The 228,711-nt window shown below is 71.2% G+C and carries 206 protein-coding genes, 1 tRNA gene, 2 pseudogenes and 1 riboswitch (2 of these 210 running past the window's edge); of the genes and pseudogenes, 67 read left to right on the top strand and 142 right to left on the bottom strand.

The annotated features are described in order from the left end of the window. The 13 genes from OG792_RS09855 to OG792_RS09795 all read right to left on the bottom strand — a co-directional run. Positions 1 to 438 carry the beginning of an aldo/keto reductase gene (locus tag OG792_RS09855; RefSeq protein WP_329108945.1) on the bottom strand. It extends 606 nt beyond the left edge of the window, so 438 of the gene's 1,044 nt are visible here — the first part of the coding sequence; it begins with the start codon at positions 436 to 438; the stop codon falls past the left edge of the window. Positions 439 to 461: 23 nt separating this feature from the next. Next, positions 462 to 1,169: an HAD family hydrolase gene (locus OG792_RS09850; RefSeq protein WP_329108944.1), complete on the bottom strand. Its 708-nt coding sequence runs from the start codon at positions 1,167 to 1,169 to the stop codon at positions 462 to 464. Between the two features lie 77 nt (positions 1,170 to 1,246). Beyond that, a complete protein-coding gene (locus tag OG792_RS09845) occupies positions 1,247 to 2,482 on the bottom strand; it encodes a beta-ketoacyl-[acyl-carrier-protein] synthase family protein (protein ID WP_329108943.1) in 1,236 nt (411 codons plus the stop codon). After that, entirely contained in the window at positions 2,482 to 2,721 is a 240-nt protein-coding gene (locus OG792_RS09840; protein WP_329108941.1) for an acyl carrier protein, read from the bottom strand. Before OG792_RS09840 ends, OG792_RS09845 begins: the two co-directional genes overlap by 1 nt. Beyond that, complete coding sequence (locus OG792_RS09835) at positions 2,721 to 3,773, bottom strand: beta-ketoacyl-ACP synthase III (protein ID WP_329108940.1); 1,053 nt, start codon at positions 3,771 to 3,773, stop codon at positions 2,721 to 2,723. The genes OG792_RS09840 and OG792_RS09835 overlap by 1 nt, the downstream gene beginning before the upstream one ends. Before the next feature lie 3 nt (positions 3,774 to 3,776). Beyond that, positions 3,777 to 4,874: an AfsA-related hotdog domain-containing protein gene (locus OG792_RS09830; protein ID WP_329108939.1), complete on the bottom strand. Its 1,098-nt coding sequence runs from the start codon at positions 4,872 to 4,874 to the stop codon at positions 3,777 to 3,779. Positions 4,875 to 4,878: 4 nt separating this feature from the next. After that, the gene (locus OG792_RS09825; protein WP_329108938.1) at positions 4,879 to 6,120 is read right to left on the bottom strand and encodes a hypothetical protein; all 1,242 of its coding nucleotides are present in this window, start codon (positions 6,118 to 6,120) and stop codon (positions 4,879 to 4,881) included. Continuing rightward, positions 6,117 to 7,010, bottom strand: coding sequence for an HIT family protein (locus OG792_RS09820; protein ID WP_329108937.1), 894 nt, complete (start codon positions 7,008 to 7,010; stop codon positions 6,117 to 6,119). Before OG792_RS09820 ends, OG792_RS09825 begins: the two co-directional genes overlap by 4 nt. A gap of 14 nt (positions 7,011 to 7,024) precedes the next feature. Beyond that, entirely contained in the window at positions 7,025 to 7,738 is a 714-nt protein-coding gene (locus OG792_RS09815) for a DUF6182 family protein (protein WP_329108936.1), read from the bottom strand. Then, complete coding sequence (locus OG792_RS09810; RefSeq protein ID WP_329108935.1) at positions 7,735 to 8,388, bottom strand: hypothetical protein; 654 nt, start codon at positions 8,386 to 8,388, stop codon at positions 7,735 to 7,737. The genes OG792_RS09815 and OG792_RS09810 overlap by 4 nt, the downstream gene beginning before the upstream one ends. Next, positions 8,385 to 9,293, bottom strand: coding sequence for a hypothetical protein (locus OG792_RS09805; RefSeq protein WP_329108933.1), 909 nt, complete (start codon positions 9,291 to 9,293; stop codon positions 8,385 to 8,387). The genes OG792_RS09810 and OG792_RS09805 overlap by 4 nt, the downstream gene beginning before the upstream one ends. Further along, the gene (locus tag OG792_RS09800) at positions 9,290 to 12,082 is read right to left on the bottom strand and encodes a PEP/pyruvate-binding domain-containing protein (protein ID WP_329108932.1); all 2,793 of its coding nucleotides are present in this window, start codon (positions 12,080 to 12,082) and stop codon (positions 9,290 to 9,292) included. The genes OG792_RS09805 and OG792_RS09800 overlap by 4 nt, the downstream gene beginning before the upstream one ends. A gap of 534 nt (positions 12,083 to 12,616) precedes the next feature. Beyond that, on the bottom strand, positions 12,617 to 13,075 hold the full coding sequence (locus OG792_RS09795) for an XRE family transcriptional regulator (protein ID WP_329108931.1): 459 nt from the start codon (positions 13,073 to 13,075) through the stop codon (positions 12,617 to 12,619). 208 nt (positions 13,076 to 13,283) lie between these two features. On the opposite strand from OG792_RS09795, the gene OG792_RS09790 reads away from it, so the two are divergent. Both OG792_RS09790 and OG792_RS09785 read left to right on the top strand, forming a co-directional pair. Then, positions 13,284 to 13,694: a helix-turn-helix domain-containing protein gene (locus tag OG792_RS09790; protein ID WP_329108929.1), complete on the top strand. Its 411-nt coding sequence runs from the start codon at positions 13,284 to 13,286 to the stop codon at positions 13,692 to 13,694. 518 nt (positions 13,695 to 14,212) lie between these two features. After that, on the top strand, positions 14,213 to 14,545 hold the full coding sequence (locus OG792_RS09785; protein ID WP_329108928.1) for a hypothetical protein: 333 nt from the start codon (positions 14,213 to 14,215) through the stop codon (positions 14,543 to 14,545). 23 nt (positions 14,546 to 14,568) lie between these two features. Here the strand turns inward: OG792_RS09785 and OG792_RS09780 are convergent, their stop codons facing one another. Beyond that, entirely contained in the window at positions 14,569 to 15,192 is a 624-nt protein-coding gene (locus OG792_RS09780; RefSeq protein WP_329108927.1) for a TetR/AcrR family transcriptional regulator, read from the bottom strand. A gap of 141 nt (positions 15,193 to 15,333) precedes the next feature. Here OG792_RS09780 and OG792_RS09775 point away from each other — a divergent pair, with 141 nt between their 5' ends. Then, positions 15,334 to 16,545, top strand: coding sequence for a DUF418 domain-containing protein (locus OG792_RS09775; protein WP_329108926.1), 1,212 nt, complete (start codon positions 15,334 to 15,336; stop codon positions 16,543 to 16,545). Between the two features lie 6 nt (positions 16,546 to 16,551). Here the strand turns inward: OG792_RS09775 and OG792_RS09770 are convergent, their stop codons facing one another. After that, entirely contained in the window at positions 16,552 to 16,917 is a 366-nt protein-coding gene (locus OG792_RS09770; RefSeq protein WP_329108925.1) for a VOC family protein, read from the bottom strand. Between the two features lie 311 nt (positions 16,918 to 17,228). Between OG792_RS09770 and OG792_RS09765 the strand changes: the two genes are divergently transcribed. From OG792_RS09765 to OG792_RS09755, 3 genes are read left to right on the top strand one after another with little or no spacing between them, the layout of a single operon-like run. Further along, positions 17,229 to 18,653 carry a family 2B encapsulin nanocompartment shell protein gene (locus OG792_RS09765; protein WP_329108924.1) on the top strand — a complete coding sequence of 475 codons (1,425 nt, stop codon included), beginning with the start codon at positions 17,229 to 17,231 and terminating at the stop codon, positions 18,651 to 18,653. Continuing rightward, entirely contained in the window at positions 18,654 to 19,835 is a 1,182-nt protein-coding gene (locus OG792_RS09760) for a family 2 encapsulin nanocompartment cargo protein terpene cyclase (RefSeq protein WP_329108923.1), read from the top strand. A gap of 5 nt (positions 19,836 to 19,840) precedes the next feature. Beyond that, entirely contained in the window at positions 19,841 to 20,752 is a 912-nt protein-coding gene (locus tag OG792_RS09755; protein WP_329108922.1) for a geranyl diphosphate 2-C-methyltransferase, read from the top strand. A 149-nt stretch (positions 20,753 to 20,901) separates the two neighbouring features. On the opposite strand, the gene OG792_RS09750 is transcribed toward OG792_RS09755, so the two are convergent. Next, positions 20,902 to 21,954 carry an App1 family protein gene (locus OG792_RS09750; protein WP_329108920.1) on the bottom strand — a complete coding sequence of 351 codons (1,053 nt, stop codon included), beginning with the start codon at positions 21,952 to 21,954 and terminating at the stop codon, positions 20,902 to 20,904. 150 nt (positions 21,955 to 22,104) lie between these two features. Between OG792_RS09750 and OG792_RS09745 the strand changes: the two genes are divergently transcribed. Further along, on the top strand, positions 22,105 to 23,817 hold the full coding sequence (locus OG792_RS09745; protein ID WP_442932396.1) for a hypothetical protein: 1,713 nt from the start codon (positions 22,105 to 22,107) through the stop codon (positions 23,815 to 23,817). A gap of 41 nt (positions 23,818 to 23,858) precedes the next feature. On the opposite strand, the gene OG792_RS09740 is transcribed toward OG792_RS09745, so the two are convergent. The 5 genes from OG792_RS09740 to OG792_RS09720 form a co-directional block, all read right to left on the bottom strand. Continuing rightward, a complete protein-coding gene (locus OG792_RS09740; protein WP_329108918.1) occupies positions 23,859 to 24,491 on the bottom strand; it encodes a pyridoxamine 5'-phosphate oxidase family protein in 633 nt (210 codons plus the stop codon). Between the two features lie 155 nt (positions 24,492 to 24,646). Further along, positions 24,647 to 26,197, bottom strand: coding sequence for an aldehyde dehydrogenase (NADP(+)) (locus OG792_RS09735; protein WP_329108916.1), 1,551 nt, complete (start codon positions 26,195 to 26,197; stop codon positions 24,647 to 24,649). A 46-nt stretch (positions 26,198 to 26,243) separates the two neighbouring features. After that, positions 26,244 to 26,858, bottom strand: a complete 615-nt coding sequence (locus tag OG792_RS09730) for a TlpA family protein disulfide reductase (protein ID WP_329108914.1) — start codon at positions 26,856 to 26,858, stop codon at positions 26,244 to 26,246. Next, complete coding sequence (locus tag OG792_RS09725) at positions 26,855 to 27,316, bottom strand: hypothetical protein (protein ID WP_329108912.1); 462 nt, start codon at positions 27,314 to 27,316, stop codon at positions 26,855 to 26,857. The genes OG792_RS09730 and OG792_RS09725 overlap by 4 nt, the downstream gene beginning before the upstream one ends. Before the next feature lie 110 nt (positions 27,317 to 27,426). Continuing rightward, on the bottom strand, positions 27,427 to 29,394 hold the full coding sequence (locus tag OG792_RS09720) for a M6 family metalloprotease domain-containing protein (protein ID WP_329108911.1): 1,968 nt from the start codon (positions 29,392 to 29,394) through the stop codon (positions 27,427 to 27,429). A gap of 519 nt (positions 29,395 to 29,913) precedes the next feature. On the opposite strand from OG792_RS09720, the gene OG792_RS09715 reads away from it, so the two are divergent. Next, complete coding sequence (locus tag OG792_RS09715) at positions 29,914 to 30,312, top strand: hypothetical protein (RefSeq protein WP_329108910.1); 399 nt, start codon at positions 29,914 to 29,916, stop codon at positions 30,310 to 30,312. Positions 30,313 to 30,797: 485 nt separating this feature from the next. Here OG792_RS09715 and OG792_RS09710 read toward each other — a convergent pair whose 3' ends face one another. Genes OG792_RS09710 through OG792_RS09690 form a run of 5 tightly spaced genes read right to left on the bottom strand, consistent with a single transcriptional unit; the run spans position 30,798 to position 35,625 of the window. Then, positions 30,798 to 31,802: a proline racemase family protein gene (locus OG792_RS09710; RefSeq protein ID WP_329108909.1), complete on the bottom strand. Its 1,005-nt coding sequence runs from the start codon at positions 31,800 to 31,802 to the stop codon at positions 30,798 to 30,800. Further along, the gene (locus tag OG792_RS09705) at positions 31,795 to 32,697 is read right to left on the bottom strand and encodes a dihydrodipicolinate synthase family protein (protein ID WP_329108908.1); all 903 of its coding nucleotides are present in this window, start codon (positions 32,695 to 32,697) and stop codon (positions 31,795 to 31,797) included. The genes OG792_RS09710 and OG792_RS09705 overlap by 8 nt, the downstream gene beginning before the upstream one ends. Then, positions 32,684 to 34,117, bottom strand: coding sequence for an NAD(P)/FAD-dependent oxidoreductase (locus OG792_RS09700; protein WP_329108907.1), 1,434 nt, complete (start codon positions 34,115 to 34,117; stop codon positions 32,684 to 32,686). Before OG792_RS09700 ends, OG792_RS09705 begins: the two co-directional genes overlap by 14 nt. Then, positions 34,110 to 34,454 (bottom strand): (2Fe-2S)-binding protein, encoded by a 345-nt coding sequence (locus tag OG792_RS09695; protein ID WP_329108905.1) that lies wholly within the window; start codon positions 34,452 to 34,454, stop codon positions 34,110 to 34,112. The genes OG792_RS09700 and OG792_RS09695 overlap by 8 nt, the downstream gene beginning before the upstream one ends. After that, complete coding sequence (locus tag OG792_RS09690; RefSeq protein WP_329108904.1) at positions 34,441 to 35,625, bottom strand: NAD(P)/FAD-dependent oxidoreductase; 1,185 nt, start codon at positions 35,623 to 35,625, stop codon at positions 34,441 to 34,443. Before OG792_RS09690 ends, OG792_RS09695 begins: the two co-directional genes overlap by 14 nt. A gap of 278 nt (positions 35,626 to 35,903) precedes the next feature. Between OG792_RS09690 and OG792_RS09685 the strand changes: the two genes are divergently transcribed. Both OG792_RS09685 and OG792_RS09680 read left to right on the top strand, forming a co-directional pair. Then, complete coding sequence (locus tag OG792_RS09685) at positions 35,904 to 37,136, top strand: PucR family transcriptional regulator (protein WP_329108903.1); 1,233 nt, start codon at positions 35,904 to 35,906, stop codon at positions 37,134 to 37,136. A gap of 14 nt (positions 37,137 to 37,150) precedes the next feature. Continuing rightward, the gene (locus OG792_RS09680) at positions 37,151 to 38,563 is read left to right on the top strand and encodes an aminopeptidase P family protein (RefSeq protein ID WP_329108902.1); all 1,413 of its coding nucleotides are present in this window, start codon (positions 37,151 to 37,153) and stop codon (positions 38,561 to 38,563) included. Positions 38,564 to 38,586: 23 nt separating this feature from the next. Here OG792_RS09680 and OG792_RS09675 read toward each other — a convergent pair whose 3' ends face one another. Further along, positions 38,587 to 39,144: a carboxymuconolactone decarboxylase family protein gene (locus tag OG792_RS09675; protein ID WP_329108901.1), complete on the bottom strand. Its 558-nt coding sequence runs from the start codon at positions 39,142 to 39,144 to the stop codon at positions 38,587 to 38,589. A gap of 304 nt (positions 39,145 to 39,448) precedes the next feature. Between OG792_RS09675 and OG792_RS09670 the strand changes: the two genes are divergently transcribed. Next, positions 39,449 to 40,705, top strand: coding sequence for a right-handed parallel beta-helix repeat-containing protein (locus OG792_RS09670; protein WP_329108899.1), 1,257 nt, complete (start codon positions 39,449 to 39,451; stop codon positions 40,703 to 40,705). 117 nt (positions 40,706 to 40,822) lie between these two features. Further along, on the top strand, positions 40,823 to 42,049 hold the full coding sequence (locus tag OG792_RS09665) for a DUF2786 domain-containing protein (protein ID WP_329108898.1): 1,227 nt from the start codon (positions 40,823 to 40,825) through the stop codon (positions 42,047 to 42,049). A 122-nt stretch (positions 42,050 to 42,171) separates the two neighbouring features. Here the strand turns inward: OG792_RS09665 and OG792_RS09660 are convergent, their stop codons facing one another. Then, a complete protein-coding gene (locus OG792_RS09660; protein WP_329108897.1) occupies positions 42,172 to 42,654 on the bottom strand; it encodes a hypothetical protein in 483 nt (160 codons plus the stop codon). 404 nt (positions 42,655 to 43,058) lie between these two features. On the opposite strand from OG792_RS09660, the gene OG792_RS09655 reads away from it, so the two are divergent. Further along, entirely contained in the window at positions 43,059 to 43,601 is a 543-nt protein-coding gene (locus OG792_RS09655) for an RICIN domain-containing protein (RefSeq protein WP_329108896.1), read from the top strand. A gap of 78 nt (positions 43,602 to 43,679) precedes the next feature. Here OG792_RS09655 and OG792_RS09650 read toward each other — a convergent pair whose 3' ends face one another. After that, the gene (locus OG792_RS09650) at positions 43,680 to 44,645 is read right to left on the bottom strand and encodes a helix-turn-helix domain-containing protein (RefSeq protein ID WP_329108895.1); all 966 of its coding nucleotides are present in this window, start codon (positions 44,643 to 44,645) and stop codon (positions 43,680 to 43,682) included. Positions 44,646 to 44,727: 82 nt separating this feature from the next. On the opposite strand from OG792_RS09650, the gene OG792_RS09645 reads away from it, so the two are divergent. After that, positions 44,728 to 45,993: an APC family permease gene (locus tag OG792_RS09645; protein WP_442932458.1), complete on the top strand. Its 1,266-nt coding sequence runs from the start codon at positions 44,728 to 44,730 to the stop codon at positions 45,991 to 45,993. Here OG792_RS09645 and OG792_RS09640 read toward each other — a convergent pair. The 6 genes from OG792_RS09640 to OG792_RS09615 form a co-directional block, all read right to left on the bottom strand. Beyond that, positions 45,971 to 46,768, bottom strand: coding sequence for an amino acid ABC transporter ATP-binding protein (locus OG792_RS09640; protein WP_329108893.1), 798 nt, complete (start codon positions 46,766 to 46,768; stop codon positions 45,971 to 45,973). The genes OG792_RS09645 and OG792_RS09640 overlap by 23 nt on opposite strands. A 6-nt stretch (positions 46,769 to 46,774) precedes the next feature. Next, positions 46,775 to 47,641 carry an amino acid ABC transporter permease gene (locus OG792_RS09635; protein WP_329108891.1) on the bottom strand — a complete coding sequence of 289 codons (867 nt, stop codon included), beginning with the start codon at positions 47,639 to 47,641 and terminating at the stop codon, positions 46,775 to 46,777. 59 nt (positions 47,642 to 47,700) lie between these two features. Next, entirely contained in the window at positions 47,701 to 48,531 is an 831-nt protein-coding gene (locus OG792_RS09630) for an ABC transporter substrate-binding protein (RefSeq protein ID WP_329108890.1), read from the bottom strand. Positions 48,532 to 48,615: 84 nt separating this feature from the next. Beyond that, positions 48,616 to 49,527: a sulfotransferase family protein gene (locus OG792_RS09625; protein ID WP_329108888.1), complete on the bottom strand. Its 912-nt coding sequence runs from the start codon at positions 49,525 to 49,527 to the stop codon at positions 48,616 to 48,618. Between the two features lie 3 nt (positions 49,528 to 49,530). Beyond that, entirely contained in the window at positions 49,531 to 50,517 is a 987-nt protein-coding gene (locus OG792_RS09620) for a sulfotransferase (protein WP_329108886.1), read from the bottom strand. Further along, entirely contained in the window at positions 50,514 to 51,821 is a 1,308-nt protein-coding gene (locus OG792_RS09615) for a glycosyltransferase (RefSeq protein ID WP_329108885.1), read from the bottom strand. Before OG792_RS09615 ends, OG792_RS09620 begins: the two co-directional genes overlap by 4 nt. Positions 51,822 to 52,086: 265 nt before the next feature. Here OG792_RS09615 and OG792_RS09610 point away from each other — a divergent pair, with 265 nt between their 5' ends. From OG792_RS09610 to OG792_RS09600, 3 genes are read left to right on the top strand one after another with little or no spacing between them, the layout of a single operon-like run. Further along, positions 52,087 to 53,100 carry a hypothetical protein gene (locus OG792_RS09610; protein WP_329108884.1) on the top strand — a complete coding sequence of 338 codons (1,014 nt, stop codon included), beginning with the start codon at positions 52,087 to 52,089 and terminating at the stop codon, positions 53,098 to 53,100. Beyond that, entirely contained in the window at positions 53,093 to 53,872 is a 780-nt protein-coding gene (locus OG792_RS09605; protein WP_329108883.1) for a sulfotransferase family protein, read from the top strand. The genes OG792_RS09610 and OG792_RS09605 overlap by 8 nt, the downstream gene beginning before the upstream one ends. Then, a complete protein-coding gene (locus OG792_RS09600; protein ID WP_329108882.1) occupies positions 53,869 to 55,377 on the top strand; it encodes a hypothetical protein in 1,509 nt (502 codons plus the stop codon). The genes OG792_RS09605 and OG792_RS09600 overlap by 4 nt, the downstream gene beginning before the upstream one ends. An 84-nt stretch (positions 55,378 to 55,461) precedes the next feature. On the opposite strand, the gene OG792_RS09595 is transcribed toward OG792_RS09600, so the two are convergent. The 7 genes from OG792_RS09595 to OG792_RS09565 form a co-directional block, all read right to left on the bottom strand. Further along, on the bottom strand, positions 55,462 to 55,911 hold the full coding sequence (locus tag OG792_RS09595) for a hypothetical protein (RefSeq protein WP_329108881.1): 450 nt from the start codon (positions 55,909 to 55,911) through the stop codon (positions 55,462 to 55,464). Next, positions 55,908 to 57,332 carry an O-antigen ligase family protein gene (locus OG792_RS09590; RefSeq protein WP_329108880.1) on the bottom strand — a complete coding sequence of 475 codons (1,425 nt, stop codon included), beginning with the start codon at positions 57,330 to 57,332 and terminating at the stop codon, positions 55,908 to 55,910. The genes OG792_RS09595 and OG792_RS09590 overlap by 4 nt, the downstream gene beginning before the upstream one ends. A 264-nt stretch (positions 57,333 to 57,596) precedes the next feature. After that, positions 57,597 to 58,454, bottom strand: coding sequence for a sulfotransferase family protein (locus OG792_RS09585; RefSeq protein WP_329108878.1), 858 nt, complete (start codon positions 58,452 to 58,454; stop codon positions 57,597 to 57,599). Positions 58,455 to 58,598: 144 nt separating this feature from the next. After that, positions 58,599 to 60,257, bottom strand: coding sequence for a flippase (locus tag OG792_RS09580; RefSeq protein WP_329108877.1), 1,659 nt, complete (start codon positions 60,255 to 60,257; stop codon positions 58,599 to 58,601). A 22-nt stretch (positions 60,258 to 60,279) separates the two neighbouring features. After that, positions 60,280 to 61,329 (bottom strand): Wzz/FepE/Etk N-terminal domain-containing protein, encoded by a 1,050-nt coding sequence (locus OG792_RS09575; protein WP_329108876.1) that lies wholly within the window; start codon positions 61,327 to 61,329, stop codon positions 60,280 to 60,282. A 5-nt stretch (positions 61,330 to 61,334) separates the two neighbouring features. Continuing rightward, positions 61,335 to 62,846, bottom strand: a complete 1,512-nt coding sequence (locus OG792_RS09570; RefSeq protein WP_329108874.1) for an O-antigen ligase family protein — start codon at positions 62,844 to 62,846, stop codon at positions 61,335 to 61,337. Between the two features lie 355 nt (positions 62,847 to 63,201). Then, the gene (locus tag OG792_RS09565) at positions 63,202 to 64,356 is read right to left on the bottom strand and encodes a glycosyltransferase family 4 protein (RefSeq protein WP_329108873.1); all 1,155 of its coding nucleotides are present in this window, start codon (positions 64,354 to 64,356) and stop codon (positions 63,202 to 63,204) included. A 421-nt stretch (positions 64,357 to 64,777) separates the two neighbouring features. Here OG792_RS09565 and OG792_RS09560 point away from each other — a divergent pair, with 421 nt between their 5' ends. From OG792_RS09560 to OG792_RS09545, 4 genes are all read left to right on the top strand, one after another. Then, complete coding sequence (locus OG792_RS09560) at positions 64,778 to 66,670, top strand: CocE/NonD family hydrolase (RefSeq protein WP_329108872.1); 1,893 nt, start codon at positions 64,778 to 64,780, stop codon at positions 66,668 to 66,670. Positions 66,671 to 66,788: 118 nt separating this feature from the next. Next, positions 66,789 to 67,271: a MarR family winged helix-turn-helix transcriptional regulator gene (locus tag OG792_RS09555; RefSeq protein WP_329111180.1), complete on the top strand. Its 483-nt coding sequence runs from the start codon at positions 66,789 to 66,791 to the stop codon at positions 67,269 to 67,271. 83 nt (positions 67,272 to 67,354) lie between these two features. Beyond that, positions 67,355 to 68,458: an L-dopachrome tautomerase-related protein gene (locus tag OG792_RS09550; protein WP_329108871.1), complete on the top strand. Its 1,104-nt coding sequence runs from the start codon at positions 67,355 to 67,357 to the stop codon at positions 68,456 to 68,458. 21 nt (positions 68,459 to 68,479) lie between these two features. Next, entirely contained in the window at positions 68,480 to 69,259 is a 780-nt protein-coding gene (locus OG792_RS09545; RefSeq protein ID WP_329108869.1) for a GNAT family N-acetyltransferase, read from the top strand. A gap of 167 nt (positions 69,260 to 69,426) precedes the next feature. Here OG792_RS09545 and OG792_RS09540 read toward each other — a convergent pair whose 3' ends face one another. From OG792_RS09540 to OG792_RS09485, 12 genes are all read right to left on the bottom strand, one after another. Beyond that, positions 69,427 to 69,840, bottom strand: a complete 414-nt coding sequence (locus OG792_RS09540) for a VOC family protein (RefSeq protein ID WP_329108868.1) — start codon at positions 69,838 to 69,840, stop codon at positions 69,427 to 69,429. A 58-nt stretch (positions 69,841 to 69,898) separates the two neighbouring features. Then, positions 69,899 to 70,651, bottom strand: coding sequence for an SDR family NAD(P)-dependent oxidoreductase (locus OG792_RS09535; protein ID WP_329108867.1), 753 nt, complete (start codon positions 70,649 to 70,651; stop codon positions 69,899 to 69,901). Between the two features lie 36 nt (positions 70,652 to 70,687). Next, a complete protein-coding gene (locus tag OG792_RS09530) occupies positions 70,688 to 72,319 on the bottom strand; it encodes an aldehyde ferredoxin oxidoreductase N-terminal domain-containing protein (RefSeq protein ID WP_329108866.1) in 1,632 nt (543 codons plus the stop codon). After that, a complete protein-coding gene (locus tag OG792_RS09525; protein ID WP_329108864.1) occupies positions 72,310 to 73,605 on the bottom strand; it encodes an L-fuconate dehydratase in 1,296 nt (431 codons plus the stop codon). Before OG792_RS09525 ends, OG792_RS09530 begins: the two co-directional genes overlap by 10 nt. Continuing rightward, positions 73,602 to 74,435, bottom strand: coding sequence for a fumarylacetoacetate hydrolase family protein (locus tag OG792_RS09520; protein WP_329108863.1), 834 nt, complete (start codon positions 74,433 to 74,435; stop codon positions 73,602 to 73,604). Before OG792_RS09520 ends, OG792_RS09525 begins: the two co-directional genes overlap by 4 nt. Beyond that, positions 74,432 to 75,265 (bottom strand): amidohydrolase family protein, encoded by an 834-nt coding sequence (locus tag OG792_RS09515; protein ID WP_329108862.1) that lies wholly within the window; start codon positions 75,263 to 75,265, stop codon positions 74,432 to 74,434. The genes OG792_RS09520 and OG792_RS09515 overlap by 4 nt, the downstream gene beginning before the upstream one ends. Next, positions 75,262 to 76,290, bottom strand: a complete 1,029-nt coding sequence (locus OG792_RS09510) for an aldo/keto reductase (RefSeq protein ID WP_329108861.1) — start codon at positions 76,288 to 76,290, stop codon at positions 75,262 to 75,264. The genes OG792_RS09515 and OG792_RS09510 overlap by 4 nt, the downstream gene beginning before the upstream one ends. After that, on the bottom strand, positions 76,287 to 77,843 hold the full coding sequence (locus OG792_RS09505; RefSeq protein WP_329111178.1) for a sugar ABC transporter ATP-binding protein: 1,557 nt from the start codon (positions 77,841 to 77,843) through the stop codon (positions 76,287 to 76,289). The genes OG792_RS09510 and OG792_RS09505 overlap by 4 nt, the downstream gene beginning before the upstream one ends. Then, complete coding sequence (locus OG792_RS09500; protein ID WP_329108860.1) at positions 77,843 to 78,850, bottom strand: ABC transporter permease; 1,008 nt, start codon at positions 78,848 to 78,850, stop codon at positions 77,843 to 77,845. The genes OG792_RS09505 and OG792_RS09500 overlap by 1 nt, the downstream gene beginning before the upstream one ends. Beyond that, positions 78,847 to 79,923, bottom strand: a complete 1,077-nt coding sequence (locus tag OG792_RS09495; RefSeq protein ID WP_329108857.1) for an ABC transporter permease — start codon at positions 79,921 to 79,923, stop codon at positions 78,847 to 78,849. The genes OG792_RS09500 and OG792_RS09495 overlap by 4 nt, the downstream gene beginning before the upstream one ends. Then, complete coding sequence (locus OG792_RS09490; RefSeq protein WP_329108855.1) at positions 79,920 to 81,005, bottom strand: mandelate racemase/muconate lactonizing enzyme family protein; 1,086 nt, start codon at positions 81,003 to 81,005, stop codon at positions 79,920 to 79,922. The genes OG792_RS09495 and OG792_RS09490 overlap by 4 nt, the downstream gene beginning before the upstream one ends. 100 nt (positions 81,006 to 81,105) lie before the next feature. After that, positions 81,106 to 82,161 carry a sugar ABC transporter substrate-binding protein gene (locus OG792_RS09485; RefSeq protein WP_329108853.1) on the bottom strand — a complete coding sequence of 352 codons (1,056 nt, stop codon included), beginning with the start codon at positions 82,159 to 82,161 and terminating at the stop codon, positions 81,106 to 81,108. Positions 82,162 to 82,318: 157 nt separating this feature from the next. Between OG792_RS09485 and OG792_RS09480 the strand changes: the two genes are divergently transcribed. After that, positions 82,319 to 82,996 (top strand): GntR family transcriptional regulator, encoded by a 678-nt coding sequence (locus OG792_RS09480; RefSeq protein WP_329108851.1) that lies wholly within the window; start codon positions 82,319 to 82,321, stop codon positions 82,994 to 82,996. 127 nt (positions 82,997 to 83,123) lie between these two features. After that, a complete protein-coding gene (locus OG792_RS09475) occupies positions 83,124 to 83,819 on the top strand; it encodes a GntR family transcriptional regulator (RefSeq protein WP_329108850.1) in 696 nt (231 codons plus the stop codon). A gap of 85 nt (positions 83,820 to 83,904) precedes the next feature. Here OG792_RS09475 and OG792_RS09470 read toward each other — a convergent pair whose 3' ends face one another. Together OG792_RS09470 and OG792_RS09465 are read right to left on the bottom strand one after the other, a co-directional pair. Next, complete coding sequence (locus tag OG792_RS09470; RefSeq protein ID WP_329108849.1) at positions 83,905 to 85,506, bottom strand: flavin monoamine oxidase family protein; 1,602 nt, start codon at positions 85,504 to 85,506, stop codon at positions 83,905 to 83,907. Positions 85,507 to 85,708: 202 nt separating this feature from the next. Next, positions 85,709 to 86,293 carry a sigma-70 family RNA polymerase sigma factor gene (locus OG792_RS09465; RefSeq protein WP_329108848.1) on the bottom strand — a complete coding sequence of 195 codons (585 nt, stop codon included), beginning with the start codon at positions 86,291 to 86,293 and terminating at the stop codon, positions 85,709 to 85,711. A gap of 78 nt (positions 86,294 to 86,371) precedes the next feature. Between OG792_RS09465 and OG792_RS09460 the strand changes: the two genes are divergently transcribed. Further along, positions 86,372 to 87,136, top strand: coding sequence for a zf-HC2 domain-containing protein (locus OG792_RS09460; RefSeq protein WP_442932395.1), 765 nt, complete (start codon positions 86,372 to 86,374; stop codon positions 87,134 to 87,136). Positions 87,137 to 87,203: 67 nt separating this feature from the next. On the opposite strand, the gene OG792_RS09455 is transcribed toward OG792_RS09460, so the two are convergent. The 6 genes from OG792_RS09455 to OG792_RS09435 form a co-directional block, all read right to left on the bottom strand. Continuing rightward, positions 87,204 to 87,671, bottom strand: a complete 468-nt coding sequence (locus OG792_RS09455; RefSeq protein ID WP_329108845.1) for a DUF5709 domain-containing protein — start codon at positions 87,669 to 87,671, stop codon at positions 87,204 to 87,206. A 141-nt stretch (positions 87,672 to 87,812) separates the two neighbouring features. After that, positions 87,813 to 88,475 (bottom strand): GOLPH3/VPS74 family protein, encoded by a 663-nt coding sequence (locus OG792_RS09450; RefSeq protein ID WP_329108844.1) that lies wholly within the window; start codon positions 88,473 to 88,475, stop codon positions 87,813 to 87,815. A 112-nt stretch (positions 88,476 to 88,587) separates the two neighbouring features. Then, a complete protein-coding gene (locus tag OG792_RS34655; protein WP_442932457.1) occupies positions 88,588 to 88,683 on the bottom strand; it encodes a hypothetical protein in 96 nt (31 codons plus the stop codon). Between the two features lie 151 nt (positions 88,684 to 88,834). After that, entirely contained in the window at positions 88,835 to 89,251 is a 417-nt protein-coding gene (locus OG792_RS09445; RefSeq protein WP_329108843.1) for a hypothetical protein, read from the bottom strand. Between the two features lie 362 nt (positions 89,252 to 89,613). Beyond that, positions 89,614 to 89,685, bottom strand: a tRNA-Val gene (locus OG792_RS09440). A 50-nt stretch (positions 89,686 to 89,735) separates the two neighbouring features. Then, positions 89,736 to 90,296 (bottom strand): TIGR02611 family protein, encoded by a 561-nt coding sequence (locus OG792_RS09435; protein WP_329108842.1) that lies wholly within the window; start codon positions 90,294 to 90,296, stop codon positions 89,736 to 89,738. A gap of 304 nt (positions 90,297 to 90,600) precedes the next feature. Between OG792_RS09435 and OG792_RS09430 the strand changes: the two genes are divergently transcribed. Further along, positions 90,601 to 91,032: an SsgA family sporulation/cell division regulator gene (locus OG792_RS09430; protein WP_121159322.1), complete on the top strand. Its 432-nt coding sequence runs from the start codon at positions 90,601 to 90,603 to the stop codon at positions 91,030 to 91,032. Positions 91,033 to 91,154: 122 nt separating this feature from the next. Here OG792_RS09430 and OG792_RS09425 read toward each other — a convergent pair whose 3' ends face one another. Then, positions 91,155 to 91,931, bottom strand: coding sequence for a glucose 1-dehydrogenase (locus tag OG792_RS09425; RefSeq protein ID WP_329108841.1), 777 nt, complete (start codon positions 91,929 to 91,931; stop codon positions 91,155 to 91,157). 201 nt (positions 91,932 to 92,132) lie between these two features. Continuing rightward, positions 92,133 to 94,382 carry a glycoside hydrolase family 44 protein gene (locus OG792_RS09420; RefSeq protein ID WP_329108840.1) on the bottom strand — a complete coding sequence of 750 codons (2,250 nt, stop codon included), beginning with the start codon at positions 94,380 to 94,382 and terminating at the stop codon, positions 92,133 to 92,135. Positions 94,383 to 94,643: 261 nt separating this feature from the next. On the opposite strand from OG792_RS09420, the gene OG792_RS09415 reads away from it, so the two are divergent. The 3 genes from OG792_RS09415 (at position 94,644) to OG792_RS09405 (ending at position 96,961) form a co-directional block, all read left to right on the top strand. Then, positions 94,644 to 95,114, top strand: coding sequence for a hemerythrin domain-containing protein (locus OG792_RS09415; RefSeq protein ID WP_329108839.1), 471 nt, complete (start codon positions 94,644 to 94,646; stop codon positions 95,112 to 95,114). Between the two features lie 155 nt (positions 95,115 to 95,269). Then, positions 95,270 to 96,457, top strand: coding sequence for a helix-turn-helix domain-containing protein (locus tag OG792_RS09410; RefSeq protein WP_329108838.1), 1,188 nt, complete (start codon positions 95,270 to 95,272; stop codon positions 96,455 to 96,457). Between the two features lie 48 nt (positions 96,458 to 96,505). Beyond that, positions 96,506 to 96,961, top strand: a complete 456-nt coding sequence (locus OG792_RS09405) for an RrF2 family transcriptional regulator (RefSeq protein WP_329108837.1) — start codon at positions 96,506 to 96,508, stop codon at positions 96,959 to 96,961. A gap of 27 nt (positions 96,962 to 96,988) precedes the next feature. On the opposite strand, the gene OG792_RS09400 is transcribed toward OG792_RS09405, so the two are convergent. Next, positions 96,989 to 97,510: an NAD(P)H-dependent oxidoreductase gene (locus OG792_RS09400; RefSeq protein ID WP_329108836.1), complete on the bottom strand. Its 522-nt coding sequence runs from the start codon at positions 97,508 to 97,510 to the stop codon at positions 96,989 to 96,991. Between the two features lie 532 nt (positions 97,511 to 98,042). On the opposite strand from OG792_RS09400, the gene OG792_RS09395 reads away from it, so the two are divergent. Next, positions 98,043 to 98,216, top strand: coding sequence for a DUF4236 domain-containing protein (locus OG792_RS09395; protein ID WP_329108835.1), 174 nt, complete (start codon positions 98,043 to 98,045; stop codon positions 98,214 to 98,216). Between the two features lie 67 nt (positions 98,217 to 98,283). Here OG792_RS09395 and OG792_RS09390 read toward each other — a convergent pair whose 3' ends face one another. After that, positions 98,284 to 99,318 carry a hypothetical protein gene (locus OG792_RS09390; RefSeq protein WP_329108834.1) on the bottom strand — a complete coding sequence of 345 codons (1,035 nt, stop codon included), beginning with the start codon at positions 99,316 to 99,318 and terminating at the stop codon, positions 98,284 to 98,286. Between the two features lie 67 nt (positions 99,319 to 99,385). Beyond that, positions 99,386 to 99,907: a VOC family protein gene (locus tag OG792_RS09385; protein ID WP_329108833.1), complete on the bottom strand. Its 522-nt coding sequence runs from the start codon at positions 99,905 to 99,907 to the stop codon at positions 99,386 to 99,388. A gap of 57 nt (positions 99,908 to 99,964) precedes the next feature. Between OG792_RS09385 and OG792_RS09380 the strand changes: the two genes are divergently transcribed. Beyond that, complete coding sequence (locus OG792_RS09380) at positions 99,965 to 100,429, top strand: MarR family winged helix-turn-helix transcriptional regulator (RefSeq protein WP_329108832.1); 465 nt, start codon at positions 99,965 to 99,967, stop codon at positions 100,427 to 100,429. 58 nt (positions 100,430 to 100,487) lie between these two features. Beyond that, positions 100,488 to 102,572: a tetratricopeptide repeat protein gene (locus OG792_RS09375; protein WP_329108831.1), complete on the top strand. Its 2,085-nt coding sequence runs from the start codon at positions 100,488 to 100,490 to the stop codon at positions 102,570 to 102,572. A 27-nt stretch (positions 102,573 to 102,599) separates the two neighbouring features. On the opposite strand, the gene OG792_RS09370 is transcribed toward OG792_RS09375, so the two are convergent. Both OG792_RS09370 and OG792_RS09365 read right to left on the bottom strand, forming a co-directional pair. Continuing rightward, on the bottom strand, positions 102,600 to 103,979 hold the full coding sequence (locus OG792_RS09370; RefSeq protein ID WP_329111176.1) for a sensor histidine kinase: 1,380 nt from the start codon (positions 103,977 to 103,979) through the stop codon (positions 102,600 to 102,602). Between the two features lie 125 nt (positions 103,980 to 104,104). Continuing rightward, positions 104,105 to 104,761 carry a response regulator transcription factor gene (locus tag OG792_RS09365; protein WP_329108830.1) on the bottom strand — a complete coding sequence of 219 codons (657 nt, stop codon included), beginning with the start codon at positions 104,759 to 104,761 and terminating at the stop codon, positions 104,105 to 104,107. A gap of 93 nt (positions 104,762 to 104,854) precedes the next feature. Here OG792_RS09365 and OG792_RS09360 point away from each other — a divergent pair, with 93 nt between their 5' ends. Both OG792_RS09360 and OG792_RS09355 read left to right on the top strand, forming a co-directional pair. Continuing rightward, positions 104,855 to 106,006 carry a LolA family protein gene (locus OG792_RS09360; protein WP_329108829.1) on the top strand — a complete coding sequence of 384 codons (1,152 nt, stop codon included), beginning with the start codon at positions 104,855 to 104,857 and terminating at the stop codon, positions 106,004 to 106,006. Positions 106,007 to 106,368: 362 nt separating this feature from the next. Next, on the top strand, positions 106,369 to 108,618 hold the full coding sequence (locus OG792_RS09355) for a HelD family protein (RefSeq protein WP_329111175.1): 2,250 nt from the start codon (positions 106,369 to 106,371) through the stop codon (positions 108,616 to 108,618). A 20-nt stretch (positions 108,619 to 108,638) separates the two neighbouring features. Here the strand turns inward: OG792_RS09355 and OG792_RS09350 are convergent, their stop codons facing one another. After that, a complete protein-coding gene (locus OG792_RS09350) occupies positions 108,639 to 109,040 on the bottom strand; it encodes a hypothetical protein (RefSeq protein ID WP_329108828.1) in 402 nt (133 codons plus the stop codon). Between the two features lie 247 nt (positions 109,041 to 109,287). Between OG792_RS09350 and OG792_RS09345 the strand changes: the two genes are divergently transcribed. Next, positions 109,288 to 109,689, top strand: a complete 402-nt coding sequence (locus OG792_RS09345; protein WP_329108827.1) for a hypothetical protein — start codon at positions 109,288 to 109,290, stop codon at positions 109,687 to 109,689. Positions 109,690 to 109,805: 116 nt separating this feature from the next. Here the strand turns inward: OG792_RS09345 and OG792_RS09340 are convergent, their stop codons facing one another. The 13 genes and pseudogenes from OG792_RS09340 to OG792_RS09280 all read right to left on the bottom strand — a co-directional run. Next, positions 109,806 to 110,747, bottom strand: coding sequence for a sporulation protein (locus OG792_RS09340; RefSeq protein WP_329108825.1), 942 nt, complete (start codon positions 110,745 to 110,747; stop codon positions 109,806 to 109,808). 151 nt (positions 110,748 to 110,898) lie between these two features. Beyond that, positions 110,899 to 111,339 (bottom strand): carboxypeptidase-like regulatory domain-containing protein, encoded by a 441-nt coding sequence (locus OG792_RS09335; RefSeq protein ID WP_329108824.1) that lies wholly within the window; start codon positions 111,337 to 111,339, stop codon positions 110,899 to 110,901. Positions 111,340 to 111,471: 132 nt separating this feature from the next. Further along, entirely contained in the window at positions 111,472 to 112,446 is a 975-nt protein-coding gene (locus OG792_RS09330) for a trypsin-like serine peptidase (RefSeq protein ID WP_329108823.1), read from the bottom strand. Positions 112,447 to 113,196: 750 nt separating this feature from the next. Continuing rightward, positions 113,197 to 114,609, bottom strand: a complete 1,413-nt coding sequence (locus OG792_RS09325; RefSeq protein WP_329108822.1) for a cellulase family glycosylhydrolase — start codon at positions 114,607 to 114,609, stop codon at positions 113,197 to 113,199. Between the two features lie 208 nt (positions 114,610 to 114,817). Continuing rightward, entirely contained in the window at positions 114,818 to 116,206 is a 1,389-nt protein-coding gene (locus OG792_RS09320) for a M1 family metallopeptidase (protein ID WP_329108821.1), read from the bottom strand. A 286-nt stretch (positions 116,207 to 116,492) separates the two neighbouring features. Beyond that, positions 116,493 to 117,596, bottom strand: a complete 1,104-nt coding sequence (locus OG792_RS09315) for a hypothetical protein (RefSeq protein ID WP_329108820.1) — start codon at positions 117,594 to 117,596, stop codon at positions 116,493 to 116,495. A gap of 52 nt (positions 117,597 to 117,648) precedes the next feature. Next, positions 117,649 to 118,236: an ATP-dependent Clp protease proteolytic subunit gene (locus OG792_RS09310; RefSeq protein WP_442932394.1), complete on the bottom strand. Its 588-nt coding sequence runs from the start codon at positions 118,234 to 118,236 to the stop codon at positions 117,649 to 117,651. Next, positions 118,154 to 118,825 carry a helix-turn-helix domain-containing protein gene (locus OG792_RS09305; RefSeq protein WP_329108818.1) on the bottom strand — a complete coding sequence of 224 codons (672 nt, stop codon included), beginning with the start codon at positions 118,823 to 118,825 and terminating at the stop codon, positions 118,154 to 118,156. Before OG792_RS09305 ends, OG792_RS09310 begins: the two co-directional genes overlap by 83 nt. Beyond that, the gene (locus OG792_RS09300; protein WP_329108817.1) at positions 118,822 to 120,288 is read right to left on the bottom strand and encodes a phosphatase PAP2 family protein; all 1,467 of its coding nucleotides are present in this window, start codon (positions 120,286 to 120,288) and stop codon (positions 118,822 to 118,824) included. Before OG792_RS09300 ends, OG792_RS09305 begins: the two co-directional genes overlap by 4 nt. Positions 120,289 to 120,371: 83 nt before the next feature. Beyond that, positions 120,372 to 121,409 carry a YihY/virulence factor BrkB family protein gene (locus OG792_RS09295; protein ID WP_329108816.1) on the bottom strand — a complete coding sequence of 346 codons (1,038 nt, stop codon included), beginning with the start codon at positions 121,407 to 121,409 and terminating at the stop codon, positions 120,372 to 120,374. Continuing rightward, complete coding sequence (locus OG792_RS09290) at positions 121,402 to 122,394, bottom strand: diacylglycerol/lipid kinase family protein (RefSeq protein WP_329108815.1); 993 nt, start codon at positions 122,392 to 122,394, stop codon at positions 121,402 to 121,404. The genes OG792_RS09295 and OG792_RS09290 overlap by 8 nt, the downstream gene beginning before the upstream one ends. Positions 122,395 to 122,522: 128 nt before the next feature. Next, positions 122,523 to 123,659 carry a S1 family peptidase gene (locus tag OG792_RS09285; protein ID WP_329108814.1) on the bottom strand — a complete coding sequence of 379 codons (1,137 nt, stop codon included), beginning with the start codon at positions 123,657 to 123,659 and terminating at the stop codon, positions 122,523 to 122,525. A 231-nt stretch (positions 123,660 to 123,890) separates the two neighbouring features. Beyond that, positions 123,891 to 124,001: pseudogene (locus tag OG792_RS09280) on the bottom strand (Clp protease N-terminal domain-containing protein); the annotation flags it as partial. Between the two features lie 137 nt (positions 124,002 to 124,138). On the opposite strand from OG792_RS09280, the gene OG792_RS09275 reads away from it, so the two are divergent. The 3 genes from OG792_RS09275 to OG792_RS09265 all read left to right on the top strand — a co-directional run bounded on the left by OG792_RS09275 (position 124,139) and on the right by OG792_RS09265 (position 128,612). Beyond that, entirely contained in the window at positions 124,139 to 124,978 is an 840-nt protein-coding gene (locus tag OG792_RS09275; RefSeq protein ID WP_329108813.1) for a universal stress protein, read from the top strand. A gap of 112 nt (positions 124,979 to 125,090) precedes the next feature. Next, positions 125,091 to 127,472: a phosphoketolase family protein gene (locus tag OG792_RS09270; RefSeq protein WP_329108812.1), complete on the top strand. Its 2,382-nt coding sequence runs from the start codon at positions 125,091 to 125,093 to the stop codon at positions 127,470 to 127,472. Between the two features lie 225 nt (positions 127,473 to 127,697). Continuing rightward, a complete protein-coding gene (locus OG792_RS09265; RefSeq protein WP_442932456.1) occupies positions 127,698 to 128,612 on the top strand; it encodes a universal stress protein in 915 nt (304 codons plus the stop codon). Positions 128,613 to 128,765: 153 nt separating this feature from the next. Here the strand turns inward: OG792_RS09265 and OG792_RS09260 are convergent, their stop codons facing one another. The 3 genes from OG792_RS09260 to OG792_RS09250 all read right to left on the bottom strand — a co-directional run bounded on the left by OG792_RS09260 (position 128,766) and on the right by OG792_RS09250 (position 131,031). Further along, positions 128,766 to 129,317 carry a serine acetyltransferase gene (locus tag OG792_RS09260; protein WP_329108810.1) on the bottom strand — a complete coding sequence of 184 codons (552 nt, stop codon included), beginning with the start codon at positions 129,315 to 129,317 and terminating at the stop codon, positions 128,766 to 128,768. 96 nt (positions 129,318 to 129,413) lie between these two features. Beyond that, positions 129,414 to 130,220 carry a hypothetical protein gene (locus tag OG792_RS09255; protein WP_329108809.1) on the bottom strand — a complete coding sequence of 269 codons (807 nt, stop codon included), beginning with the start codon at positions 130,218 to 130,220 and terminating at the stop codon, positions 129,414 to 129,416. Between the two features lie 139 nt (positions 130,221 to 130,359). Beyond that, positions 130,360 to 131,031 carry a FadR/GntR family transcriptional regulator gene (locus tag OG792_RS09250; RefSeq protein ID WP_329108808.1) on the bottom strand — a complete coding sequence of 224 codons (672 nt, stop codon included), beginning with the start codon at positions 131,029 to 131,031 and terminating at the stop codon, positions 130,360 to 130,362. Positions 131,032 to 131,417: 386 nt separating this feature from the next. Between OG792_RS09250 and OG792_RS09245 the strand changes: the two genes are divergently transcribed. After that, positions 131,418 to 131,888, top strand: a complete 471-nt coding sequence (locus tag OG792_RS09245; protein WP_329108807.1) for an aminoacyl-tRNA deacylase — start codon at positions 131,418 to 131,420, stop codon at positions 131,886 to 131,888. Positions 131,889 to 132,080: 192 nt separating this feature from the next. Here the strand turns inward: OG792_RS09245 and OG792_RS09240 are convergent, their stop codons facing one another. Both OG792_RS09240 and OG792_RS09235 read right to left on the bottom strand, forming a co-directional pair. Next, on the bottom strand, positions 132,081 to 133,340 hold the full coding sequence (locus tag OG792_RS09240; RefSeq protein WP_329108806.1) for a right-handed parallel beta-helix repeat-containing protein: 1,260 nt from the start codon (positions 133,338 to 133,340) through the stop codon (positions 132,081 to 132,083). Positions 133,341 to 133,613: 273 nt separating this feature from the next. Next, positions 133,614 to 134,042, bottom strand: a complete 429-nt coding sequence (locus OG792_RS09235) for a cold-shock protein (protein WP_329108805.1) — start codon at positions 134,040 to 134,042, stop codon at positions 133,614 to 133,616. Positions 134,043 to 134,989: 947 nt separating this feature from the next. Here OG792_RS09235 and OG792_RS09230 point away from each other — a divergent pair. Then, positions 134,990 to 138,310, top strand: a complete 3,321-nt coding sequence (locus OG792_RS09230) for a ThuA domain-containing protein (RefSeq protein WP_329108804.1) — start codon at positions 134,990 to 134,992, stop codon at positions 138,308 to 138,310. Positions 138,311 to 138,429: 119 nt separating this feature from the next. On the opposite strand, the gene OG792_RS09225 is transcribed toward OG792_RS09230, so the two are convergent. The 10 genes from OG792_RS09225 to OG792_RS09180 form a co-directional block, all read right to left on the bottom strand. Then, positions 138,430 to 140,022, bottom strand: coding sequence for a right-handed parallel beta-helix repeat-containing protein (locus OG792_RS09225; RefSeq protein ID WP_442932393.1), 1,593 nt, complete (start codon positions 140,020 to 140,022; stop codon positions 138,430 to 138,432). A gap of 85 nt (positions 140,023 to 140,107) precedes the next feature. Beyond that, positions 140,108 to 141,274, bottom strand: a complete 1,167-nt coding sequence (gene wecB, locus OG792_RS09220) for a non-hydrolyzing UDP-N-acetylglucosamine 2-epimerase (RefSeq protein WP_329108803.1) — start codon at positions 141,272 to 141,274, stop codon at positions 140,108 to 140,110. Positions 141,275 to 141,282: 8 nt separating this feature from the next. After that, positions 141,283 to 142,053, bottom strand: coding sequence for a choice-of-anchor P family protein (locus OG792_RS09215; protein WP_329108802.1), 771 nt, complete (start codon positions 142,051 to 142,053; stop codon positions 141,283 to 141,285). Beyond that, a complete protein-coding gene (locus OG792_RS09210) occupies positions 141,959 to 143,569 on the bottom strand; it encodes a glycosyltransferase family 2 protein (RefSeq protein WP_329108801.1) in 1,611 nt (536 codons plus the stop codon). Before OG792_RS09210 ends, OG792_RS09215 begins: the two co-directional genes overlap by 95 nt. Beyond that, complete coding sequence (locus OG792_RS09205) at positions 143,559 to 144,155, bottom strand: hypothetical protein (RefSeq protein WP_329108800.1); 597 nt, start codon at positions 144,153 to 144,155, stop codon at positions 143,559 to 143,561. The genes OG792_RS09210 and OG792_RS09205 overlap by 11 nt, the downstream gene beginning before the upstream one ends. Next, a complete protein-coding gene (locus OG792_RS09200) occupies positions 144,152 to 144,298 on the bottom strand; it encodes a peptidase (RefSeq protein WP_329108799.1) in 147 nt (48 codons plus the stop codon). Before OG792_RS09200 ends, OG792_RS09205 begins: the two co-directional genes overlap by 4 nt. A gap of 217 nt (positions 144,299 to 144,515) precedes the next feature. Beyond that, entirely contained in the window at positions 144,516 to 145,163 is a 648-nt protein-coding gene (locus OG792_RS09195) for a response regulator transcription factor (RefSeq protein WP_329111173.1), read from the bottom strand. 13 nt (positions 145,164 to 145,176) lie between these two features. Beyond that, a complete protein-coding gene (locus OG792_RS09190) occupies positions 145,177 to 147,240 on the bottom strand; it encodes an ATP-binding protein (protein ID WP_329108798.1) in 2,064 nt (687 codons plus the stop codon). A gap of 28 nt (positions 147,241 to 147,268) precedes the next feature. Beyond that, positions 147,269 to 147,730 carry a hypothetical protein gene (locus tag OG792_RS09185; protein WP_329108797.1) on the bottom strand — a complete coding sequence of 154 codons (462 nt, stop codon included), beginning with the start codon at positions 147,728 to 147,730 and terminating at the stop codon, positions 147,269 to 147,271. 218 nt (positions 147,731 to 147,948) lie between these two features. Beyond that, positions 147,949 to 149,325, bottom strand: coding sequence for a serine hydrolase (locus tag OG792_RS09180; protein WP_329108796.1), 1,377 nt, complete (start codon positions 149,323 to 149,325; stop codon positions 147,949 to 147,951). A gap of 528 nt (positions 149,326 to 149,853) precedes the next feature. Between OG792_RS09180 and OG792_RS09175 the strand changes: the two genes are divergently transcribed. Continuing rightward, positions 149,854 to 150,396 (top strand): AAA family ATPase, encoded by a 543-nt coding sequence (locus tag OG792_RS09175; protein ID WP_329108795.1) that lies wholly within the window; start codon positions 149,854 to 149,856, stop codon positions 150,394 to 150,396. Between the two features lie 74 nt (positions 150,397 to 150,470). On the opposite strand, the gene OG792_RS09170 is transcribed toward OG792_RS09175, so the two are convergent. Genes OG792_RS09170 through OG792_RS09160 form a run of 3 tightly spaced genes read right to left on the bottom strand, consistent with a single transcriptional unit; the run spans position 150,471 to position 153,023 of the window. Then, positions 150,471 to 151,775, bottom strand: coding sequence for an RNA polymerase sigma factor (locus OG792_RS09170; RefSeq protein WP_329108794.1), 1,305 nt, complete (start codon positions 151,773 to 151,775; stop codon positions 150,471 to 150,473). A 26-nt stretch (positions 151,776 to 151,801) separates the two neighbouring features. After that, positions 151,802 to 152,173, bottom strand: coding sequence for a YciI family protein (locus tag OG792_RS09165; RefSeq protein ID WP_329108793.1), 372 nt, complete (start codon positions 152,171 to 152,173; stop codon positions 151,802 to 151,804). Between the two features lie 46 nt (positions 152,174 to 152,219). Next, the gene (locus tag OG792_RS09160) at positions 152,220 to 153,023 is read right to left on the bottom strand and encodes a DUF998 domain-containing protein (RefSeq protein ID WP_329108792.1); all 804 of its coding nucleotides are present in this window, start codon (positions 153,021 to 153,023) and stop codon (positions 152,220 to 152,222) included. 742 nt (positions 153,024 to 153,765) lie between these two features. Here OG792_RS09160 and OG792_RS09155 point away from each other — a divergent pair. After that, on the top strand, positions 153,766 to 154,953 hold the full coding sequence (locus OG792_RS09155) for a SagB/ThcOx family dehydrogenase (RefSeq protein WP_329108791.1): 1,188 nt from the start codon (positions 153,766 to 153,768) through the stop codon (positions 154,951 to 154,953). Positions 154,954 to 154,996: 43 nt separating this feature from the next. After that, a complete protein-coding gene (locus OG792_RS09150; RefSeq protein WP_329108790.1) occupies positions 154,997 to 156,328 on the top strand; it encodes an MFS transporter in 1,332 nt (443 codons plus the stop codon). Here the strand turns inward: OG792_RS09150 and OG792_RS09145 are convergent. After that, on the bottom strand, positions 156,305 to 156,970 hold the full coding sequence (locus OG792_RS09145; protein ID WP_329108789.1) for a helix-turn-helix domain-containing protein: 666 nt from the start codon (positions 156,968 to 156,970) through the stop codon (positions 156,305 to 156,307). The two genes, OG792_RS09150 and OG792_RS09145, sit on opposite strands and share 24 nt — an antisense overlap. On the opposite strand from OG792_RS09145, the pseudogene OG792_RS09140 reads away from it, so the two are divergent. The 3 genes and pseudogenes from OG792_RS09140 to OG792_RS09130 all read left to right on the top strand — a co-directional run. Then, positions 156,969 to 157,940, top strand: a pseudogene (locus OG792_RS09140) (NAD(P)/FAD-dependent oxidoreductase); the annotation flags it as partial. The gene OG792_RS09145 and the pseudogene OG792_RS09140 sit on opposite strands and share 2 nt — an antisense overlap. An 81-nt stretch (positions 157,941 to 158,021) precedes the next feature. After that, positions 158,022 to 158,645 (top strand): class I SAM-dependent methyltransferase, encoded by a 624-nt coding sequence (locus OG792_RS09135; protein WP_329111172.1) that lies wholly within the window; start codon positions 158,022 to 158,024, stop codon positions 158,643 to 158,645. Positions 158,646 to 158,820: 175 nt separating this feature from the next. After that, on the top strand, positions 158,821 to 159,954 hold the full coding sequence (locus tag OG792_RS09130; RefSeq protein ID WP_329108788.1) for a hypothetical protein: 1,134 nt from the start codon (positions 158,821 to 158,823) through the stop codon (positions 159,952 to 159,954). 21 nt (positions 159,955 to 159,975) lie between these two features. On the opposite strand, the gene OG792_RS09125 is transcribed toward OG792_RS09130, so the two are convergent. After that, on the bottom strand, positions 159,976 to 160,239 hold the full coding sequence (locus tag OG792_RS09125) for a hypothetical protein (RefSeq protein ID WP_329108787.1): 264 nt from the start codon (positions 160,237 to 160,239) through the stop codon (positions 159,976 to 159,978). A 220-nt stretch (positions 160,240 to 160,459) separates the two neighbouring features. Between OG792_RS09125 and OG792_RS09120 the strand changes: the two genes are divergently transcribed. Next, a complete protein-coding gene (locus OG792_RS09120; RefSeq protein ID WP_329108786.1) occupies positions 160,460 to 161,227 on the top strand; it encodes a hypothetical protein in 768 nt (255 codons plus the stop codon). A gap of 169 nt (positions 161,228 to 161,396) precedes the next feature. Here the strand turns inward: OG792_RS09120 and OG792_RS09115 are convergent, their stop codons facing one another. Both OG792_RS09115 and OG792_RS09110 read right to left on the bottom strand, forming a co-directional pair. After that, complete coding sequence (locus OG792_RS09115) at positions 161,397 to 165,029, bottom strand: ABC transporter ATP-binding protein (protein WP_329108785.1); 3,633 nt, start codon at positions 165,027 to 165,029, stop codon at positions 161,397 to 161,399. 81 nt (positions 165,030 to 165,110) lie between these two features. Further along, positions 165,111 to 165,818, bottom strand: a complete 708-nt coding sequence (locus tag OG792_RS09110) for a hypothetical protein (RefSeq protein ID WP_329108784.1) — start codon at positions 165,816 to 165,818, stop codon at positions 165,111 to 165,113. 120 nt (positions 165,819 to 165,938) lie between these two features. Here OG792_RS09110 and OG792_RS09105 point away from each other — a divergent pair, with 120 nt between their 5' ends. Next, positions 165,939 to 166,652 carry a hypothetical protein gene (locus OG792_RS09105; protein WP_329108783.1) on the top strand — a complete coding sequence of 238 codons (714 nt, stop codon included), beginning with the start codon at positions 165,939 to 165,941 and terminating at the stop codon, positions 166,650 to 166,652. A 48-nt stretch (positions 166,653 to 166,700) separates the two neighbouring features. Here OG792_RS09105 and OG792_RS09100 read toward each other — a convergent pair whose 3' ends face one another. Then, positions 166,701 to 166,997 carry a hypothetical protein gene (locus OG792_RS09100; RefSeq protein ID WP_329108782.1) on the bottom strand — a complete coding sequence of 99 codons (297 nt, stop codon included), beginning with the start codon at positions 166,995 to 166,997 and terminating at the stop codon, positions 166,701 to 166,703. A gap of 99 nt (positions 166,998 to 167,096) precedes the next feature. Between OG792_RS09100 and OG792_RS09095 the strand changes: the two genes are divergently transcribed. Next, on the top strand, positions 167,097 to 167,399 hold the full coding sequence (locus OG792_RS09095; RefSeq protein WP_329108781.1) for a metal-sensitive transcriptional regulator: 303 nt from the start codon (positions 167,097 to 167,099) through the stop codon (positions 167,397 to 167,399). Between the two features lie 207 nt (positions 167,400 to 167,606). Here the strand turns inward: OG792_RS09095 and OG792_RS09090 are convergent, their stop codons facing one another. Further along, on the bottom strand, positions 167,607 to 167,831 hold the full coding sequence (locus tag OG792_RS09090) for a hypothetical protein (RefSeq protein WP_329108780.1): 225 nt from the start codon (positions 167,829 to 167,831) through the stop codon (positions 167,607 to 167,609). Positions 167,832 to 168,143: 312 nt separating this feature from the next. Here OG792_RS09090 and OG792_RS09085 point away from each other — a divergent pair, with 312 nt between their 5' ends. Continuing rightward, on the top strand, positions 168,144 to 169,301 hold the full coding sequence (locus OG792_RS09085) for a ricin-type beta-trefoil lectin domain protein (protein ID WP_329108779.1): 1,158 nt from the start codon (positions 168,144 to 168,146) through the stop codon (positions 169,299 to 169,301). A gap of 45 nt (positions 169,302 to 169,346) precedes the next feature. Here the strand turns inward: OG792_RS09085 and smpB are convergent, their stop codons facing one another. Further along, positions 169,347 to 169,904, bottom strand: a complete 558-nt coding sequence (gene smpB, locus OG792_RS09080) for an SsrA-binding protein SmpB (RefSeq protein WP_329108778.1) — start codon at positions 169,902 to 169,904, stop codon at positions 169,347 to 169,349. Between the two features lie 45 nt (positions 169,905 to 169,949). After that, positions 169,950 to 170,831 (bottom strand): alpha/beta fold hydrolase, encoded by an 882-nt coding sequence (locus OG792_RS09075; protein ID WP_329108777.1) that lies wholly within the window; start codon positions 170,829 to 170,831, stop codon positions 169,950 to 169,952. Between the two features lie 222 nt (positions 170,832 to 171,053). Here OG792_RS09075 and OG792_RS09070 point away from each other — a divergent pair, with 222 nt between their 5' ends. Further along, positions 171,054 to 171,632 carry a TetR/AcrR family transcriptional regulator gene (locus OG792_RS09070; RefSeq protein ID WP_329108776.1) on the top strand — a complete coding sequence of 193 codons (579 nt, stop codon included), beginning with the start codon at positions 171,054 to 171,056 and terminating at the stop codon, positions 171,630 to 171,632. Between the two features lie 68 nt (positions 171,633 to 171,700). Here the strand turns inward: OG792_RS09070 and OG792_RS09065 are convergent, their stop codons facing one another. The 3 genes from OG792_RS09065 to OG792_RS09055 form a co-directional block, all read right to left on the bottom strand. Then, positions 171,701 to 171,907 (bottom strand): hypothetical protein, encoded by a 207-nt coding sequence (locus OG792_RS09065; protein WP_329108775.1) that lies wholly within the window; start codon positions 171,905 to 171,907, stop codon positions 171,701 to 171,703. 109 nt (positions 171,908 to 172,016) lie between these two features. Further along, positions 172,017 to 172,226, bottom strand: coding sequence for a hypothetical protein (locus OG792_RS09060; RefSeq protein WP_329108774.1), 210 nt, complete (start codon positions 172,224 to 172,226; stop codon positions 172,017 to 172,019). Between the two features lie 68 nt (positions 172,227 to 172,294). Further along, positions 172,295 to 173,734: an MFS transporter gene (locus OG792_RS09055; RefSeq protein ID WP_329111171.1), complete on the bottom strand. Its 1,440-nt coding sequence runs from the start codon at positions 173,732 to 173,734 to the stop codon at positions 172,295 to 172,297. Between the two features lie 106 nt (positions 173,735 to 173,840). Here OG792_RS09055 and OG792_RS09050 point away from each other — a divergent pair, with 106 nt between their 5' ends. Beyond that, complete coding sequence (locus OG792_RS09050) at positions 173,841 to 174,332, top strand: winged helix-turn-helix transcriptional regulator (protein WP_329111170.1); 492 nt, start codon at positions 173,841 to 173,843, stop codon at positions 174,330 to 174,332. 160 nt (positions 174,333 to 174,492) lie between these two features. On the opposite strand, the gene OG792_RS09045 is transcribed toward OG792_RS09050, so the two are convergent. Further along, positions 174,493 to 175,074 (bottom strand): GNAT family N-acetyltransferase, encoded by a 582-nt coding sequence (locus OG792_RS09045; RefSeq protein ID WP_442932392.1) that lies wholly within the window; start codon positions 175,072 to 175,074, stop codon positions 174,493 to 174,495. A gap of 305 nt (positions 175,075 to 175,379) precedes the next feature. On the opposite strand from OG792_RS09045, the gene OG792_RS09040 reads away from it, so the two are divergent. After that, entirely contained in the window at positions 175,380 to 176,300 is a 921-nt protein-coding gene (locus tag OG792_RS09040) for a superoxide dismutase (protein WP_329108773.1), read from the top strand. Positions 176,301 to 176,378: 78 nt separating this feature from the next. Here the strand turns inward: OG792_RS09040 and OG792_RS09035 are convergent, their stop codons facing one another. Then, positions 176,379 to 177,101 (bottom strand): VOC family protein, encoded by a 723-nt coding sequence (locus tag OG792_RS09035; protein WP_329108772.1) that lies wholly within the window; start codon positions 177,099 to 177,101, stop codon positions 176,379 to 176,381. A gap of 129 nt (positions 177,102 to 177,230) precedes the next feature. Between OG792_RS09035 and OG792_RS34650 the strand changes: the two genes are divergently transcribed. Next, the gene (locus OG792_RS34650) at positions 177,231 to 177,557 is read left to right on the top strand and encodes a VOC family protein (RefSeq protein WP_442932455.1); all 327 of its coding nucleotides are present in this window, start codon (positions 177,231 to 177,233) and stop codon (positions 177,555 to 177,557) included. Positions 177,558 to 178,093: 536 nt separating this feature from the next. Here the strand turns inward: OG792_RS34650 and OG792_RS09030 are convergent. After that, positions 178,094 to 178,285 carry a DUF397 domain-containing protein gene (locus tag OG792_RS09030; protein WP_329108771.1) on the bottom strand — a complete coding sequence of 64 codons (192 nt, stop codon included), beginning with the start codon at positions 178,283 to 178,285 and terminating at the stop codon, positions 178,094 to 178,096. Beyond that, positions 178,278 to 179,153 carry a helix-turn-helix domain-containing protein gene (locus tag OG792_RS09025; RefSeq protein WP_329108770.1) on the bottom strand — a complete coding sequence of 292 codons (876 nt, stop codon included), beginning with the start codon at positions 179,151 to 179,153 and terminating at the stop codon, positions 178,278 to 178,280. Before OG792_RS09025 ends, OG792_RS09030 begins: the two co-directional genes overlap by 8 nt. 1,100 nt (positions 179,154 to 180,253) lie before the next feature. Here OG792_RS09025 and OG792_RS09020 point away from each other — a divergent pair. Both OG792_RS09020 and OG792_RS09015 read left to right on the top strand, forming a co-directional pair. Then, positions 180,254 to 180,481: a hypothetical protein gene (locus OG792_RS09020; RefSeq protein ID WP_329108769.1), complete on the top strand. Its 228-nt coding sequence runs from the start codon at positions 180,254 to 180,256 to the stop codon at positions 180,479 to 180,481. 15 nt (positions 180,482 to 180,496) lie between these two features. Further along, positions 180,497 to 180,775 carry a hypothetical protein gene (locus OG792_RS09015; RefSeq protein ID WP_329108768.1) on the top strand — a complete coding sequence of 93 codons (279 nt, stop codon included), beginning with the start codon at positions 180,497 to 180,499 and terminating at the stop codon, positions 180,773 to 180,775. A 20-nt stretch (positions 180,776 to 180,795) separates the two neighbouring features. Here OG792_RS09015 and OG792_RS09010 read toward each other — a convergent pair whose 3' ends face one another. Then, positions 180,796 to 181,698 carry a lytic polysaccharide monooxygenase gene (locus OG792_RS09010; protein WP_329108767.1) on the bottom strand — a complete coding sequence of 301 codons (903 nt, stop codon included), beginning with the start codon at positions 181,696 to 181,698 and terminating at the stop codon, positions 180,796 to 180,798. Positions 181,699 to 181,811: 113 nt separating this feature from the next. Next, positions 181,812 to 182,798: a LacI family DNA-binding transcriptional regulator gene (locus OG792_RS09005; protein WP_329108766.1), complete on the bottom strand. Its 987-nt coding sequence runs from the start codon at positions 182,796 to 182,798 to the stop codon at positions 181,812 to 181,814. A 155-nt stretch (positions 182,799 to 182,953) separates the two neighbouring features. On the opposite strand from OG792_RS09005, the gene OG792_RS09000 reads away from it, so the two are divergent. After that, on the top strand, positions 182,954 to 184,201 hold the full coding sequence (locus tag OG792_RS09000) for an MFS transporter (RefSeq protein ID WP_329108765.1): 1,248 nt from the start codon (positions 182,954 to 182,956) through the stop codon (positions 184,199 to 184,201). Between the two features lies 1 nt (position 184,202). On the opposite strand, the gene OG792_RS08995 is transcribed toward OG792_RS09000, so the two are convergent. The 4 genes from OG792_RS08995 to OG792_RS08980 all read right to left on the bottom strand — a co-directional run bounded on the left by OG792_RS08995 (position 184,203) and on the right by OG792_RS08980 (position 186,840). Next, the gene (locus OG792_RS08995; protein ID WP_329108764.1) at positions 184,203 to 184,616 is read right to left on the bottom strand and encodes a type II toxin-antitoxin system Phd/YefM family antitoxin; all 414 of its coding nucleotides are present in this window, start codon (positions 184,614 to 184,616) and stop codon (positions 184,203 to 184,205) included. Between the two features lie 76 nt (positions 184,617 to 184,692). Next, positions 184,693 to 185,352, bottom strand: a complete 660-nt coding sequence (locus OG792_RS08990) for an acVLRF1 family peptidyl-tRNA hydrolase (protein ID WP_329111168.1) — start codon at positions 185,350 to 185,352, stop codon at positions 184,693 to 184,695. A 145-nt stretch (positions 185,353 to 185,497) separates the two neighbouring features. Further along, complete coding sequence (locus tag OG792_RS08985) at positions 185,498 to 185,866, bottom strand: amphi-Trp domain-containing protein (RefSeq protein ID WP_329108763.1); 369 nt, start codon at positions 185,864 to 185,866, stop codon at positions 185,498 to 185,500. Positions 185,867 to 185,961: 95 nt separating this feature from the next. After that, a complete protein-coding gene (locus OG792_RS08980) occupies positions 185,962 to 186,840 on the bottom strand; it encodes an alpha/beta fold hydrolase (protein WP_329108762.1) in 879 nt (292 codons plus the stop codon). A gap of 141 nt (positions 186,841 to 186,981) precedes the next feature. Here OG792_RS08980 and OG792_RS08975 point away from each other — a divergent pair, with 141 nt between their 5' ends. The 3 genes from OG792_RS08975 (at position 186,982) to OG792_RS08965 (ending at position 193,233) form a co-directional block, all read left to right on the top strand. Further along, positions 186,982 to 190,416 carry a BTAD domain-containing putative transcriptional regulator gene (locus tag OG792_RS08975; RefSeq protein WP_329108761.1) on the top strand — a complete coding sequence of 1,145 codons (3,435 nt, stop codon included), beginning with the start codon at positions 186,982 to 186,984 and terminating at the stop codon, positions 190,414 to 190,416. Between the two features lie 295 nt (positions 190,417 to 190,711). Next, positions 190,712 to 191,947: a S8 family peptidase gene (locus OG792_RS08970; RefSeq protein ID WP_329108760.1), complete on the top strand. Its 1,236-nt coding sequence runs from the start codon at positions 190,712 to 190,714 to the stop codon at positions 191,945 to 191,947. Positions 191,948 to 192,012: 65 nt separating this feature from the next. Further along, the gene (locus OG792_RS08965; RefSeq protein ID WP_329108759.1) at positions 192,013 to 193,233 is read left to right on the top strand and encodes a S8 family peptidase; all 1,221 of its coding nucleotides are present in this window, start codon (positions 192,013 to 192,015) and stop codon (positions 193,231 to 193,233) included. Positions 193,234 to 193,292: 59 nt separating this feature from the next. Here OG792_RS08965 and OG792_RS08960 read toward each other — a convergent pair whose 3' ends face one another. From OG792_RS08960 to OG792_RS08950, 3 genes are all read right to left on the bottom strand, one after another. Continuing rightward, positions 193,293 to 193,784: a GbsR/MarR family transcriptional regulator gene (locus tag OG792_RS08960; RefSeq protein WP_329108758.1), complete on the bottom strand. Its 492-nt coding sequence runs from the start codon at positions 193,782 to 193,784 to the stop codon at positions 193,293 to 193,295. Positions 193,785 to 193,851: 67 nt separating this feature from the next. After that, on the bottom strand, positions 193,852 to 195,483 hold the full coding sequence (locus OG792_RS08955) for an ABC transporter permease (RefSeq protein ID WP_329108757.1): 1,632 nt from the start codon (positions 195,481 to 195,483) through the stop codon (positions 193,852 to 193,854). Then, entirely contained in the window at positions 195,480 to 196,442 is a 963-nt protein-coding gene (locus OG792_RS08950) for an ABC transporter ATP-binding protein (RefSeq protein WP_329108756.1), read from the bottom strand. The genes OG792_RS08955 and OG792_RS08950 overlap by 4 nt, the downstream gene beginning before the upstream one ends. A 191-nt stretch (positions 196,443 to 196,633) precedes the next feature. Between OG792_RS08950 and OG792_RS08945 the strand changes: the two genes are divergently transcribed. Next, a complete protein-coding gene (locus OG792_RS08945) occupies positions 196,634 to 196,987 on the top strand; it encodes an STAS domain-containing protein (RefSeq protein WP_329108755.1) in 354 nt (117 codons plus the stop codon). 55 nt (positions 196,988 to 197,042) lie between these two features. Here OG792_RS08945 and OG792_RS08940 read toward each other — a convergent pair whose 3' ends face one another. Next, the gene (locus OG792_RS08940; RefSeq protein WP_329108754.1) at positions 197,043 to 198,374 is read right to left on the bottom strand and encodes a M1 family metallopeptidase; all 1,332 of its coding nucleotides are present in this window, start codon (positions 198,372 to 198,374) and stop codon (positions 197,043 to 197,045) included. Continuing rightward, the gene (locus OG792_RS08935; RefSeq protein WP_329108753.1) at positions 198,371 to 202,393 is read right to left on the bottom strand and encodes a Pls/PosA family non-ribosomal peptide synthetase; all 4,023 of its coding nucleotides are present in this window, start codon (positions 202,391 to 202,393) and stop codon (positions 198,371 to 198,373) included. The genes OG792_RS08940 and OG792_RS08935 overlap by 4 nt, the downstream gene beginning before the upstream one ends. Positions 202,394 to 202,875: 482 nt before the next feature. On the opposite strand from OG792_RS08935, the gene OG792_RS08930 reads away from it, so the two are divergent. Beyond that, positions 202,876 to 203,616, top strand: a complete 741-nt coding sequence (locus OG792_RS08930) for an NPP1 family protein (RefSeq protein WP_329108752.1) — start codon at positions 202,876 to 202,878, stop codon at positions 203,614 to 203,616. A gap of 49 nt (positions 203,617 to 203,665) precedes the next feature. Here OG792_RS08930 and OG792_RS08925 read toward each other — a convergent pair whose 3' ends face one another. The 5 genes from OG792_RS08925 to OG792_RS08905 all read right to left on the bottom strand — a co-directional run bounded on the left by OG792_RS08925 (position 203,666) and on the right by OG792_RS08905 (position 211,145). Beyond that, positions 203,666 to 204,322 (bottom strand): TOPRIM nucleotidyl transferase/hydrolase domain-containing protein, encoded by a 657-nt coding sequence (locus OG792_RS08925; protein ID WP_329108751.1) that lies wholly within the window; start codon positions 204,320 to 204,322, stop codon positions 203,666 to 203,668. A 162-nt stretch (positions 204,323 to 204,484) separates the two neighbouring features. Beyond that, positions 204,485 to 208,144, bottom strand: a complete 3,660-nt coding sequence (gene metH / locus OG792_RS08920) for a methionine synthase (protein WP_329108750.1) — start codon at positions 208,142 to 208,144, stop codon at positions 204,485 to 204,487. 15 nt (positions 208,145 to 208,159) lie between these two features. Continuing rightward, a riboswitch (S-adenosyl-L-homocysteine riboswitch) is annotated at positions 208,160 to 208,244 on the bottom strand. Between the two features lie 62 nt (positions 208,245 to 208,306). Then, on the bottom strand, positions 208,307 to 209,425 hold the full coding sequence (locus tag OG792_RS08915; protein ID WP_329108749.1) for a Gfo/Idh/MocA family protein: 1,119 nt from the start codon (positions 209,423 to 209,425) through the stop codon (positions 208,307 to 208,309). Continuing rightward, positions 209,398 to 210,105 carry a ThuA domain-containing protein gene (locus tag OG792_RS08910; protein WP_329108748.1) on the bottom strand — a complete coding sequence of 236 codons (708 nt, stop codon included), beginning with the start codon at positions 210,103 to 210,105 and terminating at the stop codon, positions 209,398 to 209,400. The genes OG792_RS08915 and OG792_RS08910 overlap by 28 nt, the downstream gene beginning before the upstream one ends. A gap of 140 nt (positions 210,106 to 210,245) precedes the next feature. Next, positions 210,246 to 211,145 (bottom strand): phosphate ABC transporter ATP-binding protein, encoded by a 900-nt coding sequence (locus tag OG792_RS08905; RefSeq protein ID WP_442932391.1) that lies wholly within the window; start codon positions 211,143 to 211,145, stop codon positions 210,246 to 210,248. Positions 211,146 to 211,436: 291 nt separating this feature from the next. Between OG792_RS08905 and OG792_RS08900 the strand changes: the two genes are divergently transcribed. Next, positions 211,437 to 212,480, top strand: coding sequence for a substrate-binding domain-containing protein (locus OG792_RS08900; RefSeq protein ID WP_329108747.1), 1,044 nt, complete (start codon positions 211,437 to 211,439; stop codon positions 212,478 to 212,480). 90 nt (positions 212,481 to 212,570) lie between these two features. Here OG792_RS08900 and OG792_RS08895 read toward each other — a convergent pair whose 3' ends face one another. From OG792_RS08895 to OG792_RS08860, 8 genes are all read right to left on the bottom strand, one after another. After that, on the bottom strand, positions 212,571 to 213,467 hold the full coding sequence (locus OG792_RS08895) for a sortase (protein WP_329108746.1): 897 nt from the start codon (positions 213,465 to 213,467) through the stop codon (positions 212,571 to 212,573). Between the two features lie 92 nt (positions 213,468 to 213,559). Further along, the gene (locus OG792_RS08890; RefSeq protein WP_329108745.1) at positions 213,560 to 216,091 is read right to left on the bottom strand and encodes a hypothetical protein; all 2,532 of its coding nucleotides are present in this window, start codon (positions 216,089 to 216,091) and stop codon (positions 213,560 to 213,562) included. Continuing rightward, the gene (locus OG792_RS08885) at positions 216,088 to 217,752 is read right to left on the bottom strand and encodes a phosphate ABC transporter substrate-binding protein PstS (protein ID WP_329108744.1); all 1,665 of its coding nucleotides are present in this window, start codon (positions 217,750 to 217,752) and stop codon (positions 216,088 to 216,090) included. Before OG792_RS08885 ends, OG792_RS08890 begins: the two co-directional genes overlap by 4 nt. A gap of 29 nt (positions 217,753 to 217,781) precedes the next feature. Then, positions 217,782 to 218,957: a phosphate ABC transporter permease PstA gene (pstA, locus tag OG792_RS08880; protein WP_329108743.1), complete on the bottom strand. Its 1,176-nt coding sequence runs from the start codon at positions 218,955 to 218,957 to the stop codon at positions 217,782 to 217,784. A gap of 23 nt (positions 218,958 to 218,980) precedes the next feature. Beyond that, entirely contained in the window at positions 218,981 to 220,084 is a 1,104-nt protein-coding gene (gene pstC, locus OG792_RS08875) for a phosphate ABC transporter permease subunit PstC (protein WP_329108742.1), read from the bottom strand. A gap of 8 nt (positions 220,085 to 220,092) precedes the next feature. Continuing rightward, positions 220,093 to 220,929 carry an LPXTG cell wall anchor domain-containing protein gene (locus OG792_RS08870; RefSeq protein WP_329108741.1) on the bottom strand — a complete coding sequence of 279 codons (837 nt, stop codon included), beginning with the start codon at positions 220,927 to 220,929 and terminating at the stop codon, positions 220,093 to 220,095. Between the two features lie 209 nt (positions 220,930 to 221,138). After that, positions 221,139 to 221,519 (bottom strand): hypothetical protein, encoded by a 381-nt coding sequence (locus tag OG792_RS08865; RefSeq protein WP_329108740.1) that lies wholly within the window; start codon positions 221,517 to 221,519, stop codon positions 221,139 to 221,141. 598 nt (positions 221,520 to 222,117) lie between these two features. Continuing rightward, positions 222,118 to 222,765, bottom strand: a complete 648-nt coding sequence (locus tag OG792_RS08860) for a TetR/AcrR family transcriptional regulator (protein WP_329108739.1) — start codon at positions 222,763 to 222,765, stop codon at positions 222,118 to 222,120. A 136-nt stretch (positions 222,766 to 222,901) separates the two neighbouring features. Here OG792_RS08860 and OG792_RS08855 point away from each other — a divergent pair, with 136 nt between their 5' ends. Together OG792_RS08855 and OG792_RS08850 are read left to right on the top strand one after the other, a co-directional pair. Next, positions 222,902 to 223,933, top strand: a complete 1,032-nt coding sequence (locus OG792_RS08855; protein ID WP_329108738.1) for a medium chain dehydrogenase/reductase family protein — start codon at positions 222,902 to 222,904, stop codon at positions 223,931 to 223,933. A 58-nt stretch (positions 223,934 to 223,991) separates the two neighbouring features. Next, positions 223,992 to 224,411, top strand: a complete 420-nt coding sequence (locus OG792_RS08850; RefSeq protein WP_329108737.1) for a VOC family protein — start codon at positions 223,992 to 223,994, stop codon at positions 224,409 to 224,411. A gap of 33 nt (positions 224,412 to 224,444) precedes the next feature. Here the strand turns inward: OG792_RS08850 and OG792_RS08845 are convergent, their stop codons facing one another. After that, positions 224,445 to 225,278, bottom strand: a complete 834-nt coding sequence (locus tag OG792_RS08845) for an alpha/beta fold hydrolase (protein ID WP_329108736.1) — start codon at positions 225,276 to 225,278, stop codon at positions 224,445 to 224,447. Positions 225,279 to 225,350: 72 nt separating this feature from the next. Here OG792_RS08845 and OG792_RS08840 point away from each other — a divergent pair, with 72 nt between their 5' ends. The 3 genes from OG792_RS08840 (at position 225,351) to OG792_RS08830 (ending at position 228,492) form a co-directional block, all read left to right on the top strand. Beyond that, positions 225,351 to 226,403, top strand: coding sequence for a sigma-70 family RNA polymerase sigma factor (locus OG792_RS08840; RefSeq protein WP_329108735.1), 1,053 nt, complete (start codon positions 225,351 to 225,353; stop codon positions 226,401 to 226,403). Positions 226,404 to 226,716: 313 nt separating this feature from the next. Beyond that, positions 226,717 to 227,742 (top strand): hypothetical protein, encoded by a 1,026-nt coding sequence (locus OG792_RS08835; protein WP_329108734.1) that lies wholly within the window; start codon positions 226,717 to 226,719, stop codon positions 227,740 to 227,742. 345 nt (positions 227,743 to 228,087) lie between these two features. After that, positions 228,088 to 228,492: a hypothetical protein gene (locus tag OG792_RS08830; RefSeq protein WP_329108733.1), complete on the top strand. Its 405-nt coding sequence runs from the start codon at positions 228,088 to 228,090 to the stop codon at positions 228,490 to 228,492. Positions 228,493 to 228,614: 122 nt separating this feature from the next. Here OG792_RS08830 and OG792_RS08825 read toward each other — a convergent pair whose 3' ends face one another. Beyond that, positions 228,615 to 228,711, bottom strand: partial view of an alpha/beta fold hydrolase gene (locus OG792_RS08825; protein ID WP_329108732.1) — the end only. 749 nt of this gene lie beyond the right edge of the window; the window shows 97 of its 846 coding nt (coding positions 750–846); its start codon lies beyond the right edge, outside the window; the stop codon is at positions 228,615 to 228,617.

Genomic DNA, 228,711 nt, shown 5'->3' with positions numbered 1-228,711 from the left:
CATCGCGCCAACGGTCTCCGCCACCGGTACGGCCGGATCGAGCCGGTGCGCGTAGTAGAGGTCGATCGTGTCGACACCGAGCCGCCGCAGACTCGCCTCGACCGCCGTACGCAGGTACGCCGGTGAGTTGTCGATCCCCCGGTACTGCGGGTCTTCGGCCCGGCGTACCAGACCGAACTTCGTGGCGAGCACCACCCGGTCGCGGTGTGCGCGCACGAACGGGCCGATCAGCTCCTCGTTGTGGCCCGTACCGTAGGCGTCGGCGGTGTCGAACAGGGTCACGCCGAGTTCCAGTGCCCGGTCGAGCGTACGCCTGGACTCCTCCGGGTCACTCGGGCCGTAGAACTCGCTCATGCCCATGCAGCCGAGCCCCTGGACGCCGACGTCAGGTCCCGTCGTGCCCAGTCGTACGGTCGGCTGTTCCGTCCCCGTGGTCATGCGCCGGTGTGTCCCTTCGCCCGTCAGTGCCGGCCGGACCAGAGGGTCCCCGCGGCCAGTTCCTCGTCGACCTTCTCCAGCAGCTCGGCATCGATCTGCCGGATGTCGTCGACCGTGTACCGCACCCCGGTCGCCTCCATCTCGGCGCGCTGGAAGTTGTGCGGCAGGCTGGCCGGTACCCCGACGAAACCGGCACCCAGCACCTTGGTGACCTCGGCGACCCGGTTGATGTCGTCGACGAACAGGACCTCGTCGAACTCGTAGCCGAAGACGTCCCGGACGATCTCCTTCGTACCGGGCCGGAAGTCGTTCACGTCGACGTACGGGATCTCCGGGTCGAAGAACTCCGCCAGGTGGCCCAGGTACTTGTCGAACGTGTACTCGCGGTTGCGACCCCCGTAGCAGGTGACCCGGACGCCGGCCTCGCGCAGCGTGGCGAGCAGTTCCTCGGCGCCCTCGGTCACCTCGACCGGGTGCTCCTTGAGGTACTCGTCGCGCTCGACGAAGAACGCGGCGATCGTCTCCTTCGCCGACCACGGCAGCTTGCAGGCCAGGGCCATGTTCTGCCCGGCCGCCAGTTGGGGCGAGCCCCAGACGCCGCGCTCGACCTCGGCGGTGTACCGGCCGCCGTGCTTGGTGACGAAGCGCTCGATGACGGGGCTGTAGGTGTCGTTGAGCACCACCCCGTCGCTGTCCAGCGCGACGAGGCGGATCTTTTGCAGCTTGCTCACTCGTTGTCTCCCGGTTCTCATGGTCGTCGTAACGGAGGTCTCGAAATTGTCGGAACTGCCGGAGGTCCCGGCGGCCCTCAGCTCGCCGTCAGCACGAGCGCCGCGTTGTGCCCGCCGAACCCGAGCGACGTGCTCACGGCGACGTCGATCGGCGCGGGTCGCGGGGCACCGCTGACCACGTCGATGGCCAGCTCGGGATCGAGCCGGGTGTGGTTGGCCGTGGGCGGGACGCTGTGGTGCTCGATGGCGAGCGCCGCGTACGCCGCCTCCATCGCCCCCGCCGCCGCCAACGCGTGGCCGGTGACCCCCTTCGTCGACGTGACCAGGGCCCGGTCGCCCAGCACCCGGTGCAGTACCCGCCCCTCGGTGACGTCGTTCTGCGGGGTCGAGGTGCCGTGCGCGTTCACGTGGTCGACGTCCGAGCCGGCGACTCCGGCGTCGGCGAGCGCCGCCCGCAGCGCCTGCTCGATGCCCCGACCGTCCGGGTGCAGCGCCGTCGCGTGGTGCGCGTCGGTGGCGCAGCCGTACCCCCGCACCACGGCGCGCACCCTGGCCCCCCGGGCGCGGGCGTCCTCCGCCCGTTCGAGGACGAGCACGGCCGCACCCTCGGCGGCCACGAACCCGTCCCGGTCGGCGTCGAACGGTCGGGAGGCGCGACCCGGCTCCTCGACCCGCCGGGAGAGCGCACCCATTCGGTTCAGCCCCGCGATGACCAGCGGCGTCAGCGCGGACTCGGTGCCGCCGGCGAGCACGATGTCGCATGCCCCGGAGCGGAGCAGTTCCCGGGCCGTGCCCACCGCCGTCGTACCCGAGGCGCAGGCGGTAGCGGTGACCTGGCTCGGTCCGCGGGCATCCACGTCGATGGCCACGTACCCGGCGACCATGTTCACCATGTACATCGGCACCAGCAGCGGCGAGACCCGGCGCGGCCCGCCCTCGGCGAGCACGTCGTGCTGCCGCTCGACGGTCCGTACCCCGCCGAGCGAGTTGCCGAGCACGACGCCGACCCGGGTCGCGTCCCAGGTGTCCGGGTCCCAACCGGCGTCCTCGACCGCCTGCCGGGCGGCGACTATCGCCAGTTGCACGAAGCGCTCCAGCTGCCAGGCCGAGAAGCCGCCGAGCAGCGCCTCCGCGTCGAACCCCGGCACCCGGCAGTCGAAGGTCACCGGCAGCCCGCCCAGCGCCTCGTCGACCGTCGCGCAGGACTGGCCGGACAGGAGGGTGTCCCAGTTCTCCTTCACCCCGATGCCGGCCGGTGTGACGAGTCCGATGCCGGTGATCGCCGCCCCGAAGGACGCCGCCCCGTGCCCCATCAGAGCACTGCCCCCTTGGCCGTCACCAGCTCGGCCGTGTCCCGCAGCGTCATCTCCTTGGTCAGGTCGCCGTCGTCGATCTCGATCCCGAACTCGTCGCCGAGCAGCAGCGCGAACTCGACGAGCACCAGCGAGTCGAGGTCGACCGACTCGAAGGTCACATCGGAGCCGAGCACACTGCGGTCGAGCCTGAGCTGTGTGGACAGAACATTGGCTATTCGTTCTTCGATCGCGTTCATCATCGTGCTCCTGACTGGTAGGACTCGGCCGCGTCGGTGAGCGCGGGGGCCTGGACAGTTCCCAACCGTGGCCAGACGAGGGCCACCGAACCCCAGGCGAGACCGCCGCCGAAGCTGGCCAGCACCACGCGGTGCCCCGGGTCGAGGTCGCCGGACACGGCGCCGTCGACCAGGGCCAGGGGTACGGAGGCGGCCACGGTGTTGCCGACCCGCTCGATGTCGGTGACGAACCGCTCGACCGGTACGTCGAGTTTGCGGGCCACGGCCACCAGGATTCGGGCGTTCGCCTGGTGCAGCACGAACCGGTCGACGTCGGCCAGCCGCCAGCCGCACCGGGCCACCGTCTCCTGCACCGAGGCGGACATCCGCCGTACCGCCTGGGTGAAGACGGCCTGTCCCTGCATGCCGAAGTAGGTCTCCTCCTCCTTGATCGGCAGCCCGGTGGAGCGTTGACGGGACCCGCCGCCCGGAATCCCCATCAGGTCGCTGCGGCTGCCGTCGCTGCCGAGACTCAGCCCCAGCAGGGCGCCCGGCTCGTCGTCGGTACCGGCCCGCAGGACCACCGCCCCGGCGCCGTCGCCGAAGACGGCGCCGGTCGTCCGGTCGTCCGGGTCGAGGATCGTGGAGAACGTGTCCGCGCCGATGACCACCACCCGGTCGGCAGCCCGCATGGCGATCAGGCCCGACGCCGTGGCCAGCGCGTACACGAAGCCCGCGCAGACGGCCGCCACGTCGAACGCGGGGACGTTGCCGAGGCCGAGTCGGCTGGCGACGTGCGGGGCGGTCGCCGGGCACAACCGGTCCGGCGTACTCGTCGCGAGGACGACCGCGTCGGCGGTGTCCGTACCCGCCGACGCGAGCGCACGCCGCGCCGCCTCCACCGCCAGGTCGCCGGTTGCCTCGCCCGGGGCGACCACCTGCCGCTGCCGAATACCCGTCCGGGTACGGATCCACTCGTCGTCGGTGTCCAGACGTGCCGCGAGGTCGTGGTTGGTCACCACGGTCAGCGGTACGCAGGCTCCCAGTCCGGCGACGATCGCCGCTGAACCCATAGTTCATCCTCCCCGCTCTGCGCGTGCCGAGGGCGTACCGGAGGCGAGCTCCATGACCACCGACACGCGCGAGATCTCGCCCGTGGCCTGCTGGAACACGACCTCGACGGGCCGCCGCCACGGCGGGCCGGCGTCCACCGGCCCCGGTTGCGTCCCCTCGGCCCGGGTCGCCGTCACGGTGACGGCCTCGTCGAGTTCGGCGTAGGCGGCGAACGACGACTCCATCGCGACCATCGTCAACGTGTGTACGGCGGCCCCGTCCCACTGCCGGGCCGCGAGCGCCGCGATCTGCCGCGCCGCCTCCAGCAGCACCATCCCCGGGACGTGGTCCTGGGGGTGGTCGAAGAGGCTGACGTTCTCCACCGGTACGCGCAGCGTCGCGGCCACCCGGTCGGGGCGGGCCACCACGTCGAGCAGCAGGGTGTCGGTGGCGTTGACCCGGCCCACCGCGGCCGGTACGACCGGACGACCGGTACGCACCGGAAGTAGCCCGTCGGACCAGGGTGGTGGGCCGTCGCGTCCACGCCCCCGGATGACGACGTACGCCACCGAGGCGACGTACCCGACCTCCATCCGGACCCGGCCGACCCGGTTGCCGGCGATCCAGAGCTGGAAGTCGTAGTCCAGTCCACGAATCCGGCCGCCGACCCGCCTCGCGTTGCGGGTGACCGCACTGAGCAGCAGTTCCCTCGGGCCGGTGGGTACCGGGCCCGGTGCCGCGCCACCGGTCGTGCCGTCGTACGTCGGCTGACCGAGGGCGTCCGGGAACAGTTCGGCCGACCAGCTCCGCAGTACGAAACTCGCGCCCATCTCCACGTCGAAGAGGGCGTGCGCGGCGTACGTCTCGGCCTGCCGGCAGCACTCGATCAGCAGCATCGGGTCCAGCGTCCGGTTCGCCGTACCGGTGTGGCTGGTGTAGTGCGGGTGCACGACCGGCAGCAGCGCCGCCGCGGCGAAACTCTCACCGTCGGTCCGTTGCACGTCGGTCAGGAACACCTCGGTGAGGTTCCGCCGGTGTACCAGGGTCCGGTCGACGGTACGGGAGAAGTCCAGACCGGACGGGGACTCCAGGAGCCCGGGGTCCCGGGCGGTGATCGACATCCCGCTACCTCCCCTCGTCGCGCGTCGGACCGACCACCACGCGGAGCAGGTCCGCCACCGGTACGCCGGCGTCGCGGCTCATCAGCTGGGTCGCCACCCGGTACGGGTCCGCGTACCCGCGCGTGCCGGCGAGTTCGGCGAGGTACCGTCCCGGATCCCGGGAGTCGGCACCGCCGGCCTCCGGCCCCTGCTGGCCGTGCTCGGCGAGCAGGCGGGCGGCCCGGCGTACCCACCGGCCCAGGTGCTGCGTCGAGAACGACTCCCGGGCGGTACGCCCCAGCCCGGCCACCAGGTACAGCCGCAGGCCGAGCCGGAACGCCGCCGGACCGAACTCGTCCACGAACGGGCCGGCGAAGGCGCCGAGTGTGTGCCCCTGCCAGCCGCCGAACCGGGTGGACTGTGCGACGCCGCCGAGCGGCACCCGGGATACCTCGAACCGGACGACGGTGGCCCCGAACGCACCCAGTACGTGGGCGACCGTCTGGTAGTCGGCGCGCAGCTCCGTGTCGTGCGCCAGGACCACGAGATCGTGCCCCGCCACCAGCGGCACCAGCTCGCGCAGCAGGTAGAGCAGGTAGTTCGGCTGCCCGTCCGAGCTGAGTACGACCCGCAGCGGCTGGCCTGCCTCGGTCGCGTCCAGGTACACCGGGGCACCCAGCGGGCGGCCGTCGATGCACAGGTCACGGCCGGCGAGCAGGTCCAGGATCTCCTCCTGACCGGCCATCGCGGGCCCGGTCCGGCCCAGTTCCGGGTCGAACATGCCCAGCGAGCGGTAGTGCTCCTCCCACAGGTCGAGCAGCCGGGCGCTCGCCGGATGCGTCCAGCCCGCCTCGGCCCGTCGAATCGTCGGCGCGACCGCCGCGTACGGCACCCGGTCGGCCCGGTGGTACGCCGTGTACAGCTCGCCGATGTTCTCCTCGGTGCAGGCCGCGTACTCCGTTCCCGGGTGGCACCGGTCGAGGTACTCCCAGAACCCGGCGATCTGCTGGCTGCCGGAGTACGTCGCGTGGTGGTACTGGAACGTCACGTCGGCGAACGTGGCCGTGGCGCGGTACAGCATGTCCAGTGACAGCAGGTACTTCAGGTGGGTCGGCGTCAGTGGCTTGGTGGGGCTGACCGTGACCGGTGCGAGCAGGACACGCGGGCGGCTGCCGGGGTCGACGCCGGCCGGTGCCCGGCCGGCGTCGACCCGTGCGTGCGGGTGCCCGGGGCCACGCGGGGAGGCGAGCAGTGGCGACCGGATCACCGGTCCGCCGCCGCGCGTTCCAGGGCCGACCGGACGCGGCCGATGACCTCCTCGGCCTCCGGGAAGGTGCAGTACCCGGGGTCGGCGATGAAGGTCCGGCCGGCCGTCTCCCCGTCGACCCGGGGCACCATCCACAGATGGAAGTGCTCGGTCCCCTCCATGCAGGAGAAGATGTGCACCCGGGACGCGCCGGTGGCCTCCTTGAGCGGTTCGGTGAACCGCTTGATCAGCGGCCCGAGGGTGCTCGCCTCCTCGGTGCTGAAGTCGGCGTAGTCGAGGAAGTGCCGGCGGGACTCGATCAGCAGGGTGCCCGCCGGCCAGTACGGCGTCGGGCCGTGCCCGACCCGCCAGGTGCCGTCGTCGACGAGGTGGCCGCCCGGCGGCGTCGGGAAGCCGGCCCACGCGGGTACCGGAAGGTTGGCGTACTTCGCGCAGACGAGGCATTCGCGCCCGCCCGGCTCACGTCCGCTGAGCAGGCGGCTGAACGGGTCACGGACCCGGGCCAGCGGCTCCAGTTGCGCGTGCTTGACGTACCAGGCGTCGAGTTCCGCGACCTCGGCGGCCGGGTCCGGCGAGCGCCGCGTCGAGGCTCCGGCCCAGCGGGCCCGCGCCTCGTCCTCGGTGCGGTCGTCCAGATCGGCGACGTCCTGCCAGGAGCCGCCGCTGGCGCGCAGGTAGCCGACGATCGTCTCCCGCAACTGCGGTACCTCGGTGGCCAGCAGGGACCACAGGTCGGCGGCGAGGGCGCCGTCCCGGACGGCCAGCGGTTTGTCGTCCTCGGCGACGACCGCCAGCCGCAGTGATTCGGACAACCTCCGCAACTGTCCGGACAACGCGAGACGGGCCAGGTCGGTATCGGTGAGATCGGGAATGTCCACGTTGCTCTCCATCTGTCAGTCGTGACTCATCGCTGTGCTGGCGAGGACAACCAGGTAAAGAGACGCAGCGTCGTGGGATCGTCGTGCCCGAAGTGAACCCGGGCGTAGGCCGGGGTCTCCTCGGCCGTACGGGCGTCGAAGTCCATCCGGTGGACCAGGCGCAGCGGCTCCTCCGGCCGCAACAGCCCGAGCAGCACCGATTCGGCCAGGGTGTGGTGCAGGTGCACGAGATACTCGGCGAGGGTCAGGTCCCGGACGGCGACCTGCAACTCGCGGTGGTCGCCGTACCCGGGCCGGTTGCCGGCATCCCGGTCGGTGGGCGGGAACGTGAGGGCCGACGGCATCTTCGGCAGCACCCCGGACACCGGCTTGAGCAGCCGGCTCATTCCGGGCAACCGGGTGGACGGGAAGGGGCCGAGCCAGGCCGCGCTCTCCCCCGGGGCGACGACGCGTGCCGGTGTCCGCCGGGCCACGTTGCCCGGGTTGCCGAAGAGGAAACGGGTTCTGGTCCAGGAACGCCGCCAGGCGTCGGCCTCGTCGTCGGTGAGGCCGGCCGCGAAGGTACGCGCCCCGTCGACCAGGTCGGTCATGTCCACCGCGCGCAACAGCACCAGCACCGTCGTCTCGGCCGTCTCCGCCGCCTCGGCCACCGTGGTCCCCGCCCAGGTGGCCCGCGCCTCCAGCAGCTCGGCCAGCCGCTCCTGGGACGGTGGCCGGGGCAGGATCGTGGTCCGGTTCATCGCGCCACCGCCATCTCTACGGCCGCCAGGACCGCCGTCACGACGGCGTCCGGGGCGGCTGATCCGTCGATGATCTCCACTGGAACGTCCCCCACCTCGGCCAGGACCGCCGCCCGCAGGTCGGACTGGAGACGGATGAAGTTCGCCTCGTTGGGCGTGTCGCCGTGGTGTTCGAAGGGGTTGACCCTGGCACCGTGGAAGCTGCGCGCCCAGGCCACCTCGGGTGGTACGTCGGTGTAGAGCACACCCCGGGGGCGGGGGAACGAGCGCCAGTAGTCGAACGTCGGCGAGTGCTCCACCCCGAGCAGCCGACACTTCGCGAGCAGCTTGTAGTAGTAGGAGTCGACGATCACCGGCTTCGTACCGGCCGAGCGGGTCAGTTCGTCTCGCAGGTGCAGCACTATCGGGTGCAGGGCGGCGAGCACGAGTTCCGACGAGTAGCGGGTGCCGGCGCTGACGAAGGCGTCCGCGATCCAGTGCTGCCGCAGCCGGCGGATCAGTGGATAACGTTCGAGGTACTGGTCGTCGTAGGAGACGACCCGCCAACCGTGGTCGTTGTGTAATCGGTCCAGAACGGTCGACTTGCCGGCGAAGTCCGGGCCGAGCAGCGTCCAGAACTCGGGTACCCGGGCTTCCTGATGAGTGTTCACACGGATGCTCCCTTCGTCAGCCAGCCCACCGCCAGGAAGCTGGCGTACATGACCGGGATGTAGGCGAGCGTGGGTGCGACCGGCCAGCGGGTGGCACCGCTGGCGAAGCGCACCGCCGCGACGGCCGGCAGCGCCAGTGGCGCCAGTACCAGCCAGCCCCAGCCGTACCCGGCGGCGTCGGGCTGCCACGGCCGCAGTGCCACCAGCACGATCGCGGTGGCGATCGCGGCCGAGGCGAACGCGGCGGCGGAGGTCACCGACGGGCCGAACACGGTGGCGTAGGTCCGCTCCCCGGGCCGGGGGCGGCGGGTGGCCTTGCGGCCGAACTCCAGGCAGAGCGCGCCGAACGTGACCGCGACGACGGCCATCAGCCCGACGACGCTGACCCGCTGCTGCTCGGCGCGGAGGAACGCCGCGTACACGTACAGGCTCAGCAACGTCTGGATCGGCAGGTTCACGGCGAGGTGCAGCACCAGCCGGTCGCCCGGTGGCCAGCCCGCGTACCGGTCCAGCGCGATCACCAGCACCGCGTAGCCGAGCTGTCCGGCCAGCGCGAGCAGCACCACTTCGCGACCGGCGTTGAGCAGGAGCAGCAGGGCGATGCCCGAGCCGACGAGGGCGACCAGGTCGCGTTCGCTCACCACCCCGCTGGGCAGCGGGCGGCCAGGGTTGTGCTCGCGGTCGTAGTCCTGGTCGCGGATGTCGTCCAGGGCACGCAGCAGCAGCATGTCGATCACCAGCGTGCCGGCGGTGAGGGCGAGCCCGAGGTCGGGCCGCCACCGCTGCACGCCGCCGGTGACGCAGGCGAACAGCGCGGTCAGCCCGACGGCCCAGAAGATCATGAACGGCAGGTGGAAGGTCGGCTTGTACGCCGCCACCACGTACCGCCCCCAGCGTCCGATCACGACTCGCCGTCCAGGATCCGCACCGTGCCGGCGGCGCCGTCGACCTCCAGGAGGGTGTCGTCGGTGATCAGGGCGGTGGCGTCGGGTACCGCCACGACCGTCGGGATGCCGAGCAGCCGGCCGGTGATGGCGGTGTGCGACAGCATCGTGCCCCGCTCCACCACCAGCGCCTTCGCCGACATCATCAGGTACAGCCAGCCCGGGTCGGTCTCGCGGGCCACGAGGATCCGGTCGCGGCACGCGTCGGCCGTCACCGACGGATCGAGTACGACCTTCGCCCTGCCCCGTACCGTGCCGGAGCTGGACGCGAGTCCGGTGAGCACGATCGGCTCCCCGGCGACCCGGCCGGCAGCGGCGTCGCCGCCCTGCGCCGCCAGCCGCGCTCCGGTGACCTCGATGGTCTCCCGCAACCGCGACAGGGCGACCGCCAGCGGCAGGTCCGAATCGGTCGTCACCCGGGCCGGCAGCGGCTCGGCGGCCTCCCAGCGCACCCGTTCGGCGGCCCGTACGGCGGCCAGCGCCCGCAGGTCGGCGCCGGGCAGCGTACCGTCGAACGCCCCGAGCACCTCCTCGACGGTCAGGTCGAGAACGTCCCGGGGCCGGTCGAGGCGCCCGGTCGCGGCGAGTTCCGCGCCGAGGCGCAGCAGCAGCGCCCGGGTGTCGCCGAAGAGCTGGGTACGGCAGAACCGGGTGTCCTCGCGGAAGCGCATCAGCACCCGCAGGGCGCCGAACAGCCCGCCCAGCACGGCCCGCTTCACCGGGTTGCGGCAGTGCTCGCGCAGGTCCCGTTCCGCCTGTTGCCGGGTCTCACGCCCGACCGCGCGGCTCGCCTCGACGGTGAGCCCCTGCTCCAGGAACGCGCGTACGGTGTGCAGCACCGTCCACGGCTGGTCCCGCGGTGTCGTCGCCTCGATCTTGAGGTCGTGCAGCCCCCGGTCCCCGTACGTCTGCACGTGCTCGCGCAGCGCGGCGCCGAACCGCGCGGTCCGGTCGTCGCCCGACTGGTCGCGGGCCTGGTCACCGCCGGTCAGTCGCTCCCACAGCTCCTCCGGGTCCGGGTCGGCCAGCACGGTGGCGCGCAGTTGGGGCGTCGCGGCGGCGGTCGCGGCCAGCGCCACCACCGAGTGCAGCGCCTGGGCCGAGCGGTTGTCCGGCCCGCCGACCAGCATCCCGTTGAGCAGGCTCCGGTCCGCGTTCGGCAGCCACCTGCGGAACAGCGTGTTGGTCGCCCAGGCCGCCGTGAACAGGAAGACGCCGTTGACCAGGGTCACACCCCACTGCCGGCCCACGTGTGTCCACAGTGTTCGGTACGCCTGGACCGCCTCGTGCGGGCGCATCGACGCCGCGTCGGCCAGGCTCGGGTGGTAACCGTCCCACCAGCGCAGGAACCGGCGGACCCGCCACGGGTGCACGGCCAGCCGGGCCACGATCTCGGCGACGTGGAAGAACCCGGCCAGCCGCGACGGTGGCCGGCGGTCGGGGTCCGCGCGCTCGGCCAGCCCCAGCGACTGCTCCCAGGTCGACCAGAGCGGCCGGAAGCAGCGCATCTGCCCGTGCAGGTGGTACCAGGCGTCGAGCTGGTAGTAGATCCGCCCGTCCAGGTGTCCGACCATCCGGGCCAGCAGCGGCGCGTTGCGGCGCAGGGTCCGGGCGGGTACGCCCATCCGGCGGTACAGGTCGGTGAAGCCCACCTCGTACAGTTCCCGGGCCACGGAGTACGTCAGCGCGCCGCTGACCCCGGGAAAGCTCTCGGTGACGTTGTTGTTGTCCCACACGATCGGCGGTCCACCCGCGGTCTCCGGACGTCCCCGCGTCGCCCGGCCGGCCGTGACGACCGGCCTGGCCTGGACCAGGTGGATCGTGCCGTCCTCGGTGAACGTGCCCTCGATGTCCTGCGCGGCACCGAACCGCTCCTCGACGCGCAGCGCCAGGGCGGTCACCTCGCGTACCTGGTCGTCGGTGAGCACCGGCAGGCCGGCGAGCCGCTCGTCGACCGGCACCGCAACCGGGCCGTCGCCGGGGCGGGTCGGGTCCCAGCCGACCGCCCGGGACTTGACACCGGTGTGCGCCTCGATCACACCCGACGCGCGGTCGACGAAGAAGTGGTCCACGTCGGCCTTCTCCTGCACCACCCCCTCGCCGATGCCGTAGGCCGCCGCGACCACGCAGCGCGCCGAGCCGTCGCGGGGGTCACGGGTGAAGGCGACGAACGAGCGGGTACCCATGGCCATCCGCTGGATGCCCACGGCCACCCGCGCGGCGAACGGGGGCAGCCCGCGCCGGGCCCGGTACGCCACCGCCTCCGGATTGAAGCCCGAGGCCCAGCAGTCGACGACACGCTCGGTGAGGTCGTCGCGTCCTATATATAGAAAGCTGTCACTGAGTCCGGCGAACGGGTCGTCGGCCGAATCCTCTCCCGTGTCCGCCTGGCCGGCGGACGGCACCACGCAGGCGCGTACGGCGAGCAGGCCGTCGGGTCCGGCGAGTTGGTCGAACCGGTCCGCCAGCGCGCGGCGCAACTCCGGCGGCGCTCCCCCGGCCCGTACCCGATGGCGCAGTTCCTCGGCCCGGCCGATCAGGTCCGGGGTCGACGCGGTTCCCGCGACCGCCGTCCCCGCGACCGCCGGATCGGCCAGGGTCGTACCGACGACGTGGTCGAACACCGACGCGGGCACGCACACCAGCGGTGGTACCGGAAACCCCGCACGCGCCAGCACGACCTGCTTCGCGAACTTGTTCCCCACCTTCTCCGGGTCGACCAGGTCCGGGCCGTCTTCGACCACCCACATCACGTCGCTCCCTCGCCGAGAGTGGGCGAGGGAGCGATGTGTCTAGCGCAAAGATGCTCGATTGGCGTGTCCATCACGCGCTAGCTTGCACGGCATGCTGCCGTCGCTCATCTTTAATCTTGCTCAGTTCAAGGCCAATTCGATCTCGCTTTGTTAACGGCGAATCAGGCCGTCGTTCACCCTCCGTAAATGCCATTCCGGCGAGCCGGACCAACCGGTACGCGACGTGTCATCGCAGGTCGGAACCCCTCGACACGGACCCGACGAGAGCCGCCGACACGGTCCGATGGTGATCATCTCGACTCGCGTCCGATAACGATCATCGGGACGGCGAGCAGCACGGTTCCCACGGTTCCGGGAGCACCGGGCCGCCTCGCCGAACACGACCGCCGACAGCAGCGAGCCGGTCAACGGTTCGAGCAACGCGGCCGTGCTGGCGCCGACGGCCCGCCATTCGGAAGCACAGTGCGTACGCGAGTGCCGGTCGGCCCCGTACCGAGCGCGACCGGCAATCCGACCGCGCTCGGCGTACGTTCAGCCGGCCGCCTCGTCGGTGGTGCTCCGGGTCCGCCGGGGGCTGATCGATTCGGCCCGGTCGGCGAGCATGGTCAGCATCTCCCGGATGACCGCCTTCTGGGCGGACGATACGTTGGGGTCGGCGAGCGCGCGGAGGATGGTCCGGACCTCGGGTGGCAGCGGCAACTCGGGGGTTGCTACCGGCGCGCTGGCCCCACCGATGCCGAGTGCTTTCCAGGCGGGGTCGACGTCGACCTGGAGGCCGACCGCGAACGCCTCGACGCGCCTCACCTCGGGCAGTTCCTTCCAGTCGCCGATGCGCCAGCGGTGGAATGTGGACGTGCCGACGCCGGTTGCCTTGGCGATCTGCCGATCGGTCAGGCCGCGGTCGCGTGCGGCTTCGAGGGTGCGTTGGACCCAGGCGCCGAAGCGGGCGCGTGCGACTGCGACGGAGACGGGTTTCGGTGCTGCTGCCACGGTGTCAAGGTAAGTCCCGATCTTGGGCCTATTGTCCCGTGGACGGGTCCAATGCCACGGTCGACGTCGACCCTCCCCGAGGATCCGCCGAACGGGTCGGTGTCCTGCGCTGTGCTGCACGTGTTACGCGGCAGGACACAGAGAGTGCGCCGAAAACAGCCGAACGTACTAGTGCGTTCCCGTGGTCAGGAACATGTACGGTGATCCCATGCATGGGAACACACACTCTTGCAGTCCTGTCTCCGGGACCACGGACGAACAGATCGCCTACACGGTGAAGCACGCCGCGAAGGTCATGGACCTCGGCGAGCGGACCATCTGGTCGCTGGTCGGCTCGGGCGAGATCGAGTCGTTCAAGGTCGGCGACTCCCGTCGGATCAGCCGTGACGCGCTGCTCGCCTACGTCCAGAAGCAACACGAGGAGGCGAAGGCGGCAGCCCGGGAACTCGTCAACCGTTCCGCATCACCCGGTCGAGCACCTCATCGTTACCCGTCAGGGGAAGGCTCCACAAACCTTCGCGAGATCGCCGCAGCACCGGGGCCCTGGCCGGTGACCGTGGAAGCGAGGTCCGCGTCGATTGCACGAGAAATACGGACCAAGCGCCTTTCATCGGAATGAACCCGGCTGTATCACTACGGCGCAAGTCGGATTCCTTCTTACATAACTGATATGCGACGTCGTTCGGCCCGACCCAGAGGAGCGGGCGAGGCTTCCCATTCGGGACCAAATCGGACTAAACATGCACCAAAGGCGCGGGATTGAAACGACAAAAACGCACACGGTGTCCGACGACTTACGGCGATCGGCTTGAGCAGCGCAACCTCACACCCGGGTCCGTCGTTCCAAGATTGCTTACAAGCGATTTAGGAGCGAAACTTGCAGGACTTCGGGTCGCAATCGAATTCGATCGTCGAGAGAACGGTGGCGCTTCTTGAAGCATCATACGGGTTCACCTTGCGGTACGCGTCACCGGACGAGCCGCCGGCTCCACTGCCCAAGCTCTACTGCCCATGCGGAAGGCATTCCCGCTTTGTTTCCTTTATGCCACCCAAGCCAAAAGATTACGTGAGGGACCTTTTGGAATGGGCATTCCTTCTGCGCTGTTGGCGCGATCTCGAAAAGGAGTATAGGGCGACATGCGGGTACGGATCACTCTTCGGGCCGTGGTCCGGGACCATGGGGGACGACATCCATCGCCTTCCCTCCTCGATAAACAGGCGGCGCACTTCATGGAAGAATTGCACAAACTCGAGAGCGAACGCCCCGAGGTCTACAACAGCACGGTCTCGGTTGACCTCGACGAAGGCACGCTCGCCATTGAGGCGACCCTGGAAGCAGGCGACACCTACCCGATAGTCGACATCCTCCTGTCGATAATCCAGCGAGCGGAAGGTGTCGAGGCCGGTTTCGAAAATCCCGCCCTACTCGGCGACTGGTCCGGAAGAAAGCTCCACCTGGCGCACGCATAGCAGGATCACCACGCCGGGGCAGGTCACCGTTCGCGGCCGGGCACGACACCCACCGCCGGCAGGATGGCCTGATCGACAATGTCGGCGAGCAGTTGCTCGTCGGGTAGTTCTCCGCTGTCCAGACTGTGCTTGAACACCAGGGCCTCGCCGATGTCGCTCACCACCGCGGTGACGAGCTTCGGGTCGAGCCGGCCCTGTTCGGCGTAGTGACGCAGGACGGTGCGGGTGAAGGTGCCACCCCGCGCGTCGAAGACGTCGGCGTACAGCGCCCGCACGAGGTCGGGGTGGCGGTGACGCTCGGTCAGGATCGCCAGGACGGCGGTTGCCGCGGGCTTGTTCATCCAGGCGACGAGTTGCCGCAGTGCGACGATGAGGTCGCCGCGAAGATCGTCGGCGCCCGGTGACGGCACCTCCTCCGGGTGTGCTTCGCGGAGCGCGTCCAGCAGCAGTTCCCCCGGCGATGACCAGCGCCGGTACAGCGACGTCTTGGCGGTCGCCGCGCGTTTGGCGATGCCCTCCATGGTGAGTCCGCCGACGCCGACCTCGGCCACCTCGGCGAGTACCGCCGCGTGGATCGCCTGGACCAGATCGTCCCCACGTCGCCGGGAACGTCCTCGGGTCGCGGCCTGCTGCCGTATCTCGCTCATGACGACCTCACCTCAAGAAACGCTTGCGTATCTTATGCCCATGAGATTAGCTACGCATGCGTAGCTAACCGACCGGGTGCCTGTCGGCCCCTGGATTCTGCCGCGCGTCTGACGATCCCGCCGCCAAGAAATGGGTGTCCCGTGGCCAGTAGCCTCGCCGCGCCCACCGTCCCGCTCGTTCCGGTCGGTGGCGCCACCGGGCCCGCCGACCGATCACTCGCCCCCGACCTCGCCCGCGGTGCGATGCTGCTGCTCATCGCACTGGCCCATGCCCACATGTACCTCTACGGCCAACCGACGGGCTTTCGGGGTTACGCCCTCGACGGTGGACCGGTCGACCGGCTGGTCGCCGGCCTTCAGGTACTTCTCGTCGACGGTCGCGCACTGCCGATGTTCGCCGCCCTCTTCGGCTACGGACTGGTCCAGCTGGCCAACCGGCGGCTCACCGCCGGTGCCGAGCCGACCGAGGTACGCGGCCTGTTGCGCCGACGTAGCCGCTGGCTGCTCGCGTTCGGCTTCGTCCACGCCCTGCTGCTGTTCTTCGGCGACATCCTGGCCACCTACGGACTGCTGGGCCTGGTGCTGGCGGGGATGTCCCGGGCCCGCGACCGCACCCTGCTCCTGGTCGCCGGGCTCTGGACCATCGTGTTCGCCGGGCTCGCCACGGTGCCCGCACTCGGAATCGTCGCGAACGGATCCCCACCGCTGCCGACCAGCGCCGACTCCCCGCTCGAAGCGGTCGGCCTGCGGCTGGTCACCTGGGCGCTCCTCGCGCCGATGCTCGCCCTGGACGTCGTCACACCGTTCCTGATCGGCATGTGGGCCGCCCGGCGTCGACTGCTGGACGCACCCGGCCGGCACCGGTTGCTACTGACCCGAATCGCCGTGCTCGGCATCGTCATCGCGGCCGTCGGCGGTGCCCCGCTCGCGCTGATCGACGCGTCGATCTGGACCGACTGGACACCCGGTGGAGCGGTGCCGGCGTACGCCCTGCACAGCGTGACCGGCATCGCCGGTGGGCTCGGCTACGCCGCGCTGGCCGGCCTCGTCGCACACCATCGCGGCGCAGCGCCGGGACGGGTGATCGTCGCGCTCGCCGCCTGTGGGCGACGGTCGCTGACCTGCTACCTGCTCCAGTCGGTGGCATTCGTCGCGCTCTTCGCGCCGTACGCCGGTGGGCTCGGCGGACGACTCGGCGACGCGGGCGCTTCGGCGGTGGCGGCCATCACCTGGTTGGCCACCGTGCTGCTGGCCGACCTGATGCGCAGGAAAGCGTGGCCCGGCCCGGCCGAGCGGCTGCTACGCCGACTCACCTACGGGCCGCAGCCTCCGTCGCGACTCTCGAATGCCTGACGGGAGTCAGTGGCGCTCGGCGGCGCTGCGCAGCATGCAGAACTCGTTGCCCTCCGGGTCGGCCAGTACGGCCCACCCCGTACCGTCGGGCCGCCGACGGTCATCCACCATCGTCGCGCCCAGGCCGAGCACCCGTTCCACCTCGCCGTCGCGAGACCGCTCCGGTTCGAGGCAGACGTGCAGCCGGTTCTTGACCGTCTTGGGCTCGGGCACCTCGGCGAAGTACAGCGTCGGCCCCTCCGGCATCTCGACGACGACCTCCTCGTCGCCGGGCTTGTCGTCCTCGGCCAACCGCCTACCGACCACGGCGCCCCAGAACGATCCCAGTTCGTAGGCGTTACGGCAGTCGAAGACGATGTTCTGCAAGCGCATGGCAGGAACGTTATCGCCCCGCGAGCGGCCACGCAGCCCGGTGGTGGTTGGCCGGTGCCGGCCCGTGAACCACATGACTCATCTCATACTCACGTTCAGCCACAGTATCGACACAACGAGTTAACACGTACTCCGACCTCGAATGACAGGCTGACCGTCGATCCAGCCAATACATTCCGCTAACAGACAAACACATTCTGTTGCTGGGAAATGGCTCGCAGACACCCGGAACCGGCACCCGATCGTGTGCTCTTCGGCCCGGGTGCTGCTCGTTCACTGTCGGCAACCCGTACAGCCTTGGGAGTTGACGCATGTCCAGTCCACTCACGACCGGGTTGGCAGCCAGCGAAGGAGAGACGCAGCTCAGTCTGAGCACCGCGGCTGCCCGGAACCTGGCGACCACCACCAAGTCCACACCGCAGATGCAGGAAATCAGTTCCCGGTGGCTGCTGCGCATGCTGCCCTGGGTCCAGGTTTCCAGCGGCACATACCGGGTGAACCGGCGGCTCGTGTACCGGATCGGAGACGGCCGCGTCTCCTTCACCAACACCGGTTCCGACGTCCAGGTGATACCGAACGAACTCGGCGAACTCGCACTGCTGCGCGACTTCGACGACGGGTCCGTCCTGCGCGCCCTCGCCGACCGCTTCACCCGACAGGACTACGAGGCCGGTCAGGCCATCACCGTGGCCGGCTCCGCCGCCGACCAGCTCCACCTGATCGTCCACGGCAAGGTACGCAAGGACGGCGTCGGGGCGTACGGCGATCCGGTCCAGGTCGGGGTCCTGGCCGACGGCGAGTTCTTCGGTGACCAGGCCCTACTCGAACCGGAGGCGACCTGGGAGCACACCGCCAGGGCGATGACGGCGGTGACCACGCTGGCGCTGCCCAGGCAGGCGTTCGACGAACTGCTCGCCAACTCGCCCACGCTGCGGGAACACGTCGAGCGGTTCCGGATCAAGGCCGCCCTGCCGCAGAACAAGCACGGCGAAGCCGAGATCGGACTCGCGTCCGGGCACAACGGCGAGCCGGTGCTGCCCGGTACGTTCGTCGACTACGAACTCTCGCCCCGCGAGTACGAGCTGGCCGCGGTGCAGACCGTGCTGCGGGTGCACACCCGGGTGGCGGATCTCTACAACGAGCCGATGAACCAGCTCGAACAGCAGCTGCGGTTGACCATCGAGGCGGTACGCGAGCGCCAGGAACACGAGCTGGTCAACAACCGCGACTTCGGTCTGTTGCACAACGCCGACTACCGGCAGCGGATCCACACCCGGACCGGCCCGCCGACCCCCGACGACCTCGACGAACTGCTCTCCAAGCGACGTAGCACGAAACTCCTGCTGGCCCACCCCAGGGCGATCGCCGCGTTCAGCCGGGAGTGCACCAGGCGGGGCATCTACCCCGATCCGGTGGAGGTCGACGGCCACCGGGTGCCGGCCTGGCGGGGGGTGCCGATGTTCCCCTGCGGCAAGATCCCGATCACCGACGCGCACACCACCTCGATCCTGGCGATGCGTACCGGCGAGCAGGACCAGGGCGTCATCGGCCTGCACCAGACCGGGATTCCGGACGAGTACCAGCCCAGCCTCTCCGTACGGTTCATGGGCGTCAACGAGCAGGCCGTCATGTCGTACCTGGTGAGCGCGTACTTCTCGGCGGCGGTGCTGGTGCCCGACGCGCTCGGCGTCCTGGACGACGTGCAGCTGTCGCACTACGGGGACCAGGAGCGTTAGGTGCCCGCGTTGTCCCCGACAACCACGGAGACGGTCACCGACACCCTGGTCGGCCTGGTCGCCGCGATCCTGTCGGACACCGGGCGAGCCCCCGCCGCGCAACTGTCGAGGGTGACCACGGCAACGGCGGCCCTGGACCGGGTCGTCAAGCCGACCGGCCTGGGCACGGCCGCGTTCCAAATCGGACGGCCGGCGCCGGATCGGCGGCCGGACGACGACTCGGTACCGGAGCTGTTCTGCCCCGGGCCGCTGCGCGACGACCCGGCCCTCGGCGAGGAGGTCAACGAACGGGTCGTCGAATGGGCCGGGCAGGTCGGCATCTACGACGGCCAGCTCGACCGGCTCCGGGCGTACAACTTCGGCCGCCTGATCATGCTCGCCCATCCCGCGACCAGCGACCCCGACCGGCTGCTCGCGGCGACCAAGTGCGTGGTCGCGGAGTGGGCGACCGACGACTACGTGGTGGACGAGGTCTCCCTGGGTGCCGACCCGGCCGTGGTCGGTTCCCGGCTGGCCAAGCTGCACGCCGTGGTCGACCCGGCCCGGTTACCGGCCAGGTACGCCCCCGAGCTCGACCGGTACCGGGCGGACGAGCCGATCGCCACCGCCTTCCGCACCTCGATGGAGCACCTCGCCCGCTACACGTCGACGGCGCAGATGGGCCGGTTCCAGCATCAGATGGGCATCCTGTTCGTCGCCTGGAACCAGGAGGCGGACTGGCACGTCAACGGGCGCACCCCGCCGGTCTGGGAGTACCTGGTGCAACGGCACCTGAACAGCTTCCTGCCGCCGATGATCCTGGTCGATCCGGTCGCCGGTTACGAACTGTCACCCGACGAGTTCTTCGACCCCCGGGTACGCCGTGCGTTCACCACGGCGGGACTCGCGAACGTACTGCTCAACGACATCCACTCCGGCGCGCACGAGTCGGACACCGATTTCAACCTGCCCAGGGTGATCTCCATCGAGGAGGGGTGCTCCCTCCGGGAGGCGCTCATCCGCACCGTGGAGATCCACAACGAACTGATGCACGCGTTCGTGGCCGAGGCCGCGACGCTCAGCCTGCTCGGCTCACCGACTCTGCGCCGCTTCCTGGCCGACACCTGGGCCTGGCTCGGCGGCAGCCGCGAATGGCACGCGACCACCGCCCGCTACCACGGCGGGGCAACCACAAGGAGCTGACACCCATGACCACGGAAACGTCCAATACGGCCACGACCACGGCCACCGGTATGTCCGCAGCCACCGGTACGGCCACGGCCTCGGTGCTGCGTACGCCGTACCAGCGGTCCGTAGCGGCGTACTGGAACATCAACCGGAACGACCCGGTCAACCTGCGGCTCGGGGAGATCGACGGGCTCTACCACCACCACTACGGGATCGGCGAGGTGGACCCGTCCGTACTGGTCGGTCCGGCCGAGACCCGCGACGAGCGGATCATCGCGGAGCTGCACCGGCTGGAGACGGCGCAGGCGAACCTGCTGCTCGACCACCTCGGCGACATCTCGCCGACGGACCTGCTGCTGGACGCCGGGTCCGGTCGCGGTGGCACCAGCCTCATGGCCCACCAGCGGTTCGGCTGCCGGGTCGACGGGGTGACCATCTCGGAGTACCAGGTCGGGTTCGCCAACGAGCAGGCCGCCGCCCACGGGGTGAGCGACCAGGTCAGGTTCCACTTCCGCAACATGCTCGGCACCGGCTTCGAGACCGGATCCCGCCAGGGGATCTGGACCAACGAGACGACCATGTACGTCGACCTGTTCGAACTGTTCGGGGAATTCAGCCGACTGCTGCCGTTCGGCGGCCGATACGTGTGCATCACCGGCTGCTTCAACGACATCACCGGTGGCCGGTCGAAGGCGGTGAGCCGGATCGACGAGCACTACACCTGCAACATCCACCGCAGGAGCGATTACTTCCGGGCGCTCGCCGCCAACCGGCTGGCACCGATCAACGTCTTCGACCTGACCGACGCGACGATTCCGTACTGGGAGTTGCGGGCCGAGTCGTCGGTCGCGACCGGGATCGAGGAGGCGTTCCTGAACGCCTACCGGGAAGGCTCCTTCCACTACCTGCTGATAGTCGCCGATCGGATCTGACCTCGACCCGTTCTCGGACCCCTGCACAGTGCCGGTGGGGGTGGCCCCGAACCGGACCACCCACACCGCCGGCCCCCGTGGGCGAAGATCGGTCGGACGAAACTGTCGCCGACATCCAGCGCCCGGCCGGCCGGGCCGTGCTGGCGTCGCTACTGGGTGATCTCGGTGTCGCGGAGCAGGCGCCAGAGGCCGGCGCCGTCCGGGGCGTACAGCCAGGGCTGGCCGGCCAGGCCGGAGGCGCGCGGGTCGCCGTTGTGGTGACCGGGCAGGCCGCCGGCCAGCACCGACTGGGTCGGGGAGAGCCGGCGGATCGCGACCGCGGCCACGTTCTCCGGGTGGGCGGCGGCGAACTCGGCGTAGATCTCCTGGTCGTGCTGGCCGTCGTCGCCGACCAGCAGCCAGCGGACCTTCGGGAACTCGCGGGCCAACTGGGCCAGGGCGGCCCGCTTGTGCTCCCGCCCGCTGCGGAACCAGCGGTCGACCGTCGGGCCCCACTGGGTGAGCAGCAGCGGGCCGGCCGGGTAGAGGTGCCGGGAGAGGAACCGGGTCAGTGTCGGGGCGACGTTCCAGGCACCGGTGGAGAGGTAGAAGACCGGTGCGCCGGGATGGGCGGTGACCAGCCGCTCGTAGAGCACCGCCATGCCGGGTACGGCCATCCGGGCGTGCTCGTCCAGGACGAACGTGTTCCAGGCGGCGAGCAGGGGCCGGGGCAGTGCGGTGACCATCACCGTGTCGTCGATGTCGGAGAGGATGCCGAACCGGGCTTCCGGGTCGACGACGCGTACCGGGGCCTCGACGGGTTCGGCGCCGGGGCTGGTCAGTCGCGCCGAGCACCAGCCTGGCGGCAGGTCGGCCTTGATCACGGCGTCGATGAAGCCGCTCCGGTCGGTACGCGCCTCGTGCCGGCCGCCGCCCGCCTCGATCAGCACCGGGGCGTCCTTCACCGGCAGGGTCACGAAGCTGCGCCAGCCGCGTACCTTCTCGGCGGGTCGGGGGGCGCGCGGGTCGATCCGGGTGAGCAGCATCCGGCCCATCACCCGAACCCAGCCCTGCCCGCCGTAACCTGCGTACGCGACGATCGTGGGCGGCCAGCCGCGCTGGCGCAGCCGCCGGGCGAGCAGCTCGTGCACCGCGTCCTCGACCCGGGCTGCCCGGTGGGGGCGGCGGGCTACGGCCGACGATCGGGCGGGTACGAGCGACACCCCTGACACCCTGCCATAGACCGCCTCGCCCGGCCATGTGAGCACCGGGAGCGATGATCAAAAGTTCCCGGAGTCTGCCCGCTTTGCCGAGATGAGCAGTTTTCACCCTATTCATCGTGCGACACTGCGAGCGGGACGACGACGGGGGCGTTGGTCGTGTCAGGAGCAGTGCGGCAGAGCGGACGGCGGCGCGGAGCACTCGATCCGCCGGGACTGGTGGCCCTCGTACTCGGGCTGGTCGGTACCGGCTACCGGCTGGTCCTGATGCTGCTCACCGTACCGGGCTCGAACAGTGACGAGGCCACCTTCGGACTCGCCGCGGCACACATCGCCGCCGGTCGGGAATGGCCGATCTTCCTCTACGGGCAGCACTACATGGGCGTGGTCGAGTCGTACCTCGCCGCGCCGCTGTTCGCCGCCTTCGCACCGAGCTGGGTGCTGCTCCGGCTGCCGCTGCTGTTCCTCTACGCCGGCTTCGTCTACCTGACATACCGGCTCACCCGCCGGCTCTACTCGCCCTGGCTGGCCACGTTCACCGTCGGGCTGCTCGCGCTCGGCTCGGAACGGATCATCCGCGACCAGCTCACCGCCGTCGGCGGCCGACCCGAGGTCAAACCCGCCGTCGTCGCCCTGCTGCTGATCGCCCTCGCCCTCGGCGAGCACCGGATCGGCGGGCACCGCCGCTGGCTCGCCTTCGGCGCCTTCGGCCTGGTCACCGGGCTCTGCGTGTGGGACGACTGGCTGATCCTGCCGTACCTGGCGGTGGCCGCGATCGTGCTGCTGGTCGGCAACGCCCGGGCACTGCTCGGCTGGGCGGGACTGCTGCTGGTCGTCGGGTTCGTCATCGGTGTACTGCCGCTGATCCTGGACAACGTGCAGGCCCCGCCGGGGCAGGACTCGCTGTCCGTACTGTCCCAGGTCAGTGCCGGGGAGGGCGGGGACACCGAGACGATCGACCAGTTGCACGGTGCGGTGCTGGTCGGGATCCCACTCGCCACCGGCATCTGCCTGTCCACCGGCTGCGCCGGGTGGCAGCTGGCCTGGGGTGCGCTCTACCCGCTGTTGCTGCTGGTCGCGGCGGTGCTCGCCGTACTCTGCCTGCGCCGACCGGGCCCGGTCACCCCGCCGGCCGTCGCCGGTCACCGGGCCGCCGACGCCGCCGGGCACACGCCGCTCAGCCGCCGGCTACGGTACGTCACCCAGCTCGCCCTGCTCGCCGGTGCCGCCCTCACCCTGGCCGGGTACGCCCGCAGCTCGCTCGCGGCCAGCGCACCACTGGCCAGCGCCCGGTACCTGTCGATCCTGCAACTGTCCCTGCCGGCCGTACTCTGGCCGGTCTGGCTGCTCGCCGGCCGGGCCCGGCGGGGTCTGGGGTCCGGGGCGGCGATCCGGCCGCTCGGGCGTACCGGCGTGCCGACCCGGCTGGGCGGGGTGCTGGCGGCCGGGCTGCTGACCGCGCTGGTCGCCACGATGGTCTACACCACCGTCAACCTGATCACGACGGTGCCCACGATCAGGGCCGAGGAGGGCCGGTCGCGGGAACTGGCGACCGTGCTGCGCCGGGCCGGCATCACCCGCGTCTACGGCAGCTACTGGACCTGCAACCGGCTGATCTTCAACAGCCGGGAGCGGGTGCTCTGCGCCGTACTCGGAGAGACCCTGCGGCCCGGTCAGGACCGCTACCCGGCCTACCCACGCCGGGTGCACGCGGCCGACCGCCCGGCCTTCGTGTTCACCCGGCTGGAGCCGGCCGACCGGGCGTTCCGCGACCTGCTCCGCGAGCGCGGCATCGGCGCCCGGACGACCGAGTTCGGCGAGTACCGGATCTACCAGCCCGACGTCACCGTGCACCCCCGGCAGTAGCGTCCCCGGTCAGCCGCTTCTCCGGTCAGCCGCTTCTCCGGTCAGCCGTAGAGCTTCTCGGCGTACGTCGGGCCGTAGTAGCGCTCCAGCTCCTCGACCGAGTCGTCGGGGCGTTCGAGCGCCTTGGCGATCTGCGCCCGGGGCGGCACCGCCTCCGGGTGCCAGTGCTCCGGCTGCCACAGGTCGGACCGGAGGAACGCCTTGGAGCAGTGGTAGAAGACCTCCTCGATCTCCACCACCAGGGCCAGTACGGGCACCCGGCCCTTGACCGCGAGTCGGGGGAAGAACGGGGCATCGCGGACCAGCCGGGCCCGGCCGTTGATCCGCAGCGTGTCGCCCCGGCCGGGGATCAGGTAGACCAGCCCGACGTGCGGGTTGTCGAGTACGTTGTGGAAACCGTCGGCGCGCCGGTTGCCGAGCCGGTCCGGGATCACGATCGTTGTGTCGTCCAGGACCAGGGTGAACCCGGCCGGGTCGCCCTTCGGTGACACGTCGCAGCTGCCGTCGGCGCCGGCGGTGGCCATCAGGCAGAACGGCGACGCGGCCAGCCACCGCCGGTCGTAGTCGTGCAGGGACTTGCGCGCCTTCTCCGCCACCCGTGGCAGCGGCGCGCCGAGCAGTTCGCGCAGCTCGTCGTGCGAGGTCACCTCGACCAGATCATCGTCACCCGTCATCGTCACTCCCCCGGTGCCGTCGGCTCCTGCGGGTCGCAGCCGCCCGTACCGAGCCTAACCAGGCCGGCAAGGGCGTTACCAGGCCGGCAAGGGCGTTACCAGGCCGGCAAGGGCGTTACCGCCCGTGCAGGGGCCGAGCCGGGTCGCCGGTGGCGTTACCGGTCGGCGAGGGTGGCGTCGATGCCGAGTACGCCGTCGACCCGTCGGACGATCCCGAACGGGTTGCCGTCGCGCAGTGCCGCCGGCAGCAGGTCCTGCGGTAGTCCCTGGTAGGCGACCGGGCGTTGGAACCGCCGGGCGGCGGTCTGGCCGACCGAGGTGTGGATCGAGGCGGTGGTCGCCGGCCAGGGACCGCCGTGCTGCATCGCCCAGGTGACCGCGACCCCGGTCGGCCAGCCGTTCCAGAGGACCCGGCCGGCACCGGCGGTGAAGATCTCGACCAGGTGCCGGGCGAGGACCTCGTCGGCGGGCAGTTCGGCGTGCACGCTCGCGGTCAGGCTGCCGGGCAGGACCGACAGTGCCGCCAGCAGTTGCGCCGGGTCGGCGTACTCGACCAGCAGGGCGGCCGGGCCGAAGCACTCGGCCAGCAGCTCGTCCGGCCGGGCCAGCAGGTCCGGTACGGAGACCGCGAACAGCCGGGCCGGCACCCGGTAGCCGACCGGCTCCCCGTCGTCGGTCGGGGTGAGCTCCCGTACGCCCTCGGCGCCGGCCATGGCGGCGGCCACGGTGCGGTAACCGTCCCGGATCCGGGCGTTGAGCAGTGGTCCGATCGGGGCCGCCCGGAGCGCGTCGAGCAGCGCCGGCTCCAGCCCGTGACCCGCCGGCAGGAACAGCAGGCCGGGTTTGGTGCAGAACTGGCCGGCGCCCATCGTGAACGAGCCGACAAAACCGGCGGCCAGTTCCGCCGGCCGGGCGGCGATAGCGGCCGGGGTCAGTACGGTCGGGTTCAGCGAGCCCAGCTCGCCGTAGAAGGGGATCGGGTCGGGGCGGGCGTTCGCCAGGTCGAGCAGGGCCCTTCCGCCCGCCTCCGAACCGGTGAACCCGACCGCCCGGATCGCCGGATGGGTGACCAGTCCCCGTCCGGCGCCGGTCCCGTGCACCACGGCGAACGATCCGGGCGGCGCACCGGCGGCGGTGAGCGCGTCGGCCACGATTCGGCCACTGAGGACGGACAGTCCGGGGTGTCCGGGGTGCGCCTTCACGACGACCGGGCAACCGGCGGCGAGCGCGCTGGCCGTGTCGCCACCGGCGACCGAGAACGCGAACGGGAAGTTGCTGGCGGCGAAGACCGCCACCGGTCCCAGCGGCACCAGCATCCGGCGCAGGTCGGGGCGGGGCGCGGGCCGGGCCGCCGGATCGGCCGGGTCGACCACGGCCTCCAGCAGCGAACCCTCCTCGACGGCGGCGGCGAAGAACTCCAGTTGGACGGTGGTCCGGGTCAGCTCGCCACCGAGCCGGACCGGGCCGAGTCCGGTCTCCCGGTCGGCCAGCGCCACCAGTTCGTCGCGCGCAGCCTCCAGTGCGGCACCGACCGCGCGCAGCAGCCCGGCCCGCTCGACCGGCGACAGCGCCGCCAGTACGGGGGCCGCCGCGGCCGCCATCCGACCGGCGCGGTCCACCTGTCCGGCGGAACTGTGCGCCACCGGGGCACCGACCGCCAACCCGGTCCGCGGGTCCATGCCCTGGTCGAAGCCGGTTGACTCCACCGCGATCTCCTTCACCCTCGGCAACACGGGTCGATCGGACGAGCGTTCAGCCGGCGATGACCAGCTCGCGTAGCTTGGCGTCGAGTTCCGCCGCGTCGAGCCCACCGGGCCAGCCGCGCAGCAGTCCGCCGCCCTTGGCCACCATCGCCACGGCACCCGGCTCGCGGACCGCGTAGGACTGCCAGATCGTCTGCGGCCGGTCGAACACCACCGGGAACTCGACCCGGTGTTCCCGCAGGTAGGGCTCCAGGTCGGCGGGCTCGTCCTCGCTCACCACGCCGACGAAGACCACCCGGTCGCGGTAGCTGCGGGCGAGGTCGCTGAGCGCGCTCTGGCGCTCGACGCAGACGGTGCACCAGGAGCTGAAGAAGAGCAGCACCACCGGGCGCTCGGCCCAGAGGTTCGCGACGGTCAGCGGGCTGCCGTCGGTCAGGGTGCCGGTGAAGGCGGGTGCGCCGGGCACACCGGACGGGGCGGGGCGCAGCGCCAGGCCGGCGGGTACCGGGCCGGGCAGGGTGCCGGCGCCGCCGGCCGCCGCCGGGGCGGAGGATTCCCCGGCGGCGGACTCCTCGGCGGGACCGGAGCAGGCACCGAGCGCCAGCGCGGCCACGACCAGCAACGCGGGCAGCATCGCCGTACGGACGAAGAAGGGGCGCCTCACGACGGCACCACGGCGACCAGCGCCGGTCCCTCGTCGTTGTTGGCGGTGAGGTCGATCGGGGCGCGGTCGTCGATCACCAGTCGGTAGCGGTCCCGCTCGGGCACCCTGACCGGGATGGCGAACTCGCAGTAGGTGGGGATTCGCGCCACTTCGAGATCCTCCTGGAAGGTACGTACCGAGGTGCCGGGCGGCAGCTTGCCGTCGGTCAGCGTCTCGCCGTCGCCGTCAACTACCCGGTACGCCGCCCTGTTGTGGATGAAGAGGTACGGCCCGGTTCCGGCACAGTCGACCCCTTCCTCGCGGATGTTGATGTCCCGGACCAGCACCCGCACGGTCAGCGCGGAGGTTGCCTCCGGCTCGTCCGAGCAGCCGGTCAGTCCGGCCCCGGCCAGGAGGGCGCCGAGCAGCAGCGGCGCGAGCGCCGCCGGTCGGGCGTACCCGAAGGTCGGTCGCCGCATGGTGTCTCCTCGGGGTTGGTGCCCGGAACAGGTCGTCGGGTCGGCATCGGCGTGCTCCGACCCGACGACCTGTCCGGTGGTCAGTTCCGGTGATCAGTCTTGACGATCGGTCAGGACTTCTCGACCCGGCACTGCTTGGTGACGGTCTTGCTCGGGTCGCTGACCGAGGTCGCGGTCAGCTTGACGAACCCGGTCGCGGCGGCGTCGCTGTTGGCGGCAACCGAGACCTTGACCGTGGTGGACTTGCCGAACTGGGCGGTGGCGAGTGCGTTCGGCAGCTCGGACCGCCAGCCCTTACCGGCAACCTCGGTGGAGAGCCGGTAGACGTCGGACTTGAGGTATGCGCTCACGTCCTCCGGGTGCTGCTGACCGCCGGCCGAGTACGTGCCGGTGTTGGTCAGGTCGAACGAGCAGGTGACACCCTTCTTGGTGGGCGCACCGGCGCTGGTCACCTCGCCCTTGCCGAGGTTGACACCGCGGGCGCTGGGCCCGCCGTTGCCGTCCAGCGACTGGATCGCGACGGTGTACGACAGGATGCCGTCAGCGTTGCGCTTGATGTCCAGGACGTAGAAGTGCAGGCGGTTCGGACCGTCGACGTACTCGTACTCACTGCCGGAGTTGGTGCCCGCGTGGAACAGGGCGTCCGACAGCTGCCGGTAGTCACCCATGGTGATCTTCTGCGGGGTGCCGTTCGGCTGGTAGAAGTCGATCATGTCGATGTCCTGCGGGTTGGCGTCGATAACCCACTGGAACGGCGCGCTGTCCGCGTTCTTGGTCTTGCTGACCATCACGCCGGCGTCCGGGGTGAACGAATCCGCACCCATCCGGTCCACGACCTCGACCGTGTAGTTGTTGAAGTTGCCACCGTCGCAGAGCGGGTCGGTGGAGGTGTTGCAGACCGGCTGGAGATCCTTGTTCAGCGCGATGTTGATGCCGGTCAGACCCTTCGGGCCGGCGTCGACGGCACGCGCCTTGATCTCGGCGACGACGATCCCGGAGGAGGCCAGCGCCTCACGGGAGAGCCGGAGCGCGTGTTCCTCACCGAGGAGCCCGATCTTCAGCTTGTCCCGCAGGGTGTGCGAGGAACCCATCGAACCGCCGTTGAGCGGCGGGATCTGCCAACGGGTGTGCGGACCACCGGGGCCGTTGAACGACCCGCGCGACATCATGCTCCACACACCGGTGTACGCCCGGCGCAGCGGAACGCCGTACGGGTTGTTGTAGTTGTCACCGATGCTGAGCAGGTGGCTCAGCTCGTGGGCGTACGTGCCCATGCCGGAGCTCTCCGCCTGGGTGGAGGAGCCGCCACCGGCGTTCGGCCAGATGGTCGCCGCCGACTTCCACGAGGTCCACTCGACGTACCGGGTCTTGGCGTAGTTCGGCATCGCCGGGTCCGGCGGGCCCCAAGCGTCCGGGACGTCCTCCTTGGTCTGGAACATCATCTGGCCGAATTCCTGCCAGGTCGACGACTCGTCCTGACCGGCACCGAGGATGAAGACCAGCTCGAACGAGTCCGCGACCTCGTCGCCGACGGCCGCGCGCCAGGCGCCCAGACCATCGGTACGGATGTTCTTGTTGCAGACCTCGCCGCCCGGACACATGCCCGGGTTCATGTCGTTGGTGATGCCGTACTGGTACGACTTCGCCGGCATGGTGTACGGGCCGAACCCGTTCAGGTCGACGCCGTACCGGCCGTTCGAGTCCTGCATCCAGTACTCGTGCAGCGTGTGACCCTTGTTCAGGTCGTTCGGCTTGTTCAGGAAGTCCTGGTAGAACTGCGGCACCTGGTCGCGCGGGATGTTCTGCGCGGTCGACTGCGGGTTGCCGAAGACCGACGAACGGGCGCGCTGGGTGACCACGAACGGCTGGTCGACGTAGTCGAGCGTGACCAGCGCGATCTTGAAGTTGCGGATCGAGCCGCGCACGGTCGGATCCGCCCAGTTGGTGCCCGGGGCGGCCTTGAAGTCGTCCCAGGTCATGGTGTCCGGGAATTCCCAGTTCTGCGGGTCGAGCACCTGGAAGGGCCCGCCACCGCCGGCAGGGTTCGCCGGAGCCGCCGACGCGCCGCTGGTTGCCACGGATACGACCAGTGCGGACGTGACCGCGGCGACCAGGAGGGTGCGCCGTGCGTTTCTCTTATTGAACGGAAGGTGCATGTAGTCGCCCTTCGTCGCGGGGGTTCGACGCGGGAGGCGCCGAGGATGCCGGCCGCCCCCGAAGGGTCCGCGCCGCGCAACGAATGTAGAAGCCTCGCTACTTCCCGGTCACCGTGCAGATGTCGGCAGGTCAACCAGCGTCTTTCGACACCTGAAGGAGCATCGGGGCCGCCTCGTTCGACGCCCTGTCGGAGCAGCTCGGCCGCGATCGATGGCTTGATCAACGGCGCATCGGCCCGCCACTATTTCGGCTGGTGTCACCGCTATCGCCGGGCATCGCGGCAGGCCAGGTCATCGCGTGACCACGGCCGTCGACACAGGGTCATCGGGGGTACGGGGCGGAGCCTGGCCCACGCCCACCGTACGGCACCGATAATTGCCGCTGATCCATCCGTCACCGGAAAGATCAATGACAGGGGAATTGCCGTGTCCAGTCCTGGTTTGCCCGTCAACGAATCGGCCGTACGGGCCCGTCGACTGCGTTCCACCGCGATCCTCCACCTGCTGGCGACGGGCGTCTTCGGGCTGGTCGCGTACGCGGGTCTAGCCGCCGAGGCGGGTCGGACGGCGTTCGGCGTGTCATGGACGGTCGGTGGACTCGGCGGGATGATCGGCGCGGCGGCGATCGTGGGCTCGGCGCTCCGGGCTCTCGCCGGTTCCGAGGCGACCCTGAAGCGCGCGACCCGGATGAGCCGGTACGCCCGCCTGCTCGTGCTGGCCGCCGCGCTCGCCACGGCCGTCGTCACCGTGACCCTGGCCCCGCCCCCCCGCGCTCCCCCCGACACCCTCCCCGCACCACCGACTTCGTCGACGATCTTGCACTTGTGGCGCCTGATTTAGGCCACTCATCCGGATTTGCGAACCACCACAAGTGCAAGATCGTCGCGCCGGGGCGTGCGAGGAGTCGCCGGAGTTTGGAATTACCTGCCTGTGGGTCGTGACGTCTCTGGTGCCTGTGGTCAGCAGCGGTATGGAGCATCGTTCCGCTGGTCGCGATCATCGAGGGGGACGTCGCCGACTCGCGGGACGGGAGGCACCGGCACATGACTTCGTCTATGTGTGTCGGGCCGAGCCTGGGGCGGTGATCGCGCGGGTGGAGGAGGTGGCCGGCGCGGAGTGGGTGGCCGTCGACGCGGTCGCCGACTTGAAGGTTCCGGCGACATTCGGAGCTTTGACCAACGCCAGCTAGAGACGAAACACCACAGGGGCACAGCCTGGTCGGCTGCGCCCCTGTTTCGAGTTTCGGTCCATCTGGGAACGACCTCTCAGCCCTTCCCTTCAACACCCTGCGCAACGTGTGGCGTTGCCCGGGGCCCCTTCCGTACTCAGATCAGGAAGCCCTCGGGGAAGGGGTCTTCCGGGTCGAGCATGTACTGGGCGGTGGCGGTGATCCAGGCCCGGCCGGTGACCGAGGGCAGCACGGCAGGCAGGTCGCCGACCGTGGTGGTGCCGGTCAGCCGGCCGGTGAACCGGGTGCCGATCGGCGACTCGTTGACGAAGTCGGTGTCCAGGTCGAGCAGGCCACGGGCGTGCCGCTGGGCCATCCGGGCGGACGTACCGGTGCCGCACGGCGAACGGTCCACCCAACCGGGGTGGATGACCACCGCGTTGCGCGCGTCCGCGCCGTCCGCGCCGGTCTGGACGATCTGTACGTGCCGACAGTCGTTGATCTCCGGATTGGTGGGGTGCACCGGCGGCGCCTGCTCGTTGATCGCCGCCATGATCTTCATGCCCCGGCGGATCAGCTCCGGCACCGTGGCCGGCTCGACCGGCAGGCCGAGCGATTCGGCCTCCACTATGGCGTAGAAGTTGCCGCCGAAGGCCATGTCGTAGCGGACCGGTCCGATCCCGTCGCCCACCTCGACCACCTGGTCGGCGGCGAGCAGGAACGACGGTACGTTCCGGATGGTCACCGCACCCGCCCGGCCGTCGCGGACCGCCACGTCGACGGTGACCAGCCCGGCCGGGGTGTCCAGCCGGATGGTGGTCACCGGCTCCACCACCGGCACCATGCCGGTCTCGACCAGTACGGTGGCCACCCCGATGGTGCCGTGCCCGCACATCGGCAGCAGGCCGGAGACCTCGATGAACAGCACCCCGAAGTCGGCGTCGGGCCGGGTCGGCGGTTGCAGGATGGCGCCGGACATCGCCGGGTGACCGCGCGGCTCGCGCATCAGCAGCCGGCGCAACCCGTCCCGGTCCTGTTCGAACAGCCGCTTGCGGTCGAACATCGTCTCGCCCGGCAGCACCCCGACGCCGCCGGTGATGACGCGGGTCGGCATCCCCTCGGTGTGCGAGTCGACCGCGTGCAGCACCATCCGGCTACGCATCGGGACCGCCGGTGACGGCGAGCGCGCGGGCCATGTCCTTGCGTACCTGGGCCTCGGTCTCGACCGAGAGCGGGCCGCGCGGCGGGCGGCAGGGGCCGCCGTACCGGCCGGCTAGTTCCATCCCGAGCTTGATCGCCTGTACGAAGACCGGCCGGCTGTCCCAACCGAAGATCGGGTGCAGGGCGGCGTACAGCGGGAGCGCCTCGGCCAGGTTCTGTTCACGGGCGAGTTCGTAGAGCTTCACCGACAACCTCGGCAGCGCGCTCGGGAAGCCGGCGATCCAGCCCTTCGCCCCGCACACCACCAGCTCCAGCAGGACGTCGTCGGCACCGGCCAGGACGTCGAGGTGCGGGCTCAGGTCGAGGATCCGGTGCAGCCGCCGTACGTCGCCGCTGAACTCCTTCACCGCCACGATCCCGTCGGTCTCGGCGATGGTGGCGAGCAGTTCCGGGGTGAGGTCCACCTTCGTGTCGAACGGGTTGTTGTACGCGACCACCGGCAGCCCGACCGAGGCGACCTCACGGAAGTGGGCGACCACCTCGGCATCCCGGGCCGCGTACGTGTTCGGTGGCAGCGCCAGGACCGCGTGCGCGCCGACCGACGCGGCGTGTTCGGCCCAGCGGCGGGACTGGCGGCTGCCGTACCCGCCGACGCCGGGGACGACGGCAAACCCGTCCGGGGCCGCCTCGACGGTCGCCCGGACCACGTCGGCCCGCTCGTCGTCGCTGAGGTTCTGGTACTCCCCCAGCGACCCGCACGGGGTGACACCGTGACAGCCCTCGTCCGCCAGCCAGCGCACATGTTCCTGCAACCGGTCGAAATCGACGGAGAGATCCTCGCGGAACGGCGTCGGTATGGCGACCACGACGCCCTGCCACGGCTTACGAGCTGTCACGGGTTGTTCCTTCCTCGGCGACGGTGCCCAGCGGCACCGGCATGACTATGTGACGGTTGGCGAAGGTGTCGAGCGGCTGTGACCGCCCGCTGACCTGCCCGAGCAGGCAGGCCGCGGCCCGCCCGCAGATCCGACCCTGGCAGCGGCCCATCCCGATCCGGGTGACCAGCTTGAGTGCCCGCAGGTCGTCGATGCCGTACGCGGCGATGTCGGACCGGGTACGTCCGACGGTCACCTCCTCGCAGCGGCAGAGCACGGTGTCCGCCCGCAGCCAGTGGGTCCAGCCGTCCGGTACCGGGTAGACCCGGTGCAGGGCGGTGGCGAAGCGTCGTCCCCGGTCGATCCGGCGGCGCAGCGGACCGGCGGCGCGCTCGTACGCGGCGGTGTCGAGCCGGCCGAGCCGGTGCAGGACGGCCAGCCCGGCCAGCGTGCCCTCGTGCCGGGCCACGTCGGCGCCGCCCACTCCGGTCGCCTCACCGGCGACGAAGACCCCCGGTACGGTGCTCGCCTGGTTGTCGTCGACGTCGACCACGAGGCTGCCATCGGCCGGATCGTGGTGGGTGGCGCAGCCGAGCGCGACGGCCAGCTCCACCGACGGGGTGAAGCCGTGACCGACGCAGACGGCGTCGACGGCCACCGTCCGGGTCACCGGTCCGGGGCGCCAGCCGGCGTCCACCCGGCGCAGGGTGGCCCGCAGCCGGTCGCCGTACGGCTCGACCATGGTGACGGCCTCGCCCGACCAGATCGGGATCCGGCGGCGGCGCAGCGCACCGAGGTAGCGAAACGCTTCGCCGATTTTGCCGGGGACGCCGGCGATCGCGCCGAGGTGCCGCCCCCAGCGGCTGATCCGCGATGCCTCGGCCACCCCGGCGACCTCCGCTCCGGCGGCGGCGAGTCCGGCCGCGACGGTGAGCAGGAACGGTCCGGTCCCGGCGACCAGGACGCGCCGGCCGACCAGCACGCCCTGCCCCTTGGCCAGGGCCTGGGCGGCACCGGCGGTGACCACGCCGGGCAGGTCCCAACCGGGGAACGGCACCACCCGGTCGTGGCCGCCGGGGGCGAGCACCAGCACCGACGGGTGCAGGGTGACCGGGCCGACCGGGCCGAGCAGCCGCAGGGTGAGTCCGGGTCCGCCCCGGTTGTCGAGGTGCGGGGTTGGGTCGGCGGTGGCCTGCCAGACCTGGTGGCCGAGCAGGAAGGTGATCCGGGGATGGTCGCGGGTGCGGTCCAGCAGGGCTTCGGCGGCGGCCGGGTGCCGGGCCGGTGGCAGCCCGGCGACCGCCGGCTGGCGCAGGTACTGCCCGCCGGGCAGCGCCCCGAGGTCGACCACGGTCACCTCGGCGCCACCGTCGGCGGCGGCGAGCGCCGCGGCCAGCCCCGCCGGTCCGGCTCCGACGACCGCGACCTGCCGCTCAGCCATGGTCGGTCCCTGTTCCCATCGGTGGCGCGGCGGCGGTTTCGATGACGATGCCGGTGCGGATCACGTCGCCGGGGGCGACCGGGCGCAGGCAGGAGCGGACGCCCGGTTCGTCGTTGCAGACGACCAGGCAGTCGAAGCACGTACCGATGCCGCAGAACAGTCCGCGTGGGCGGCCCTGCGTCCGGGTCAGCCGGGTGGCCGGGCGGCCGGTGCCGAGCAGCACCGCCGCGATGGTCTGCCCCGGCCGTACCGGAACCCGGACGCCGTCCACGGTGATCTCGAATCCGTTGGCGGACGACCCGACACCGGTGGCCGACGGGTGGTCAGGCTGCGACATCGTCGGCCACCTCCTCGCCGGGGACGAACCGGGTCGGGCTGAACGGGCGCAGGTCCAGCTCCGGGCGTTCACCCAGCACGACCTGGGCGACCAGTTCCCCGGTCGCCGGGGCCAGACCGATGCCGGCTCCCTCGTGACCGTGCGCGTGGACCAGTCCGGGGGCCCGTGGATCGGCCCCGATCACCGGCAGGTGGTCCGGCGAGAACGGGCGGAAGCCGTGGTAGAGCCGCATCACCCGGATCCGGGCCAGCACCGGGAACAGCGCTATCGCGCCGTACGCGAGCCGGCGTACCGCCTCCGGGTTGGGGGTCGGGTCGAAGCCGACCAGTTCACGGGTGGCGCCGATCAGGATGGTGCCGCTCGGGGTGCCCTCGACCACGGCGGACGACTGGAGGTCGGAGTCACCGCTGGCCACGTTGTCGAGATAGTCGGCGACGTAGACCTTGTGCCGGACCAGCGGCGCGACCGGTTCGGTGACCAGGATGAAACCGCGTCGCGGGGTGACCGGCACCACCGCTCCGGCCAGCCCGGCGATCTGTCCGGCCCAGGCTCCGGCCGCGTTGACCACCTGCCCGGCGGCGACCACCCCGCCCGCCGTCAGCACCCCGGTCACCCGGCCGGTGCCGTCCCGCCGGACCCCGGTGACCTCGGTACGCAGCCGTACGCTGGCTCCCGCGTCGCGGGCCGCCGCGAGCAGTACGACCGCCGCCCGCGCCGGCATGAGCTGCATGTCCTGCGGATAGAACACCCCACCGGCGAGCCCGTCGGTAATCTCCGGCTCCAACTCGCGCAGCCGGTCGGGGTCGACCCGCTCGACGGTCACGCCGGCATCCGCCTGCCCGGCCGCGAACCCGGCCAGCGCCGCCAGCCCGGTGTCCGTACGGGTGACCATCAGGCCGCCCTTGCGTTCCAGCTCGAAGTCGCCGTACCGGTCGGACAGTTCCGCGTCGAGTTCCTGCCAGCGCCGGTTGCTGTGCAGCGCGAGCGCGAGTTCGGGGCCGGGGGACTTGTCGGAGACCAGCAGGTTGCCCTCGCCCGAGCCGGTGGCGCCGCTGACCAGTCCGCCGCGTTCGAGCACGGCCACCGACAGGCCGCGCCGGGCGCAGGCGTACGCGCAGGCGGCACCGATGATGCCGGCGCCGATCACCACCACGTCGTACCCCTCGGGCATCTGGTCTCCTCCACCGCGCTTCGGGGCAACCGTAGGTACGGCGGTTACGCCCAGTCTTCGGACAGTTGCCGAAACAGCGCCGGGCCCGGCAGTACTTCTGTCGGTAGTTCGCCCCGACTTCTGCCGGTAGCTGGGTCCGCTCTTCGGTCTTGACTTGGTAACGACCACTTGCGCTCGGGCCAATATCAACGCGAAGGTAGGGCCTGGCGGTCCAACGGCTCCGGTCGGATTCCCGGGGCACCTGCCCATTGGCAATCCAGGGACGACCAGGGGATGACATGCAGGCTGAGCTGCAACGCATCGTCGATGCCGTCGCCGCCCGCGTCGGACGGCCGGCGCTCATCGAAGACCGACGACAACGTGTTGTCGTCTACAGCGAACACACCGGGGTGCTGGACGACGTCCGGCGGGCCTCGATCCTGCGGCGGCAGACCACCCCCGAGGTGATCGCCTGGTTCCGCAACGTCGGCATCATGAAGGCCCGGGAACCGGTACGCACCGACGCGTGTCCGGAACTCGACCTGCTGCCCCGGGTGTGCGTACCGATCCGGCACGACGACCTGCTGCTCGGTTTCGTCTGGTTCATCGACGCCGACGGTGGCATGACCGACGCCGACATCGAAACCGCGAACGGGGTGATGGCCGACCTGGCCCTGGCGCTGTACCGGGAGAACCTGCTCGGCGAGCTGGCCTCGCAGCGGGAGACCGAGGCGGCCCGTACCCTGCTGGTGGAGAGCGTCGAGGCCCGCCGGCACGCGGTCCGTACGCTGCTCGAAGAGGGTGTCATCGCCGGTGACGGTACGGCGGTCGGGCTGGTCGCCCAGTTGGTCGTACCGCGTGGTCAGGTGCCGGACGAGGTGGCCCGGATCGCCCTGGAACAGGCGCTGGTCACCACCCGTCGCTGGCTCGGCACCCGCGAGGCGTTGCACCTGGTCCGGCACGACCACGGGGTGCTGCTGCTCTGCGGTGGCCGGGTCGCCGGTCGGCCCGCGCCGGAGGCGGTCGCCCGGCATCTCGACGAGGCACTCCAGCACGCCACCCGGGGCCTCGGCTCGGTCGCCCGTACGGTGATCGGCATCGGCGGATCGCGGGCCGGCCTGGTTGACGCGGTCGGCTCGTACGAGGAGGCGGCGCAGGCGGCCCGGGTCGGCGTCCAGCTACCCGCGCTCGGCCGGGTGGTCGCCTGGGCGAGCCTGGGCATCTACCGGGTGCTTTCCCGGCTGGACGACCAGCACCTGGACGTGGCCGGGGTGCATCCCGGCCTGGAGCGGCTGCTGCGCGACGACGCCAACCACGTCCTGTTGGAGACGCTGGAGGCTTACCTGGACCTGGCCGGTAACGCGCACGCCACCGCCGAACAGCTCCGGCTGCATCGGACCACGCTCTACTACCGGCTGCAACGGGTCGAGCAGCTCGCCGAGACCGACCTCAAGGACGGTAACGAGCGGCTCTGCCTGCACCTCGCGCTGAAGCTGGGGCGACTCACCGGCAACTACCGCCCGCAACAGTAGGGAGTAACCACCCAATGTCCGAGACGCTCGACACCGGCAGCCACGACCTGGCCATTCCCGCCGCCCTGGCCGAGTTCATGGGGACCGGTTGGAGCGAGCCGGACGCGCCGATCGAGGTGCACCCGGAGGTGGCCGCCTGGGCGGCGAAGCGGCGGGCCCGGCTGGCCGGCATGTTCCCCGGCGAGCACCTGGTGGTCCCGGCCGGAGCCGCGCCGGTACGCAGCAACGACCAGTTCTACCGGTTCCGCCCCGGCGCCGACTACACCTGGTTGACCGGGGACGGCAACCGTGGCGGGACGCTGGTGCTGGACCCGGACGGCGAGGCGACCCTGTTCACCGACGAGCCGCCGAAGCTGGGCAGCGTCGGGTACTGGGCCGACCGGACCACCGGGGTGGTGTGGAACGGCGCCCGCGCCGACCTGGTCACCCTGGGTCGGGCCCTGGGACTGCGCTGCCGCCCGCTGACGGAACTGCCGGACGTGCTGCGCGCGAGCCGGCGGGCGCGGGTGCTGCGCGGCATCGACCCGCGCCTGGACGCGCTGGTCCCGGTGACCGATCCGGCCGGGGAGGCGGACCTGGCGGTCGCCCTGGCCGACCTGCGCCTGATCAAGGACGAATGGGAGGTCGACCAGCTCCAGCACGCCGTCGACGTCACCGTCCGCGGCTTCGAGGACGTCGTACGGGCGTTGCCGCAGGCCACCGGCCCCGGTGGCGAGCGGTGGCTGGAGGGGACCTTCTGGCGGCGGGCCCGTACCGAGGGCGAGGAGGTCGGTTACCACTCGATCGTCGCCGCCGGTGCGCACGCGGCCACCCTGCACTGGAAGGACAACACCGGCCCGGTACGACCCGGCCAGCTGCTGCTGCTCGACGCCGGGGTGGAGGTCGGCACCCGCTACACCGCCGACATCACCCGGGTGCTGCCGGTCAGCGGCCGCTTCACCCCGGTTCAGCACGACGTGTACGAGCTGGTCCGGGCGGCCAACGACGCGGCCATCGACACGCTGCGCCCCGGGGCGGCGTTCCGTGACTACCACTGGGCGGCGATGTCCGTACTCGCCGCCGGGCTGGTCGACCTGGGCCTGCTCACGTGTTCGCTGGACGAGGCGCTGGACCCGCAGCGGCAGCTCTACCGCCGGTGGACGCTCTGCGGTTCCGGGCACATGCTCGGCCTGGACGTGCACGACTGCGCCCGAGCCACCCCCGGCCGGTACGCCGACGGCGAACTCCGGGCCGGCATGACGCTGACGGTCGAGCCGGGTCTCTACTTCCAGCCGAACGACGAGCTGGTCCCGGCGGAGCTGCGCGGCCTGGGTATGCGGATCGAGGAGGATCTGTTGATCACCACGACCGGCAGCCGCAACCTCTCGGCCGCGCTGCCGCGCAGTGCCACCGACGTGGAGTCCTGGATGGCCGCCCTGGCGAGGTAGTCACCGCCGGGGCGGCCCCCCGGTCAGCTCTGCCCGGCCCTGGCTTCCTCCAGCACGGCCAGGTAACCACCGGCGACGATGCGCTTGGCCCGGTTGGTGTAGAAGTCGGGGTCTTCGGGCAGTGCGGTGGCCAGTCCGTCGACGTAGCGGTTGAACATGCAGAACGCGGCGGCGATCAGGACCGTGTCGTGGATCTCCTGATCGCCTGCGTCCTCGGCCCGGGCCGCGGCGACCAGGTCGTCGGTGACCGCCCGTCCGGTGTTCTGTACGGCGGCGGCGATGCGCAGCAGGGCCCGCAGCTTGGCCGACACGGGCGCGGCGTCGAGGTCGGCGCGTACCTGCTCGACCAGTTCCATTCCCTCGTCGAGTTGCGCGGCGGCGTAGGCGGCGTGGGCGGAGTAGCAGTAGCGGCACTCGTTGAGCGCCGACACGTACGCCGCGATCAGCTCGCGTTCCCCGCGGCTGAGTGTGCTGGGCCCGCAGAGCAACACCTCGACCAGGCCGTTGAGCGGAAGGGCCGTCTCGGGTCGGAACCGGAACAGTCCCCGGATTCCCGGCTCGTGCAACGTCAGATGCGGCATCCGCGCTCCCTCTCGACTCGCTCGGGCCCGAACTCCGGGCCCGTCTCCGCCGACCAGCCTGGTTCACCTTGATCTATACGTCAACCAACATCGCAATTTCCCGGTACGACCGAACGGGCGGCTGATCCGCCCCGGTCCTGATCTCCTGTCGGGTTGTTTCCCGGCCCTCCGGGCGGGCCACCGCCGGCAATCCACGGGGCCGTGGTGAGCGATCGAAGATGGTTAACTGTTGCCCCGATCGCGGGGCCGTCCGCCACCAGTGCCAGGGGTCGGCCGCCGGTCGCATCACGGGGGAGGTGACCGCGTGTCGGAAAACGAAGCCGTCGCGCCCGATCCGGCCGAAGCCGATACGGACACGGCTTTCGGGCCGCCGGTCGAGGCAACGGCGGCGGCGGTCGAGGCAACGGCGGCGGCGGTCGAGGCAACGGCGGCGGCGGACGGTACGGATCCCGGCGCGAGACGGCCGGTGTCGGCCGCGCCGGACACTGCCCGTGCGGGCGGGGACCGGGTGGGGCTGCACCGCCGCGAGCCCGCCGACCGGGGCCCGACGCCGGATCGCCCGCGCTGGTTACCGCCGTCGCTCCGACGCGTCGGGACGACCACCCGTGTCCTCGCCGGGGTGCTGGTGATCGGCCTGGTGGCGGTCGCGGTGGTGCTCGGCACCACCCGTTCGACGCCCGAGGACCGGGCCGGCGGTGGGACGGCGGCCGACCAACAGACCGGCACCGAGTCGGTGCCCCCGGACGAGCCGGCGGTCCCGGTCGCCGAGCCCACCGGGCCGGAGGGGGCACCGGCCGGCGGGGAGCCCGACAGCGCCGGGGAGCCCGATGCCGGGCGGCAGCCGGTGGGTGGCGCGGGCCTGTCGAACCCGGCGGCCCTCACGCCGTACGCCGGGCCGAGCACTATCGACGACGGCACCCACGTCATCACCGACCGCAGGTTCACCGGCCGGCTGACGATTCGCGGCGGGGACGTGACCATCCGCAACAGCAGCTTCAACTTCGTCGACTTCTACCACCTGATCGTCGAGGGCGGCAGGGTCACGGTCGAGCAGAGCGAGTTCGACGGGATGAACTCGACCAGCACCGACATGGCGATCATGGGCGGGAACCTGGTCGTCCGTCACACGACCTTCAGGCGGTTCACGAACGCCGTCCGGCTGCTCGGCAACTCGCGGGTCGAATTCAACGTGATCGACCAACCGAATACGGTCGCCACCGACGCCAGTACGAACGGCATCGACGTCTGGCAGGGGTCGGACATGACCATCCGGCACAACGTGATCAACATCGCCGGTGGGGTCAGGCCCTCGGGGTGCGTCAGCGTCAATACCGATCTGACCGGAATCGACAACATCACCATCGAGTCGAACGACTTCACCGGCGGCACCCACGGCCTGCAAATCCGGGCGAAGAACGGGCAAGCACTGACGAACGTACGGGTACGCGACAACCGCTGGCACACGCCGTACGCGTTCGGGCCGCACGACGTCGACCCGGCCTCCGCCGTATCCGAATGGACCGGCAACACGCTGAACGGTGACCCCCTGCAACTGCGGTGATGCGACGGAAGGGACGCAAGGGGCGGAGCTGGACCATCACAACCACCTCGTGTGACAAATCCGCTGCGGACGGCACCCGCCGAGCAGGGCCGGATCGGCGTCCGTAACGATATCCGGGTGACATCGGTGCAGGCGAGGATCAGTGCGGTGGTCGGCGGGACCGTCGACTACGAGACCGGGCTGGACGCGCTGACCGTCGCGCCGTCGACCGAGGTCAACCCGGTGCTGGTGGAGATGCTCCGGGAAGCGTGCGACCGGCTGCTGCGGGGTGGTTGGCAGCCGGTCGAGCTGCACCGGGTGGTCGAGCGCAGGGGCCGGCCGACGCACGGGCAACTGGTCACCGACGCGGTCGCCGCGTACCTGCGGGGGTTTTCCCGGGCCACGGTCGACCAGCGGTGGCTGGCCCAGGCCGAGACGCTCGGCGCGCACGTCTGGTGGACCGCCGACGCCGGCTACCTTGACGAGATCACCACCCGGTGGCGGTCGGACCGGGTGACCGTGCTCGACACGGTGCTCAGCCTGCTCACCGTCCTGTCCGAGGTGCCGCCGGTCGAGATCCTCGTCCCGCCACCCGGTTCTCCAGCGGTGGGTGGCCGCCGGTCCGGCGCCGACGGTTCCGGACGGATCGACGAACGGCTGCTCGATCGGGTACGCGCCCTGCTGGCCAAGGCCGAGTCGAGCACGTACCCGGCGGAGGCGGAGGCGTACACCGCCAAGGCCCAGGAGTTGATCACCCGGCACAGCCTGGACGAGGCGCTGCTGGTCGCGCGGGACGGGAACCGGACAGTGGTGCCGTTCGCCCGCCGGATCGGCGTGGACCACCCGTACGAGGGTGAGAAGGCGTCGCTGCTCGACGCCGTCGCCCGCGCGAACCGCTGCCACACCGTCTGGTCGCCGGAACTCGGCTTCAGTACGGTCTTCGGCTTCGACGCCGACATCGACGCGGTCGACCTGCTCTACACCTCGCTGCTGGTGCAGGCGCACCGGGCGATGGCACAGAGCGAGCCGCCGGGCGGCAAGGCCGGCCGGGCCAGGCTCAAGGCGTTCCGGCAGTCTTTCCTGGTGGCGTTCGCCATCCGGATCGGCGAACGGCTGGCCGGCGCCGCCAAGGCCGCCCTGGCCGAGGCGACCCGGAGCACCGCCGAGATCGGAAGTCCCCAGCCGGTCGACCTGCTGCCGGTGCTCGCCGCCCGCGACGAGCAGGTACGCGAGACGATGCGGCAGGTCTTCCCGAACACGGTCCGGGCCCGTGGCAGCCGGGTCGACAGCCGGGAGGGTTGGGAGTCCGGCCGGGAGGCCGCCGACCGCGCCACGCTGCCCGGCCGGGACCCGGCGGGTAGCTGACCCGACCACGACGGGACGCCCCGGTCAACGTCGGCCAGGAGCAGGCCCGGTGGACAGGCTCGCGGCCGGGGCCGCCGCGGAGGGATGGGCACCGCTCCGCGGCGTCTTCCGTATCGGATCGACTAACAGCCGGGGCCGAGCTTCGTCTGGACCGCCGCCGGCACCTTCTGCGTGCCGTCACAGACTCCGTCGGTACCGGCGGCCACCGGGTTCCACCGGCCGGTCGCCGGGTCGTGCTTGAACAGGACCAGGGCTTCGTCCCCGTCCTTCACCACGGTCCGGGCGACCGCCCAGCCGTCGGCGCAGGTCGGTTCCTGGATCCCGGTCAGGCTCGGGTTGATCTCGTCGACGATGGCCTTGGCCTCCTTGAGCCGTTCGAACATCAGGTTGACGTCCGGCGGGCAGCCGTCGTCGGCAGCCGGAGCGGCGGCCGGCGACGGGTCGGCGGGCGGGGTGGTGGCTGCGGGCGGGGTGGCGGAGACCGCCGGAGCGGACGGGCTTGAGCCGGCGCTCGCGACGTCGTCCGGCGCGTCGGACCCACAGCCGGCGAGACCGGCGGTAAGGATCATGCAGCCGACAAGGACGAGCTTCCTGGGCAGTGTCATGAAAGTCACGGCGCATTAACGCATGCCCCGGCCCGACCGTCCTAACCGGACATACGGCAGAACCTGTCGGGTGTCCGACCGACCCGCGGCGATACGGCATCGCTCCTGGTCAACGACCCGTGGCAACACGTCCGGGCGGCGGCCCGGATATCGGTCGGCCCACTCGCCGGGGAACTGCACCTTGGTTGTGGGGGTCATCGCACTGATAAAGCGGTAGCCGGATCGGCCGAACCCATAGCGGCTTCGGCCACCGTCGAAAGGTGAGTTCGACCAACGGCACATCCGGTAGCGTCGATTCCAGTCATCGACAAGCCGCGTACGGGGCGGGGCTTCCGTCGGGCCATGAGCATTGGCCCGCCTTTCGGCTGCCTTTTCCCACACGGGCGCGTATCCGGAGGTCGTTCATGCTCACTCGAAGGCGTATCGCGGGAGTGCTGCTCGCCGGTACCCTGCTCGTCGTGTCCACGCTGGTCGGTGGGGTCGCACCGGCCAGCGCGGTCGATCCCGCATTCCCTTCCCACTGGCCAAAATACCGATTGTTGGAACGCGCGACCGGCAACCTGTACCTGGACGTGTCCAACTCGGGTCCGGCCAACGCCGCCGTCCAGTTGTGGTTCGGGAACAACAGCGACGCACAGCTCTGGATCTGGGAGACCGCGAGCGAGGGCGGCGACTACCTGCACCCGGGCTACAACCGCAATCTGTGCCTCGACTTCGACGGAGAACGAGGTTGGGGCGTCCCGATGGAGGTCAACAACTGCAACGGTAGCGCCTCCCAAAGGTGGCACTTCGCCCCCGCCTGGGGTGGCGGTCACCAACTCGCCACCCACAGCGATTATGTAATCTGCGTCGACGTTCCGGGAAGCAACTTCAGTGCCGGCCAGCGGTTGCAACTCTGGGGCTGCAACGGAACCGGAGCGCAGTCCTGGACCGTCTACGCGGGCTGATTCCGGCGGCGTTCCGCGCCCGGCGTCGCCTCCCGCTCGGTCGGGAGGCGACGCCGGTACGACGCGGTACCGCCCCGATCAGCGGTCGCCGGTACGGAACACGTGCCGGTACGTCTGCGGCGAGACGCTGGTGACCCGGCGAAAGTGCCGGCGCAGGCTCACCGGGCTACCGAACCCGGCGACGCGGGCGATCCGCTCCACCGGTTCGTCGGTCGTCTCCAGCAACTCCTGGGCCACCCGTACCCGCTGCTCGACCAGCCACTGCAACGGGCTGGTGCCGAGCGTGTCCCGGAACCGCCGGGCGAACGTACGCGGGCTCAGGTGCGCCCGGTGCGCCAACTCCGCCACGGTCAGCGGCCGGTCCAGGTGCCCCCGGGCCCAGTCCAGCAACGGGGACAGGTCGCAGTGGGGTTCGCCCCGGGTGACCGGGCGGGCGTACTGGGCCTGGCCGCCGTCGCGGTGCGGCGGAACCACCATCCGGCGGGCCACCTCGTTCGCGACGGCGGTGCCGTGGTCGAGTCGGACCAGGTGCAGGCAGAGGTCGATGCTCGCGCCGGTGCCGGCGGAGGTGAACAGGTCGCCGTCGTCGGTGTAGAGCACGTCCGGGTCGACCCGGACCAGGGGAAACCGGTGGGCGAAGTCGACCGCGTTCATCCAGTGCGTGGTGGCCCGCCGACCGTCGAGCAGGCCGGCGGCGGCCAGCAGGTAGGCACCGCTACAGATCGAGACGATCCGGGCGCCCCGGTCGTGCGCCCGGCGCAGCGCGTCGAGCAGCGGCTCGGGCGGGCGCAGCTGCGTCGGCCGGTTGCAGGCGGCCACCACCACCGTGTCCGCGCTCGCCAGCTCGTCCAACCCGTACGGGGCGTCGACCCGCAGGCCGAGGGTGGTCCGCAGCGGGCCGGGAACGGCGGCGCACAGGCGCAGGTCGTACCAGGGGTCGGCCAGGTCGGAGCGGTCGACGCCGAAGACCTCGCACGGTACGGCGAACTCGAACACCGGCATCGCGTCGGTGACCGCGAGCGCGACCACGTGGGGTGACTTCATGGCAGGAACGTACCGCAGATCGTCATTCCTGCCACTGGTCGGCGATCGCCGGGTGCAGCAGGTTTACCCCGTGACCGACTCGTTGATCGAAGACAGCAGCACCGTACGGACCGGCGGCCGGCTGACCGTCGCCCAGGGCACCGCGCTCTACGTCGGGGCGGTGCTCGGCACCGGTGTGATCGCCCTGCCCGCGCTGGCCGCCGAGGCGGCCGGACCGGCGTCGCTGCTCGCCTGGCTGGCCCTGGTCGTACTGTCGATGCCGCTCGCGGCGACCTTCGCCGCGCTGGGCGCGCGCTACCCGGACGCGGGCGGCGTCTCGACGTACGTCCGCAACGCCTTCGGGCCGCGGGCGGCGGCCATCGTCGGCTGGTGTTTCTATTTCGCCGTCCCGGCCGGCGCCCCCGCCGCGGCGCTGTTCGCCGGCGGTTACGTGGCCGCCTCGCTGGGCGGCGGCACGACCACCACGGCGGTCACCGGCGCGGTCCTGATAGTGGTCGTGACGGTGACGAACGCGCTCGGTCTGCGGGTCTCCGGTCGGGTGCAACTGGTGCTCGCGGCGCTGCTGGTGGCCCTGCTGCTGGCCGCCGTGCTGGCCGCGTTGCCGCACCTGCGCTGGGACAACCTGCGGCCGTTCGCGCCGCACGGCTGGCTCGCGATCGGGCCGGCGGCGGCGCTGCTGGTCTGGAGCTTCGCCGGGTGGGAGGCGATCACCCACCTGGCGGCGGACTTCCGGCGGCCGGCGCGCGACCTGCCCCGCGCGGCCACCATCGCGGTTGTGGTGGTCGGCGTGCTCTACCTCGGCGTCGCCGCCGCCACCGTGCTCGTCCTCGGCCCGGCGGCCGGCGCCAGTGAAGCACCGCTGGCGGAGTTGCTCGCCCTCGGCATCGGCGGCGAGGTGCACCTGCTCGCCGCCGTCGCCGCGCTGCTGCTCACCCTCGGCGCGATGAACGCGTACTTCGCCGGGGCGGCGAAGCTCGGCGCCGCACTCGGCCGCGACGGCGCGCTGCCGGCGTGGCTGGACCGGGGCAGCAGCGCGGGCGAGGTGCCCCGGCGCAGCCTGCTCGTGGTCTCGGCGCTGGCCGGGTTGGCGATGGCGGTCGCGGTGGCCGCCGGCATCGGCCCGAAACCGCTGGTGCTGCTCACCACCGGTTGCTTCGTCCTGGTGTACGCCCTCGGTACGGCCGCCGCACTCCGGCTGCTGCCGCGCGGCACCCGGGCCCACCGGTCGGCGCTGTTCGCGCTGGTGGCGGTGACCGCGCTGCTGGTGATGACCGGCTGGTACCTGCTCTGGCCGCTGGTGCTGGCCGCCGGGGCCCTGCTCTACCTCAGGCTGCGCCGGCGGCGGTGACCGGCGGGGCGTGGGCGCCGATCTCGGCCTCGCTGACCCGGGTCGGTTCCAGCACCCGGTGCAGGAACTCCCGGGTACGCGGCTCGCGCGGCGCGCCGAAGACCTCCTCCGGTGGGCCGGACTCGACGACCGTACCGCCGTCCATGAAGACCACCCGGGACGCGACCTCGCGGGCGAAGCTCATCTCGTGGGTGACGACCAGCATGGTCATGCCCTCGGCGGCCAGCCCGCGCATCACCGCCAGCACCTCGCCGACCAGCTCCGGGTCGAGCGCGCTGGTCGGCTCGTCGAAGAGCATGAGCTGCGGGTCCATCGACAGCGCGCGGGCGATGGCGACCCGCTGCTGCTGCCCGCCGGAGAGCTGCGCCGGGTAGGCGTCGGCCTTGTCGGCCAGGCCGACCCGGTCCAGGTTCGCCGCCGCTATCCGGTCCGCCTCGGCCCGGGAACGACCGAGTACGCGTCGCTGCGCGATCGTCAGGTTCTCCCGTACGCGCAGGTGGCCGAAGAGGTTGAACTGTTGGAAGACCATGCCGATCCGGCGACGTACGCCGTCGATGTCGCAGTCCGGGTCGGTGACCTCGACCCCGGCCACGTGCACCGACCCGCCCGACGGCTGCTCCAGCAGGTTGACGCAGCGCAGCAGGGTCGACTTGCCCGAGCCGGACGGTCCGATCACACAGACCACCTCGCCGGTCTCGACCGACAGGTCGATGCCGCGCAGCACCTCCAGCTTGCCGAACGACTTGCGCAGGTCACGAATCTCGATCGCGGGCACCGCCGGTCACCTCTCCTTCGCGGCCCGGCGTTCCAGCCACCGGACCAGTTGCGACAGCGGCAGCGTGATCGCCAGGTAGAGCAGACCGGCCACCACCAGCGGGGTCGGGTTGACCCTGGTGTTGAGCGCGTCCCCGGCGAACTTGGTCAGCTCGATGGTGGTCGCGGTGACACCCAGGACGTACGCCAGCGAGGTGTCCTTGGTGAGCAGGATGATCTCGTTGGTCAGCGGCGGGATCACTATCCGGAACGCCTGCGGCAGCACGATCGAGACCATCGCCCGGCCGTGCGACATGCCCAGCGTCCTGGCCGCCTCCAACTGTCCCTTCGGCACGGCCTGGATCCCGGCCCGGATCGTCTCCGCCATGTACGCCGCGGCGGTCACCCCGAGCCCGACGGTGACCGCGCCGTACACGCCGCCGGGGATCTCCCGGTTGGGGAAGGCGAGCGGCACGCCGTAGCCGACCATGAACAGGACCAGCAGCGAAGGCAGGCCACGGAACAGCTCGATGTAACCGGTGGCGAACCAGCGGTACGGGCCGACCGACGACAGCCGCATCAGTGCCAGCACCAGGCCGAGCACCAGCCCGAAGGCGAACGCCAGCAGGGTGTACACGATGGTGTTGCGCAGCGCGACGGTGATCGCCTCGGGGAACATCTCCCCGGCGATGTCGAGCCGGAAGAAGGCGTCGGCCAGCCGTCCCCAGTCGGCCGCCGCCGCCACGGCGAGCAGCAGCGCGACGAAGACCAGGTAACCGGCCGTACGCCCGAGCCGTTGCCGTTGGCGGCGGCCGAGCCGGCGCCGGGCCGGCGGCGGTGGGACCGGGGCGGGTGCCGCCCCGGTCCCGGCCGCGAGCGTCTCAGGTTCTGCCATGCCTCCCCCAGATCGCGCGGCGGCGGGCGCCACCGGGCGATGTTGTCACTCGGACCCGGTCAGCTCGCCGGCTTCGCGCCGATCCACTTCTCGTAGATCGTGTCATAGCTGCCGTCGGCCCGTGCCGCCGCGAGCGCCTCGTTGATCGCCGCCAGCAGCTTGGGGTCGCCGCCCTTCTTGACCGCGAAGCCGTACTGCTCGCCGGTGTCGAAGCCGGCGGCGACGACCACCTTGCCGGGGTTGGCCTTGATGTACTCGTTCCACACCGGCAGGTCACCGACGGCGGCCTCGATCTGGCCGGTGGCCAGCGCCTGCTGCTCGGCACCGAGGTCCTTGTAGGAGACCACCTCGATCTTGAGCCCCTGCTGCGCGACCTGCGCCTTGACGTAGTCCTCGCCGGTGGTGGCGCCCTGTACGCCGAGCCGCTTGCCGGCCAGGTCCGCCAGCGATTTGTACGGCTTGCCGACCGGCGTCACGAGGGCCTGGGTGGCGTCGAAGTACGGGTCGCTGAAGGCGAGCACCTCCTTGCGGGCCTCGGTGATGGTCATCCCCGCCGCGGCCACGTCGCACTTGCCGGAGTTGAGGTCGGCACCGGACTTGATCCCCTCGAACGGGGTGTCCACGATGGCCTGCGTGACGCCGAGTTTCTTCGCGGCGAGGTCGACCAGGTCGACATCGAAGCCGACCACCGCGCCGCTGCCGTCCTTGGACTGGAACGGCGAGTACGGCAGGTGCGTGCAGGTGGTGAGCTTGCCGGCCGAGACCAGTTGAACTCCGTCCGCGGTGGTGGCGCCGGTGTCGTCCTTGGCGCAGCCGACCAGGCTGCCGATCGCCAGCGCCGTGCCCATGACCAGTGCCGTACCCCGTCGGGCGCCTCGAAGCGTCCTCATCCGCACAACCTCCCCAGGCGAACAAAACGTATGTTCCCTATAGGTTATGCCAAGATCTTCGAGTCGGGGCTGCCCGGTCCGGGGTCAGATCGGGTAGCCCCACTCGGCCAGCGGCTTCTCCAGCACCCGCTCGATCGCATTGAGCTGGGCCGGGCTTAGTTCGTCCCGGTACGCCGCCGCCCGCCCCGGCGGGAAGTCGTACCGGGCGAAGCCCTTCTGGAACGCCGGTGACCAGTCCAGCCCGAGGAAGTCGAGCATCCGGCCGACCTGCTCACGCGGCTGCGCGACCAGGTCCTCGTACCGTACGTCCAGCCACTGGTCGTCGGGGTGCCGCAGCCGGGCCTGGGTGAACGCCTCCATCAGCATCTTCCAGCCGAGCGCCGCGAGCACCTGGAAGGACTGGCCGGACTCCGCCCACTCCTGCCGCAGGTCGTCCGGCAGCGAACCGTAGATCCAGTTGTCCGGCCCGCGCCACCCGTCCCACCAGCCCATCTGGAGCCAGGAGTTGGCCACCGCCCGGCCGTCCCGGACCACGTTGACCACCCGCAGGTCCGGGTACGCCGCGTTCAGGAAGCCGGTACGCGGCCACCCGGTCACGTGCTGCACCAACTGCCCGCAGCCCTGCCGGGCGATCCGGTCGTCGAAGAAGGCGCGCAGCCGACGGGCCACGAACGGGGTCAGGTCCTCGGCGACCAGGTCCCGGCAGGGCCGGGAGAAACCGCCCAGCACCTGCCGATCCAGCAGGTGGTACGCCTCCGAAGGGGCTACCCGCAGCCGGCCCCGCTCCAACAGCCGGCGGCTGTGCCGCAGCGAGGTCATGCCGGCCGGACGCGGTGCCGAACGCCGGTAGAGCTCGCCGTTGAACCGGCCCTTCGGGTTGAGCCGGGCGAGCTTGTCGTCCAGTCCGGACACGAAGCCGACCGCCGGGTGCCGGGAGAGCAGTTCCTGGACCAGCGTCGAACCGCACCGGCCGGTGCCCACCACCAGTGAGAGCATCGTTCAGCCTTCCTGCCGGGCGGCGGGTGACGGGGAGACAACGGTCGGTCCGGGAGGACCGGCCGAGACGGCGGGGCGGCGCAGCGGGTAGCCGAACCGGCGCAGGGTCGGCCCGGTCAGCCCGGTCACGGTGGCGTACGCCCCGGTGGAGAGCCCGGCGAGCCACTCGCTGTCGGCGACCACGCCGACCACGCCGGTCCGGTGCCGGGAGGGGTTGCCGGCAACCGAGTGGGTGGCGGCGAGTCGGACCGTGTCCGGGGTCGGGAAGGGCAGCTCGCCCGGTGTGCCACCGACGAACCGGACGATCCGGGCGGTGGTGTCGGCCGGGGCGGCGACGAAGTCCTCGTAACGTACCCGCAGGTAGCGGCCCGACGAACCCCACAGTCGTACGGTGGCGTTGTTCCAGACCAGCCAAAGGAGGGCGGCCTTCCAGACCGGCGGGCGGGCCATCAGCCGGTCGTCGCCACCGTCCAGCACCCGACGGCGGCGCCAGGAGAAGGCGGTCGCGCGCGGATCCCGGACCACGTGCAGGACGTACAGCTCAACGTCGGGCAGGCTGCCGAGCAGCGCCCCGTACGGCGGCAGCTTGGACGAGTCGACGATGACGCCGCCGGGGCCGGCGTGTTCGGCGATCGAGGCGTACAGCCGGGTCAGGTGGTTGTCGTCCGGGTGGGCGGGCACCGGCGGACGGCCCCGGCGGTGCCGGCGCAGCAGCGCGGGCAGGCCCCGCAGCCGGAGCCGGTCGCCCAGCCGGGCGGCGATCCCGGCCGGGTCGGCGTCCGGCAGGTCCCGCAGCACACCGGCCCAGAACGGACACTCGGTCAGGGGCAGCCCACACCCGCAGGGGCGGTGTTCCACGATGCCGCGCCGCCACAGGTAGCGCAGCTCACCGGCGGCGAAGAAGCCGGGTAGCTGGCCCAGCACGGTGGTGACCAGGGTGCTGCCGCTGCGCCCACTACCGGCGAGGTAGAGGACCCGGACCGCGCTCACCGGGCCGCTCCCCGGTCACCCGTGGCACCCGCACCCGCCGCAGCGGCAGACCGTACCCGTCGGGTATTCGTCGGCCGGGAGGCGGCGGCTTCGGCGTACAGGGCGCGGATGCGGTCCAGGTGCAGTCGCGGGGCGAAGTCGCGGGCCACCTTCGCCCTGCCGGCCCGCCCCATCTCGAACGCCCGCGTCGGGTCGGCCAGCAGGCTCCGCAGCGCGTCGGCGAGCGGACCGGCCGCGTCGGCGGCGACGATCTCGCCGTCCACCCCCGGCTCGACCAGCTCCGGCAGGCCGCCCAGGTCGGTGGTGACCACCGGAACCCCGCAGGCGTACGCCTCCAGCACCGCCATCGGCTGGTTCTCGTGCCAGCGCGACGGCACCGCCACCACCGCCGCCGACCGGACCAGTCGGTGCAGCCGGGCCTTGTCCAGCCGGCCGTGGAACCGGATCCGGCCCGGCACCCGCGCGTCCGCGAGCGCCTCCAGCGCGGGGCGGGCCGGACCGTCGCCGGCGATGTCGACCGGCACCCCGTCCGGCAGCGCGGCGACCGCCTCGACCAGCACGTCGACGCCCTTCTCCGGGGCGAGCCGACCGGCGAACACGACCCCGCCGCCGGGTTGCTCCTTGGCCGCGATCCCGGTCAGGTCGACGAAGTGGTTCACCACCCGCAACCGGTCCGGGTACACCCCGGCGCGGCGCATCACGTCGGCCAGGAACTCGCTCGGGCTGACGAAGACCTGCACGGGGTCGTACGCGTGCAGTTCGCGATGTAACCAGGACTCGACCGCGAGCAGTGCGCTGCGCGACAGTGAGCCGTCCTTGCACCGCCGCCGGGCGGCCTGCAACGGGCCGCCGGTGACACACGCCTGGCAGGGTCGGTCCCGGTCGAGCAGCTGGTAGCTGGGACAGGCGAGCTTGTAGTCGTGCATGGTCAGCAGGCACGGCACCCCGGCGGACCGGGCGGCGGCCAGCACCGACGGGGAGAGCTGGTGATAGATGTTGTGCAGGTGCAGCACGTCCGGCCGGAAGTCCTCGATCACCCGGGCCAGCCCGCGCCGGCTCGTTGGGGACCAGAGCATCCGGCCGGCCGCCGCCGCGCGCGGGCGCAGCCCGCTCGGCGCCGGCTCCAACTCCACCTCGGCCGGGAAGTGCCCGGCGTACGGCAGCGGCGCCTCGTTCTCCGGGTGGGTCATGCCGAAGTAGGCGACCGTGTCGCCGGCTGCCCGCTGCAACGCGGCCAGGTCGAGCAGATAGCCCTCCGCGCCGCCACGGCGGTAGAGGTACTTGTTCACATGCAGCACACGCATCGACTCGGCCCGCTCACGTCGATCGGGCGAACCCGGCCCGGGGGGTGGTGATCGGGGCCTGCCTGCCCCGACCAGGGCTCACGGTATGCAGGGCGGGTCGGGGAGTCCAGTTCACAAATGTCATGTGCCTGAACGGATGATCTTTGTGTGCCCGTACGGTCCGCAGCCTGGCCTCCCGCCGTGATCTCCCGATAGCCTGGCTCCCGCCGCCGGCCGTGACCCGCCCTTCCCGCAGGGTGGCGCCGGTGCCGGAGCGAGGAGGACCGTGGCAGCCGACGACGAGCTCTCCGCGTTCGCGTACACCGCTCGGCGGGTGGCGCGGCATCTGCGCTGGGCCCGTACGGAGGGGATCGGGCGGCTGGTCGAGGAGGACCGGCTGAATCCGGTCGACCGGATCGGCACCGCGCTGGCGAAACGACGCTGGCGGCGGCGGGCCGCACGCACTCCCGGCTCGGCGATGCCGGTCTACCTGGTCGGGCTGCAACGCTCGGGCACGAACATGCTGGTCCGGGGGCTGGACTCGGCACCCGAGGTCGAGGTACGCAACGAGAACGACAGCACCGTGTTCCACCGCTTCCAGCTCCGCCCCGACGAGGTGCTGGCCGCGACGATCCGGCGCAGCCGGCACGCGTACGTCCTGGTCAAGCCGCTGTGTGAGAGTCACCGGGTGGACGAGCTGCTGGCCCTGCCGGGGCTGGCCCCCGGCCGCGCGCTCTGGGTCTACCGGGACGTCGACGACCGGGCCCGCTCCGAGGTGGCGAAGTTCGGTGACGCGAACCTGCGGGCGCTGCGCGCGATCGCCGACGGCAGCATCGGCGGGCGGTGGCAGGGGCAGCGGCTCGACCCGGCAACGGTGGAGCTGGTCCGCGACCACGACCCGCAGCGGTTGGACCCGCACACCGGGGCCGCCCTGTTCTGGTACGTCCGCAACTCGCTCTACTTCGATCTGGGCCTGTCCGGGCGCGCCGACGTGCTGCTCTGCCGGTACGACACCCTGGTCGCCGAGCCGGAGGCGCAGATCCGCCGGCTCTGCGCCTTCCTCGACTTCCCCTACCACCCGCGCCTGCACGCGCACATCGCCCCGCGCCGGTCGCACGGCGCACCGGAGGGTGTCTCGGCAGATCGGCGGCTGCCGATCGACGCGCGGGTCCGGACGCTCTGCGACGACCTGACCGCCCGGCTCGCGCCGTACGCCGCTCGGCAGGGTGTTCCCGCTGCGCCGGACGTGCCCGTCGCCGCCGATGCTGGATCCGACCGGAAGGCGGCCGACCGTGGCTGAGCCCGAACCCCGTACCGCGCCGATCTTCCTGGTTGGCTGCCAGCGCTCCGGCACCACGATGCTGCGGCTGGTGCTCGACTCGCACTCCGGCATCAGTTGCGGACCGGAGACCCGGTTCCTGCCGGACCTGCAACGGATCGTCGGGCGGGACTGGGAACGGCTGGCCCGCTTCGGCTTTCCCCGCGAGGACTGGCTGCGCCGGATCCGGGACTTCTTCGGCGGCGTGCACGCCGACTACGCCGCCGCGCGCGGCAAGACCCGGTGGGCGGACAAGACCCCGCTGTACGCGATGTCGCTCGACTTCGTCACCGAGGTCTTCCCGGACGCGCAGATCGTGCACCTGATCCGGGACGGGCGGGACGTGGTGGTTTCGCACCGCAAGCGGTTCGGCTACTGGTCGGCGGTGAAGTGCGTGGTCAAGTGGCCGCGTTACATCCGTACCGCGCGGGCGGTCGGCGCGACCCTGCCCGCCGACCGCTACTACGAGCTGCGCTACGAGGACACCGTGACCGAGCCGGAGAAGGCGATGCGCGGTCTGTTCGAGTTCCTCGGCGAACCGTGGGAGGACGGCATCCTCGACTACGGCAGCAAGCAGCACGACGTGGCCCAGAAGTACACCACCGAGGCGGACCGGCGGCGGGCGGCGGCGGACGTGGCGGCGCCGATCTACCCGTCGCGGGTGGGCACCTACCGGCGGGAGCTGGACCCGTTCCTGCGCCTGCTGGTCTGGATCTTCTCCGGACGTACGCTGCGCGCCCTGGGCTACCGGTGAGGCGGGTCGGGCGGGCGCCGGTGCGGGCGCTGGCCGCGGCCGTACTCGCCGCGGTGGTGCTGGTCGGCGCCGGCTGCACCGACGGAGACGAGGACCGGCCGCCGCCGGCCGCGCCGGGCTCCGGCACCCCTTCCGGTACGCCGGCACCGGGCGACACCGGAGCAGGCCGCCCGGTAGGCGGGGTGTCGAACCCGTTCGGCGCCCACTGGGACTGGTCCCGGTACGACCAGTTCGCCCCGTACCTGGCGAAGATCGGTGGCTCGGCCACCTACGAGGAACTGACCTGGTGCGAGATCGAACGCACCTCGGGTCAGCTCGACTGGGCCGAACTGGACCGGATCGCCACCCGCAGCCGCGATCTCGGGATCAAGCTGCACCTGAAGATCCGTACCGGGGTGTGCTGGGCGACCGGCGGCACCGCCGCGTACACCCGGGGGGCGGCGAACAAGACCGAGTCGGCGATGCCGAGCGACCTCGCCGCGTACCAGCGGTTCGTCGGCGCGGTGGTGACCCGCTACGCCCCGTACGGGGTGACCGAGTACGCGATCGAGAACGAGGTCAATGCGCCGAGCTACTGGGCCGGCAGCCCCGAGGACTACGTACGGCTGGTGAAGGCGGCCGCCGAGACGATCCGGGCGACCGATCCGAAGGCGCTGGTGGTCGACTCCGGCATCAGCAGCGTCGCGTACGGCATGGGTGTCGCCGATCGGCTGCTGCAAGCCGGCCGGGTGCCGGACGCGGTCGCCGCCTATCGGGCGTACTTCCAGCGGCGGGTCGGCACGCGCGGGCAGCAGATCCCGGCGGTCACCGGTGAGGCGGCGCTACGCAAGGCGCTCGGCACCGACACCAACACCCGCAGCCTGCGGTTCCTGGCCGCTACCGAGACCCTGCTCGCCGACCGTACGGTCGACGTTCGGCAACTGCACTTCTACGAGCATTTCGACGGGGTGCCGCCGCTGCTGGACTACCTGCGGGACCGGACCCCGGCCGGGATGCCGATCCAGGCGTGGGAGGTCGGCCAGTTCTGGCGCGACGGCGACGGTGACCCGGCCGGCCGGGCAGCCGAGATGGTCAAGACGGTGACCCTGCTGGTCGCCGGTGGCATCGGCGAGATCGCCTGGCTGCCGTTGGCGTACAACCCGAACAACGCCGCCGGCAGCGAGGTCCGGTACGGGCTGCTCGACCCGAACGGCACCGAACGGGAGGCGGGCGCGATGATGGCGAGCCTGGCCGAGGCGGCCCGCGACGCGACCGTCACGCCGCTGCCCGCTTCGACCGCCGGGAAGCTCGCCGGGGTCGCCTTCGTCCGGGGCGGCACCAGCACGCTGGTGCTCTGGTCGACGTCCGGTACGCCGGTGACCGTGCCGGTCGCGCCGGGTGGGCAGACCGGGGCGGTCGGTGCGCCGCTACGCGCGGCCGCCGGGGCGGGCACCACGGTCGGTGCCACCCCCCTGCTGCTCCGCGCCGACCAGCCGGTGGACAGGATCCTCGCCGGCCTGCGCTGACCGGCGACCCGGAAACCGACCGTGCCCCGGAACCATGGAACGGTTCCGGGGCACGACCCCCGCTCTACGGATCCTGAACTGGTGTTACTTGACGATCTGGATGTTGCGCTCGTCGTACAGGCTCACGCAGCCCCGGCCGTCGCAGACCTCAAGTCGGGCCGAACCGAACGCGACACCCTTGCGGTACGGCTTCAGGTCCGGGGTCACCGCAACGTTGATCTTCTGCTCGTCGCCGGTGCACTCCTGGATGGAGACCGTCTTCTCGCCCTTGGCGATGCCGTTGCCCACCGCCTGGGTGACCTGCACCGTCAGGGTGCTGTACGAACCCGGCGTGCAGGCGACCTTGACCGGCGCGAACACCACTGCACCGTTCGCGTCGAGCCGAGCCTTTGCACCGAGCTTCACGATCGCCACCGACGGCGACTCCGACTGCACGCTGACCGCCGCGCCCGCCGGCAGGGCGAACGCGATCACGCCGCCCACCGCGATGGCCAGCAGGGCGAGCGCCGACGCCCGGAAACGGGACATCTTCATTCCTTCTCCTCTACTACGGTCGTACCCGGTTGGATCTCCCCGGTGGCAGGTGCGGCGAGCCCGACGAGCAGTGCGCCGACGAGCGGCAGAACCGCTATGTGCCACAGGAAGTCGAAGCCGCTGTGCACGGCGAACGCCGTGAGCGCGGCAAGAGCACCGGCCCTGATCCCGGCCCGGTGCGGGTCCACACCGCCCCGGCGGACGGCCAGCGCCATCGCCGCGAACAGTGCCAGTAAGGCGACCCCGCCGACCACGCCGAGGTCGACGAGAAGTTGCAGGTACTCGTTGTGGGCGTAGAGCGCGAGGGCGCCGTTGCCGTCGGAGGTCAGCCAGACGAAACGGGCCTGGCCCAGCCCGGTGCCGAACCACGGGTTGGCGGCGACGAGGTCGAACGCCGCCGTCGCGGCACCGCTGCGCCCCGGCGAGCTGAAGTTGCCCCGGCTGGCCAGCACCGCCCGCAGGTACTCCGAGTTCCACTGGCTCAGCAGGGTCAACCCGCCGGCCAGCAGCGCCACCAGCATCGCGCCGGCGCGGGCCCGAGCCGACGACAGGACCGAGCCGAACACGATCACGGCCCCGGCCAGCAGGCCGACCGTGGCGAGCGCCGGTTGCGGCTGCCCGGTCGCCGGGGTCGACGGTACGAGCGCCACGACGGCGACACCCGCGCCCAGGATCAGCGGACCGACCCGGACGATCGTGCGCCACGGGCCGTGCAGGACCGCCAGCACCACCAGCCCGGCCACCAGCGCGATCAGGCCGGCCCGGCTCAGCGCCGCTCCCACGCCGACCAGCAGCAGGTACGCGGCACCGGTCCGGACCAGCGACCGGGGTCGGGCGAGCAGCAGCGCGATCGCCAGCAGGGCGAGCGGGGCGAGCAGGGCGGCGGCCGCATTGGGATAGGTCAACGTGGACGAGCCCCGCCACAGTCGGCCCTCGACCAGCTCGGCGAACCGGGACACTCGACCCGCCACCCCGATCCACGCGGTGACCGCCACCAGGACCCCGAGGCCGAGCAGGGCCTCGACACACCGTTCCCGCTCGGCCGGCGTGGTACGCACCAGGATCAGCACCACCGCGGCCACCCCACCGAGCGTGGCGACCGCCCCGATCGCCACCGGGTACGCGTCCGCGACGATTGCGCGTACCAGAATCCAGCCGGCCAGGGCCGCGCAGGCCGCCACCACCGGCCAGGCGTCCCGGCGTACCCGGGGGCGGAGCCAGACGGCGACCACCAGTGCGACCGCGACCAGCACGGTCACCAGCGCCCGCCCGGCCGGGTAGTAGCCGCCCTGGGCGACCACTCCGGCGGAGAGCGCCGCGATCAGTACGACAACATGTCCGGGCAGCGTGACGCCGCCGGTTTCGATGGCCGGGCCGACGTCACGAGCAGCGTCCAGCCCGGATCGCGCAGAAGTACGCATCTGTCCCCCGTGGACTTCCGTCGCGTTTCTGTGATCCGCTTGATCGTATCGAGATCATGGCCGCCCGACCGTCCCATAGGGCCGACCATCCCTGCACATTTCCCGACACATGCCCCGCTCACCGGACCGCCTCAACGGCCCCGCCTCACGGTCACCCCCGTACCACGCCCCACCCCTCCCCCAGGTTGCACCCAAACCAAAACCCCCCGTTGATCATGAAGTTAGCGACGCCCGGAGGCCGTTTGGGCGTCGCTAACTTCATGATCAACGAGAAGGGGGCCAGAGGGGTGGGCGGGAGAGGAGGGTGGAGAGGTGGGCGTTGTGGGGGGCGAAGTGGGTGGTCAGGCGGTCCAGCACGGGTGGGGTTAGTTGGGCGGGGCCGGAGTCGACGCGGCGGGTGTGGCGGGTGAACGAATTGGGGGTGAACGGTGGCAGGTCGAGGAAACGCAGGATCTCGGCGTACGTGCCGGCGGGGTCGGTGTTCAGGTCCTCGGTGCGGGCCACGTGGATCCGCTCGCGGGGGATGTGCGTGAACCAGCGCTCCAACTGCTCCGCGTACCGGCCACGGGTCGCGTACGAGTGATTACGCAGGGCAAAGTGGGCGGTACGGGTGTCCGGGCCGTCGCGCAGCGCCCGTGCCAGCCGCTCCTCCTCGGCGTCGAGCGCGTCGACGAACGAGAGCGGCTCCGCGCCGTACGAGCGGGTGTGCAGGTAGTGCGAGTACGCCCGCTGCACCGGATCGCGCAGCAGGGCGACGAACCGGGCGTCGGGCAGATCCGCCGCGATCCGGGCCGGCACGCTCGGGTGGAACAGGTAGTACGGGCTCGCCTCGAAGCTGTGCTCACCGGGCGCGAGCGTCGGGAAGTGGGCCCGGTACCAGCGCAGTCCGCGACCGTGGTGCAGGCTGAAGAACTGCAACTCCTTGCCGGTGGCGCCGCGTACCGAGGGGTGGGCGGCGAGATAGTGGTAGAGCGAGGTGGTGCCGCACCGCTGCCCGCCGATGACCAGGAAGTCCGGCAAGGGCCCAGCCGGTCCGGGCCGGCTGGCCCGTCCCCACGCCCGCGCGGCCCGCACACCGCGCCGCAGCCGGTCGGTCACCAACCGGCGGCCGACCCCGGTCACGATCCGACCCCGGCCGGTTCGGCGGTCCCGGTCACGACCGATCCGACCTTCGCCCGTTCAACAGCCCCGGTCACGATCCGACCCCCGCCCGTTCAACAGCCCCGGTCACGACCGATCCGACCTTCGCCCGTTCAACAGCCCCGGTCACGATCCGACCCCCGCCCGTTCGGCGGTCTTGGACCGGTCCGCAGCGGCGGACCGGCGGCCGCCCCGGCGGGTCACCGAACGCAACACCATGATGTCCTCCCGACTGAGCCCGAGGGCGAGCACCGCCCCCAGGTAGACCAGCGCGATCACGACCAGGCCGACCGCCAGTTCGACCGCCCAACCCGACACCAGCCAGCGCGCGCCGAACCCGGCGACCAGCGCGAGCGCCGCCGCGACCAGCCCCTTCACCATGCCGACGGTGACCGGCACCGCGTGCACCAACACCCGGACCTGCCAGACCCGGGCGATGTTCACCACGGCCAGCGACACCGCCCAGGCCACCGCCGCGCCGAGAATGCCGTACGCCGGGATCAGCCAGAGGTTGAGCAGGATGTTGAGGGCCAGCGCGGCGAGGTTGTCGACCATGTTGATCGACACCCGGCCGGACATGTTCAGCAGCGTCCCGCACGGGCCGGTCGCGGCGTTGACGAGCTGGCCGAGCGCCAGGGCGATGGTCACCGCCGCGCCGCCGACCAGGGCGGATCCGTTGACCAGGTGCAGCAACTGGTCCGGCAGCACCAGCAGCGCCACGAACGCGGGCAGCGAGAGGCGTACGACCCAGCCGGTGGCGACGGCGTAGATCCGGCGTACCTCGTCCATCCGGTCCTGGTGGTAGAGGTGTGCCAGGTACGGGCCGAACGACGCGTTGATCGGCGCGAGCACGAACACCGCCACCGTGACCAGCCGGGTCGCCACGTGGTACGCCCCGATGTCGTCGTTGCCGTAGAACCCGAGCAGCAGCGTGTCCACCCAGATCAACCCGGTGGAGGAGAGCGAGGACACCCAGCTCACGGTGGAGAACCGGAACAGCTCGGTGGGCCGGTACGCGGGCGCGGCGGCCGGCACCCGGCGCAGCATCCGGACCAGTGCGATCAGGGCCAGCCCGGCCGCGGTCCAGCTGGCCAGCACCAGGGCCCAGAATGCCCCGGTCAGGCCGGCGCCGACCATCAGCGCCCCGATCGTGAGCAGCAGCCGGGCGGCCGGCTCGTAGACCTGCCCGATCAGCGCGTACGGGCGTTGGGTGCGCCAGCCACGGGTGGCGGCGAGCGCCGCCTCGCAGACGGTGGCGGCCGGCAGGGTGAGTGCGGCCAGCCGCAGCCCGGTGGTGAGCTGCGGGTCGTTCAACGCCTGTGCCAGCCACGGTGCGCCGAGCGCGAGCCCGACCGCGATCACCGTGGACGCCGCCGCCGAGATCGACAGACCGAGCCGGACGGTGCCCCGGATCGCGGCCGGGTCGTCGTCGGCGAGGTGCACCGCGACGAACCGGGTCAGCCCCGCCCGGAACCCGGACAGCGAGAGCAGCCCGAGCAGCGACAGCACCGCGTAGACCTGGGCGTACCGGCCGACCTCGCGCAGGCCGAGGACCCGGGCCAGCAGCAGCATGATCAAGAACAGGGCCGCCTGGCTCAGCACCGCGCCGGCCAGGTTCAGCACCCCGCCCCGGGCCATGCCGCGTACCTGTTGATCGCCGGTCTCCGGCGGGGCGGATTGGTCGCCGGTCTCGGGCGGGGCGGATTGGTCGCCGGTCTCCGGCCCGGCGGGTCGGTCGCCGGTTCCCGGCGTGGCCGGCGGGCGGCCGGTCGACTCCGCGTTCACCCGGCGGTCCGGTCCCGCCCGGTCACGACCGGACCGGGGTCGCGGTGTCGACCGGGGCCGGGACGTCGGCCGGCGGCGCGTCGGCCGGGGCGCCGATGGCCGCCGGGGCCGGGGTCGGCCGGGCCGTCGGGCGCAGCGCGGCCCGACCCCGCGACAGCAGTTCGAGTACGCCCACCAGCAGCACCCCGAGCAGCACCCCGGCACCGGCCACCGGCAGCGCCGTACGGATCAGTTCACTCAGCCGGCTCACCGCGTGCACCTGCCCGATGCTGGTCACCTGGGCCGGGTCGGCCGCCTGGGTCTGCGCCCGAGCCGCCTGCAAGCCCTGCCTGGCCTGGGACAGCGCACCGGTCGCCGCGTCCCGCTGGGCGAGCAGCGCCTGGTAGTCGGGCAGCTTCGGCCCCAGCTCGTCGAGTTTCTTCTGTGCGGCGGCGATGGCGTCGGCCGCCGCGTCGGCCCCCCGGCCGTTGCCGACCGCCTGCATGGAGAGCCGCTGCTGCCGCAGGCTGGTCAGCTCGCCCAGGGTGGCCTGGTAGATCCGGTCCGGCTGGGAGACCTTGTTCAGCTTCTCCCAGTCGCCGATCGCCTTGGTCGCCGCGGTCACGTCGGCGTTGGCCGCCTCGACCTCCCCGGTGGCGATGCCGACCTGGGAGGAGAAGAGGAAGGCCAGGGCGCGGGTGGTGGTCGCGGTGAGCACCGGGGCCACGTTCGCCCGCTTGGTGGCGGCGTACCGCACCTCAAGTTGGCTGCTCGCGCCGACCTGGGTGACGGTCAGCCCGTCGCGCAGCCGCTCCGGCACCACGCCGGTGTCGGCGGCCACGTCGGCCAGGACGCGGGGTGAGGTGACCGCCGCGCCGAACGCCGCGACGAACTGATTGGCCGCCTGGGTGCCGCTGTACTGGGTCCCGGCCGCACCGCCGACCAGGGCCGGCGCGGCCACGTACGCGGTGCCGCTGTACTGCTGGGGTGCGAGCAGCACGATGCCGGCCGCCACGCCGGTGGCGAGCACCGGCACCCCCACGAGTACCCAGAGCCGCCGCCGGGCGACCCGCAGGTAGTCGACGATCTCCACGCTTGTTACCCCAATGCTGTCGTTGCGTGCGACGGGACGGGTGTGCTCCGCGGCTGCTCCCCGGCCGGTGCCGCCGCCGGCCGGCGGGCGATGGCGCTGGCCGCCGCAGCGAAGGCGACGAAGTACCAGAGCGTGACCACGTTGGAAATGACGTTGGAGGCGGCGCTGACCGCCACGAAGGCGGTGGCGCAGCCGGCGAAGCCGACCGCCACGCCGCGCTCGAAACTGCCCGGTGGTGCCCGCCGCAGGGCGGTACGGGCGGTGTGCAGGAAGGCGACCAGCATCGCCAGGTACGCCAGCAGGCCGAGCAGCCCGGTCTCGACGTACGCCCGGAGGAAGTCGTTGTGCGGCTTCTTCGCCTCGTCGGTCTCGCGCTGGGTCATGTTCGGCCCGATGCCGGTCAACGGGTTGCGGTTGGCCAGGGTGACGATCTCGGTCCAGTAGCCGATCCGCCAGGCCAGGGTGTTGCCGGTCGGGCCGCCGCCGACCGCGCGGGAGTCGGCGAGCTGGGCGAACCGGTCGCCGACCGCCGGCACCAGGGTCACCCCGGCGACCGCCACCACGCAGAGTGTCACCAGCATTCGCTTGCTGCGGTGCAGCACGGCCACCACGACCAGTCCGATCGCCGCGCCGAGAATGGCACTGCGGGTGTTGGTCAGCAGCAGGAAGATCAGCGACAACCCGAGCAGCACCCCGAGTACGACCCGCAGCCGTCGGCGCAGGAACCGGTACACCGCGAAGCCGAAGATCACCATGAACATCAGGTAGCGGCCGAACGTGGTCGACTGGCTGAACGTACCGCTGATCCGGGTGAAGCTGCCCTTCACCTCGGCCGGCGGGTTTCCGAGCAGCGACAGCAGCACGGTGTAGCCGAGCGTCAGTGCCAGCGAGACGTAGCAGGCCAGCAGGACCCGGCGGATCGCCGAGGTGTCCGGCATGAGCTGTTCCAGCACCACGAACATCACCACCACGGTGAGGATCCGCAACGCTTCGAGCAGGCTGTTCGCCGGTACGGCCGCGCCGAGTGCGCTGACCAGGCTGGTCGCGCCGACCAGCAGCATGGCCCAGCCGAGCGGCGAACCCCGCAGCCGGCCGTGCCGGCTCAACTGGGCGGCCAGCCAGAGTCCGGCGGCGAGCAGGAACAGCACGGCGAGCAGGGTGGACGGGTCGGTGGCCCGACCCCCCTCGGCGGCTCCGGCCTGGCCGGCGCTCGGTCCGGTGAGTTTGAACAGGTCGACGCAGGATCGGATGGCGAGCATCAGCAGCACGTACCCGGCGAACCGGGTCAGGGCGAGCACCGCCACCGCGATCCCGGCGACCGCGGCGATCGGCAGCACCACGCCCCTGCGGTCACCGTCCGCCATCGCCAGTCCGGCGGCAACGGCGATGACCGCGGCGACCACCGCGGCGGCGCCGACGAGGACCCGGGCGGCCGTACCGCCCCGGATCGGATCGGCGCCCGCCGTCGGCGCATCGCCACCGCGTACGCCGACCACCTGCTGCGTGTGTTGTTCCACCGGTCCCACTGAAGCCGAATCGACGCTGCCCCCGCCGCTGCCGGGTGCGGCCATCGCCACTCCCCCCGGCACGAAGATCGGTTCAATCTAGCCCCGATCGCTCACCCACCAGAAGTAGCCGTTACGCCGACCGCCCCATCCTCCCCCCGTCCCGCCCCGCCCCGTCCCATCCCGCCCCACCCCTGCCCCATTCCCGCCCCGCCCACCCCGTCCCCACCCCCTTCCGCCGCCGATCTTGCAGTTGTGGCGCCCGAATCAGGGCACTGATCCCGGTTCGTGCACAGCCACAAGTGCAAGATCGGCGCGGGGGCCGAGGGGCGGGGGGGCGGGGGCGGGGGGCGGGGGGCGGATGGGGTCAGGCGGTGGGGGTGCTGGTGGACAGGCGGGCGCGGGCTCGGCGGGTGGGGACGCGGGCCAGGTCGAGGTAGAGGCGCTCCAGGTCGCGGGCGGCGGTGTCCCAGCTGTACATTTCGGTCACCCGGTCGCGTAGTGTCTCGGCGCCGGCGCGTTCGGCGGCCGGGTCGGCCAGCACCGGGGCCAGCGCCCGGAGCAGGTCGTCCTCGTCGCCGTCGCGGAACAGCCGCTGCCCCGGTGCGTCGGACTCCAGCACCTCCACGTGCGGCGCGATGTCGCTGGCCACCACCGGCAGCCCGTACGCGGCCGCTTCGAGCAGGGTCAGCGGCAGGCCCTCCAGCCGGGACGGCTGGACGAAGCCGGCGGCGTTGGCGTACAGCTCGGCGAGCAGGTCACCGTAGGCGAAGCCGGTGAAGACGATCCGCTCGTCCCCGTCGGCCTCCCGGCGCAGCTTCGCCACGAAGTCGTCGGTGAACGAGGAGCCGCCGACGATCGCCAGCCGCATGGTGGTGCCGCTGCGACGGAACGCCCGGATCAGCAGGTCGGCCGCCTTCTCCGGCACCAACCTGCCGACCAGGATCAGGTAGCCGCCGGGGGTCAGCCCGAACCGGGCCCCGATCTGTCGGGCCGGCAACGGTCGGGCCGGGTTGACCCCGTTCGGGATGTAGCTGGTGGGACGGCCGAACCGGGTGTCGTAGTGGGCGGCGAGCCCGCGCGAGACGGCGATCCGCCGGTGCGGGACATACCCGCTCATCCAGTGGGCGCTGCCGAGTACGGCCCGCGCGCCGACACCCCACTTGTCCCGCTGGTTGTCCAGCCCGTGCACGGTCAGCACCACCCGTGCCCGGGACAGCCAGCGGGGCAGCGGGGCGACCAGGCCCGGTCCGAGGCCGTGGTAGTGCACGATGTCGGGCCGCTCGACCATCGCGGCCATCGTCGAGGTGGCCGCGTGCACGATCGCGTCGAGGTGCTTGCTGGCGATCGTACGGACCTGGCGCAGCCGTACGCCCCGGTACCGGTCCAGCGGCATGCTGCCGTAACTCTCCCGGCAGTAGACGGTCACCTCGTGGCCGTAGCTGGCGAGCCGGCTGGCCACTTCCTCGACGTGCCGCTCGATCCCGCCGTAGGTGGCCGGCATGCCCTTCTGCCCGATCATTGCGATGCGCAGCGGACGCCAGCCGGCGCCCGGTCCGGCGGGATGCGCGGGAATCTCCCGCCGGACCGGAGCGCCCCGGCCAAATTGGCCGGGAATGGCAGCTTTGGGGGGCTCGTGGTCTACTTTCTCGGCCTGCAGGTCGGGATGGACCACGGTAACTCCCTGCGTGACTAGGTGCTCGCCCGCTGTCCGGGCAGATCAACACCCTGCCACGAACGAGCCGATCAGCCCGCTGAACAGCTGTCGGAAAAGATCCGCCCAGGCGTTCGTCATTCGTCGAAATGTCATCCGGGTGGCGACGAGACGTCCGGTGGTGTCGCCGGGTCGAACGGTGAACGAACAAATTCCTACAGCTGAAGATGGCGATCCTTGCACGCCGACGCCTAACCTGTCGAAGCTTCTGACCTAAAAGGAGAACTGCATGGGTCGCATCAGCAGGCTGTGGCGTACGGGTATCGCCGTACTCCCCGTGGCCGCGCTCGCCGTCGTCGGGGCGGCGCCACAGGCGCTCGCCGTCGACACTCCCGCGATCGTCGTACAGGACGGCGTGACGCAGCCGGTCTTCGGTTACGCCGACGCCATCCGGGAACGACTTTTCATCGACTCCACTTTCGACAGCGACAACGACGGCGTGCGCGACATCATCGCGTTCGACGTGATGCGCCCCAGGGCCACCGCGAATGGCCTGAAGGTGCCGGTCGTCATGGACGCCAGTCCCTATTACTCGACGGTCTGCCGGGGCAACGAGTCCGAGTGCAAGGCCGACATCGATGGCGACGGCCTGCTCGACAAGTGGCCGTTGTTCTACGACAACTACTTCGTGCCGCGCGGTTACGCGGTGATCCTGCTGGACATGGTGGGCACCAACAACTCGACCGGTTGCCCGACCACCAACGCCAACCAGGACAACCTGAGCGCCAAGCAGGCGATCAACTGGCTGAACGGCCGGGCCACCGCCCGCAACGCCGCCGGTCAGGTCATCAAGGCGGACTGGCACAACGGCAAGACCGGCATGATCGGCAAGTCGTACGACGGCTCGCTGGCCATGTCGACGGCGGTGACCGGGGTCAAGGGCCTCACCACCATCGTGCCGATCAGCGGTCCGACCGAGTACTACGACTACGTCCGCAGCAACGGCGTTATCACCCGGGGCAACAGCTACGTGGCTTCGCTGGCCAACACGGTCACGAACCCGGAGCGCCGGGACTACTGCAAGCCGGTACGCGACGCGATGGCCGCCGCCGACGGTGACGAGACCGGTGACTACACGTCCTTCTGGAACGAGCGCAGCTACGTCAAGAAGGCTGGCAACGTCACCGCGAGCGTCCTGCTCTACCACGGCCTGAACGACGACAACGTACGGCCGGACCACTTCAGCAAGTTCTGGTACGCGCTGGCCGAGAACAACGTGCCGCGCAAGCTGTGGCTGTCGCAGGAGGGGCACGTCGACCCGTTCGACTCCCGCCGCGAGGTGTGGGTGAACACCCTGCACCGCTGGTTCGACTTCTGGCTCCAGGGTGTGCAGAACGGCATCATGGAGGAGCCCCGGGTCGACCTGGAGCGTTCCGCCGACGTGTGGGAGACGTACGCCGACTGGCCGGTGCCGGGCAAGGCGGACACCGAGATCTTCCTCCAGCCGGGTACCACCGGTGCCGGTGGCCTGGGTCTGGTCCCGACGACGAAGCCGGTCAACGGCGCGTTCACGGACAGCCCGACGCAGAGCCAGAACACGATGATCCTGAACCCGGACGCGGTGCAGCCGAACCGGCTGGCGTTCCTGTCCGCCCCGCTCACCGCGCCGCTGCACATCTCCGGTACGCCGGTCGTGCAGCTGCGTGCCTCGGCCAACCAGACCGACACCAACTTCGGTGCGATCCTGGTCGACTACGGCACCGCCGAGCGGGTCGCCCACCGGATGTCGGGCGAGGGCATCATCACGCTGGAGACCCAGGACTGCTGGGGCGAGAGCAGCCCGACCGACGACGGTTGCTACAAGCAGACCCAGAAGCGGGTGGCGACGGCCGACTACGAGCTGGTCACCAAGGGCGTCATGGACGCACAGAACCGACAGTCGATCCGGACCGCGGTGCCGCTGGTGCCGGGTCAGGCGTACAACTTCAACTTCCCGCTGCTGCCGGAGGACTACGTCTTCCAGCCCGGTCACCGGGTCGGCGTGATCATCGTCGGCAGCTACCCGCAGTACTCCAGCCAGGCCGACCAGAGCCGGGCGAACATCGAGGTCGCACTGAAGAGCAGCAACATCGTCCTGCCCGTGGTCGGTGGCACCGCCGCCGCGCACGCCGCCGGACTGTAAGCCCCCGGGACGTCTCCCGCGCAGTTGGCGTTCCACGGGAAATCCGCAGGCCGGCGGCTCCATCAGCCCCGCCGCCGGCCTGCGGCCCCGAGCATGGTCCTGGCGAGTTGACAGGTAACTGTCAACTCGCCAGACCGGCTCACCCGCCCGGCCGGCCGGCCTGACCGCCGCCCGCTGGCAGGTCCTCGGCATGATCGACCACCGGCCGAGCACCGTCGCCGACGTCGCCCGGACGATGGGGCTGACCCGGCAGAGCGTGCAGCAGACCGCCGACGCGCTCGCCCGCGACGGGCTGGTCGACCTGATCGACAACCCGCGACACCGCCGGGCGAAACTGCTCACCCCGACCGCCGCCGGCCGGACCGCGCTGGCCGAGGTCGAGGCCCGCCAGGCCGAATGGGCGAACGGGCTCGCCGCCGGGCTCGACCCGGGCCGGCTCGCGGACGTACGCGCGCTGCTGCGCGATCTGGGACACCAGCTCGACCCCGAGCGGTACGGCCGACCAGACGACCGCCCCGACCTGGGCGGGGCACTCGGCCGCACCGACCCCGGCGCGACCCCGACCGACCGGATCGAGGCCCCCGGTGCGCCGGCCCGCTGACCCGAACCGGCCCGTACGGTTTTCGCGGAACGGATGGGGGAAGTACCCGCCGGGAGTGTGATCACACCGAGGGGGTACGGCCGATGAGCGAGCCTTTCACCACCGACGAGCCCTACGGCGACCTGGAGGTGGTCGCCACCTTCACCGGCCCGATGCCGACCGGGGTGGCCGTCTCGCACACCGGCCGGATCTTCGTCAACTTCCCGAAGTGGGGCGACCGGGTGACCGCCTCCGTCGCCGAGGTACGCGACGGGAACATCGCGCCCTACCCGGACCTCGCCACGAACAGCCCGGCGGGTGACGACGACCCGGAGGCGTTCGTCTGCGTCCAGTGCGTCGTGGTCGACCCCGCCGACCGGCTCTGGGTGGTCGACACCGGCAGCCCGATGTTCGCACCCACCCGGTATGGCGGGCCGAAACTCGTCTGCGTCGACCTCAACACCGACACCGTGACCCAGCGGATCGTCCTGCCGACCGACGTCGCGCTGCCCACCTCGTACATCAACGACGTGCGGTTCGACCTGCGGCGCGGCGCCGCCGGCACCGCCTTCGTCACCGACTCGACCGGCAGCGGCCCGAACGGGATCATCGTGGTCGACCTGGCCACCGGCGACGCGTGGCGACGACTGCACGACCACCCGTCCACCAGGGCCGAGCCGCCGATCGCGTTCCACCCCCTGGTGGAGGGTCGGGAGCTGCTGAAACGACCGGCCGACGGCCCACCTACCCCGCTGACCATGGGATCGGACGGGATCGCCATCGCCGCCGACGGTAGCCGGCTCTACTACTGCGCGCTGGCCGCCCGTCGGCTGCACAGCGTCTCGGTGGACGCGCTGCTCGACCGGGGACTCGACGACGCCCAGGTGGCGGCGACCGTCGTCGACGAGGGAGACAAGGGCTCCGCCTCCGACGGTCTCGAAAGCGACGACGCCGGACGGATCTACCTGACCGCGTACGAGCAGAACGCGATCCTGCGCCGGTATCCGGATGGGCGGTTGGAGACGGTTGCCCGCGACTCCCGGCTGCTCTGGCCGGACACCATGTCGGTCGCCACCGACGGACACCTGTACGTCATCGCCAACCAGTTGCACCGCCAACCCGACTACCAGGGCGGGGTGGACCGCCGACGGAAGCCGTACCTGCTGTTGCGGACCCGAATCGACGCCGGCCCGGTGCTGCTCAAATAGCGCCTGTGTGATCATCTTTGGATGCTGGTGGAGAGTGTGCACGACCGGGCCGAGCTGGCCGAGCTGTTACTCCGTACGCCGGACCTGCGGGCGTACGAGCTGGGCGACCTGGACGAACGATTCTGGCCGTACACGACCTGGTACCGGCGGGGCGAGGCGCTGGCACTGCTCTTCCACGGCGCCGGCCTGCCCATCCTGCTCGCCCTGGACACCCCGGACCGTTTCGTGCCGCTGACCGAGCTGGTGGCGGACCTGCGGCCGCTGTTGCCGCGCCGGTTCTACGCCCACCTCTCCCCCGGCGTCACGGCGGCGCTCGAACCGGAGTTCGCCGCCGACTCGAACGGTCCGCACCTGAAGATGGCGCTGACCGACCCGACCCGGCTGGACCGGTGGCAGGACACAACCGAGGTGGTCGAGCTGACACCGGCGGACCTGACCGAGCTGGGCGTGTTCTACGAACTGGCCTACCCGGCGCACTCGTTCGTGCCCCGGATGGTCGAGCAGGACCCGTACGTCGGGGTCCGGCGCGGCGGTGAGCTGCTCGCGGTGGCCGGCGTGCACGTCTTCTCGCCCCGTTACCGGGTGGCCGCGATCGGCAACGTGGCCACCCACCCGCAGGCCCGTGGCCAGGGGCTCGCCTCGGTGGCGGTGGCGGCGCTGTGTCGCCGGCTGCTGACGAGCGTCGACCGGATCGCGTTGAACGTCAAGGCGGACAATCGCGCGGCGATCGCGCTCTACGCCCGGCTCGGCTTCAGCCAGGTCGCCGCGTACACCGAACTGACCTTCACCGCCCGCCCGTGAGCCGACGCCTGCCGGCTCGGGCTCGGGCGGTGAGTCGCGGCCCCGCTCACCCGATCCGCGTCGGGACACCCCGGGCGGACGCATAATGCGTTTATCTCGTACACCATCTTTGGTGTGCGTACACAAAAGACGGTGTACGAGTCGACGTCGTTAGTTTGTCTGGCGCGCTATGCCGGCTCCGGGGCGGCACCGGTGGTAGCGGCCCAGTGGCGGACCAGGCAGAACGGATGTCCTGCGGGGTCGGCGTAGATGCGCCAACCCCGCCCATCCGATCCGTCGTCCAACATCGTCGCTCCCAGGGCCAGCACCTGCCCCTGGGCACGGTCCAGGTCCGCCACACCGAAGTCCAGGTGGAACTGCTGCGGCCGGGCCGGATCGGGCCACAGCGGTGGCCGGTGATCCGCCACCCGCTGGAAGGCCAGGACGAGGCCGGACGGCGTGTGCAGCGTCGCCCAGTCGTCGTCCAGCGCCCACTGCCGATCCCGTCGATTGACGTCGCCGCCAAGGAGCGCCTGGTAGAACTCGGCAAGTTCCGTCGGATGAGTGCAGTCCAGCACCACACACTGGAGGTCAGCGATCATCCGCCGATCCTAGGCGTTTCGCACCGTCGACCATGACGGTCAGCCCGTACGGCCCCGTCTACTTCGAGCGGGGCAGGCGCAGGCCGGACATGCCGCCGTCGACGGCGAGGGACGTACCGGTGGTGGCGCCGGAACGCGGGCTGGCCAGGTACGCGACCGCGCCGGCCACCTCCTCGGCCCGGACCAGTCGACCGGTGGGCTGCCGGGCGGCGAGCCGCTCCTTCTCCCCCGCCGGATCGTCGGCCTTGGCCAGCAGCCGACCCACCCACGGGGTGTCCACCGTGCCGGGGGCGACGCAGTTGACCCGGATCCCCTCGGTCACCAGGTCGGCGGACATCGCCAGGGTGAGCGCGTGCACCGCGCCCTTCGACGCGGAGTAGAGCGCCCGCTGCACCAGCCCGGCGGTGGCGGCGATCGAGGAGGTGTTGACGATCGCGCCGTGCGAGCTGCGGCGCAGGTACGGCAGCGCGGCCCTGGTGGTCCGGACGATGCCGATGACGTTGACGTCGAGCACCCGCTGCCACTCGGCGTCGTCGTTCGCCTCGACCGTGCCGACCGCGCTGATCCCGGCGTTGTTGATCAGGATGTCGATCCCGCCGAACGCCTCGGCGACCGCCGCCATGGCCCGGTCCAGCGACTCGGAGTCGGCCACGTCGGCGACCGCGCCGAAGGTCGGTCCGCCCTGCTCGCCCGGACTCAGGTCCAGTACGCCGACCCGTCCCCCGCCGGCGACGAACGCCTCGACGCACGCCCTGCCGATACCCGACCCGCCGCCGGTGACCACCGCGACCAGCCCGTCGAACTCGCCCACTTCAACTACCTCTTTCGTACGTCGAGCCGAGCCCGTTCAGGCGAACTCGGTGAATCCCAGTTGCCGGTGCAGTTCGGCCACCGCCCCGGTGAACGCGGCCCGGTCGAGCACCGATCCGGCGTACCGGCCGGCGGCGACCGGTTCGGTGAAGAACCGGTCCGGCAGGGTGTCCGCGTCCAGCTTGATGCCGAGCCGGTGGTTGATCTCGCGTTGCAGGCGCAGCCGCCGCGCGCCGAGCGCCAGCACGTCCGGCCGTTCCCCGGTGACCGCCTCCACCAGGTCCTCGACCAGGTTCAGGGTGAGCGGTCGGGTCGGGGTGGCGGCGAACGCGCAGACCCCGAGGGCGTCCAGGCCACTCCACAGGCGCAACAGCTGCGCGGTCCGGGTCACGTCCAGCTCGTTGCGGGGACGCGGCACGGTCGCCCCGAGCCGGCGCAGCTCCGGATAGCTGTGCGGCAGCCCCTCCTCCGGGTCGAAGTCGAGGTCGTGTTCGATGATGTCGTAGCGCGGTCCGATCGGGGCGACCGCGTAGCCGAGGCCGAGGTTCGGTTGCACCCTCGGGTCGAACGGCGGCAGTTCCACGCCCTTGCTGGTCATCGCCGTCGCCGGGTTCGCGCGCGCGGAGCCCTCACCGAGCGGGTGGCCACCGGCCGCGATCCGCTCGACCGTCGCCGGCACGTCCGCCGCCGGCACCCCGGCCGCCGCGAGGGTACCGCCGAGGGACACCGGGTCGAGCCCGAGTTGCAGGCAGCGGGCGTGCAGGGCCCAGGGCTCGGCGACACCGAGGTTCGGGCCTAGCATCGCCAGCGCCTCCTGGTGCAGGCCGGCTCCGGCGTACACCTTGATGCAGTCGGTGGGGCAGCCCGGACAGGCGGCCACCCGCTGCGGCTCGGGGGCGGTGCCGACACCGCCCCGGCCGACGGTGTCGGCGAAGTTGGCCACCGGGGCGTAACCGGGCTCGGCGTCCCAGACCCCGAAACCGGGCAGTCCGTGCTGCCAGGCGGTCAGCGAGTTACCGGGCTGCGCGGCGGCGTACCACTGCGCGAGGCCGCGCAGCGCCTGCGGGTCCGCGACCGGGACCGGATCCGGACCGGGTACGCAGACCACCGCCTTGACGTTCTTCGCCCCGAGCACCGCACCCAGGCCGAGCCGGGGCAGCGGGTGGTCCCGGCAGGTGACGATCGAGGCGTACCGTACGCCGTGCTCGCCGGCCGGGCCGATCACCGCGACCGCCGCGTTGTCGCCGTACCGGGCGAGCAGGGCGTCGGTGGCGGGACCGGTTTCCATGCCCCACACGTCGCCGGCCGGTTCCAGCCGGGCCCGGCCGGACCGGACCACCACGCAGACCGGCTCGGCGGCCCGCCCGTACAGCATCACGCCGGTGACCCCGGCGGCCCGCAACCCGGCCGCGAACGGGCCCTCGGCGCGGGTCTCGGCGATCCCGCCGGAGAGCGGGGAGAGCCCGATCGCGGCGCACCGGGCCAGCCCCGGCCCGGACACCCCGGCGGCGGTGCCGGCGACCAGGGCCAGCGGCGCGCGGGCCGGCTCGGTCGGGCCGGTGACCAGGCGCCGGAACAGCTCCAGCACGGCGACCGGCCCGCCGAAACCACCGGCGTCCCGGATCGGGAAGCACTCGCCGGTGTCGAGCTCGACGTGGATCAGGACCACGCGGGCCCGTCCGGGTACGCGAACCGGGTCAGCGTCTCCGGCCGCATCTGCGCCGAGAAGCCCGGCAGGCTCGGTGCCCGGTACGCCCCGTCGACAATCACGACCGGGTCCACGAAGTGCTCGTGCAGGTGGTCGACGTACTCGATCACGCGGTTGTCGAGTGAGCCGGAGACGGCCACGTAGTCGAACATCGACAGGTGCTGGACCAGCTCGCACAGCCCGACCCCACCGGCGTGCGGGCAGACCGGTCGGCCGAACTTGGCGGCCAGCAGCAGGATGGCGATGTTCTCGTTCACCCCGCCGACCCGGCACGAATCGATCTGGACGAAGTCGATCGCGTCGGCCTGGAGCAGCTGCTTGAACACTATCCGGTTCTGTACGTGCTCACCGGTGGCCACCCGGACCGGTCCCCCGTCCGGCGTGGCATGGGCCAACCCGCGCCGGATCGCGGCATGCCCGAGTACGTCGTCCGGGCTGGTCGGCTCCTCGATCCACCACGGGTCGTACGGGGCCAGCGCGCCCATCCAGTCGATCGCCTCGGCCACGTCCCAGCGCTGGTTGGCGTCCACCGCGATCCGGATGTCCGGCCCGACGACCTGCCGGGCCAGGGCGAGCCGGCGCACGTCGTCGTCCCGGTTCCCGCCGACCTTCAGTTTGATCTGCCGGTAGCCGTCGGCGACCGCCTGCTTGGCCAGCCGGCTGAGCTTCGCGTCGTCGTAGCCGAGCCAGCCCGGCGAGGTGGTGTACGCCGGATAGCCGCGCCGTTCCAGGTCGGCGATCCGCTCGGCCCGGCCGGGCTCGGCGGCCCGGAGGATCTCCAGCGCCTCGTCCGGGGTGAGCGCGTCGGTCAGGTACCGCCAGTCGACCAGGTCGACAATCTGCTCCGGACTCAACTCCGCGAGCAGCCGCCAGACCGGCTTACCGGCGACCCGGCCGGCCAGGTCCCAGGCGGCGTTGACCACGGCGGCGGTGGCCAGGTGGATGACGCCCTTCTCCGGGCCGAGCCAGCGCAGTTGCGAGTCGTGGGTGAGCCGCTTGGCGAACTCGCCCAGGTCGTCCACGGGCTGGCCGACGATGAACGGGACGAGGGCGTCGATCGCGGCCCGGCACACCTCGTTGCCCCGGCCGATGGTGAAGGTGAAGCCGTGGCCGTCGATCCCCGCGTCGGTGTGCAGGACGACGTACGCGGCGGAGTAGTCGGGGTCCGGGTTCATCGCATCCGAGCCGTCGAGTTCCCGTGAGGTCGGGAACCGGATGTCGTACGTGTCGACCCCGGTGATGATCACGCGGCGTCCTTGACGACGGAGCGCTGCCGCCCGAGGCCGTCGATCTCGACCTCCACCACGTCACCGACGCCCAGGTACGGGAACCGCCCGGACAGCGCGACGCCCTCGGGCGTACCGGTGCTGATCAGGTCGCCCGGATCCAGCACGGTGTACTGGGACAGGTGCCAGACCAGGTACGCCACGTCGAAGATCATGTCGGCGGTGCGGGAGTCCTGCCGGGGCTCGCCGTTGACCCAGGAGCGCAGCCCGAGCCTACCCGGATCGCCCACCTCGTCCGGCGTGACCAGGTACGGCCCCAGCGGGTTGAACGTCTCGCAGGACTTGCCCTTGGACCACTGTCCACCGGAGACGGCGAGCTGGAAGTCGCGCTCGGAGACGTCGTTGGCGAGCGCGTACCCGGCGATGTGGGCCAGCGCCTCCTGCGGCGACGCCAGGTAGCGAGCCGTCTTGCCGATCACCACGGCCAGCTCCACCTCCCAGTCGGTCTTGGTCGAGCCGCGCGGCACGAGCACGTCGTCGTACGGTCCGACGACGGTGTTCGGTGCCTTGTAGAAGACGACCGGGTACTCCGGGTTCGCCGCGCCGGACTCGGCGGCGTGCGCGGCGTAGTTCAGCCCGACGCAGAGCACCACACCCGGCCGGGCGATCGGCGCGCCGATCCGCAACCCGGTGATGTCGATCTCCGGCAGCCCGGTCACGTCGGTCACCCCGCCGCCGGCCAGGAACGCCCCGTCGATGTCCCCCGTGATGCCGGACAGGTCGTAGTAGCGGCCGTCCGTGTGGGCCACCGGGCGCTCCGCGCCGACCGAACCCACCCGCATGTACTTCATTCGATCTCCAACCTGTAGGTGCTGATCGCCGTGGTGCCGAAGATGTCGTCCGGGCTACCGCCGAGGATCTCGCTGAGCGCGTCGCGTACCTGGCCGTAGGTGGCGGCGAGTTCGCAGACCGGCCAGTCCGAGCCGAACATGAGCCGGTCCGGGCCGAACAGCTCGACCGCGCTCGCCACGAACGGCCGCAGGTCGTCCACCGTCCAACCGGCCGGGTCGGCCTCGGTGACCAGGCCGGAGAGCTTCGCCACCACGTTGCGGCAGGCGGCCACCGGTGCGACCAGGGTGCGCCACTGGTCCAGCCCGGCGGCGCCGGCCGCGATCCGGGGCTTGCCGAGGTGGTCGAGCACGAACCGGCCATCCGGCAGCGCGGCGGCCGCCCGCGCCACCGCCGGCAACTGCTCGACCCGGACGACCAGCTCGTTGACCAGGCCGGCGTCGGCGACCGTACGGAGTCCGGCGCGCACGTCCGCGCGGTCGAGGTGGTCGTCGGGTTGTCCCTGCACCTGGTCCCGGATGCCGACGAGCAGGTGCCCGCCGGGACCGGCCCGGTGCGCGGCCAGGGTTCCGGCGAGGTCCGGGTCGGTGAGCGACGCCCAGCCGACCACCCCGGCGATCTCGTCGGTGGCGGCGGCGAGCGCCAGGAATTCGGTGGTTTCGGCGTTGTCGCCCCGGGCCGCCTCGACCAGCACGGTCCGGTCGACGCCCGCCGCCCGTAGGTTGCGCCGCAGGTCCTCGACGCCGTAGTCGCGCCGGATCCGGGTCAGCGCCGGTTCGGCCAGCCAGGCGTAGTCGGCGGTCCAGAGATGCTGGTGCGAGTCGACGATCACGGCGTCGGCACCTCCTCCGGCAGCAGCCCGGAGTCTTTCAGGTCGCGCCAGAGCTGACCGGGGATCGGGTGGTCGAACATCTGCGCCGCGTCGGTCACCTCGTCGGCCGAGCGGGCGCCGAGCACGACACTGGCGACCGCCGGGTGGCCGAGCGGGAACTGGGCGGCGGCGGCCCGCAGCGGCACCCCGTGTTTGGCGCAGACGTCCTGGATGGCCAGGGCCCGGTCCAGGATCGCGGTCGGCGCCGGCAGGTAGTCGTAGGTGGCGCCCGGTTTCGGGTCGGCGAGCAGCCCCGAGTTGTAGACCCCACCGGCGATCACCGACACGCCCCGCTCGGCGCAGAGCGGCAGCAGTTCGGCCAGGCCGGACTGGTCGAGCAGGGTGTAGCGGCCGGCGAGCAGGACCGCGTCGAGGTGACCGGTGCGGACGAAGTCGGCGAGCATCTCGGCCTGGTTCATGCCGACCGACACCGCACCGATCCGACCCTCCTCGCGCAACGCGACCAGCGCCGGCAGGGCACCGGCGAGCGCGTCGGCGTAGTGGTCGTCCGGGTCGTGGATGTGCAGCACGTCGGCCCGGTCCAGGCCGAGCCGGTCCAGGCTCTCGGCGTACGACCGGCGGGTGCCGTCGGCGCTGAAGTCCCAGGCCGGGGTGGCGTCGACCGGCTCGGCCCAGATCTCGTCGTTGTGGTCACCGGTGGCCGGGTCGGGTTCGCTGCGGTGCCGGCCGCCCCGGGGCTCGTCCGTTCCCGGTACCAGGAGCCGGCCGACCTTGGTGGACAGTGCGAACTCGGCCCGGGGTTTGCCGGACAGCACCGAGCCGGCCCGCCGCTCGGAGAGCCCGGCGCCGTAGAGCGGTGCGGTGTCGAAGTACCGGTAGCCCAGTTCCCAGGCCCGTTCCAGGGTGGCGGACGCCTGCTGCGCGCCGACCGCCCGGTAGAGGCCGCCGAGCGGGGCGAGGCCGAGACCGAGCCTGGTCACCTCGACCCCGGTACCGCCCAGTCGGGTCCGTTCAAATGGGTTCACGCGGCTGACTCCCCTGCTGCATCGGGCCGGTCCGGGCCGGTGCCCGTCTGCTCCCGGGCCGGTCCAGCGTGGATCATCCGGATGATCGCCTGGCTCATCCGGCTGTAGTCATGGTCGTTGGCGAGTTCACCACGAACGGTGAAATCGTTCATCACCGCTACCCGATCCGCCAGGGTCACGATCTCCGGAAGATCGGAGGAGATCAGCAACAGGGCCATGCCGGCACCGGCCAGTTCGGCGATCAGCTCGTGGAACGCGGCCTTGGTGCGTACGTCGATGCCGACGGTCGGTTCGTCCACGACCAGGATCTCGCACTGGGCGGCGAGCCACTTGGCCAGGCTGACCTTCTGCTGGTTGCCGCCGGAGAGCTGCCCGGCGAGTTGGCGCGGGGAGGCGGCCCGGATCCCGAGGCGTTCGGTGTACTCGGCCACCACGGTCCGCTCGGCCGCCTCGGTGACCAGCCCGGCGCGGGCGATCCGGCGCCAGATCGTCACCCCGATGTTGCGGGTGATCGGCTGGTCGAGGAAGACCCCCTCCTCCTTGCGGTTCTCGGTGACGTACCCGATCTTGTAGCGGTGCAGCGCCTCGCCGACGGTACGGATGCGTACCGGCTTGCCGTGCACCTCGACCGTGCCGGCGGTGATCCGGTCCAGGCCGAGCAGGGCCTTGGCCAGTTCACTGCGGCCGGCGCCGACCAGCCCGTACAGGCCGAGGATCTCGCCGGGGCGGACGGCGAGCGAGACGTCCCGGTGTCCACCGGCGGTGCTCACGCCGGACAGCCGCAGGGCCGGCGGGGTCTGCGGGTCGATCTCGCGTTTCGCCAGCGTGACCGACGCGTACGCCCGACCCACCATCAGGTCCACGACCTTTTCCTGGCTGTACGACGACAGCGGCTCGGCCTCGGCCACGCTGTGCCCGTCGCGCAGCACGGTGACCGTGTCCGCGACCGCGAACACCTCTTCCAGCTTGTGGCTGACCAGCACCACCGCCTGCCCGCTGTCGCGGAGTTTCCGGACGATGTGGTAGAGCCGGTCGGCTTCGTCGCCGGTCAGCGACGCGGTCGGCTCGTCGAGCAGCAGCACCTTGCTGTCCAGGCTGAGCGCCTTGGCGATCTCGACCAGTTGCCCGTGTGCCACCGACAGGTCGGCGACCGGGGTGTCCGGGTCCAGGTCCAGGTCGAGCAGGTCGAGGCAGCGTCGCGCCTCGGCCCGCATCCGGGCCCGGTCCACCACGCCGAAGCGGCGCGGCAGGTGGTGCAGCACGATGTTCTCCGCGATGGAGAACGCCGGGATCAGGTTCCGTTCCTGGTGGACCACCCCGATGCCGGCCCGCTGCGCGTCCAGCGGACCGGTGAGCTGGAGTTCCCTGCCGTCGAGCGTGATCGTGCCGCCGTCGGGGCGGTAGACCCCGGTCAGCAGCTTGACCATGGTGCTCTTGCCGGCCCCGTTCTCGCCCAGCAGCGCGTGTACGCTGCCCGCCGCCAGCCGCAGGCTCGCGCCGTCCAGCGCGCGTACCCCCGGGAACGTCTTGACCAGGCCCTCGGCCGTGAGCATCACGACGACCTCCGCAACAGCTTCTGCCGGACGGTGCCGAGCAGCACCGCACCGAGGACGACCGCGCCGACGATCAGGTCGATCCAGCGCCGGTTGATGTCAAACTGGGCCTGCAACACGTCCACCAGCCGGACCAGGAACGCGGCCAGGCAGGTGCCGGCGACGCTGACCGCCCCGCCGGTGAGCGCCACCCCGCCGATGATCGGCGCGGCGAAGCTCGGCAGCAGCAGGTCGTCGCCGATGCTGGAGTTCACCGAGCCGGACGAGGCGACCGTGATGACCGCGGCGACGCCGGCGAGCAGCCCGGACAGGGCGTGCGCGATGACGATCGAGCGATCGTTGGAGATCCCGGACAGTCGGGCGGAGAACGGGCTGCCGCCGCTGGCGAGCAACTGCCGCCCGGTGACCGTACGGGCGAAGAAGAAGGCGACCAGGCCGGCGACCGCGAGCGCGACCAGGAACACCACCGGCAGCCCGAGCACCGAGGCGCGACCGAACTCGCGCAGCCCCGGCGAGTAGCCCTGGAAGGTGTCGGGGCCGTTCACCCCGTACCGAAGCCCCTCGATGATGGTCATCGTCGCCAGGGTGACGATGAAGCCGTTGATCCGGGTGAAGACGACCAGCGCGCCGTTGACCATGCCGGCGATCAGGCCGACGGCGAGCGCGACCAGCACCGCGAGCGGTGCGGGCAGGCCGGCCTCGACCATGACCCAGGCGGCGACCATGGCGCAGAAGCCGGTCAGCGCGCCGACCGACAGGTTCATCTGGCCGATCGCCAGCACCACCATCTGGGAGAGCCCGATGACGATCGGTACGGCGAGGAACCGGAAGAACGCGCCGAGGGTGCCGGCGGAGAGCAGGTTGCCGCCGGTGGCGATGGCCAGGGCGACGAACCCGACCAGGGCGATCACGGCGAGGGTGAACTCGGGCCGCCGGGCGATCGAACGCCAGCGCCCGGCCGGCTCGATCCGCCCGGTCAACTCCGCCTCGCGAACAGCCGTGCTCATGCCCGCACCCCCCGACGTTCGGCGAGCACGTGGCGTACCCGGTCCAGTGAGAGCGCGACCAGCAGCACCAGCCCGATGTAGAGCTTGAGCTGGTCGAGCTGGAACTGCAACAGGTTGAGGCCCTTGTAGATGACCTGGGTGAGGGTGGCGCCGAGGACCGTACCCAGGATGCTGACCGCGCCGCCGGCGAGCAGTGTGCCGCCGAGCACCGGGCCGAGGAACGACGGGAGCAGGAACTGGTCGCCGATGCTGGCCGAGAAGGCGCCGTTGTTGGCCGCCAGGAGGAAGCCGGCGAGGCCGGCGAGCAGGCCGGAAAGCGCGTGTGCCTGCACCACCCGGTCCTTGACCGGGATGCCGGACAGCTCGGCCGCCTTGGCGTTGGCGCCGGTCATCAGGATCTCCCGGCCGAGTCGGCCGTACCGGAACAGCAGGGCGACCGCGAGCGCCGCGACCAGGGCGAACGGTACGACCAGCGGCACGTTCGGGCCGCACACGTTGCCCATGCAGTAGTCGGCGAAGGTGTCGTTGCGCAGCGCGGTCATGCTCGCCGGCTGGCTGCCGAAGGCGACCCCGTCGGTGAACCGGGTGTAGAGGATCGTGATCAGGCCGATCATGGCGAAGTCGAGCGCCAGGGTGACCACGAACGAGTTCACCCCGGTACGCGAGATGATCAGCCCGGCGAGCGCCCCGAGCAGGGTGCCGACGGCCAGTCCGATCACCAGCCCGACCGGCAGCGGTACGCCGAGCCGGTCGTACGCGAGCCCCATGGCGAAGGCGCTCATCGCGGCCATCCGGCCGACGGCCATGTTCATGTGCCCGAGCGAGAGCACCATGAGCTGGGCCAGCCCGACCACCGCGTAGACGCTGATGTCGGCCTGTAGTGGCACCAGGGTCAGCGCGGTGTTGAGGAACGCCGGCCGCAGCGAGCTGAACAGCACGACGAGTGCGATCAGCAGGATGACCAGGCCGAGGCGCGGGTTGGCCCAGAGCGGGATCCCCGGCGGCTTGCGTGGCGCCGGAGGCTCGGCCGCCGACGGCGCCTCCGGTGCGACCGTGGTGGTCTGATCACTCACTGGACTCTCCGGTTGTCGATCGCGTCGCGGTCCCAGTCGATGCCGAGTCCGGCGGCGGTCGGCGGCAGCGCGTGCCCGTCGACGACGTCGATCTCGCGCCGGGTGATCGCGCGCAGTTGCGGGATGTGTTCCAGATAGCCGCTGTTGGGCACCGCGCAGCAGAGGCTGACGTGCAGTTCCATCAGGAAGTGCGGGCAGACCGTGACGTTGTACGCCTCGGCCAGGTGGGCGACCTTCAGCCAGGGGGTGATGCCGCCGATCCGGGCCACGTCGACCTGGACGATGCCGGCGGCGCCCCGGTGCAGGTAGTCGCGGAACTGGCCGATCGAGTACATCGACTCGCCGACCGCGACCGGGATCGAGGTGGCCTGCGCCAGTGCCCGGTGCCCGGAGACGTCGTCGGCGGGCAGTGGTTCCTCGAACCAGTACGGGTCGGACGGTTCCAGCAGCCGGGCCCGCCGGATCGCCTCGGCTGCGGTGAGCGACTGGTTGGCGTCGAGCATCAGGTCGAAGTCGGGGCCGACCTCGGCCCGTACCGCGGCGAGCCGGGCCGCGTCCTCGACCGGCGATCGGCCGATCTTGAGTTTGGCGCCGGGCCAGCCGGCCGCCCGACTGGCCCGTGCCCCGGCGATCAGCTCGTCGGTGCTCAGGTGCAGCCAGCCACCCTCGGTGTCGTAGAGCGGGATGCGGTCCTTGGCGCCACCGGCGAGCACCCAGAGCGGTTGGCCGGCGTCGCGGCACCGCCAGTCCCACAGGGCGGTGTCGACGGCGGCGAGGGCGAGGGAGGTGATCGCGCCGACGGTGGTGGCGCGGGTGGTGGCGAACAGGTCCCGCCAGACCGCCTCGACCCGCCGGGGATCCGCGCCGACCAGTCGGGGCACCAGGTAGTCGCGCAGCAGCGCGAGCACCGCGGTGCCGCCGGTGCCGATCGTGTACGCGTAACCGGTGCCGGTCCCACCGTCGTCGGTACGGATCTCGACGAAGATGGTCTCCTGTTTGAGGAACGACTGTACGGCGTCGGTGCGTACGGTCTCGACCTCAAGGTCGACGAGGTACGCCTCGGCGTGGGTGATCGCGGGCAACGAGGCTCCTTCGAGGGGTGGCGGACGCGCCGGTGGTACGGGGTGAGGGGCGTGTCCGACTACCGGGCCGGCCAGCGTCTCCGCTGGCCGGCCGGGTCGACTACTGGCAGGTCAGGTACTGGCTGTCGAACGCCTTCTTCAGCTCGTCCGTCTTGGCCTGCCGGTCGGTCTCGTAGTTGTCCACGTTGGCCTTGGTGACCACGAAGGACCCGGAGTCGACGACCACGCCGGGGGTGCTGACCGTGCAACCGCCGGAGAGCTTGGTCAGCGCGTACGACCCGACGGACGCCTGTCCGACCGGGTTCTGGAGCACGGTGCCGGCGACGGAGCCGTCCCGGATGCCGGCCAGGATGGTCTGGTCGTCGTCGATCGCGATCACCTTGATCGGCAGCTTGGCCTGCTTGACGCCCTCGGCGGAGGCGACCGCCGGGTTGTACGCGGTGTTGACGATGCCCTGGATCTGGGTGCCCTTCGCGGCGAGCAGGTCGGCGACGGCCTTCTGCGCGCTTTGCAGGTCCTTGTCCACATCGGTCACGGTCTGCACCAGCTTGACCTTGCCGCCGGTCTCGTCGACCGCCTTCTGCACGCCGGCCATCCGACGCTGGGTGTTCGAGTCGACCTTGTTACCGGTCAGGTGGACCAGGTTGCCCTGCCCGCCGATCGCCTCGATCGCGGCCTGTCCGGCCTTGTACGCGGCCAGTTCGACGTCGGTGGAGAGGCAGAAGTCGGCCTTGTTGACGTCACCGGCGGGGCAGGAGGCGAGCGAGGCGACCGCGAAGCCCTGGCCCTTGAGGTCCTCGAAGGTGGCGTTGATGTTCTCCGGGGCGACCCCGAAGATGCCGAAGGCGTTGTAGCCCTGGGCCGCCAGCGCCTTGAGGACGTCGTTCTGCTTGGTCTGGTCCCAGCCCGAGGTCTCGTTGAACGCGACGTCGGCCACACCGAGGTCGGACTTGACCTTCGCGGCCGTGTCCTTCCACGGCTGGAAGTAGGGGTGGGCTCCGCCCGAGACGAGGGCGATCTTCACCTGGTCGGCCGCCCGCGTGGTCGCGCCGGCCGCCTCGTTGTCACTTTTCTTGGTGCATCCGGCGGTGGCCAGGGTGCCGAGCACCAGGATGGCAGCCGCGGCGCCGAGCCGAGTCAACGGGCTCCGATTCATGACCGCACCTTTCGCGCATATCGTGGATCCTATAGGATGTATCATGGATGTTTAGTCGATCACACTCGCTCGCGTCAAGGCTTAACCTCGAAGAAACATGCCGTCGTTATCAAGGCGTGTCGGGCCCGAGCGCGGCGACACCCGCAGGAGGAGACGGATGGTCAACCAGCAGCCGGTCCGGCCGCTGCGCCGCTCCACCCTCGGCGAAGACGTGTACGAGACGCTCAAGGTCCTGGTGCTGGAACACACGCTGACCCCCGGCGACCGGATCAACATCGACGCGCTGGCCCGCGACCTCGCCGTCTCCCCCACCCCGATCCGCGAGGCGCTGGCCCGACTGGAGGCCGACGGGCTGGTCCGCAAGCGTCCGCTGGTCGGCTACACGGTGAGCCCGCTGCTGACCCGGGCCGAGTTCACCCACATGTTCGAGATGCGCTCGCTGCTGGAGGCCGCCGCCGCCCGGTACGCCGCCGAGCGGGCCAGCGACACCCTCCGCGCGGCGATCAGCGCCGAGGCCGCCACCACGGTCGACACCGACGACGGTGATCCGGAGGGCTGGCACTGGCACGCCGCGTTCACCACGCTCGACGCCCGGTTCCACGAGCTGGTCGCCACCGCCGCCGGCAACCCGCTGCTCGCCGACGGCATCGCCCGGCTACACGCCCACCTGCACCTGCACCGCCGCTACTTCCCGTACGCGGAGACCGGCACCACCGGCGCCGAGCACCAGCGGATCGCCGACGCGATCCGGGTCGGCGCACCGGCTGCCGCCGAGGCGGCCATGCGCGACCACCTGGACCGGGCCCGGGACCGCCACCTGCCCGCCTTCGAGTAACGGGACCACCCCTCGTGGACACCCGACCGGGGTCCGAAGGCGACGGGAGAGACAACGCACGATAGGGCCATCGTCACTGGGCTATCCTCGTCATCTACGAGTTTCATCGCCCGGGCGGGAGACATCGATGGTCAATGCACCGGTGGACCGTACGGCACGACCGGCCGGGCCGGCGACGCTGGCACCACTGCCCGCCCGACAGACCCTGACCGAGGACGTCTACCAGGCGATCAAGCGACTCGTGATGGACCACGTCATCCCGCCCCGGGGCCGGCTCAGCATCGACCAGCTCGCCCGTGACCTGAGGGTCTCCTCCACCCCGATCCGGGAGGCGCTGGTCCGGCTGGAATCCGAGGGGCTGGCCGAGAAGGAACCGCTGCGCGGCTACTCGGTCACCCCGATCCTCACCCCGGCCCAGGTGGACGACCTGTTCGAGTTCCGCGGCCTGATCGAACCCTGGGCCGCCGCCCGCGCGGCACTGCGGCGCGACGAGGCCGGACTGGCCCGGCTCCGCGCCGAAGTGGACTCGGTCAGCACCCTGCCGGCCGGCGAGAGCTACGCCGACTACCAGCACCTCGCCGGCCACGACGACCGGTTCCACCGGCAGATCGCCGAGCTGGCCGGCAACCACCAGCTCCTGCGCGCGTTCGCCCGTACGCACTTCCACCTGCACCTGTTCCGGCGTCGCTACACCGCCCCGCTGGGCAGCGCGACGGTTGCCGAACACCGGGACATCGCGGCGGCCGTCGGTGCGGGCGATCCGGACGGTGCGTACGCGGCGATGGAAGCCCACCTGGAACGGGCCCGGCAGCGGCTGACCTGAGTGCGGCGCCACCGGGCCGGGAGGCTGGCCCCGACCGGCGTCCGCGCGTCCACCCCGGTCCCACGTCCGGGGTGGACGGCGGCGGTCAGCTCGACATCACCCGCTGGTGCAGGGCCGTCACCACCGACCGGGCGGAGACGAACGCGCCGTGCTGCCACGCGGTCTCGTGGCTGAGCCAGTCACCGGCGAAGTAGACCCGACCGGCCGGCTGGAGCAGCAGGTTGTATCCGGCGCTGCCGCGCGGCGGGGAGGTCCAGGCCCCCTCCAGGTAGCGGGTCCGGTCCCAGGCGTGCGAGAAGGAGGCGGACAACTCGCTGCGGTACTTCTCCCCGTGGATCTTCACGCCCTGGGCCACCGCCCGCGCCTCGCGCTCGGCCGGAGTGAGCGCGCTGTACGTCCGCGCGTTCGCGCCGGTGTTGTAGTAACCGACGATCAGCCCCCGCTTGCCATGGAAGCCGTACGACGGGTACCAGATGTGGGACAGGTCGAGGTCGGTCTCGGTGATGCCACCGTAGATCCGCTCGTCCGTCTCCCACCAACGGCTGCGGTACTCCAGGCCGATCTTGCCGGAGGCGGTGACCGGGAAGCCGGCCAGCGCGGCGGTCACGTTGGTGCCGAGGTTGTGCGGCACCCGGGCCATCAGGTTCGGCGGCAGCGTACCCACGCAGAAGTCGGCCCTGATCGACCGCTCGTACCGGCCCTGCCGGTAGGTCACCTCGACTCCTTCGCCCCGGTTGGTCACGCCGGTGACCTCGGCGCCGAGCTTGATCCGGTGGTTGCCGACCGCCCGGCTGAGCGCCCTCGGGATAGCGTCCATGCCGTCGACCGGCTGGAACATCAGCATCGCCTGGTCGTAACCGAGCTCGAAGGAGAAGTAGCGGCCGACGTTGCTGGCGAACACGTCCGACAGCGGCGGCGGACTGCCGAGCGGGGTACCGGCGTCGTTGCCGGCCCCCGGATAGGCCGCGTAACCGCGCCGGTTGGTCCCGGTGTACGCGAACCCGCTGGTCCGCCCGCCGATCGCACCGAAGCTCTGGAGGAACGACAGCAGGCGGGTCTTGTCCTCGGCGGTCAGCCGGGCGTCCAGCGCCCCCTGGTCGGTCGCCTTGGCCAGCAGTTCGGAGACGTAGCCGTACACGTCGGCCTTGGCGGTCCGGAAGCGCTGGGCCGAGGTCATGCCGGTCGACTCGTTGTAGATCCGGGCGTCGGCGTTGGCGTTGGTGAAGACCTCGATCGGCACCCCGAGTTCGCGGCAGTAGTCCAGGGTGACCATCCACTGGGCCAACCGGCCGGGGCCCGCGTTGAAGTAGGTGCCGGAGGAGAACTTCGCCTTCTGGGTACGGCCGTCGAGGTCGGTCTCGACGTCACCGCCACGGATGGTCAGGTTCCGGCCGCCGGCGACACCGCGCGCCTCCAGAATGGTGCAGTCGTACCCGGCCTTGCCCAGCTCGTACGCGGTGGCGAGGCCGGCGATGCCGCCACCGAGGATGACGACGCGCGCTGCCGAGCGGCCGGTCAGGTGAAAGTCGGATCGCTCGGGTGCGCGGAACGCGGGCGCGGCCGACGCGGCGGTCGGCGCGAGTCCCAACGCGCCCATGGTGGCGAGCATCGCGCCCGCTCCACCGCTCGCGCCGACCGCTCGCAGGAAGCCGCGCCGGTTCAGGGCGGGTGTGGTGTGGTGGCTCATACGTCCCCCTTTTTCAAGATCCGTGGGACGCCGAGTCTCTGTGCCGACTGTTACCGACGAGGCGAAATGATGTTGCCGCCGGATTTCGTTGATCTTCGATGGGTGCGGAGATCGATTCGATCGGTGCGGGATCGAGTCGATCGGTGCACAGCTCGATGGGCGCGCGGCAACGGGGTGGTGTCGCGGAGGTCGGTCGGCGGGGTCAGCCGCTGATGCGTACCTGGTCGTCCGGGTCGCCCTGGGCCCGCATCGCCGCGACCAGGTCCGCCCGCGCGCGGGCCACCCGGGACCGGATGGTGCCGACCGGACAGTCGCAGACCTCGGCCGCCTCGGCGTAGCTCAGCCCGGCGACCTGGGTGGCGACGAACGCCTCCCGCCGGTCGCGTGGCAGCGTACGGAGCAACTGGTCGAGCAGCACGCCCTCCTCGAAGCCGCCGCCGTGACCGGACCTGGCGGCGTCGGCCGCCGCCTGCCAGTCGGCCAGTTCGGCGCTGCGCGGGCTGCGGACCAGCACCCGGATGTGGTCGGCCGCGACCCGGCGGGCGATCGCCAGCAGCCAGGTACGCGCGGACGACCGGGCGGCGAACCGGGGCAGCGCCCGCATCGCCCGCAGGTACGTCTCCTGGGTCAGGTCCTCGGCCTCGCCGTGCCCGATCAGGTGCGTGACGAATCGATGTACGTCATGCTGGGTGGCCCGGATGAAGGCGCCCGCCGCGGTCCGGTCGCCGGCCTTCGCGGCCAACGCCCATCGGGTGATCTCGTCATCGTCGGACCCGGTCGCAGGCATGGTGGAAGGTTAACCTGTGGCCCCGCGGTTAGGGTTGCGGCAGTCCATGGGAACTCGACGGATCCGGGGACCGACAATATGGGTGTGGGGTGTGAACAGTATCGGGAGACGCTCTCGGCGTGGCTGGACGGCGAGGACGACCCCGCCGAGCGGCACGCCGTCGAGGCGCATCTCGGAAAATGCCAGGAATGCCAGTCTTGGGTGGATTCTGCCGCTTCGGTGACCCGGCTCGCCCGGACCAGTCTGGTCGGCGCCGGTCCCGAAATCGACGAGCGGCTGCTCGCGGCGGCGCCCGGACCGGGCCGGTTCCGACTCGCCATCGCGCTGCGTACGCTGCTCGGCGTACTCGGCGCGGTGCAGTTCGTGCTCGGCTCGGCGCAGATCGCCGGCATCGCGGGCACCCAGCACCTGCATGACCTCAGCGGCACCACCGTGCCACCGAACCATCTCTGGCACGAGTCGGCCGCCTGGAACGTGGCGATCGGCGCCGGCTTCGCGTGGATCGCGCTGCGCCGTACCCGGCCGACCGGGATCCTGCCCACGCTCACCGCCTTCGTCGCGGTGCTCACCCTGCTCTCCGCGAACGACATGATCGTCGGACGGGTCGACCTCAGCCGGATCCTCAGCCACGGCTTCATCCTGGCCGGCTACCTGATCATCCTCGCCCTGACCCGGCCGGCGCTGGATCCCGGCGAGCCGCCGCAGCGACGCCGGTCCGGCCCGTCCCGCTGGCGGGTCAGCTTCGACGCCGACGAGACCGCCGCCCCGGTCCCGCCGCTGCGCCTCGTCCGCGCCCACCCCGGCCCGGCCCACGCCCGCCACGACGACCACCGGGCCGCATAACCGCCCGGTACGGGTACGGAAGCGGGCCGACCGGGTTACGGCGGACCGGTAGCGCCGCGACGGTCGGTCAGGGGAACTCGACGATGTGCATGGCGGCCTCCTCGGCCGACGCGCCGCCACCGTCGATGCCGACGTCATTGCCGATCGAGTCGGCCTCCTCGTCCGGCCCCAGCCCCTGGTCGGGTGCGACCAGCCGACCGGCGCGCAGGTCACCGACCTCGTCCGCGTCGAGGAACTCGTCGGCCTCGCGGGACAGCGCGTCCTCGTCGAGGTCGGTCGGGAGCAGCGGGCTCTCCCACGGCGTCGCCTGCTCCGGGACCTCCTGGACGATCCGCTGGTCGAGCGACTCGCCGATGCCGGCCTCCTCGGCGGTCACGCCGAAGGCGGTCGAGCCCCGGTAGTTCTCCGGCGGGGAGTAGCCCTCGTCCAGGGCGTCGTCGAGCCCGCGGTCCTCCAGCGTGTCGTCGGCCGACAGTTGGCCCTCGTCGTGGGGGAACCAGACGTCCGTCTCGGCCGATCCATCAGGGGTGGTCATGTCGTCTCTCCTCGCTGCCCGTGGCCGGCAGATGCCCGCCGTGGACGAGCCTAAAACCACCGGCCGTACGGACCCGCCGGCCCGTACGGTCGACGGGTGCCGCCCGGGCGACCGTACGCCCACTTCCGAGCGGGCGGGTGATCAGCTGCCCCCGCCGATGATCGTCACGGTGGTGGTGGTCGTCAGCGCGATCTCCAGTTCGGCGAGCGCGTCGCGTACCGCCCGGTCGGCCCACTGCGGCTCACCGAGCGCGTCGAGCCGCCGCTTCACCTCGTCCGGTGCGCGGCCGGGGAAGGCCGACGCGACCAGTCCGGTGCCACAGACCAGCGCCCAGAGCGCGTGGGTCCGGGGGTCGGGCGGGGTGGCGCCGTCCAGGGCGCGCAGCAGCCGGTGGCGGGCGTCGAGTTCGGCGGCCGGCTGCCCGTCCGAGCCCGACGGGAACCGGGTGGTCGGGAAGACCCACAGCACCCGCTGCTCCGTACGCCGCAGCAGGCCACGTTCGACGAGCCGGTCGAGCACCGCGTCGCGTACCCACTCACGCAGCCGGTTGACCCAGTTCAGGGCCGACAACTCGGTCCGGGACCCGACGATCTCGGCCAGCCCCCGGTCGACGACCGGGTCTCCGGTGGGCGTCGGGTCGAGCACCCGCAGCACGCCGTCGACCGGGGACAACCGGCCGGCGATCGCCAACTCGACCAGCACCGCGCCAGCCAGTCCGTAGTCCAGCCAGGACGAGTCCGCAGCGGGCGACCCGTCATCCCCGTAGCCGATCAGGAGCAGTTCTTCAGCCAGGTTGATGTCCATCTTCGCCATGTTAGGAATGGCGCGCAGCCACGCCCGGACCAGCGGCCACGCCGACGCATCCGGTGTACGGGCAGCAGCCGGTGGTGTCGAGTCGACAGACGACCGGCCGCGGTCAGTACGCCTTGGAGCGGTGCACGACCTCCACGACGGTAACGACTACCCGCCCGTCATCAAGGTCGTACTTGACCCGGTAGTCCCCGACCCGAATGCGCCAGTACCCTCAGTGATAACCAGACGGGAACCGGGTGGGTGCGGATCATCGGCGAGTTTCTTGATCGCCGCGGTAACACGTACCCGGATTGGTTTGTCGAGGTTGGAAAGCTGTTTGGCTGCTGTTTGCTCAATCTCGATCGTCCAGGTCACAGGTCAAGCCCTGCCTCAACCTGTTCCATGGGGACGGTTTCGGCCCGCCCGGAGCGGACCCGTTCGAGAACTTCACGCATGCGGGGGGCGCTGTCGATGTCGTCCAAGAAGTCGATCAGCTCTTCGCGGATCTCCTGCTGGGTGGCTGTCGACGGTGCCGGGACGGACCGGAGCAGGGTGAGAATCGTAATCCGCGCGCGTTGCGGGTCTAACCTGATGAGGTCCGTAACGACCTGAACGACAGCGTCAACGGCTTGCCGGTCGGCGGCTTGTTCGGGTGGGACGACGGCGGCGACGCGCTGCCCAGCGCGGGTGAGGTAGACGACCTGTCCGTCCACGGCGCGGTCGACAGCCTCGACAGGGGCGGGGGCGTGCTCGGGCACCTCGTACTCGTGCGCGTGCGCTGCGGTCATGCCCGGATCGTAGCGGATCCGTAGCGTTCTACCACGAGATGGCGGTGTGTTGCCGCAGGTCAAGCAGCAGTAGGCCGTCGGCGATCGTCTTCTGTTCGACCTCGGCCTCATGGGCTTCGACGATCTTCGGACCTATCTGCTTGTGCCCGGACCTGATGGCTGGTCGCGTCGCCGCACCGCCCGTCCCGGCGATCCCTGCGTCAGTCGTATGGACAGCGCCGAAGAGAGTGGGACATGGCAGCGGGCCGAGCAGGCGCCAGATCGGACCGGTAACTCTCCAGCAACTCCACGGACCGGATGTAGATCGAGAACAGGCCCCGGATGCTTCTCGCATCCAGGGCCTGACCTTGCTATACAGAGGGTGGGCGATGCTGGTATCGAACCAGCGACCTCTTCGGTGTGAACGAAGCGCTCTCCCACTGAGCTAATCGCCCTCAGCGCGCATGACTGTACCTGATCCGGTCGGCACCGCGCATCTTCGGGGTCAGTCGCTCGCGAGGTAGCGGCGCGCCTCCGCGACGAGGTCGATGCCGACGCTGTACTTCAACGACAGCCAGACGACGACGCTGACGAAGACCAGGCCGACCGTACCGAGCAGGAGGCGTACGGGCCAGGACTGGCGGGTCGCCCAGCGGGTCCAGAGCTGCACGTTGCGCCGGGTGAAGGTGAGCAGCCGACGGGCCCAGTGGTATTCGACCGCCCAGACGCCCAGGCCGGCGATCACCAGGAGCCAGCCCGGTCCGGGCAGCGGGATGAGGGCCAGGCCGACGAGCACCACGATCGCCCCGACCACCGCAACGATGATCTTCAGCGCTATCCGGCCGGTGGGGTTGGCCCGAATGATCTCCAGGGCGGTCAGCACCCGCTGCCGGAGACCCGAGGGAGGCCGATCCCGCTCCGCCAGCAGGGAGTCGCCGTCCACCGGCCGTGGCTGGCTCTCGTGGGCGACGCGCTCGTCGTCGGGCACGTGGTTCCTCCGCTCCTCGACCACCAGTGTCCCCCCGTGCTCGACCGGCGGCACCGTGGTCGCCGTCACTCTGGCCATTGCTCCATTAAGGAGCATTTCAAGACCGTTTCGCCCGTCAGTGTCGGTCCGGCCCGTCACTCAACAGGACGACTGGACGTTACCGGAGTGAGTCGACGTGTGAACCACCCGACGCCGGGTGGGATCAGAGACCTGGGTAGAACTGGACATCCTACCTAAATTTTCGATTTCGAGCGGCGTTCGGGGACCCTCTTCCCACTACTGGGTGAGATCAGCGTATGGCGGAGCGTAACCAGGTTCATCACCTGAGGATGGGAAAAGCGGGGCACGTACGCCCCGCAGCGGTGCCGGGGGGAGAACGTCCATGAGTGTCATCCGACCGACGACAGTCGAGGTCGAGACGTCGTTAAGGCTCGTCGCACCTGATGCCACCGCGCTGCCGGTGCGTGCCAGTCTGCGCTACGACCCAGCCGACCCGTACGCGGTCCATGTCCTGTTTCATGCCGAATCTGCCGGCGGCGAAGCGGTCAGTTGGTCCTTCGCCCGAGAGCTATTGGTCACCGGGCTCGACGAGCCCGCGGGAATTGGCGATGTCCGGGTATGGCCATGGGCCACACCGCGGGGGGACTTCGTCGCGCTTGCCCTTTCTTCACCGGATGGGAATGCCCTTTTTGAGGTGCCTCGCAGCGTTCTGGTCAGGTTCCTTCGGCGGACCTACGTGGTCGTGCCTCGGGGCCGGGAGAGCGAGCACCTCGACGTGGACGCCGCCGTCAACCGGCTCCTCGCCGGTCGCTGAGCAGCGGACGGGACAACAACGGCGCCGCGCGGACCTGCCGAGTCCGCGCGGCGTCGACCTACCCCGATCCGGTACGCGGACGGCCGGTCACCGCCGACCCGACGGCGGCGAACCGACGCGCCTCAGCCGTGGGTGGTGATCCCGCCGTCGACCGGGATGACCGCCCCGGTCAGGTACGCGCCCGCCCGCGACGCCAGGTAGATCGCGGCCCCGGCCATGTCGTCGGGCCGGCCGACCCGACCCAGCGGCACCTGGTGCTCGATGGTGGCCCGGGTATTCGGGTCATCCAACGCGAAAGCCAACATCTTGGTCTCGAACGGACCGGGGGCGATGGCGTTGACGGTGATGTGCTCGGGCGCCAGTTGGTGAGCCAGGCTCCGGGTCAGCATGTGCACGGCCGCCTTGGTCGCCGAGTAGGCGTAGACCTCCATCGACGGCACCCGGATGCCGTCGACCGAGCCGATGTTGATGACCCGGGCCGGGTCCTCGACCGTCGCCGCACCCCGTAACGCCGGCAGCAGCGCGGTGGTGAGCGTGAACACCGCCTTGACGTTGATCGCCCAGAGCTTGTCGAACGCGCTCTCCGGGTACGCCTCCAGCGGCGCCCCCCAGGTGGCCCCGGCGTTGTTCACCAGTACGTCGAGCGCGGGCACCCGCGCCGACACCGCCTCGGCCAGACGCAGCGCCCCCGCCGCACTGGACAGGTCAGCCGGGATCGCCTCACACCTGCCGAAGTCGGACAGACTCCGCGCCACCTCGTCGCACACGTCGGCCCGGCGGGAGGAGACGATCACCCGGGCGCCGGCCTCGACGAAGCCCCGCGCGATCATCAGCCCGATCCCCCGGGACCCGCCGGTGACCAGCACCGTTTTGCCCTCGACCGCGAACAACCCCGGCATGCGCAACTCTCCCAGGAATCGTCGTTTGTCACTCTTGTGACATCCCTAACGCATCCGATACTGTTCGGTAACTTAGTCGCGGTACCGCCACCGGGGCAACCCCGCCGGACCCGCCCGTCCCTCGGGTCCGGCCGTGCCCCGGTGGCGCTATCGCACACCCCGCCGAACAGGGCCGCGAGCGAGGGGCGAAGACCGGCCGGATCAGGGCTCCGTGCCCGCGACCCGGACCCCGTCGAGATACACCGTCACCCGCGGGTTCGCCGCGTAACCGGGCGCCGCCGGCAACCAACTGTGGTCGTCCGACTCGGCGAACGCCGCCCAGTCGGCCTTGCCCAGCCGGAGCTTGACCGGACCGGTGCCCGCGCCGACGGCCAGCGTGCCGGCCCCCGGCGTGAAGCCCACCTCCAGATAACCGTCCGCCCCGGTACGCGCCGTCGCCAGCGGGACCACCCGCCGGGTGACCGTCGCGCAGTCGACCTGCGCCCAGTCGCACCAGACGTTGACCGGCACGGTTCCACCGTCGCGGGTGAACCAGTAGCGCAGCGTCAGCCGGGACAGGTCCACCGGCACGGTCCCCGTGTTGTCGAGCAGCAGCACCGGTTTGAGCTGGTTGTCGTTCGGCGCCCAGTCGACGTTCTGGTGCCGTACGGCCAGTCGGGGCAGGGCCGCCGGCGGCGGCTTCTCGATCACGAACAGGGTCACCGAGTCGGCCGGGAAGGTGTGCTCGAAGACGCCCGACGGTGCTCCGGCGGACGGCGGCGGAACCAGGATCGGCCGGTCCGGCAGGCGCGTGATCGAGGACGGGTCGGTGGCCGCGTACTGGTGGACCCGGGCGTGTGGGGCGGTCCGGCCGCGCAGCGAGACGCTGCTCGTCTGCTCCACCCCGCTCTTGTTGACCACCATCACGGTCAGCGCGCCGTCGGTGGAGCGCTCGGCCCCGTACACCGAGAGGCGGTCCCGGTCGGCGCTGCCGGCGCGGACCGCGACGTCGCCGAACCGGCCGCCGGCGCCGTCGTAGTTCCGGTACATCCGGAACGCGTACGCGCCCGGCTGGTCGGCCGACGGTGGTGCCCAGAGGGTGGCCAGGTCGAGCCCCTCCCGGCCGAAGATGCCGAGGATGTCGGCCTGGGTCAGGGCACCGTTGACGTGGTCCAGCGCACCCCAGTTGTACTCGGTGATCGCCGTCTTCGTACCCGGATAGTTCGCCGCCACCAGCTCCCGCATCCGGGGCACCAGCCGTACCTGGGTGTTGATCCAGCTCTCGTCGAGGTAGGACGGATCCCAGAGCGCGCGGGTGGACCGCAACCGCAACGCGTTGGTGGCCGGGTCGGAGCCGTTGCCGAACGCGACCCCGGACGCCTGCGGGTAGAAGTGCATGTCGAAGTAGTCCAGCACCCGCTGGTCGTGCTCGTCCTCATACCGCTTCATCTCACGCAGGTACCAGGTGGTGAACGGCAGGCCGTCCCGGGCCGCCCGGTCCGGCGGGTCGGACCAGCACCCGGTACGCCCACAGGTCTCCTGGTCCAGCCCGGAGTAGTCCCACGAACTCCAGCCCCAGCCGACCGGCCCGAGGGTGGCCGCGCCGGGATCGGCCGCCTTGACCGCCGCGCCGATCTCGTACGCCCGGTCCCGCAGCTCGACCGAGCCGGCGCCGAGCGGGTGCACGTCGCGGTGGGTGGAGTGCCAGATGTCCGGCTCGTTGTCCAGGTTGTAGAACTTCACCCCGCCCTCGTCGGCGGTGCCGTACCGGTCGGTCAGGTGCCCGATCCAGTCCCGTACGTACTCCGCACCGACCGGCACACTGGTGTCGCCCGGATCGTTGCCGGTGACCGGAGTGCCGTCCGGCCGCAGCCCGTTGCCGCAGTCCGGCCGCCACTCGTCGGTACGCTGCTGCGCCCCGTACTTCGCCACCGAGAAGCCGCAGGAGCCGTCGCGGGCCTTCGGCGCCCAGCCGATCAGCGGCACGGTGAGAACGGTGTCGCCGCCGGTCCGCCGGTCCTGCTCGACGAACCGGTCGGTGGTCGATCCGTCGGGCAGCGCGTCCGGGTTCTCGTTGGCCTCGGCGATGTTCTCGAAGAACCAGTCCGAGGCGCGGTTGGTGGTGTCGTGGCGGTAGTGGTAGCGGGTGGTGGCGTTGCCGCCCCACCGGCGTACCGGAAGGTCCAACTCGGCCGCGAGCGCCTCGTCGGCGAAGTTCATCCCGTAGATGTACGGGCTGATCGGCTGTCGGTCGGCGGCGATGTCGATCTCCAGCGCCGGTCCGACCGCACTCGCGCCGACCGGGCCCGCCAGGTAGGCGGGTGCGGGCCGGGCGGGTACCAGACCGGCGGTGGTGGTGAGCAGGGTGGCGACGAGCAGGCCGGCGACGCGGGCCGGTCGGGTGGCGGTGGCCGCCCCGGGTTTTGCGAGCGGGCCGGCGACGGCGACCGGCGGGACGGGTCGGTGGTGCATGGGCGGACTCCCGGAGACTCCGGCGCCCGTACGGGCGCGGCGGACGGTGGTGGCGGGGTGCGGGCAGGCGTGACCGCCGCGACCGCTCCCGATGTGCTTCGTCCAGCCCGGACTGCGGTCACGTTACCGACCCGCGACCGCGCCGGTCAACGATGGGCATCGATGCTTGACGGCACCCGCCGTTTGGCCCGACCCGGCCACGGGTACGCCCCATCCGGGCACCGCCCCGGCCACTGTTCGGGGCTCCGGGAGGATGAGACGATGACCGACGCGGTAAGCCTGATCCAGCAGGACCATCGGGTCCTGGAGAAACTGCTCCACCAACTGCGGGACACCGCCGTCGACCGGGTAGCGGTGGTGGACGAGGTCGCCGCCCGGCTGGCCGCGCACCGGCGGGCCACCGAGCGGGTCTACCCCCTGCTGGTCGCCGCGGACTCCTCGCCCGACCGGGCGGCGGGACCGGCGCCCCTGATGCCGGACCTCGGCCCGGCCGAGGAGCGGCTGGACACGCTGCGGTCGAGCGACCCGGACAGCCGGAAGTTCGAGCAGGCGCTCCGGGAGTTCGGCGACGCCGTCACCCAGCACATCCAGGCGGAGGAGACCGAGGTGCTGGCGGAGTTCGCGATCGACGACGACCCGACGCTGCTGGAGCGCGCGGGCGCCACCTTCGACGCCGAGCGGGTCCGCGAACTGCTGGTGTACGGCATCGACGACCGTACGCCCGGTCAGTAACCGCGACCGCCGGCGGCCCGATCCGACCCGCCCGTACGGCACCGGCCGCCGGCCGGGTTCTCGATGGTCCCATCCGGTCAGCACAGCGCAATCGATCAGTCACGCCTCGGCGCGCGCAGATGCGCGACGGTTGAGCTGCCGCTACCGTCAGGCGGATGGTCCGTTTCGGTCAGACTTCCCCCGACACGGCCGGGTCCGCCTCCGTACCGGAATGGGCGGGCATCGGCACCACGACGCTGCGCGAGTTGGCGGTCGATCCCGGACCGGGCCGACCGCTGCTGCTCGACCACCACGTGCTGGTCCTGGTGACCGTCGGGCACGGGACGTACGAGGTCGACTTCCGCACGTACCAGTGCCGACCCGGCACGCTGATCCTGGTCCGGCCCGGACAGCTGATCCGCGCCGACGGCCCGAGCGGGCTGGACGCGGTGGTGGTCTGCTGGACGGGTGACGCGTTGGCCCGACTCGCCCCCGACGGCGGCACCGGCGTTCCGTTCGGTGCCGTCCACTGGCAGCTCGCCGGTGAGGACCAGGATGCGGTGATCAACGAGGTGAGCCAACTGGTGGTGGACTGCCAGCGTCACGGCGGCGGCCCACTCGCCGCCGAACTGCTCCGCCACCAGCTCGCGGTGTTACTGCTCCGACTGGCCCTGCTGCCCGCCGGTCCGGCGGCCGTACCCTCGGCCACCCGACCGGTTCCCACCGCACCCGTACCCGCGTCGGCCCGCCAGACGAACGCGGAGTCGACCGACACCTACCGGCGGCTGCGCCGGGAGATCGAGGAGCACTACCGGAGCAGCCGGCGGGTGGAGGACTACGCCGCCCGGCTGGGCTGCTCGGTGCGTACGCTGACCCGCGCCTGCCTGGCGGCGACCGGCCGCAGCGCCAAGCAGCTGGTCGACGACCGGGTGACGTTGCAGGCCCGGCGGCTGCTGGCGGCGACCGACGAGCCGATCGCCGACGTCGGACGCCGGCTCGGCTTCCCCGAGCCGACCAACTTCGGCCGGTTCTTCCAGCGCGAGGTCGGCCAGAGCCCGGGTAATTTCCGGGCCGGTCTGGACCGCGGCGACCCGCACGCCGGCCGCGGTACGGGAGTGGCACTCGGCGGCGCCGGCCCATCCCCGCTCGCCGGCATCGGCGCGGCCGGCGGCAACGGTGCCGGAGGTGCCGGGGCCGGGAGTGGCGGGGCCGGGAGTGGCGGGGCCGGGAGTGGCGGCGGCGGTAACGGGGCCGGGAGTGGCGGCGGGAGCGGGGCGAGCGGCCAACAGCGGGTGCCGGGACAGCGTCCGGTCGGGCCCGGCCCGCTGGTCGGTTCGCCGAAGCACGCGTCCGTATTCGGATAAGAGCGAGCCTGCTGCCTGCTCGGCGGTGTCCGCAGGCATGATGGAGTCGTGCAAATCTCAGCGCGCGGCGACTACGCGGTCCGGGCGGCACTGAGTCTCGCCTCGGCGTACCCGTCGCTGATGTCGGCCCAGGCCATCGCCCAACAGCAGGACATGCCGCGCAAGTTCCTCGAAGCGGTGCTCGCCGACCTGCGCCGCGCCGGCATCGTGCGGGCGCAGCGGGGCGCGGAGGGCGGCTACACCCTGGCCAATCCACCCCGCGAGGTCAGCGTCGGGACGATCCTGCGGGCCGTCGACGGCCCGCTTGCCGGCGTACGCGGGCTGCGCCCCGAGGAGACCCGGTACGACGGTGCCGCCGAGAACCTGCCCCGACTGTGGGTCGCGGTCCGGGCGGCGGTACGCGACGTGGTGGACGAGGTGAGCCTCGCCGAACTGGTCAGTGGTCGGATGCCCGCGCACGTACGGAAACTGACCACCCGGCCGGACGCCTGGCAGCCACGCTGACCGGGCCGCCCCGAGGGGCGGGACCCGTCAGGCGGACAGTCGTACCGCGCGGCGGCTCGGTACGGCGGCTCGGTCGCTGAAGAGCCGGGCCGCGTACGCCAGCGCCACCGCTCTCGGCCGGGCGGCGAGGGTGTCCGGCACCAGCAGTGGCGGGTCCACCACCGACGCGCCCAGGGCGGTGAGCCAGTCGGCGAGCTGCCGGTGTGTCTCGTGGGTGCCGCGCGGCTCGGGTGCGGTCACCACCGGCACCGCGCCGATCCCGAGCAGGCCGGCGGCGGGCAGGGCCTCCCCCAGAAGCTTGAGTACGCCCGCGTAGCCGCCCTGTCTGGTCGGCGTGGCGACCACCAGCAGACTGGCCCGACAGATCAGGTCCACCGCCTTGGTGACCTCGGGGCTGTCCGGGACGAGCAGGTGCGGGGCCAGCCAGGCGAGGTCGACGGTGACCGGTGCCGGTTGGCCGAGGTGAGCGGCGATCGCGGCACTGGCCCGTTCGGCCAGGTCCAGGGTGGATGACTGCGGACGCGGATCGCCGGACACGGTGACGATCATGGTGTCCCTCCTCAGCGTTGCTGGGTCGACTCACCCGAGGGCGGGTGGCGGCCGGGCTGCACAACGGATCAGGGAGCGTGGTCTCGGACAGCGGCGGCCGACGACCGGAGCGGGAGCGACCGCTACCGGTGGCTGTGCGGCACGGGGTTCGGACCAGCTCGACGGCGGGGGCGGTGACCTGCCGGACGGACCGGGTTGGCCGCAGGAGAACGCGGTCGTGGGAAATGGGATTGACAGGCGCGGCCCGCCATCGCCTCCCCCCATGCTGCCGCTGCCGGGTGAACCGGTCAACCCCCATCCACCATTCGGGACATTTGATCAGCTAACAGATCGACTCGCGACATGATGCCCAGAAAAACTCCTCTATCTCCACGTGTTAAGTAGGATTACATATCGATGCTTCTCGTGGTCGGCGGGGCTGTCGCCGGGTCCCGACCGTCCGATGAGGACGGCCGGAGGTTTGCCGGACCGGCGCCGGGGGAACCTTCGAGCCGTCCCCCGACATAGACGTTCCAACGAAGGGAGCACAGCCATGGGTCTGATGTTCCGCAAGCGCAAGAAGTACGGCCCGCTGATCCTGAACTTCACCGAAAACGGCTTTTCCTCATGGAGCATCAAGATCGGACGCTGGTCGTGGAACTCCAGGGCTCGCGCACACCGCGTCGACCTGCCCGGACCGCTGTCCTGGAAGCAGGACAAGCGCTGACTCCCCGAACCTCGCTGCGGGGCCGGTGACCCGCCGGCCCCGCAGCGGTTCCGAAGCCGGGAAACGGTCAGCCGACCGCCGGGTCCGGTACGGGCCCGACCGCCTCGACCAGTACGTCGCCGCCGAGCCGCCCGGTCGCGGGTTCCCGGCTGACCAGACCCGCGGCGAGCAGTCCGGTCAACGCCCGGTTGGCGTCCTCTGCCCGGTAGACGGTCCGCGTCACCGTGAACAGACGTAGTTCGCTGACCGTGGCGGGACCACCGGTGGCGAGCCGGGTCAGCAGCCGCGACCCGAGCGGGTCCGGGGCCGTCGGCGGCACGTCCACCGACGGCCCCGGCCCGTACGGGTCGCGGTAGCGCACCCCGGTGCCGTGGCCGAGCGCCCAGATCCCGTCCTTGAACGCCTCCAACCGCTTGCCGGACGAGGTGCCGAAGACCACCAGCCGCGACCCGCGCCCCGGCACACCCGCCGAATCCGCCCCACCGGCCCGACCCGGCGCGGCGCCCGGATCCGGCTCAGCGCCCGCCTCGCGTTCGGCGCCCGCCTCGCGTTCGGCGCCCGGATCCGGCTCGGTGACCAGTTCCACCTCGCTGACCAGGTCGAATCCGGCTTCCGGCAGCGTGCGGCGGTGATCCGACCCGGCGCGGGACCGGTCGCCGAGGATCAGCAGCAACTCCGCCGGCCGGCCGGCGGCCAGCGCCGCGAACGTGGCCGGGGACGGCGTCGGTCCGTCGCTCGCGTCGAGCAGCGCCAGCACCGGGGCACCGGCCGCGCCGGCCGCCTTGAGCACCACGCCCAGCCGGTCCGGAGCACCGGGTACGGCGTACAGGCTCACCTCGGCGGGCAGGCCGGACTGGTCGGCGGCGAGCCCCGGGTCACCCGGTTGCGCGGCGAGCACCACCACCGCCAGCCGGCGGCCCCGTAACGGCTCGGCCAGCCCGGTGAACACCCGCAGGACCGACCCGACCGTGCCGGTGTCCGGGCCGCCGTAGGCGTACACGACGGTCGCCCGGCGGCCCCGGTGCAGGGCGCCCGGCGCCCACTCGGCAACCTGACGGACGAGCAGCTCACGGACGAGGCCGGCGATCGGATCGGGAACCATGCTGCGGTTCTACCGTGCCCCGCCGGTGCTGTCACATCCGCCCCGCCCGGTCGAGCCGGGCCGCCGCTCAGACCGGTACGGAGATGCCGACGCCGCCGCGCGTCTGGCCGCCGTACCGCTGCTTCTCCCGATCGAGGTCGAGCCGGCCGATCCGCTTGCGCGCGGCGAGCGCCGCGTCGTCGAGCCGGTCGGCCGGGACCAGCCAGACCACCTCGAACTCCAACCCGTCCGGGTCACGGGCGTAGAGGCTCTTGGTGGTGCCGTGGTCGGAGCTGCCGGCGAGCGCGCCGACCTCGCCGAGCCGGACCGCCGTGGCCGCGAGTTCGTCCAGCGTGTCGACCTCCCAGGCGAGGTGGTAGAGCCCGACCGTGCTGCGCCCGGCGGCCGACGGTCCGGCGCCCGCGCCCAGCTCGAACAGGCCGAGGTCGTGGTCGTTGGTGGAACCCGGCGCCTGGAGGAACGCGGCACCGGCGAAGTTGTCCGGGGTCATCGCGACCGGCCGGAAGCCGAGCACGTCGCGGTAGAAGGCGACGCTGCGGGCGACGTCGCTGACGAAGAGGACGGCGTGGTTGAGCCGATGGATACCCATGCGCCCACGGTAGCGCGAGATAGTTGAGCGTTCAACTAAGCGGGCTAGACTCCGTCCATGACCCGGTGGCTCGATCCCGACGAACAGCGCACCTGGCGGACCTTCCTCGCCGCGACCCAGTCGCTGATGGAGACGCTCGACCGGGAGCTCCAACACGACGCCGGTGTGCCACACGCCTACTACGTCATCCTGGTGCACCTCTCCGAGGCACCCGGCCGCCGGCTGCGGATGAGCGAACTCGCCGACGCGACCGGGTCGTCCCGCAGCCGCCTGTCCCACGCCGTCGGACGACTGGAGCAGACCGGCTGGGTACGGCGGGAGAACTGTCCCACCGACCGGCGCGGGCAGAACGCCGTCCTCACCGACGCCGGATTCGCGGCCCTCGCCGCCGCCGCACCCGGACACGTCGAGGGCGTACGCCGGCACCTGTTCGATCCGCTCAGCCCAGCACAGATCGACCAACTGCGGCGGATCAGCGAAGCATTGGTCGACCATCTCGACCCGAAACGTCCGGCATCATGACCAAACTGCCCCCCATCGGCCCCTTGTACTGAACGTCGCTGGACCAGCACGATGGGACGTGTCTCCCGGCTTCGGCGATCTCACCCCCCAGGCGCAACAGCTCGTGGCCTCCGGCGACCTCGCCGGCGCGCAGGAACTGCTCGGTGCCGCCCTCAACAGCGCCGATCCCAGCCCGGCAAACGCCTCACCCGAACTGGTCGAGGCGGCCGGGCTCCAGGCAAGGGTGCTGGTCGCCCTCGGCGAACCGCACTCCGCCCGGGGCTGGGCCGCGTTCGCGTACGCCGCGGCCGACCGGCTCTACGGCCCGGCCGACCAGCGTACGGTCGCCAGCGCGGCCACCCTCGCGGCCGTACTGCACCGGGTCGGCAGTCATGAACGGGCGGCCCGGCTCTACCGCGACGTGATCATCGAGCTGACCGCGACCGACGGCCCGGAATCCCTGCGGGTGCTCGCCGCCCACGCCGACCTGGCCACGGTGGAGTACGCCCAGGGCGAGTGCCAACTCGCCCGAAACCGGCTTGAGGACGCCTGGGAACTGCACCGCGAGGTGTACGGCGACGGCCACGTCAGCGGAATCCGGATGCTCGCCCGGCTCGGCTCGATGCAGCGCGACTGCGGCCACTTCACCGAGGCACACGAGCACCTGGCCCTGGCCCGGGAGCTGTGCCGGGAGCACCTGACCGCCGACCATCCGCTCGCCATCCAGGTGGCGGCCCTCGCCCGAGCGGCGGCGAATCCCGACCACACCTGCCGGGACGGCGAGTCGGCCGATCCCGATGGCGCGACGGAAACGGGCACCCGCACCGGCGGACCGGTGGACACCTACCCGTCCGCCGCCGCCACGTATCCGGCCCCGGCCGACACGTACCCCGCCCCGACCTCCCCCGCCGCGTACCCGGCCCCGGCCTCCCCCAGCGCCTACCCGGTGGCGGCCGAGCATTCCTCCACCGGGTATTCGGCGCCGGCCGAGCATTCCTCTGCGGTCGGGTATCCGGCGCCGTCGGACGCCTCCACCGGCGCCGGTTACCCCGATCCGGCCGACAGCTACGCCGCCGCGGCGCAGGCGTACCCGATTCCGGGCGGCAGCCACACCGCGCCGACCGAGCCGCCACCACCGGCCGTACCGCCCAGGATGCCGCCGCCCCGCGTGCCACCGCCCCGGCTCCCGGTCGACCACGGGCCGTTCGGCCCCGGCGCGTCGTCGGCCGACACCGTCTACCCCCCGTCCGACAACCGCCCGGCCGACCGGGACAACCAGTGGTGGCCGCCCGACCGGGCCGAGTCCGACCCCGCCGACGAGCCCGTCGACGGCCTCGACGACCACCGGGCCGGCTGGACGTCCACCGGCCGGGCCGGCTGGCGGACCGAGCACCCCGCCGACCCGGACAACGACTCCTGGGCCCGCGAACCCACCGGCACCGACTGGGACCACGCACCGCCCGGCGCCGGTTGGGACCACGCACCGCCCGACACCGGCTGGAGCCGCGGCACACCGGGTGCCGGATCGTCCCCGCTGCCGCCCGCCGTACCGGGCATGGCGGCCGACCCCGGCGGTGGCCGGGAGCCGTCCCGCGAAGCCGGCGGGACCAGGCACCTGCCGGAGCGCCGCCCGCAGGCCAAGGTGCCGGTCCGGATCTACCAGCCGCCGCGCCGACCACTGCGGCGGACCCTGCCGGTTATCGTCGCCGGCCTGGTCGTGGTGCTGCTCGGCACGGTCGCCGTGGTCGCCGGGTTCGCCCTGACCAGCGGCTCGGACCCGGACCCGACCGGCCCCACCGGGCCGACGCCGAGCGGCCCGGCCGCGAGTACGACGCCCGGGGCCGGCGCACCGCCCGGCCCGGTCGCCGGGCCGCAGGTCTCCCCCGGTGCACCGCCCACCGCCCTGGCGATCCGGGACAGCCGGGACAGCGTGAACCTGAGCTGGGTCTACCCGCCCGGCGCCGAGGGCCCGATAGTGGTGTCGGCCGGACGCACCGGCCAGGACCCACGGGCGATCTACGAGTTGGCGCCGGGGACCACCAGTTTCATCGTCTACTCGCTGAACCGGAACACCGACTACTGCTTCACGGTGGCCGTCGTCTACTCGGTGGACCTGGTCGGCCGGACCAAGCCGGTCTGCACCAACCGGTCCGGGGCCAGCTGACCGGAGCCGCCACCGCGGTCACGCCGGTCAATCGGGCAACCGGGCCGCCGCCGGGAGGCGCACCTCCACCCGCAGGCCGGGGCCGGCGCCGGAACGGGTACCACCGGCGTCGGCGCCCGCGTCGGCCAGCCGGACCGTGCCGCCCTGCCGGCGTACCAGCTCGCGGACGATGGCGAGGCCCAGGCCGGCACCGCCGCTGTCCCGGGTACGGGCGTCGTCCAGCCGGGTGAACCGGTCGAACACCCGGTCCCGGTCCACCGCCGGGATGCCCGGACCGTCATCGGTGACGGTCACCAGGTGCCAGTCCGCGCCGTCCTGCGGCTGCGGCAGCACGGCCACCACCACCTCGCCGGCCGCGTGCCGTACGGCGTTGTCGAGCAGGTTCGCCAGCACCCGGTCCAACGCGTCCGGCTCCCCCTGCACCCACACCGGGCCGTCCGGCGGCTCGACCCGTACCGGCGGCGACGGGTAGCGCTGGGCCACACCGACGACCAGTTCCACCAGCTCGACCGGGCCGCTCGACCTGCGCGGCCGGGGTGTTCCGTCGTCCGCCCGCGCGAGCAGCAGCAGGTCGTCGACGAGCCGGCTCAGCCGCTTGGTGTCGGCGAGCAGGTCGTCGGCGACCGCCGGCCAGTCCGTACGGGCGCCGAGGTGCTGCGCCACCTCCAACTGCGTACGCATGTTCGTCAGTGGGCTGCGCAACTCGTGGGCGGCGTCGGCGACGAAGGCCCGCTGACGTACCCGGGCCGACTCCAGCCGGTCGAGCATGCCGTTGAGGGTGACCGCCAACCGATGGATCTCGTCGCGGGACGCCGGTACCGGCAACTGTCCCGGCCGGGCACCGCCGGTGATCTCCTCGGCCCCGGCCCGCAGCGCCTCCACCGGACGCAGGGTCGCGCCGATCACCCGCCAGGCCACCACCGCGAGCAGGACCAGCAGCAGCGGGAACCCGACCAGGAGGATGGCCCGGACCATCTTCACGCTGTGCGCCACGTCGGTCATCGACTTCGCCACCAGTACGGTCTGCGGGTCGTCGGGCGGCCCGGCGGGCACCGCGACCACGCGTACCGGGCCGGTCAGGCCGATCTGCCGACCGGGGATGTAGACCCCGGACCGATCGTGGGTACGGGCGAGCTGCTCCCGGTTCAGCATCGGCACCAGGCGATCGGCGTCAATGCTGGCGGCCAGGATCCGCGACCGCTGGTCGATCACCTGGACCCGTACCTCGGCCCCGGCGACCGGAAGCGGGTCCGGCAGGGCGTTCTCGGCGGTCAGCATGGCAACCGCGTCGGCGGTCTTGAACGCCTCGGTGTCGACGGTGCGTTGCAGCGCCCAGCCGAGCGCGCCGACCAGCAGCACCCCACCCACGAACAACCCGGCGGCCAGCCCCGCGACGCCGATCACCATCAACCGGGTACGCAGGCTCAATGTCAGGAAGAACCGCTTCCGGCCGGCCCGGTCCCCGCCGCCGTCGGACCGGCCGGGGGCGGCCGGCGGGGCGACGGACCGGCGCCGCAGGCCGCTACGCGGGCTCATGCGGTCAGCCGGTAACCGGCACCCCGGACGGTCTGCAACCGGTCCCGACCGATCTTGCGGCGCAGGTAGCCGACGTAGACCTCGACCGCGTTCGGCGCGGTCTCCAGGCTGGCGTCCCAGACATGGTCCAGCAGCTCGGTCTTGGAGACCACCTGCCCGGCCCGGCGCAGCAGGTACTCCAGCAGGCCGTACTCGCGGGCGGTCAGCTCGATCTCGGCGTCGCCGCTGGTCACCCGCCGTCGGGCCGGGTCGAGGCTGAGGTCGCCGAGGGTCAACACCGTCGGTCGCTGGGGCGCGCCCCGACGCAGCAACGCGCGCAGCCGGGCCAGCAGCACGACGTACGAGAAGGGTTTGGTGAGGTAGTCGTCCGCGCCGCAGTCCAGCCCGTCGGCCTGGTCGTACTCGCCGTCCTTGGCCGACAGCATCAGCACCGGCAGCCACTGCTGCTCGGCCCGCAGTTGGCGCACCACCCGGTAACCGGAGAGGCCGGGCAGCATCACGTCGAGGATCATCGCGTCGTAGCCGCCGTGCCGGGCCAGGTCGAGCCCGGTCAGGCCGTCGCCGGCCACGTCGACCGCGAATCCCTCGGCCTGCAACCCACGCTGGAGCGCCGCGGCGAGCCGCGCCTCGTCCTCCACCACCAGCAACCGCACCCGCCAAGGGTGCCACCGCGAACGGGTGGGGCCACACCACCTCTCAGCCGGACCACAGCACCGACGGGGCACCATGGGGGCAGGAGGTGCTACATGTCAGTTTTCACGAACCGCCCGGCCCTGCGCTGGCTGGTACCGGTCGCCGCGGCGGCGGTGGTCATCGGCGGCGGCGCCGCGATCGGCACACTCAGCGCGAACGCCGAGCCGGCGCTGCCACCGCGCAGCGCCGCCCAACTCCTGGTCGACCTTCAGACCGCCCAGGTGGAGGGCTTCTCCGGCACCGTGGTGCAGCGGGCCGACCTGGGTCTGCCCGCCCTGGCGGGCATCGCCGGGTCCGGCAGTTCCGACCTGACCGCGCTCGCCTCGGGTACGCACACCCTCCGGGTCTGGTACGCCGGCCCGGACAAGGCCAGGGTGGCGTTGCTCGGCACCCTCGGGGAGAGCGACATCGTCCGCAACGGTGCCGACGTGTGGACCTGGCGCAGCCAGTCCAACGAGGCCACCCACCACCGGCTGCCCGCCGCGCTGGCCGGTGACGAGGCTGGCCACACCGGCGGGTCCGGCCCGGCCGGGCTGCCGTCGACTCCGCAGGAGGCGGCCGACCGGGCGTTGGCGGCGATCGACCCGAGCACCGAGGTGACGGTGGGCCGGTCCGCGACCATCGCCGGGCGGGACGCGTACGAATTGGTGTTGCAGCCCCGGGACGCGGCCTCCCTGGTCGGCCAGGTGCGGATCGCCATCGACGCCGAGGAGCACCTGCCGCTGCGGTTCGAGTTGTTCGCCGAGGGCAGCGAGGAACCCGCCTTCGAGCTGGCCTTCACCCAGGTCGACTTCAACCGGCCGGGCGACAGTCAGTTCACCTTCAACCCGCCGCCGGGTACGAAGGTGACCGAGAGCACCGGTGACCGGACCGCCCGGAAGCCACACGACAGCGGCCCGGCGGCGGACTCGCCGACGACCGTCGGCACCGGCTGGACCACGGTCCTGGTCGGTCGGGTACCGGCCGAGCTGGCGGCCGGGAAGCTCCCGGCGGCCGACGGCGGCGCCCAGCCCGGCAACCCGCTCGGTTCGGCGGACGTGCTGGGCAATCTGCTCGGCTCGTTCCCGAAGGTGAGCGGCGACTGGGGCAGCGGGCGGCTGTTCACCACGAAGCTGGTCAACGTGCTGCTGCTCGACGACGGCCGGGTGCTGGCCGGCGCGGTCACCCCGCAACGGCTGTACGAGGTGGCCGCGGTCCCGCGCTGACCGCGGCCGTGACCTGATCCGCTCCGACCGAATCCGCCGGTCGGTGTCGCCCACGGGCGATGCCGGCCGGCGGAACTCGTGCGGGGTCGAGCGCAAGGATCCCCAGCGCCGACGCGCCAGTTCCCACCGGTCGATTCGATAATGGTTTCGACGATCAGCCGGACTCGCGGCACCAACCGATAGGACCATGGTCGGGGTGCCCGTTGCCGCGCTATGTTCGTCATTTGAATGCAAAAAAGAACGGCAGTTGAATGCCGTTCTCACAACATCTTAGTTAATGGGGAGAAGGTTTGTCAAGGTACTCCGAAACCTCGGATGACCAGCCCGCCGACGAGATCGGCCACGAGCAGGATTATGTCTCCATGCTCTACGGCCGACTCGACCGGCTGCGCGACCGGGCCGCACAACGCCTGGCCGGACAGCTGCGCAGCGTCGGCGGCACGCAGCAGGCCCGCTCCCAACGGGACAGCACCATCGCCATGTACGCCGAACAGGTCGAGCAGTACGGCGCGGTGGAGGATGGTCTCTGCTTCGGGCGACTCGACGTCGACGAGGGTCCACCGCGCTACATCGGCCGGATCGGCATCTTCGACGAGGACGGCGAGTACGAGCCGCTGCTGATCGACTGGCGGGCTCCGGTCGCGCGTTCGTTCTACCTCGCCACCGCCGCCTCACCCGACGGGGTACGGCGCCGCCGGCACATCCGTACCCGGTTCCGCAAGGTGACCGGGATCAACGACGAGGTGCTGGACCTGGCCGCCGCCCGCAGGACCGAGCACGAGGGGCTGACCGGTGAGGCCGCCCTGCTGGCCGCCGTCACCGCCAGCCGGACGGGCAGGATGGGCGACATCGTGCAGACCATCCAGGCCGAACAGGACCGGGTGATCCGGGCCGACCTGCCCGGAGTGCTGGTGGTACAGGGTGGACCGGGCACCGGCAAGACCGCGGTGGCACTGCACCGGGCCGCGTACCTGCTCTACACCCACCGGCAGCAGCTCTCCACCCGGGGCGTGCTGGTGGTCGGCCCGAACGCCACCTTCCTGCGCTACATCTCGCAGGTCCTGCCGACGCTGGCCGAAACCGGCGTGCTGCTGCGTACGGTCGGCGAGCTGTTCCCCGGCGTCACCGCGACCCGGCCCGAACCGGCGGCGGTGGCCGAGATCAAGGGCCGACCGGTGATGACCGAGTTGCTCGCCGCGGCGGTCCGCGACCGCCAGCAGGTGCCCGAGGACGGCCTGGACGTGCTGGTCGAGCGGGACACCCTGCGCCTGGACCGGCAGACCGTGCTGGCCGCCCGGGAGCGGGCCCGGCGGTCGGGGCGACCGCACAACCTGGCCCAACCGCTCTTCGACATCGAGATCATCCACGCGCTGGCCCGGCAGGTCGCCGAGCGGATCGGCACCGACCCGCTCGGCGGGGAGAACCTGCTCGAAGAGGCCGACCTCGCCGAGATCCGGCGCGAGTTGCGCGACGAGTCCGGGGTCCAGGACGCGCTGGCCGAACTGTGGCCGGTGCTCACCCCGCAACAACTCCTGTCCGACCTGCTCGGCTCCGCCGGACGGATCGCCGCCGCCGGGGCGGAACTGGTCGGCGACGGGCTCACCGAGGCCGAACTCGACCTGCTGCACCGGGACCCCGACGGCGGCTTCACCCCGGCCGACGTACCGCTGCTCGACGAGTGCGCCGAACTGCTCGGCGAGGACGACCGGTCCGCACAGGCGCTGGCCGAACGGGAACGCCGGCAACTGATCGAGTACGCCGAGGGCGCGCTGGAGATCGCACTCGGCTCCCGGTCGATCGACACCGAGGACGAGGCGGAGGGCGGTGAGATCCTCAGCGTCACCGACCTGCTCGGCGCGGACGAGTTGGCCGAGCGGCAGGAGACCGGCGACCGGCTCACCACCGCGCAACGGGCGGCGGCCGACCGGAAGTGGGCCTTCGGGCACATCATCGTCGACGAGGCGCAGGAACTCTCCCCGATGGCCTGGCGGCTGCTGATGCGCCGCTGCCCCAGCCGGTCGATGACCGTGGTCGGGGACGTGGCGCAGACCGGTGCGCTGGGCGGCGCCGCCTCCTGGCGGCAGGTGCTCGGACCGTACGTGGCGGACCGGTGGCGGGTACGGGAACTGAGCGTCAGCTACCGCACCCCGGCCGAGATCATGGCGGTCGCCGGCCGGGTCCTGGCCGAGATCGACCCCACGATGGAGCCGCCCCGAGCGGTACGCAGCACCGGCCTACCGCCGTGGGACGTGCGGGTGGCCCCCGCCGACCTGGCCGCGCGCCTGGTCGAGTGCACGCTCGCCGAGGCGGGCGCGGTGGACGACGGCCGGCTCGGGGTGATCGTGCCCGAGGGCCTGGCCGCCGAACTGGGCCGGGTCGTCACCGACGCGGTCCCGGAGGCGGCCATCGGCGAGCACCCCGAACTGGAGAGCCGGGTGGTGGTGCTGACCGTGCCGCAGGCCAAGGGGCTGGAGTTCGACTCCGTACTGGTGGTGGAGCCGGACCGGATAGTGGCCGAGTCACCCCGTGGCCACAGCGACCTCTACGTCGCGCTCACCCGCGCCACCCAGCGGCTCGGCGTACTGCGGACCACCGGGGCGGCGCTGGGCTGACCCACCCGGACGGGGCGGGCTCACCGGTCGGTGAAGTTGCCGACCTGGCTGGCGTCACTGGACTGGTCGCTGGTCGAGCCGCCGGCCGGCGTACCCATCCCACCGGTGGTGGCGTCGCCGGTGGTGGTCGGCGCCACCTTGCCTCTGCCCCGTGGCGGACCGGTCCGGCGAACACTCGCCGGGCCGGCGGTGCCGCCGGTGGTGGTCACCATGCCCCGTGGTGTCCGGGTCGGGCCGCCGTCGCGCCAGACGCCGGTATCGGCCTTGGCGTCCGCCGGATCGTCCACGTCCCGTGCCTGGGCTTCCCGGCGCTCGTCGCCCGGCAGGGTCACCTCGTCCGTCGCGGCTGGCCCGTACTCGCCCCGACCGACCCGATCCTCGGCCCGCCGGGTCGACTGTCGTTTCCTGTCGTCTCCGCGCACGTTCTCACCACCTCTATGGGAACCATCCGTGCCCGCTGCCTGCCCGTGCGGCAGCCGGCTAAACGGTTCCCGACCCGGACCGGGGCCGGTTCCCGAAGCCGGACCCGAGCCGGGGCAAAGCCGATCGGAGCCGGGCTGTTTGCCGGCAGGTGGGCCGGGTAGCCAGGTGGTGCCGCCCTCACCTCGGGCCGAAAGGTCCGGGGCCGGGGGAGCGCAGTAAGCCTCATCGAATCCTGAGGAGGAAAAGATGAGTACGCAGACTCCGTCCAGGTCCCAGCGACCGATGTCGGACCAGCCCACCATGAACCGACCCATCTCGGACGCGCGAAACATGCAGGGTTACGACATGGACATGTCGGACCAGCAGATGTCCGACCAGCGGATGATGCCGGGTAGGCGCGGTGGCCGCGGAAGGCCGGGTAGCGAGACCAAGCCCGCGTTCCTGACCACCGAGTTCTACGTCTTCCTGGCTGCCGTCGGTGGCGTGATCGCCGCCTCGGTCATCATCGGGAACGACAATGCGGGCATCGATGTGTTCCGCGCGGACCGGGCCTGGTTCTTCATCGCCCTGCTGAGCATCGGTTACATGCTCAGCCGTGGTCTCGCGAAGGCCGGTAGCAAGTCTCGGTGGCGCGGTGACGATCGTTAGCCGTCCGCCGTCAGGTACGACCGGAACCGGGTAACCCCTGAGCATCACGGTGCTGCGGTCGTCAGGTTCACCCTGGCGACCGCAGCACCTTCACGCTGCGTGAACGGACCTTCGGGTTACTCCTCGAAGTCGCCGCCGTCGTCGCCACCGAACGCGTCGTCCAGCACCTCACCGGCGAGCATGCCGGCACCGAAGCCGAGCGCCCCACCGACCACGGCGCCGCCGATCCCACCGCCGTGGTGCCCACCGCCGTAACCGTGCGAGCCCTGCTTGGCCCGGCTGCCGTAACCGGAGATCGTCTCGTTCAGCCAGCCGTCGACCTGACGGGCCCAGTCGACCGACTCGGCGCCGGCGTGCGGTACGGAGTAACGGCCGAAGCTGTCGTGCCCACCGGAGAACAGGCCGCCCCGCTTGTCGCACTCGATGATCACGTCGACGCTGTACTGGTTGGTCACGAAGGTCAGCTCGACCTCGCGTACGACGTGCGAGTACTGCGGAGCGGCGAAGAACTCGATCTCCTGGTAGAACGGGAGCGTCTGCTGGACCCCACGGAGGTGGCCGCGCTCCAGGTCGGCGCCCTTGAACCGGAACCCGAGCTGGCTGAACGCCCCGAGGATCCGCTCGTGCACCGGCAACGGGTGCACCGACACCTGGTCGAGGTCACCCTTGTCGACCGCGCGGGCGATCGCCAACTCGGTGCGCAGGCCCATGGTCATGCCGTGCAGGCGCTGACCGTAGACGTCGGTGATCGGGGTTTCCCACGGCACCGGAAGCTGGAACGGGATGCTGAGCTGCTGGCCGGCGGCGAGCTGGAGCGCTCCGGTCACCGGCAGCCGGTGGAACTCCATCGTGCCGGCGTACTCGTTGTCGCCGGACTCCATCTCGACCCGGGTGACCAGGGCCAGGCTGATGTGTTCGATGTTGGCCGCGGCGTCCCCACCGCGGAGGTTGACCTGGCCGTCGAGCACCAGACCGGGTCGGGTGTTCGGGTTGGACAGCACCGTGTCCACGCTCGGACCACCGACGCCGAGGGCGCCTAACAGTTTCTTGAAGACCATGGGCTCTGACACCATCCACCGTGGATCGACGTACGACGCACGACAGACTAGTGGACATTCCTGTGGGATCGCTGAGAGCAGCCGGAACGTCACCTGTGCGTATTCGTACGCGAGAATCCGTCATCGATGGACCGGGCTGCGCCGTGGTCGATCAGCCGAGGGTGAAGTCGACGGTGGCGGTCTGGCCGAGGGTCACCGTGGCGGTCTGCGGTGCGGCCCGGCCGGTGATCGTGGAGCCGGCCGGAGGCTGGGCCTGGAACTCGTACCGGCCGGGTGCCAGGGTCCACCGGAAGGTTCCGGCCTCGTCGGTGGTGACGAGCAGTTCCGGGATGGCGTTGGCCGGGTTGTCCAGCGACTTCGGGTGGACCGCCACGCCGGCCAGCGGTGAGCCGTCGGCGGCGCGGACCCGGCCGGTGACCGTACCCCGGTTGGTGGCCTGGCCGGAGTCGGCCGGTGGGTCGGACGCGGAGATCGGCGAGTCACCGCCGGGCCCGCCGGCCGCGCCGGGCGCGTCGGCGGGTTGGGCACAGGCCGAGAGTACGGCGACGACAAAGACCGCGGAGACGAGTACGCGAGTGCGAGTTGACCTCATTGGTAGCTCCTTAAGATGATCTGGACCATATGACGCGCAGGCGGCTCCTCCGGTTCCGTTCCGGTGACAGTCAGTGAGCGGACAGCCGGATGGGCCGGAGGAGGTACTCCCCCGGCCCACCCACCTGATCGGTCAGGCAGCCTTCCAGGCCTGCAAATTGTTGAACCGCGCCTCGGTGATGCGGGTTCCGTGGTTGTACGTGTCGTGTGGGTACCCGATGTGCGGGAAGCCGTACGCGTGGATCCCCATCGAGCAGTAGCCGGTGCACCATGGACTGCCCGCCGCCCGGTTCTGGTAGATCGGGCTGCCGCTCATGCCACCGGTGGTGTCGTTGCTGTAGAAGATCTGGTTCGCCTGGCTCACCGCGACCGTCCGGGCCACCGAGTCGCCCCGCCACTGCTGGCCGAACGGCTTCTCGCCGGGGTAGCCGTTGATCAGGGTGCTGGCACCGGCGAGGCTCGCCGCCTGCCACCAGTAACCGAACCAGCCGGTGGTGTAGCCGATGGTGCAGTTCAGTTTGATCGCGCCGTAGTCGTACGCCTCGTCGCCGCTGACCGTCCAGCCGGTGACCGAGTAGAGCTGCTTGACCGTGCACGATCCGTACGGCGCCGAGGCACCGTTGCGGCCCGGCCAGACGGTGAGCTGGCCGGTGTACCACGAACCGCCGCTGCCCCCGGTGTGTACGCAGTGTCCGGCGGTGGCCACGATGTCGGGGCCGTACATCCAGCCGGTGCAGTGCGCGCCACCGCTTCGCGTGATCATCACGACGGCGCGGGCCGGGAACGACGTGGTCGGGTTGATCTGGATCCGGTTGTCCGGGCCGAAAATCGACTCGGTACCGAGCGCGGTGGTCGAGGAGCCGGTGGGTGCGGTCACGTTCGTGCCCACCGTGCTGCCGGTGCCGGCGTACCCGGAGGCGCCGCCGACCGAGGCCCGGCTCGGCACCGACATACGCGAGCCGTCACTGGCGACCGGGGTGTCGGGACGGACCGAGGACCGTGCCGCACCCGCCGGAGCGGTCGCGACGGTCAGGCCGGTGGCCATGATGGTCACGACGACCGTCATCCCGCGCAGCCAGGTTCGACCCAGCCCTTTTCCTGTGTTCATTCGGGAACTCCCTTTCCCTCACGTATCCGGGCTCGAATGAGCACGGCGATATACGGCTCCGAAGCCTTCGCTCCGGCCGGATATTCGAAGTGATAGCGGCGTCGGTCCGCGACAAACGTCGGCGAGCCATGCCAAGAGCCGGTCGTCAACCGGTTGCCGGTACGGGCTCCCCGGACAATCTCGACTCGGCACCCCCTCGCGGTGGGCTACTACCCCCACCTGCTGATATCGCTCACTGTAGAACGACGATTACAGAGAGGGAAGGGAGCCGCGACGGCTTTACCGGGATATACCGTGTCAGATCCGCGACAAGGCGTTAAATCACATCCGTACGGCAGAAGTCGCGCTGCCGTACGGAATTCGAAACCGGGTGATCCTTCACGTTTGCTCCCCCACTGAACTGGCTCTACCACGGCCGGCACAGATTTCGGTGGGACCCCGCCGTACCGCTCACGCTGCCGAATGAGACGCGGCATCGCGCCGGGCGGGATGCATTCCGCCACGTCCCGGTCCGATGCAATGAAGGCGACAATACGCAAGTCAATTATCGGCGAATCCGGGCGGGCCGAAGATTGCGCGAAACCGCTCCGGGGCGCCTCCGGGAGACCCGGTGGGAAAAAGCCGGCGGCCGGGCCCCCGAGAAATGGGGTCCGGCCGCCGGTGTCGGGTTGGCCCGCCGCCATCGGTTCCGATGTCACGGCGCCCCGAATTGATCGGCGCCGACGAATCAGCTGGGTCAGCTTCGGTGGGTCAACTGGCCGTGCAGCGCAGGGTCGGGACGCCGTTGGTGCCGTTCCAGGTACCGATGAAGCCGAAGCTCGTACCGGCCCCGGCGGCGAGGCTGCCGTTGTAGGCCACGTTCCGGGCGGTGACCGCCGAACCGCTGCTGCTGACCGTGGCGTTCCAGGACTGGCTGAGCGTCTGCCCGTTGCCGAAGGTCCAGTTGACCGTCCAGCCGCTGATCGGCGTACTGCCGGCGGTGACCCGTACGTCGGCCTGGAACCCGCCCTGCCACTGGCCGGTCACCGCGTACGTCGCGGTGCAGGTGCGCGTACCGGCCGGCGGCGTGGTCACCGGTGGCGTGGTCGGCGGCGTGGTGGGCGGGCGGGTCGTGGGCGGGGTGGTCGGCGGCGTGGTCGGGGGCCGGGTGGTCGGCGGGGTGGTCGGGTTGCCGCTGTAGACGCTCGCCTCGCGGGAGGTCTGCCGGATCCCGTTGGCACCGTTGAAGATCCGCTGACCCCAGGAGGTCAGACTGGCGGCGTTGAAGTTGGTCACCATGTCCAGATACTCGACGCCACCCCCGTTGCCGCTCCACGACCAGCCGATGTAACCGATCCCGTTGGCCTGGGTGTAGGACATGATCGTGTCCTCGTCCGGGTTGCCGTCGGAGTGGTTGTGGCCGAACTCGCCGACCACTATCGGCAGGTTGGCGCTGCGGAACCGGCCGAGGTAGTCGGTGATCTCGGCGGCGGTGTCGTAGACGCCGTACATGTGGACGCTGAAAACGGTGTTGCGGTCCGGGTCGCTGTTGAACACCGACTGCGCGTTGTCGCGCATGATGAACTGCCAGTCCTGACCCCAGTGCGGCGCGTCGACCATGATCGTGTGGTCGAAGCCGGCGTCGCGCAGCCGGGTGATCGCGTTGCGGGTGGCCGTCGGCCAGGTGGCGCTGACGCTGGCGTTGTTGCCGAACGGCTCGTTGCCGATGTTGAGGATGACGTACCGCTCCTGACCGGCGAGTGCGCTCTGGATGCTGATCCAGTAACTGACCGCCTGGTCGAGGGTGATGGCCGCGCCCTCCTCGCCGTACCCGGTGGTGTCGTGCACCTCCAGTACGCAAATCAGCCGGTTCTGTTTGCAGGTGGAGATCACGTTGGACACGTCGCTGGCGGTGTTCTGCGTCCAGCGGGCACCGGAGCTCAGCACGACCCGGACGGTGTTCGCGCCGAGCGCCTTGATGCTGGCGAACGAGCCGGTCTGGGTCGGGTACCAGGCGTGCGCGTGACTGACCCCGCGCATCACGAACGGATTGCCGTTGGCGTCGATTAGCTGGCCCCCGCTCACGGTGAAGCCGGCCGCGGCATGCGCCGGCTGGATGAACGCGAGTACGGAGACGAGTACGGCGAGCAGCGCCGCGATGGCGGCGAAGACACGTGTTTTCATGGCCTACCTCAGGAAGAGCCCCTGGAACGGGGAGGGGACGTGAGGGTTCGGCAACTGCTGCCCGGCAGCTGCCACCCGGCTTCCTGCGGCGCACGGATCAGAGTAGGGGCATGTATCGATGAACGCAACCGGTTAAGTTGGCGCCTCCCGGAACGGCCCCCCGCCGCCGCCGAGGGGGCGACGACGAGGGGCCGGAACGACTACCGGGTCACCAGGTGGTGGGCTTGCCCGGGGTGTAGACCCAGGTCTGGAAGAATGCGCCCAGCCGCTTGCCGGAGACCCGCTCGGCGAGCCGGACGAAGTCGGCGGTGCCGACCGTACCGTCGCGGTTCGCCGCGTACCAGGTGCGCAGCAGGGCGAAGAAGGCCCGGTCGCCGATCTTCTCGCGCAGTGCCTGGAGGGTCATCGCGCCCTTGGTGTAGACCGAACCGGCGAACAGGTTGTCCGCGCCCGGGTCACCCGGCGGCGGGTTCCAGATGCCGGAGGTGTCCGGCCGGGCGTAGTAGGTGTCGAACCGGGCCGCCGCGGTGGTGCCGCCGGTGTGCTCGGTCCACAACCACTCCGCGTACGTGGCGAAGCCCTCGTTGAGCCAGATATCCTGCCAGCGCTCCGGGCTCACACTGTTGCCGAACCACTGGTGGGCCAGCTCGTGCGCGACCGTACCCTCGGACGGCGGGCCGGAGTAGATCGGCCGGGTCTGGGTCTCCAGCGCGTAACCGGCGTCCTCGTCGTCGTCGATGATCGCGCCGAACGAGGTGAACGGGTAGCGCCCGAACAGGTCACTGAAGTAGGCGATCATCTCCGGCGTACGGGCCAGGTTGGCGGCGGCGTCCGCCGGCAGATCCCGGTCGATCGCGTCGATGATCGGCAGTCCCCGGGGGCCGGTGCTGCGCCGCAGGTCGTAGTCGCCGACCGAGGCGGTGGACAGGTAGCTGGCCATCTGGTCGGTGGCCCGCCAGGTGAAGGTGGTCCAGCCGGCCCTGGTCCGCTGGTCGACCAGTTCACCGTTGGCCACCGCCGTCTTGCCCTCCGGGACGGTGATCCGGAAGTCGTAGCTCGCCTTGTCGGTGGGGTGGTCGTTGACCGGGTACCAGGTCGACGCCCCCTCCGGCTCGTTGGCCACGAAGGAACCATCCGGGGTGGAGACCCAGCCGTAGAGCGCGCCCTCGTTGTCGGTCGGTTGGCCGGTCGTACCGTCGTAGCGCACGACGACGGTGAACCGCTCGCCGGACGAGAGGTCGTGCCGGGGCGAGATCCGCAGCTCCTGGCCGTCCCGGTCGAACCGCGCCGACCGCCCGTCAACGGTCACCGACCGCACCTCGAAACCGCGCAGGTCAAGGTTGAACCGGGTGAGCCGGTCGGTGGCCCGCGCACTGATCGTCGCCACCCCGGAGAACGCGCGGGTGGCCGGCTGGTATCGGATCTCAAGTCCGTAGTGTCGTACGTCGTACCCGCCGTTGCCGGCGAGCGGGAAGTAGCCGTCCCCGGCCCCGGGCGCGCCGGCCCGGCTCCTGCCGGCGCTGGCCGGCGATCCGGTGACGGTGAGGGTGAGGGTCGCCGCTGCGACGACCGCCGTGATCCGTCGAATCATGTGCATAGCGCGTCACGCTAGTGCCGGTGTTCGGGCCGGGGAAGACACCCGGCCCGACGGCACGGAGCGTGAGCCGGCGCGCGGCTCGGGTGGCGCGCGTCCGGGCGGCCCGGCAGTCGCCCGCCAGGCCGCCCGGACGGCATCATCCCCACCACAGGATGTCGGATCAACCGGCTTCTTAACCGGTTAAGCCCGGTACGCTACCCGCCGCGACCCAAGATAGTCAAGCTTGTCACTATATCGTCGCCCCGTCATCGTCGCCCCGTCACGGTGGGGTACGGCGCCGACCGGGTCAGGTGCGGCGGCGGAAGCCGAACGCGACGAGGACCTGCCGGGTGGTCACCCGCACCGGCCGGACCACGTCGTCGCGCAGCCACCGACCCGCCGGTACGACACCGCCCGACCACAGCCGACCGATCGCCCGCCCGACCGGGACCAGGGTGTGCCGCCAGGTCCAACGCACCGCCCGCCCGACCGGGCGCAGCAGGAACCGGTGGACGAACCGCATCAGCACACCGCACAGCCACCAGCCGAACCGCACCCCCGCCCACAGCAGCCGTCCCAGGTGGACCGCGGCCAGCCCGAGCGGGCGCAGCACGCGGGCGAGTTGGCCGACCGACCAGCCGATCGCGCGCCCGAGCGGAACCACCGTCTGCCACCAGGTCCAGCGCACCGCCCACCCGATCGGACGCAGCAGGTACCGGTACCCGGACCGGACCGTCAGCCCGAGCAGCCACCAGCCGAACCGGGCTCCGCCCGCCAACACCCGCCCGACCCACCACACCCCCGCCCAGAGCAGGCCCAGTACGGCGGCGAGCCGGCCCAGCAGCCAGCCGGCAACCGCCGCGAGCACGCGTACGAACGCCCGTGCCGGTGCGGCGAGCAGCCCGTGCAGCCAGCTCAGCGGTGCCAGGACCAGGTAACGGACGAGCCAGGCCAACGGGTACCAGAGCAGGTACCGTCCGGCCCAGACCAGCGGCCGCCAGACCAGGTTCAGCGCGATCCACCGCACCGGCAGCCAGACCATCTGACGGGCCACCCAGCCCACCCCACGGGCCGCCCAGACCAGGGGTAGCCAGACGAGATGACGCGCCGCCCAGACCAGGGGTAGCCAGACGAGATGACGCGCCGCCCAGACCAGGGGTAGCCACACCAGGTGCCGGGCGGCCCACACCAGCGGGCGCCAGAGCAACCGGTCGACGGCCCGGCCCACGGGACGGACCAGGTAGCGGTACAGGAGCCGGCCGGTCAGCCGGGCGGCCTCCCAGAGCAGGCCCAGTGGCACGATCACCAACGCGGCGAGCACGCGCACCGGCAGTTGGATCCATCGGGGAACGTCCGGCTCCAACGGTGGCGCCACCACCCGGATCTCACCGTTCGGCTCTGGCCTGGTCACCCGCCCGACCCTAGTGTCCGGCCGCCAGCAGGACGTCCGCCGTCCGGTCCGGTCAGGCCGGCTCGGGATCCGGGAGTTGGCCGGCTCGGGCGATCACGTGGTCGATCATGCCGTACGACTTCGCCTGCTCGGCGGTGAACCAACGGTCCCGGTCGGAGTCGGTGGTGATCTCCTCGACCGTACGCCCGGTGTGCCGGGCCAGCAGCTCGTGTGTGGTCCGCTTGACGTGCAGCATGTTCTCCGCCTGGATGGCGATGTCGGCTGCGGTGCCACCGATGCCGCCGGAGAGCTGGTGCATCATCACCTGCGCGTGCGGCAGCGCGTAGCGCTTGCCGGCGGTGCCGGTGCAGAGCAGGAACTGCGCCATCGAACCGGCGAGTCCCAGGGCGATGGTGGCGACGTCGTTCGGGACGAACTGCATGGTGTCGTAGACCGCCATGCCGGCGCTGATCGAGCCACCCGGTGAGTTGATGTAGAGCTTGATGTCCCGGGTCGGGTCGGCGGCCGAGAGCAGCAGTATCTGCGCGCTGATCCGGTTCGCCGAGGCGTCGTCGACCTCACTGCCGAGGAAGATGATCCGTTCCTGGAGCAACCGGTCGTAGACCTGGTCGCCGAACGAGACCTGTGCCTCCGCGCGCATCCATACCCTTTGCCCGGTCATAGATCCCGCCTCCTGCCCGGCCGGCGGGCGAGGTGTTCGCCCGGATAACCGACCCATGCAGCTTCCCGCCCCGACGGGGGCGAGGGGAACGGATTCTGCTGTCGGGAGATCCGCCGACAGCGCAAGTGATCTCCGGTGCCCGACGCACGGCCGACGGCTGCCCGGTGGGCAGCTCTCCGACCCGCGGCGGGACGACCGGGCGCGCGGGCTCGATCCGGGACAGGTCGTCGCGTACCTGTTCGAGCAGTTCGGTCAGGTGCAGTCCGAGCGCGCGGCAGATCGCGGCCAGCACCTCGGAGGAGGGTTCCTTGCGGCCCCGCTCGATCTCGGACAGGTACGGCACCGAAACGCCCGCCGTCCGGGCGACGTCGCGCAGGGTCCGCCCCTGCCGCAACCGGACCCGGCGCAGCACCGAGCCGATCAGCCGGCGCAGCAGCGGGGTCGGCGTGCCGCCGGTCGGCGCGCCGCCGACCGTGGCCGCGAGGCGGGCGGCCGGGGGCCGGGCCACCGGGGGCGGGGCCGGACTGGCGGCGGCGGACGAGACGGTCTGCTCCGGGCCGATCCTCATGCCGCCACTCTAACCAGCGCGTCGGGTTCCGTAGTGCTCGGCCGGTTGCCCTGTTCGAGGTCGGCGTTGGGGCGTACCACGAGGTAGAGCAGGCCGACCCAGAGCACGGTGAGCAGGATGGCCCCGGCGAAGTCGCTCGGGTGGTGCATGCCCCGGTACATCCGGGAGATCGCGACGCCGACCGGCATCACCACCGCGGCGACCACCGTCAGCCACCGCCACCACCGGTCGGTACGCGGCATCACCAGCACCGCGATCGCCACGTACAGGCACATGGTGGCGGCGATGTGGCCGGACGGGAACGACGCCGTCGGCATCTGGCCGTCCAGGTTCTCCACCGCCGGCCGGGGCCGGTCGACCGCGCGGGCGCTGGCCAGGAAGAGCGCCAGCTCACCGAACATGGTCAGGGCGACGAAGAGCACCGGTCGCCAACGACGCCAGACCGCCAGCACCAGCGGACAGAAGATCAGCGAGACGAACATGATCGCGTGCGTGTCACCGACCTTGCTCCAGCCCCAGCTGATGTCGTTCAGGGTGGCCGTGCGGTGCTGCTCGAACCAGCGCGGCACCTCGGTATCGAGCGTCGCCACGAACGTACCGTCGGCGTAGTAGCTGACCAGCATGCCGAAGCCGTACAGCGCGGCGAACACCAGCACCCAGCCGGTCACCAGTTCGGCAGCGCCGGCCCAGGGGTGTGGCAGCATCCGTTCCTCCTCCGGCGCCGGCTCCAGGTCGCGCCGGGCCTCCGGTTCCAGCCCCTCGGTCAGCGCCGGCACCGGGCGGCCCCGCTCGCGCCGCCAGAGGCGGAAGGCGTACCCGGTGACGACCAGCCAGGCCAGCCCGAGCAACCAGCCACCGAGTACGTCGGAGACGAAGTGCACGCCGAGCGCGATCCGGGTCAGCCCGATCGCGAACACCAGTACGGCGACGAACGCGATCGCCGGGCGGCGCCACCGGGGCCGGATCGCCGGCAGGAAGACCAGCAGCAGGGCCCCGTACGCGACCAGCGAGCCGAGCGCGTGCCCGCTGGGGAAGCTGTTGCCCACGCCCGCCGCGACCGGCACGTCGACCACCGGACGCAGCCGCCCGACCAGTGCCTTCAGGGACGGGTCCAGGGCCAGCGCACCGAGCCCGGTGACCACCAGGTAGCCGGCCAACCGCCCCTGCCGGCGGATCAGCAGCCCGACCACCGCGACCGTGACCAGCCAGAGCATGATCGGTCGTCCACCGAGGTCGGTGATCGCCCGCAGCACCGTGACCAACGGGTCGTGGGCGGAGACCAGGTCGTTGAACCAGGCCGCGACCCCGCCGTCGACGCGGTGCAGCGGTCCCCACTCGACCCGGACCAGGGTCAGCAGCAGGGCGAATCCCACGCCGGTGCCGATGATGAACACGAGACCGGCCAGGCTTCGTTCGGTGAACTGGCCGCCCGGCCGCCGCAGTATGTCCTTGACCGCGCTCACACCCGCACCTCCTCGATGCCTGGCGTGCCGATACCCGATCGGGTAGCTCGGTACACCCCGGCTCGCGGCGGGCGGGCGACCGGTCAGGGCGAGGGCGGCCCCGGTTCGGCGTGGTCGGTGGCGGCGTCGTGGTCGGCGGTACGGGCGACCGGTACGGTCACGTCCGTCCGGGGCTGCCAGCGGTCCGGCTCGGCCGGCTCCGGCACCCCGATCCGCAGTGCCTCCAGTTGGGCGCTGAAGGCCAGCCCGCCGAGCAGCGCGATCCCGGTGAGGTTGGCCCAGAGCAGCAGCGCCATCATCCCGGCGAGCGCACCGTACGTCTCCCCGAACCCGTCGCTGAGCCCGATGTACGCGGCCAGCAGCACGCTCGCCAGCCACCACAGCGCGGTGGCCAGCGCCGCCCCGAACAGCAGCCAGGACACGCCCGGTTGGCGGCGACGCGGGGCGTACCGGAACAGCACCGCGACCGCGAAGACGGTCAGGCCGAGGCTCAGCGGCCAGCGGAGCACGTTCCAGAACGTGTGCGCGACCTCGCCCCAGGCGTAGTAGCGCTGCACCGAGTCGCCGAGCGGTCCGCCGCCGACCAGGATGAGGAACCCGAACAGCGCCGGTACGCCGGCACCGAGCGCCAGTACCACCGCGCGGGCGTACTTGCGCAGCGCGGGTCGGTCCCGCTCCACCCCGTAGATCCGGTTCGCGCCCCGCTCGACCTGCGCCATCGTCGAGGTCAGTGCCACCAGGCCGGTGATCAGGCCGAGCAGCAGGGCGAGTTCACCCGCCTCCTCGGTGCGTTCGGTGTCGACCAGCAGTTCCTCGACCATGGCGTCGCTCTGGCCGGGGGTCAGCGCGACCACGGTGTCGGCCACCACCCGTCCGCCGTCCTCCACCCCGAGGTCGCTGATCAGACCGGTGAGCGCGATCAGGAACGGGACCACGGCCAGGCAGAGTTGCAGGGCGGTGGCGCGGGAGTGGCTGAAGCCGTCGCCGTACCGGAACCGGATGAACGCGTCCCGCAGCAGGTGCCAGCCGCCGTACCGGCGCAGGGTGTGCCAGGCGTCGTCGGCGGAGAGCTGGTCATCGGCCATCAGCCGGGTCTCGGGGACGATGCGGGTGCTACTCACCGCGTACCCGCTCGATCCGGCGCTCCCCCCGCCGACTCACCGTCGCGGCGTCCACCGACAGGTCCGGCGCCTCGGCCGGGCGCGGTACGCACAGCCACAGCGCCTTCGGCCGCACGTGTGCCCGCAGCGCCTTCTCGGGCGTGATCAGGTCTCCGTCGAGCTGCCTCGGCTGCCGGCGGTTGCTGGTGATCTGCACCCGGCGGCAGCGGAAGACCTCCATCCGGGGCACCCGCTCGCGCTTGGCCACCACCGCCCAGATCAGTACGGCCCAGTGCCGGACGGTGCGCGGGGTGAGGATGGCGACGTCGAGGTAACCGTCGTCGGGTTCGGCGTCGGCGAGCAGGCGTACCCCGCCCTGTAGCCGGCCGACGTTGGCGACCAGCACGGTCCGGGCCCGGCGGCGGCGCGGTGCGTCGTCGTCGATCCGGATGACCACCCGCATCGGCCGGTCGCGAAGGTGTCGTACGGCCCCGACCAGGTACGCCGGCCAGCCGATCCGGGCCTTGGTGGTCTCGGAGGTGGCGGCGAGCATCTGGGCGTCGAAGCCCATTCCGGCCATCACGGTGAAGACCTGGTCCCCGACGACGCCGACGTCGAGCAGCCGGCGACCCCGTTCGAGCGCGATCTCGATGCCGCCGGCCACGTCGCCGGAGAGCCCGAGGTTCGCGGCGAGCAGGTTGCCGGTGCCCACCGGCAGCACGGCCATCGCGACGTCGGTGCCGACCAGCGCGTTCACGCAGGACAGGATGGTCCCGTCGCCGCCGCAGACGAAGACGACCTCGGCCCCGGCCTCGACCGCCTGCCGGGTCTGTCCTCGGCCGGGGTCGTTCACGGTGGTCTCGTACCAGCTCGGTTCCGGCCAGCCCGCGTCGGCGAGGGCGCGGGTGACCGTGTCACGCAACTGGTCGACGTCGACCTTCGTCGGGTTCACCACGACCGCGGAGCGTAGGCCGCCATCACTGCTGGTGTCGCTTCGCTGGCTCACGCGCGTCAGTGTGCAGCAAGTCGGCGGAGCCAGCGACCCGGCGGGCCGTGACGTAACCCGCACCGACATGACGTTGCCGAACGGGCCGGCGTGGGTACGCCGGCCCGTTCGTGGTCGTGCGTCGTGAACTAGCCGAGGACCAGGCTCAAGCCGTACGCGGAGAGGATCTCCCGGACCGGCTGGAAGTAGGTCGTGCCGCCGCTGGAGCAGTTGCCCGAGCCGCCGGAGGTGACGCCCTGGGCCTGGTTGCCGCTGAGCCACGAGCCGCCCGAGTCACCCGGTTCGGCGCAGGCGTTGGTACGGGTCAGACCGCCGACCGAACCCTGCGAGTAGTTCACCGTCTGGTTCTTCGCCTGGACGGTGCCGCAGCGCCAGCCGGTGGTCGAGCCGGAGCGGCAGATGGAGGCGCCGACGGCGGACTCGGTCGAGCCGCGTACGGCCACGGTGGTGCTGCCGCTGTAGCGGTTCACCACACCGCGCGGGACCCAGTTGGCGTTGGTGCGTACCCAGGCGTAGTCGTTGCCCGGGAAGGACGAGCCGGCGAAGCTGCCCGCGGCGACCCCGTTCGAACCCTGGACGGCCTGACCGCTGCGGCCGCAGTGTCCGGCGGTAACGAAGCCGCCGTTCACCGAGAAGCCGATCGAGCAGCGCCCGCCGCCGATGTAGAACGCGTCCCCGCCCCGGATGTCGTAGAGCGTCTTCGGGGCCTCGGCCGCGACGGCCACCCGGACCGCGCCGGCCGGCGCGCCACTGGCGGCGGCGAAGCTGCTGGCGGCCGCGAGACCGTTGGCGGTGGCCTCGACGACCACGGTGTTGCTGGTGACGTCGACGTACCAGCCGGTCACGGACTTCGGTGCGGCGGACTCCTTCGCGTCGAGGGTGTCCTTGATCGCCGTCAACGCCGCCTCGCTGCGGGCGACGACCTTCGGCTGCGCACCGGCGGCGCGTACCCGCTCGGCGGCGGCGGCGTCGGTAACCGCGACGACGACCTGGCTGCCGTCGGCGAGCCAGGCGCCGCCGAAGCGGTTGCCGAGGGCGCCACGCAGCGACTCCTCGGCCTTGGCGGCCCGGTCGTCAGCGGCGAGCCGCGCCTGCGCCTGGCCGGCGGTGAGGCCGAGGTCGCGCTGCATCGCGTTGAGGATCTCCGCGGAGACGGCGGGGGCCGCCTCGTTGGTGGGCTTGGCCGAGGCCGCTTGCGGCAGCGTGGCCAGCATGCCGGCCGCGAGCAGGATTGCCGCTGCGACAGACGAGGATCTGTGCTGCATTGACGGGTCCCTTCGATTGGGGGTTGAGCAACGCTGCACACGCTGCGGCCGGTTCCCGGTCCGGTGCGGCAACGCCGTCAGTGCGCCTCACGCTAGCCCCAATCTATTGATGCAGATACATATCCTCCATGTCATACCTTGCAGTCGGCAGTAGTGGGACCGTCACATCCGCCGCCGGTCGCGGCCGGCGGCGGACGTGGGCTCGTCCGGCGTACGTCAGGCGGCCGCGCCGAGGGAGTGGATCACCTGGCGGCGCAGCTCGGCGAGGTCCGGCCCGGCCCGACCGAGGGTCATCGCGGCCAGCCCCTCCCCCTCGCGCAGCAGGCCGAGCAGGATGTGTTCGGGCCGATGGTCGAGCCACCCACCCCGCCGAACCCGGTCCGCCGACCCGGACCCGCCACTACTGTCGGTACCGGAGCCAAACGCAACGTGCCAGCCCGCCACCCGGCTGCCGGCGACCGGGCCCGGAGGTGACGACGATGAGCCTGCCCGCGAACGCACCGGTCGTGGTCGGGGTGGACAACTCCGCGCAGAGCATGACCGCCGTCCGGCTGGCCGCCCACGAGGCCGCGGCACACCGCCGTACGTTACGGATCGTGCACGCCTTCAACTGGGTCGCCGACCCGGACACCCCGCTCGAAGGAGAACTGCGCGCACCCGCCGAACATCTCCTCAACGAGGCCGCCAACACCGCGACCGAGGCCGCACCGGAACTACGACTGTCCTGCGCGCTGATCGAGGGACCGGCACTGACCACCCTGCTGCGCGAATCGGGCAGCGCCGCGCTGATGGTGCTCGGCGACGGCGGGCTCTCCGGCCAGACCGCCGTACCGATCGAGGCGCTGTCGGTTCAGGTCGCCGCCCGCGCCGGGTGCAGCGTGCTGGTCGTACGCGAAAGCTCCCCACCGTCGGGCCCGGTGCTGGTCGGCATCGACTGCGGAGTCGGTACGGAAACCGCGCTCGGCTTCGCGTTCGACGCCGCCTCCTGGCGCGAGACCGAACTCGTCGCCCTGCGGATCTGGGAGGCGGACAATCCGGCGCAGGAGCCGGACCACTCGGTGGCCGACGAACTCGACAGCGCGTTGGTGCCGTGGCGGCGGAAGTACCCGGACGTGCGGGTCGTCCCCCGGGTGCGCAGCGGCGACTCGAAACAGATCCTGATCGACGAGTCGCGCTCGGCCGAGGTCGTGGTGGTCAGCATGCGCGGCGAGCAACCCTCGCGCAGCATGCTCGGTGCGCTCAGCCAGGCCCTGCTCTACCACTCGCCCACCCCGGTGGTCATCGTCCGCACCCCGCACGGCCTGTACGTGCAGGCCTGAACGCCGTACCCGGTAGGCGGAAGGCGTGGGTACGGGCGGGCGGGTCCCCGCTCGGGGGAACAATCCGCCGATCCGCCTGCGCGGGCACCCGACAGACGGCAGGCTCAGGCCGATGGACACCGCCCTGGATCCGCACGCCCCGCTGACCGACGACGAGCTGCGTCGGCTGAACGCGTACTGGCGGGCGGCGAACTACCTGACCGTGGGCCAGATCTACCTGATGGCCAACCCGCTGCTGCGCGAGCCGCTGACCGCGGCCCAGATCAAGCCCCGGCTGCTCGGCCACTGGGGCACCAGCCCCGGACTGAACCTGATCTACGCGCACCTGAACCGGACCATCGTCCGGCGCCAACTACAAATGATCTACGTGACCGGGCCCGGACACGGTGGGCCGGCGATCGTGGCCAACACCTGGCTGGAGGGGACCTACAGCGAGCGTTACCCGTCGGTCAACCGGGACGAGAGCGGGATGGAACGACTGTTCCGGCAGTTCTCCTTCCCCGGCGGCATCCCCAGCCACGTCGCCGCCGAGGTGCCGGGCTCGATCCACGAGGGTGGCGAACTCGGCTACTCGCTGATGCACGGCTACGGCGCCGCGTTCGACAACCCCGACCTGATAGTGGCCTGCGTGATCGGCGACGGCGAGGCGGAGACCGGACCACTGGCCGGCAGCTGGCTGTCGAACGTCTTCCTGAACCCGGCCCGCGACGGCGCCGTACTGCCGATCCTGCACCTCAACGGCTACAAGATCGGCAACCCGTCGATCTTCGACCGGATCCCGCAACAGGACCTGCTGTCGGTGCTGCACGGCTACGGCTACCGGCCGTACGTGGTTGCCGGCGACGAACCGGACCGGGTGCACCGGGAACTCGCCGGCACCCTGGACCGGGCGCTGGACGAGATCGCCACCATCCAGGGCCGGGCCAGGAGCACCGGCGTGGTCGAGCGCCCCCGCTGGCCGATGATCGTGCTCCGTACGCCGAAGGGTTGGACCGGACCGCGCGAGGTCGACGGCCGCCGGGTCGAGGGGACCTTCCGCGCCCACCAGGTCCCGCTGGCCGGGGTACGGGACAACCCGGAGCACCTGGCCCAGTTGGAGCGCTGGCTGCGCGGCTACCACCCCGAGGAGCTGTTCGACGCCACCGGTTCGCCCGTACCCGAGGTGTGCGAGCTGGTGCCCGCCGGCGACCTGCGGATGAGCGCGAACCCGCGTACCAATGGTGGCCAGGTGTTGCGCGACCTGGTGCTGCCCGACTACCGCGACTACGGCGTGGCGGTGCCGGAACCCGGCGCCACCGCGACCGGGGCGACCATCCCGACCGGGCGGTGGCTGCGCGACGTGATCGTGGCCAACCCGGACCGGTTCCGGCTGTTCGGCCCGGACGAGGTGGCCTCGAACAAGCTGGAGGCGGTCTTCGAGGTGACCGACCGGGTCTTCGTCGCCGAACGACGCCCGGACGACGACCACCTCTCCCCCGACGGCCGGGTGATGGAGGTGCTCTCCGAACACCTCTGTCAGGGTTGGCTGGAGGGTTACCTGCTGACCGGTCGGCACGGCGTCTTCACCAGCTACGAGGCGTTCATCCACATCGTCGACTCGATGGTCAACCAGCACGCCAAATGGCTCAAGACGACCCGCGACATCGCCTGGCGGCAGCCGCTGGCCTCGCTGAACTACCTGCTGTCCAGTCATGTCTGGCGGCAGGACCACAACGGCTTCTCGCACCAGGATCCGGGCTTCATCGACCACGTGGTGAACAAGAAGGCCGAGGTGGTCCGGGTCTACCTGCCACCGGACGCCAACACCCTGCTCTGCACGATGGACCACTGCCTGCGCAGCCGGCACTACATCAACGTGGTGGTCGCCGGCAAGCAGCCCGGCCCGAACTGGCTGGCGATGGACGAGGCGGTGCTGCACTGCCGGCGCGGGCTCGGGATCTGGGGCTGGGCCAGCAGCGACGACGGGTCCGAGCCGGACGTGGTGCTCGGGTGCGCCGGTGACGTACCGACCCTGGAGACGCTGGCCGCCGCCGACCTGCTCCGGCGGCACCTGCCCGAACTACGGGTACGGGTGGTGAACGTGGTCGACCTGATGCGCCTCCAGTCCGAGGTAGCCCATCCACACGGGCTGCCGGACGCCCAGTTCGACACGATCTTCACCCGGAACCGGCCGGTGATCTTCGCGTACCACGGTTATCCGGCGCTGATCCACCGGCTGACGTACCGCCGCGCCAACCACGACAACCTGCACGTACGCGGCTACCAGGAGGAGGGCACCACCACCACACCGTTCGACATGGTGATGCTCAACCAGCTCGACCGGTTCCACCTGGTGGTCGACGTGATCGACCGGGTGCCCGGCCTGGCCGCCCGAGCCGCACACCTGCGCCAATCCATGATCGACGCCCGGCAGGAGTGCCGCGAGTACACCCGCCGGTACGGCGAGGACGCGCCACGGGTAGCCGAATGGCGCTGGATCGGCAACCGCGGCTGAGCGGTGGACGAGCCGGGGCGGTGAGGAACGGGGGCGCTGAGGAACGGGGGCGCTGAGGAACGGGGGCGCTGAGGAACGGGGACGGTGAGGAACGGGGACGGTGAGGAACGGGGACGGTGACGAGCGGGGGCCGTGAGCGGGGCGGCCGTGAGCGGGGCGGCCATGAGCGGGGCGGCCATGAGCGGGGGCGGTCGTGGATGAGGGGCAGCCATGAGCGGGGCAGTCATGGGTGAGCGGCCGATCCTGGTCGGGTACGACGGCTCCGAGGGAGCCCGGCTCGCGCTCGCCTGGGCGCTGGACGAGGCCACGCGGACGGGGGCGCCGGTCCGGTTGGCGTACGCCTTCGAGTGGATGACCGCCGGCAGCTGGATCGGACCCGGCCCCGGACCGGGCACCTGGCCGGACGACACGACCCGGCAGGAGGTGGGGGAACTGGTCTCGGCCGCCGTCAGCGAGGCCGCCGACTCCCACCCGGACCTGACCGTACGCGGTGAGGTGCTGGACACCCCGGCCGCGATCGGGCTGCGACAGCGCTCCGCCGACGCGGCGATGGTGGTGCTGGGCAGCCGTGGACACGGCGGGTTCAGCGGCCTGCTCGCGGGCTCGACCACGATCGCGGTCAGCGCCCACGCCCAGTGCCCGGTCGTGATCGTCCGCCCATCGACCGTCGACCCTCCCGATGCCCCCGTCGCCGCCGATCGGGATGCCGGTCGGGGTGCTGATCACGGCCGGCGGCGGATCGTGGTCGGGACGGACGGTTCGCCGTACGCCCGGCTCGCGCTGGACTGGGCGGTGCGGCGGGCGCTCAGCCGGGCGGTCCCGGTGCACGCGATCCGGGCCCGGCATGAGCCGAGGCGGCCGTGGCGTCCGGCCGACCCGGATCCGGCCGACGTCAGCCGGGACGAGCTGGCCGCGCTGGACGAGGAGCTGGCCGGCTGGCGGGACCGGTACCCGGACCTGCCGATCACCGCCGAGGTGGTACCCGGCCACCCGACCGCCGTCCTGGTCGAGGCGAGCCGGCAGGCCCAACTGGTGGTGGTCGGCAGCCGAGGCCAGGGCGGCTTCCGAGGACTCGTCCTCGGCTCGGTCAGCCAACAACTACTCCACCACACCCACTCCCCACTAGCCGTAGTCCACTAGCCCCCCTCCCCCCTCCCCTCACTCTCGTCGCCGATCTTGCACTTGTGGTGCCCGAGTTAGGAAACTCGTACGGATTTGCGTACAGCCACAAGTCCAAGATCGGCGCGTGCTCGGGGCGTGCTCGGGGCGTGCTCGGGGCGTGCTCGGGGCGTGCTAGTTGGGGTTTGTGAGGGGGGTGTCTGGGGGGAGTGCGGGGTCGAGTAGGGGCGGTCGGTTGGTGGTGGAGAGGCTTGTGACCGACGCTCTTGGGCCGAGGGCCCGGCCGCCGGGCGGGACGTCGTCCAGCACCGTGGCCCCGGCCCCGATCTTCGCGCCCCGCCCGATCACGATCGGCCCGAGTACGGTCGCGCCCGCGCCCACCGTCACCTCGTCGCCGATGACCGGCTCACCACTGTGGTCCCGCCGCCCGATCGTCACCTGGTGGTACATGCTCACGTTCCGCCCGAGCCGGGCATCCCGGTGGAACACCAGCCCGTACGGGTGGAACAGGCGCAGCCCCGGGCCGCAGCTCAGCTCGCGGGGCAGGTCGCTGTTCGTGCCGAGCCGGATGACCAGCAGATTCAACACCTTGTACGGCAGGGTCCAGCACCGCCGCGTGGCGGTACGCCGGGCAGCCGTCCACTGCCCGAAGCGGAAGACCGCGAGCACGAGCCGGACCAACGGGTCCCGGTTCCGCCGAAAGTCCTGCCGGAGAGTATCGAACATGATGCAGAGCGTAAGACCTGTAGTCGGTCGACTCCCAGCCGAACGGGCCAGGGTTACCGGTCAGAAATACGACAAGGGAGTATCAGTCCCCGCCATCTACCCCACCGGATCCGGCTCTCGGTGGAGAAGGACGTGGAGCCGCACGTACTCCTCGTCGGTGCCGATGGCGGCGCGGTGCTCGGGATGATCCAGGTAGTGCCGGATCGCACCGGTCAGAAGCTCCGGCGCGACGGCGTACCGGTCGAACCAGACGGTCACCGGTCGGCGACGACGGAACAGCCCGCTCGACGTCGGCCGCCGCACCCGCAGGACGAGCCGGTCGGTGTGGCCGCGTCCCCTCAACCGGCCGGACGGCAGCTCCGCCCAGGGCACCTCCAGCCGACCCGTCAGTCCGGGCAGTGACACCCCGCCCGGCCGCAACTCCAGATCCGCACCCCGATGGATGTCCAGCAGGATTCTCACGATCGTCCCGACCACGGCCACCCCGGCGAGCAGTACGACAAGGCCACTCGCCCAGAGCAGCCAGTCGAGTTCGGACAGGTCCTGCCCCAGCGTGAAAATCGAGTATTGGATCAACGCCACACCGGCGAACAGCCGCCAGGACCGGTCCGTACGCCACCAGGCACGGGCGGGCGCGACCAGGACCGGCGGCCCGTCGGTGCGGGGTGGGGCGAAGACCGTCCTCCGGCGGCTGCCCGAGTGTTCCCGGCCGTTCACCCACGCCCACAGCGACTGGACGATGATCATCACCAGGATGCCGCCGAGATACACCGACTGCCCGTAACCGGTGTCCCGGAGCCGGAGGCTGCCGACCACCCACGCGGCAAGGAGCACGACGTATCCACAGAGGATGGCGTACTGCACCGGACGCGACCGGAGCGGGGCCGGGGGCCGCATGGTCATGCCGGGGAGCTGGTGCCGGAGAGGTACACGCCGGAAGGGTAGCCACCGGTGACCAGCCTTCGACGCGTACCGCCGGCGCTCGGGTGGCGTCGCGAGCCTGCGGCAGCGGTCCGGGACCGACCGGGACGCGGGCCGGCGCTCAGAGCGCGCGGCGCAACCACTCCTCGACGCCGGCCACGTGCACGGTGGCCCAGGACCGGGCCAGTTCGGGCTGCCGGGAGGCGATCGCGTCGAGGATGGCCGCGTGCTGCTCGCGGGTGCGGGCGACCGCACTCTCCTGGGTCAGGCCGCGCCAGATCCGGGCCCGGGTGGTCGGTCCGGAGAGGCTGTCGATCAGCGAGCAGAGCACGTCGTTGCCGGCGCCCGCCGCGATCTGCCGATGGAATTCGAGGTCGTTGGCGACCAGCGCGTCGATTGTCGGCTCACCGCCCAACCCGTCGAGCAGCGTACGCAGGGTGGCGATGCCCTCCTCGGTCATCCGCTGGGCGGCCATCGCGGCGGCGGCCGGCTCCAGGATCCGACGCACCTCCAGGAACTGGAGCACCGTGTCGTCGCGGTGGAAATCGACGACGAAGCTCATCGCGTCGAGCAGCAGACCGGGGTCGAGGCTGGTCACGTAGGTGCCGTCGCCCTGTCGTACGTCAAGCACGCGGATCACCGACAGCGCCTTGACCGCCTCCCGCAGCGAATTGCGGGACAGCCCCAGCCGGTCGGCCAGGTCGGCCTCCTTGGGCAGCCGGTCGCCGGGGCGCAGTTCGCCGGAGACGATCATCTCTTTGATCTTGTGGATCGCTTCGTCGGTGAGCGCCATGCTCGTTCCCCTCCGGCCCGCGCGGACAGTCAGCTCACAGGCTCCCAGTGCGGCGCCACCGGAGTCGGCGACCCGCACCGCCCGGCGTGGCGGCAACGCTGCACCAGCGCCGCCGGACCGTCCGCTGCGGTGTGACTCATCCGGCTCTCGGGCACCCAACGGCCGTGATACATCCGATGTCTACCAGCACTTTGAACGCTTTCACAACCACTGTCGGTAAGTAGGCCGGCAAAGCCCGTGTTCCCGGATCGACACGGGCTTACCGACGGGACATCGACATCCGATGGATCGCCAGGTGAATGCCGCCTTCCCTCGGATCGGCAGGTGAACGCCGTCACCTCCCGAACCTCGCGACCGGCCGCACCGACCGGAGGTACTGTGCAGCCATGCCCGGCTCCGCCGTCACCGCTCTCGACTCCGCCGCCGTAACGTACGAGGTGATCCGACACGGGCCGGTGGGCAGCGTGGCCGAGGCCGCCGCCGCGCTCGGGTTGGCGGTCGCCGACATCGTGAAGACGATCGTGATCCGCCGGGGCGACGACGACTACGTCTTCGTACTCGTACCGGGTGACCGGGTCATCTCCTGGCCCAAGCTGCGCGCGCTGCTGGGCGTCAACCGGCTCTCGCTGCCCGACGCCGGCACGGCCAGGGACGCGACCGGGTACGAGCGCGGCACCATCACCCCGTTCGGCGCGACCACCGCCTGGCCGGTCGTCGCCGACGAACGCGTACGCGGGCGGCGGATCACCCTGGGCGCAGGCGAGCGGGGCGTCGCCATCGCACTCGACGCCGACGAGGCGGTACGCGCACTCGACGCCACCGTCGCCGACGTGACCGAACCCGAACCGCCCCGCTGACCGTCAGTGGCACCGACCGTCAGTGGCACCGACCGTCAGCGCCCACTGACCGCAGGCGGAAGCGCCCGCCGTCCGGAACAGCCGGGGGCGGCTCCGGACGGCCGATATACCGCGCCCCCGGAACCACCCCGGTCGTAGCCGATTCGGTCGTAGCCGATTCGGTCGTAGCCGATTCGGTCGTAGCCGATTCGCTTATGCCGTGCAGGTCACGCCGTAACACTGGCCGACCTGGCTGTTGCCGCTGGCCCGGTTGCCGCCGCCGTCGGTGTTGCCCGGCGCGGCGTAGATCCCCCAGCCACTGTTGTTCCGGGCGATGTTGCGCCGGACCGTGTTGCCCGCGTTGTCGACGACGATGCCGTTGCCGTTGTTGGCGTTGGTGGTGTTCCCGTCGAGTACGTTGCCCGCCGTCTCGGCCGAGCCGGTGACGAAGATGCCGGCCCCGTTGTTCGTGTTCGCGGTATTGCTCAGCAACCGGTTGGCGGCCGAGTTCTGTAGTTCGACACCACTGCTCAGCTGGGCGTTGGCGGTGTTGGACTGGAGTACGTTGCTGTTCGACCCGATCAGCTCGATACCGCTGGCGTTGGGCGCGCTGACGTTCAGGTTGTTCGCCCGTACGGTGTTGCGGTGCGCGACGTCGAGCAGGATCCCGGCGTCGCCGCTGCCCGAGACCCGGTTGTTGAGCACCTGGTTGTCGTGTGCGGTGCCGAGCAGAATTCCGGCGTCGCCACTGCCGGTGACGGTGTTGCTGTCGACGGTGTTGAGATTGGAGCCGGACAGGGCGAGTGCCGCGTCCCCGCTGCCGGTGAGGGTGTTGGACCGCAGCGTCACCCGTTGCGAGCCGACCACCTCGATTCCCCGGTCACTGCTGTCGATCACCTGGTTGGTCTCGACGGTGTTGCTGGCCGAGTTCTCGACGTAGATGCCGTCCCGGTTCTCCCGTACGGTGTTGCCGCGCACGATGTTGCCGGTCGAACCGCCGAGCACGGCGATCCCGCGCTGCGACTGGAACTCCAGCACATTGCCGATGACCCGGTTGTTGGTGTCGGCGTTGACCAGTTCCACCCCGGCGACCTCGTTGTGCCGGGCGGTGATCGCGGTGACCAGGTTCCCGAGGGTGCCGGGGTTGAGCCGGACGCCGTAGTCGAACCCGGTGATCGTACCGTTGCGGATGGTCACCCTGTCGAAACCGTTGTTGTGTACGCCCACGCCGAGCCCGACGCCGTCGATGGTCCTGCCGTTGAGGTTGAGCACGATGTTGTGGGCCCCGATCACGAGTCCGTCACCGGGGCAGTCGACCAGGTTCGCGGTGACGGTCGTACTGGCGGTGACCACCGCACCGCAGTTCGGCGCGGCCTGCGCCGGCCCCGCGGATCCGACGAGTATGACCGGGATCGCGACCAGCCCGCCGAGCGCCACGCCCAACGCCCGCCGGAATGCGCGAATTTCTGCCATGATGAACCGCCTCCAGTTGTTTCTGCCGGAACACGCCGCCCGGAACACCCACGGTCACGGCGACGCGAATAGCTGGAAATCTATGGAGTACGGCAATTTGAAGTCAATGTGATGCCGATGAGAACTGTCTTACCCGGACGGTACGCATATTCTGGTGAATGACCCGGAGAATAGGGGTCTTCGGCAGATTCGAGCATTATAAATACGCCTTCACAAACTGCGGGCGGGTCGCGACTCTCCCGCCGCTGCCCGCCCGCCCGTATGTGCGTACCGTCAGTGCTCCACCCAGCCGTGTCGCTGGGCGAGCACGACGAGACCCTGCCGTAACTGGACGATCTGCGCCCCGGTCATCGTCGGCACGGCATTGAGCAGCAGCTCGGTCACCTCGTGCCGGAAGCCGGCCGGGGTGAGTACGTCACACATGCCGTCGTCCTCGGAACGCTCCACCACCGAAACCTCGCCGGACAGCCCGTTGCCGGCCGGCGTCGCCGCCCGGTCCGATTTGAGAATGCGGACCGCGAGGGCCTTCATGCCCCGATCGCTCTCCACCGCGTCGAACTCCACCGGCATCCCCGGAACGAACGCGTATTTCCCGTCACCCAACACATTCGCGTGCACGAAGACGTCCTCACCACCGCCGTCAGGCGTGATGAATCCGTATCCACGGGCCTCGTCGAACCGGATGAACCTACCTCTGACCACCGTGCCCAACCTCGTCTCGATCCGTCACCGACAACTCCACAAAACACACACCACCCAAACATCATAGGCGCACACCCCCATACCACCCCGCCCCCAAACCCGCACCCCCTCCCCGCCCCTCCCCCCTCCCTCCCCCTCCCCCCTCCCTCCCCCCGCCGCGCCCGCCCCCCTCCCCGTCGATCTAGGGCAAATGGTGGCGCGCAGAGATCAAACAACACGTATTTGCCCTAGATCGCGGGAGGGTAGGGACGCGCGCGGGGGGAGGGGGAGGGAGGGGGGAGGGGGAGGGGGGAGGGGGCTTTTGTGCGGGGGGAGGGGGGACTTCTGTTGGGATCGACGGAAGTTAGTTGGTCTTGGGTCTATCTTTCGTGTTGCCCACGGATTAAGGTTCTGTTTCAGCCAGAGCACCTCCCGAAACCCCAGTACGGGGCACACAAAAACGTTTCAGTTGCGCATCGGCGGCGCCACTGTCCCACCGCCAACTCCCGCATCGTCGCCGCGGCTCCGGCCGCGAGGAAGGTAGCGAGACATGGACAAGACAGCCTCCAGCCGCCCGCCAACGCTCCCCCGGCCCATCACGGCCGGATGACCCGGTACGACAGGCGGCCAACCCTCCGCCCAGTTCCCGTACCGATTTTCTCGGCCGACGCAGCGCGGCTGAGCCCCTGATCCTCCGCCCACGCGGCGGTGGCGGGACCGGTGCAGCACGACCGGCCCGAGCAGCAGGAAGCGTGGATCGTCGTGCCGGCGCACGCGTCCACCCGGTAACGGACAGCATCCCGGAATCATCGGTCGGCAGCCGGTGACGGGTCCTGCGAGATCGCGCACCATCCATACGGACGCGGCAGCACACCTCATTGTGGCAACCGAACCACCGGGACCGGACCCGTGCGCGTCCGGTTCGACGGGTGCGGCCGCATGCCCGCTCCACACCCCCGGAGGAACATATGACAAGACCCCTGCGCCGGTGGCTCGCCGCCGTGGCCGGCGCCACCATCGTCATCCCCGGCCTGGTCGCCGTTCCGGCCTCGGCCGCACCCGATCCGGGCACCGCCGAGGAACGCCTGGTCACCGCCGAGAACGGGCCGGCGGCCCTGCGCTCCGAGGTCCGTGCACCGGACGACTACCGGGTACTCGTCTTCACCAAGACCGCCGGTACGCGCCGGCCGTCCATCTCGGACGGTGTGCGTACGATCCAGGCTTTGGCCTCGGCGAACGGGTTCACCGCGACGGTCACCCAGGACGGGGCGGCGTTCACCGCCGAGAACCTGGCGGACTACCGCGCGGTGGTCTTCCTCAACACCACCGGCAACGTGCTCAACCCCGGCCAGGAAGCGGCGTTCGAGTCGTACGTCAAGGCCGGCGGCGGTTACGTCGGCGTGCACGCGGCTGCGGAGACCGAGCCGGACTGGGCGTTCTACCAGAACCTGGTCGGCGCGAAGGCGTCCGGTGTGGCCAGCACCGAGGCCGGTGTGGTCGAGGTCGCCGACCGGGTGCACCCGGCCACCGAGGCGACGCCGCAGACGATGACCCTGACCGAGGAGTGGTACAACTTTTCCAGCAACGTCCGGGGTACGTCGCACGTGCTCGCCACCGCGCAGGAGAAGAGCTTCGCGGGCGGCACGATGGGCTTCGACCACCCGGTGAGCTGGTGCAAGGACTACCAGGGCGGTCGTTCGTTCTACACCGGCCTCGGCCATTCGATCGAGACGTACCGGGTTGGTGGTTTCAAGAAGCACCTGCTCGGCGGCATCCAGTGGGCGGCCGGCGTGGTCGAGGGCGACTGCGGCGCGACCGTACTCGGCAACTACGAGAAGGTCACCCTCAACGACGAGCCGGGCGAGCCGATGTCGCTGTCGGTGCTGCCCGACGGGCGGGTGCTGCACAACACCCGTGGCGGTGAGATCCGGCTGTACGACCCGACGACCGGCGCCAGCCCGGTGATCACCACCGTGCCGGTGTACCAGCACGACGAGGACGGGTTGCAGACGATCACGATCGCGCCCGACTTCGCCACCAGCAAGTGGGTCTACATCTACTACTCGCCGCCGCTGAACACTCCGTTGGACAACCCGGCCACCCCCGGTGTCAACGAGGGCGACGCGCCGGCGACCAGCACCGACCCGACGGTCTGGAACGCGTTCAAGGGCTACAACCAACTGTCCCGGGTGAAGTTCGTCGACGGGCCGACCCCTCGACTGGACATGTCGACCGAGCAGCAGATCATCCGGGTCGACACCGACCGGGGCATCTGCTGCCACGTGGCCGGCAAGGTGAAGTTCGACGGCAAGGGTCTGGTCTACCTGATCACCGGTGACGACACCAACGCCAGCGGCTCGGACGGCTTCGTCCCGATCAACGAGTCGCCCACCCAGGGGCCGGGCTACGACGCCCAGCGCTCCGCCGGCAACACCAACGACCTGCGCGGCAAGGTGCTGCGACTCAAGGTCAAGGAAAATGGTACGTACAGCATCCCGGCCGGGAACCTGTTCCCGGAGAACGCCGACTACGACAACCGGACCCGTCCGGAGATCTTCCTGATGGGCCTGCGCAACCCGTTCCGGTTCGACGTGGACAGCAACGGCTTCGTGTACGTCGGTGACTACTCGCCGGACTCGCGTACCTCCAGCCCGACCCGGGGTCCGGAGGGCGTCGGCCGGTGGTTCGCCACCAACAAGGCGGCCAACTACGGCTGGCCGTACTGCTACTCGCCGAGTCTGCCGTACATCGACTACGACTTTGCCACCCGTACCTCCGGGGAGCCGTTCAACTGCGGCGCCCCGGTGAACAACTCGCCGCGCAACACCGGTCGTACGGTCCTGCCGGCGGTGGCGCAGCCGCAGTTCTGGTACACCTACGAGGCCCGGACCACCTGCGCCGGAGGCTACCTCCAGACCCCGCCGGCGACCTGCGACTTCCAGTGGCCGGTCATCGGCACCGGTGGCGTCGGTCCGCACGGCGGACCGATCTACAAGTACGACTCGGCGAACACCTCGGAGACGAAGTTCCCGGAGTACTACAACAACAGCGTGGTCTTCGGGGAGTTCACCCGGGACAAGCTGTTCATGATGCGTACCAACGGCAGCGGACAGCTGACCGGGGTGGAGGCGTTCCTGCCCGGTGTCGTCTTCGACAACCCGATGGAGATGGAGTTCGGCCCGGACGGCAACCTCTACGTGCTGGAGTACGGCGACGGCTTCTTCCGGGCCAACCCGGACGCCCAACTGTCCATGATCCGGTACGTGAAGGGCACCCGCTCCCCGATCGCCGCCCTGTCGGCCAACCCGACCTCGGGCCAGGCTCCGCTGCCGGTGCGCTTCTCCAGCGCCGGTTCGTCCGACCCGGACCCGGGTGAGTCGATCTCCTTCGCCTGGGACTTCGACAGCAACGGCACGGTCGACTCGGCCGACCCGAACCCGACCCACACGTACACCGCGAACGGGGTGTACAACGCCAAGCTGACCGTCACCGACTCCAGTGGCAAGACGGCGGTGCTGACCAGGGAAATCGTGGTCGGCAACACCGCTCCGACGGTCACCGTGACGGTGCCGGCAGGCGGGACGTTCTTCAACTGGGGTGACACGGTGCCGTTCACGGTCGCCGTCACCGACCCGGAGGACGGGGCGGTCGACTGTAGCCGGGTCACGGTTTCGTTCGTGCTCGGGCACGACACCCACGGTCACGGCGAGACCGAGACCAGTGGCTGCACGGGCACCCTGCCCACCCCGGCCGACGGTGCCGACCACGCCGGTGGTTACCTCTACGGCGGGGTCAGCGCCACGTACACCGACCTCGGCGCCAACGGTCAGCCGGCGCTGACCACGGTCGGCCAGACGATCATCCAACTACGGCGGCAGCAGGCCGAGCACGCCCAGGTCCAGCAGGGCGTGACGATCGCCGCGACCACCGACACCGGCGGTGGTTCACAGGTCGGCGGCATCGACGCCGGTGACCACATCGCGTTCGAGCCGATCAACTTCGCCGGCGTGAACTCGGTGACGCTGCGCTACTCGGGTGGTTCCACCGCCACGGTCGGCCAACCACGGGCCAACGTGGAACTCCGGGTCGGTTCGCCGACCGGCACGGTCGTCGCCACCGCCACCCTCAACGCCACCAGCGGAAACAGCTCGTACGCGAGCCAATCCATCCCCGTCACCCACCCCGCCGGGCCGCAACGCCTCTACCTGCTGTTCACCCCGGTAACCGGCGGCCCGACAACGAGCCTCCTCAACCTCAACTGGATCGAGTTCGGCACCACCGCCCCGTAACCCCACCCCCCACCAGTTCGCCCTAATGTAGAGAATGAGTGGCTATCCGTACCCGGATAGCCACTCATTCTCTGTTCGAGGCGACCGCGGTGGGGCGGCGGGCGGGGAGTGGGAGTGGGTTAGGTGGGGTGGGGGGTGTCCAGGCGGGTGGGGGCGATGGCGTTGTTGACGAAGTCGTTGTCCTGGAAATTGGACGAGCCGTGGGTGCCGTCTGCGGTGATCCAGAGGGCGTGGGTCTGTGACCTGTGCTGCTGGGCGTTCCAGACACGGTTGTGGCGCAGGGTCAGGTCGGTGGTGGCGACGGCGAGGGTGATCCCGGGACGGACCGGTGGCGCCTCGGGCAGCCGGTAGGTGGCGCCGGCTGGTGGCGTACCCCCGGCCCAGGCCGTGGTGGCACCAGGCCGGACCGGCGCGAGCAACATCTCGGTGGCGGTGTTGGCCGCGACCACCGCGGTCCAGTTACCCACCGTGACCATTTTGCCCCGGTGCCCGTCCGGCAGCCAGTCTGCGCCACTGTCACACACGGCGGTAGGGGTGTAGCTGACCCGCTCCCCCGAGCCGCTGGCGGCACCGGCCTGCCGCCGGCCGTTGTCCCGGATGCGGTTGTTGACGACGGCGCCGTCGATCAGGCCCGCCTCGATCCGTACGCCGTCCAGGCCGTTCTCCCAGATCTCGTTGCCGTCGAGCACCACCTCGTGGGCCGGGATCGAGTCCCTGGCCAGGTTGTGTTCGCGGTAGCCGTAGCGGCCGTTGCGGCTGATCCGGTTGCCGCGCACGATGTAGCGGCCGGGGGTGTTGCCGATGCTCAGGCCGTCGAGGATGTTGGCGTCGATGATGCAGTCGGCGACGATCCCGCCCCGGCCGGCGACCCCGCAGGTGCCCTGGGCCGAGACGTCGAAACCGGCCTCGTGGTTACCGATCATGGTGCAGCCGTTGACGACCAGGCCGTCCGCGCCCCAGTCGGAGATGCCGAACCGGTTGTCCTCGGTGTGGCAGGCGGTGATCCGGATACCGCGCGGCGGCGACCAGTTCGGCTGTTGCAGTTCGAGGAAGATCCCGTTGGTGCCGTTGCCGACGGCGGTGCAGGTGCTGACGGTCAGCCGTTCGCTCGTGCCCCAGCCGCCGATGCCGATGCCGATGCCGGCGCCACCCATCTGCTGCCCGGTGTCGAGCCGGCCGCAGCGCGCGGCGACCACCCCCTCCACCACCGTGTCCTGGAGGAAGTCGCAGCCGAGGCCGGTCGCGGCGGTGTCGTGGATGAACAGGTCACGAAACCGGCCACGCATGACGTACTGGAGGCCGAGGCCCTTGGCGAGGTAGTCGTAGCGGGCCAGTTTGACGCCGGAGCCGTCGATCTCGAACCTGGCGAACGTGCAGTCGGCGATGTGGTTCTCCCGGCTCGCCCCGTGCTGCACGACGGTGAAGTAGGCCAGCGGAACCGGCTCGACCCGGTTGCCCTCGTTGCTGAGGACAAACGTGGTCGCACCCATCCCGTCCCCAACCAACGAGACCCCGCTGCGCCACAGGGTGCCGGCATCCCGGATCGAGTAGACGCCCGGCGGGCAGTGGATGACCCGAGCCCGCCCATCATCCGCGTACGCCTCCCCAAGCCGGTCAACCAAGGCCTGCAACGCCGGCTGATCATTGGCAACCCCATCGCCAACCAACCCATAGTCGCGAGCGTTGTAAACCGATCCCTCAGACAGCACCACCCACCCCCTCCCTCCCCCGCAACCAAACCGAACGCACTCATGTAGAGAAAGAGTGGTTATTCCGCGCTGGACAGGCACTCTTTCTCTACACGAGTGCCCCGCGAAGCACGGGGGTGTGGTGGGTGGGGGTGGGGAGTGGGGGGAGGGTTAGGAGGGCGGCGATGGCGGAGACGGCGCGGGTGCTGGCTTGGCCGTCGCCGAACGGGGAGCAGTGGTCGGCGGTGGGGGGTGTGGTCAGTTGTCGGGTCGCGGCGGCGACGATGCGTTCCGGGTCGGTGCCGACCAGGGTGCCGAAGCCGGAGTCGAGGATCTCGGGACGTTCGGTGGTGTCCCGGGTGACCAGGACGGGTACGCCCAGGGTGCCGGCCTCCTCCTGGAGGCCGCCGGAGTCGGTGATCACCAGGTCGGCGACGCTGAGCAGCCCGATCATCTCCGGGTACGTCAGCGGTGGCGTCAGCCGGATGCCGGGCGTACGGCCGAGTTGCGCGGTGATCTCCGCGCCGAGCGTCGGGTTCGGATGGGTGACCATGACCAGCTGCACGTCCGGGAAGCGGCGGGCGAGGAAGCGCAGCCCGGCGCAGACGCCGAACACCCCGCCACCCCAGTTCTCCCGCCGGTGCAGGGTGGCCACGACCAGCCGCCGGGTCGGGTCGAGCCAGTCCGGCGGCTGGGCGAGCCGGTGGTCGAGCAGGTGGTGCAGCGCGTCGACCACGGTGTTGCCGGTGACGACTATCCGGTCGTCCGGGATGCCCTCGTCGAGCAGGTGCCGGCGCGCGATCGCGGTCGGCGCCAGGTGGAGGGCGGCGAGCCGGGCCAGCATGGCCCGGTTCGCCTCCTCCGGAAAGGGCCGGTCCAGGTCGTGCGTACGCAGACCGGCCTCCAAGTGCACCACCGGAATGCGGTGCCAGAAGGCGACCAGTCCACCGACCAGCGCGGTCAGGGTGTCGCCCTGGACCACGACGGCGGCGGGACGGTGCTCCGCGAGCACCGCGTCGGTCGCCGTGATCAGCGCGGCAGCGAGTTCGGCCAGAGACCCCGCCTGTCGTACGGGTTCCAGTGTCACCCCGGCGGTGAGTCCGAAGGGTGCCAGCGCCTCCCCGACCCGGTCGGGATGTTGCCCGGTGTCCACCACGGTTGTCGTGAAGCGGGTGTCGAGCCGCAACTGGCGTACCAGTGGGGCGGTCTTCACCCCCTCCGGTCGGGTGCCGATCAGGATCATGACCTCGGGCGAGGCCGAACCGCTACCGCGCATGTCGATCTTCAGCCTTCCAGTGCCTGACGGCGACGACGGTGGATCAGGATTCCGCCGGTCGCGGCGACCGCGATCACGCCGAGTGCCACCGGCGCACCGGCCAGCGGGATGGCGGGAATGGGCGGCGCCACCGCGTTCGCCCCGCAGGTCACGTCACCGACCTGGACCGAGGCGAGCGCGCCGCCGAGGGCGGTGATGTCGAGCGCGCTGACTTCGAGCTGTCCCGGCGCGTTGCTGGACTGGGAGTTCAGCAGGATGTCCAGCACACCCGGAATGCTCAGGCCGGTGTTCGGCGCCGGGTTGACGGGCAGGTTCAGCAGGGTCGTCTCGATACCGAGGATGGTCGAGGTGATCCGGGCGTTGACCAGGCTCGCCGTACCGGTCGCCGATGGGCTGCTGGTCGCGTTGCAGCTCGCGTAGAGGGCGTCGGCCCGCAGGTTGATCGTGGCGAGGCCGTTGGCACCGAGGACGAGGTCCACCTCGGCGCCGTTGTTGACAATGCAGTTGCCGGTCGGGCCGATGGAGATCGACCCTCCGCTGCCGAGCACCCCCGCACACGCCGCCGACGTACCGTCGTTGAAGGCCCGGACGTACTGGTTGAGCACCCCGGCGGTGATCACGGTCTGTCCGCCGAGTACGGCCAACGGCGGGTTCTGGTTGCCGCTGATCGACTCGGTGGTGCCGTCATTGCTCGCGCTGGCGCTGCCGGAGCTGGCGATGCCGCCCCCGACGAGGCTGATCTGCAACGCGGCCCCGGACGACTGGGACGTGTCCGCCATCGCCGGTGTGGCCGCCAGCAGGGCCAGGGCGATCCCCCCGGCCGCTGCCACTGTGCAGCGGGTGAATCTGGAACGAGTTCTGCGCATCTGCGGACTGCTTTCTACTGGTTGCGGTACGGGTTCTGGGGCGGTTGCTCCTGCGGCGGGGTTGCCGGTGCCGGGTGAGCACCCGGACCGGGTCGTCGGACCGGGCGGTCTTCTGCCATTCGGTCCGGAAGGTGATCAGCCGGACGAAGGCCAGCCAGACGGCCACCGACTGGACGTAGCTGTAGAGCCAGTGGGCCAGGCCCAGCCCGAGGGCGGTGGTCAGTCGCAGGCCCGGCTCGCAGCGGGACCGATACGCCAGCCCCCAGACCGTGAACGGGGCGATGCCGAAGACCAGGACCAGCGGGACCACACCCCAGCCGCCCCCGCTCCACCAGCCCTGCACCCCGTTGGCCGCCTGGGCGACGTAGTAGCCGAGCACGCTCAGGCAGCCCAGGTAGACGATGGTCCCGAAGAGCTGGGTCCAGGGTGCGGCGAGGAAGTAGACGATCTCCAGCGCGCCGGCGTTCTTGATCCGGCGCGACCGCAGCACCGCCGGGGCGTACCGGACGCACTGCATCGAGCCCTGCGCCCAGCGGGTGCGCTGGCGGATCAGCGGGCGGATCCCGGTGAGCGCCTCCTGGGCCACCCAGGTCTCCGGGCAGTATTCGGTGCGGCCACCGTTGAGCAGCACGTGCAGCCCGAGTTCGAAGTCCTCCAGCAGGGCACCGTGCCAGGGCGTGCCGTGCCGTACGGCGATCCGGTCGAGCATCGACATCCGGGTGAACTGGCCGTTGCCGCCCATCCCAACGCTGCCGGTACGCCGCCGCAACTCCTGCATCGCGGCGATCGGGCCCCGGAACTCCATGTCCTGGAGGCGTACCAGCAGCCGGGCTCGTCGCCCGAGCGACCGCTGGTTGTCCCAGCTTGGTGCGCACTGGAGCATGCGTACCTCGATCTGTACGGCGGCCACGTCGTCGGTGCCGAAGTAGCGGGCTCCGGTGAGGGCGGACAGGCAGCGGGCGTGCAGTTGGCTGTCCGCGTCCAGCACCCCGACGATGACCCGGCTGCGGTCGGCGTACGCCGGTAGGTCCCGGTCGATGGCCCGCCAGGCGGCGTTGAGCGCGGCGCCCTTGCCCTGTCGCGCGTCCGGGGCGACCCGCCGGATCAGGCGCAGCCGCGGGTCGGTGCCGAGGCCGGTGACGACCTCGGCGACCAGCTCGGCGGTGCCGTCGTCGGAGTTGTCGTCGACGCACCAGATGGTGGCGCGCGGGAAGTCCCGCAGCAGCCGACGGATCGTTCCGTCGATCACCGCGGCCTCGTTCAGGCAGGGTACGACGATGTGCCAGTCGTAGTCGCGGTGGTCGCCGCCGGAGAGCCGGGGTACCCGCAGGTAGAGCACCAGGATGCTGATCACGTACGCGCAGAAGGTGACGCAGAGCAGGAAGGCGGCGGTGTTCAGCAGCTCGAACGGGCTGACGTCAAGCGGCACGGATCGCCCCCCGTCGGCGCCGCCCGCCCGTGAACCCGCCCCGGCGTCGTCGGCCGGCGGGTCCGCCCCGCCGTCGACCCCCGGTGAGTACGACCACGAACAGGACACCGATCACGATCAGGCCGCCGGTGGTGATGGCCGAACCGATCAGTACGTGGCTGCGCTCGTACCCGGTCTGGAATCCCCAGATCCGCATCGAGCCGACCACCGCCGCCAGCCGGACCTGGTTCACCAGGACCAGCAGGACGATCGCGAGCGCGCTGGACACCGTCGCCCGCAGCAGGCTGACCCGGCGGATGCCGAGGAAGAAGGCGGCCATCACCAGCGGCGGTACGAGCAGCAGGGCGACCGAGCAGCCGGCGGTGACGCCGAAGCCGACCAGCCGGTGGTCCAGCGGGAACACCACCGCCGAGCCGATCGAGCGGGCGTCGGCGAGCCCGGACGCGGCGACGAGTTGGGCGTTCAGCCATGCCTCGACGCTGGCGACGTCGTGCCACCGCCAGAGCATGAGTACCGACACGGCTGTCCCGGCGAGGATGCCGGTGCCGGTGCGCAGCCAGGTGCCGAGGGTGATCCGGCCGGTCACGACCGGCGCTTGAGGGTGGTGGTGAGCACCAGTGCCACACCGAGCAGGACCAGACCGAGGCCGGCGATCAGCCAGGAGTTGACCGCTGCCCCGGTGGCGGCGAGTCCGCCGCCGATCGTGTGACCCCTACCGTGTCCGTACATGTGAAACACCCCTTGCCGGTTGGGCCGCGACGGCGGCCGGATCGTGACGCCGATGTCACGCTAACCAGGCAAAGGGACGTATGCCGCATAAATCGTGAAACGCTGATAACGGGCTTTTGTGAGCATGTATCACATCCGGCCGGGGCCCTCGCCGGTCCGGCCCGGTCGCATCCGGCCCGGGCCTCGCCGGTCCGGCCGGTGAGCCTCTGACCAGGGATTATGCGGTGATTCCGAGATCGCGGGCGAGCAGGGCGGCCTGAACCCGGTCGGCGACGCCCAGCTTGCCGAGCACCGCCGAGACCTGGTTACGGATCGTCTTCTCGCTCAGCCCGAACCGGCGGGCGATCCGGGCGTTGCCCTCACCGGCGGCCAGGTAGCGCAGGATGTCCCGCTCCCTCGGGGTGAGCTGGTCGAACGGCGCCGGCAGCTCGACCGGCTGGCGGCGCAGCGTGGTCAGCACCTGCGGACCGATCCGGGGACCGAGCACCAGACCACCCCCGGCCACCGTGCGCAGCGCGTGCAGGATGGTGTCCGGATCGGTGTCCTTCAGCACGTAACCACGGGCGCCCGCCCGCAACGCCCGGTTCACCACGTCCTCGTCGTCGGCCATGGTGAGCATCAGCACGTGCACCTCGGGTCGACTATGGACGATCCGGGCGGTGGCGTCCACTCCGTCGCCGTCCGGCAGCGCCACGTCCATCGCGACCACGCCGATCCCCTCGGTCGCGGCGGCGACCACCGCCTCGGCACACGAGGCCGCCTCCACCACGCCGTCGACCCAGGGCTCTCCCTCAAGCATCGTGCGCAACCCACGACGCACCACCGGATGGTCGTCCACGATCAGTACGCGTACCCGCTCGGACATCACTCTCGCCGCCTCACTCGCCCAGCGACCGGACGACCGGTTCCGCCCCGGCGGCATCGCCGCCGGGGCGGGGCCGCACCACCTCGTCGGAACCGACCTGCTGTACGGCAACCGTACCGGCCTCGGTGGGTGCGGATTCGGGGCAGGGCAACCGGATCAGGACCCGGGTGCCGTGCGGCGACACCTCGGTGATCTCGCAGTCCCCACCCAGTTCGGCGGCGCGTTCGCGCATCGACTCCACCCCAACCCCGCCCGGCCGGGGACCGGCGAACCCGATGCCGTCGTCCACCACCTCGACCACCAGTTGGCGGTCCCGGCGTACGGACACCTCGCACCTGCTCGCCCCGGCGTGCCGGGCCACGTTCGTCAGCGCCTCCGACACCACCCGGTACGCCGCCACCTCCACCGCCGCGGGCAGCCCGCGCAGGTCCTGCTCGACGCCGAGCCAGACCGCCAACTGTGGACCGTCGAAGCGCTCGCACTCCACCCGCAGTGCCGACTCCAGCCCCCGGTCCAGCGCCGCCGGACGCAACTGGTCGACCAGTTGCCGCACCTCGCCGGTGCAGATCCGCAGGTCCTCGGCGAGTCCGTCGAGCACCCGGCCGAGCCGCTCCTGGTCGCCGGCCAGCTTCCGGGCCGCGCGTACCTGCATCGACATGCCGGCAAAGGTCGGGCCGAGCCCGTCGTGCAGGTCCCGGCGCAGCCGCCGACGCTCCTCCTCGCGGGCCATCACCAACCGTTCCCGCGACTCGCGCAGGTCGCGGATCAGCCGGGCGGTCGCGGTGGCGACCGAGGCGTGCAGCGCCACGTCGCTGAGCAGCCGCCGTTCGACCGGGGTGAACCGGCTCCCCGACCGGCGGTGGGCCACGATCAGCCGCCCGACCCGCTCGCCGTGGGTGAACATGTCGAACATCTCGACCGAGGTGGTGGCCCGGCCGTGTTCCGCGTGCAGCCTCGGCCCGTCGCCACCGTCGACCTCGACCGCCACGTACGGCACCTGCAACGAACGCGCGATGGTGCCGGTCAGCAACGGCAGCACCGCCTCCGGCCGCACGGTCCGCTCCAGCAGGTCGCCGAGCCGGGCCAGCACCGCGTACGGGTCGTCCCGGTCGCCGTAGAGCAGCCGGTTCACCCCGCGCTGCACCCGGTGCCGCAACGGTTCGAAGGTCGCCGCGATCAGCCCGGTCGCGACCAGCGAGGCGTTGGAGGTGTCACCGCGCAGCAGGATGTCCCGCAGCAGCGCGACGGTGGCCACGAAACCCGCGATCACCAGCAGGCTCATCACCAGCCACACCAGCGTACGGTTGATCACCTGCTCCAGGCCGTAGAGGCGGTAGCGCAGCACGGCGAGCGTCATCGCGGCCGGGATGGCGATCACCATCAGCACCCAGGCGCCGGCCAGGTTGATCCCGTCGAGCACCAGCCCGAGCAGGAACAGCACCCCGGCGGCGAGCAGGCAGGCGAGTTGCTGGCGTACCTCGCCGACCGACCGGCGCCACCGCTGCACGAGCGACACCAGCACCGCCACCATCGCGAACAGGGCCACGGCGATCGACAGCAGGGCGATCCGTACCAGCAGCCGGGCCCGCTCGGTCGCCGCCGGTTCGGCGGAGAGGAGCAGGTTGCGGGGGTCGTCGAGGGCGGCGACGGCCAGCGCGCCGGCGGTGACCACGGTGGACGCCACGATCACCGCCGCGACCGCCCGCCAGCGCGGGCCGGGCAGCCTCCCGTCCGGGAAGAACAGCAGGGATAGGAAGATCAGGCCGTACGGCGGCCACCACAGCCACTGGACCAACCAGGCCAGTGGCAACCAGGACAGCCAGCTCAGCGCCAGCACCGCGACGGCGGCGGTGAGGCCGGCCGCGAGCATCAGCCGCCCGACCCGGTGACCGGGTACGCCGGCCAGCACCAGCCCGCCCAACCCGGTGAACGACGCGGCGATCACCGCGGTCATCGCGGTCGGGCCGCCCGGAGCCGGCCGGTACCACTGCCCCACCAGCACGAGTACGGCGACCACCAGCGCCGCGGCGGCGAGCACGCGACGACGGTTGATCATGGACGCTGCGGTCGACATCATGGCGGGCCTCCCGGTGCGCCGACGGTGGTCAGTGCGCCCAACCGGCGGCGTGCATGGCGTTGTGCAGGAAATTGCCGCTGTTGCCGTGCATGTGCCACGGCAGCGCGTGAATCGCCTCCTGCAACGTGCCACCGGAGCGGGGCACGTCGGCGAGCAGCTTCTCGGCGGTCGTGCGGAACCGGTCGGTGAGTTCGGGGTGGTCCTTGAGGTACCGCTCCAGGTGATCGAAGACCGCCTCCAGCCGCCGGCAGAGCTCGTCCGGGTCGGCCGGCTCGGCGCTGGGTTGCAGGTCCGCCATCCGCCAGTCCGTCCCGAAGAACGGGGCCAGGCGCTGGCCGTCGGTGTGGAAGAACTCCACCGCGCCGCCGAACCGGTCGCCCTGCTCGGGCTCGGCCAGCACCGCCGCGATGTCGCCGTAGAGGTGGGCGAAGGTGTTGTCGGCGGCGATCAGCAGGATCCGCCGGTCGGTGTCGGCGGTGACGTCGGTCATCATGCCTCCTCGGTTCGATGGTCTCGGGTGGACCGACGATCACCGGTACGGCTCGCGAGCGGTCCGCCGGAGCGTAGGTGACCCGGTGTCCACCCGGGATCGTCGGTGAGGTCCGAGCATCCTTACCGAACGCCCGGAACCCCATCGTCGCGCGGCCGATGTCCCGCCGACCCGGGCGATCGGCCCGACCGGCGGGACAAACGCCCGGGAGTCGACCGCTACTTCTCGGTGGTCGGGGCGGGGCCGAGGCCGGTTACGGCGGTGGGGACGAGGTAGTCGTACACGGCTCGGGCCAGTTGGCGTACGGTCTCGGCGCCGGTGGCCTCCGGGCCGGAGGTGACGAAGGCGACCGCGACCTCCGAGTGCGGGATCAGCAGGTAGCCGACGTCGTGCGAGGCGTCCGGCAGCTCGCCGGTCTTGTGCGCCACCGGTACGCCCGGCGGCAACGCGGCCGGGATCTTCGTGTTGATCGTCTGCTCCAGCATGAACGAGATCATCAGCGCTCGGGACACCGGCGAGAGGAGGTTGCCGTCCCAGACCGCGCCGAGCAGGGACACCACGTCGTCGGCGGTGAGGTAGTTCTCCTCGCCCCGCGCGGCGGCGGCGGTGTCGAGCATCTTCCGGTTCAGCGCGGTCTGCTTCAGCAGCATCGTGTCGATCAGCGCATTCACCCGGACGAACCCGTTGAGCTGGTTGATCAGTACGTTCGTCGCCGTGTTGTCGCTGTAGATGATCATGTATCGGGCGAGCCGGTACAACGTCACCACCTGCGGGAACGTCTCGTGCTGCAACTCACCGGTGCCACCGACCACATCCTGCGGCCGGACCAGCACCCCGTCGGACAACGACTGCCAGCCGCAGTCGACCTCACGCAGCAATTCGGCGAGGACCCACAGCTTGATGACGCTCGCCGCCTTGGGGCGGAACGTCCCGTTCACCTCGACCTGCTGGTCGCCGTACCGGCCGGACAGGTCGCGGACGGCGACACCGGTCGGGTTGGGCGAGGCGGCGACGATCTCCCGCAACCGCTCGGTCAGCGGTAACAGCTTCGCACCCCGCTCCCGGTCGACCGGCGGCTGCGGATTGGTCACCACCTCACCGGTCAACACCACGGGCTCCAGGTCGGGGCGGTGGATCTCGACCGCCCCGTGCGTACGCCCGCGCATCGGCACCCGGTAGACGTACGTGGTGCTGCCGACCGTCACCCGCCCGGTGGCGACCCCGTCGGTCACCACCATGTCCCGGTCCAGTACCCGACCGGAGTCGCCGTCGCAGCCCCGGTACCGGACGATGCGTTCGGCCGCGTCGACCGCGAAGATGGCGTTCTCGGTGGCGAGCCAGGCCAACTCGACCCTCGGCAGCGCCGGGTCGACATGCTGGGCCGGCGCCGGGTCGACATCCTGGGCCGGCGCCGGGTCACGACCGTCGACGGGCCCGGTGTCGGGGCGGCCGGCGTGCGCGGGTGCCGGCATCCCGACGAGCACCATCATGGTGGTCACCGCGAGCACGGCCAGCCGACCGCAGAGCAGGCCGACGAGCATCACGATGGGGGTACGTCGTCGGTTCCGGCCGGTCCGCGTTCGGTTCTGGTTCACCCGCGCAACGTAGCCAGCGGTAAGGGCCGGCCGAGGCGGCTCGGCGGGGACGTCACCCGACCGTGCGTACGCCCCCGGCGGGTCGCGGTCGCGACCCGCACAAACCGCCCACCCCGGTCCGTGAGGTCCGCCGTCGCCGATGCCGCACGACCGCCGATAGCCCCCGAATCCCTGCTGGGTCAACGGTTTCACCCTGCTCGGCATCGGCAGCCGAACCCGGCGGGGATCGGCGGCGGAACCCGGCGGGATCGGCGACGGGTGGCGACGGGATCGGCGACGGGAGGCGGCGAGGGTCACCGTCGGAGTCCGGCGGCAAGCAATTCGGGGCAGTCCGAATGGTGTCGACCACGATGGCCGCGGCCCGACCCCGGCGGTGAGACTCGACGGACCACCAACGGCTGGAGCTACCCGGACCGGATCACCGCGAACGGCTCGGGAAACTCGCACCGGGCCTGGTCACCGGTGGCGCCGGTCCGATCGACAGGCGTGGTCCGTGGGGCGTGCGACCCCGCTACCGGAGGAGGCTGGATGCCCGACCCGACCCCCGGCGTCATCGTCGTCACCGGGGTGATGGCCGCCGGCATGTCGACCGTGGCGCACCGCCTGGCGGTACGGCTCCCCCGCGCGGCCCACGTCCGTGGCGACGTGTTCCGGCGGATGGTGGTCTCCAACCCCGGGGAACCGACGCCGGATCGGACCACCGAGGCGACCGCGCGGCTCTGGTTGCGCTACCGGCTCACCACCACCGTCGCCGACACGTACGCCGAGGCGGGCTTTGCCCCGGTGGTGCAGGACGTCGTCCTCGGTCCCGAACTGGCCGAGTACGTCGACCTGCTGGCCACCCGCCCCCGACATCTCGTCGTCCTCGCGCCGAGGCCGGAGGTGGTGCACGCCTGCGAGAGCGCCGGGGGCGGACGCGGCCACGGCGACCGGGCCGTCGAGATGCTGGACCAGGCCCTGCGTCGGGACACGCCACGGCTCGGCCTGTGGCTGGACAACTCCGACCAGACACCGGACGAGACCGTCGAGGAGATCCTGGCCAAGCTCTCCGACGCCCGCCTCCCCGACTAACCGCCCGCCGGCCCCGACCAGCCCGCCGGCCCGAGTAGCCGCCCGCCGGCCCGAGTAGCCGCCCGCCTGCTCGACTAGCCGGGCGGTACCGGTGGTCGGCGCAGGTCGTCCGCGCGGCGGTGGAACAGGGTCCGCTCTCCGGCGTTACGGGTGAGTTCGGCGGCCCGGACGAACTGCGCCCGCGCCTCGTCCGCCCGTCCGAGCCGGGCCAGCAGTTCCCCGCGTACGGCCGGGAGCTGTGGGTAGTCGCGCAGGGCCCGTACGTCGGCCAGGGCGTCGGCGAGCGCGAGTCCGCGTACGGGGTCGTCGGCCAGGCCGACCGCGACGGCCCGGTTCAGCAGGATCACCGGGGACGGCTGGAGGTGGGCGAGCACCTCGTAGAGGGCCGCGATCCGGGGCCAGTCGGTCTGCTCCGCGCGGGCGGCACGGGCATGGCAGGCGGCGATCGCGGCCTGCAAGGTGTAGAGGCCACCGCCGAGGGTCTCGGCGCGGTCGAGGGCGGCCAGCCCACGGCGGATCAGCAGCCGGTCCCAGCGGCCCCGGTCCTGGTCGGGCAGGAGCACCGGCTGACCGTCCGGGTCGGTCCGGGCACCGAGCCGGGAGGCTTGCAGCTCCATCAGGGCGGCCAGGCCGTGCACCTCGGGTTCGTCGGGCAGCAGACCGGCCAGCGTACGACCGAGCCGCAGCGCCTCGCGGCACAGCTCGGGCCGGGACCAGTCCGGGCCGCCGGTCGCGGCGTACCCCTCGTTGAAGATCAGGTAGATGATCTCCAGCACCGAGGCGAGCCGGTCGACCAGTTCCGCCGGGGTGGGCAGTTCGAACCGGACCGAAGCGGCGGCGAGCGCGCGTTTGGCCCGGACGATGCGCTGGGCCACGGTCGCCTCCGGAACAAGGAAGGCCCGCGCGATCTCGCCCGTGGTCAGGCCGCCCACCATCCGCAGGGTCAGCGCCACCCGCGCCGGCACCGGCAGGACCGGATGCGCGGCGGTGAAGATCAGCCGGAGCAGGTCGTCGCCGATGTGGTCGTCCAGGGCGTCGTCGAGGTCCGCCTCGGCGTACTCCTGTCGGATCTCGACGTCGCGGCCGAGCAGGCGCAGCTTGGTCGCGTACCGCTGCCGGCGGCGCAGCAGGTCGACCGCGCGATGTCGCGCGGCCGCCAGCAGCCACGACCCGGGATCATCGGGTACGCCGCTCGCCGGCCACCGCACCAGCGCGGCGACCAGGGTGTCCTGGGCGATCTCCTCGGCCAGCCCGACGTCGCGGACCAGCCGGGCGATCCGGGCGATCAACCGGGCGGACTCGATCCGCCAGACCGCCTCCACCGCGCGTCGGGCGGCCCGTCCGGGATCGTCGTCCGGTGCTGGATCGGTGGCCGTCACGACCACCGATCCAACCACCGGACGGGTCACGCCGGGGGCGCGAAGTCCTCGGGTCCGTACACCTTCAGGATGTCGGCGTCGCCCTCCCAGCCCGGCCAGAGGTCCCGGTGCGCCCGCATGAACCTGGACGTCCACTCGACCACCTCCTCCCTTGCCCGCACCTCGTAGAGCGCGTAGCTGATGACCTCCTTCGCCTCGGCGAACGGGCCGTCGGTCACGGTCAGGTCCCCGCCGGTGACGGTGACCCGGGCGCCGGCCGCGCTCGGGGCCAGGCCGCCGGTGTCGAGCAGGCTGCCGGAGTTGGTCGCCTCGTCGCCGAGCTTGGCGATCGCGGCCATCAACTCGGGTGGTACGGGCGTGCCCGGTTGCTTGGCCCGCAACAGTGCCAGGTATCGCATGGTCGAACTCCTCGTCGTCGTACGGGTCTGTGGTTGTCGGTCCGGGTCAGCGGGAGCTGCCGGGACGGGACGCCGCCATCGGCGCCTGACGGGACGCCGACACCGGTGCCCGGTGGTACGCCGACATCAACGAGAGCCAGGCCCAGGCCAGCACGATCGACGCGGTGAACGACAGCGTCGCCCAGGCACTGCCGGCACCGGTGGCCACGGCGACGAAGCCGGCGAGGAACACGGCCCCGGTCAGGCGCGAGAATATCGCCCACCCCGGCCGGCCGTCGGCGGCGAACCGGCGGGCCAGCACGAGACACGCCGCGACCAGGGCGACGAAGCCGACACCGCCCAGGCCGAAGTGGAGCAACCCGTGCCAACTGGTGCCGGTCCCCTGCTCGGGTGTGCCCGGTGGGAAGCCCTGCGCCGGGTCGGCCCGGAAGATCCCGCCGCCGACCAGACCCAGCCCGTAGACACCGAGCAGCCGGGGTGCCCAGGTGCTCGCCCGGCCGGGATCGAGCGTACGCCGCAGCCCGACCGCCCCGGCGACGACCAGCAGGCCGGTCACGATCAGGTTGGTGGCCTGGATCCATCCCGCCCCGCCGTTGGCGAGCAGGCTCCAGGCGTGCCGGGTCGGGTCGAAGCCGTCCCGGGTCAGCATCTGGGCCACCGACACCAGGACGTACACCGGGCCGGCGGCGACCCCGGCGGCCAGCAACGTGCCGGTCGGCCCACGCCCAGCGGCGGCCGCCCCACCCGGCGATGCGGTGGCCGGTTCGCCCGGCGATGCGGTGGCCGGCGGTGTGGTGGCCGGTTCGCGGACCGGTGGGTCGGCCGCGGCGGTCGGGTTCGACTGGGACATCGTCGGGCACCCCTTCGGGTTCGTGGGCCGCTGTGCCGGCCCCTCACCCGGTAACTCGAACGGGACGACCCACTTTCGACACCGCCAACAGATTTTTTTCCGGCGATCCTCCGGTCCTTCGCGCGGGCCGCACCCGATCGGGCGGGGGCGGCTACTCGGGGATGCCGTTGAGCATCTCACCGTCGCCGCCGTCGAACAACAACTTCTCCGAGTACGAGCGAAGTTCTCTTCAATCTGGCCATGTCGCCACGATTTCAACTGACATGTGGTGACCAAAGTGGACACACAGTGTCGTTCCCAGCGAAGTTGGGACGATGAATTCCAGCCGAATTGAGCGACCGGTCAGCTCCGCAGATCCGTTGACGAACAGACTCCGAGGTCACGGCGGGGGTGCCCGTGCGCTTTTCAAGCAGAGCAATATTGAAGTTGCGGTCACGGAACGTAAACGTCAAGGATGTTCACAACCGATGACGAGGAGGTGACGAACATGAAGAAGGTTTCCGTGAAGGTCCGCAAGACGGTTGTGGCGGAGAAGAAGATGCTGGTGTGCAAGGCCACCTGATCCAACTCGTCTCGCCGGTCGCATCCGGTGGACAAGATCGGATCGTCCGGGCATCCCGTCCTACGGACTGCTCACCCTTTCCGCTAGATCGGGATTCACCTGGACTCCGCCAGAGAAGGGGGACGGCTAGCACCGTCCCCCTTCTCTGGCGTTCTGGTGTTCCGGAAAGAGGAGATGGCAATGGAACTGAGGCGGGCGCGTTCCCTGGTGGCGTACTGGGTAAACGGCGAGATGGTGCTCGACGACTACCTGGACCGAACGTCGGAGAACGGCGAGAAGAACGGCGTCGCGGTCGACGGGACCGCCCTGGACATCCTCAGCCAGTTTGACGACTGGACGGATCCGGAGCAGGTCAGCGCCCGCTTCGACGGCTACGACCCGGCCTCGGTGCTGGAAGCGGTCACCGACCTGACCGAGGCCGGACTGCTTCGCACCCGGCAGGAGGCCGAGGAGGAGGACCGGGTCCTCGATCGGTGGGAGCCGTGGGGTCAGTCCGCCCGGTTCTTCCACTTTGACACCAAGGATACGGCGTACATCAGCACCGAGGGCGCGAGCGCCGACCCCGAGATCGCCGCCAACCGCGCCGCGGTGTTCGGCGCGATCAGGGCCAGCGGACCCGCTCCGGAGATGTTCAGCCGCAACGCCGACGCGGAACGGATCATGCTCACCCGGTCGTTCCTGCCGTTGGACCGGGACTTCGGCGACGTACTCATGTCGCGGCGTACGCACCGCTATTTCACCGAGGACGCCGTACCGCTGCGCAGCTTCTCCACGGTGCTGCACCATACGTTCGCGCCGATGCACTTCTTCGACGCCGGTGTGCTCGGCATGCTGATGCTGCGGACCAGTCCGTCCGGCGGCGCCCGGCACGAGAGCGAATGTTACGTCGCGGTCCGCAATGTCGAGTCGATACCGCCGGGCCTCTACCGTTACTCGCCGTCGGACCATAGCCTGGAGGTCGTCTCGTACGACTTCGACACGGTGCAACTCGGACGCATCAGCTTCGACCAGAAAATGATTACGACCGCTGGCTTTGTTTGTTTCCTGACCATTAACCTGCAACGGGCCATGTTCAAGTACCGCAGTGCCCGGATGCTCCGTACGGTCCTGCTCGACACCGGCCATCTCGCCCAGACATTTGCACTCTGCGTGACGGCGGTGGGTCTCGGACCATGCCAGACCGACGCCTTCCGCGACTCCGAGCTGGAGGCTGCCCTCGGGATCGACGGCGCCGACGAGACCGCCGTCTACGTCCTGGCGGCAGGTGTGCCGGCCCGACGCACGGACGGGCTTCCGGTCGCTGACGCCCCGGACGAGGTCGGTCGCCGTACCCTGTCGGAACCTGTCCCACCGACACCAGCCGCATAGGCACCGGCGTCCGCGGTGCCCTACCTCCCGCCAGGAGAGCACCGTGACCAGCCAGGCCGCCGGCACCCCGGTCCAGCACCCCCTGCCTGACGACGCGGCGCTACGCCGCATCCAACGTCGCGTCGTCGGGTCGATGCTGCTGGTACAGGCGGTTTTCGCCCTGGTCTTCGCGATGACCGGGCCGATCGTCTCGCTGATCGCCGAGGACATGACCGGGTCGACCCGGGAGGCCGGCTTCGCACAGGCCCTGATCCTCTGCGGTGGGGTGCTGTTCAGCCTGCCGCTGGCCGCGCTGTCGACGAAACGGGGCCGCCGCGCCGGGATCTCCACCGGCTACCTGACCGGTGCGGGCGGCGCCGCGCTGGTGGTGGTCAGCGCGTCGGTGGCGAGCTATCCGCTGCTGCTCGTCGGCGCGGTCGGTGTCGGCGCGGCGCTCTCGGCCGGATTCCAGGCCCGGTTCGCCGTGACCGACCTCGCCGACAACGACCGGATCGGCCGGTCGATGGGCATCCTGTCGTGGAGTTCGATCGCCGGGTCCGTGGTCGGCCCGCCGCTGGCCGGTGGGGTCGAACAGCTCGGTGCCGGACGGCTCGCGGAGTTCACCGCGCCGTTCGCGGCGGTGGCCGTGGGCCTCGCCGTGGCCGGTCTGCTGGTACTGGTGACGCTGCGCCCCGATCCGTTGCTGCTGGCCCGCTCGATGGGCCGCGAGCAGGTACGCGAGCGCCCGAACACCCGGGTTGCGCTGACGGCGAGCCTGCGCAGTCCGCTGATCCGGCAGGGCATCGCCGTGGTGGTGACCGTCCACACCGCCATGATCGCGCTGATGAACATGGCGCCGATCCACCTGAGCCACGGCGCCGCCACACTCACCTCCATCGGCCTCGTGATCGGCGTCCACACCGCATCGATGTACCTGCCCGGTCCCCTGGTGGGCTACCTGTCCGACCGGATCGGACCGTACCCGCTGCTGGTGACGAGTCTCGGCGTGATGGCCATGGCCGCGGTGGTGCTCGCCATGTCGCCCGAGGGCCACACCGTCCTGGTCGGCCTCGGGCTGGCGCTGCTCGGCGCCGGCTGGTCCGCCGGATACCTTGCCGGCTCCGTACTGGTCACCTCCGCCGCCCAGGGGCAGCTCCGGACGATGGCGCAGGGTGCCGCCGACTTCCTCGTCCAACTCGCCGCCGCGCTGGGTGCCCTGCTCGCCGGGGTGATCGCCGCCGCCCTGGGTTACGACGGCCTGGCGATCGCCTGGTTCGTGGTGATCGTCGCGCTGCTGATCCGGATCGTGACGCGACGTCCGGCGGTGCCGCCCGCCGAGACGGCGGATGGCACGGCTCCGGCGAAGGAGCCGTCAGGGCATGGTTCTCGCGCGTAGGTGCGCGCGTTCACCCTGGCGGCCGAAGAGGCTGAGCACCTCGACGGGTGTCGGGTCGGCGCTGGCGAACCAGTGCGGCACGCGGGTGTCGAACTCGGCCGCCTCGCCCGAGGTGAGCACGAGGTCCCGGTCGCCGAGGACCAGTCGGAGACGACCGCTGAGGACATAGATCCACTCGTAGCCCTCGTGCGTCTTGGGTTCCGGCACCGTCGTGGGCCGCTCGGCCGGAATGAGCATCTTGTACGCCTGAAGGCCGCCGGCCCGGCGGGTCAGCGGCACCATGGTCATGCCGTTGAAGGTGACCGGGCGCAGGTGCACCCGGGGGTCACCGGTCGGCGGGGCCCCGACGAGCTCGTCGATCGGCACCCCGTACGAGCGGGCCAGGGGCAGGAGTAGTTCCAGGGTGGGCCGGCGCTGACCGGACTCCAGCCGGGACAGGGTGGAAACCGAGATGCCGGTCGACTCGGACAGGCCGGCCAGCGTGATCTCCCGTTGCCGGCGCAGCGTACGCAGTCGGGGTCCGACCGCGCTGAGCACGCTCTCCAGGTTGTCGTCGTCCACCGGCCAATATTGCCACAACGGCAAGAATGTTTGCCGAACTGTCACGGGCCGCCGCAGAGTGGCCGCGGAGGTGGTCACCATGAACCAAGAACCAACGGAACGCTCGACCCGGACATACGACGTCGCGGTGATCGGTGGCGGTGCCGCCGGGCTGAGCGCGGCGGTGGTGCTGGGCCGGGCCCGCCGCTCGGTGATCGTGATCGACGCGGGATCGCCCCGCAACGCCCCCGCCGCCGGGGTGCACGGATTCCTGGCCCACGACAACATCAGCCCGGTCGAACTGCTCGAAACCGGACGCAAGGAGGTCGCCCACTACGGCGGGATCCTGCTGCCCGGCGAGGCCACCGACGCCCGCGCGACCACCGACGGGTTCGCGGTCACCCTCGCCGACGGCCGGCTGGTCACCGCGCGGCGGCTGCTGGTGACGACCGGCCTGGTCGACGAGCTGCCCGACGTACCGGGTCTACGGCAGCGCTGGGGGCGGGACGTGCTGCACTGCCCGTACTGCCACGGGTGGGAGGTGCGGGACCGGGCGATCGGCATCCTCGGCACCGGGCCGATGGCCGTACACCAGGCGTTGCTGTTCCGGCAGTGGACGCCGGACCTGGTCCTGTTCACCCACACCGCGCCGGACCTGACCGGGGAGCAGGCCGAGCAGCTCGCCGCCCGCGACATCCGGGTGGTTCCCGGCCTCGTGGACTCCCTCGACGGGGTCGACGACCAGCTCACCGGCGTACGCCTGGCCGACGGAACCGTCGTCGCCCGGCAGGCGCTGGTGGTCGCACCCCGGTTCGTGGCCACCGCACGGGTGCTGACCACCCTGGGTCTGCACCCCACCCCGGATCCGCGCGGCATCGGCGAATCCGTCAGCGCCGACGCCACCGGAGCGACCGAGCTGCCGGGAGTCTGGGTGGCCGGCAACGTCACTGACGTCGGCGCGCAGGTGGTGACATCGGCCGCCGGTGGGGTCACCGCCGCGGCGGCCATCAACGCCGACCTGATCAGGGAGGAGACCGAGCTGGCGGTCAGGGCGTACCGGCAGACCCGGTCGGCACACCCCCACGGCCACGGCCACGGCCGCGGAAGCGGCCACGGAAGCGGAAGCGGGGTCCACCCGAACGGTACGGACACCGTGCTGTTCACCCGCGAGTTCTGGGACGAGCGGTACCGTTCCGCCGACCGGATCTGGAGCGGCAACCCGAACCCGCACCTCGTCACCACCGCCACCGACCTGGAGCCGGCGAGCGCGTTGGACGTCGGCAGCGGCGAGGGGGCCGACGCGATCTGGCTGGCCGACCGGGGCTGGCGGGTCACCGGTGTCGACATCTCCGGGGTGGCGCTGACCCGCGCCGCCGAGCGGGCCGCCGAGGCCGGTCCCGAGATCGCCGAGCGGATCACCTGGCAGCGGGCCGACCTGCTGTCCTGGGCGCCCGAACCGGCGCGGTACGACCTGGTCCAGGCCCAGTTCGTGCACCTGCCCCCGGCGGAACTCGAACCGCTGCACCGCCGGCTGGCAGCGGCCGTACGTCCCGGCGGGACCCTGCTCGTCGTCGGTCACCACCCGTCGGACCTGGACACCTCGATCGGCCGTCCCAACCTGCCCGACCTCATGTTCACCGCCGAACACATCGCGGCGGTGCTCGACCCGGCGGACTGGGACATCGTCACCACGGCACCCGAGCGCCCGGCCGTCGACCCCGAGGGGCGGACGATCACCATCCGGGACGCCGTCCTGCGGGCGCACCGCCGACGCTGACCGGACGGTCCGGGAACGGCCTCGGTCGGGCCAGGCGGTTCAGGCGACGGCGTCGGTGAGTCCGGACGGGTCGGAGTGCGTTCGCCGGCCCGGACGGACCCCGACCGGAAGGCGGGGCGGAGCCGGCCGCCTCCCGGTCGAACGCGACGGTGGCGACGGGTGCCAGACTTGCGCGATGTTGCGCGTCGGGATCCTCGTCACGGTACTGATCGGGATCACGGCCACGGCCCCGCTCGCCGGAATCACGACTGCGCCGGCGCGGGCCGCGGCACCGGCGCCGACACCGGTGGTGGCGGCCGCGACGAAGGGCACCGAGGTCTGTGTCATCGCCGACGGGCGTCTGGTCGAGATCTCCGGCATGGTCGCGACCGAGGACGGGTACGTCGTCGTCAACGACGGTTCCGACCTGGAGAACCGCCGCCGGGTCTTCTTCCTCGACCGGTCCTGCCGGGTGACCAGGACCCTGTCCTACCCGAGCCGCCCCCGCGACACCGAGGACGTGGCGATCGCCCGCGACGGCACCATCTGGATCGCCGACATCGGCGACAACGACCGCGTACGTACGAACATCGCACTCTGGAAGCTGGCCAGTGGTGCGAAGTCGCCGGTGCTGCACCGGCTCTCCTACCCGGACGGTGCGCACGACGCCGAGGCGCTGCTGCTCGCCGGCGACGGCACGCCGATCGTCGTGACCAAGGACCCGGGAACACCCCGGCTGTACGTTCCGGACGGGCCGCTGCGGGCCGGTGTGACCGTGCCGATGCGCAGGGTCGGGGAGGTGGACCTGCCCCGTACCGGCACCGACAACCCGTGGTCGGCCTTTGGCCGGCTGATGGTGACCGGGGGCGCCAACGCGCCGGACGGCAGCCGGGTGGTGCTGCGTACGTACGCCGACGCTATCGAGTTCGACGTCACCGACGGCGACGTGGTGGGGGCACTCACCCGGGGCGTACCCCGGATCACGCCGCTGCCCGGTGAACCGCAGGGCGAGTCAATCACGTACAGCCGCGACGGCCGGTCGCTGCTGACCGTCTCCGAAACCGCCGACCAGGCACCCGGCACCCGACCGGCGATCCTGAGCTACCGCCCGGCGGCCGGGTCCGTACCCCCTCCGGCGACCACCCCGAGCGCCGCGACGGCGGCACCGGACGCCTCCGCAAGCACCGCCCCGCCGAGCCCCCGAGCGGCGGAACGAGCCTCGGACGGCCCGGACGGCGCGTTCGTCGCCCGCCTGCTCGGCGGACTCGGCCTGGCCATGCTCGCCCTCGCGGTCGTCGGCGTGCTCGGAGTGCTCGCCTTCCGCCGCTGACCGGGAAGCCCGCGCTTCGGCTCAGTACGCGCCGCCGCCGGAGTCACTCGTCGGTGCCTCGCTGAACGCCTGGGATTCGATCCCGCCCTGTCCCTTGCCACGGAGGCTGCCATGGGTGCGCTGGCGACGGTCCCGCGCGCTCTGGCGAATCGCTCGACGCGCCGCCCGCATCGCCTGGTCCGGCCCACCGCCGCTGTTGCGGCGACGCAGCAGGATCACGACCGACCCGGTGGCCACGCTCAGGACCACCAGCAGGGCCAGGACGATTACGGTACGGCTAGCCATCGCACCAGCATATGGACGGCGGACAAGGGCGTACCGCCCCCGCTGCGGTGCGGCCCGTCCCGTCGCTGGGCCGGGGCTGTCGACGGCGGGCTCGGCGATCACCGCCGCTACTGGTCCTTCGGCGCCTCGGCCGGGCAGACCATCGACGTCGTGACGGGCGTCGGCAGGCCCCGCCGTGGGTAGTAGCGGCGTACACGTCCGTATCGAGGAGGCGACGAAGGTGACCCGTACGTTGGTCCGGGGTGGCCGGGCGGCCGGTGGCCTGCTCGCGGCCGCCATGCTGGTTTCCGGCTGTGTCTGGCACGACGGCCGCTGGTCGGACGACGGTCCCGACCGCGGGCCGTACCCGGCGGTGTCGGGTGAACCGGACCGGCCGGCGGACCACGTGGCCAGCGGGCCCCGCAACGACCGCCGGGAGGCGACGCTCGACCTGGTCAACGGCTCCGACGCGGTCCGGGTACGCGCCGCCGACCTGGGCACCGACCTGTACCGGATCTCCACCGCGGAGGATGCCAGGGTGCGGCCGTCGGTGCAGGTCGACGGGGACACCGTGCTGGCCGGGCTCGCCGGCACCGGTCGGGGCGGGCCGGCGATCGTCACCGTCCTGCTCAGCGACGCGGTCCGCTGGCGAATCCGGCTCGGTGGCGGTGCCGGCGAGGAAATCGTCGACCTGACCGGTGGCCGGGTCGCCGAGGTCGAGTTCAGCGCCGGCACCAACCGCGCCGAGCTGACCCTGCCGCCCCCGACCGGCACCGTCCGGGTGGTGATGAGCGGTGGAGCCAGCCAGTTCCTGGTCCACCTGACCGGCGACGCACCGGCCCGGGTACGCGCGGGCGGCGGCGCCGGCACCGTCACCGTGGACGGCGTCAGCCGCTCCGGAGTGGCCGGCGGCACCGTCATCACCCCGCCATCCTGGGCGAACACCCCCGACCGCTACGACATCGACGCCACCGCCGGCGTCTCCACCCTCACCATCAACCGCCCCTAAGCCCCCTCCTCCCCCTCCCTCCCCCGAAGACGGCGGCGATCTTGCACTTGTGGCTGTACACAAATCGGATTAGTAGCACTAATTGGGCGCCACAACTGCAAGATCGCCGAGGAAATCGGGGGAGGGAGGGGGGGGGAGGAGGGGGAGGGGGAGGGGAGGGAGGGGAGGGTTAGCCGGCTAGGTGGCTCCAGTGGGGGGCTAGCTGCTGCCAGGTTCCCTGGGCTACTGCTGTGCCGTCGATCAGGACCAGTACGTGGTCGGCCTGGGCGAGTGCGGCTCGTTTCGAGGTTGATCCGACCACGGTCACCCCGTGGCCGCGCAACGCCCGCCACAGTTCCAGTTCGGTGGTGACGTCCAGGGCCGAGGAGACGTCGTCGGCGATCAGCAACTCCGTACGCGGTGCCAGGGCGCGGGCCAGGGCCAGCCGCTGCAACTGTCCACCGGACAGCCGCGTTCCCTTGTGCCCGATGAGCAGTCCGAGTCCGCCTCCGGCCGCCGCCAGGTCGTGCTCCAGCTGGGCGGTCGAGACCGCGTCGACGGCGTCCACCTCGTGTCCGAGCCGGATGTTGTCGGCGACCGTGCCGGAGAGCACCCGTGGGAGCTGGGCGACGTACCCGACCTGGTTGGGGCGCAGGAACAGTTCCGGCTCGGTGACCGGGTGCCCGTTCCAACGCAGTGCCCCGGTGTGGTGCACGATCCCGGCCAGCGCCCGCAGCAGCGAGGACTTGCCGGCCCCGACCGGTCCGACGACCAGCACCAGTTGTCCGGTCTCGACGGTCAGGTCCACGTCGTGCACGCCGACCGTCCCGTCCTCGTGGACGGCGCTGAAGCCGACCAGGTCCAGCCGGCGCAGCGGGTGCCGGGGCGCCACCTCCGGCGCCGGGGCGCTGCCCTCGGAGAGGTCCACCCCCGGCACCATCGTCGAGTACGCCCCGACCCCGGTCATCGCGACCGTACGCCGGGTCCAGACCCGGGCCGACGGCAGTTGCGAGACCAGGGAGGCCGTGGTCCAGGCGAACCAGCGCACGGCGCCGAGGGTGGAGACCGCCACCAGGGTCGCGCCCGACGACAGCGAACCGTTGAGGTAGAGCGCCCAGGCGGCGATCGGCAGCAGCCCGCCGATCATCGAAGGGGTGGACCGGGCCCACACCTGGGTCGAGATCTCCCGGCGCTGCCGGTCGCTGCGGACGATGTCGAGTCGGGCCAGGTGGTCCAGCACCGACCGGGTGGCGCCGGCCAGTTTCACCGTACGGGCCGCCGACAGCGACGAGACCAGCGCGGTCGCGAACGCGGCTCGGGCGGCGACCGTCTTGCGTGCCGACCGTTCCAGCAGCGGCCCGAACAGGGCTGCGGCCAGCCCGGAGAACAGGATCGTGCCGCCGAAGAAGAGCGCCGGTACGGGCGTGCCCGACACCACGGTCATCGAGATCAGCAGTACGAAGCAGGCCGCCTGGTCGAGCAGGTTGTCGGCCAGCATCACCACCCGTTCGGTGTCGCCGCCCTGGGCGACGACCTCGGCCGGGGTGTGCGAGCTGACCCGGCGCGCGCCGGTCTGTCCGTGCACCAGCCGCAGGCTGATCCGCAGCATCTGCCGGACCCACCACTCCGGGAACCACCGCCCGGTGTAGTACGACATCGGCACGACGACGACCAGCCCGGCGACGATCCCGACGGACGGCCAGAACGGGTCGCCGATGCCGTTGACCAGGTCGGCCCAGAGCCACGGCAGCACCGCACCGTCGAGCCCGAGCAGCACCATGAACAGGAACATGCCGAGCGCGCCGAGCCCGAACCGGGGGTCGTTGCCGGCCAGCCGGAAGATCTCCCGCACCGTACGCGCACGCGCCGGTTCGGGCAGCGGCGGCGGCTCGGCCTTCGCCCGTACGACGCCCGGGGTGACCGACGGCTGGTCGACCACGGCCGTGCCGACCCCGTTCGAGGGCACGGGGGTGAGGGCCGGGGCGGGTTCCGTCCGCAGCCGGGTGTCGCCGTCGGGTACGGCCAGCGCCAGCCCGCCACCGACCGCGCCGGCACCGCCCCCGACACCCGCCCCGCCGGCACCGCCCCCGACACCTCCGGCGCCGATGCCGATCTCGACCCGGCGGATCGGTTCCAGTTCGGTGTGCAGGGTGTCCTGGGTGCTGGCGAGCAGCCGGGCGAAGCGCTCCGACTCGCGCAGCGGTCCGGCCTCGACCACCTCGCCGTCGGCGAGCACCACCACCTCGTCGCACCGCTGGACCGACGAGAGCCGGTGCGCGATGACGATCCCGATCCGGTCGCGCAGCAGTCGTTCGGTGGCCGCCTGCACCCGTGACTCGGTGACCGGGTCCATCCGGGCGGTGGCCTCGTCGAGGATCACCACGTGCGGGTCCCGGACCAGGATCCGGGCGAACGCGACCAGCTGCTCCTGTCCGGCCGAGAGCACGTGTCCGCCCTCGCCGAGTTTGGTCTCGATCCCGTCGGGCAGGTCGGCCACCCAGGCGATCAGGCCCAGTTCGTGCAGCGCTCGGGCGGCCGACTCGTGCAGGTCGGGGTCGAACAGGGCGACGTTCTCGGCCAGCGTCCCGGCCAGGATCTCGGTCCGTTGCGGAACCACGCCGATCCATCGGCGCAGTCCCTCGATGTCCAGGTCGCACAGGTCGGCCCCGCCGAGGAAGACCGCGCCCCGTGGCACGTCGACGGCCCGGGTGAGCACCTTGGCCAGGGTCGACTTGCCGGAGCCGGTCCGCCCGATCAGGGCGTACGAGTGGCCTCGGGTGAAGGTCAGGTCTACGTCCCGCAGGGCCAGCCGGCGTCCGCTGTCCGACTCGGCCGTGCCGTAGCCGAAGGTGAGGCCGCGTACCTCCAGGTCGCCGTCGACCGGGGCGTTGCCGCCGGTCGGCTCCTGCGGTGAGTCGCGCAGCAACTGCACCCGGCCCCAGGCGCCGAGCGCGTACTGCAACTCGGGCACCATTCGGCTGACGTGCTCGACGGTCGCGCCGAAGGCCAGGGCGAGCAGCCAGACGGCGGTCAGCCGGGCGCCGTCGATCCGGTCGGTGGTCAGCGCCCAGACCCCGCCGACCACGACCGCCGCGATGCCGGCGCGGGTGACGCCGACGGCGACGGTGGTGACCCGGGCGGACAGCACCCACACGATCCGTCCCCGGGCGAGGACCCGGCTGGCCCGCTGGGCGTACATCCGCAGCACGTACGGCCGGGCCAGGCTGGTGCGGATGTCGTCCTGGCCGTGGATCGACTCCTCCATCACCGCGGCCAGGTCCGACCAGGCTTCCTCCTCCCCCATCCTGGCCGGTCCGATCCGCTGGGTCGGTTTGGCCAGGCCGACCGCCAGCAGCGCGGCGAGCAGCAGCATGGCGACTCCGGCGGGCCACCAGACGCCGACCGCGACGGCTATCGACAGCAGCCCGACGGTGAGCATCTGCGCGATCCGTACGCCGCTGCCGCGCAGTTCGGCGGCGACCTGGTAGACGTCGCCGTCGATCCGGTCGAGCAACTCCCCGACCGGCGTGGTCTCCAGTCGCGGCAGGTCCTGTCCGAGGGCGACCCGGCAGAGCCGGCGCCGGACGTCGGCGGCCCAGTCGGCGGTCAACCCGGCCGTGACCAGGCCCACCACCAGGTCGCTGAGCACGGCGACGACCAGCGACACGGCGAGCACCGCGAACAGCGTGGTCGAACGGTTCAGCAGCACCGGCCCGGCCAGCGCCGACGCGGCGGCCTGTCCGGCGGCACCGAGCACGATGAGGCAGGCCACGGCCGCGACCCGGCGCGGTGAGGTGGCCCACAGATCGCGGAGCAGGCGCATCGAAAAGCTCCCGGACGTCGTGGGCGGAGCCTCCAGCCTGGCCGGAAATCCGGGATCACTCAACGCAATTACCGCGTGGGGTCAGGTGACGATGTTCACCGCACGGGCGATGATCAGTGCCACGACCAGCAGTGATACCGCCGACTGGAGCATCATCGCCGTCTTGGCCCAGCGGCTGAGCGGCAGCGTGTCGGTCGGGCTGAACGCGGTCGAGTTGGTGAACGCGACGTACAGGTAGTCGAGGAAGACCGGCCGCCAGTCGTGCGGCGCCAGGTCCGCGGCGGTCATCTGCGGAAAGAGCAGATCAGGGTACGGGCGCCGCACGTTCGCCCGCGCCGCCGGCCCGCCCCGGTCGAGTTCCCAGTACCAGAGCGCGAAGACGATCACGTTGGTCAGCCAGATGGCCGCCCCGCTGAGCAGGACGGTGCCGGGGTTCTCCGGTCGGGCACCGGCCACCAGCAGGATGATCAGCCGGCCGGCGGACCAGATCACGGCGATCGTGGCCACCGCGACGAGCGCGAGTTCGACCACGCGTACGGCGGCGGACTCGCGGTTCATCCTGAATGGGTTCACCACCAGCAGGACCACCAGCAGGGTCCCCTCCACGGCGGGGAGCAGCCACCTCGGGCTGAACGCGAGCTGTGGCGGGGTGACCAGTTGCAGCACTATCGCGGCGGCGATGACCAGGGTCACCGGCCAGCGGTGCTCACCCGGATGCCGCCGCCGCCAGGCCGGTACGGGGTGTGCGGGCGTACCGGGTTGCCGGTCCGGCTGTGCCTGCCCACTCATCCTGGCATTGTCACCCGCCACCGGGCCCCGTTCACCGATCGGGCGGTGGTTCTCCCGGATTCGTGCCGCGTACGGTCCGTACCCGGTCGGGGAGATCTCGCCGGTCGCACAGTAACGGGCATGACCTCGTCTCGTGGCCGCGTCGCCGGCCTGCTCGTCAGCCTCACCGCCGTTGTCGCGTTGGGCGCCGGATGCGGCGTCATCAGCACCGTGCAGAACGCCGTCGACACCGCCGGCGCGCTCTCCGAGTTCGCCGACCGGCTCGGCAAGGCCGCCGAACTGACCTATACCGCCGAGTACCGGCTTGTCGGCGCCGAGCAGACCAGCATCACCCTTGCCCAGCAGCCGCCCAGGTCGGTCCTGGTCAACGGCGACGGTCGGCTGGTCACCACCCCCGAATTCATGATCATCTGCGATGGCACCGAGTGCCAGCAGGCGCCGAACAACGCCTCGGCCGGGCCGGACGCCGCGGTCGTCGCCGGGGTGGCCGGGCCCGGATTCGTCACCCCGGAACTGGCCCTGGGTCTGGTGGCCGCCGCCGCGATCGTGCCGAACACCGATGTGGACACCTCGGAGAAGAGAATCGCCGGACAGGACTCGCTCTGCGCGGACGTCACCGGGATCAAGGACCCGCAGGGCGGTACGGACGAGCTGCTCCAGGACTTCTCGGTCTGCGTGACCGAGTCCGGCGTACTGGCGTCGTTCTCCGGAAATTCGAACACCGGTGAGCGGGTGTCGCTGGAACTGGTGAAGTTCACCGAGTCCGTGGACGAGAAACTGTTCGCACCGCCGGCCGGCGCCAACCTGGTGGACGTGACCGGACTCGGGCGGTAACCCGGTCCGGTGTGGGCCCGGCCGCGACGGCGGCCGGGCCCACGGCCGTCACTGCCGTTCGGAGCTGAGACGGACCCGGCGCAGCAGTTGGGCGTTGAGCGCGACCACGATGGTCGCGCCCAGCGCCTCGGCCGACCCGTCGCCGATCCGCACCAGGTGCAGCACGGCGGCACCCCGCCGCGACCAGCCGTCGGTGGTGGCGACCAGCTCGTCCGGCACCCGTACGTCGAGTTCGCGGAGCAGGGCCGGGCCGCCGACGGCGTACTCGTGGCCTTCGACGGTGGCGCGGACGCCGCGCCCGGTCAGCGACCTGAAGTCGGTCGCGGCGGTCCGGTCGGCTCGCATCCCCCGCACCTCCTCGGCGTCAGCCCCCCGAGGTATACCCCCCGGAGGTATTGGACTGAGACCGTAACATACCCCCTGGGGGTTAGCTACAGTTGAGGGATGACCACTCCAGCCCCTCCCCCGACCCGTGGCTACACCGCCAGCAAGGACCAGCTCCTCTCCCGGCTACGACGCGTCGAGGGGCAGGTTCGTGGCGTCGAGAAGATGGTCGAGGACGACCGCTACTGCATCGACGTACTGACCCAGATCTCGGCCGTCCAGGCCGCCCTGGACAAGGTCGCGCTCGGCCTGCTCGACGGCCACGCCCGGCACTGCATGCACGAGGGCGCCGCCGAGGGACACGCCGACGAGATGGCGACCGAGATGATGGCCGCCGTCGGCCGCCTGATGAAACGCGGCTGACCGCCGGACGTCCCGTCCCCCGTACCGGTCGGCCGGCGGGGGCAGCGCAAGCCATCGGCCGGTCCCACGGCGGTCTGACCACCGCTCACACAACACCTACCGCGCCCAACTCGCGGATGCGCCGATCCACCCGGTTGCCCGGACCGGCGCCACTGCTCCACGCGCCGTACGTGGTCGGCAGGATCGAATTGACGAGCACAAATGGCACTAGAACATGGCGACCGGGTTGGTGGCGCTTGACGTGACGCCGACGAAGCGCCACGGCAGCATCGTGAACAGGAACTCCCAGCGCTTTTCCGCTGCGCACACCCCGGCGAGTTCGGCGAGTTGCATGTTGTCGATCAGCCAGAGCCCCAGGGCGACGAGCGAGACGACGTGGATCGGCCGGATGAGGTCGAGTGTGTCGAAGCCGGACGGCAGTTGGTGGCTCATGTCGGAGTGTTCCTGGCGTACCGGGTCCCTCGGCTCGGACGCACTGCGCGAGCACATGACCGAGTCCGGACGCCGCCTGCTACAGGTTCGTCGCCGATCGACCAATCCCGCAAAATTCGTGCCGGCCGTCGATGGCGGTGGACCGTTCGGCGCAGTGGCGACGGCGTTCGTCGGCTCCGCACCGCCGATGGGCTCGCGCCGGACCGCGGCCATCGCGAAGTCTCGATACAGCCGACCGTACCGGCGCTTCCGCTCTAGCCCAGCGGTGTTTCGCGCCACCGTCCCCGGTCGGCTCCGACGAGAGGACCACCCATGCGATGGAACGGACGCCGGCTCGCCACCGCCGGCCTCGGACTCGCCCTGACCACCGGTCTCGCCCTGGCCCAGGCAATTCCGGTGCAGGCCACCCCCGCCCGGTCGGCCCCGACCCAGGCGGCGCCCGTGGCGCTGGCCGAATCCAACGGCGGGGTACGGGTCATGCCGCTCGGTGACTCGATCACCGACGGCTTCAACGTGCCGGGCGGGTACCGGATCAACCTGTGGCAGCGCTTCGTCAACGGTGGGCACACCGTCGACTTCGTCGGGTCCGGCTTCAACGGGCCGGCGAGTCTGGGTGACCACGACCACGAGGGGCACTCCGGCTGGCGGATCGACCAGCTCGACGCGAACATCGTCGGCTGGCTCCAGGCGACCAACCCGCGTACGGTGCTGCTGCACATCGGCACGAACGACATGAACCAGAACTACGACGTGCCGAACGCACCGGCCCGGCTCTCCGCGCTGATCGACAAGATCCGGTTGAACGCGCCCACGGTGGAACTGTTCGTCGCCACCATCACCCCGGAGACCAATCCCACGCTCCAGGCGCGGGTGCAGGCGTACAACGCCACGATCCCGGGGATCGTGGCGCAGAAGGGGCCCCGGACCCACCTGGTCGACATGTTCTCGGCGCTGACGACCGCCGACCTGGCCGACGGGGTGCACCCGAACGCCGCCGGTTACGACAAGATGGCGGCCCGCTGGTTCACCGCGCTGCAATCCGTACCGGGAAGTCTGACCCCGCCGGGCGCGCCGCCGGTCGGCACCCCGGTGTCGCTGGTCAACCCGCAGTCCGGGCGGTGCCTAGACGTTTCCGGGGTGAGCACCGTCGCCGGCGCGCAGGTGCACCTCTGGGACTGTCACGGCGGGACCAACCAGCGGTGGACCCGGACCGCGAGCGGTGAGTTGCAGGTCTACGGCAACCGCTGCCTGGACATCTCCGGCAGCGGCACCGCCAACGGCACGAAGGTGCAGATCTGGACCTGCAACGGCACCGGCGCGCAGCGTTTCACCTTCGGCACCGACGGCTCGCTCGTGGTGCCCGCCTCGGGTAAGTGTGTCGAGGCGGCCGGCGGCGGCACCGCCAACGGCACCCTGGCGCAGCTCTACACCTGCAACGGCAGCGCCGCGCAGCGCTGGTCGGTCCGCTAGTCGAACGATCGGGGTGGGGTGCGGTCCGGCCGCCTCCCACCCCGGTCAGGTCCGTTGCCGGCTCTGGCCCTTGAGGTGGCGGCTCAGGGCGCGGGCCATCTCGCGGTTCGCGTCCCGCTCGGCCAGGGTCTGCCGCTTGTCGTAGGACCGCTTGCCGCGGGCGAGGCCGAGTTCGACCTTCGCCCACCCATTACTGAAATAGATCGACAACGGTACGAGGGTGAGGCCGGGATCGCGTACCCGGTCCAGGATTTTGTTGATCTCCGTACGCCGGAGCAGCAGCTTCCTGGTTCGGCGCGGCTGGTGGTTCGTCCAGGTGCCGTACGCGTACTCGGCGATGTGCAGCCCGTACAGCATGAGCTCGCCGTTCAGCTCCTGGGCGAAGGCGTCCACGAGTGAAGCCCGTCCGGCCCGCAGCGACTTGACCTCGGTGCCGAGCAGGGCGATGCCCGCCTCGTACGTCTTGAGGATCTCGTAGTCGTGCCGCGCCTTCTTGTTCGAGGCGATGAGCTTGCGCTCCGGTTCCCTGGACGCGGCTGCCTCCCCCGACGATTTTCCCGGACCCGTGGATCCGCCCGGCCGGACCCGGCACGGAGTTACCAAGATACTGCGCTTCCGGTGACCGGTCGGCGCCCCACCGGCGGCGGATCAGTGGCCGGTCAGCACCTCGGCAAGCCACGGGCGGATGACCGGGAGCACGTTCGCCGGCTGCATGGCGGCGGTGTGGTCGAGCCCGTCGAGCACCCGCACCCGCCAGCCGAGGGCTTCCAGCTCCGCGCGCCGGTTCACCAGCGGCCCGGCCATGTCCACCGTCACGCCGCCCCAGCGCTCGCCGTACGGGATCTGGTCGGCCGAGCCCGCGAAACAGAGCCGGGGGCAGGTGATCCGCTCCTGGGCCGCCTGGTCGTCGAAGCCGCGCAGGGCCAGGTACAGGGTCATGAACTGCCGGGTCTGCGCCTCGGTCAGCGACACCTGCACGGTCGACCAGTCGACGTCGCCGGCCCCGGTCCAGGTGTCGTCGGTGGCGACGGCGTCCGGCTGGTTCACGACCGGGTCGGCCGGGGTCGGGGACGCCAGCGCGTGGGTCGCGGTGGTGACCGCGAGCATTTCCGCGTACGGGCCGTCGATCGGCGGGAAGCCGCCCATGACCAGCGCCGACAGGCGATCGGTACGCAGTGCCAGGTGCAACCCGCTCAGCGCCAGCCACGAGTACCCGTAGTACGCGAATTGTCGTGCGCCCACGGCGTCGGCGATGGCGAGCAGGTCGGCGGCGATGGTGTCCGGGGTCAGGGTGTCCGGTTTCGGTATCGCCTTCAGGTGGCCCTCGTAGTCGAACGCGACCACCCGGAAGGTGTCGGCAAGCCCGTCGACCAGGTTCCGGCCGAGCGCCGGGTCGACTCCCCAGCGGCGCAGCTCGTCGGCGGCCGGTCCCTCGGTCGGGCGCGGGTCGACCGGCAGCAGCACGGTCGGTCCCGCCCCGCGCACCTCCACCTCGATGGTGCTTCCGTCGTGCAGGGTCGCCTCGGGCATGCGTCGTCTCCACTTCCGCTCACAAAGGGCCACAGAATTCCGTACGGGGTAAGCTATTACCCCGCAGGGACATTACCTTACGGCGTAAAGAGTCGTCTCGACACCCGCCGGAGGCCCGCCCGGTCCGGCATGTCCGGCAGATCACATGCGCGTCGCGACCAGACAGACCGTTTTGTTCACCTGGCGCCCCGACCGGGGCGGCCGGTCCAGTAATCTCGGAGCATGTCCGTGACAACCACCGGTCGCTCGTCGGCCAGGCAACGCCTGCTGGCCGCCGCCGACGAGCTGTTCTACGCCGAGGGTGTGCACTCGGTCGGCATCGACCGGGTGATCGAGCACGCCGGCGTCGCCAAGGCGACCCTGTACAACGCGTTCGGCAGCAAGGACGAGCTGATCAAGGCGTACCTGCTGGCTCGGCACGCCCGCCGGCAGGAGCGGGTGGCCCGCTGGCTGGCCGGGGTGGAGTCCCCCCGCGAGCGGGTCCTCGCCGTCTTCGACGCGCTCAGCGAGGCGTTCGCCGAACCCGGCTTCCGTGGCTGCGCGTTCCTCAACGCCAGCGCCGAGGTCGCCCCGGGCGGCAAGGTCGGCGAGGTCTGCGAAACCTCACGGGGCTGGGTCCGGTCGACCTTCCGGCAACTCGCGGCCGAGGCCGGCGCCACCGACCCGGACGGCCTGGCCCGGCAACTCGTCCTGCTCTATGACGGCGCGTCGGTCGCCGCCCAACTCGACGGCAACGTCGGGGCGGGCGCGGTGGCCCGTACGGTCGCCGAGACCCTGGTCGACGCCGCGACCCGGCGCTGACCGGGACCGACGGACCCGAGGGCCCACCGCCCGACGGCGCGGCACCGCACCGTCGGGCGTAGGGGCGATCAGTCGGCCAGGGTCGCGATGGACTGCGCCCACCGGAAGTACTTGTTGGTGCCGAAGTCACGAACCGTCTTGATGCCGAACGCCTTGAGCAGCAGCTCAGCGTCGCCGGCCGAGACGCCCTCGATGGCGGTCACCGGTGCGTCGGCGATCTCCTGTGCGCTCTTGCCTTCCCACGCCTTGGAGAGCTTCTTCTCTAGTCCCAGCATCCGTGTGTCCTCCTTAGACAGCCCGGCACCGCGCCGAGCCGCCGGAAGACTACGACGATCCGGTCTTACCCGCCAGTCGACCATCAAAGCGACACCGGCCCCCGACGGATCAGTCCGTCGGGGTCACCGTCTGCTCCGAGGTACGGTGCTCGACCACCGATCCCGGACCCGTCGGAAGCCCGGCGGTACGCCGGTCGGAGTCGGCGAGGATCGCCTCGGCCTGCGCCAGCGGATCCGCGCTGCCCACCGCCCGTTCCTCCGGCAGCAGATACTCGGCGCGCCGCTCGACCTGACTGCGGTCACTGCTCTCTGCACTCATACGGGGTACCCATACCCCCGGCCGGCGACCACGACACCCGTCGCCGGCCGGGTGACGACCGCTCACCGTCAGCCGGCGACCTCGGCCGGTGTCGGTACGGGAGCGGGCTCGCCGGTCCCCGCCGCCCGACCGGCCCGCAGGCCGAAGGCGGTGACGATCGCCCCGACCAGCACCAGGGCCACCGGGACGAGCAGCGCGGACCGGAGCGCATCGAGCGCCACACCGGGTGAGTCGTGCTCGCCGAGCGCCGCGACGGTGACCGCGGTGACCGCCGACAGGCCGAGCGCGGTACCGAACTGCATGGCGGTGTAGAGCAGTCCCCCGGCGAGCCCGTGCTCGGACTCCTCGACGCCGTCCGTCCCGGCCATCGTCAGCGGCCCGTAGACCAGGGAGAAGGAGAGGCCGAGCAGGAGCATCGTCGGGACCATGGCGGCGTAGGTCCAGTCCGGTCCGACCGGCAGGAACAGCGCGTACGCCAGCACGGCAAGCAGCAACCCGCCGAACAGCACCCGTACGTTGCCGAACCGGTCGACCAGGCGCGGGGCGAGCAGTGGGGACAGGATCAGGTCCAGACCGATCAGCAGCATCGCCAGCCCGGTTTGCAGGGCACTCCAGCCGCGCAACTCCTGTAGGTAGAGCGTGACCAGGAACTGGAAGCCGGCGAACGCGCCGAGGAAGAGCAGCGCCGCCACGTTGGTACGGACCAGGGTCGGATTGCGCAGGATGCCCAGCCGGACCAACGGGTTCGCCGAACGCCGCTCGATCGACACGAACACGGCCAGCAGCAGCAGGCCACCGAGGAACATGGCGGCCGTACCGGCCCTGCCGTCGGCGGGACGTTCCAGCCGGACCACGCCGTACGCCAGCAGTAGCATCGCCCCGGCGACGCTGACCGCACCGGCCAGGTCGAACCCGCCGGCCGGGCGTTGCCGCGCACCGGAGTCCCGGACCAGGGGAATGGCCGCGGCGAGGATCAGCGCCGACATGATGACCGGGGCGAAGAACACCCACCGCCAGCCGATCGAGGTGAGCAGTCCACCGGCGACCAGACCCAGGCTGAAGCCACCGGCGGCCATGCCGGCGTAGATGCCCAGCGCCCGGTTGCGCTGCGGCCCCTCGGGGAAGTTGGTCGTCACCAGGGACAGCCCGGCGGGAGCCAGGAACGCGGCCGCGACACCGGTGACGAACCGCGCCACCAGCAGCATCCAACCCTCGGTGGCGAACCCGCCGAGGCCGGAGAAGACGAGGAAGACGACCAACCAGGTCAGGAACATCCGCCGGCGGCCGAGCAGGTCGGCGGCCCGGCCACCGAGCAGCATGAAACCGCCGTACCCGAGCACGTAGGCGCTGACCACCCCGCTGAGCGTCCCGGTGCTCAGGCCCAGGTCGGCCCGGATCGCCGGCAGCGCGACGTTGAGCATCGCGACGTCGATCCCCTCCAGGAAGATCGCCCCGCAGAGTACGAACAGCACGGCACGGGCTCGACCGTCCATCCGCTGATTCGACATGGACACCAGCCAACTCCTCCAGCGATGGCGGGACCGGCGTCGGTTCTTCCGACGACTGCCGGTTCCCTCTTGTAACCAAGAGCATCGTCGGGGAGCATCGGTGGGCATGGAAGTCGGCACTTCAAAGTCCCCCGGTTACTGCGGTGATACCACCGACCACGAGCTGATCCAGTGGGACACCCGAGCGGACTGCGAGGTCCGGCAGATCCTCGACCGGATCGCCGACAAGTGGTCCCTGCTGGTCATCACCCTGCTCGACCGGCGCAGCCTGCGCTTCACCGAGCTACGCCGCTCGATCGACGGGGTCAGCCAACGGATGCTCACCCGTACGCTGCGGCACCTGGAACGCGACGGCCTGGTGCGCCGTACGGTGCACGCCACGGTGCCGCCCCGGGTCGACTACGAGCTGACCCCGCTGGGCTCGACCCTGCACAACACCATCCGCGCGCTGGTCACCTGGACCGAGGGGCACCAGAACGAGATCGCCGCCGCCCGCTCCGCGTACGACGCCCGTGAGCTGGCTCAGCAGGAGGAGGCGGAGCGGGAGGCCGCCCGGCGGGACACCATCGCCCGGGAGGTCCTGGCCGGGCAGCGCTGACCCCGCCGAGTTCGAGTCCCACCGGCATGATGCCGGGTGAGGTTCGCCCACATCACTGGGTCGTGCACCCGAATCAGCCGGTCGGGCAGCCGATCGGATCGCGGTAGAACCGGACATTTCGCTCGCCGGCACGGTGTGACCCCGTGGGTCGGTCAGCCTGTTAGGAACGCTGCGGTGAGCCGGCGCGTGCTGCATGCCATTCACGCGCGAGGATCGCGTACTGGTAGCCGTCTACCCAACCGAGGTCGGCATGCCAGGAGTCCTCCACGCCGTGCTGTTCACGTCTCATGCCGGCCTTTTCGAGCACCCTTGCCGACGCCGGATTGTCGGCGTTGCAACTCGCCGTAACGCGCCGGAGCCCGAGGTGGTCGAACGCGGCCCTCAGGAGCCCGTGGGCCACCTTGGTTGCCACCCCCTTGCCCGCAGAGTCCGGCTTGACGATGTACCCGACAACCCCTTCGGTGCGCTTGGGCATCCCGGGCTGACCCATCCCGTCCACGATGTCGAGGAAGCCCATTGCGACGACGGTTCCACCCAACTCGGCTACGCAGGAGAAGTCGGTGTCACTCGTGGGCACCGCGAGCCACTCCCGCCGAAACGTCTCCGGGTCGACGCTTGTTCGGAGCATGAATCGGTTGACCGCGGGGTCGTTGCGGAAGGACAGCATCTGCTCCATGTCGGCGGCGGCTGCCTCACGTAGGAGGAGCGAGCCGACCTGCATGGGCCACGGGCTGGACGTCACACCGACATCCTCGTGAACGGACGTCTGCGTGCGCAAATCGTTTCGCGCCTCTCGGGCCACGGAAGCGCTGCGGGCACGAGGAGTCTCGATGACCGGGACGGCGCCCTCGGCCGGGTGGGTGCACGGCCTGCCGGTCCGGGCCGGTTTCTTTGGATCATTAGCTCGCCGGCTCCTCCGGCGACGGCGATCGGCGGGTTTGGCACGCGGGCTCGGTTCGGTCGCTTGTCGAGCAATGGCGAAGTGGCCTCGGTACTTGATCCACAGGTACCCATATATGTGTTCGCCTATCGAAAAGGAGCACGACAGTGCAGAGACGAACACTCTTGGCCGCAGCCGTTGCCGCGCCCATCGGGGCCGCCATCGCCGCGGCTCCGGCCTCGGCTCACCACGGGAACGGCCGGTATCCCTCAGTGATCAACCTACCGAGGGGGTTCTGCCCGGAGGGGATCGCCCGCGGAACCGGCACGAAGATCTACGTCAGCTCCATGGCCGACGGATGCATCTGGTGCGCCGACCTGCGTACCGGCAACGGGATGCTCCTCGTGCCGCCCGTGTCCGGTACCCAGGCAACGGGTTTGGACGTTGAACGAGGCCGGATTTGGGCGGCCTGCGGCAACATGGGCGGGGCGGCTGTCTACCGTGAGTCGACCGGCGAATGCCTGGCGACGTACGACTTCGGCGGCGGGTTCATCGACGGCGTGACCGCCACGAAGAAGGCCGTGTTCTTCACCGACTCGAAGAAGGCCAAGGTTTACTGCGTCGAGTTTGGCCGCAATGGGTCGCTGCCCGGACAATCGGGAGTACGGACGCTGCGGTTGCCGGGTGGGCTCGGCGACCCCACCGGCTGTAACACCGGCATCGTCGCCGCCTGGGCGGACAAGCTCATTATCGTGCAGGCCAAGACCGGCCGACTCTACTGCTTCGATCCCCGCGCGGGCATGGCCGCCCAGATCAGCACGGGCGGCGTGTCGGTATGCAATGGCGACGGTCTGCTGCTTGAGGGGCGCACGCTGTATGTGGTGCGCAACCGAAACAATGTGATCGCCAAGTTCCGCCTCAACGAGCGGCTGACGCGGGCCACACCGATCGACGTAATCCGTGACCGCGACCTCGACGAGCCGTCGGCTGTGGTTTCCTTCGGCTCCAGCCTGTACGCGGTCAACGCGCGGTTGTCCGTCCCGGCGACCCCCGACACTACTTACTGCGTCGTACGAGTGCGCGACTGATCACCCATCTTGCACCATCCCGCCGGGGGTATCCCCGGCGGGATAAAAGGCGGGCCGACCGTTCGTTCGTATGGTGGTTCACCGCAGTGCTGCTGCGAGTTCGGCGGCGTTGTCGAAAGCGGGTGCCGCCCTTTCGAATTCGTCTTCCGTGAGCGGGACGGACTGGGCGCGGGCCAGCATCTCGGCCGCGGTCTTTGGATCGTGCAGCACCATCGCGAGTTCGGCGCGGTAGACCAGGACCTCTACCTGCTCGGCCGGGTCGTCGTCGTCTTGCGGGCGGGCCAACGCGCTGTCGAGGATCCGAACGGCCTGTCCGACGCTTCCCCTGGAATCGGCCTGCACCACAGCATTCGCCAGGGCCTTGGCCAGCCGCCCGGCAGGCGTGGCGGCCGGCGTGGCCGCGGTGGCGGCGGCGTCCCGAAAGACGCGGATCCAGTTGCCGCCCGGGTCGATGACGCTGAATCCGCCCAACCCGTCGGCGTTCTTCCGCGCCCTGGGCCGGGTCATCCGCGGCGTTCCCGACACCAGTACCTTGCCGTACGCGGCGCGCATGCCGGCTGCGAATGCCCGATGTAGTCCCTCGATGTCGGCGGTGAGTACGAGACAGGAGCCATAGGACTGCTCCGGGTCAAATCCGGCGATCTCGAAGAATTGCAGATGCAGGTCTTCCCGCTGCACGCCCACACACGCGTTGGGCTTGCGTTGCTTGTACGTGGTGCGGAAACCGAGAACTCCGTAGAAGGTTTCGATGTCGTCAATGGATGCGCACGGCAGCAGGGGAACGGTCACCTCGTTGGTCATGCCTCCTTCCTAGCGTCGCAGGGCGTCCGTCGCACATGGAAATAGCCGATCATCGCCTTCGGTCATCCGATCGGCTGATGACCCAGGACGCAACGCTGCCCAGCCGAGCCATCGGCGGCGCCTTCCTGCCTGCCATATCTCTCGCCAAGATCAGGCGCCCAAGGGTCGCGGTGGCCCACGGACCGGCAACACTTCGACCTCACGGCCGACGGCGACCGGCAAGCGCAGGTCGACCGGCTGGTCACCCTCGGGGCCACGCCACTGGAAATCGGTGAGGACGGCACCGTCGTGCTGGCCGACCCCGGACGGCAACGAGTTCCGGGTCAGAGGCCATTGAGCCCCCGCCCCCGACTGGCCCGTCGGCCCGCCCGGGCTGGTCGGAAGGCTTGGCGTGGAGATCGCGGTCCGACTCCCTTCCGATCCAGTGGCTCCGGCTCTGTATCGAAGGGTGTTTGAGAAACACCGATCGCCGAGCGCAACGACCGTGCAGCACGTTGATCAGGGTCGGCGGCAGCCCGGCGTCTCCAGGGAAACTAACGCTTTTGAATCGTACAACTTCTTTTGTGTACGTACATCAAAGATGATGTATGAGATTAATGCGTTATACGTTCGCCTGAGCTGTCCCGATGGCGGGGTGCGGGGGCGCGGGTAGCCCGGCAACGGCGTCGGAGTGGCGGCCGACTGCTGCTGTCCGCCCACGGTCGGCACGAAGTGCGGGTCAAGACCGGCGCCCGGTATCGGGGACGTCAAGGCATCGCCCCGGCGAGGGTGGTCTACCCACCTCAGGACAGCACCGAGGACTACAACGCCGCGTAGACGCCGGCCGAGCGGCCGAGCGTAGCCAGCCCGCCGGGACGGTGACGCGGATGACGAAAAAACGTCACTCTCTATTTCTCTCTCAAGAGTTCGCTTCTCTTGAGAAGGAATAAAGAAATGACGTTTTTCGTGTCGCAGTCGTCAGCGGACAGGACACCCGTGCCCGCTACGGGCGGTTACCGCTGCTTTGCCAGCCCGACGAACGCGCGCCACGCCGCCGGCCCGAAGGTCAGCGTGCCGCCATCACGGTCCTTGGTGTCCCGGACGCCAACGACGCCGGGGAGGTTGGTGGCGACCTCTACGCAGTTGCCCCCGGTGCTGCCGCTCCGGGTGCTCTTGCGCCAGTTGGCGCCGGTCAGATCACTCATGCTCGCTGCTACCTTCCTTGATCTCCGCAATCAGGGCCGCCGACCGTGGGGGGTTCAGCGCCACGTCCTCAAGCATCGTCCACGCTTGAGAGTACGTGTCCACCTCCGCCGGTCGATCGAGATACAGGGCCCCCGTCAGCGACTCGGAGTAGACGGTGGTGGGCTCTGGAGGGCGGCTGCCCAGAGGTGGGAAGTCCAGGATCACGAACCCTCCCGCCAACGACCAGTGAGCGGGACGGGTGACGCTCGGTATGACACGGATACTCACGCCCGGCACCCGTCCCGCCTGGATCAGATGCTCCAGCTGCTCCCGCTTGCCGGGCCACTGTCCGAGCAGGACAACCTCGTGCAGAATCACGTCGAGCTGAGGCGCCTTCGGGTGCCGCCGGGCCAACAGGCGTTGTCGCTCAAGCCGCAGCGCCACCGCCTGCCCCACGGCATCCTCCGTCATGCCGGGTTGGGAGCCAAGGATTGTGGCCGCGTACTCCCGGCGCTGCAACAGTCCGGGGATCAGGGCAGGTTCGTACTGCCGGAGCCTGCTCGCTGCCGCCTCAAGCCCCACGTACAACTCGAACCAGCTCGGTACAGCCGTGCCGTAGGCGTGCCACCACCCGTGAGCCTTGGTTGCCTTGGCAAGGCTCTTGAGGACTTCCCGGAACTCCGATCCAACCCCGTAAATGTTGCACATCAGGTCTACGTCATGCGTCCTGAGTGAGACCCGCCCGCCTTCGATGCGGTACATCCGGGCCCGGCTCCACTCACATTGGACGGCAGCCGCTTCAAGGGCTATGCCCGCCTGCTCGCGCGCCTCCTTCAGGTACCGACCTAGCTGGCGTCGAGGAACACTCGATCCGGCGTCGTCTGTCATGGTCACCCCACGTAATCGCGCTAAGCGCGTTCCGACTGCTCCATACGAGACAGAGTCTGCGCATCGTATGAGACAGTGTCAATATTCTTCCGTCAATCTCGCTCTTAGTCGTTGCGCCCGCCAACACTCTTCGTCAATATCGGGCTACCCGGTGTCCGGGTTGCTGCCACCCCTCGCGTGTAGCGCAGCCCGGACGCCGCCCCCAATGGAGGGAGCGTGGATGCGCCACAGGGCGACGAGTGTTCGACGACATCGCCGGATCTGGCTCCGGCTGTCCCGCTACTGCGCATTCGGGCGGCGTTGGCGCTGCGCAGCACTGAGCCCGTGCCCCGGCCTCACGTTCGCCACTCCCCCGCCGCCCCCGTTCCCCGAGTCGCCCCCGGTGGATGGACCACCCGGTCCACGTCCACGCCCCCTCAATGGCGCCCCGGCCCACCCTCTGCCGCCGCTCGGCCGGGGCGGGCCCGGCATGTCCGGGCGCATCCGGCGGAACACACGGGGTGACCGATGAGCGGGGAACTGAGCGTGGGCACGTTGGCGTGGATCGCTCGCGCCGAGGTGAAACGACACCGCAGGGGACCCCCGTGGCGCCCGGTCTGCCTCCACTGCACCCAGTACGGATGCCCGTACATGGACCGTGCCATCGAATTCCTCCAAGCCCTTCCGAAGGACACGAGCACCGAAATGCAGACCGACATCGAGGAAGGGGAATCGTGAGTAGGCAGAATGAGCCGCTCACTCGGGCGGCGATCGTGTGGGCGGTGAACGAGACGATCCGGGGCCATGCCGGTGAGCGCCGATGCCCGCAGTGCCGGCCGGATGGGTGCGACCAGTTGGCCTGGGCCCAACGCGAGCAACAAACAACGGCACCGGTGGCACCGGAGGCCCGGTGACGGACGATCCGCTCACCCCGGCGACGGACGGGCCGTTGTGCATGAACTGCGGCGGCGACAACAGCAAATGCGACCGGTGTGGGGGGTGGGTCAAGCCGTGGTCGAAGTCGTGGCTGCCGTGGGCACCGTGCTCGTGCCCGTGCTGGTCACGCAAGACACGGCCGCCGGCCCCGACGGTACCGATGATCGAGATCGGTAAGCGTCGTCGTGGCTGAGCCGGACCGGTCGACGCTCACGAAGATCACGGTCAACCTGGCGCCGCGCGCGGTCGACGCACTCACCTCGGCGTGCGCCCGCACGAGGGACACGAAGACCGACACGATCAACCGGGCACTGGTCGCCTACCACCTGGTACTCGACCTGATCGACCACGGGGACGGAAGCCTCACCCTGCGGAATACCGACGGATCCCTCGAACGGGTGCACCTGATCTAACCGGAGTGACAAACCATGAAGTACGACAAGCCAACCGAAGGCCAGGGCGCCCTACACCGACCCAACCAGGACTGGAACTGCACCGACGACGGCGAGGAATGGCCCTGCCCGGTCTACCGGCGTCGCATGTGGTCGTGGTATCCGAGCCGACAGGACCGCCATCGACTGACCTTGATTATGACAAGTTTCCGTGACAGCGCCCTGATCAGCGGCATGTCCCGCCCGGTCGCCGACGCACGGTTCCTGAGCTGGATCGACGGCCCGCCGGTCCGACAGGTCAAACGGTCCATCTGATCCTACTGACCACCACCCATTCAGCGGCTGGTCCGGGATCGCAGTCGCAGGCCGATCGGGACGAGGACCGCCGCCGCGAGCAGCACGCCGGCCAAGCCGAGCCAGAGCGGCGGGATCCCGCCACCGGTGGCGGCGGCGGCCGTACGGGTGCCGGTGCCGGTGTCGGTGTCGGCCGAACCGATGCCGGCGACGGTCGCCGGGTCGGCCGCCCCGGTGCTGGCGGACGCTCCGCCGCCGGGGCGGGCGGCGCCGGTCGCGGACCGGGTGCCGGCGCCCGCCGGTGCCGGGGCGCCGCCGAAGATGACGTCGGAGCAGGAGTAGTAGGTGTCCGGGGTGGACGAGTTCTGCCAGATCGCGAAAATGACGTGCCGGCCGGACAGCCCCGCCGGCAACCGACCGCGCATCCGGTAGGCACCGTCGGAGCGGGGCGGGTCGGTGGCGGTCAGGAACGGCCGCTCACCCAGATCGGACCAGGTCAGCGGTCGGGTCGGGTCGTACCCGGTGCTGGTCACGTACCACCGGAAGGTGCCCTCGTGCGGGATAGTGGTCCGGTAGGTGAAGGTGAACTCGCCCCCCGCCGTGAGCCTCGTCGCCGGCCAGTCCGCCCGCGCCAGGTCCAGGCCGCCGAACGCGTCGACGCCGCCGCTGCACAACCTGCCGTCGGGGATCTTCTGCCGGTCGCGCCCGGCCACCCCGGCAACCCGTACGTTGTCCCACTGGGCCACGACGGCGCCGGCGGCGATCGCGGCCCGGCACGCCGCCGAGCGGTTCGTCGTGGGCGCGTCCGGTCCGCAGGCCACCGACCGGCTGACCGGGCTGCCCGGCGCGCCGTGCGCCAGCGCCGGGCCGGCGGCCAGGCCGGACAACGCCGCCGCGACCACTGTCGCGGCGACGAGGCAGAAAAGCTTTCGACGTACGGTCATCGTGGTCGACCTCCCGCCCGGAGGTACGCGTACCGGCGGCGAAAGGTTCGACCGGAAGCGGATCGGAGATCGTGACCCCGACCGGTGGGGTGCCGCCCGGCCGACGCCGAGGCTCAGGCGCTCGCCCGCCGGACCAGGGTCGACGGGAAGACCGCTGCCGGCGGCACCCGCGACCCGTCGAGCACGGCGGTGACCGCCGCCGAGACGATCGCGCCCACCGGGTGGCTGGCCGTGGTCAGGGCGGGAGCGCTCAACTCGGCGAACGGGATGTCGTCGAACCCGGCCACCGCTATGTCGTCCGGCACCAGGCGACCGGTCTCGCGCAGGACGGCGATCGCACCGAGCGCCGTGGCGTCGTTGATCGCGAAGACCGCGTCCGTGTCCGGCCAGCGGCGCAGCACGATACGCATCCCCCGCTGGCCACCGGCGGCGGAGAAGTCCCCGGCGACGAGGCGGACCGGCAGCCCGGCCGAACGCACCAGATCCTGGTACGCCTTGACCGAACGCCAGGCGCAGGGCAGCCACGGCGGACCGGTGATCATGGCGATCCGGCGGCGGCCGATCCCGTACAGGTGGCGCACGATCGTGCTGGCCGCGCCGCCGTTGTCGACGTCGAAGGACGGCACGCTCGGGGAGCCGATCCCGATCGAGGCGACCCGCCGGTTCAGCGCCGCCGGCATCCCGGCGAGGGTCGCCTCGGTCGTGTTGAACAGCACCACGCCCCGCACACTGCGGTCCTCGGCCAGCCGGTCCAGCCGGGGCGACCGGCGGGGCAACCACTGAAGGGACACCCCGACCCCGTACGGGGCGGCGGTCTCGGCCGCGGCGGCGAGCGCCCGGTCGACGTACGGGTCGTCGAGCACCCGGGACGTGGTGCCGACGATCGCGACGACGAGCCGGAACCCGGCACCCCCGGCCAGCGACCTGGCCACCTGGTCCGGTTGGTAACCGAGCTGGCGGGCCGCGTTCCGGACCCGGTCCTGGACGGCCGGTGACGCCGGCCCCGTTCTGGAAATGACCCGGGAGGCGGTCGCGCGGGACACGCCCGCGGCTTCCGCCACGTCCTCCAGCCTGATCTTCCGTGCCGGCCGCACCGTCATGTCAACCTCCGCTCGCAGCCTTCCAGAACGGGCGGCACGGGGTGCCGGGCGGTCCCGGTTCGGGTAATGACCCCAGGCTACTCTTGCGCTGAGAGCGCTCTCAGGGGTGCGATCTTTCTGTGCGTCGGCCACCCCGGCGCGGAAGGAGTCCGTCCGTGAGCCCGACCGAGGCCAACCCGGCCACCCCGACGTCCCCGGCCGTGGTGCCGCCGCCCCGGCAGGTCCTCGCCGCCCGTACCGGGGTCGCCTTCGTCTTCGCCCTCAACGGCCTGGCCGTCGCCTCGTGGTTCTCCCGGGTGCCGGCCGCCCGCGAGGGGCTCGGCCTCAGCGCCGGGCAACTGGGACTGCTGCTGCTCGCGATGTCACTCGGCGCGATCCTGGCGATGGTCACCGCGGGAGCGGTGGTGCACCGCGCCGGCTCACCCCGTACGGTCGCCGGCTCCACCGCGCTGGTCGCGGTCGGCCTGGTGGTGGTCGGCGCCGGCATCGGCGCGTGGTCCTCGGTCACGGTCGTGGCCCTCGGTCTCGCCGCGATCGGCTACGGCTCCGGCCTGACCGACGTGGCGATGAACGTCGAGGCCGCGCTGGTCGAACGGCGGCTCGGGCGGACCATCATGCCCCGCTTCCACGCGGCCTGGAGCCTGGGCACCGTCACCGGCGCCGGGCTCGGTGCCGCCACCGCCCACGCCGGCTTTCCCGTCTTCGCGCACCTGACCCTGGTCGCCGCCCTGGTGCTGGTCGGCACGCTGGTCGCGGTCCGCTTCTTCCTGACCGCCCGAGGCGGGGCCGAAGCGCGGACCGACGAGACGGCCACCGCCGGCCACCGCCGGGACAGCGGCGTGCTGCGGGCCTGGCGCGAGCCCCGTACGCTGCTCGTCGGCCTGTTGGTGCTGATCATGGCCTTCACCGAGGGGACCGCCAACGACTGGGTGGCGGTGGCCTTCATCGACGGGCACGGGGTCAGCGAGGCGGCCGGCGCCGCCGTGTTCGGCATCTTCGTCGCCGCGATGACCGTCGGCCGCACCGCCGGCACGATCGCGCTCGACCGGTGGGGCCGGGTCCCGGTGCTGTTCGCCACCGTCGGGCTGGCCGTCGTCGGCGTGGTGATCGCGGTCCTCGCCACCTCCACCCCGGTTGCCCTGGCCGGGGTCGCGCTCTGGGGACTCGGCGCCTCGCTCGGCTTCCCGGTCGGGATGAGCGCCGCCGCCGACGACGAGGACCGGGCACCGGCCCGGGTCAGCGTCGTGGCGACGATCGGCTACACGGCGTTCCTCGCCGGGCCGCCCTTCGTCGGACTGCTCGGCGACCACGTCGGCACGCTGAAGGCGCTGCTGGTCGTACCGATCCTGCTGGTGCCGGCACTCGCCCTGGTGCCGGCGACCCGCCGCGCGGAGGTCCGGTAGGTCAGGCGCGGAGCAGGTCGGCGTGGGCGCCGCGCAACCGGGTGAGGGCGGGGTCGCTGCCCGGCGTGACCCGGCGGTCGAGCTCGGCCCACGCCTCGGCGAGCGCGTCGGTGACCGCGCGCAGCTCGGCCGCGTGCCGCCGGGCACCCTGCCGGTGCAGCTCGTCGAGCCGGCGGGCCCAACCGGCCGACACCGCCGCGACCCGTTCGGCGTCGGCGGTGGCCTGGGCCATCGATCGGGCCGCGGCCGCCGGCACGATCGCGGCGACCGGGCGGGGATCACCGTCGCGGGTGACAACCGTGACGGTGTCGGTCAGCTCGGCCAGGGCGACGAGCTGGGTCAGTCGGGTGCGGGCCTCGCGCAGCGGCAGAACGCGCGACTGGTCGATGCCGGGAGCCAGGGCGGGGGCAGCCATGCGGCCATGTTGCCTCCGGGGTACGACACTCCCGCCCGCCCGGCCGACCACAGTGGCCGCTCGTCGGGTCGGGTGATCACGGCACGAGATGGATGCAGATCTTCCTGGCGGTCACCGCCGCGTCCTGGAGTACGGCCAGCCTCGGCTCGGCGGATTCGAGCAGGCGCGGATGTCGCAGTGGCGCCAGCGGCGCCAGCCGCCGGTCCGCCAGCACGATGTCGAGCATCGACCGGTCCCCGCCGCAGACCAGTGCCCGGACCTCGTCGTGCGGGTCGGCGGCCACCCCCGGCGCGTAGGGCAGCAGGACCCGTACGGCGATGTCGGCGGCCCGGTCGGCGGCGGCCTGGGCCTGGTTCGCGCGGCGCCGGGCGTAGCGCTGCTGCGACGAGCCACCCGCCGCCGTACGCCCCTGCACGTAGAAGCGCTCGACCTTCGAGACGGTCACGTTCGTGCCGTCGGCGATACCGGTGGCGACCGCGCCCTTGCGCACCAGCAGCACGGCGATCCTGGGCGGCCGTACGACGTCGGCGAGCAGGGTGTCGACGTCCGGCACGGCGGCGAAACCGGGCGGCGGGTGCAGGGTGGCGGTGTCGCCGTTGTTCGCCCCGGTCAGCACCAGTCCGTCCTCGGTGGCACCGTCGTGTCGGCCGTAGAACCCGTCGAGCCAACCCCGGATCCGTTCCGGAGAGATCTCCACCCACCGGCCACCACCGGCGGCGGGGCGCGCCTTCATCAGCAGACCCCCACCTCTGCGGGACCGTCGTCCCAAGCTGTCCCGGTTCACCTTGCACGCAGCAGTCTGGCAGAACACGGGGTGGGCGGGGCCTGTCACGCTGGTGGCCGTGGCTCGGTTCGCCCCGGCCACCAGCTCGACGGGACCCCTACCCGGCGTCGGCGGGCTTGGCCTCGGCGGGCTTGGCCTCGGCGGGCTCGGCTTCGGTGTCCGGGGTGCCCTCCTCGGTGGCCGGGCCCTCCTCGCCTTCCTCTTCGTCTTCCTCGCTCTCGGTCTCCGCCTCGTCTGCGGATGCGGCCGCCTCGGGGGCGGTCCAGGAGAACTCGATCTCGACCGAGATCTCGGTGGCGCTCTCGCGCTCGATCTCCAGCTCGCACCGGACCTGCTCGGCCACCGTGACCGCGCCGGCGGCACCGTAGAAGATCTGTCCACCGGACTCCAACTGGCTGGCCAGTTGGCGCAGCCACGCGGCCAGATCGGCCCGCGACACCGTACGGGCGTCCTCGTAGATTTGCATGCCCGATATGCTCGCACTCCATCATGGACCGTCCGCACATGGGTCCGGCGCCGGAAAACCCCTGCTCAACCCGGCTGGACCGGACTCGGACCGGGTTACCGGGTCAGGAGGGAGCGCAGGGTCTTGACAATCTCGGCGGGCGCTTCCTCGGCCATGAAGTGGCCGCAGGTGACGGTGCCGTGTTCCAGGTCCGGTGCCCACGCCCGCCACAGCGCGGCGGCGTCGAAGCCGAGCGCGCTGCCCCAGTCCTGCTGAAGGACGGAGACCGGCATGCGCAGCCGGTTCCCGGCCGCCCGGTCCGCCCGATCGTGGTCGACGTCGATGCCGGCCGATGCCCGGTAGTCCGCGACGATCGAGGTGACGGCCTCGCGGGACGCCTTCAGGTACGCGGCGCGCACGGCGACCGGGATCGCCTCGGGGTTGCGGGTCCACAGGTCGAGGAAGTAACCGAAGAAGGCGTCGGCACTGGCGCTGATCATCTGCTCGGGCAGGCCCGGTGGCTGGGCCATCAGGTAAAGGTGGAAACCGACGGCGGCGGTGGTGCCGTGCATGACGTCCCACATGTCGAGGGTCGGCAGCACGTCGAGCGACGCGAGCCGGGTGACCACGTCGGGGTGGTCGAGGCCGGCGCGGATGGCGACCAGGGCGCCCCGGTCATGTCCGGCCAGGGCGAACCGGTCGTGGCCCAGTGCGCGGGCGAGTGCCACGATGTCGGCGGCCATCGTCCGCTTGGAGTACGTGTTTTCGTCGGTTTCGGCCGGTTTGTCGCTGGCCCCGTACCCGCGCAGGTCGGGACAGATCACGGTGTGGTCGGCGGCGAGATCCGCCGCTACGTGCCGCCACATGAGGTGGGTCTGCGGGAAGCCGTGCAGCAGCACGATCGGGCTGCCCGAGCCGCCGACCGCGACGTTGAGCGCCACGTCCTCGGCGACGGTGACGCGCCGGTAGTCGAATCCATCGATCCTGGGTTCCACGATGTGCCTTTCCGCTGGTACAGCCTGTGGTCTGGGTCGTACCCGTCGAGCGTGCCGCGCGGTGATGAGCAGCGGATCAGCAACGAATGAGTACGCGCCCGCGCCGGCTCACCCGCCGGACGGGCCGCTTAGATTGGTGCCATGACCAGGCAGGCGACCGCACCGGTGGTGGCCTTCGGCGTGCTGGGACCCGTGACGGCCACGACCGACAGTGGCCCGGTCGCGTTGAGGGGTGCCCGCCAGCGGGCGGTGCTGGCGCGACTGTTGATCGCCAGGGGCCGGGTTGTGCCGGTCGACCGGCTGGTCGACGACCTGTGGGAGGTGCCGACGTCGGGTGCGGTGGCGGCGATCCGTACCTTCGTGTCCGATCTGCGGCGGGCACTGGAACCGGACCGGCCACCCCGGCAGCCGGCCCGACTGCTGGTCACCACACCACCCGGTTACGCGTTGCAGGCGGCACCGGAAGCGGTGGACGCGCGGCGGTTCGAGGCGCTGGTCGGCGAGTCCGCCCAACTGCTGCCGGCGGGACGGGCGGCCGAGGCGCTGGCCGGTCTGGACGAAGCGCTCGGCCTGTGGCGCGGACCCGCGTACGCCGAGTACGCCGAGGAGGGCTGGGCGCGGGCGGAAATCAACCGGCTGGACGAGTTGCGGATGCTGGCGCTCGAACGGCGGGCCGAGGCCCTGCTCGCTCTCGACCGGGCCGCCGAGGCCGCCTCCGACCTCCGGGCGTCCGTTGACGGCCACCCGCTGCGCGAGGACACCTGGCGGTTGCTGGCCACCGCCCTGTACCGGTCCGGTCGCCAGGGAGAGGCCCTGGCGACCCTGCGCCGGGCCCGGCAGATCCTGGCCTCGGAACTCGGGGTGGATCCCGGACCCCGGCTGCGACGGCTACAGGCCGACATCCTCGCCCAGGCCCCGCACCTCGATCCGCTCCCGGCCGTGATGACGGCACACCGACCACCGGGCGAACAGGGGCGATCGGGCGAGCGGGCGGCGGTGGGCGTACCGCGACCGTTCGTCGGCCGCGAGGAGGAACTCGCTCGGCTGGAACGGGCGGCCGAGGTCGTCGCCCGGCACGGCCGGCCGCTGGTCGCCCTGATCTCCGGGGACGCGGGTGCGGGCAAGACGGCGCTGGCCGAGGCGCTCACCCGACGGCTGGCCGCCGGTGGCTGGGCGACGGGGTGGGGACGCGTCCCCGAGTACGAGGGCGCCCCGATCGACTGGCCCTGGGCGCAGATCGGCGACCCGCCGACCTGGCCGCCGGCCAACCCCGCGCACCCCGAACCGGCCGAGGACCGGGAGCCGGTTGCGCACCCCGAACCGGCCGAGGACCGGGAGCCGGTTGCGCACCCCGAACCGGCCGAGGACCGGGAGCCGGTTGCGCACCCCGAACCGGCCGAGGACCGGGAGCCGGTTGCGCACCCCGTGCCGGTCGAGGGTGTTGAACGGGCGGAGGATCCGGCGGTGGCTCGGTTCCGGCTGCGCCGGGCGGCGGTGTCCCGGCTCGCGTCCCGGCTGGCGAGCGTGACGGGCCGGGGACCGACGCTGATGGTCGTGGACGACCTGCACCGGGCCGACGAGGGCACCCTGGACCTGCTGACCGCCCTGCTCGCCGAGCCGGAACCGCTGACCGGACCGGTTTTGATCGTCGGCACGTACCGGGCGACCGAGATCACCGCGCAGTTGACCTCGGCGCTGGCCCGGTTCGCCCGTACCGAGCCGGTGCGGGTCTACCTGGGCGGGCTGCCGGAGGTGGCGACCGGTCAACTCGCCGGCACCGTCGTCGGGCGGGAGCTGGACCCGTCCACCGCGCGGCTGATCCACCGGCGCAGCGGCGGCAACCCCTTCTTCGTACGGGAACTCGCCCGGCTGTTCGCCGCCGAGGGCAGCACCGGCCTGCTGACCGTTCCGGCGGGCGTACGGGAAGTGATCCGGCACCGCCTGGCGCGGCTGCCGGAGCCGGCGCAGAGCCTGCTGCGGCTGGCGTCGGTGCTCGGCCGGGACGTCGACCCCGACGTGCTCGCCGCGTTGGCCGGTGACGACGCGCCGCTCCTCGACGCCCTGGACAGCGCGTTGGAGGCCGGCTTCCTGACCGAGCGGGACACCGACGGGCGGCCCCGGTTCACCCACCTTCTGGTCCGCGACACCCTCTACGACAACCTGTCCGCGCTGCGCCGGGCCCGCTGGCACGCCGACGCCGCCGAGGTGATCGAACGGCTGCACCCCGATGACGTGACCGCACTCGCCCACCACTTCGGACGGGCCGCGAGCCGCGTCACCGCGCCCCGGGCCGCGTACTACGCGCGGGCCGCCGCCGAGCGGGCCGAAGGCCGGTTCAACCCGCACGAGGCGGCCCGGCTGTGGCGGCAGGCGCTCACCGCGTACGACCGCGCCGAGGACGGCGACGTACGCGGGCGGCTGGCGGCGCTGATCGGGCTGGGCCGTACGGTAGCGGTGACCGGGGACCTGGACGAGGCCCGCCGGTGCCGGTCCGAGGCGGTCGACACGGCGGCACAGCTCGACGACCCGGAGTTGACGATGGAGGTCGTCACCGCGTTCGACGTACCCGCGATCTGGCCCCGGAACGACGACGAGGACCTTTCCCGCCGGATCGTCGGTGCCGCCGAGCGGGCCCTGACGGCACTCGGCGAGGACCGGGCCGAACAGCGCAGCCGCCTGCTGAGCACTGTCGCCCTGGAGACGCGCGGCAGCACCACGGACCGGGGTCGGCTGGCCGCGTACGAGGCGGAGGCCATCGCCCGGACGACGGGCGACCCGGCACTGTTGGCCTTCGCCCTCAACGCCCGCTTCATGCACACCTTCGAGCGGGCCGGGCTCGCCGCCGAGCGCGCCCGGATCGGCGCCGAACTGGTCGACCTGGCGGCCCGGCACGAGCTGGTGACGTTCGAGGTGCTCGGTCACCTGATCCTGCTCCAGGCCAGCTGTGCGCTGGCCGACCTGGTCACCGCCGACGCGCACGCACGGGCCGCCGATCGCCTCGCCGAACGGTACGACCTGCCGCTGGTCGGTGTGTTCACCCAGTGGTACGCCGCACTGCGGCTGGCCGTGTGCGGGCACCGGATCGAGGCGGAGGTGGCGTACCGAGCCGCGCACGCCCGGCTGCGCGGTGCCGGGATGCCGGGCATGGAGCAGGGGCTGCTCCCCCTCGCCCTGCTGGCACTGGACCCGGAGGCGACCGGGGCGCCGAGCCCGGACCGGGGCCCGTACGAGCCGTGGATCCGGCCGTTGGTCCTGCTCGGTACGGGCCGCCGCGAGGAGGCCGCCGCCGCGTTGAGACGCGTTCCGGAGCCACCGCACGACCTGCTCTACGAGGCCCGACTCTGTCTCGTCGCACGCGCGGCCGTCGCCCTGGCCGACCGGGCCACCATGGAGCGGGTCTACACCGGACTGTTGCCGGCCGCCGGTGAGCTGGCCGGGGCGGGCAGCGGCGTGCTCACCCTCGGGCCGGTGGCCCGGCACCTCGGCGACCTCGCCACCGCGTTGGGTCGCCCCGTCGAAGCCGCCGCCCACTACGAGATGGCACGGGAACGGATGGAGACGGCACGCCGGATCTGATCCGGTCCACCGCCAATCGGCGGGAGTTCGTTCCGATTCGCCACACCCGAGCAGTTCGCCGATTTCTTCCGAAACAGTTCCGACCCTACCGGCCGGGAGAGTACGTGCCCAGGTCCGGTAAGGCACCATTATCAACGGTCCACTAATTGATGATGACCGAAGCGAAAGAATGCCTTTCGAGGATCAGCTATATACACAGCAATGAATATGGCTATAGGATCTCCGCAATCATTCAGGCCCACCTTCCACGGAGTCACGGCCCGTGGGAGCGGCCCGATCGAGGGAGGTTCGGAAGTTGACGTCTCCACGCACGCCCCAGCGCCGATTGGCCGCCATCGGCACCGTCATCGCCACCACCGTGGCGACGGTCATGGTCGCCGGCCCGGTGGCCGCCGCCCCGGCAACCGGTGACATCCGGGTCCACGCCGGCACCACCGCCGTACCCGGCAGCTACATCGTCGTGCTCAAGGACAGCGCGGTCGGTGGCCGGGCCGGCACCCGCCAAGCCCAGGTGTCCAGCCAGGCCGGCAGTCTCGCCGCCCGCTACGGCGGCAGCACCGGCCACGTGTACGGCGCGGCACTCAACGGCTTCGAGGCCCGACTGTCCGAATCGGCCGCCAAGCGACTCGCCGCCGATCCGGCGGTCGCGTACGTCGAGCAGAACTACACCGTCACAACGTCGGTCACCCAGACCAACCCACCATGGGGTCTGGACCGGATCGACCAGCCGAACCTCCCGCTGAGCGCGACGTACAGCTATGTCCGCAACGGCAGCGGGGTCGTCGCGTACATCATCGACACCGGCATCCGGATCAGCCACAGCGAGTTCGGCGGCCGGGCGACCTACGGCTACGACGCGGTTGACGGGTTGCTCCCCGCCGACGACTGCAACGGCCACGGCACGCACGTCGCCGGTACGGTCGGCGGCCGGACGTACGGGGTGGCCAAGGGCGTCCGGCTGGTCGCCGTACGGGTGCTCGACTGCCTGGGCAGCGGCAACCTCGGTGGAGTCATCGCCGGGGTGAACTGGGTGACCAGCAACCACGGGCCGGGCCAGCCGGCCGTGGCGAACATGAGCCTCGGCGGAGCCCTCAACGGTTCCATCAACACGGCCGTACAGAACTCCATCCTGGACGGGGTCAGCTACGCGGTGGCGGCGGGCAACAACAACCAACCCGCCTGCAACTACTCGCCCGCGGCGGTCGGCACCGCGCTCACCGTCGGCGCCACCCAGAGCAACGATATCCGGGCCAGCTTCTCCAACTACGGCACCTGCCTGGACCTCTTCGCCCCCGGCGTCGGTGTCCTGTCCGCCTGGTACACCAGTGACACCGCCACCGCCAACCTCCAGGGCACCTCGATGGCCGCTCCGCACGTGGCCGGCGCGGCGGCCAGGGTGCTCCAGGGCAACCCGGGCTGGTCGCCGGCGACGGTGCACTCGTACATCACCTCCACCGCCACGCCCGGCGTCGTGATCAACCCGGGCGCCGGCTCACCGAACCGGCTGCTCTACCTGCCGCCGACGTACTGACCGCAGCGTTGCACCGGCCCCGGGGCGAGGACGCCCCGGGGCCGCCTGCCTGGAGGGATCACACGATGACCACATCAGGTATCCGGGGCCGGCGCCTGCTCGCCGCCGGTCTGCTGGCCGTCCTCACCGTCGGCGCCGCCACCCCGGCGTCCGCCGCCACGGGCACCACCGCACCCACGGGACAGATCCTGCGTGCCGGCGGCGCCACCGCCGTACCCGACAGCTACCTGGTCGTCCTGCGCGAACCGGCCGCCGCCGCCGACCGGGCCGCGGTCGCCGCCACCGCCGACCAACTCGGCGCCGACTACGGCGGTACGGTCGTCCGGGTCTACCACGCGGCCCTGCGCGGCTTCGAGGTACGGCTACCGGAGCGGGCCGCGAAACGCCTGGCCGCCGACCCGGCGGTGGCGTTCGTCGAACAGAACCACCTGGTGCCGCTCGCCGCCGGGGTGCAGCCGAACCCGCCGAACTGGGGACTGGACCGGATCGACCAGCGCCAACTCCCGCTCAACCAGCGGTACGGCTACCCGAACACCGCCCCGAACGTACGCGCGTACGTGATCGACACCGGGATCCGCCCGACGCACATCGACTTCACCGGTCGGGTGGTCGCCGGGTTCGACGCCTTCGCCGGGGTGCTGCCGCCGGGCGACTGCAACGGGCACGGCACCCATCTCGCCGGCATCATCGGCGGCGAACTGCACGGTGTGGCGAAGGACGTCTCGCTGATCGCGGTACGCGTACTCGACTGCACCGGCATCGGCAGCTACGCGCAGGTCATCGCCGGGATCGACTGGACCGTACAGAACGCGGTCCGGCCGTCGGTGGCCAACATGGGCATCGGTGGGGGCGCCAGCACCACCCTCGACGCCGCGGTGACGAACGCCATCATCCGCGGCATCTCGTTCGCCGTACCGGCGGGCAGTTCGTCGGCCAACGCCTGCAACTACTCGCCGTCGCGGGTGCCGACCGCGCTCACCGTCGCCGGTACGACGATCACCGACGCGAAGATGAGTTCGGCGAACTTCGGTAGCTGCCTGGACATCTTCGCCCCCGGCCAGGGCATCACGTCGACCTGGTACACGGGCGACACCGCCACCAACACGATCAGCGGCAGCTCGATGGCGTCGGCGCACGTCGCCGGGTGCGTCGCGCTGCTGCTCCAGGCGAACCCGACCTGGAGCCCGGCGCAGCTGGCGAGCTATCTCGCCGCCGTGTCGACCGGCGGGGTGGTGGGCGCCCCCGGTGCCGGGTCACCCAACCGACTGCTCTACTGCGGTCCCTGACCGGCCACCCCGGTCCCCTGCCCGGTGGGCGCGGGACCGGGGTCGTCCCGGCGGGCGGCTCAGGAGCCGGTCCGGGCCCCGCGTCGGGCCTGTTCCCAGCGCTCGACCAGCTCGACCATCTCCTTCTGCACGAAGAGGAAGAAGTCCCGCATGTCGGCCAGCCGGGCGCCGGCCAGCGACCGTTCGTCGCCGATCGCCAGCACGCCCTCCTGCACCACGTTCGCGATCCGCTCGTAGACCCCGCCGCGGACGGTGGACGAGTACCAGGACGAGAACGGCGCCTTGTAGAGGTCCCGGCGCGAGCCCGGCGCGGGTTCGCGTACGGCCATGCCGACCTGGATCAGGTAGCGGACCGCCCCGGAGACGGCCGCCGGACTGACCCCGAGCCGTTCGCTGATCTCGGCGGCGGTGAGTCCGGGCTCCTCGGCCGCCATCAGCGCCGCGAACACCCGCGCCGCCATCCGGGGCATGCCCATGTCGCTGAGGGTGAGAGCGAGGTGCTCGACGAAGCGGCGAACCGCTTCCTCGTCGCGGCGGCCGTCTGGTTGCATCTTCCTATCCTTCACCATTCCGTGAAGATCACGGTGAGCCGGTTTCGGAACGACCGGACGACCGGTGTCACGGGGTGAGATCGCGGCGGCGGAACAGGACCAGCCCGGCGGCGCCCAGCACCGCCGCGACGGCCGAGAGGACCACCAGCGGCGTCACGGTGAGCGCCACCGACGGCACCGCCGGCACGTGGCTGAACGGGGACAGGTCCCGCACCGCCGCCGGCAGGTTCAGCAGGGCACCGAACTGGCCGAGGAGAAGGCACAGGGTGAAGCCGAACCAGGCGAGCCCGACGGCCAGCCGGGGCAGCAGCCCGAACACCGCCACGACGAACCCGGCCAGGATCAACGCCGACGGCAGCTGCACGTACGCCGCACCGGTCAGCTCGGCCAGCTCACCGCCGACGTCGCCGACGCCCAGCCCGTACGCCAGGCCCATCGAAACCCCGGCGAGCCCGAGCAGGACCGCGGCGCCGACCACGGCGACCAGCAGGTGTCCACCCAGCCAGCGCAACCGGCCGGTGGCGGTGGCGAGGACAACCTCGGCCCGCCCGCCGGACTCCTCGGCCCGCAGCCGCAGCAGCGCCTGCACCAGGTAACCGGCCACCAGCGCCCCGACGATCGCCATCATCGCCGCGAAGAAGGCGTCGATCAACGCTCCCGCGCCGCCACCGCCGAGGTTGTTGATGGTCCGGACCGCGCCCGTGTTGGCACCCAGCCCGTCCTCGACCGCGCTGCCGATCGACCCGACGCCCACCCCGGTCACCGTGATCGCGACGGCCCAGCCGATCAGCGTTCCGCGTTGCAACCGCCAGGCCAGGCCGACCGGGCTCAGCAGCTGCCAAGCGGCCCGCGCCGGGCCGGGTCGGTCCGCGAGCAGACCGGTGCCGACGTCCCGGCGGACGGTCAACGCGAGCGCCAGCCCGACCAGGGCGACGGCCAGGGCCAGCGGCAGCGCGAGCACCCACCACCGCTCACCGGCGAACGGACGCACCCGCATCGTCCAGCCGATCGGGGAGAGCCAGGACGCCCAGCCGCTGGTCATGCTGTAACCGTTGGGCAGGATCTCGCCGAACGCGTCGCCCAGGCCACGGACCAGGTAGGCCGCGCCGATGACGGCGGCGGAGATCCCGTTCGCCCCGCGCGAGGTCCCGGAGAACTGCGCGGCGACGGCGGCGACCGAGGCGAAGGCGAGACCGGCGGCGGCGACCGCCAGGCCCACCGCGACCGAGCCCGCGACCGGCTCGCCGGCGCCGACCAGGACGAGCGCCACCAGCACGGCCAGTACGGCGTTGGCGACGACCGTGACGATCAGCGCGGCGGCCAGGCTGGCGTGCCGGCCGACCACTGTCGCGCCGATCATCTCGGTCCGACCGGTCTCCTCGTTCTGCCGGGTGTGCCGTACGACGGCGAGCGTGCTCATGAACCCGGCCAGTACGGCGAGGAACGCCAGCATCGAGAACATCGCCATCTCGCCGGTGCTCGCCCCGGTGGGTGCGGCCCGCAGCATGAGCAACGCCGGGGTCTGCACGGCGGTACGCAGGACGCTGATCCGGTCCGCCTCGGTCGGGTACTGGTCGCTGACGGCGGCCAGGGTGATGGCGGCGAGCAGCGTGGTGCTGAGGATCCAGATCGGCAGCTGAGCCCTGTCCCGGCGCAGGGCGAGCCGGGTGAGCCGGGCGGTGCCGGTGAGGGCGCTCATCGGGTGCCGGCCAGTTCGTTGCCCGTACCGGCGGTTTCGGTGTCCGTACCGGTTGGTTCGGTGTCCGTACCGTTGAGTTCGTTGCTGTAGTGGCGCAGGAACAGTTCCTCCAGCGACGGCGGGGCGCTGCTCAGCGAGCGGACCTCGAACCCGGTCAGGTGCCGCAGTACGGGGTCCAGGTGCGCGGTGTCGACGTCGAACCTGGCGCGGGTGGCGTCCGCGTCGAGGTCGTGCACGCCGGGCAGGTCGACCAGGCCGGTGATCGGACGCGCGGTCTCCACCGAGATCGAGGTACGGGTCAGGTGCCGCAGCTGGGCCAGCGTGCCGGACTCCACCGTGCGGCCGTGCCGGATGATGCTCACCCGGTCGCACAGCGCCTCCACCTCGGAGAAGATGTGGCTGGACAGCAGTACGGTCCGGCCGCGCGTCTTGACCTCGCGTACGCACTCCTGGAAGACGGCCTCCATCAGCGGGTCGAGCCCCGAGGTGGGCTCGTCCAGGATGTAGAGCTCGACGTCGGAGGCGAACGCGGCGACGACGGCGACCTTCTGCCGGTTGCCCTTCGAGTAGGTCCTGGCCCGCTTGGACGGGTCGAGCTGGAACCGTTCGACCAACTCGTCGCGGCGTCGCCGGTCCAGGCCGCCGCGCAGTGCCCCGAACAGGTCGATCGCCTCCCCGCCGGTCAGGTTGGGCCACAGGTTGACGTCGCCCGGCACGTAGGCCAGGCGCCGGTGCAGCGCCACCGCGTCCCGCCAGGGGTGCCCGCCGAGCAGGCTCACCTCGCCGGCGTCGGCGCGGAGCAGCCCGAGCAGGACGCGGATGGTGGTCGACTTGCCGGCGCCGTTGGGCCCGAGGAAGCCGTGTACCTCGCCGGTGTCGACGGACAGGTCGAGCCCGTCCAGTGCGCGGCTCCGGCCGAACGTCTTGACCAGGCCGGAGACCGAGATAGCTGTTGTCATGCCTCGACGCTACACAGTTTTCACGAAATCATGAAAGCTCAGAAATGTATGAAACCCGTCAAGAATTTTCTCATCCGCCGGCATCTCGCGGTGGCAACGACGGCCTCCTATCGTTACCTACCGGTAGCAGCAGCACCGGCGGTCGCGTGCGAAGCTGCACGGGCAGGATTCCGGCGAGGAAGAACGGACGCATGACCTTCACCATCGTGACGGGCGGCAGCGCCGATCCCGCCGTGCTCGCCCTGGCCGGCGAGCTGGACCTGGCAAGCGTCGGCCGCCTCAACGACCGCGTTGACCAGCTCCTGGACGCCGGTCGGCACCGGATCCTGCTCGACCTGTCGGCGCTGTCGTTCTGCGACTCCACCGGCCTGGGCGGATTCGTCCGGGGCAACAACCTGTGCACCGACGCGGGTGGCTGGTTGCGGGTCACCGGCGCCACCGGTGGGGTCGCCCGGGTCCTGGCCGCCACCGGGCTCGCCGAGTTCCTCGCGCCCGAACCAGAGGCCACCGGTCCCGCGTCCGAGCCGACCAACCGTCAGCCCTGAACCACCGGCACCGTCCGGCCGGGGTACGCGCACCTCGGGCTTCGGACGCGTTCCCTCAGATCGGTAGCGGCGGCAGGGCCGGTTCGTACAGCCACTCGGCGAACAGGCCGGCGAGCGGTCGGGTCGTGTGGCGCTGCGCCAACGCGGTGAACTGCTCGGTGCTGACCGTGCCGTGCCGGTGGGTCCGGGTCCAGTCCCGTACCAGGGTGAAGAACGGCCCGTCGCCGACAGCGACCCGCAGGGCGTGCAGGGTGAGCGCGCCGCGCTGGTAGACCCGGTCGTCGAACATCCGCCGCACCCCCGGATCGGCCAGCCGCAGGTCCCGGGGCTGCCCGGCCAGCACGGTCCACCACCGGGCGGCGTGCGTACGGGCCGGTTCACCGCCGGACAGCTCCGACCACAACCACTCCGCGTACTTCGCGAAGCCCTCGTTGAGCCAGATGTGGCGCCAGTCGGCGACGGTCAGGCTGTTGCCGAACCACTGATGCGCCAACTCGTGCGCGACCAGCCGCTCGGACCCGCGCCGCCCGTCGACGTGGTTGGCCCCGAAGATGGACAGCCCGTGCGCCTCGACCGGCACCTCCAGCTCCTCGTCGACCACGACGACCGCGTACTCGTCGAACGGGTACGGGCCGAAGACACACTCGAACGCCGTCATCATCTCCGGCTGCCGGCCGAAGTCGTGCCCGGCCGCGGCGAGCAGGCGCGGTGGCACCGCCGCTCGCTGGGGTATCGGGCCGCCGACCAGGTCGAACAGGCGGTACCGGCCGATCTGGACGGTGGCGAGGTAGCTCGGCATCGGCGCGGGCTGCTCGTAGACCCAGGTGGTCGTGTTGGCGCCGGCCCGGCGCTCGACCAGGGTGCCGTTGGCGACGACGGCGTACCGGGACTGGGTGGTCACCGCTATCCGGTAGGCGGCCTTGTCGGCCGGGTGGTCGTTGCACGGGAACCAGGACGGTGCGCCCGTCGGTTGGCTCGCCACCAGCGCACCGTCGTCTATCCGCTCCCAGCCGAGGTCGCCCCACCGGCTCGGGATCGGCCGGGGGGCGCCGGCGTACCGCACCGTGACGACGAACGGCGACCCGTCCGGCAACGGCACGTTCGGCCGGATCCGCAGCTTGCCGCCCCGATGGCTGTACGCGGCCGGCACCCCGTCGACCAGCACCCGGTCCACCCGGAACAGGCCGAGGTCCAGGCTGAACTCGGCGAGCGTACGGTCGGCGACGGCGGAGATCCTCGCCCGCCCGGACAGCCGGCCCGGACCGGTCTTGTACTCCAGGTCGAGGTCGTAGTACGTGGTCCGGTAGCCGGAATTGCCGTGGCCGGGCAGGTACGGGTCCGCCGGCAGGCCGCCGGCGACGCCCGACGTGGCCCCTGTCGTGCTCACCCTCGGCGTGCCCGCTGCGCCGGCCACGCGACGATCGGGTTGCCCAGCCAACGGCCGGCTCCCGGCACGGTCTCGCCCCGCATGACGAGCGACGCCGGACCGATGGTGGCGTGCTCCCCCACCGTCACGCCGGGCAGCACGATCCCGTGCGGGCCGAGCGTCGAGCCCTCGTCGAGGGTCACCTGGTCCATGCGCAATATCCGATCATGGAACAGGTGGGTCTGCACGACACACCCCCGGTTGACCGTGGCGCCGTCGCCGATCCGGATCAGGTCGGCCTCCGGCAGCCAGTAGGTCTCGCACCACACGCCACGGCCGATTCTGGCACCGAGGCCACGCAGCCACAGGCTCATCAGCGGGGTGCCGCCGACCGAACCGGTGAACCACGGCACCGCGAGCACCTCCACGAACGTGTCGGCCAGCTCGTTGCGCCACACGAACGAACTCCACAGCGGGTGCTGCCCGACCCGGAACGCGCCGACCAGCAGCCACTTGGCCGCGATGGCGACCCCGGCGGCGACAGCACCGGCGGCGAGCAGCACCGGGCCACCGGCGGCCAGGGCGACGGTCCACCCGTACCCGGTGGCGATCGCCTCGAACGCGGCGAGCGCGACGACGGCCAGCGCGACCGTGCACATGACCGGTACGACGCGGCACAGCTCGACGGCGGCACGTGCGACCACCAACCGGGTCGGCGGATCGAAGGTACGACTCTGGTCGCCCTGCTCCGCCGCTCGCGGCAGTTTCATCGGCGGCATGCCAAGGTACGAGCTGCCCGCCTTGGCCCGCTTCGGCGTCGCGGACAGCACACCGACCAGCCCACGCTTGGGCACCGCCCGGCCGAGCGCGGTCATGCCCGAGTTGCCGAGGAACGCCCGCTTGCCGACCCGCGCGGCACCGATCCGCAACCAACCACCGCCCAGCTCGTACGAGGCGATCAGGGTGTCGTCGGCGAGGAACGCACCATCGCCGACGGTGGTCATCGCGGGCAGCGCGAGCACGGTCGACGCCTCGACCCGACGCCCGACCCGCATCCCGAGGGCGCGCAGCCAGACCGGCGTGAACAGGCTCGCGTACAGCGGGAACAGGCCGACCCGGGCCAGATCCATCAGGCGCTCGGTGGCCCACGCCTGCCAGGCGACCCGCCCGTGTACGGGGTGGTGGCCGGCGCGCAGACCGAGGCTGAGCAGGCGGACGAGCAACAGCACGAGCAGCGCGTACGTGGTGATCGCCGCCACGGTGGCGAGCGGCACACCGAGCAGTGCCCGGCCGAGCGCGCTCGACAGGGTGGTGGTGTCGCGCAGGAACCGGCCGAGCACGAGCAGTCCGGGTACCGCCGCGACGGCGGGCAGGAAGCCGAGCGCGAGCGAGCTCAGCCCGTACGCGACGGTCCAGCGGGGCGCGCGACCGGGACGTTCCTGCGGCCAGCGGCGGGCCGCCTTGCCGGACCGGCTCGCCGGGACGCCGGCCCAGCGCTGGGCGGCGGGCACCGGACCCGTCACGCACGATCCGGGTGCGACCTCGGCCCGCTTGCCGATCCGTACGCCGGGCATCAGCGTGCTGCGGGCGCCGACGGTCGCGCCGGCGTCGATCCGGATCCGACCGACCTGTACCACGTCACCGTCGACCCAGTGGCCGGACAGGTCGACCTCGGGCTCGATCGCCGCACCCGGCCCGAGCTGGAGCATGCCGGTCACCGGCGGCAGGGAGTGCAGGTCGACGTCGTTGGCGATCCGGGCGCCGAGCGCACGGGCGTAGTACGTGATCCACACGCCGGCCAGGTTCGTCGCGCCGCTCGACGCCGCCAGCCGTTCGGCGGCCCACAGTCGCAGGTGCACGGCGCCGCCGCGCGGGTAGCTACCGGGTGCCAGGCCGTGCAGCAGCAGCCGGGCGCCACCGGCGGCGAGCGCGATCCGGCCCGGCGGACTGATCACCAGCAGCCAGCCGAGCAGCACCCACCACCAGGACACGGTGGGCGCCCACGGGTACGAGCCGAACAGTGCGAGCACGTTGTTGATCGCGGCCAGGGTGACCACCCAGCGCAGCCCGACGATGCCGAACAGCGGCAGCATCAGCGCGGTCTGCGCGAGCCCGGTACGTCGCGGCGTCGGCCGTACGGTACGGCTGTTCGCCTGCACCACCTCGAACTCGTCGAGCCGGCGGGCGAGTTCGCGCAGGGTCGGGTGCTGGTACACGTCGCTGACCGACGCGCCCGGGTAGCGGTCGCGCAGCAGCGTGAGCAGCTGCGCCGCGCCGAGGCTGGAACCGCCGCTGGCGAAGAAGTTGTCGTCCGGGCGGCTCGGCGTGACGCCGACGATCTCGCCCCAGCACTCGGCCAGCCAGCCCTCGGTGCCCTCCAGCCGGTGGACGGCCCCGGTCGTCTCCACCCCGGGCAGCGGCCACGGCAACGCCGCCCGGTCCACCTTGCCGGACGTCTTGGTGGGCAGGCCGTCGACCACGGCGATCAGCGGGACCAGCGCCGCCGGCAGTGCCGTACGCAGCCGCTGCACCGCCGCCGTCTTGTCGAACCCGCCACCGGAAGTCGGTACGACGTACCCGACGAGGAGCTGGTTGCCGTGCCCGGCGGTGCGTACGGCGGCCGCCGCAGCGGCGACCTCCGGCAGCGCCTGCAACGCGGCGTCGACCTCGCCCAGCTCGATCCGCCGCCCGCCGAGCTTGATCTGCTCGTCGGCCCGGCCGACGAACAGCAGCCCCTCCGGCTCGGCCCGGACCAGGTCACCGCTGCGGTACGCGCGCGACCAGCCCAGCGCGGGCAGCGGCGCGTACTTCTCCTCGTCCCGGGCCGCGTCCAGGTAGCGCGCCAGCCCGACGCCGCCGATGACCAGTTCGCCGACCTCGCCCATCGGGACCACCCGACCGTGGCCGTCCACGACCGCCAGCTCCCAGCCGTCCAGCGGCAACCCGATGCGTACGGGACCCTCGCCGGTCAGCCGCGCGGCGCAGGCGACCACCGTGGCCTCGGTCGGCCCGTACGTGTTCCACAGCTCGCGGCCGTCGACGGCCAGCCGCTCGGCGAGCTCGGGCGGGCATGCCTCGCCGCCGAAGATGAGCAGCCGCACCTCGTCGAGGGTGCCGGCCGGCCAGAGGGCGGCGAGCGTCGGGACCGTGGAGACGACGGTGATCCGCTGGTCGACCAGCCAGGGTCCGAGATCCATCCCGGTACGCACCAGCGAGCGCGGCGCGGCCACCAGGCACCCGCCGTACCGCCAGGCGAGCCACATCTCCTCGCAGGACGCGTCGAAGGCCACCGACAGTCCGGCGAGCACCCGGTCGCCGGGCCCGATCGGCTCGTCGGCCAGGAAGAGCCTCGCCTCGGCGTCGACGAACGCGGCGGCGGCCCGGTGGGTGACCGCGACGCCCTTCGGCCGACCGGTCGAGCCGGAGGTGAAGATGATCCACGCGTCGTCGTCGGGGCCGGGCCGACCGGCCGGGCCACTCGGGGCGCGGCGCGGGGTCAGCGTGCGGGCCGGGCCGAGAACGGCGCAGACGTCCGCCTCGCCGAACACCATCTCGGCCCGCTCGTCCGGGTCGTCGGCGTCCACCGGCACGTACGCGGCACCGGCGGCCAGTACGGCGAGGATCGAGACGTACAGGTCGACGGTGCCGGACGGGACGCGTACACCGATCCGGTCCCCGACCCCGACCCCGGCGGCGACGAGCCGTTGGCGCAGCTCGTCGACCTGGGATTCGAGGTCCTGGTAGCTGAGCAGGGTGAGCCCGTCGTCGAGGGCCGGCGCGTTGGGGTGCCGGCGCGCGGTCTGGGCGAGAATGTCCAGCAGGGTACGGGTGGGCGGGGCGGCCTGCGCCGGATACACCGCCCTGGGGCCGTCGTCCGGAACGGGCGGTTCGGCGGACCGCGACGGCACTGTCTCGACCGGGCCGAAGTCACCGTCGGTGTGACGCGGGTCGCTCACCACGAACGACGTCAGCTCTTCGGGCGCCTCGATCTGATCAGTGCCGGCCAGGTACGCGCGCATGTTCCACCCTTCGACGAACATGAGCTGCACCGCGGTTGGGGGGAGGGCGTTCCCGGCCCATCGGCTACCCGGTTCGCGGTCAGCGTGGCGATCCGCACGATGGCAACGCCCAGGGCGTGTCAGGAACTCGGCGCATCGGTTCTTCGGTGGCGTGGCAGACCACGGCACCGGTCGTACAGCTTAACGCGGGATGAACCCCGGCTGGCGCAACGACGCCGTCCCGGTGGTTGGCGTCACAGGCGGTCAGCACCCCGGAAGACCATGCCGGCGACTCGTGTCGGCAGTTCATTCAATTTTCTCTTATGTGGACATTGACCCCCATGTCTACAACGTGAAATACAGGTGGTCACGCGTCGGCGGAAGATCCCGCCGGGGCGCGCCGATACCAGGAAAGGCGAGGAATGGAACACGTGTCATCGCCGTCAGCAGCCGCGCCGGGGCCCGCCGCGGTCCGAGCCGCCGGCTCCTTCGTCAGTCGTCACCGTCGTCCCCTGATCCGGCTCGTGGCCGTGCTGGCCGCGCTCGGGGTCGTGTTCCCGGCGACGGCCGCCTTCGCCGACCCGCTACAGAACCTGCCGCAGAACGCCGGCGGGTACGAGGCGTCGTTCTCCCCCGCCTACGACTACGACGGTGACGGCTGCTACGCCGTCTCGGCGATCAGCCCGAACGGCACGGTCAACCCCGGCCTGAACACCACCGGGGCCATCAACGGAAGCTGCCGGGACCAGTCCGACCTGGACAACTCGCAGACCTATGCCCGGTCGAAGTGCAACAACGGCTGGTGCGCGGTCGTCTACGCCAGCTACTTCGAGAAGGACCAGGCCGTGCACGGCAGCGGTCTCGGCGGCCACCGGCACGACTGGGAACACGTCATCTCCTGGATCAACCAGGCGTCCAACCAGGTCGAGTACGTGACCACCACGCAGCACAGCAGCCAGCGCACCTACCCGCGCGCACAGGTGCGCTTCGACGGAACGCACCCCAAGGTCGTCTACCACAAGGACGGCGCGTCGACGCACTTCTTCCGGCTCGCCAACGCCAACGACGACCCGCCGGAGAACCACTACCACAACTGGCGCTACCCGCCCATCGTGGACTGGAACGGGTGGCCCAGCGCGGGTCTGCGCACCACGCTGATGAACGCCAACTTCGGCTCCGCCACCATCAAGATCAAGGATGGCTCGTTCGAGTACCTGCTCAACGCGTCCAAGCCCGCCGGGATCCCGTTCAACCCGCAGGGCTGAACCGAGCCGCCGCCGGGGACCGCCAACGCGGTCCCCGGCGGACCGGGCACTACCGGCCGGGTAGCAGTTGGTCCAGCGGTCGGGGGATGCGGTTCGGGTCTAGGGCGTGGACCAGCGCGCGGGCGTACCGGGACTTGCGACCGCTGGTCGTGCCCATGAACCGGCGCAGTTGCCGCTCGATCGCTCGCCCACGCTGCGCGGGCTGGTTCTGGAAGAGCCGGAACCGGTCCAGATCCCGCTCGGCCGCGAACACGCTCTCGACGCCCACGGTGCCGAGCGCGCGGATCAGCTCGTCCTCCAGGTCCGCGACGCACACGTAGAAGCCGAGCGCCTCCATCGCCGACCGGGTCAGACCGGTGCCGAGTCCGGCCTGCTCCAGGCCACGCCGGAAGTAGCCCTCCTCGGCCTCGTCGCACAGCCCCCGCACCTTGATCGCAAGCCCCTGCGGGCCGAAGAGCCGCAGGAACCGGGCGACGCTCATCGCGCCACCGATCGACAGGACACACACGCCCTCCCCGACCAGGTCACGACCGCGCCGGGCGGCCAGCGCCTCCACCGCACTCCGGTCGCTGACCCCCTCGACGAGCACAACCGTGGCCAGGCCGTCGCCGGCCAGTTCGCGGGCCACCCGCGCGGCGGCCGGGGCGTCCGGGCCGCCGGCCGCCCAGACGGCGACGGCGGATCGAAAACGGTCCTGGTCTCGCACACGTCAGAGTGTCGCAACGGTCGGTCCGGACCGCCACCGACATACCCACGGACCACGGACGCCGATCAGCGACCGCCGCTTTCGGCCCCGCCGGTGAAGAACCCGGCGTACGGGGTGTCCTTGAAGTGCTCTCCCATCAGGCGGTTGAACAGCACGTTCAGTTCACTGTCCGGGTTCGTAGCCGAGGTTGGGGCGCAGCCAGCGTTCGACCTCGGACAGGTCCAGGCCCCGCCGCTTCGCGTAGTCCTCGACCTGGTCCCGACCGAGCCGGCCCACGGTGAAGTACCGCGACGACGGGTTGGCGAAGATCAGGCCGCTGACGCTCGCGGCCGGGGTCATCGCGTACGACTCGGTCAGGCCCATGCCGATGTCCTCGGCGCCGAGCAGGTCGAACAGCCGCTGCTTCAGGCTGTGGTCGGGGCTGGCCGGGTAGCCGAGCGCCGGCCGGATGCCCCGGAACCGCTCGGCGTGCAGGTCCTCGATCACCAGGTCGGCGTCCGGCTCGAACCAGTCCCGCCGGGCACGCAGGTGGAGGTACTCGGCGAACGCCTCGGCGAGCCGGTCGGCCAGTGCCTTGACCATGATCGCCCGGTAGTCGTCGTGCTCCGCCTCGTAGGTCGCGGCCAGTTCCTCGGCACCGTGCACGGCCACCGCGAAGCCACCGAGGTGGTCACCGGCCGGAGCCAGGTAGTCCGCCAGGCACCGGTTGGGTCGGCCGGCCGGCTTCGCCGTCTGCTGGCGCAGCATCGGGAAGCGCGGCTCGTCGGCCCCGGCGCCGGGTTCGTCGAGCACTATGTCGTCGCCGTCAGCGTGCGCCGGCCAGAAACCGTACGAGCCGACGGCGCGCAGGGACCTGTCCCGGATGATCTGGTCGAGCAGGGTGTTCGCGTCGTCGTAGAGCTCCCGAGCCACCGGCTGGTCGAGGATCGCCGGGAACTTGCCCTTCAACTCCCAGGCGAGGAAGAGGAACTGCCAGTCGATCATCTCGCGCAGTTCGGTCAGCTCCGGCCGGACCGTACGGGCGCCGGTGAAGACGGGTACGGGCAGCTCGTCGTACGGGACCTGTTCCGGGTTCGCCCGCGCCTGGGCGAGGGTCAGCAGGGCGACCCGTTCCCGCCCCTCGTGCTGCTCGCGCAGCCGCTCCTGCTCGGCCCGGTTGCGTACGTCGAGTTCCTCGGCCCGCTGCGGGTTCAGCAGGTCCGACACCACCCCGACGACCCGGGACGCGTCCAGCACGTGCACGGTGCTGCGGTCGTACGCGGGCGCGATCCGCACCGCCGTGTGCTGGCGGGACGTGGTGGCGCCGCCGATCAGCAGCGGCAGCTTGAGCCCGCGTCGCTGCATCTCGGCGGCGACCGACACCATCTCGTCCAGCGACGGGGTGATCAGCCCGGACAGGCCGATCACGTCGGCGCCCTCGGCCACGGCGGTGTCGAGGATGCGCGCGGCCGGCACCATCACCCCGAGGTCGATCACCTCGTAGTTGTTGCAGCCGAGCACCACCCCGACGATGTTCTTGCCGATGTCGTGCACGTCGCCCTTGACCGTGGCCAGCACCACCTTGCCCTGGCCGCGACCGGTGTCGATCCGCCCGGCCAGCCGCGCCTGCTCCTTCTCCGCCTCCATGTACGGCTCCAGGTAGGCGACGGACCGCTTCATCACCCGCGCGCTCTTGACCACCTGCGGCAGGAACATCTTGCCGGAGCCGAAGAGGTCGCCGACGGTCTTCATGCCGTCCATCAGCGGCCCCTCGATCACGTCAAGGGGTCGGGTCGCCTGCTGCCGGGCCTCCTCGGTGTCGTCCTCGATGAAGTCGACGATGCCGTGCACCAGCGCGTACGCCAGGCGTTCGCCGACCAGCGCCTCACGCCAGGACAGGTCCACGGTCCGGCGGGTGCCGGAGCCGCTGACCGTCGAGGCGAACGTGACCAACCGGTCGGTGGCGTCCGGCCGGCGGTCGAAGATCACGTCCTCGACGAGTTCGAGCAGGTCGGCGGGGATGTCCTGGTAGACGGCGAGCTGACCGGCGTTGACGATGCCCATGTCCAGCCCGGCCCGTACGGCGTGCAGCAGGAACGCGGAGTGCATCGCCTCACGTACCACGTCGTTGCCCCGGAACGAGAACGACAGGTTGGAGATGCCACCACTGGTCCTGACCCCCGGGCAGCGTTCCTTGATCAGGGGCAGCGCGTCGATGAACGCCTTCGCGTACCCGTTGTGTTCGCTGATGCCGGTGGCCACGGCCAGCACGTTCGGGTCGAAGACGATGTCCTCGGGCGCGAACCCGGCCCGCTGGGTGAGCAGGTCGTAGGCGCGGGCGCAGATCGACACCTTGCGCTCGACCGTGTCGGCCTGGCCGAGTTCGTCGAAGGCCATCACGACCACGCCGGCACCGTAGTCCCGGATCCGGCGGGCCTGGGCGAGGAACGGCTCCTCGCCCTCCTTCAGGCTGATCGAGTTGACCACGCCCTTGCCCTGTACGCAGCGCAGCCCGGCCTCCAGCACGCTCCACCGCGAGCTGTCGATCATGACCGGGATCCGGGCCACCTCCGGCTCGGTCGCGATCAGGTTCAGGAAGGTGGTCATCGCCCGCTCGCTGTCGAGCAGGTCGGCGTCCATGTTGACGTCGAGGATGTTGGCGCCGCCGCGTACCTGTTCCAGGGCGACGTCGACGGCGCCCTGGTGGTCGCCGGCCTCGATCAGCCGGCGGAACCGGGCCGAGCCGGTGACGTTGGTCCGTTCGCCGATCATCACGAAGCCGGTGTCGGGGCCGATCGCGAACGGCTCCAGGCCACTGAACCGGGTCTGTGCCGGCGGCGCCGGCAGCGGTCGGGTCGGGCGCCCGGCCACGGCCTTCGCGACCTGCGCGATGTGCTCCGGGCTGGTGCCGCAGCAGCCGCCGACGATGTTGACCATCCGGTCGTCGGCGAACTCGCGGATCAGCCGACCGGTCTCCTCGGGCTGCTGGTCGTAGCCGCCGAACGCGTTCGGCAGGCCGGCGTTGGGGTGGCAGGCGACGTAGGTGTTGGCGAGCCGGGACAGGTCGGCGACGTGCGGGCGCATCTCGGTGGCGCCGAGCGCGCAGTTGACCCCGACGACCAGCGGCTCGGCGTGCTCGATCGAGCTCCAGAACGCCTCGACGGTCTGCCCGGACAGGGTCCGGCCGCTCAGGTCGACGATGGTCACCGAGATCCACAGCGGCAGCTCCGGCGCGACCTCGCGGGCGGCGGCGATGGCGGCCTTCGCGTTGAGCGTATCGAAGATCGTCTCGATCAGCAGCAGGTCGACCCCACCGTCGCGCAGCGCCCGGATCTGCTCCGCGTAGGCGTCCCGGACCTGGTCGAACAACATCGTCCGGTACGCCGGATCCTCCACCCGGGGCGAGAGCGACAGGGTCACGTTCAGCGGGCCGACCGAGCCCGCGACGAACCGGCCGCCGGCCTCGTCGGCGGCCTGCCGGGCCAGCTGGGCGCCGCGCAGGTTCATCTCCCGGACCAGCGATTCGAGGCCGTAGTCGGCCTGCGCGATGCTCGTCGCGGTGAAGGTGTTCGTCGTGGTGATGTCCGCGCCGGCCGCCAGGTAGCGCCGGTGTACGTCGAGGATCACGTCCGGCCGGGTCAGGTTCAGCAGGTCCGGGTCGCCGGTGACGTCGTGCGAGTGGTCCGGCAGCAGCTCGCCCCGGTAGTCGGCCGGGGTGAGTCCGGCGCCCTGCAACATCGTGCCCCAGGCCCCGTCCAGCACCAGGATGCGCTGGCCCAGCAGCTCCTTGAGTGCGCGGATGCGGGACTCGCGGTCGTCCGTGCGGCTCGGAAACGTTTCCATTGGCACCTCCGCTGTTCAACGGAGGCGCCCTTGCAGCCAGGATTGAATCCCCGGTCGAGCGTGGCGGGCGTCTTCGCCCGTTGCAGCGCCTCTCGACCTGAGGATCGAGCGTACCGGATAGAACGTCGCAAAGCCGAACGTCGGCACTCCGTGGGATGGAGATCAACTTCCGGGTACGCCCCGCGCCTTCCAGTCCCCCGCCGGGGTGAGCGGGACCGATGCGGGCCGCTCCACCGTCGTCGTCAGCTCGATCCGCCGACCCTCGGCCGCCGACCGGAGCAGGGCGGTCATCGTTTCGAGTACGTGCAGCGCCAGCTCGCCGCCGGCCCGTGGCGTACGCCGGTCGTCCGCCCCGACCAGGTCGAGCAGGCCCACACCCCGGGAGGCGTCGACGTAGCCCGCACACGGTTCGAGCACCCGCCACCCGGTGCCACCGAGCGCGAACAGGCGGACCTCGCCGTCGAACCGGTTCGGATCGGGTACGGCGAGCGTGCCGGTCTCCCCGTGCACCTCGATCGGCGCGGCCGTCGTCGCGACGCCGTCGAAGCTCGTCGTGATGGTGGACAGGACGCCGTCGGCGTGTTCGAGCACGCCGCTGACGTGGGTGTCCACCGTCACCGGGATCCGCTCGCCGACGCGCGGGCCGGAGCCGATCACCCGCTCGGCCCGCAGGCGGCCGGCGGCTCCGATCACCGCACGAACCGGCCCGAGCAGGTTGACCAGCGCCGAGACGTAGTACGGACCCATGTCCAGCAGCGGGCCGCCGCCCGGGGTGTAGTAGAAGTCGGGGTGGGGATGCCAGCGCTCGTGCCCCGCGGTGACCATGACGGCCGACGCCGACAGCGGGCGCCCGATGAGTCCGCCGTCGATCGCCGCGCGGGCGGTCTGCGTACCCGTGCCCAGGACGGTGTCCGGCGCGCAACCGACCCGTACGCCGGCCGACGCGGCCCGGTCGATCGTCGCGCGGCCGTCCGGGAAGGTGACGGCGAGCGGCTTCTCGACGTAGAGGTTCTTGCCGGCGTCGATCGCGCCGAGCGAGATCTCGGCGTGCGCGGCGGGGATCGTCAGGTTGAGCACGGTCTGCACGTCCGGGCGGTCGAGCAGCCGCTCGACGCCGCACGCCTCGGCGCCGGGGATCAGGGCGGCGGCCGCAGCCGACCGGGCGGCGTCGAGGTCGGCCACCGCGACTATCCGCACCGCCGGGTGGTCGGCGAGCGTGTTCAGGTACGCCCGGGAGATGACCCCGAGCCCCACTACGCCGACGCGGTGCGGGTCGCCCACACCATTCCCCTCTCGATGACCGTACGGACGCTCGGGTGCTCCAGCACGTCGAGGCTGTGGCCCGGGGTGGTGACGACGATCCGCCCGGCGCCCCATCGACGGGTCCAGATGGCCGGTGAGGTGACCGGCCGGTGCCACGGCTGCCACGCCCGGACCGGGTGGGTGGTGGTGGCCAACACGTCGATCAGGGCGTCGTGCAGCACCCAGTACTGCTCGGTGACCAGGTCGAAGTCCTCGATCCCGGAGGTGACCGGATGCTCCCGGCCGAGGTCGGTGAAGTTCACCGGGTGCGGCAGGAAGTTGTCCTCCGGGCCACCGTGACGCTCGCCCGGCTCCTTCCCCGGATGGGTCGCGAACTGGCCGCCCACCATTAGCAGGTAGTCCGACGAGGCGCGGAACGAGTCGACCACGCCGCCGTGCCAGCCGGTGAATCCCGTCCCGGCGGCGACCGCCGCACCGAGGCCCGCCACCTGTTCGGCGGTGATCTGGGACATGGTCACGCACTGCACGACGAGGTCGGTGCCGGCCAGCTCGGCGGCGTCGGCGTAGATCTCGGTCGACTCCTCGACCCGTACGGCATAGCCGTTGCGTTCGAGGAACGGGATGAACAACTCCGTCGCCTCGACCGGCCGGTGCCCCTCCCACCCGCCCCGAACCACCAGTGCCTTCGGCTGCGTCACAGGCGTTTCCTCCCCCGGTCCGCCGCCCCCGGGCCGACCGCTGCCGCCCGACCGGCGGGATCAACGCAATCTAGATCCGGTTCACCCACATATCAAGGATCGCCGATCCGGTCGGTGCGTCGCGGGCTCCGGTCGGCGAATCAGCCGAAGCGTCCGTTGACATAGTCGGCCGTACGCGGGTCCCGGGGGGCGCCGAACATCTGCCGGGTGTCGCCGGATTCGACGACGTGACCGGGCTTGCCCTCCTCGGCGAGGAAGAACGCACACTGCTGGGACACCCGGGCGGCCTGCTGCATGTTGTGCGTCACGATGACCACGGTGACCGTCGAGCGGATGTCGGCGATCGTCTCCTCCACCCGCCGGGTCGAGGTCGGATCGAGTGCCGAGCAGGGCTCGTCCATCAGCAGCACGTCGGGCCGTACGGCGAGCGAGCGGGCGATGCAGAGACGCTGCTGCTGTCCCCCGGACAGGGTGCCGCCGGGTTGCCGGAGCCGGTCCTTGACCTCACGCCAGAGTCCCGCCCGGGTCAGGCACTCCTCGACCAGCGCCGCCTTCTCGCCGCGCCCCGCGCGTCGGCCGGTGAGTTTGAGTCCGGCGGTGACGTTGTCCGCGATCGACATGGTCGGGAACGGGTTCGGCTTCTGGAACACCATGCCGATCCGCCGCCGGGTTTCGGTCAGGGGCTGGCTGGCCCCGTAGATGTCCAGGTCGTCGAGCTGAACCTCACCGGCGAGGGACGCCGACGGCACCAGCTCGTGCATCCGGTTCAGGATCCGCAGGAAGGTGGACTTGCCGCAGCCGGACGGGCCGATCAGGGCGGTCACCACTCCGGCGGGCATGGTCAGGCTCACCCGGTCGAGCACCTTGTGCGTACCGAACCAGGCCGAGAGCCGCTCGGTACGCAGCGTGGCGCCGGGGCGGCCGGCGGCGGCCGGGTCGACGGCGGTGTCGTCGGTCCCCGGTTCGTTCACCGCGACCGAGGAGCCGGTAAGCCTCCGGTCGAGCTGCACCGTGACATCCGAACCTGTACTCGCTGACACCTGCGACTCCTCCGAACGCCGACCCACCGGGTGGCGTACTCGCCGGACATGGGCCATCCGACCCTAGGCATCGACGGCAACGGTCGGGTGAACGCATTCACTCCGAGAAATGGCGGCGTCACCGGCCGGATCAGTTGACCGATTTGGTGGATTGGGTGCCTGTTAACGCAGCGGCCGTGCCGCGCGCAGGTAGTGGCTATGTGACGTTGGTGGCACGCCCGGTGACGGACTGGTGGGCTGAACGCGGCCCCAGATCGAGGCTGATCGAAGAACCGCGGAGGTATCCCGCACATGCGCAAGACCGTCCTCAAGGCAGCCGGGGCGGCGTTCGCCGCCGTTGCCATGTCGCTGGCGTTCGCCGCCACCGGCGCCCAGGCCGACCCGTCCTTCACCCCGGACAACGACGACTTCGCCGGCGTTGGCTCGGACACCAGCCAGTTCCTCCTGAACGGGCTGGCCACCGCCTACAACGCCCAGTCCCCGGCGCCCACCCGGCGGCTGGCCTCCTGGGACGCCACCGGCACCTCGCCGATCATCGTCCAGGCGGGCCAGCCGGCCCCGGGCATCGCCCGGCCGAACGGCTCCGGTGCCGGCCTGACCGCGCTGGTCGCCGCCGCCAACAGCCCCGGCGGCGGGGTGGAGAACGACTACGTCGACTACGCGCGTCACTCCGGCACGCCGGGGACGTCCGGGACGAGCTGGTACCCGATCGCCCGTGACGGGCTCGCGATCGCCGTCGCCCGCGCCAACGGCGACGGCAGCCCGGCCACCAACGCCCCGGCCAGCCTCGTCTTCACCGTGGCCCGCCTGGTCTCCATCTACCAGTGCCAGGCGACCGCCAACCAGTGGAGCGACTTCGTCGCCGGGGCCAGCACCGCGACCATCAACCCGCTGCTGCCGCAGCCGGGTTCCGGCACCCGCAAGTTCTTCCTGGAGCAGATCGGTCTGACCGAGGCCCAGGTCATCACCAAGAGCGAGAGCCCGAGCAGCTACTGCGTCAACGACGACCCGCAGGAGCACGACCCGGCCCCGATCAACGCGGACGCGAACGCCATCGCGCCGTTCTCGGTCGGCCGCTACAACGTCAACGTGCCGGTGGTCGGCGGCCAGAAGGTCATCGCCCTGCGTACGACCACCGGCAACTTCAACGTCAGCCGGCTGCTCTACAACGTGATCAAGACCTCGCGGGCCGCGACCGTGGGCGCCGCGTTCAACTCGACCAGCTTCCTGTGCACCAGCGCCACCGCCGACTCCACCATCACCTCGAACGGCTTCACGGTCCTGCCCAAGACCGCGGCGGCCGGCAGCTGCGGCGTGCCCGTCATCATCCCCTGAACCACCCCTTGACGACGGGAAACACAGCCTGACCAGGGGGGCCGGGCGGCATCCGCCGCCCGGCCCCTCGTCGTGGCGTACGTCGGCCGGTCAGAGCAGGTTGGGCAGCAGCCGTACGGCCGCCTCGTAGGTCTGCCACACGCAGGCGAGCACGATCGGACTGCCGACGATCCAGGTCTCCCAGCGCCCCCAGTAGTGCCGGCTCCAGGTGAGCCCGGCGGCGGCCAGGGCGAGCGCCTGGAGCCAGAGCACCAGCGGGAAGCCGGCGGTGGAATCCGAGCGCAGGGCGCGCTCGTAGGACGGGATCAGCGCCGGCCGACCGGCTGGCGCGGGCTGGGCCGGACCGTCCAGGGTGGCGTCGACGAAGACCGTACTGACCGCGGTGAGGGGGCGGGTGGACTCGGCGGTGACCAGGGTCAGCCGCCCGGCACCGGCGGCCAGCGGCGCAGGGACCGGGTCACCGTCCCGCCGGGAGCCGGTCACCCGGAAGGTGAAGGCGCCCTGTCCGGTCACCACCTCGATCGGGGTGCCCGCCGGCAGGTCCGGCACCCGCCGGAACGGCGCACCGAAGGTGCCGGCGCGGCCGTACAGCAGGGAAACGCCGGCCTGGCCCGGCAGCGGCGTGTCCCGGCGGTGTCCGGGGCCGGCGAGCAGGTCCGCCGAGGAGGTGCCCTCGACCACCACGGCGCGCAGGTCGACCGCGTCGATGGTGATGACCGCGACCGGGGTGCCCGGCTCGATAGCACCGCCGAACGGGGTGGTGGCCTGGGCCAGTTCGCCCCGGATCCGGTCGTGGAGGTTGTCCTGGGCCCGGAGCTGCTGCAACGGGCTCAGCCCGACCAGGTAGCCGACGAACCCGAAGGTCAGCAGCGCCACCAGCAGTAACGCGTGGATGGCGGAGATGGCCACCCCGCCGGGCGCGTTCACCGGCCGGGGCCGCTGGTCGGCCCCGGCTCGATCCTGTACGGGCGCGGTGGTACCGGCCATGGAAGCTCCTTCTGGACGAGCCGATCGGCGGCGACTCCGGGCGAGCCGATCGGCGGCGACGCGCCGTGAAGCGGGCGGGTGGCGATCAGCCGTCACGAACCCGTTCGCCGCAGCACCCGGCCGGCGGACCGGACGAGGCGCCGTACCGGATGGTCCGGCTGGGCGGCGAGCAGGACGAACGGGATGACCAGCAGCACGAGCAGCCCGGTGCCGAGGACCGCCGGCAGCGCCCAGGCGCCGAGCGCCGACGTGTCGGTCCGGGTCAGCGCCCGGACCTGCGGCTGCGGGGTGCCGGCCGAGGGCGTGACGCTGGCCTTGGGCGTGGGCGACGGGCTCGGTGTGCTGCCCGGGGTCGGTACCGAGGCCGGCGGTTGGGTGCCGTTGCCGCCGTTCGCGGCGGGTGTGGTCGGCGGTGGGGTGGTCGGATCGGGGTCGGCCGCCTGCCGGGCCACCGCGTCGGCCAGGGTGAGCGCCTGCCGGCGCAGGTCGTCCGGAAGCGGCAGGTAACCGGGTGGCAACTGGCCGATCGCGCCGCCGAGGGTCTGGTGCCGGGCGCTGACCGCGCGGCGCACGAACTCCGCGTAGTCGGCGGCGGCGTCGTCGGGCAGGCCGGCGGTCGGCACCGCCAGGTAGATCGGCAGCGTGCCCGGGTAGGCGGTCGCCGGCAGCGCCGCGTGGTCGACCCGCCGGGTTCCGGAGCTGTCGTCGACCACCATGTGCCGCAGCGCCTCGGCCATCGCCGCCGGCGTCGGCCCGACGAACGTACGCTGGCCGTCGGCGCCGCGTCCGGACTGCAACCGGGCCATCGGCAGCCCGTACGCCTCGGCGTAGGCGACCGAGGTGACGGTGAGGTAGACCCGGCTCGGGAAGTACTGCCGGTTCGGTTTGGACCACACCCAGTTCGGCGTCTCGCCGAGTGGGCTGGTGTTGACGCACTCCTGGTTCAGTCCCTGCGAGTCGGCGATCGAGTAGATCCCGCCCTCCAGGCTCGGCGCGACGTGCTGGACCCGGGTCAGGCCGGGCAGCGGGCCGCACGGCACACCCTCGGGCACCCACTCGTCGCGCAGTTCGAACCGGGCCGACGGGAACGGGGTGCCCCGGTAGACCGGGTTGACCGTGGTGCCGTACTCGTCCGCCTCGCCGCCGAGCCAGCGGACGGCCTCCGGGTCGGCGGTGACGTACCGGGTCAGCTCGTAGTAGGCGTCCGAGTCGTTGGTGATGACCGTGAGGCCCTGTGATCCGCTGGCGTTGTTGCCGTTGGTCGGCCCGCCGGCGGCGTCCTGCGGGTAGTCCGGGTTGAGCGCCAGGAACTCCTTGTCGTGGAAGAGGGTCACCGGGTTGGCACTGACCGCGGGATGGGCCTGGTTGAAGAAGAACGTCCCCTGGTACGACTGGGTCATCAGCTTCGCCAGCAGGCGTGGACTCAGTCGCAGGTCCCGCAGCTCGTACGGTGCGTCGTCGCCGACCCGTACGTCGACCGCGAACGCCACCGCGACCCCGGTGGCGAGCACCGGGGCGTGCGCGAGTGGTCGGGGTGAGCCGGTCACCGGTCGGGTGACCAGTGCCGCGTCGGCGCCGTACTCCTCCCCGCTGCGGTTGAGCAGCAGGTTGCGCGCCACCTCCTCGCTCTGCCGTACGTGGGCCAGCCGGGGTGCCTCCCGGTCCACGCACATGGCCTGCGTCCAGCGGCGCAGCGCGAGGTCGGCGGTCTCCGCCCCGACCAACGCCCGCTGCGGACGGGGGTCGGTGGTCGCGCAGGTCGAGTCCGCCGGGGCGAATTCGATGGGTACGACGAACCGGTTGCGCCAGTTCGACTCCAACGCCCAACCGCCCGGGGCGAGCGTCTCGTTGTACTCGGGACTGTTGTTCGGGCCGCCCACCGGGCCGGTCGGACCGGCCGAGCATGGCGCAGCGGCGTCCGGTGCGCAGACGAGTTCCATCACCGGGATCACCACCAGCGAGCACTTCCGGCTCGCGGAGCAGCCGAGGCTCGGCGTGGTGACCTGGTCACGTACCTCGAACCGGACGTCGCTGCGGGTGCCGTCCGGACCGGTCGGCTCCACCATCGTGTTGCCGGCGAAGTTCGAGGTGCCGAAGTCGGACGGCTGCTCCGTCGGTGCGTACGGGGTTTCCCGGTTGGCCGCCCGGAACGACGGCCGCCAGCCCAACCCGCGCTGCTGCTCCGGCTGGAGGGCGTCCCAGTAGGAGGCGTTCGAGCTGTCGTTGGCCATGGTCCGGTTGAAGTAGCAGTCCTCCCGGGCCGGTTCCGGCTTCGAGCACTGCAAGATCACGACCGGGTACTCCATCGTGTACGGCACCGCCTCGTTCTGCGGCACCGTGACGATCGGGAGGCGGTGGCTCGGCACCAGCCCGGACCAGCTCAGCCGGAGCACCTGCCGGTTGATCAGGCCCTCGGTGGTCGAGACGCGTACGGTCGCCGTTTGCGGCCCCTTGTCGCCGCGCTGGATCTGCCGGGTCTGCTCCCGGGCGGCGGTGGCGAGCTCGGCCGTTGCCGGCCGGTCCGCGATGCCCGGTGCGACCACCAGCGCTGCGAGGATGGCCAGCACCAGCGCGGCGCTGGCTCGGCGGGGGTACGCGACAGTGGTCGTGCGGCGGCGGGTCATCGCCCCGCCTCCCGTCGCCGGGCCACCGCGCGGGACACCAGTCCGGGCAGCAGGACGACCAGGAGCAGCAGCCCGGCGGCGAGCACGGCCAGTGCCCGGGACATCCCGTCGGGTCGGAAGGCGGCGAGTTCGGTGGCGGCGCCGGTGAGCTCGTTGTTGGTACCACCGGCGAGGATCGGCTGACCCGACTCCGGGTCGACGTCGGCGATCCCGTCGCCGTCGGTGTCGACCGGGGCGGCCGTCGGTGGCGTGGTGGCGTTCGGCCCGGCACCGTTGTTGTTGCCGTTGTTGTTGGCGTTGTTGTTGCCGCCGTTGTTGTTCGCGTTGTTGTTACCGCCGTTGTTGTTGCCGTTGCCCGAGCACGGTCCCTGGCCCTGCCTGTCGCACTCCGGTGGGGCGGGAGCGTCCTGGGCGAGCTTGTTGACGGCCGGGTTGCGCGGGTCGAAGGTCGGGTTCGGACAGTTGGCGAAGTTGTTGTCCGGCCGGTCCTCCGGGGCGAGCTTCGCGATCCGGGCGATCTGGTCGAACGCGGCCTGCACCAGGTTGCGGGGCAGGGGCGAGTAACCGAGCTGTCCGGCGTTGCGCTGCCCCTCGCAGATCGAGTAGTACGCGAAGTCGGCGAGGGCCCTGGCCCGTCCCGGCGTGATCCGGCGGTCGTCGGCCCCGACCGGCAGGATCATGTACGAGTACGACGACAGCGGGTAGGCGCGCTTGTCGGCGTTGGTGTAGACCCCGTCGAGCACCTGGGTCAGGTACTCGCGCGGGTTGCTCCGGTCGGTGTTGATCCGGGCCTGCTGCAACGCCACGGCCACGTTGTAGTCGGTCGGCGAGACGTAGTAACCGGCCTGGTTGAGCATCTTCGCCACCGGGTAGTTCTTGTTCCGCGCGTAGGAGAACTCGACGTAGCCGATGGTCCCGTTGCCGGACCGGGCCGCGACGTAGTTGGCCACGTTGTCCGAACCGCTCTGCGCGACCTGCCGACCCTTGCGCGGGTAGTACGACGTCAGCCCCTGGCAGCCGCAGTACGCGCGCCACTGGGAGCCGTACCGCTTGTCCATCCAGAGCGCGAACTGGGCGGTGGTGCCGGAGCCGTCGGACCGGACCACCGGCACGATGTCGATAGCGGGCAGTGCCTTGCCGTTGTTGTCCCGGGTGATCTGCGGGTCGTTCCACTTCGTGATCTTGTTGGTGAAGATCCCGACGATCGACTCACCGGACAGCCGCAGGTCCCGGTAGAGCTTGCCGCCGACTTCGAGGTGGTACATGAACGAGGTGCCACCGGCCACGATCGGCATGTACGCGAACGGCCGGCGGGCGTCCTCGACCACACCGGTGATCGGGTCCGGCTGGGTCTGGTACGGGATCTCGGAGACCCCGAAGTCGCTCTGCGAGTTGCTGAAGTCACGGCGTCCGGCGGACGAGCCGTTGGCGGTGTAGACGACCCGGTTCCCGGTCGCCTGCACGCTCGTCACCCACTGCTGCAACGCGTTCGCGCTCCAGGTCGAGCCGGTCCCCTCCACCTGCTCGTACGGCACCGCCAGGGCGGGCGCGGCCGGTGCGACCACCGCCATCAGCAGCGCCGCTCCCGCGGCCAGCACCCGCGCGGCGCGCCGTCGGGGCGGTCGCCCTCCGGCGGCGTCGGATCGGGTCGGGGTTGTCATCGTTCCTCCTTGAGATGGGTTGGGTCGCCTCACCGCGTGCCCGACCGCCGGGCCGCCACCAGCCGGGCCACCACGAACAGGGCGAGCACGAGCACGAGCAGCAGCGCGGCGCCGCCGAAGGCCCGACTGATGTACGCCGGCTCGCCGCTGCGTACGAGTGAGTAGACGTACAGCGGCAGCGAGTTCATCGAACTGTCCACCGGGTTGACGTTGAGGTAGTTCGAGGCGCCCGAGGTGAGCAGCACCGGCGACGTCTCCCCGATGCCGCGCGCGGTACCGAGGATCAGGGCGGTGGCCAGCCCGGGGCGGGCCGTCGGCAGGACCACCCGCCACACCGTCTGCCACTGTGAGGCACCGAGGGCCAGGCTCGCCTCGCGCAGCCCGCCGGGCACCACCCGCAGCACCACGTCCGCGGCGCGGGCGATGATCGGCAGCATCATCACCGAGATCGCCAGCGAGGCGGCCAGCCCGGACCGGGGAAAGCCCAGGGTCACCTGGAGCACGGTGTAGATGAACAGGCCGGCGACGATCGACGGCAGCGCGGTCATCGCCTCGACCACGGTCCGGACCAGCCGGCTGAACCGGCCGCCCACCTCGGTCATGAACACGGCGGTCGCCACGCCGAGCGGCAGCGTGATGGCGATCGCGATGCCGATCTCGACCAGCGTGCCGACGATGGCGTGCAGCGCACCGCCCATGTCCAGCGGCGCCAACGGCCCCGCCGCCGAGAGGTCCTCGGTGTAGAAGTTCAGGTACCGCAGCGCCGGCAGCCCCCGCCACACGGTGTAGACGATCACCAGGCAGAGCGTCGCGCCGACGGTCACGGCACCGGCGTGCACCACCGCGGCGGCGAGCCGGTCGGCGATGACCGTGCCCGGATGCCGGATGGCCGTCACCGCCGCGTACAGCAGCAGGAAGGTGCCGAGCCAGAGCAGGGCGAACCCGACCGCCCCGTCGGTGGGCAGCAGGCGTTGGAACAGCACCCAGGCCAGCGCCAACGCGGCCAGCCCCGAGCCGAACACGGACAGTCTGTCGTCCAGGGTGCGGGGCGTCAGCCGTCGGCGCGGTTCGTCGATGTTCCGGTCGTCGCCACCCTCGTCGTTCGTGTCGTCGACCGGCGGGCCGACCAGCGCCGGGTTTTCGGCCGTGTGGTCGATCGGCCGGAGGTCGTGCTCCACCGGTGGCGGAATCATTTCGGTCTGCACCCTGTTTCCCCGTCCCGTCCCGGTCAGATCTCGGTCGTGGCGCCGCTGCGGCTGCGCGAGACCAGGACGGCGGCGAGCGTGTTGACGGCGAGTGTGATGAGAAAGAGCACCAGCCCGGCGGCCAGCAGGGCGGAGAGCTGTCCGGCGTCCGCGTCGCCGAACCGGACCGCGATCAGCGACGAGGTGGTGATCGTGCCGTTCTCCAGGATCCGGAGCTTCACCTCGAAGGCGGTCGAGATGATGAAGACGACGGCGATGGTCTCGCCGAGGGCCCGGCCGAGCCCGAGCATCGCCCCGCCGATGATGCCGCCGCGCCCGAACGGCAGCACGACCGTCCTGATCACACCCCACCTGGTGGCACCCAGCGCCCACGCCGCCTCCCGTTCGCCCTGCGGGGCCTGGGAGAAGACCTCACGCATGACCGCGCAGGCGATGGGCAGCACCATCAGCGAGACGACCACCCCGGCGATGAACGCCGACGAGGTGTAGCGGCTCTCGGCCCAGATGGCCGCGTTCGGGTCGACCGGGTCCTCGGCGGTGCCGACCTCGAAGACCGGCAACCAGCGGCCGTACGAGTGCAGCCATCGCGCGATCCCGATCAGCTGCGGCTGGAAGAACGCCAACCCGACCAGCCCGTAGACCACGCTGGGAACCGCCGCCATCAGGTCCACCGCGGAGACCAGCACCCGGCGGAGCCCGCGGGGGGCGTACTCGGTGATGTAGAGCGCGGTGAGCAGGGCCAGCGGAAAGGCGACCACGATCGCCACGGCGGCGACGAGTACGGTGCCGACGACCACCGCGGCGATGCCGAGGACGTTGCGCTCCGGGTTCCAGTCGCTCTCGGTGAAGAACCGCCACCCGTAGTTGCGCAGTGTCGGCACCGCCTGCACCGCCAGGAACGCCCCGATGCCCCCCATGACCAGCAACATCAGGGCGCCCGCCGTACGCGCGCCGGCCCGGAACAACCGATCGACCAGTACGGCCCCACCGCCGGTACGGCGACGCGGCTCGTCCCCGACCTGCCCGTCGTCCCCGACCTGCCCATCTTCCCCGGCGGCCCGGTCCTCGTACCCGGCTCGGTCCTCGTACCCGGTCTGGTCCTCGGTCCTGTGCTCGGCACTGCTCATGCCGGACCTCAGTGGCCGGTCGGGGCGGCGGCGAGCAGCCGCTGCCGGCGGTCCCAGAGCATCAGCGTCGCGCCGGACGCGATCAGCACCAGGGCCAGGTAGAGGTAGGTGTCCAGACCACTGCTACCGGTCTGTGGCAGCGACCCGGGCGGGTCGTCGGTCTCGGTCGGGGTCGGCGTCGGGGAGTCGCTCTCCGTGGGGGTCGGGTCCGGTGACTCGGTCGGCGTCGCCGACGGGGTCGCGGTCGGCGTCGAGGTGGGAGTCGGGCTGGGCGAGTCGGTCGGCGTACCGGTCGGGGTCGCGGTGGGCGTACCGGTGGGGGTAGCGGTCGGCGTACCGGTCGGGCCGCCGCCCGTCACCACCTGCCACTGTCCGTCGGCGATCGCGATCCGCCCCGTGAGGGTGTCCGGAGCCACGCTGAACTCGTCGTTGTAGCAGGTCAGCTCAAGCACGTAGGCGCCCTCGGGCAGGTCGAGCACGCCGCCGGCCTGGGCCAGATCGGCGAGGGATCCGCTGATCGTGCCGCTCACCGGTGCCTGGTCCAGGTCGGGGCCGGCGAGGGAGATCAGGCTGAACGGCTGCACCGCGTCGTTGTAGAGGAACATGTCGGCCGCGGTGCCGAACCCGGCCGGACAGGGGCCGCTGGCGGTGAAGGCGGCGAACGGCGCGTCGGTGAGGGCGCCACTGACCGGTTCGAGGGTGATCGTGCCCACCGGGGCCGCACCCGCGGGAGCGACCAGCACCGGCACGGCTGCGACGCCGATGCTCAACCCGGCGGCGATGGTCGCGGCTCCGAACGATCGGGCGAGTCGTATCCGGGATGGCTTCGGCAGCCTGCGGGGCACGGTCCTTCTCCTCCTGTAGACGGGGGGGGTGTCGACGGGCGCGGGGATGCCCACGCGAACTCGCGGCCCAGACAATCGATGCGCGGTTACTGTGGCATCGCGCCATGGTGAACGGACCACAAAGGACACGCCTCCGGGAAATGGCGAAATCGCGGGAGGATTCGTTCCCGGATATCGGCGACCGACCGGGTACGGGCGCTTGACACTGCTCACCAGAAGCGACCCCGCCGGCCCACGGCCGAGTCCACCACGGCCTCCGGCGCGGCCATCCGGAACCGTTCGAGTGCGTGGTGGCAGTCGATACGCCTCTTGTAGCTGCGGGGAGAGAGCGCCGTCAGTTCCCCGCCCTCGTCGAACATCCGCCACGTCCAATCCTGGCCGGGGGCGGGCACGTGCACCAGTTCGATCAAGGCAAGGCGCGCCTCTCTGCGGATCTGGCGTACTGCGGCGACCGCACCGTCCATCGCGGAGAATGTGGCCGCCGACATGCCGAGCACCCGATTGTTGGACGCCACCAGACGCCAAATGATCATCCCTTGTAAGGTCCGATATATACGGAACTGCGCGACCGGTCCGCGGTCAGCAGTCATGCGAGATTGCTCCGTCCCGCCATCCCGACACCCGAAGGGGCATGGCTTTGCATAGCTGCGAGTCATGGGACTTTACTCAGATAGGCCACATACCGGAAACACCGGATGGTTCGGCCCCGAAGATGCATACTGCAAGTAGGCGATAACCGTCAGTGGAGATGAGTGTGAACGCTTGGCGGGCTACGCATGAACGAGAGAGGATGCGGCCCATTCGCTCGACGATCGGGGCACGGTAAACGCACCGACGGATCGCAATTCCCCCCGCAGACCACTGCCTCGATGGCGCCGACCGGGCCCACCCCACTCCACCGCCACCACAAAGGCGTCAAATCGCGTCAAGCGGGAGCACGGACGCATCCGGTGTCCGATGCAACCGGTCCGACGAGTCTCGATTATGGTGCGCGGACGATCCGGCCGCCGAAGGTGATCACGAGTGCGTGGGGGCCGACTTCCGGCGACGTACGGGGCAACGACTCGGCCGCCGGCCGCGCCGTACCGATCGAATTTGATCTCGTCGGCCGGAGGTGGCATTTCCGGGCGGTTGTCGCGGAACTCCGGATTCCTTGCCGCCCGGCGGTGACGAGGTGGCGCGGCGCGGTCAGCGCCTCAACAGGCCGTCCAGTTCGGCCGCGAACAGCCGGGCCGGGTCGAACCCCATTCCGGTGAAATGACCGGCCAGTTCCAGGGACAGGATGCCGTGCAGCCGGGTCCAGAAGGTCAGGGCACGATGCAGCGCCGCAGGCGGGGCGGAATGGTCGCCCGCCCATTGCCGGTGGCCTTCGAGGTGCGCGTCGAACGGTGTCGGCGGGCGATCCGAGGGCAGTACGACACAGGCGTCGAGCAGAGCCGCCATGATCTCGGACGCGATCCGGGTTACGTCGTCGGGCGCGTGGTAACCGGGGACGGGCGTGCCGTAGACGAGAAAGTACCGTTGAGGATCTTCCAGGGCCCAGGCGCGGATGGCGTTGGCCAGCGCGGTCAGGTCGGCGCCGGTCTCGGCGGTCGCACGGAAGGTGTCGGCGAGGCTCCGGTACGCGTCCGTGACGAGTTCGGTGATCAGCTCGTCGCGGTTGGCGTAGTACCGGTAGAGCGCGGGCCCGCTCAGGCCCATCTGCTTGGCGATGGCGTTGAGCGAGAGCGCGGACGCCCCGGCCTCGCCGATCTGCCGCCACGCACGTTCCTTGATCTCCGTACGCACCTGGGCGCGGTAGCGCTCGCGCGGGGTCTTCGTACCCGCTTCCGCCATGGCCTGCCGCCTTCCCCACACCGCCTGGCTACACACTCAAGATTTAGTTAGACGCTATCACGGAAACCCTTGACGCCACCCTCGCGACACTGTTAGAACTTATAACTAACACAACAGCGAGTAACAGGAGGTCGTCATGAACGTCGAAGGACTCGTCGAGGTCGTGCTGCCGGGCAAGGTCGAGCCGGAGGGGCTACAGATCCGGCGCGGAACCGTCCCGACGGCCGGTGCCGGCCAGGTCGTGATCAGGATGGAGGCGACCGGGGTCTCCTTCGCCGAGCAGCAGATGCGTCGCGGCCGCTACTACGACCAACCGGCGTTCCCGTTCGTGCCGGGCTACGACCTGGTCGGCACGATCCTCGCGACCGGCGAGGGCGTCGAGCCGGGGCTGGCCGGCACCCGGGTGGCCGCACTGGTGAAGGTCGGCGGCTGGGCCAGCCACGTGCTCGTCGAGGCGGCCGACGTGGTGCCGGTGCCCGACGGGATCGACCCGGCGGAGGCCGAGACCGTGGTGCTCAACGGCATCACCGCCTGGCAGATGCTGCACCGCAGGGCACGGATCCGCGCCGGGCAGACCATCCTCGTACACGGCGCCAACGGCGGCGTCGGCTCGGTCCTGGTCCAGCTCGCCCAGGCGGCGGGCGTGACCGTGATCGGTACGGCGTCCGCGCGACACCACGACGCCCTGCGCGAGCAGGGGGTCAGGCCCGTCGACTCCCGCGCCGAGGACCTCGCCGTACGGGTCCGCGAACTCGCCCCCGGTGGCGTCGACGCGGTCTTCGACCACGTCGGCGGTCGCGGCATCCTCGACTCCTGGCGCCTGCTCGCACCCGGCGGCACGCTCGTCTCGTACGGCAGCGCCTCCACCCGCGACGACACCGGGTCCAAGCAGTGGCCGGTGCTCAAACTGCTCGGCCGGGTATGGCTGTGGAACGCGCTGCCCAACGGCCGCCACGCCTACTTCTTCAACATCTGGGCCGGGCGCTTCCTGTCCAGGAACCGGTTCCGCGCCCGGTTGGGCGCCGACCTCACCCAGGTGTTCGCCGCCCTGCAACGCGGTGAGGTCACCGCCCGGATCGCCGCCCAACTGCCGCTCGCCCGCACCGCCGACGCGCTGCGGCTGGCCGAATCCGGCACCGTCGCCGGGAAGATCGTCCTGAACCCGTAGTTTCGGCCTGGTCCGTCCGGGAATGCCGCGCCACCTTCGGCAGCACAGGGGGAAAATCATGACCTTGGCCAACCCGGCACCCGACTACTTCAAGCCCGAGGACGGGATGTTCCTCGCGACCCTGCTCATCGTCCGGGACCTGGACCGGTCGCGGGAGTTCTACGAGCGGGTGTTCGGCGCCACCTGCGTCCACGAGAGCAGCCCGTTGATCATGAGATTCTTCAACAGCTACATCATCATCAACGTCGAGGGCGGCCCCACCGACGACAAGCCGACGGTGCAGGCCAAGGCCCCGGCCGACGCCAACACCCTGAGCTGCGCGATGAACGTCCGGGTCACCGACATCCGGAAGCTGTACGCGCAGTGGAAGGAGCGCGGCGCGGACTTCATCACCGAGCCGAAGGACCACGGTACGGAGATCCGCTGCTACCTGCGCGACCCCGACGGGTACCTGGTCGAGGTCGGACAGGGCCTCTGACCACACCGGGCCGGCAGCTCCACCTCCGGTCGTTCAGCTCTCCCCCAGAACGTCACGCAGTCGACCGGCGAACCGGTCGGGGTCGTCGGCGAAACCGGTGTGATCGCCGGGGAAGACCGTGGGCTCGACGCCGAGCGCCGTGGCGAGCGCCCTCGACGTACGGTCGCAGAGTTGACCGTCCGACTGCTCACCGATGCCGACGACGATCCGGGTTCCCGCCGAGCGCAGGGCGGCGAGATCGGGCCGCCAGCGGGTGGTCCAACGCAGCTCGTACGCGAACCAGCGGTGCTCGTCGGCGGCCTGCTGCGGCTCGCGTTCCCCGCCGAACATCATCTCGAACACCTCGTCGGGCACGGTGATGTCGGCCTGGGCCAGGAACCTCGCCCACGCCCCCGGCGTGTCGCCGGCGAGATGGGCGGCGATGATCTCCTCGGTCTCGGCGTGGACCCGCTCGCGGTCCGCGATCAGCTCGACCAGCGGAGGCTCGTGGGCGATCACGGTGTGCACCCGCTCGGGGTGGGCCTGGGCGAGCGCCAACGCGCTGACGGCGCCGCCGCTGGAGCCCAGGACCGTGGCCGGGCCGGCATCGAGGTGGGCCAGGAGCCGGGCGAGGTCGTCGCCACGCAGCTGCGGGGTCGACGGCAGCTCGGGGTCGTCGACCGGGCTGCGGTTGATCCCGCGCGGGTCGGTGGTGAGTACGGTGTGGTCGGCGGCGAGCAGGTCGGCCAGCGCCGCGAACGCGTCGGCGTCCATCGGGGAGCCGACGAGCGCCACCAGCGGACCCCGGCCCCGGATCTCGTAGTGCAGGCGCGCGCCGAAAACCTCAAGGGTCCGGGACGCGGCGGGAACGGTCGAGGCGTCGTACATCGAGGTCTCCTAGCTGGTGCTCACCACTCGGTCGCAATTGATGACTCCCGCCGTAGGGCAGAATCGTCGCTCGTGAGCAATCTTTCTTCTTCGCGGCACCGGGACACCGCGGCCGAGGAAGCCGAAGATCTCGACCTGGTCCGGGCACGCGACGGGGACGGCGCCGCGTTCACCCGCCTCGTCCACCCGTTGCGCCGGGAGCTGCACGCCCACTGCTACCGGATGCTCGGCTCGGCGCACGATGCCGACGACGCGCTACAGGACGCCCTGCTGCGGGCGTGGCGAGGGCTCGACCGCTTCGAGGGCCGCGGCTCGCTGCGCTCGTGGCTCTACACCGTCGCCACCCGTACCTGCCTGGACATCGCCGGGGCGCGCGGCCGGCGGGCCCTGCCGGTCGACCTCGGCCCGTCCAGCGACCACGCCGTGGTGGGCGACACCGCGCTGCCCAACGCCTGGCTGGGCCCCTATCCCGATGCGGGCCTCGCCGACGGGCCGGCCGGGCCGGGCGCGCGCTACGAGCAGCGCGAGGCGGTCGAGCTCGCCTTCGTCGCCGCCCTCCAGCACCTGCCGGGCAACCAGCGGGCGGCGCTGCTGCTGTTCGAGGTCCTCGGCTTCTCGGCGGCCGAGATCGCCACCATGATGGACACCTCGACCACGTCGGTGAACTCCGCCCTGGCCCGAGCTCGCAAGATCGTGGCCGAGAAGGTCCGGTCCCCGGCCCAGCAGCAGACCCTGCGGAAGATCGGCGACGCCCGCGTACGAGAGATCGTCGCCGGATATTCGGCGGCCCTGGAGCGGGGTGACACCGAGGCCCTGGTCGCACTGTTGACCGAGGACGTCACCTGGTCGATGCCGCCGCTGGAGCACTGGTACCACGGCATCGAGGCGGTCACCGACTTCGCCGTACGGGTGCCGCTGACCGGGTGCGGAACGTGGCGGCACCTACCGACCAGCGCGAACGGCCAACCCGCCGTGGGCTCCTATCTCTGGAACGACGACGCCGGGGCGCACCTCGCCTGGTCGATCGACGTCCTGACCCTTCGCGACGAGCAGATCACCGAGGTCACCTCCTTCGTCGCCGCCGCTCACTTCGAGTCCTTCGGGCTGCCCGCCTCCCTGCCCTGACGCCGCCCTACCGGGGCCGAGTCCCGCCTCGGCCGTCGTCGGCCGGATCGGATGCCTCGCTCCGATCGCGGCCAGCAGGTGAGTCCCCCGCCAGCATGCCCCGTGAACGGTGTCTCTCCCCGGTCCACAACGTTTATCCGGTCCGGCCGACCTATCGACCCCCGTTATGGACCGTGTCGCCGACATCCGTCGTCGGAGGCGCTTGTCCCCGCGCCTGACCGGCGGCGGAAACCATTCGTCCCGCCGTTCACCGCGCGCATTCCGGTGGGCCAGGCTGGGGCAGCTTCGCTAGTCCGACACGAGGGAGCGCGCGGTGATCGGATCGACCCACACCGACGGTGCCGACGAGGTTCGTGACCTGGCACGGCGCGGTCTGCTCGCCGCGACGATCGCGGGTGCCCCCGGATCGCACCGGTTGTGGCTGACGGGCGCGACCTATTCCATCGTCTGGCCGGTCGTGTACCGACGACTCACCCAGAAGATCGAATTACGACGGGGCCATGTTGTTTGCGCGGCCTCGGTGAGTCACCTGGCGGCGGATTGTCTGGACCGGTTCGAGAACGACGTCGAAGCCGTTGTCGACGACGTGACCAGAAAGGCCAGCGTACGAATAGAGAACCTGGAGGGTTGGATCACCAGCCGGCTGGTCCCGGCGACCGTCGACGGGCACCGTCGGCGGCGCGGCGAGAACGGGGCGCTACAGCGCCCCCGCGTGCCGGGTTGGCTGGCCAGGGAGCTGGACGGCGACCCCTGGCTGGTCGACCTGGCCACGCAGATGCTGGTCTGGGTGGGCACCACGAGCACCGCGGGCTACGACCTGTGGCCGACCGAGAGCTGGATGGTACGGCGCTGCGAGCGCCACGGCGACTGGTCGGTGTACGGGGAGGCCGATGTCCGCGCCGACATCCGTACGGTGCTGCGGGCGATGGGCCGGCGGCCACAGTGGTACCAGCGGTACGTCGAGGTGCCGCTCGGCCACAAGCAGGCGCCGGTCGTCGCGCTGCCGCAGCTCGACCACCGGGGCGAGGCGTCCGCTCTCGCCCCGGCCGACGCGCCCAGCGGGCACGACCGCCTGCTGACCTCGCTGGCCGGTGCGGCCGTCCAGCTCATCCAGGCCAGGCTGGCGCGCGGAGAACCGGCCCGGACCGTCGTCGCCGAGGTCCTGGCCACGGTGTTCGGTGCGGACATCGGGGCGCCGGAGGACCCGCACGGCTACGCCGGCCGGGCCTACGACGACCGCCTCCACCGTGTGCTGTGCGACCCCACAGAGCTGGACCGGCTGGTCGCCGCGGTGCTGGAGATAGTTCGCGGTGACGCCGTCGCGAAAAAAGGTCGATAAGGGTGGTTCGGGTGCCCGGGAGGCAGCGGATTCGATCCGTCGACCAGATCAGGAGACGCCGTTTGCCGACCCGTCGGCGAACAGACTGCCGTTGAACGGCCAGCGAGCATCGGGAGGTCTGCAATGCCACGTTCACCAGTACTGTCTGCCCATCGCCAACGCGGTCAACACCGTCTGTAAGGAATCCCCCGTTCCCGACGGTTACGTCATTCTCTCGCAGGTTACGCCGGTCGACTGTCCCGGCGGTCCCCGGAACGCCTGGCGTCTTCGACGTGTCATTCCAGGGTCGATGACCGCAAGTACCACAAACGCCGGTCTTGAGCGCCAGCACTCAACATGATATAGATGAGCGTGAAAGTATCTTTGTCACGGGATCGCACCTACCACGAAGGGAGCCCAGCATTCATGCTCGACAAGAGGATCGCCCTGACATTCGTACTGTCCGCGTTGGCGGCCACGCTCATCGGCGCCACAGCCAGCCCCGCAGCGGCGAATTCCGCCCCTACCGCCGTCGCCGCGCCAGCCATTTCCGCAGTCAGCGGTGACGGCGTAACCATCCAGACCCCGCACTACGTCTGCGCGACTGACATCTGGCTGCGCACACAGCCCGGAGGCAACGTCTATATTGGGCAACTGGTCTTCGGCGACTCGGTCGACTACCAATACTCCATCACCGGCTGGTCCTACGTGTACGCCTACAAGTTCCAGCGCTATGGCTGGATTCAGAGTGGCTGGCTCGATCCCTGCTGATCCGGTCATCGTCCCGGGGGTCCGCACAGGAATGCGGGCCCCCGGTCCAGGTCTGTATCAAGGAGGTCCCTCTCGCCACGAATGGTCTGACAAACGAGCCGCGAGAGGAACCTGGTGGACGGTCAGCCCCGGACCAGTGATGCGAGCAGGGCCGCCGCCTCCCCCGGGCGGACCATTACCTTGGCGTGGCTGACATCGAGCGACCGGACGTCGAACCGG

This window comes from Micromonospora sp. NBC_01699 (assembly GCF_036250065.1).
Lineage (GTDB): Bacteria > Actinomycetota > Actinomycetes > Mycobacteriales > Micromonosporaceae > Micromonospora_G.
The sequence above is the reverse complement of the archived record's forward strand: the minus strand, read 5'-3'. Positions and strand labels throughout refer to the sequence as shown.

Bases quoted from the DNA above. Each gene is read 5' to 3' on its own strand.
- OG792_RS09845 (WP_329108943.1), bottom strand. From the start codon at position 2,482: ATGGGGCACGGGGCGGCGTCCTTCGGGGCGGCGATCACCGGCATCGGA.
- OG792_RS09840 (WP_329108941.1), bottom strand. From the start codon at position 2,721: ATGAACGCGATCGAAGAACGAATAGCCAATGTTCTGTCCACACAGCTC.
- OG792_RS09835 (WP_329108940.1), bottom strand. From the start codon at position 3,773: ATGGGTTCAGCGGCGATCGTCGCCGGACTGGGAGCCTGCGTACCGCTG.
- OG792_RS09830 (WP_329108939.1), bottom strand. From the start codon at position 4,874: ATGTCGATCACCGCCCGGGACCCCGGGCTCCTGGAGTCCCCGTCCGGT.
- OG792_RS09820 (WP_329108937.1), bottom strand. From the start codon at position 7,010: ATGGAGAGCAACGTGGACATTCCCGATCTCACCGATACCGACCTGGCC.
- OG792_RS09815 (WP_329108936.1), bottom strand. From the start codon at position 7,738: ATGAACCGGACCACGATCCTGCCCCGGCCACCGTCCCAGGAGCGGCTG.
- OG792_RS09800 (WP_329108932.1), bottom strand. From the start codon at position 12,082: ATGTGGGTGGTCGAAGACGGCCCGGACCTGGTCGACCCGGAGAAGGTG.
- OG792_RS09790 (WP_329108929.1), top strand. From the start codon at position 13,284: ATGCATGGGAACACACACTCTTGCAGTCCTGTCTCCGGGACCACGGAC.
- OG792_RS09785 (WP_329108928.1), top strand. From the start codon at position 14,213: ATGCGGGTACGGATCACTCTTCGGGCCGTGGTCCGGGACCATGGGGGA.
- OG792_RS09780 (WP_329108927.1), bottom strand. From the start codon at position 15,192: ATGAGCGAGATACGGCAGCAGGCCGCGACCCGAGGACGTTCCCGGCGA.
- OG792_RS09770 (WP_329108925.1), bottom strand. From the start codon at position 16,917: ATGCGCTTGCAGAACATCGTCTTCGACTGCCGTAACGCCTACGAACTG.
- OG792_RS09765 (WP_329108924.1), top strand. From the start codon at position 17,229: ATGTCCAGTCCACTCACGACCGGGTTGGCAGCCAGCGAAGGAGAGACG.
- OG792_RS09755 (WP_329108922.1), top strand. From the start codon at position 19,841: ATGACCACGGAAACGTCCAATACGGCCACGACCACGGCCACCGGTATG.
- OG792_RS09740 (WP_329108918.1), bottom strand. From the start codon at position 24,491: ATGACGGGTGACGATGATCTGGTCGAGGTGACCTCGCACGACGAGCTG.
- OG792_RS09725 (WP_329108912.1), bottom strand. From the start codon at position 27,316: ATGCGGCGACCGACCTTCGGGTACGCCCGACCGGCGGCGCTCGCGCCG.
- OG792_RS09710 (WP_329108909.1), bottom strand. From the start codon at position 31,802: ATGCGTAGCCGGATGGTGCTGCACGCGGTCGACTCGCACACCGAGGGG.
- OG792_RS09700 (WP_329108907.1), bottom strand. From the start codon at position 34,117: ATGGCTGAGCGGCAGGTCGCGGTCGTCGGAGCCGGACCGGCGGGGCTG.
- OG792_RS09695 (WP_329108905.1), bottom strand. From the start codon at position 34,454: ATGTCGCAGCCTGACCACCCGTCGGCCACCGGTGTCGGGTCGTCCGCC.
- OG792_RS09690 (WP_329108904.1), bottom strand. From the start codon at position 35,625: ATGCCCGAGGGGTACGACGTGGTGGTGATCGGCGCCGGCATCATCGGT.
- OG792_RS09685 (WP_329108903.1), top strand. From the start codon at position 35,904: ATGCAGGCTGAGCTGCAACGCATCGTCGATGCCGTCGCCGCCCGCGTC.
- OG792_RS09680 (WP_329108902.1), top strand. From the start codon at position 37,151: ATGTCCGAGACGCTCGACACCGGCAGCCACGACCTGGCCATTCCCGCC.
- OG792_RS09675 (WP_329108901.1), bottom strand. From the start codon at position 39,144: ATGCCGCATCTGACGTTGCACGAGCCGGGAATCCGGGGACTGTTCCGG.
- OG792_RS09660 (WP_329108897.1), bottom strand. From the start codon at position 42,654: ATGACACTGCCCAGGAAGCTCGTCCTTGTCGGCTGCATGATCCTTACC.
- OG792_RS09655 (WP_329108896.1), top strand. From the start codon at position 43,059: ATGCTCACTCGAAGGCGTATCGCGGGAGTGCTGCTCGCCGGTACCCTG.
- OG792_RS09650 (WP_329108895.1), bottom strand. From the start codon at position 44,645: ATGAAGTCACCCCACGTGGTCGCGCTCGCGGTCACCGACGCGATGCCG.
- OG792_RS09635 (WP_329108891.1), bottom strand. From the start codon at position 47,641: ATGGCAGAACCTGAGACGCTCGCGGCCGGGACCGGGGCGGCACCCGCC.
- OG792_RS09630 (WP_329108890.1), bottom strand. From the start codon at position 48,531: ATGAGGACGCTTCGAGGCGCCCGACGGGGTACGGCACTGGTCATGGGC.
- OG792_RS09625 (WP_329108888.1), bottom strand. From the start codon at position 49,527: ATGCTCTCACTGGTGGTGGGCACCGGCCGGTGCGGTTCGACGCTGGTC.
- OG792_RS09615 (WP_329108885.1), bottom strand. From the start codon at position 51,821: ATGCGTGTGCTGCATGTGAACAAGTACCTCTACCGCCGTGGCGGCGCG.
- OG792_RS09595 (WP_329108881.1), bottom strand. From the start codon at position 55,911: ATGAAGATGTCCCGTTTCCGGGCGTCGGCGCTCGCCCTGCTGGCCATC.
- OG792_RS09590 (WP_329108880.1), bottom strand. From the start codon at position 57,332: ATGCGTACTTCTGCGCGATCCGGGCTGGACGCTGCTCGTGACGTCGGC.
- OG792_RS09565 (WP_329108873.1), bottom strand. From the start codon at position 64,356: ATGATCGGGCAGAAGGGCATGCCGGCCACCTACGGCGGGATCGAGCGG.
- OG792_RS09560 (WP_329108872.1), top strand. From the start codon at position 64,778: ATGGGTCGCATCAGCAGGCTGTGGCGTACGGGTATCGCCGTACTCCCC.
- OG792_RS09550 (WP_329108871.1), top strand. From the start codon at position 67,355: ATGAGCGAGCCTTTCACCACCGACGAGCCCTACGGCGACCTGGAGGTG.
- OG792_RS09545 (WP_329108869.1), top strand. From the start codon at position 68,480: ATGCTGGTGGAGAGTGTGCACGACCGGGCCGAGCTGGCCGAGCTGTTA.
- OG792_RS09540 (WP_329108868.1), bottom strand. From the start codon at position 69,840: ATGATCGCTGACCTCCAGTGTGTGGTGCTGGACTGCACTCATCCGACG.
- OG792_RS09520 (WP_329108863.1), bottom strand. From the start codon at position 74,435: ATGAAGTACATGCGGGTGGGTTCGGTCGGCGCGGAGCGCCCGGTGGCC.
- OG792_RS09505 (WP_329111178.1), bottom strand. From the start codon at position 77,843: ATGCTCACGGCCGAGGGCCTGGTCAAGACGTTCCCGGGGGTACGCGCG.
- OG792_RS09500 (WP_329108860.1), bottom strand. From the start codon at position 78,850: ATGAGCACGGCTGTTCGCGAGGCGGAGTTGACCGGGCGGATCGAGCCG.
- OG792_RS09485 (WP_329108853.1), bottom strand. From the start codon at position 82,161: ATGAATCGGAGCCCGTTGACTCGGCTCGGCGCCGCGGCTGCCATCCTG.
- OG792_RS09480 (WP_329108851.1), top strand. From the start codon at position 82,319: ATGGTCAACCAGCAGCCGGTCCGGCCGCTGCGCCGCTCCACCCTCGGC.
- OG792_RS09475 (WP_329108850.1), top strand. From the start codon at position 83,124: ATGGTCAATGCACCGGTGGACCGTACGGCACGACCGGCCGGGCCGGCG.
- OG792_RS09470 (WP_329108849.1), bottom strand. From the start codon at position 85,506: ATGAGCCACCACACCACACCCGCCCTGAACCGGCGCGGCTTCCTGCGA.
- OG792_RS09465 (WP_329108848.1), bottom strand. From the start codon at position 86,293: ATGCCTGCGACCGGGTCCGACGATGACGAGATCACCCGATGGGCGTTG.
- OG792_RS09460 (WP_442932395.1), top strand. From the start codon at position 86,372: ATGGGTGTGGGGTGTGAACAGTATCGGGAGACGCTCTCGGCGTGGCTG.
- OG792_RS09455 (WP_329108845.1), bottom strand. From the start codon at position 87,671: ATGACCACCCCTGATGGATCGGCCGAGACGGACGTCTGGTTCCCCCAC.
- OG792_RS09450 (WP_329108844.1), bottom strand. From the start codon at position 88,475: ATGGACATCAACCTGGCTGAAGAACTGCTCCTGATCGGCTACGGGGAT.
- OG792_RS09445 (WP_329108843.1), bottom strand. From the start codon at position 89,251: ATGACCGCAGCGCACGCGCACGAGTACGAGGTGCCCGAGCACGCCCCC.
- OG792_RS09435 (WP_329108842.1), bottom strand. From the start codon at position 90,296: ATGGCCAGAGTGACGGCGACCACGGTGCCGCCGGTCGAGCACGGGGGG.
- OG792_RS09430 (WP_121159322.1), top strand. From the start codon at position 90,601: ATGAGTGTCATCCGACCGACGACAGTCGAGGTCGAGACGTCGTTAAGG.
- OG792_RS09425 (WP_329108841.1), bottom strand. From the start codon at position 91,931: ATGCCGGGGTTGTTCGCGGTCGAGGGCAAAACGGTGCTGGTCACCGGC.
- OG792_RS09420 (WP_329108840.1), bottom strand. From the start codon at position 94,382: ATGCACCACCGACCCGTCCCGCCGGTCGCCGTCGCCGGCCCGCTCGCA.
- OG792_RS09415 (WP_329108839.1), top strand. From the start codon at position 94,644: ATGACCGACGCGGTAAGCCTGATCCAGCAGGACCATCGGGTCCTGGAG.
- OG792_RS09410 (WP_329108838.1), top strand. From the start codon at position 95,270: ATGGTCCGTTTCGGTCAGACTTCCCCCGACACGGCCGGGTCCGCCTCC.
- OG792_RS09400 (WP_329108836.1), bottom strand. From the start codon at position 97,510: ATGATCGTCACCGTGTCCGGCGATCCGCGTCCGCAGTCATCCACCCTG.
- OG792_RS09395 (WP_329108835.1), top strand. From the start codon at position 98,043: ATGGGTCTGATGTTCCGCAAGCGCAAGAAGTACGGCCCGCTGATCCTG.
- OG792_RS09390 (WP_329108834.1), bottom strand. From the start codon at position 99,318: ATGGTTCCCGATCCGATCGCCGGCCTCGTCCGTGAGCTGCTCGTCCGT.
- OG792_RS09385 (WP_329108833.1), bottom strand. From the start codon at position 99,907: ATGGGTATCCATCGGCTCAACCACGCCGTCCTCTTCGTCAGCGACGTC.
- OG792_RS09380 (WP_329108832.1), top strand. From the start codon at position 99,965: ATGACCCGGTGGCTCGATCCCGACGAACAGCGCACCTGGCGGACCTTC.
- OG792_RS09370 (WP_329111176.1), bottom strand. From the start codon at position 103,979: ATGGTGATCGGCGTCGCGGGGCTGGCCGCCGGGTTGTTCGTGGGTGGG.
- OG792_RS09360 (WP_329108829.1), top strand. From the start codon at position 104,855: ATGTCAGTTTTCACGAACCGCCCGGCCCTGCGCTGGCTGGTACCGGTC.
- OG792_RS09355 (WP_329111175.1), top strand. From the start codon at position 106,369: ATGCTCTACGGCCGACTCGACCGGCTGCGCGACCGGGCCGCACAACGC.
- OG792_RS09345 (WP_329108827.1), top strand. From the start codon at position 109,288: ATGAGTACGCAGACTCCGTCCAGGTCCCAGCGACCGATGTCGGACCAG.
- OG792_RS09340 (WP_329108825.1), bottom strand. From the start codon at position 110,747: ATGGTCTTCAAGAAACTGTTAGGCGCCCTCGGCGTCGGTGGTCCGAGC.
- OG792_RS09335 (WP_329108824.1), bottom strand. From the start codon at position 111,339: ATGAGGTCAACTCGCACTCGCGTACTCGTCTCCGCGGTCTTTGTCGTC.
- OG792_RS09330 (WP_329108823.1), bottom strand. From the start codon at position 112,446: ATGAACACAGGAAAAGGGCTGGGTCGAACCTGGCTGCGCGGGATGACG.
- OG792_RS09325 (WP_329108822.1), bottom strand. From the start codon at position 114,609: ATGAAAACACGTGTCTTCGCCGCCATCGCGGCGCTGCTCGCCGTACTC.
- OG792_RS09320 (WP_329108821.1), bottom strand. From the start codon at position 116,206: ATGCACATGATTCGACGGATCACGGCGGTCGTCGCAGCGGCGACCCTC.
- OG792_RS09310 (WP_442932394.1), bottom strand. From the start codon at position 118,236: ATGCGCGCGGAGGCACAGGTCTCGTTCGGCGACCAGGTCTACGACCGG.
- OG792_RS09305 (WP_329108818.1), bottom strand. From the start codon at position 118,825: ATGAGGATCGGCCCGGAGCAGACCGTCTCGTCCGCCGCCGCCAGTCCG.
- OG792_RS09285 (WP_329108814.1), bottom strand. From the start codon at position 123,659: ATGCAGCACAGATCCTCGTCTGTCGCAGCGGCAATCCTGCTCGCGGCC.
- OG792_RS09275 (WP_329108813.1), top strand. From the start codon at position 124,139: ATGAGCCTGCCCGCGAACGCACCGGTCGTGGTCGGGGTGGACAACTCC.
- OG792_RS09270 (WP_329108812.1), top strand. From the start codon at position 125,091: ATGGACACCGCCCTGGATCCGCACGCCCCGCTGACCGACGACGAGCTG.
- OG792_RS09265 (WP_442932456.1), top strand. From the start codon at position 127,698: ATGGGTGAGCGGCCGATCCTGGTCGGGTACGACGGCTCCGAGGGAGCC.
- OG792_RS09260 (WP_329108810.1), bottom strand. From the start codon at position 129,317: ATGTTCGATACTCTCCGGCAGGACTTTCGGCGGAACCGGGACCCGTTG.
- OG792_RS09255 (WP_329108809.1), bottom strand. From the start codon at position 130,220: ATGACCATGCGGCCCCCGGCCCCGCTCCGGTCGCGTCCGGTGCAGTAC.
- OG792_RS09250 (WP_329108808.1), bottom strand. From the start codon at position 131,031: ATGGCGCTCACCGACGAAGCGATCCACAAGATCAAAGAGATGATCGTC.
- OG792_RS09245 (WP_329108807.1), top strand. From the start codon at position 131,418: ATGCCCGGCTCCGCCGTCACCGCTCTCGACTCCGCCGCCGTAACGTAC.
- OG792_RS09240 (WP_329108806.1), bottom strand. From the start codon at position 133,340: ATGGCAGAAATTCGCGCATTCCGGCGGGCGTTGGGCGTGGCGCTCGGC.
- OG792_RS09230 (WP_329108804.1), top strand. From the start codon at position 134,990: ATGACAAGACCCCTGCGCCGGTGGCTCGCCGCCGTGGCCGGCGCCACC.
- wecB (WP_329108803.1), bottom strand. From the start codon at position 141,274: ATGCGCGGTAGCGGTTCGGCCTCGCCCGAGGTCATGATCCTGATCGGC.
- OG792_RS09215 (WP_329108802.1), bottom strand. From the start codon at position 142,053: ATGGCGGACACGTCCCAGTCGTCCGGGGCCGCGTTGCAGATCAGCCTC.
- OG792_RS09200 (WP_329108799.1), bottom strand. From the start codon at position 144,298: ATGTACGGACACGGTAGGGGTCACACGATCGGCGGCGGACTCGCCGCC.
- OG792_RS09195 (WP_329111173.1), bottom strand. From the start codon at position 145,163: ATGTCCGAGCGGGTACGCGTACTGATCGTGGACGACCATCCGGTGGTG.
- OG792_RS09190 (WP_329108798.1), bottom strand. From the start codon at position 147,240: ATGATGTCGACCGCAGCGTCCATGATCAACCGTCGTCGCGTGCTCGCC.
- OG792_RS09185 (WP_329108797.1), bottom strand. From the start codon at position 147,730: ATGACCGACGTCACCGCCGACACCGACCGGCGGATCCTGCTGATCGCC.
- OG792_RS09175 (WP_329108795.1), top strand. From the start codon at position 149,854: ATGCCCGACCCGACCCCCGGCGTCATCGTCGTCACCGGGGTGATGGCC.
- OG792_RS09165 (WP_329108793.1), bottom strand. From the start codon at position 152,173: ATGCGATACCTGGCACTGTTGCGGGCCAAGCAACCGGGCACGCCCGTA.
- OG792_RS09160 (WP_329108792.1), bottom strand. From the start codon at position 153,023: ATGTCCCAGTCGAACCCGACCGCCGCGGCCGACCCACCGGTCCGCGAA.
- OG792_RS09155 (WP_329108791.1), top strand. From the start codon at position 153,766: ATGGAACTGAGGCGGGCGCGTTCCCTGGTGGCGTACTGGGTAAACGGC.
- OG792_RS09145 (WP_329108789.1), bottom strand. From the start codon at position 156,970: ATGGTGACCACCTCCGCGGCCACTCTGCGGCGGCCCGTGACAGTTCGG.
- OG792_RS09130 (WP_329108788.1), top strand. From the start codon at position 158,821: ATGTTGCGCGTCGGGATCCTCGTCACGGTACTGATCGGGATCACGGCC.
- OG792_RS09125 (WP_329108787.1), bottom strand. From the start codon at position 160,239: ATGGCTAGCCGTACCGTAATCGTCCTGGCCCTGCTGGTGGTCCTGAGC.
- OG792_RS09115 (WP_329108785.1), bottom strand. From the start codon at position 165,029: ATGCGCCTGCTCCGCGATCTGTGGGCCACCTCACCGCGCCGGGTCGCG.
- OG792_RS09110 (WP_329108784.1), bottom strand. From the start codon at position 165,818: ATGAGTGGGCAGGCACAGCCGGACCGGCAACCCGGTACGCCCGCACAC.
- OG792_RS09105 (WP_329108783.1), top strand. From the start codon at position 165,939: ATGACCTCGTCTCGTGGCCGCGTCGCCGGCCTGCTCGTCAGCCTCACC.
- OG792_RS09100 (WP_329108782.1), bottom strand. From the start codon at position 166,997: ATGCGAGCCGACCGGACCGCCGCGACCGACTTCAGGTCGCTGACCGGG.
- OG792_RS09095 (WP_329108781.1), top strand. From the start codon at position 167,097: ATGACCACTCCAGCCCCTCCCCCGACCCGTGGCTACACCGCCAGCAAG.
- OG792_RS09090 (WP_329108780.1), bottom strand. From the start codon at position 167,831: ATGAGCCACCAACTGCCGTCCGGCTTCGACACACTCGACCTCATCCGG.
- OG792_RS09085 (WP_329108779.1), top strand. From the start codon at position 168,144: ATGCGATGGAACGGACGCCGGCTCGCCACCGCCGGCCTCGGACTCGCC.
- OG792_RS09075 (WP_329108777.1), bottom strand. From the start codon at position 170,831: ATGCCCGAGGCGACCCTGCACGACGGAAGCACCATCGAGGTGGAGGTG.
- OG792_RS09070 (WP_329108776.1), top strand. From the start codon at position 171,054: ATGTCCGTGACAACCACCGGTCGCTCGTCGGCCAGGCAACGCCTGCTG.
- OG792_RS09065 (WP_329108775.1), bottom strand. From the start codon at position 171,907: ATGCTGGGACTAGAGAAGAAGCTCTCCAAGGCGTGGGAAGGCAAGAGC.
- OG792_RS09060 (WP_329108774.1), bottom strand. From the start codon at position 172,226: ATGAGTGCAGAGAGCAGTGACCGCAGTCAGGTCGAGCGGCGCGCCGAG.
- OG792_RS09055 (WP_329111171.1), bottom strand. From the start codon at position 173,734: ATGTCGAATCAGCGGATGGACGGTCGAGCCCGTGCCGTGCTGTTCGTA.
- OG792_RS09050 (WP_329111170.1), top strand. From the start codon at position 173,841: ATGGAAGTCGGCACTTCAAAGTCCCCCGGTTACTGCGGTGATACCACC.
- OG792_RS09035 (WP_329108772.1), bottom strand. From the start codon at position 177,101: ATGACCAACGAGGTGACCGTTCCCCTGCTGCCGTGCGCATCCATTGAC.
- OG792_RS09030 (WP_329108771.1), bottom strand. From the start codon at position 178,285: ATGAGTGATCTGACCGGCGCCAACTGGCGCAAGAGCACCCGGAGCGGC.
- OG792_RS09025 (WP_329108770.1), bottom strand. From the start codon at position 179,153: ATGACAGACGACGCCGGATCGAGTGTTCCTCGACGCCAGCTAGGTCGG.
- OG792_RS09015 (WP_329108768.1), top strand. From the start codon at position 180,497: ATGAAGTACGACAAGCCAACCGAAGGCCAGGGCGCCCTACACCGACCC.
- OG792_RS09010 (WP_329108767.1), bottom strand. From the start codon at position 181,698: ATGACCGTACGTCGAAAGCTTTTCTGCCTCGTCGCCGCGACAGTGGTC.
- OG792_RS09005 (WP_329108766.1), bottom strand. From the start codon at position 182,798: ATGACGGTGCGGCCGGCACGGAAGATCAGGCTGGAGGACGTGGCGGAA.
- OG792_RS08995 (WP_329108764.1), bottom strand. From the start codon at position 184,616: ATGGCTGCCCCCGCCCTGGCTCCCGGCATCGACCAGTCGCGCGTTCTG.
- OG792_RS08985 (WP_329108763.1), bottom strand. From the start codon at position 185,866: ATGCAAATCTACGAGGACGCCCGTACGGTGTCGCGGGCCGATCTGGCC.
- OG792_RS08975 (WP_329108761.1), top strand. From the start codon at position 186,982: ATGACCAGGCAGGCGACCGCACCGGTGGTGGCCTTCGGCGTGCTGGGA.
- OG792_RS08965 (WP_329108759.1), top strand. From the start codon at position 192,013: ATGACCACATCAGGTATCCGGGGCCGGCGCCTGCTCGCCGCCGGTCTG.
- OG792_RS08960 (WP_329108758.1), bottom strand. From the start codon at position 193,784: ATGCAACCAGACGGCCGCCGCGACGAGGAAGCGGTTCGCCGCTTCGTC.
- OG792_RS08955 (WP_329108757.1), bottom strand. From the start codon at position 195,483: ATGAGCGCCCTCACCGGCACCGCCCGGCTCACCCGGCTCGCCCTGCGC.
- OG792_RS08950 (WP_329108756.1), bottom strand. From the start codon at position 196,442: ATGACAACAGCTATCTCGGTCTCCGGCCTGGTCAAGACGTTCGGCCGG.
- OG792_RS08945 (WP_329108755.1), top strand. From the start codon at position 196,634: ATGACCTTCACCATCGTGACGGGCGGCAGCGCCGATCCCGCCGTGCTC.
- OG792_RS08935 (WP_329108753.1), bottom strand. From the start codon at position 202,393: ATGTTCGTCGAAGGGTGGAACATGCGCGCGTACCTGGCCGGCACTGAT.
- metH (WP_329108750.1), bottom strand. From the start codon at position 208,144: ATGGAAACGTTTCCGAGCCGCACGGACGACCGCGAGTCCCGCATCCGC.
- OG792_RS08900 (WP_329108747.1), top strand. From the start codon at position 211,437: ATGCGCAAGACCGTCCTCAAGGCAGCCGGGGCGGCGTTCGCCGCCGTT.
- OG792_RS08895 (WP_329108746.1), bottom strand. From the start codon at position 213,467: ATGGCCGGTACCACCGCGCCCGTACAGGATCGAGCCGGGGCCGACCAG.
- OG792_RS08890 (WP_329108745.1), bottom strand. From the start codon at position 216,091: ATGACCCGCCGCCGCACGACCACTGTCGCGTACCCCCGCCGAGCCAGC.
- OG792_RS08885 (WP_329108744.1), bottom strand. From the start codon at position 217,752: ATGACAACCCCGACCCGATCCGACGCCGCCGGAGGGCGACCGCCCCGA.
- pstC (WP_329108742.1), bottom strand. From the start codon at position 220,084: ATGAGCAGTGCCGAGCACAGGACCGAGGACCAGACCGGGTACGAGGAC.
- OG792_RS08865 (WP_329108740.1), bottom strand. From the start codon at position 221,519: ATGACTGCTGACCGCGGACCGGTCGCGCAGTTCCGTATATATCGGACC.
- OG792_RS08860 (WP_329108739.1), bottom strand. From the start codon at position 222,765: ATGGCGGAAGCGGGTACGAAGACCCCGCGCGAGCGCTACCGCGCCCAG.
- OG792_RS08855 (WP_329108738.1), top strand. From the start codon at position 222,902: ATGAACGTCGAAGGACTCGTCGAGGTCGTGCTGCCGGGCAAGGTCGAG.
- OG792_RS08850 (WP_329108737.1), top strand. From the start codon at position 223,992: ATGACCTTGGCCAACCCGGCACCCGACTACTTCAAGCCCGAGGACGGG.
- OG792_RS08845 (WP_329108736.1), bottom strand. From the start codon at position 225,278: ATGTACGACGCCTCGACCGTTCCCGCCGCGTCCCGGACCCTTGAGGTT.
- OG792_RS08830 (WP_329108733.1), top strand. From the start codon at position 228,088: ATGAGCGTGAAAGTATCTTTGTCACGGGATCGCACCTACCACGAAGGG.